Raw genomic sequence first — 223,823 nt, forward strand, 5'->3', positions numbered from 1 at the left:
CCGCGGCCGACGCGCCGGTCCCGGCCGGCAGCGCCGCCCTTCAGCTGGCGTTCAAGGTGCCGGTCGCCGACGTCGACCGCTGCGCCAACGAACTGGCGCAGCATGGCATCACCCTGCTGTCACCGCCGACCGACCAGGCGTTCGGCCACCGCACCCTGTTCTTCCGCGACCCGGACGGCAATCTGCTGGAGATCTTTGCCGACATCTAGCGGGCGACGTCCGGCGGTGTGGGAGTGGGTAGCAGGACTGAAGGTGACCCCGAGCGGGCTTCTTCCTTAGCTGCCGTTCCATTCCAAGCGCGTCAACTCGTACCAGACCTCCCCGTGCTCGCTGCCTGGGAACGGGGCGGAGTTGAAGGAGACCGTGCGGGTGTATCTCATGCCGATCTTCTCCATCACGCGGCGCGAGCCCTGGTTCACCGCCATGGTGCATGCCACGATCTTGTCATAGCCTGCGGCGCTGAATCCCCAGTTTACGAGAGCCAGCCCCCCTTCCGTTCCGAACCCCCGACCCCATTCCTTCCGGCGTAGGCGATATCCGATCTCGGCTAGCGTCTGGCTCTCTGGAAACAAACAGAACCACCCGACGAACTCATCATTGATGGTTCGACGCGCCGTCCAAACGTGCTGCTCTGTTCCTCTCGGCATGAGAAACGTCACGTGCTTCGGGTCGGTCTTCTCATGGTCAACGGCGCCGCCGTTAAGAAAACGCATGACCTCTGGATCAAGCTCAAGGTCGATGAAGTCGGCGCGGTCTTCTGGGGAGCAAGGACTGAGCGTCAAATTCATCGTCTGCAACACGGCCATGTTCGAATTTCCACTGAAGCATTCGCAAGTGCCACTGAAAGTATCGAACAAATGAGATCGTGCGGTATCGAGAGTTCCGCGGCACGGCAGTGGCGGTCACAGTGAGCGCGCCCCGCTCCTGCTTCTAGCCCAGCAGATCGCGCAGGGTCCGCATGAACACCCGGGCGCCGATGCCGATCAGGTGGTCCGGGAAATCGTAGTCGGGGTTGTGCAGGCTGGGGTGGGTCTCGCCGGCGCCCAGGAAGAACATCGCCGACGGCGCGTGATCGCCGAAGCGGCCGAAATCCTCCGACGCCCGCAGCGGCGGAAAGCCGCGGTCGCACGGCACACCCTCGGCTTCGAGCGCGCGGTGCAGGTGACCGACCGCCGCCGGGGCGTTCTCGCAGTGCCTGAACACGTCGTGATAGTCGATCTCGACGCCCAGCCCGCAGTCACCGGCGGCCGATTCGGCCAGCTGCTCGGCCCTGGCGCGCAGGGCGTCCATGCGGGCGTCGGTCAGGGTCCGCAGCGTCGCCCAGACCTCGGCGTGCGCCGGGGCGATCCCGAACGCTGGCTCGCCCATCCGGGCGTGGGTCACGGTCACCATCGCGAAGGTGTCGTCGATCGGGCCGCCGCTGCCGAGCGCGGTCAGCGCCGGCATCAGGCCCGCCACCGCGTTCATCGGCGAGACACCGGTCTCCGGCATGGAGGCGTGGGCGGTCTTGCCGGCGAAGGTGACGCGCATGCCGCGCGACGCGCAGTTCACCGGCCCGTCGACCAGGGCGGCGTGGCCAAGCGGGATGCCGGGCAGGTTGTGCAGCGCGAACGCGAAGTCCGGCGCGATCTCGCGGAACTTCGGGTCGGCGGTGACCGCCGCCGCTCCGGAGCCGTCCTCCTCGGCCGGCTGGAACAGCAGCACCGCGCGGCCGCGCTGCGGACGCCGGCGCCCCAGGCCACGGGCCAGGGCGGCCAGGGTCGCCATGTGCCCGTCATGCCCGCACATGTGGCCCCGGCCGGCGATGGTGGAGCGGTGGGGGATGTCGGAGATCTCGGCGATCGGCAGGCCGTCGAGCTCGGCGCGGAATAGGACGGTCGGGCCGGGTTCCTCGCCTTCGTAGATCGCGGCGACCCCGTTGCCGCCGATCCCGGTGACGATCCGGTCGGCGCCGGTGGCCGCCACGAACGCCTGGACCGCTCGGGCGGTCTCCACTTCCGCGCCCGACAGCTCCGGCATCCGGTGCAGCTGCTGGCGCCACTCGGCCAGTTCGACCATGTCCTGGTTGGTCAGAAACATCGGGAACTCCGCGAAATGGTGTGGCGGCATTCTAGCAAATCCGGGCGGGTCGGGGTCACGCAATCAGCCGCTTGCGCAGCCGGACCGCGCCGCTCGGCTCCAGGCCGGCCTCCTGCCAGCCGTTGTCGCGATAGATCCGCTCGGCTCGGGTACCGGGCGAGGTGAGCAGCCAGGCGTGGCGGTGGCCGCGGCGCAGCAGGTCGTCGCAGCACTTGCGTAGCAGCGCCCGGCCGATGCCGCGGCCCTGGGCGTCGGGGTGGACGTAGACCGCCTCGACTTCGCCGCTCGATGGGTCGGCGGCGCCGAAGCCGTGCACGTCCCGGCCGTCCGACCACACCCAGACCCGGCCGTGCGCCAGGAATCGCGCCGCGGTCGCGGTGAACTGGGCCCAGTCGTCGCGGAAGCGGTGCTCGGAGACGGTCGTCCAGATCTCGAACAGCCGGGTCAGGTCGGCATGGGTCGCCCGGCGCAGCAGGCCCCTGCGTATCGGCATGGCGTGTCCAGGGTTGTCAGCCGGCGGTGCGCCGGACCGGCCGCAGGATATGGGCGTGGGCGCCGTCGTAAAGCGCGGAATCGCGAAATCCGTGGGCGTCGAGTGCGGGGCCGATCAGGATCAGCGCGGTTCGGGTGATCTTGGCGTCGCGGACCTGGGCAGAAATGCCTGACAGGGTGCCGCGCAGGATCTTCTGGTCCGGCCAGCCGACCCGGTAGGCGACGGCGACCGGGCAGTCGGCGCCGTAGTGCGGCTCCAGCACCCGGCGGACCTCGCGCAGGTTGCGGATCGACAGGTGGATGGCGAGCGTCGCTCTGGTGCGCGCCAGGTTCTCTAACTCCTCGCCCTGGGGCATCGGCGACGACTTCATCGCGGTGCGGGTCAGGATGATGGTCTGCGCCACCTCGGGTACCGTCAGTTCGGTGCCCAGCGCCGCGGCGGCGGCGGCGAAGGCCGGCACGCCCGGGGTGATGTCGTAGGGAATGCCGAGATCGCGCAGCCGACGGATCTGTTCGGCGATCGCACCGTAGATCGAGGGGTCGCCGGAGTGCACTCGGGCCACGTCCTGGCCGGCGGCGTGAGCATCGGCGATCAGCGCGATGATGTCGTCCAGCGTCAGCGGCGCGGTGTCGACCACGACGGCGTCGGCCGGGGCGTGGGCCACCACCGCCGCCGGCACCAGCGACCCGGCGTACAGGCACACCGGGCAGCGCGCGATCAGATCGCGGCCGCGAATGGTCAGCAGGTCCGGGTCGCCCGGCCCGGCGCCGATGAAATGCACGGTCATGATGCGTCCTTCTCGAGCAGGGCCGAACCCGGCTTTCCGGCATAGCCGCGCGGCGTGTAGACCCAGCAGCCGCCGTCGCTGCGCGGCACCGCCCGGGTGGTGGAGGATCCGACCAGCACCACCGTCAGCATGTCGACGGTTTCCGGATCGAGATCGGCGAGGGTGGTCACCGCGACCGTCTCCTCTGGCCGGCCCAGAGAGCGGGCCAGCACCACCGGCGTGTCGGCAGGGCGGTGGGCGGAAAGCGCAGCCTTGGCGGCGTGCAGTTGGGTGCGGCGGCGGCGCGACACCGGGTTGTAGAACGCGACGACGAAGTCGCCTTCGGCGGCGGCCTTGATGCGGCCCTCGATCGCGGCCCACGGGGTCAGCAGGTCGGACAGCGAGATCGTGCAGAAATCGTGGCCGAGGGGTGCGCCGATCCGGGCGGCGGCGGCCTGCAGCGCGGAAACACCGGGCGAGACCTGCACCGCCACCCGGCCCCAGTCGGCACGGTCGGTACGATCCAGAAGCTCGAACACCAGGGTCGCCATGGCGTAGATGCCGGGGTCACCGGACGACACCAGGGCGACCTTGCGGCCGGCCGCAGCCAGGTCTAGGGCGGCGCGGGCGCGGTCCTCTTCGGCACCCAGCGGGAACGGGTGGCGCGTCTTGTGGTGGGCGATCGGGCCGAGCAGGTCGAGGTACAGATCGTAGCCGACCAGATCGTCGGCGGCGGCCACCAGGGCGTCGACCTCCGGCGTGCGCCAGTCGGGCGTGCCCGGCCCGGTGCCGACAATGGCCAGCGAACCGCGCGGGTGGCCTGTGACGGTCGGGTCGATCGGGGCCGGCGCCTCGGCGACCGCGCAGGTGGCACGCGCGGATCGATGCTTCGGCACGACCAGGACGGCGTCCGATCCGGCGGCGGCCAGGGCCGCACCTTCCGACACGCCGTGGCAGCCGACTTCGCGGAACACCACGTCCGACGGGGTGGCGAGGCGCGGCGCCTCCGCCTCCAGCCGGGCGGCGTCGAAGAACCGGGCCGGTACGCCCAGCCGGGCGGCGGCCGTGTGGACGGCGGCCTCGTCGGACTTCAGGTCGAGGGAGACGACGCAGGCGATTGCTCCGGGTGCCAGATCGGCGTCGGCGAGGGTGGTCTGCACCAGGTTCCACAGCTCATCCGGATCGCAGCCGCGCTCGCAGCCGACGCCGAGGGCGAGGGTTGCCGGGTGGTAGACGAGGCGGCCGGGCTGATCCTCCGTGCGCCGGATCGTGGCGGCCAGGGTCACGGTGCCGTCCTCGGCGCGCGGGAAGGTGGCGTGGTCGAGCCAGGGCAGGCTGCCCTCGACCCGCGCCGAAGCACCGGCCAGCAGGGCGGCGGCGACCTCCTTGTGGCGCGCCGGGTTGACGAGCGTCCAGCCGGCCGGCGGCGCGTCCAGGGCGACCCCGAAACGCACGTCGCTGGCGGTGGTGATGGCGGCGGTGCCGCCCAGCGCGTCGGCGATCCGGCGGGCGAGGTCGTTGGCGCCGCGATGGCCACCCAGCAGCGGCACCACCGAGGATCCGTCCTCCGCCACCGCCAGCACCGGCGGCTCTTCCGCCTTGTCGGCGATCAGCGGGGCCAGCGCCCGGATGGCGATGCCCGACGCACCGACCAGCACGATCGGCCGTCCGGCCCGGAACGCCGCCCGCAGGGTCTCGGCAATCCCGAGTACCGGGTCGATGACGCGACCGCCGGTGGCTGCGGCGACGCTGGCTGCGGTGGCGTGGCCGGATGCGGTGACGGCGATCACATCGGCGCGCGTGGTGGGAAGGGTCACGACCAGGCCTCGCCGCGTCGGTGGATCAGGATGGTGGAAAAGTAAGGCGCGCCATCGGCCTCGACCGCGGCGAGCGGCAGGATGCGTTCGGTTCCCATGGTCGCGCGCTCCACGTACCGGGCACGGTCGGTCAGTCCCAGACGCTCGATCAGCGCGCGGACCCGCGGGAAGTGCCGGCCGACCTTGATGATCGCCGCCGCGTCGACGCCGTCGAGCCGAGCCGCCAGCACCGTGTCGTCGAGCGGGGCCGGCAGCACCACCAGCGTGTCGTTGCGGGCCGCCAGCGGGCTCCCCAGCCGGGCGGCGCACGCGGTCAGGGACGATACGCCCGGCACCACCACGATCCGGTGGCGCTCGGCCAGCCGCCCGAACAGGTACATGAACGAGCCGTAGAAGAACGGGTCGCCCTCGCAGAGCACGGCAACCGAACGGCCGGCGTCCAGCACGGCCCCAAGGCGCTCGGCGGCGGCGTCGTAGACCTCCTGCGCCGGGAACCGCTCGACCAGCATCGGCACGCGGATCGCGTACTCCTCGACGCCCGCCGGCAGGTGTTCGGCGACGATGGCGCGGGCCAGGCTGTCGCCATGCTCCAGCGCCGGGTAGGCGACCAGGTCGACGCTTCGCAGCAGCCGCAGCGCCTTCAGGGTGATCAGCTCCGGATCGCCGGGACCGACGCCGAGGCCATAGAGCGTGCCGGCCATCAGCCGTCTCCGTAGGGTTTGGCGAGGCGCCACTGGGTGACCGGCATCAGCGGCCGCCAGCCGTGGTAGGGGCCGACCGGCTCGGCACGTTCGACCGAGATCCGCACCAGCTCGCCACCGAGTTCGGCGTGCTTGGCCAGCAGCACCGCCTCGCTCTCCAGGGTCACGGTGTTGGCGACCAGCCGCCCGCCGGGACGCAGGGCCGTCCAGCATGCCTCGATCACGCCGGGGGTCGATGCGCCTCCGCCGACGAACACGGCATCGGGTGCTTCCAGTCCGGCCAGGGCATCCGGGGCTGTGCCGTCGACGATTGCCAGGGTGGGCGTGCCCAGACGCTCGGCGTTGGCGGCGATCAGCGCGCGGCGCTGCGGTTTCGGTTCGATGGCGATGGCCCGGTTCAGCGGGTCGGCGCGCATCCACTCGATGGCAATCGATCCGCAGCCGGCACCGACGTCCCACAGCAACTCGCCCGGGTGCGGCGCCAACGCCGCCAGGGTGATCGCCCGCACTTCGCGCTTGGTCATCTGACCGTCGTGGCGGAAGGCGTCGTCCGGCAGTCCGGGAATGGTGGCGAGCGGCCGGGCATCGGCACCGGCCCGGACCGTGACGGCAACGGTGTTCAGGTCGGCGCCGGCCGGGTGAGCCCAGGAACCGGCGATGCCGTCGATCCGGCGCTCGTCGGATCCGGCCATGTGTTCCAGTACGGTGATGGCGCTCGCGCCGAAACCACGCTCGGCCAGGCGAGCGGCGACGGTGGCCGGCGTCGCGGCGTTCTCCGACAGCAGGATCAGACGGGCGCCGGGCTGCAGGTGGGGTTCCAGCAGCGCCAACGGCCGGCCGTGCAGGGTCAGCAGCCTGGTTGTGTGCTCCGGCCAGCCCAGCCGGGCGCACACCAGGGTGCGGGCCGACGCCGCCGGCACCACCACCATCTCCTCGAACGACAGGCGCCGGGCCAGGGTGGTGCCGATGCCGAAGCAGAACGGGTCGCCGGTCGCCAGTACGCACACCCGGCTCGGCTTGAGGTTTTCGATGGTCTCGACCAGGGCCCTGAGGGGCGTGGGCCAGGGAATCCGTCGCCGCGTGTCGCCGGGCGGCAGCATCGCCAGGTGACGGTCGCCGCCGACCAGCACTTCCGCCTGGTCGAGAAGCGCGCGGGCGCTCGGCGACAAGACCACAAACCCATCCTCACCAACACCAATCACCGAAAGCCACGGGGATGTCTGGGTGTTCATCGTCACACTCCCTCGCGGGCCAGCGCGTTGACGGCGGCTGACGCCATGGCGCTGCCTCCGCGCCGGCCGAGCAGGGTCAGGTACGGCAGGTCGGTTGCGGCCAGCGCCGCCTTGGACTCCGCCGCGCCGACGAACCCGACCGGGAAGCCCAGGATCACCGCCGGACGCGGAGCGCCGTCGGCCAGCAGTTCCAGCAGCCGGAACAGCGCGGTCGGGGCATTGCCGATCGCCACCACGGCACCGTCCAGATGCGGGACCCACAGATCGACGGCGACCGCCGACCGGGTCAGTCCGGCCTCGATCGCCATGCCCGGCACACGGGGATCGTTGAGGGTGCAGACCACCTGGTTGTCGGCCGGCAGTCGAGCCCGGGTGACGCCGGCTTCCACCATGCGGGCGTCGACCAGGACCGGCGCGCCCGCAGCCAGGGCGGTCTGCCCGGCGGTTACCGCACCCGCGGCGAAGCGCAGATCGGGCGCGATCTCGACCATCCCGCAGGCGTGGATCAGCCGGGTCGCGACCCCCCGTTCGGCGGCATCGAAACGACCGAGCCCGGCTTCCGCCTGGACGATCTCGAAAGACCGCCGGGTGATCTCGGCCGGGTCGGTGATCCAGTCTCGGACGGTCATGCCGCCGCTCACTTGCCGGTCTTGTCGAGCCGGTAACCGGTTTTCAGGGTGCTCGGCCCGAGCTTGTGGTTGGCGTGCGGATAGGGGTGGTGGTGATGCCCGTGGTCATGTCCATGCGAGTGATCGTGGTCATGGTCGTGGCTATGCGAGTGTTCGTGACTGTGCCCATGACCGTGCGAGTGATCATGGTCGTGGTGGTGATGGTGCCCGCCGCCGCCGATGCCCTCGACGTGGTGGTGGTGGCTCTCCTGGGGCAGGCCGACCTCGGCCTCGAAGCCCAGCACCTGCTCGCGGTACTTGCACATCTGGCAGTTCATGTTGCCGGTGCCCTCCAGCGCCTCCTCGATCCGCGCCTCGAAGGTCCGCAGCACCATCTCGTGGTCGTTCAGGTAGGGCGCCTTCACGAACTCGATGTCGGGATGGCGCGCCGCCACCGTGTCGGTCAGGTCGTAGATCCGCTGCACCAGCACGCCGGTGAACAGGAAGTACGGGAACACCACGATGCGCTTGAAGCCAAGGCGGGTGGCGTGCTCAAGCCCCGGTTCGACCAGTGGGAAGGTGACGCCGGAATAGCAGGTCTCGCCCCAACCGAAGCCCTTGCCCTCCCACAACAACCGCATGACCTTGGCGACGTTGGAGTTGGCGTCGGGGTCGCTGGCACCGCGGCCGACCACCATCAGCAGGGTGTCTTCGCGCGAAATGTGATCGCCGGCGGCGGCCACCGCCTCGTCGATCCGGTCGCCGGCGGCCTGCAGCATCCTGGTGTCGATGCCGAGTTCGCGTCCGTAGCGGATCGACATGCCCGGGTTCTGGGCGGCGTAGGTGTTGAGTACCGACGGAATGTCGTTCTTGGCGTGGCCGGCGGCGAACAGCATGCCGGGCACCGCGAGCACGTCCGTCACTCCCTCGGCGCGCAGCGCGTCCAGGCCGTTGCGGATGATCGGGGTGGCGAACTCCAGGTAGCCGTAGTCGACCGGGTAGCGGCCGGCCAGCCGTTCCTTCAGGCGCTGGGCGATCGCCCCGAACTGGTCGACTGCGTCCTGGTCGCGGCTGCCATGGCCACAGATCATCACACCGAGCTTGCTCATTTCCATCCCTCCGACCGCGGACAACGCGCCGGCGGGATGCAGTTCGGGACTTCCGACGGCATCACCCGGTACTGGTTGTCGCGGATATCGCTTGCGATCTATCCGGCCCCTCGACATCTCTCGGGGCGCCCGTCACGACTAACGTGTCCCGGGCCGTTACCGTGTTTCTAGACCCCGAGGCTGGAGGACCGCAACCATGCCCGCTTTGCCGGAACCGACCATCCCTGCCGGTCATGTGTTCTTCTTCGGCCTCGGCTACACTGCGCTGCGGCTGGCCCGGCGGCTGAAATCCGCGGGTTGGCGGGTGTCCGGGACCGTGCGCGATGCCGGAAAGGCGGTCGATCTCGCGGCTGCCGAAGGGATGGACGTTCACGTCTTCGACGGTGCCGGCCCGATCGCCAGAGAGCCGTTCGGCGGGGTCACCCACGTGGTCGATTCGATCCCGCCGACCGAGGCCGGAGCGCCGCCGCTGGTGCATCATCGGGCCGATCTGAGCATCTGTCCGACGTTGCGGTGGGTCGGCTACCTGTCCACTCCGGCGGTGTACGGCGACCGTCAGGGCGGCTGGGCGCGGGAGGACGACGCACCGACCCCCGGCTCGGTCCGGGGTGAGCGGCGGGCGGCGGCGGAGCGGGCGTGGATCGCCACGTTCGACGGCACGAATGTGGCGGTGCAGGTGTTCCGGATCGCCGGGATCTACGGCCCGGGCCCCGGCCGCAACCCGGTCGAGGCACTGCGGGCCGGCACCGCGCGGATCATCGACAAGCCGGGTCAGGTGTTCAACCGGATCCACGTGGACGACATCGGCAGCGTGCTGCTGTCGGGAATGGCCCATGCGCGCCACGGGGGAACCTACAACGTCGCCGATGACGAGGCGTGCGCGTCAGCGGACCCGATCCGGTTCGCGGCGGGCCTGCTCGGTGTCGCCCCACCCGAGCCGATCGCGTTCGACTCGGCCGATCTGTCGCCGATGGCCCGCAGCTTCTACGCCGAGTGCAAGCGGCTCGACACGACGCGGATCAAGGAGGAGTTGGGCGTGGTCCTGACTTTCCCGACCTATCGCGAGGGGCTTGCGGACGTGATGGCACGGCGCGATCGTTCCTCGGACACATAAGGCCGACAGACCAGGGTGCGACCCGGCCGGTCGGCCGGCATCCCTGGAGGACCCATGAACGCGCTCGCCGACATTGATACGCCCGCCGTCCTGGTCGACCTCGACGTCGCCGAGGCGAACATCGATCGGTTCCAGGACTACTGCAATCTGCACGGTTTCCGGAACCGGCCGCACATCAAGACCCACAAGCTTCCGGTGCTGGCGCGGCGGCAGATCAAGGCGGGGGCGGTCGGCATCACCTGCCAGAAGATCTCCGAGGCCGAGGCGATGATCGCCGAGGGCGGGGTCGACGATGTGCTGCTGACCTACAACGTGGTCGGCATGGCCAAGCTGCAGCGTCTGCGCGCGCTCGCCGGCCGGGTGACGCTGTCGGTTGTGGCCGACAGCGCGGCTGTGGTTGCCGGACTGGGCGCGGCGTTCGCCGATGCGTCGGAGCCATTGACCGTGCTGGTCGAGTGCGACACCGGGGCCCATCGCTGCGGGGTGGCAACGCCAGCCGCCGCCCGGGATCTAGCCGGCGTCATCGACCGGACTGCGGGTGCGCGCTTCGGCGGGCTGATGACGTACCCGCCGGTTGGCGGGACGGGTGCGGTGCAAGAGTTCATGAGCGAGGCGATTGAACTCTGCGAGGCGGCTGGCCTCGCCGTCGAGCGGATCACCAGCGGCGGCGCGCCGGACATGTGGCGGGCGCACGAGGCGCCGCTGGTCACCGAGTACCGCACCGGAACCTACGTCTACAACGACCGCTCGCTGGTCGAGCGCGGGGTCTGCACCTGGGACGACTGCGCCCTGACCGTGCTGGCCACCGTGGTCTCGGTGCCGGACGGCGGGCGCGCGATCATCGACGCCGGCACCAAGGTCCTGACGTCCGACCTGCTGGGGCTGGACGGGCACGGTCATGTCCTCGGGCGGCCCGACATCCGGATCGACCAGTTGTCGGAGGAGCACGGCCGGTTGGTCTGCGACGGATCGATCGCGCTTTCGGTCGGGGATCGGGTGCGGATCGTGCCGAACCACTGCTGCGTGGTGTCGAACATGATGGACGCCGTGGTTGGGGTTCGAGGCTCTCGGATCGAAGGCGATCTGACCATCGCGGCGCGCGGGCTGGTCTGGTGATCGAATGCAGTGCACCGACCCAACAAAATAGTGGGCTAGGTTAATTTCGCCGTAGACCCCTCGGGCGCAAGTATCTAACATATCAGCGGCCATAACGTGAAAAGCCCACCGATTTCAGCCTCATAGGGGGTGTTTTCGGCCAAGGGCATGGTCCAGCGCCGTACACAGCGGCGTCGCTCAGAGGAGGAAACACCGCATGACGAAACGTACGTACAGCCGTCGCCAGGTGCTTGCGACGACGGCCGCGACCACCGCCGCGCTGGCCATGCCATATGTTCGCGGCGCCCATGCCGCGGGCAAGGTTTCCGTCGGTTTCTGGGATCACTGGGTCCCCGGCTCGAACGGAACGATGACCGCCCTGTGCCAGGAATGGGGCGAGAAGAACAAGGTCGAAGTCCAGATCGACTACATCACTTCGCAGGGCCAGAAGAACCTGCTGACTGCCGCTGCCGAGATGCAGGCCCGCTCCGGCCATGACATCCTTGCGCTGCCGACCTGGCAGCCGAACGACAAGGCCAAGGCGCTTGAGCCCGTCGACGACATCATGGGCGAACTGATCAAGCAGAACGGTGACGTCAACGACACGGTCAAGTATCTCGGCCGCAAGGACGGCCACTGGATTGCCGTACCGGCAACGACCGGCAGCCAGTTCAAGGGGCCGTGCTCGCGTATCGACCTTCTGAAGAAGTTCGCCGGAATCGATGTCCAGGCGATGTACCCGGCCGGCGCCGAGCCGAAGTCGGAGTCCTGGGACATGGACATGTTCATTACCGCTGCCGAGAAGTGCCACGCTGGCGGGCATCCGTTCGGCATCGGGCTTGGTGTCACGTCGGATTCCGTGGACTCGGTCGGTGCGTTCTTCAGTTCGTTCGGCGCGGTGCTGGTCGACGAGAAGGGCGATGTGCACGTCAAGACCGACGAAGTCCGCAAGTGCATGGAGTTCATGAAGCGGCTCGGCAAGGTTCTGCCGCCGGAGTCGGCCGCCTGGGACGATGCCTCGAACAACAAGTACCTGGTGTCCGGCCAAGGCTCGATGATCTTCAATCCGCCGAGTGCCTGGGCGGTTGCCAAGCGCGACGTCCCCGAGATCGCCGCGCAGTGCTGGACCCACGGCATGCCGAAAGGTCCTGCCGGGCGGTTCGGGCCGTTCCTGCCGTACTTCTGGGGCATCTGGGAGTTCGGAACCAACAAGGCGGCGGCGAAGAGCCTGCTGGTGCACCTGTCGCAGCCGGATGCGGTCGGCAAGCTGGTGGCGGCAAGCGGCGGTTACGACCTGCCGTCCTTCGCCAACCTGACGAAGTTCGACACCTGGGCCAATGAAGCGCCGCCGAAGGGCACGCTGTTCCACTACCCGGATCCGTACCTGCAGCAGACCAAGTCGATTGCGGGGGCTCCGGCGCCGGCGAACATCGCGTTCCAGATCTACAACCAGGCGCTCCAGACCAAGATGGTGGTCCGGTACAACCAGGGCGAAGCCCTGGAGTCGGTGCTGACCTGGGCCGAGGACGAGATCGAGGGCTACAGCCGGACCTGATGTGCCGCTGCTGTTCGGAAATCGGGGTGGCGCCGTCCTTGGCGGCGGCGCCACCCAAACGAGCCGGGACCCTGAGCGAGGAATCCTAGGATGGTCGATACCGTGACAAAGTCCGGCGCCGCCGATGCGTCGTCGGTCAATCCGCACCACCGATCCAGCCTGAAGAAGCTCATGCAGCGGAAGTCGACGATCGCCTTCCTGCTGACATTGCCATTGATCCTGATCGTCGCGTCGCTGGTGATCTACCCGGCGTTCTATGCCATCCACCTGGCGACGCTGAGCAAATCGATGGAGCGGTTCGTCGGCTTCGGGAACTTCACGTTCCTGTTCAAGCGCGAGGTCTTCTGGATGGTGGTGATGCAGTCCTGCATCTTCGCCATCAGTGCCGTGTTCTTCAAAGCCCTCATAGGGTTCTTCGTCGCGCACTTCGTCCACGCCATCCCGACCAAGGGCCAGCGCAAGTGGCGCGGCATGCTGCTGGTGCCGTGGGTGATCCCGCCGGCGATGTCGACTCTCGCCTGGTTCTGGCTGTTCGACCCTTCCTACAGCGCCGTCAACTGGCTGCTGGTTGGGATCGGGATCGATCCGATCCCGTTCCTGGGCAACCCCTATTGGGCCCGTTTCAGCGTGATCCTGGTCCACGTCTGGTTCGGGGCGCCGTTCTTCATGATCATGTATCTGGCGGCGCTGAAATCGGTCCCGGACCAGCTCTACGAGGCGGCCGCGATCGACGGCGCCAACTGGTGGCAGCGGCTCTGGTACATCACCCTGCCGATGATGCGGAACATCATCTCGATCACGGTGATGTTCTCGCTGATCGTCACCTTCGCCAATTTCGACATCGTGCGGGTGCTGACGGCCGGTGGCCCGATCGACTCCACGCACGTTTTCGCGACCTACTCCTTCCTCCTGGGCATCCAGGGCGGCGACATTCCACTGGGTGCGGCGGTGTCGCTGTTCATGGTGCCGATCCTCGGCGTCGCGGCGGTGATCATCCTGCGCGACATCACCAAGCGCGGAGGCGAGGCATAATGGCGACCGCGACGACAATCGATAAGAGCGGGCCGAGCCGGCCCATCCATCACGGCAGCATGAGCCGTGACCGGCGGCGTGCCCTGCTGTGGTCGTACTTCTTCCTGGTGGTGTTCGTGATCTTCTTCCTGACGCCGCCGGTCTACATGCTGATCACGTCGCTCAAGTCGAGCACTGAGATCGCCGGTGCCCGCAACCCGTGGTGGGTGTTCGAACCAACCCTGATGAACTACGAGGCGTTGCTGACCTCGACCGAGTTCCTGACCTTCATCCTGAACTCGGCAATGGTGTCGATCATCGTGGTGAGCGTGACGATGGTCGTCAGCGTGCTGGCCGCGTTCGCGCTGTCGCGCATGCGGTTCTGGGGGTCGGCCACGCTGGCGACCGGGATCTTCCTCTGCTACCTGATCCCGGAGACCCTGCTGTTCATCCCGCTGTTCAAGATGTTCGCGGTGGTCAATGAGTTCACCGGCATCCAACTGCTGAACAAGTGGTACGTGCTGGTCCTGGTCTACCCGACCCTGACCGTGCCGTTCTGCACCTGGATCATGATCGGCTACTTCGCCAGCATTCCGAAGGAACTGGACGAAGCGGCCCTGATCGACGGTGCCACCTACATGCAGACCCTAACCAAGATCTTCATCCCGGTGGCGCTGCCCGGCATCATCGCGGCGACGATCTTCGCGTTCACGGTGTCCAGGGCGCAGTTCCTGTATCCGCTGGCGTTCACGACCTCATCGGACCAGCTCGTGCTGCCGGTCGGGATCGTGACCTCGCTGATCAAGGGCGACGTGTACAACTGGGGGCAGATCATGACCGGCGCGCTGATCGCCGCCGCGCCGCCGCTCGTCATCTACGCCTTCCTGATGGACTACTACATTGCCGGCCTGACTGCCGGTGCCACCAAGGGCTGACCGTGTCCTCGGTCCGCCGTCCACATCCCGTTCGACTTTCCGGAGACCGGCCATGGCTCAGGTAACGCTGCGCAAGCTCGTCAAGAACTACGACGAGACCCCCGCGGTGCGTGGGATCGACCTCGACATCGTCGACAAGGAGTTTGTCGTTCTGGTCGGACCTTCCGGGTGCGGCAAGAGCACCACGCTGCGCATGATCGCCGGCCTGGAAGACATCACCGACGGTGAGATATCGATCGGCGGGCACGTCGTCAACGACGTGCCGCCAAAGGACCGGGACATCGCCATGGTGTTCCAGAACTACGCGCTCTACCCGCACATGACGGTGTTCGAGAACATGTCGTTCGGGCTGCGGCTCAAGAAGGTGCCGAAGGACGAGATCCGCAAGCAGGTTGAGCACGCGGCACGTATCCTGGACATCTCCGAGCTCCTTGACCGCAAGCCGAAGCAGCTGTCCGGCGGCCAGCGGCAGCGCGTCGCGATGGGCCGTGCGATCGTGCGCGACCCCAAGGTCTTCCTGTTCGACGAGCCGCTGTCCAATCTGGACGCCAAGCTGCGTGTGCAGATGCGCACCGAGATCAAGAAGGTGCATCAGAAGGTGCGCACGACCACTGTCTATGTCACCCACGACCAGGTCGAGGCGATGACGCTGGCCGACCGGGTCGTGGTGATGAACGCCGGCCGCATCGAGCAGGTCGGCACGCCGAACGATCTGTACCACCATCCCCGGACCGTTTTCGTTGCCGGCTTCATCGGCTCGCCCGCCATGAACTTCATACCGTGCGGACTGGAGCAGGCGGCCGGCGCGTTGCGGGTGGTGCTGCCGGACGGTCTGGCATTCCCGGTCCCGGCGGACCGCGCCGATCGCTATGCCAAGCATGTCGGCAAGGGCAACCTGGTGTTCGGCCTGCGCCCCGAGCACATCACCGAGACCCACCGCAACATCGAGCCGAACCAGGAACGCTTTCAGATGACGCTGGAGGTGACCGAGCCGATGGGCATGGAGACCTTGATCTACTTCCAGGTCGGCGGAGTGGAGGTTTGCGGCCGGGTCAACCCGGCGGCCGGCGCCGAGCCCAGCCAGCCGATCGACCTGCTGGCCGACCTGAACCACATGCACCTGATCGACGCGCAGAGCGGGCTGGTCCTGTAACGCCCGGGTTCGATCAGCGGTTGTATGCCCTGCCGCCCCCCGCTAAAATTTGACGATTGGAAGTCGGGGGAGTGGGGAACGTGAGACGACTGAGCGCACTGGCGTGCGCCTGCCTGACGGTGGCGGGCTGCGCCGGGCGGGATCCGATTCCGGTGTCCGCCTACATGCCGAACGACGCTGGCCTCAAGTGCTCGGAGATTGATGCCGAGATCGTCAGCAATAACGCCGGGCTGAAAGCCCGGGTCAATGAGTCGGTCGATACGCGGGACAAGAACATTCTCATCGGGGCGGCGGCTGTCCTTCTGTTCTTGCCGGCGGCGTTCGCGATGGACCTGAAGGGTGCGGCTTCCACCGAAGCAACGGCCCTGGAAGCGCGCAACCGGACCCTGACGATGCTCGGTGCCAAGCAGCGGTGCCGCACGACCCGCGCCATGACGGTGGCCGAGGCGGAGGCCGAACGCGTGACATCCATCCAATCCGCCGAGGCAAGCCAGCCGGCCGACGTCCCGGGGGTGCGCACTCCGACCGACCAGCGCCTGCATCCGGCGCCGTCGGCGACGCAGATGTCGGCGGCTCCGGCGGGAGTCGATCGTGCGCAACTCCAGACCTTGATGGACCGCTTCCTGCGCGGCGAGATCACAAAGGCTGAATACGACCAACTGCGCGCCGGATAGTCACCGGCCGAGTGCATTCTTGTCGAAACCGACGCCGCCCATGACCGCATGGGCGGCGTTTCGCGTTTCGCATTTCGTTCTCCATCCGACGTCGTTCAGGCGATAGAAAGCGTCGACTTCCACGTCGATCGCCCCTTGCATTGATAAAGACATAAAGATATCTTTATATCGTGATTGCACGAGGAGCCATCATGGAAGCCTTGCTCTCGGGATTGCGCGCGGTGGCCGAACCGACACGGTTGCGGATCCTGGCGCTGTGCGCCCACGCCGAGCTGTCGGTGTCGGAACTGGTGACCATCCTGGGGCAAAGCCAGCCGCGGGTGTCGCGCCATCTCAAGCTGATGGTCGAGGCCGGGGTGCTGGAGCGCAACCGCGAGGGAGCCCGCGCCTTTTATCGTCCGGCCGAACGCGGCGCGCTGGCTGAGATGGTGCAGGCGCTGGTGCCGCTGGTTCCGGCCGAGGACCGGGCCACGGTCGACGATCTTGACCGCCTCGACCGCATTCGCGAGGAGCGGGCGGAGCGAGCCAGCCAGTATTTTGAAGCCAACGCGGCCCGCTGGGAGGAATTGCGCGGCCTGTACGTCGACGACGAAGTGGTCGATGCGCGGCTGCTCGCGGCGCTGCAGGAGGAGCCGGGTGGCGACCTGCTCGACATCGGCACCGGAACCGGCCGGGTTCTGGAAATGGCGGCCGATCATGTCCGCAGCGCGGTCGGGGTCGACAACGCCCGGCAGATGCTGGAGATCGCGCGCGCCAATCTTGACAAGGCCGGCATGCGCCATTGCCAGGTCCGGCTGGCCGACATGTACCGGCTGCCGTTCCCGGCGGAACGGTTCGATGCGGTGACCATCAACATGGTCCTGCACTACGCCGAGGCGCCGGGCACCGTGCTGGCGGAGGCCGCCCGCGTGCTGAAGCCCGGCGGCCGGCTGATCGTCGTCGATTTCGCGCCGCATGAACTGGTCGAGCTGCGCGACGAGCACGAACACCGTTGGCTGGGCTTTGAGGAGGCCGAGATGGCTCGGATCTCCGCCCACGCCGGCCTGATTCTGGAACCAACCGTTTCGGTCGAGGGCGAACCCCTGACCGTGTGTCTGTGGCAGGCGCGCCGGGCCCCGGCGGCCCGCATCGCGGCCGCGTCGTAAGGAGAGGAAGATGACCAAAGTACCCTCGATCAGCTTCGAGTTCTTCCCGCCCAAGGACGAGGCCGGCGAGATTAAGCTGTGGGAGACCCTGGGCCGCCTGGCACCGTACGGACCGCGCTTCGTGTCGGTGACCTATGGCGCCGGCGGCAGCACGCGGGAGCGGACCAGCCGGATCGTCACCCGCATCAAGCGGGAAACCGGCCTGGAACCGGCCGCGCATCTGACGTGCGTCGGCGCGACCTGTGACGAGGTCGACGAGGTGGCGCGCGGCTGGTGGAATGCCGGCATCCGGCATGTGGTGGCGCTGCGCGGCGACGCGCCGGCCGGCTCCGGCGGCTACAAGCCGCATGAAGGCGGCTACGCCAACGGGGCCGAGCTGACGGCCGGGCTGCGCCGGATCGGCGACTTCGAGATCTCGGTCGGCGCCTATCCGGAATCGCACCCGGACTCGGCCTCGGCCGAAGCCGACCTGGACAACCTGAAGCGCAAGCTGGACGCCGGAGCCAACCGGGCGATCACCCAGTACTTCTTCGAGGCCGATACCTTCCTGCGGTTCCGCGATCGCTGCGCCGCTGCCGGGATCACCACGCCCATCGTTCCCGGCATCCTGCCGGTTACCAATTTCCAGAAGGTCGTGGAATTCTCCAAGGCATGCGGTGCGGCCGTGCCGGCCTGGATGGCCGATCTGTTCGCCGGCCTTGACGATGATCCGGAGACCCGCCAGCTGGTCGCTGCGTCGACCGCGTCCGAGCTGTGCATGGCGCTTATGGCCGAGGGCGTGGAGGATTTCCACTTCTACACCCTGAATCGCCCGCAACTGGCCGCCGCGATCTGCCGGCGCCTGGGCGTGCGGCCCGAGCTGGAAGCCGCCGCGTGACGCGAGCCGACCTCATCGCGGCTGCACGTGGTGCGCCGCTGTTGGTTTCCGGTGGCTTGGCCGAGCCGCTGGCAGGGCATGGCGCGGCCTGTCTTGAGGTGCTGAACCTCGAGCAGCCGCGCGACGTCCGGGCGGCGCACGCCGACTATCTCGCCGCCGGTGCCCGGGTGATCCGCACCAACACCGCGGGCGCGTCGCCCGAGCGCCTGGACCGCTACAGGATGCACGACGAGGCGTTCATCGTCTCCTACATGGCGGCCGAGCACGCGGTGCAGAGCGCGCGGATTTCGACCGAAGAGACCGGCGTTACCCGTTGGGTGTTGGGCGTCGCTCGAATCGAATCGCGGGTTCGCCAGCTTGGCTTCCTGCCGCTCGAGCGGGTGGAAGCCGCGGCCCGGACCATGGCGTCCGGCCTCGCCGGCGGTGGTGTCGACGCGATCGTGGTGGAGACCAACCAGGACGGGGCCCGGCTCACGGCCGCCTTCGACGGCGTGCGGCGGGGCATGTCGGACGCCGGCCGGTCGGTGCCGGTCCTGCTGACGCTGCGCTATGACGCCTTGTTCGCCACGCCGCACCGTGATCGTGTCACCGAGGAGTTGGCACGGGCCGCCGCCGCGGCCGCCGGGCTCGGAGTCGCGGCGCTGGGGGTGGCAAACACCGATCTGGCGGATGGCTGGACGGCGACCCTGCGGGCGGTTGCACGGGCGTTTCCGGGACCGCTGATGGTCGAGGCCGCCCCGACATCGCGCGATCTGGCTGCGATCCTGAACGATCCGATCCTGTGGTGTCGTCTGGCGCTGGTCGGCGGCGGGGCTTCGCCGCAGGACACCAAGTTGCTGAACGAGCGCCTCGGCGTGCTCAAGGGCGGGGACGAGGTTGGCGACCTCCGTACCACCGCCGCCAACGATCCCGCTGCCGCGCCTGCCCGCCGGCCGAAAGGAAAGCTATGACCCGATCCGACCGTTTGGATGCCCTGGATAAACTCGCCAAGCAGCGGGTGGTGGTGCTCGACGGCGCCATGGGCACGATGATTCAAAACCTGAAGCTCAGCGAGGCCGAGTTCCGCGGCGAGCGCTTCAAGGACCACGGGACCGAGTTGCAGGGCGACAACGATATCCTCAACCTGTCGAAGCCGGAGGCGATCGAGGAGATCCACCACGCCTATCTCGATGCCGGCGCCGACATCATCCAGACCAACACCTTCAACGCGACCTCGATCAGCCAGGCCGACTACGCCCTGCAGGATCTGGCGCGCGAGATCAACCGGGCGGGTGCCGAGATCGCGCGGCGGGCCGCCGATGCCCACACTGCCAGGACCGGCGAGCCGGCCTTCGTTGGAGGCGGGCTGGGTCCGACCAACCGGACCGCCTCGATCTCGCCGGACGTGAACAATCCGGGCGCCCGCAACGTCCGGTTCGACGAACTGCGCGAGGCTTATCACGAGGCGACGCTGGGCCTGATCGAGGGCGGAGCCGACCTGATCATGGTCGAGACCATCTTCGATACGCTGAACGCCAAGGCTGCCCTGGTGGCGGTGCGCGAAGCGTTCGACGAGGCCAAGGTCGAGCTGCCGATCATCATCAGCGGCACCATTACCGACCGGTCCGGGCGCACGCTGTCGGGCCAGACACCGGAAGCGTTCTGGAACTCGGTGCGGCACGCCCGGCCGTTCGCGGTCGGCTTCAACTGCGCACTCGGGGCCAAGGAACTGCGGGCGCATGTCGCGGAACTGTCGCGGGTCGCCGACGTGAAGGTTTCAGCCTATCCGAACGCCGGCCTGCCGAACGAGTTCGGCGGCTACGACGAGACCCCGGACCAGACCGCCGGCCATCTCGGACGGTGGGCGGCTGACGGGCTGATCAATCTGGTCGGCGGCTGTTGCGGCACTACGCCCGACCACATCCGCGCCATCGCCGAAGCCGTGAAGGGCAGCGGGCCCAGGGTGGTACCGTCGGTACCGCGCCGCCTGCGCCTGTCCGGCCTCGAGCCCTTTGAAATCCAAGCTGCCTGAGGCGACATGAAGCGACAGGGTATATTCGTCAACATCGGCGAGCGGACCAACGTCACCGGCTCCGCCCGCTTCCGCAAGCTGATCGCCGCCAACGACTATGAGGCGGCGCTTCAGGTCGCGCGCCAGCAGGTCGAGAACGGTGCTGCCATCCTCGACGTCAACATGGACGAGGGGCTGCTCGATTCCGAAGCGGCGATGCAGACCTACCTCAACCTGATCGCGTCCGAACCGGACATCTCGCGCGTGCCGATCATGGTCGACAGCTCGAAGTGGACGGTGATCGAGGCCGGGCTGAAATGCCTGCAGGGCAAGGGGATCGTGAACTCGATCAGCCTGAAGGAGGGCGAGGAGCCGTTCCTTGAACAGGCCCGCAAGGTGCTACGCTACGGAGCGGCCGTCGTGGTCATGGCGTTCGACGAGCAGGGCCAAGCCGAGACCGCCGAGCGCAAGGCCGACATCTGCGAGCGGGCCTACAGGCTGCTGGTGGACACCGTCGGGTTTCCGCCCGAGGACATCATCTTCGACCCGAACATCTTCGCGGTCGCCACCGGCATCGAGGAACACAACGACTACGCCCGCGCGTTCTTCGAGGGCACCCGGCTGATCCAGCAGCGCTGCCCGCACGCCCACGTGTCCGGCGGCGTGTCGAACGTGTCGTTCTCGTTCCGCGGCAACAACCTGGTCCGCGAGGCGATGCACGCCTGCTTCCTGTACCACGCCATCGAGGCCGGGCTGGACAAGGCGATCGTCAACGCCGGCGCGTTGCCGGTGTACCAGGACATACCCGAAGAGCTGCGCGAGCGGATCGAGGACGTGCTGCTGAACCGGCGGGCCGACGCCACCGACCGGATGCTGGAGATCGCCGAGCGCTACCGCGGCGACGGCGCCAAGGCCAAGGTGGTCGACGACTCCTGGCGCGAGTTGCCGGTGACGAAACGTCTCGAGCATGCCCTGGTCCATGGCATTACCGACCACGTCGAGGTCGACGTCGAGGAAGCGCGTCTGGCCGCCGACCGGCCGCTGGCGGTGATCGAAGGTCCGTTGATGGACGGCATGAACGTGGTCGGCGACCTGTTCGGCGCCGGCAAGATGTTCCTGCCGCAGGTGGTGAAGTCGGCGCGCGTGATGAAGAAGGCGGTGGCCTATCTTCTGCCTTACATCGAGGCCGAGAAGGGCGATGGTCCGCCGGAGGCCAAGGGCAAGATCGTCATGGCGACGGTCAAGGGCGATGTCCACGATATCGGCAAGAACATCGTCGGCGTGGTCCTGCAGTGCAACAACTACGACGTCGTCGACCTCGGCGTGATGGTGCCGTGCGCCAAGATCATCGAGACGGCGATTGCCGAGAAGGCCGACATCATCGGCCTCAGCGGCCTGATCACGCCGAGCCTGGACGAGATGGTCTACGTCGCCTCCGAAATGCAGCGCGAAGGTCTCGACCTGCCGCTGCTGATCGGTGGGGCGACCACCTCGAAGATGCACACAGCGGTGAAGATCGACCCGGCCTATTCGGCCGGCCCGGTGGTGTACGTCACCGACGCCTCGCGCGCGGTCGGCGTCGTGCAGAACCTGCTGTCGGGCAATGCCAAGGCGCATTTCGCCAGCGAAGTCCGGGCCGACTACCGGCAGATGGCCGAAGGCCGTCGCCGCGGCCGCACCGACCGGCAGCGCATCACCATCGGCGAGGCCCGGGCCAACAAGGCCGACATCGACTGGGGGCGCTACGATCCGCCGCGGCCGGTGAAGCCCGGCATCACGGTGTTCGAGGATTACCCCCTGGACAAACTGGTCGAACGGATCGACTGGCAGCCGTTCTTCACGACCTGGGAATTGCGCGGCCGGTTCCCGGACATCCTGGACGATCCGAAGTACGGCGAGGCGGCGCGGCCGCTGTGGAATGACGCCCAGGCCATGCTGAAGCGCATCGTCGAGGGGAATTGGGCGCGACCGCGCGCCGTGATCGGGTTCTGGCCGGCGGCGGCCGAGAGCGACGACCTGCGGCTGTTCACCGGCGAGGACCGCAAGGAGACCCTGTCGATCATCCACACCTTGCGCCAGCAGATGCCGCGCGAGGGCGACAAGGCCAATCTCGCGCTGGCCGATTACATCGCGCCGGCCGGCAGCGGCCGGGCCGACTGGCTGGGCGGGTTCGTGGTTACCGCCGGACCGGAGCTGGAAGCCAAGGCCCGCGAGTTCGACGCTGACAACGACACCTACTCGTCGATCCTGATCAAGGCGCTGGCCGACCGGCTGGCCGAGGCGTTCGCCGAGCACATGCACGAGCGGGTCCGCAAGGAGTTCTGGGGCTATGCGCCGGATGAGGCGCTGAGCAACGACGCCCTGATCAACGAAGGATATCAGGGCATCCGGCCGGCGCCGGGCTATCCGGCCTGTCCGGACCACACCGAGAAGCGCACCCTGTTCGAGTTGCTCGACGCCGAGGCCAAGGCGGGCGTGAAGCTGACGGAATCCTGCGCGATGTGGCCGGCATCGTCGGTGTCGGGGTTCTACTTCGCGCATCCGGATGCGCGGTATTTCGGACTTGGCCGGATCGAGCGCGACCAAGTCGAGGACTATGCCCGGCGCAAGGGCGAGACGGTGGCCTGGGTTGAGAAATGGATGGCGCCGTCGCTGGCCTATGATCCGGAAGAGGAACGGGCACGACGCGACGCGGCATGACCCGACGCTGGCAGCGGCGCTGGACCGCAGCGTGATCGAGATGGCGGAGCCACTGACGACTTCTGGTCCCCGCTCACTGGCTGTTTGAGCAGATCGTTGTTATGCTGAAATCGATCCCAGATTCGATCGAGCATCGGCGTGATGGACGATTTCTCGAGAAACTCTGCCTGGCGGGAACTGGATGTAAGCCTTTCATTCGAAGACAAAAACCTTGAGTCGCTTCTGAGTTTCTGGAACTCGATCTACCGGTTCCACAGCCTGCCGCGCCGAGCCGACTTTACGCCGACCGACATCCAGCAGAATCTGGGCTGGGTGGTGCTGATCGACGTCGAGCTGGCTCCGCTCAGGTTCCGCTTCCGGCTGGTCGGGTCCGGCGTTACCGGGGCCCTGTCGCGGGATGCGACCCACCGCTACATGGATGAGCTCTACGACCCCGATATCTATGACGAAGTGGTTTCGCCATACGTCTACGTCGTCAAGCACCGTCGACCGGTGCGCTCGGTCGGACGAATGGTGCACGCCAACAAGGGCCACATTCGGTACGAGGCGGTCTATCTGCCATATTCGGACGATGGAGAGCGCGTTGATATGATCATGGAGGGCGTTCGTTACGAAGGCATCTCCTGATCGCTGAGGCACGTTCTGGCGAGGCTTGTCAGGTTTCGACGCACGTGTACGGGTGGCCGGCCGGCCGGGAGCGGCGGTTGAGTCTGAAGCGGCCGAACCCGACGTCGATCCATTCGCATGCTTGACCCCTTGCATGCCTGCCGCCATACGTCCGCGGCTATGACCAACGCCGTTCACACCGACACCAGACCGCGCCGTCTGGCTATCGGGCTCGACAGGCTGCTCGACCTGCTGGCGACACCGCTCGGCTTTGCCGTGGCGGCGGTCGCCTACTATTCGGTCGCGTTCCTGATCCGCAGCTTCGCGCTCACCGGCTCGTCCGGCGATGAAGCCCAGCTCATGCTGTACGGCCAGGGCTTCGCCTGGATCTATGATTTCGGCAACCCGCCGATGGCTGGCTGGCTTGCGGCGTTGGTTGAATCCATCATCGGGCCGTCGCTCGCCGTCGCGCTGTTGATCCGCTACGGCCTGCTGGCGCTGTTCGCGGTGCTGATGCATGCCGCGGCCCGCGAGGTGTTCGAGGACCGCCGGACCTCGGTTGCCGTCGCTTTCTCGGCCTTCGGGTTCTGGTTCTATGGCTGGGAAGCGCTTCGCAACTACATGGATTCGCTGGTGCTGATCACGGCGCTGGCGGGAACGGTCTGGTTGATGCTGCGGTTGGCGCGGGTACCCAGCGTCGCGGGGTACGCCGGGCTGGTCGTCGCGGTGGCGTTCGGGTCGCTTGGCAAGTTCAGCTATCCGCCGGTGTTGCTGTGCCTGTTGATCGCCGCGGGCGTCGATCCGGCGTTGCGCGCCGCTCTCTGGAGCCGTCGCGGTCTGATTGCAGTCGCGGCCGGGCTGGCGCTCGCCGCTCCGCCCTACATCTGGATCGGTTGGCATTTCGAGCGCTGGATGGCGGTTGCCGACAACCGGCTGGTGTCGGGCGTGGTCCCGGAGTACGCGGTGACCGGGCTCGTGGATCGGCTGCTGTTGGTTCTGGATTCGGCGGGCGGCTTTGCCTTGCCGTTGCTGCCGCTGTTCACCCTGGTGTTCCTGATGGATTTGGCGCGCCGCAATCGGCCGGCGGCATCTCCGGCACGACGGCGAGTGCGGCGCTGGCTTGGGCTGTGGCTGCTACTGCTGTGGGCCGCTGCAACCGCCTTGGTGCTGGCTGCCGGCATGGAGAAGCTGCGCGAGCACTACATGTTCGTGCTGATGCCGTTGCCGTTGCTGCTGTTCGCCTGGCTGCCCGAAGCACCGCTGCACCGCTGGCGTGCCGTGACGTACACCGGGATTCTCGGATTCTTGGCGATCGTTGCCCTGGTGGTGCTGACCGGCCAGCGGGCGGTCGAACTGGTCGACTGCTCGAAATGCCGGTTGGTCATGCCATGGCATCTCTACGCCGACGGGTTGCGCGAGGCCGGGTTCGAGCGGGGCACGATCCTCAGCTTCGACTCTCCCTACACTGATGCCGGGGCCAATCTGCGGCGCTTCCTGCCGGAGACCAGGGTGGTATCCAACAAGCGGCCCCATTTCAGCCCCCCGGCACTGGAACGCTCAGGCGCCTGTCTGGTGATATGGAACGACACGCGCTACCCGCAGACAGCCGAGCATGTCCGAGTGGCCACCCTGGCGGAGATCGGAGGTCCGGTGCCTGCCGAGGCCCGGTTCGGGCGGATCGAGTCGCCGTTGGCCGGATCCGGCAACCCGGCGCCTGCGCTGGGTTATGCGTTGATCGAGGCCGGCTCGGGCACCTGCCGCTGAGGCACGGCCGCCGCGGCCGCGACCAGGGCCCGGAACAGCTGGCGGTGCCGGGTGCTCCACAACAGCAGTTCCGGATGCCATTGAACGCCGACCCGGAAGCGGTGGCCGGTTTGTTCGATTGCCTGGACGATGCCGCCACTGTCGACCGCTGCGATTGCCAGATCCTGCCCGATCTTCTCGACGGCCTGATGGTGTAGCGCGTTGATCCCCAGGGTTCCTGGTCCGAGCATGGCGGCCAGGCTCGATGACGGAAGCAGATGGGCAGTCTTGCAAGGGAAGATCGAACGTGGATTCCGCAGGTCGGGACGGGCACGGTCCAAGTCGAGTATGAGGGTGCCGCCGCGGTGGACGTTGAGCAGCTGCGCGCCCCGACAGATGCCGAGAACCGGCTTGTCGTGCTGCTCGGCCCAGTCCAGCGCCCTGATCTCAAGGGCATCCCGGTCCGGGTCGTAAGGCCACTCGTCGGTGGTGTCGACACCGTACAGTCTGGACTCGATGTCGACCCCGCCGCCGACGATCAGGCCGTCCAGATCGGTAAGATCTGTGCGAAGGCCGGGTCCGATCGTGACTGGCGTACCGCCCCCCAGCAGCACGCCGAGCGAGTTCGCCAGACGCATCGCCCGGCCCTTGAAACGGCCGGTGGTCACCCCGATGCGCGGTCGCGGATGACGTGAGAGTCTCAAAACAGCGAGGCCCACAAACTCTCGCGGCCTTCAAGCACACCGACGCGTTCGACCAGCCGTTCGTTCAGTGCGGCTGAGTCGCAGGCTATTTCCTCGATCCGCAGCCAGCGTGTCCATTGTCCTGCGACGGTCCAGTTCGGTTCCTCTATGTCGGCGTTCGGCAGGCGCCAATGGAAGGTCGGGCGTGCGGAAATGCGAGGGTCCGGCAGCGCGCGACGGACGCGTTCCTCGTCGACCTGCGCGAACAGGGGCAGCAGGTCGAGTTCGCGGTTCCGTGTCGGGTTGAACCGGAGATAGTCGTCAATCAACTGCCCCAGCGACGGCGCGTAGTCCGGATGGAGAACGTGGTCGATATAGGGCTGCGGAAACGGTTCGACGAATGGCAGCAGGCTGCGCATCGGGTCGACATCGATCGCGATACGCAGGGCCGGGGATTCCAGCAGATACGCCTGCAGAACCCGGCGGATCGGGTCGGTCGCCAGATCGTCAGGGCCAAGAGATGGATTCAGATGAAGGCCGAACCCGTTGAACAATCCCGAACGGGTGCCTTCAGCGCCGAGATCGACCAGATCCATGACCAGAGAGTCGATCTCCGGCAGGCGTCCCGCGGGCATCGGCGGCGTTACAAGTTCGGTCGGGACGACTTCCCGGCCAAGCTCTCCCAGGAGCGTCTTGGCCTTGTCGACGACACCGCCCTGGTCGGCGACCCCATGGACCCATCCCCAATCAAGCTCCACCCGAAAGTCACCCAGTTCGGTGTTCCGGACGGCGACCCGGTGCGGGCCGTCGGGCTCGATCGCACCGCCAAAGCGGCGCTGCACGGCTGCGGCGGCCCGATTGGAGTCCAACCTTCCGAACTCGATCTCCACGCCGACGCGCCGCCGCCCGCCGCGGCCGATCATGATCCTGTCGCTTGCCTGATCCACCCAGGTCCATGTAGGGGCAGCACACATCGTATCAAGTCGCGCGCCTCTCAGGCGGTTTGACACCGCGACGGCCGCAGGGTACCGCAGCCGCGCCATGGTTGACGCCCTCCCATCTTCTGTAGCCGACGCTGGCGGGCAGCCGTCCGCGGCGGTGCGCCGTGCCGAGGACCGCCGCCGTCAGCGCTGGCTGAAGCAGCAGGCGGCCGGGGCGCGAGCACCCCTGGTGATCGCGATGTCGACGGGATTTGTCGGCGGAATGCTGGCGGTGCTCCAGGCGTTCCTGCTGGCACGGCTGATCGCCGGCGCAATCGGCGGCTTGGCGCTTGAGGCAATGCTCCCGACCGCCGGGCTGGCGGTCCTGGCGTTCGCCTTCCGGGCTGCATTGAACGCCGTCTCCGAGATCGCCGCCGCGACGGCCGCCTCGCGGGTGAAACAGGCGGTGCGCGCCGATCTCGTCGCCGCCCTGGCGCGGCTTGGCCCGTCCTGGCTGAAGTCCCGGCGGAGCGGCGCGGTCACCGCTACACTGATGGAGCAGGTCGAGACCCTGGACGGGTTCGTCGCACGCTACCTGCCGGTGCAGGCCCTGGCCGTGGCCATTCCGGTGGCGTTACTGGTGCCGGCATTCCTGGTCGACCCCGGAACCGGATGGATCCTGCTGGCGGCGGGCCTGCTGGTGCCCCTGACGATGGGATTGGTCGGCTGGCGCACCGGCACCACCGCGCGTCGGCAAATGATCGTTCTGCAGCGGATGAGCGGCGTGTTTCTCGACCGGTTGCAGGGCTTGACCACGCTCAAGCTGTTCGGTGCCGCCGAGCGTGAACTGGCACGGGTCCGCGACGTGGCGGACGCCTACCGGGCCTCGACCATGGCGGTGCTGCGGGTCGCCTTCCTGTCGTCGACGGTCCTGGAACTGCTGGCAGTCGGGTCGCTCGCCCTGGTTGCCGGGCGGATCGGATCAGCCCTGCTCGACGGCGGCAGCGGGCTGGATCTGGAGGCCAGCCTGTTTCTGCTGATCCTGGTGCCGGAAGTGTTCCACCCGCTGCGTCGACTCGGCCAGCATTATCACGACCGGGCAGCGGCGGTCGGTGCCGCCGAGGGCATGCTGGAGATCATCGACGCGGCGGCGGCGCTGCCGTCGGGCGGCGCATTGGCCCGGTTGGAACGGGCGCCCGAGGTGGTGTTCAAGTCCGTCGACCTGTCCTACCCCGGCGGCCGTCGTCCCGCTCTGGATGGGTGCAGCTTCCGGATCGCGGCCGGGGAAATGGTGGCACTGGCCGGGGAAAGCGGTGCCGGTAAGTCGTCGGTCCTGGCCTTGCTGCTGGGGCACGAGCGCCCGACCGGCGGTGCCGTCATGGTCGACGGCCGTTCGATCTCCGGACCGGAGTTGCGGGCCTCGATCGCGTGGGCCGGACAGACGCCGCGGATTGTCGCCGGCACGCTGGCCGACAATCTGCGGCTGGGTCGGCCGCAGGCATCCGACGACGCGGTTCGCCAGGCGGCCGACGCGTGCGGGGTCTCCGGGTTCGCCGACCGACTGCCTGACGGGTTGGCGACCCTGGTGGGCGAGGGCGGGCGGGGCCTGTCCGGCGGCGAGGCACGACGCGTGGCGCTGGCCCGGGCCTTCCTGCGTGACGCCCCTCTGGTGTTGCTGGACGAGCCGACGGCCAATCTTGACCGCGACAGCGAGGCCGCGGTGCTGGAGGCGATCGACCGCCTGCGTACCGACCGCACTGTGCTGATCGCCACTCACTCCCCCCAGGTGGTTGCCCGCGCCGACCGGGTGATCCGGATCGATGCCGGGCGGGTGGCGGAGCCCGACGGCGGAGGGGGGCGGATTGTTTGACCTTGTCGCCCTGCTGGCGCTGGCACGCCGACGCGCCGGATGGCTGGCGGTGGGAGCGGCGTTCGCGGTCACGGCCACGGTAAGCGGGATCGTGCTGATGGGGCTGGCCGGCGGCCTGGTGGCCGGAGCGGCTGCCGGCGGGGCTCTCACCGCGATCGTCTGGCTGAGGGTGCTGGCCATCGGGCGCACCTCAGCCCGCTATCTGGAGCGACTGACCACGCACGAGGCGACGTTCCGGGTGCTGGCCGACCTGCGGCTGTGGTTTTTCGAGCGGGCGATCCCGCTGGCGCCTGCGCGTCTCGGCGGCTGGCGCGGCGGCGACCTGATGGCGCGGCTGGTCTCCGATATCGACGCGCTGGACGGACTGTACCTGCGGTTGGTGACGCCGACCGTGGTGGCGCTGCTGACGGCACTCGGTCTGGCAGTGGTGCTTGGATCGATTTCGCCCATGGTCGCGGTCGTCGTGATCGCGTTGATGGCGTTCGCCGGCATCGGTGTGCCGGCACTCGCGGAACGCGCCGGGCGTCGGATCGGGAGCGAGCAGATCGAAGCCTCGGCACGGCTTCGGGTCGCGCTGGTCGATCTGGTTCAGGGCATGGCCGATCTCAGCGCCAATCAGGCGCTCGACCGGCAGGCGATGGCGATCGCCGAAGCCGAGGCCAATCACGAAGCAGCGCTGCGACGCCAGGCGACGATAGCGGCGTTCAGCGGAGCCGCCAGCCAGATCATCGTGCAACTGGCCCTGGTGGCGGTCGTGCTTGGCGGTGCGGCGTTGAGTGCGGCGGCATCCGGTCACGGTGCGCTGATTGCGGTGGCGGTGTTGGTCACCCTGGCGGCGTTCGAAGCGGTCGCCCCCCTGCCTCTGGCGTGGCAGCTTCTCGGCCGGACCAAGGCAGCCGCCCGCCGGGTCCGCGAGATCGCCGACGCGACACCGGCGGTGCTCGATCCGCCGGAAGGACGCCGCCGCAAGGCGCCGAGTTCGACCGCGTTGGCGCTGGAAGGGGTGAGCTTTCGCTATCCCGGCAGCGGTGCGGTGGCGCTTTCCGGCATCGACATCTCCGTTCCGGACGGTGGGAAACTCGGCATCGCCGGACCGAGCGGGGCCGGCAAGTCGACCCTGCTGTCATTGCTGTTGCGGTTCCACGATCCCGATGCCGGACGGCTGACGCTCGGCGGGGTCGATCTGCGCGATCTGACGGTCGCCGACCTGCATGGCTGCATTGGTGTGCTGTCGCAGGCGACCTCGATCCTGGCAGGCAGCCTGCGCGACAATCTGGCGATCGCCGCACCGGGCGCCGGCGATGCTGCGTTGCGGCAGGCGTTGGAGCAGGCCGGCCTCGGTGGGTTCGCTGCGGCGCTGCCCGAAGGGCTGGATACCTGGCTCGGCGAGGCCGGCGTGGCGGTGTCGGGCGGCGAGGCTCGCCGTATCGCGTTGGCCCGGGTCCTGCTGAAGGACGCGCCGATCCTGCTGCTGGACGAGCCGACCGAAGGCTTGGACGCCGAGACCGAGCGGGCGGTGCTGGACGTCCTGCTACCGTTGATGGCCGGCCGTACCGTGATCACCATCAGCCATCGCCCGGCGGCGCTTTCTGCGATGGATCGGGTCGTGCATCTGGAATCCGGGCGGATCGTGGAGGTCGCATCGACCGTGGCCCGTTGAGGGGTTACTCGGCCGGTCGTTTCGAAGGCATCAGCCGGCCCCATTGTTCCTGGAGAAGAGGTACTTGGCCAATGCCGCAATCACGAGGATGATCAACAGGGTGAAGAGCAGATGTCCCCACTCCATGCCCCACATGATCGAATCACCGTGATCCAGGAATCCGCCCATCGGTGCCTCCAGCGCTAAGCTTTGAAAATGGGGTGAGGTCGTCGGCTGTTACTTGGCCGGTTTCATCATGAGGTCTTGCTGATCAAGCATCTGCTTCATCATGTCCTGCATCATGTCCATGCGCTGCTGCATCATCTTCATCTGCGGCGCCGACTTCGGATCCGTCATCGCGCCGTCGGCGCCGTGACCTTTCATGCCATGCATGGCCGCCATCTGGCCCTGCATCATGGCCATATGTTCGCCCATCAGCGCCTGACGCTCGGCCGGTGTTTTCGCTTGCCGGGCCTTGGCCATCATCTCCTGCATGCTCGTCATGCATCCCTGCATCGCGGCGTGGTCGGACGCCGGGTCGGGGCGAGCGCATTCCTGCATTGAGACTGGTTTCGAGGTTTGCGCGAAGGAGATGGCCGGCAGTGCCAAGGTGGCGATCGCGGCTGCGGCGAGAGCTTTGTAGTTGACCATGTCCGGTTCCCCTTTCGGAGGGTGCGAGCGTCGGTTGCCCGCAATATCCGGATTATTCGCGACCCGATCATTGACGTGCGTCAACTCATGGCAGATATCGCCCTGCACCGCCCGACCACTGCATCGAACCTAAGCCTCATACCCGAAGGGATCGTCGACCGTGTGCGCCGGCTCGGTGAACCAGCGCGGGCCGTCGGCGGTCATGTAGATGTGGTCTTCCAGGCGCACCCCGAACTCGCCGTACACGCAGATCGTCGGTTCGTTGGAGAAGGTCATGCCGGGTACCAGAACGGTGGTGTCGCCCTTCACGATGTACGGCCACTCGTGCACGTCCAGGCCGATGCCGTGGCCGGTGCGATGCGGCAGGCCGGGAGTGGCATAGCCGGGACCGAACCCGCCGGCCTCGATCACCCGGCGGGCGGCCGCGTCGAGATCCTCGCAGCGCGCACCGAGTTGCGCCGCCTCGAACACCGCCAATTCCGCGGCCTGCTCCAGGTTCCAGATCTGGCGTTGCCGGGAACTAGGCTCGCCGAACACGTAGGAGCGGGTGATGTCGGACAGGTAGCTGTCGACCGGCGCGCCGATGTCGACCAGCACCATGTCGCCGTCCTTCAGGGTCTGCGGGTATGGCACGCCGTGCGGATAGGCGGTGGCCTCGCCGAACAGCACGATGTTGAACGGCGGCGGCCCCTCCGAGCCGAGCCGGCGGTGCGCCTCGACGATGAAGGCCTGGACCTCGGTGGTGGTGATGCCGACGTGCAGCATCCGGGCGGTCGCCTTGTGGACCTCCAGCGTGATGTTCTTGGCGGTCTGCATCAGCGCGATCTCGGCATCCGACTTGATCGACCGGCAGCCGGCGGTGATCCGGCTGGCGTTGACGAAGTCATAGGCGTTGCCGGCCCGGCGGAGCCCATCGAAGGTGAAGAACGGCGTGGCTTCGTCGACCCCGACGGTGCCGACGGCGATGCCCTTGGCACGCAGTGTGTCGGTGACCAGGGCGGTCGGGTCCTCATGCTCCTCCCACACCGCGACGTCGTCGCCGAGGGTCAGCATGGTGCGCAGCTTCTCTTCCTCGAACGCCGGGCAGACATAGGTGAGGTCGCCGCGTGCCGGCAGGACGGCGCCGTGCAGCCGCTCGCTGCGGCCGAGACGCAGGCCGGTGAAGTAGGTCAGGCTGGTCGACACGTCGAGCCACAGCGCATCGACGCCCGCCTCGCGCATCAGCGCCTGGGCCCGTGCGATCCGCTGTGTCCGTTCGGCGTCCCCGATCGCCGGCGTATCGCCGCGCAGCGACGTCATGGCCGCCAGTTCCGCTTCCGCCGTCGATCCGCCGACACCGATGGTCATCGTCCTGCTCCGCGCTGAGAATCCTAATGCCCGCGATAACCTGAAAGCCGCCAGATCGACAATCGCTTGGTGCGGCCGAAACTGGTGACCGAAAGCGCCGAAATCGATTCGGTGTGTTCGAACTTCTCCACGATCGGACGCGGGTCCGGCCAGTCGGTGATCAGCAGCACCGGGTCGCCGCTCGTCGCACCATAGGCGTCGAGCAGTTCGTAGTGGTTCTCGGGCCGGTGGTTCCAGTCCCAGTTCCAAACCGGCATGCGGGCATCGCCTTCGTCCCGGCCGTTCGCCTCGGTCAGTCGGTCGCGCAGGTAGTACAGCAGCGACGCCATGGTCATGCGATCGCTCATCAGCACCGGCAGCGTGAGGTTGCGGTCGAGGATCGGACGGATCTGCTGGGACATGGCCTGCCAGCCGGACAGGCGAGCGAAGCCTTTCGAGACATAGGGCAGCGCCAGGGTCGGCCATACCGCAACCAGCAGGAGGAATGAGAGGCTGGCCACCAGGTGCGGGCCGACTGTCCACAGCCGCCACGCACGGGCGCGACCGGCCTCGGTCAGCCAGAGGGCGACGAGCACGGCGGCCGACGGGTAGGCGGTCACCGCCCAGTTGGCGTTGGCGCGCGACAGGAACGCCTGGACGACCACCACCGCCAGCGGCGGCAGTGCGAACGCCAGCAGATAGCGCTCGGCGGCACTCGCCTGGCCGCGCGCCCAGGCGATGACGCGCCAGAGCAGCACCAGGAACGGAATCGGCCCGAACACGCCGAACTGCTGGCCGAGGAACTCGACCACATGTCCCGGATTGAACAGCGTGCCCTTGAGGTTGGCGTTGTCGCCGAGATGGCCGACGGTCGCGAAGTCGTGCTGGGCGTTCCAGATCAGGTTCGGCGCCAGGATCGTCGCGGCGAGCGCCAGGATCAGCAGGCCGCGCGTATCGCGCAGGATCCAGCGATCTTCGCGGGCAAAGATGAGATGCAGGGCGAAGCCGACGGCGGCGTAGGCCATGGCGTATTTGGCCAGCAGGCCGAGGCCGATGGCGATACCGGCGGCCGCCGCCCAGCCCCACGAAACCCGGCCGAGATCGCGGCTGTCCAGGGTACGGCGCAGCGCCAGGACCGCCACCGTCCAGCAGGCGAGCAGCGGCACGTCGGTCGACACGATCAGGCTGGAGAACGCGACCGAGGGCAGGGTGATCCACAGCAGTGCCGCCCACATGCCGGTCCGGGCATCGCGCAGGGCGCGTCCCAGGGCATAAAGGCCCATCGCGGTGGCAGCGTGCAGCAGCGGGGAGGAGGCCCGCACGCAGACCTCGGCGTCGCCGCAGGCCGCCGTGGTGGCGGCGATCAGCCAGGCGATCAACGGCGGCTTGGTGAAGTAGCCGAGGTCGAGGCGCTGCGCCCAACTCCAGTACTGCGCCTCGTCGCCGTGCAGCTCCAACCCGCTCATCGCGAGGCCGGCGACCCGCAGGACGGTCAGCGCAAGCACCCAGGCAAGCGCCAGACGCAGCGGGGAAATCGAAGCGGTGTGTGCGGTAGCCACGAACTCAGGACCCTCGTGAGGTTCGGCGCATCAGGGCATGGAACCCGAACAGCAGCAGCATGATTCCGCTGACAACCTGCAGGGCGACAACGATGCGCGCGGCGTAGGTGATCGGCACGATGTCGCCGTAACCGACCGTCGACAGGGTGATGATCGAAAAGTACAGGCTCTCCACGAAGGTGGGGTCGCGGGCGGTTCCATCGATCATGAACGTCGGCGCAGTGTCCAGCCGGCCGAGCAGACGGTACAGCGTGGCAAACAGCACGACGATCATGGAGTAGAAGGTAAGGAAGGCGAAAGCCGGCTTTACCAGCCCGGCGACCGTCTCGAAAAAGTCCTCGAACAGCAGCCCGGTGTCGATCAGGAACACCGCGACATTGCGGCTTGCCAGCAGGACCACGAGCGCGATGGCCCCCATGGCGACCAGCAGCCATTCCGATTGGGCCAGCGGGTCGAGCGAACCGAGCGGCACGATGAAATTGCCGAAGCCGATCAGCGCTACCGGAATCAGCCAGAGGAAGGCCCGCCCGAACCGCCTCTGGATGTGCGGATGGGCGGACGCAATGACCGAGCGGATGGCGTGCCGACGTATGAACACTCCGGTGGCGAACGCCAGGATCGGCAACAGAAAGCCGATCAGCGCCACCGTTGTGTCGACCCCGGTGTACAGGCTCTCCAGGAACGACGCGTACAGGCAGGCGTAGACGCCGATCGCGTTGGCGAAGGTGATCGTAAAGAACCGGCTGCCCGGAAACAGCCGGTGCAGCAGCGTAGCCACCGCGACGACCGTCGCCAGAACCGCCGTCGAAACCTCCCAGGTCTCGCCGCCTATCGCGGCGGCGATCAACGACAGCAACACGACCGTGACGACGATCGAGACCGCCCATTGCTTGAGCGCGGGGAAAGGCAGCGACGGTGGCATCGCCGGACTTGTACACGGCGAACGGCCCGTCCGGGAACCTTTCAGGATCGAACGCATCCAACCGATTGATGCCGTCACATCCGGCGGCTCCAATCCGCAACGGAGACACCGATATGAAGAGAGCACTGGTGCTTGCAGCAGCCCTGACGTTCGGCGCGGCGACCGCCGCCCTGGCCCATGGCCCCGATGCGTCGATGGCGACATCGCCGCCGAAGGCGCCATACCAGCAGGTCAGCAAGCTGGTGAAGCTGCCGGACTTCATTCCCGGCCTCGGACAGTTGTTCGTCGATCCTGCAACCCTGCCGGCTGGGCCATTTGTCGCCTACGATCGCGATGGCAAGCTGGTCAGCACGATCTACATGATCCCGATCGCCGACCTGAACCCGGACAAGACCTTCGACAATCTCGCGGTACCGGGCACGCTCGTCGATCACGTCGATGTCTACTACAACGCCGGCCATCCCGGTGTGGCGGTGCCGCACGCCCATGTCGTGCTCTGGCACGTACCGGTCACCGGAGAGGCCCGGGTCGCGAAATGAGCTTGCCTCGACGGTCGATCCTTTGGACGGGGGGCGGCGTCGTTGCCGCCCTCGCGTTCCCCGGAGGTGTTGCGGTGTCGGCGGATGTCGTCGAGATCGGGATGCGAGGCGTCGATGGAGGCGCGCGCGTATGGTTCGATCCGATTGGCATTCGTGTCCGGCCCGGCCAGATCGTGCGATGGACCAACCACGATGCCGGCAATGCCCATACCGCGACCGCCTATCACCCGGCGAATTTCGACCGGCCACGCCGGATTCCGGCCGCGGCCACGCCATGGGACACCGACTACCTGCTGCCGGGCGAGACGTTCTCGGTCACACTGAGAACGTCGGGTGTCTACGATTACTACTGCATTCCGCACGAGCACGCCGGAATGGTCGGCCGGATCATCGTCGGCCATCCGGGCAGCGGCATGTACGGCGACGGCGGCCTGCCGTCGGTGGCATTGCGGGAGTTTCCAAGTGTTGCGGACATCATGGCAAACGGAATGGTCCGGCCCGCAGCTGGCCGTTGATCGAACTGAAGGAGGCGTGACATGGGCTTGGCGAGCGACCGTGCCACAACGATCGACGAGGCGACCAGCGATGCCGAACTGGTGGCCCTGGCCCGTGGCGGCAGCGAGCCGGCGGTGCGGTTGCTGGTGCAGCGCCACAACCGCCAGCTGTTCCGGGCGGCGCGTGGAGTCATGCGTGACAATGCCGAGGCAGAAGACGTGGTGCAGGAAGCCTATGTCCGGGCCTTCACCTCGCTCGCCAGCTATCGGGGCGAGGCGTCGTTCGCGACCTGGCTGACCCGTATCACACTGAACGAGGCGCTGGGTCGCCTAAGGCGCCGCCGGCCCACCGGTGAACTGTCGGAGCTTGAGAACGCGGCCGGTTCCGGCGCGGCGAGCGTGATCATGTTCCCGATGTCGATGGCGACTGCCGGTCCCGAAAGCGAGGCCGACCGCGGTCATGTCAGGCGCGTGCTCGAGCGGGCGGTCGACGATCTGCCCGACGTCTATCGGATGGTGTTCGTTCTGCGCGACGTCGAGGGGCTGAGCACCGAGGAGACTGCGGAGCGGCTGTCTATCCAGCCAGGAACCGCGAAGACTCGCCTGCACCGGGCCCGCCGCCTGCTGCGGGTGGCGATCGAGCGCACCTTGGCGCCGCGGTTCTCCGAGTTGTTTCCGTTCGGCGGCCAACGGTGTAGCCGATTGGCGGACCGGGTCGCGGACCGGGTTTTTGCAGCGGCGCAACCTTGGCGGTGATACCGGTCCGGGGTTGACAGGGCGTCGCTCGCGCGGACGATCCTCTCCCGATCACCGTGACCGGGAGATCCCACATTGCGCCATGCCAGCCTGTATCTAGCCGTACCCGTGTTGCTCGCGCTGTTGTCGGCGTCGGCTGTCGCCGCGCGCGACGCTCTCGACGCGACCCTGGAGCCGTTGCGGGCTGAGCACCGGTTGCCGGCGTTGGCCGCGGCGGTGGTCAAGGACGGGGTGATCGTCGCGGCCGGCGCGGTCGGCGAGCGCGCCCTCGGTTCGGGCGTGCCCGTCACTGTCGACGACCGGTTTCACATCGGCTCCGACACCAAGGCGATGACCGCAACCCTGGCTGCCATGCAGGTGGAGGAGGGGCTCCTGCGCTGGGATTCCACGGTCGGCGAGACGATCGGTGCGGCGTTCCCAGGGATGGCGCCCGAGTTGGCCGCGGTGAGCCTGGAGCAGTTGCTGTCGCATTCCAGCGGCATTCCAAGCGACACGGCCGAGATGCTGAACCTGTACTTCAGCGTCGACGCCTTCAACCATGGCCCCTCGGCGCGGCGGCTGCGGGCGATCGATGCCTGGAAAACCAATGTGCCGATGAAGCCGGAAGGCTCGCCGTTCCAATACTCCAACTTCGGCTACCTGATTGCCGGCGCGATGATCGAGGCGGCGTCGGGACAACCGTGGGAGCGGCTGATCCGCGAGCGGCTGTTCGATCCCCTGGGCCTGACGACCGCCGGATTGGGCGCGACCGTCACGCCCGGGCGGCTCGACGCCGCTGCCGCTCATGTGCGGGGGGCTGACGGCAGCGTGGCCCTGCGGGTGTGGGGCATCGCCGCCGATATCCCGCCGATGCTCGGGCCGGCCGGCACCGCCCATATGTCGGTCCTGGACTTCGCCCGCTGGGGCGGCTGGAACGCGGGCATGGGCCGGCGCGGACCGGCCCTGCTGAAACCGGCGACACTGGCCATCCTGCACGCCGTCCACACCCGCACCCCGCCGCGCCCTGACGCCCCGCCCGGCACACCGGGCACCGGCGGCTACGGCCTCGGCTGGGGCATCGTGCCGTTCCCGTGGAGCGATCGTCCGCTGCTCGCCCACAACGGCTCGAACGGCATGAACCTGGCCAAGATCCTGGTCGACACCGAGCGCGACCTGGCGGTTGTGGTGCTGACCAACATCGGCGGCAAGGCGGCCGAGGACGGCGCGAGCGCCGTGCAGCAGGCCCTGTACGAGCGGTATCGGTGAGGCTCGACCCGTTGCCAACCCCCGTCCTGCGTCGTATCTCCTGATCGACCCGGGAGAGACGCGATGACGGATGCCGAGACCGAAGTCTTCACCCTGGCCGCCGGGTTTCCGGCGGCGGACCGCGATGCGTGGCGGGCGCTGGTCGAGAAGGCGCTGAAGGGCGCGCCATACGAGAAGGTGCTGGTCACCGAACTGGCCGAGGGCATCCGCACCGAGCCGATCTACAGCCGCGACGACGCGCCGGCGCCGGCCGGTGCCGCGACGCGCCATGCCGGCGCGGTCGAGCGGGCGGCCCATGGCTGGGACGTCCGCACCCTGCACACCCATCCGGATCCGACGGCCGCCAACGCCGCGATCCTGGCCGATCTGCAGGCCGGCGCGAACTCGGTGGCGCTGCGTTTCGACGGTGCCGGCCGGCTCGGCCGCACCGCGCGCGACGATGCGGCGAACGCCGGGATCGGCGGGGCGATGATCGACGGCATCGATGCCCTGGACCGAGCCCTCACGGATGTCTATCTCGACGCGGCCGTGGTTGCGCTGGAGCCGGGGGCCGCCTTCCTGCCCGCCGCCGCCCTGATGACGGGATTGTGGGAGCGGCGCGGCATCGCCGGCGACGCGGCCCTCGGCCATCTCGGCGCCGACCCGCTGGGCAGCCTCGCCAGTCTGGGCACCGCCGGTGAACCGGCCGATGCCGCCCTTGCCCGCATGGCGGCGATCGCCCTCACCCTGCACGACCGTTTCCCGAACGCGACCGCCGTGTCGGTCGATTCCGGCGCCTATCACGCCGCCGGCGCCGACGAAGCGATGGACCTGGGCTACGCCCTGGCGACCGGTGTCGCTTACCTGCGCGCCATGGAGGCGGCGGGGCTGGCCCCGACGGACGCAGCCCGGCAGATCGTCATGACCCTGCCGGTCGGGGTCGACGTGTTCCTGGGCATCGCCAAGCTGCGCGCCGCCCGCGCGCTGTGGGCCCGGGTGCTGGAGGCATGCGGTGTCGATCCCGACGGCCGGGCTCTCGCCCTGCACGTCACCACCGCCGAGCGTGCCTGGGCCGGGCGCGACCCGTGGGTCAACATGCTGCGCGCCACGGTCGCCACCTTCGCCGCTGCCGTCGGCGGGGCAGACAGCCTGACCGTGCTGCCCTACACCCATACGCTCGGCCTGCCCGACGGCTTCGCCCGGCGCATCGCCCGCAATACCCAACTGGTGCTCAAGGAAGAGTCCCACCTTGCCCGGGTGATCGATCCGGCCGGTGGCAGCTGGTACGTCGAGACCCTGACCGATCAGTTGGCCGACAAGGCCTGGGGACATTTCCAGGCGACCGAGGCCGCCGGCGGTATGGCCGCCGCCCTGATTGACGGGACCGTCGCCAAGGCGTGCGCCGCTGCCTGGAGCGCGCGCGAGCGCCAGATTGCCAGGCGCCGAGAGGAACTGACCGGGGTCAACGCCTTCCCGAAGGTCGACGAGGTACCGGTCGACCTGCTGGCGGTGGACTGCGAGGCGTTGGTTGCGGCTGCCCGCGACCGGCTGGGCAAGCCGTCCGGCCCGCTGCCCTCGGCTGCCAGCATCGAGGACCGCGCCCGCGCCGCCGAGGCGGGGGTCGACCTGACCGCGCTGATGCCGGACGGACCCGCCGAGCCGCAGATCACACCGCTGTCGGCCCACCGCTTGGGCGAGGGGTTCGAGGCGTTGCGCGATGCCTGCGACGTTGCGGTGCGACGCCCGCGCGCGCTGCTGCTGGGAATCGGCGGGGCCGCGGCCTACACCGCCCGCGCCAGCTTCGCGCGCAACCATCTGGGCTCCGGCGGGATCGAGGCGGTCGACAGTGAACTTGACGATGCGGCCGGTGCTGCTGGCGTGCTGAAGGACGCCGACGCCGATTTGGTGGTGTTGTGCTCCAGTGATACGATTTACGCGGAGAAGGCCGCCGTATTCGCCGCGGCGCTGAAGGCTGCCGGCGCCGCGCGGGTCTGGCTGGCGGGCCGGCCCGGCGAGCACGAAGCGACGTGGCGGGCTGCCGGCATCGACGGCTACCTGTTCGCCGGCGACGACACGCTCGCCACCCTGCGCGGGCTGCTGACGGACCTGGGCGTATGGACGCCGCAAGGAGGTGCGCAATGAGCCGGATCCCGAATTTCGCGACCGTCGACCGTCGCGGCGAGGCTGCACCGGCGGCCGCCATCGAGGATGCCGAGCGGGTCTGGACCACGCCGGAAGGCATCGACGTCAAGCCGCTGTATACCTCTGCCGACCTGGAAGGACTTGACCACCTCGGCACCTGGCCGGGTCTGCCGCCATTCCTGCGCGGGCCGTACCCGACCATGTACGTCAACCAGCCCTGGACCATCCGGCAGTACGCCGGGTTCTCGACCGCCGAGGACAGCAACGCGTTCTACCGGCGCAATCTGGCAGCCGGGCAGAAGGGTCTGTCGGTAGCCTTCGACCTCGCCACCCACCGCGGCTACGACAGCGACCATCCGCGGGTCGCCGGCGACGTCGGCATGGCCGGCGTGGCGATCGACTCGATCCTCGACATGCGCACCCTGTTCTCGGAGATCCCGCTCGACAAGATGAGCGTGTCGATGACCATGAACGGCGCCGTGCTGCCGGTGCTGGCGCTGTACATCCTGGCTGCCGAGGAGCAGGGGGTGGCGCCGGAGGCGCTGAGCGGGACCATCCAGAACGACATCCTCAAGGAGTTCATGGTCCGCAACACCTACATCTACCCCCCGACCCCCTCGATGCGGATCATCTCCGACATCTTCGGCTACACCTCGGAGCGGATGCCGAAATTCAACTCGATCTCGATTTCCGGCTATCACATGCAGGAAGCCGGGGCGACCGCCGACCTGGAACTGGCCTACACCCTGGCCGATGGGGTGCAGTACCTGCGCGCCGGCATCGACGCAGGGCTCGACGTCGACCGGTTCGCGCCGCGGCTGTCGTTCTTCTGGGCGATCGGCATGAACTTCTTCATGGAAGTCGCCAAGATGCGCGCCGCCCGCCTGCTGTGGGCCAAGCTGGTCCACCAGTTCGGGCCGACCAACGACAAGTCGCTGTCCCTGCGCACCCATTGCCAGACATCCGGCTGGTCGCTTACCGCCCAGGACGTGTTCAACAACGTCACCCGCACCTGTGTGGAGGCGCTGGCCGCCACCCATGGCCATACCCAGTCGCTGCACACCAACGCGTTGGACGAGGCGTTGGCGCTGCCGACCGACTTCTCGGCCCGGATCGCCCGCAACACCCAGCTGCTGATCCAGCAGGAAAGCGGAACCCGCCGGGTGATCGACCCTTGGGGCGGCAGCTACTACGTCGAGCGGCTGACCCGTGACCTGGCCGAGAAGGCCTGGGCGCATCTGCAGGAGGTCGAGAGCTACGGCGGCATGGCCAAGGCGATCGAGGCCGGCATTCCGAAGATGCGGATCGAGGAGGCTGCGGCCCGTACCCAGGCCCGCATCGACAGCGGCCGGCAGACCATCGTCGGCATCAACAAGTACCGGGTCGACGACCCCGACAACATCGAGATCCTGAAGGTCGACAATGCTCGGGTCCGCAAGGGCCAGATCGAGAAGCTGCAGCGTCTGCGGGCGGAGCGCGATGCCAAGGATGTCGAGGCCCGGCTTGAGGCATTGACGCGTAGCGCGCAGAGCGGTGAGGGCAATCTGCTGGCGCTGGCGGTCGATGCGGCTCGTGCCCGGGCCAGCGTCGGCGAGATCTCGACGGCGCTGGAAAGGGTCTGGGGCCGGCACGTCGCCGAGGTCCGCACGATTTCAGGAGTGTATTCCAGCGAGGTCGGAGCCAGCACCATGGTCGACGACGTGAAGAAGCTGGTCCGCGAGTTCGAGGAGCTTGAGGGCCGGCGTCCGCGCATCCTGATCGCCAAGATGGGCCAGGACGGCCACGACCGTGGCCAGAAGGTGATCGCCACCGCGTTCGCCGATCTCGGCTTCGACGTCGACATCGGCCCGCTGTTCCAGACCCCGGACGAGGCCGCCCGCCAGGCGGTGGAGAACGATGTACACATCGTCGGTGCTTCGTCGCTGGCGGCAGGGCACCTGACCTTGGTGCCGGCGCTGCGCGACGCGCTGGCCGAACTTGGCCGGCCCGACATCATGATCGTCGCCGGAGGGGTGATCCCGCCGCAGGACTACGATGCGGTCAGGGAAGCCGGGGCGGCGGCAATCTTCCCGCCGGGCACGGTGATCGCCGAGGCCGCCGTCGACCTGCTGCGCCGACTGATCAAGTCGCTGGGCCACGAGAGCCAGGCCGCGTGAGGGTCATGCAAGTCTCCGACCTCGGAGCGGCGAGGAGATCCCGGATCGCGCTGCGCCTGTCCGCGATGACATCGAAAGTTTGGTGTATTCCCACCCTCATCGTCATCCCGGACGGCCGCTAGGCCGAGCCGGCACCCACGAAGCGACGGGCCTGCAGTGACAACCCAACAATCCTCTCGCCGGACGCTCTCCGTCGACGACTACGTGGCGGGCGTGCGCTCCGGTGACCGCGCCACCGTCGCCCGCGCCATCACCCTGGTGGAGAGCCGCAAGGCCGAGCACCGCGCGCTGGCCCAGGACATGCTGGTCCGGCTCTTGCCGTACGCCGGGGCGGCCCACCGGATCGGCATAACCGGGGTGCCCGGGGTCGGCAAGTCGACCTTCATCGAGGCGCTCGGCAGCCACCTGACCCGACAGGGCCACAAGGTGGCGGTGCTGGCGGTCGACCCGACCAGCGGGCGCAGCGGCGGCTCGATCCTGGGCGACAAGACCCGGATGACCGCGCTCGGCCAGGATCCCGGCGCTTTCATCCGGCCGTCGCCTTCGGCCGGCACCTTGGGCGGGGTGGCGCGGGCGACCCGCGAGAGCATGGTGGTGGTCGAAGCCGCCGGATACGACGTGGTGCTGGTCGAGACCGTCGGTGTCGGACAGTCGGAGGTGACAGTCGCCGAGATGGTCGACCTGTTCCTGGTGCTGATGCTGCCCGGCGCCGGCGACGAGCTGCAGGGCATCAAGAAGGGCATCCTGGAGATCGCCGACCTGCTGGTGGTCAACAAGGCCGACGGAGACAACAAGCCCCGCGCCATGAAGGCGATGCGCGAGTACAAGACCGCGCTGCACATCCTGCAGCCGCCCGACCCGAACTGGACGCCGAAGGTCCTGACCTGCTCGGCCCTGGCGCAGGAGGGCATTGGTGATGTCTGGAAGTCCGTGCAGGAGCACCGTCAGGCCTTGTCGCTGGCCAAAGCGGGTGACACCGACGCCTTCCAGGCCAAGCGCGCCGGCCAGCAGGTGCGGTGGATGTGGGCCATGGTGCGCGACCGGCTGATGACGGCGCTGGAGGCATCGCCCAGCGTGATGGCGCAGGCCGGCGCCCTGGAAGCCGCGGTTGCGACCGGCGAGACCACGCCGGCGCTGGCCGCCGAGCGGCTGCTCGAGGCGTTCGGGGTGGAGTGACAACCGCATTCTGCGGGAGACCCCTGTTTCCATCCAAAGGCTGTATCGGCGCTGTCCAACTTTCCCGATTGGACGTTATGCTCGCCGTTCAGTCCCGCCCCGAGGAGCCCCGCCATGACCACCCCGCCTCCCGCCCGCGTTGGCGATCCGACCGATGCGATCGACACGCCGGCCCTGGTCATCGACCTCGACGCATTCGAGCGCAATCTCGACCGGATGGCGGCGTTCTCGCACGACACCGGGATCCGGGTCCGGCCGCACGCCAAGACCCACAAGTCGCCGGCGGTCGCGCGCCAGCAGATGCAGCGCGGGGCGGTCGGCCAGTGCTGCCAGAAGGTCGGCGAAGCCGAGGTCTTGGTGCACGGCGGAATCAACAACGTGCTGGTGTCCAACCAGATCGTCGGAGCCCACAAGGTGGCGCGGCTTGCGGCGCTGGCCAGGCGTGCCTGGGTGGGGGTTTGCGCCGACGACCCGATCCAGGTGAAGGCCTATGGCGAGGCGGCCCGCCGCGCCCAGGTCGAGCTCCACGTGCTGGTCGAGATCGACGTCGGGGCCGCGCGCTGCGGGGTGGTGCCGGGGGCGCCCGCGGTCGAACTCGCCAAGTACATCGCCGACACGCCGGGCCTCGTGTTCGAGGGGCTGCAAGCCTATCACGGCTCGGCCCAGCACATCCGCGGCCACCGTGAGCGGCGGGCGGCGATCATCACGGCTGCGCAGGCGGTGCAGACCACCTCGGAGAAGCTGGGTGCTGCCGGACTGGACTGCCGCACCATCGGCGGGGCCGGCACCGGCAGTTTCCGGTTTGAGACCGAGACCGGGCTGTGGAACGAACTGCAGCCCGGGTCCTACTGCTTCCTGGACGCCGACTACGCCCGCAACCTCGACGATTCCGGCGTGGAGCGCACCGAGTTCGAGCATGCGCTGTTCGTCGCCTCGACGGTGATGAGCGCCAGCGCGCCGGGTCGCGCAGTCGTTGACGCCGGCCACAAGGCTTCGGCCATCGATTCAGGACTACCGACCCTGTGGAAGCGGCCGGATGCCAGCTACATCGGGGCTGCGGACGAGCACGGCAAGCTGTCGCTCGGCGCTGGTGCGGCGAAGCTCAGCCTCGGCGACCGGGTGTGGCTGGTGCCGGGTCACGTGGACCCCACCGTGAACCTGCACGACTGGTATGTCGGGGTGCGTGGCGGGCTGGAGAACGGGGTCGTGGAATGCCTCTGGCCGGTCGCGGCACGCGGAGCGGGGGCGTGAGGCCGATTGCCATCTCTGTACAGTCCGGGTGGCAACGTACGCTTCGCGGTAGATGAACCAATGTTTTGTCTTGGAGATCTCTAGGGTCTGAGCGTACGTATTGGTTGCATCCCGACCTGACAGACGGATCAGCTTATTCGTCCACCGAACCCAGGGATCCAAGGCAACATGTCGTCTGCTGACCCGAACGTGGAATCTGAAAACCATCCCGAGGCGGGGGATTCAATTCGAGCCAACCGTGGCCATTGGTCATTTGGTGGAGACGTGCCGAAGCGTTTCGTGGAGCATATACGGCGTTCGGTCCCCATGTATGATGAAGGACATGCACTGGTCTGTCAGTTGAGTGATTTCTTCCTGCGTTCCGACAGTCTTTGCTACGAAATTGGAACTTCGACAGGAGAGTTGATGGCTCGCCTCGTCGATCACAACCGGCACAAGACCGGCGTTCGTTTTGTCGGCCTGGATAACGAACCAGCGATGATAGAGGCGGCCAAAGCTCGACAGCGACCTGAAGATCCTGTCAACTTTGAATTGACGGACATTGTATTTAAGGAGCTGGACCCCTGCGATCTTATCGTAGGCTATTACACTATTCAGTTCATAGCCCCAAAATTTCGGCAAGCTCTACTGAATAAACTATACGAATCGCTGGAATGGGGCGGAGCCTTGATCTTGTTTGAGAAAGTACGTGGTCCTGACGCACGTTTTCATGATATCAACACGCAGCTCTATACATCGTTCAAGCGAAGTAATGGGTTCACGGGCGAGGAAATATTGAATAAATCAGAATCATTAAAGGGTATTCTTGAGCCATTCTCGACTGAAGGAAACCTTGAACTTTTTCGAAGGGCGGGTTTTCGTGACATACAGACGGTGTTCAAGTATGTGTGTTTCGAGGGGTTTCTGTGTATAAAATAGAGGATTATTATAATTATAGTGATGATTATTATTATTCTATAGATTCGAGATAAATATGAAAGCAGCAATAATATCGTTGGCGGAGGTTCATTCGCGCGCGCAGAAGGATGTGCTGTCTGGTCAACTAGACCGTGCCCGTGCACTGCTCTATTCCACCCTTCGCGTTTGTCCGCAAGACATTCCAACGAAGGTCCTTCTGGCGCAGATTGAACTCGCAGTTGGACGCGCGGAGAGCTGCCTGAAGCTTCTCGAGTCGTTTCCGGTTAAAAAAAGCCCGCAGGCCGGGCTGCATGCCTTGTACGGCGAAGCACTACTGCATCGTAACCGGATGTCAGAAGCATTTGTGTCATTCCGCCGAGCGTTGTGCCTTGCTCCATCGCGTCAGGCAACGTGGCAAACGATGATGCGCGATCTAGAGCCACTGGTTCCTCACGCGGCTCGGCGTCAGATGGGACGATCGGCCGCATATGTCATTCCGTTTAGCGCTCTGGCGATGGCTCGGCGATCCGGCTTCGCTCTAAGCGTCCACGATCTCGAAATGGCGCAGCGCCTTAGCCGAATGGCCTGTGTTGCGGGGCCGTCGGAGGTTGCCGCCGCTCGCGCGTTTGTTGCGACAGAACATGCGATCGAGTTCCCTTCCGGTACCGCGAAGTGGGGGCTGCGTTCGCGGATTTTGGTGCCGGACGGGTTCTACTTGTCGTACGAAATTGCTCAGCGCCTGATGACAGACGGCCGGTCCGCTGACGCGCGCGCCCTGCTTTGCCGGTCGAGGCTGGCCACTTTACCCATTGCGGCAGCCCGGTTTGCTGCTGAATCCCGTGTGCGCCGTTCCGGACGCGAACTTGGTAATGCAACCCGAGCTGGTCGGCGAGGTTCAATCGTCGATCCTTCAGATCCGATTAGCTTGATCGAGTTGTCTGAGGCTCACGTTGTCGCCGACGAATACAGGTCGGCCTTGCGGACGACTCGGTGGATTGAGTGTTTCGGCGGCGATTCCAGCTATCCCTATGTGAGGCGTTGGGCAAGAGATCGACGCTCGCAGAACTTTGGAGCGATTCTGTACTATCGACGCGTCGTTAAATCGTTGTCGCTTGATCGTCCGAGAGATCGGTTGATCGCGGCCGGATTGCTTTGTGATGGTGTCGGATACCGGCACAGATTAACGGTGACGCCTGAAGTGTCCACGTTCGACCTCGCGCCACCGCTTGTCAACTCGCCGGTGGGGCATCCGCGGTTCAACGATCGCCTTGGGGACCTGATTTTCGAAAGACTGGGGCCTCTTGCCGGCGAGCAGGTTGCGGATATCGGCGGTGCGGACGGGTACTTTGCGTTCCGAGCTGCTGAGAATGGTGCGCGCTCCGTCATCCTTGATCCCAGTCCGTTGTTTCTGGAACGAGCGCGGCTTTTTCGAACACTTTTGAACCTTGAGGACAGGGTTCGTATCGTGCCCGGAGTTCTTGATGGCGCCCATGCTGATGTCGTCGAGCCATGCTCAATCTGGCTCATGCTCGGGTTGATCTATCACCTTGGGAATGTGATTGAGGGGCTTCGCCTAGCCACTGCGAGGCCTCGGATTCTGGTGATTGAATATGCGGGAACTGATGACAACTGGTCGGACGATGACGCGCGGCTTCACAAGGACAACCAGCCGGTTTCCCGGCCGTGGCTCGCCGGCTTTCTCGACCGGGCGGGCTATACGATCGAGCAAGTACCCGAATGGGCTGAGTTCGTAGCAGATCAACCAAGAGCAGCGAATCGCCGTCTACTGATCGCACGGCCAAGCTGAGATACAAGTGATTGCGAGATCTGGGTCCGGGAGCGTCAGCAATACGCACCAACAGCCCGTGTACCGTGAACGGCGCGTTGACTCCCGCGACAGTCCGCGCCACCTGAGGGGCAGGAGGATTGCTGACGTATGAACGCTGGAACCATGACCGCTGCCGCATCGTCGATCGCCCAGGAGCAGGACGACCTGATCGGGGAATTCGGATTCTTCGACGACTGGATGGAGCGCTACCAGTACCTGATCGACCTTGGCCGCAAGCTTCCCGAGTTTCCCGAGGAGTACCGGCGCGACGAGTTCAAGCTGAAGGGCTGCCAGTCGCAGGTCTGGCTGGTCGGGGAGAAGCGCGACGGCCGGCTGGTGTTCCACGCGATCAGCGACGCCGCGATCGTATCGGGCATCATCGCGGTGCTGCTGCGGGTCTACTCGAACCGGACGCCGGCCGAGATCGTGGCGACCGAGCCGAGTTTCATCGCCGAGATCGGGCTCGACGCCCATCTGTCGCCGACCCGCAAGAACGGCCTGGGCGCCATGCTCACGGCGATCAAGGGCCGGGCCCAGGCCGAGCTCGACGCGGCGGCTTGAGGGGGGGAACGGCGGCGGTGACAGCCCTCGACGCCGTGTACCAGGACCGCCTGCTGGATCTGGCAGCGACCATTGCCCGCGACGGCCATGTGGTGCCCGTGCCGACGGCCACCGGCTCGGCCCACAGCCGGGCCTGCGGGTCGCGCATCAAGGTGCAGGTCGCGTTGGACGGTGAGCGGATCATCGACTACGGACAGCAGGTCGACGCCTGCGCGCTCGGCAGCGCTGCGGCGTCGGTGGTCGGCGCCGCCGTGGTGGGCCTTTCGGTCGCCGAGGTCCGCCGCGCGGCGGCCGAGATGGAAGCGATGCTGACCAGGGGTGGCCCGCCGCCCGGCGGGGCGTTTGCCGACCTGGCGGCGCTGGAACCGGCGCGGTCCTTCACCAACCGGCACGGCTCCATGCAGCTTGCCTTCCGGGCGCTGGAGAAGGCGTTCCGGAGCGTCGGTCTCTGAGGCCTCAGGCCTTCGTCGCGGCTTCCAACTCGTCGATCAGCGTTTCGATCAGCCCCAGGCCCTTGTCCCAGAACGCCGGGTCCGAGGCGTCGAGCCCGAATGGCGCCAGCAGGTCCTTGTGCCGCTTGGTGCCGCCGGCCTCCAGCATCTCCAGGTACTTATCGGCGAAGCCGGTTTCGGCGTCCTGGAACACCGCGTACAGCGAGTTCACCAGGCAGTCGCCGAAGGCGTAGGCGTAGACATAAAACGGCGAATGCACGAAGTGCGGTATGTACGACCAGAACGACTTGTAGCCGTCGTCGAAGCGGATTGCCGGACCCAGGCTCTCGGTCTGCACGTCCATCCAGATCTCGCCGAGCCGGTCGGGCGTAAGCTCCCCGGAGCGACGCTCATCGTGCACCCGGGTCTCGAAGGTGTGGAACGCGATCTGCCGGACCACGGTGTTCAGCATGTCCTCGACCTTGGAGGCCAGCATCACCCGGCGCCCCGCCGGGTCGGTGCGGGCTTTCAGCAGGGCCTGGAAGGTCAGCATCTCGCCGAACACGCTGGCGGTTTCAGCCAGGGTCAGCGGGGTGTCGCACATCAACTGGCCGTGGCGCCCGGCCAGCACCTGGTGCACGCCGTGCCCCAGTTCGTGGGCCAGGGTCATCACGTCGCGCGTCTTTCCCTGGTAGTTGAGCAGCAGGTAGGGGTGTGCGCTCGGCACCGTCGGGTGGGCGAACGCCCCGGACGCCTTGCCGGGCCGTGTCGGCGCGTCGATCCAGGCGTTGTCGAAGAACTTCTGTCCGACCTCGGCCAACTTCGGCGAGAAGCCGGCGTAGGCCTTCAGGACCGTATCGCGCGCCTCGGTCCACGGGATCTGGGCATCATCGTCTTCCGGCAGCGGGGCGTTGCGGTCCCAGTAGTCGAGCTGGTCGACCCCGAACCACTTGGCCTTCAGCGCGTAGTAGCGGTGCGACAGCTTGCTGTATCGGCCACGCACGGCCGTCACCAGCGCCTCTACCACGTCGTCCTCGACCTGGTTGGCGATGTTGCGGCTGGAGATCGGCTTGGCGTAGCGCCGCCACTTGTCCTCGATCTGCTTGTCCTTGGCGAGCGTGTTGGTCACCAGGGCGAACAGTCCGACATTCTTGCCCAGCACCTCGGCCAGACTGTGCGCCGCCTTGCGCCGCATCGTGCCATCGCGGTGGCTCAGGCGGTCCAGCACCTGGGCGGTCGTCAGTTCCTCGCCGTCCAGCGTGAAGCGCAACCGTGCCATGGTCTCGTCGAACAGCCGGGTCCAGGCCGCGCGGCCGGCGACGTACTTCTCGTGCAGCAGCTTCTCGAGCTCATCCGACAGCTGGTGCGCGCGGTACGCCCGGGTATCGCGCAGCCAGGGCTGAAAGTGCGCCAGCTCCGGCGCCTTCAGCTTATCGGCAAGGTCGGCTTCCTCGATCCGGTTGATCTCGAGCCCGAAGAACAGCAACTCGGTGGAGATCGCGTTCACCCGCTCCTGCATCGACTGATAGAAGCGGCCGACCTGCGGGTCCGACATGTTGCCGGCATACATCAGGTTCGCAAACGACATCACCCGGCCGAGGATCTCGTCCATCTTCTCGTAGGCAGTGATCGCCCGGCCGAGATCGGTGCCCGACAGCCCTGCCACATGGCCGGCGTGCTTCTCGCGAAACGCCTTCGCGTCGGCCTCGCAGCGTTCCAGGTCGCGCGCCAGTTCAGGAGAGTCCGGGCCCGGATACAGGTCGGCGAGGTCCCATTGCGGCAGCGATCCAAGGTCGGTGGCGGTGTCGGCCATGCGGTGCATCCTGGTCGGTGATCGGTGCGGGGTGTCCGGTTGGTGTGGAAACCGCGCCCAAGGCAGCGATATAACCATGGCACACCGGCGCGCCAAGCGCTCGGCCTACAATTAAGCGTCCCCCGGTCGGGCGCGCCAGGGAGGCTCCATGGACTATGCGGCGGTTCCCAATCTGCCGACGATGTTCTTCGATCAGGCGAGACGGCTTGGAAGCCGGCCGTTCCTGTGGGCCAAGCGCGACAAGGTCTACCGATCGCAGAGCTACGCCGAAGTCGACGGCATCGTGCGCCGGCTGGCCAAGGGGCTGGTCGAACTCGGCATCAAGCCCGGCGACCGGGTGGTGATCGTCTCCGAGAATCGGCCGGAATGGGTGATCGCCGATCTGGCGGCGATGGCGATCGGCGCCATCACGGTGCCGGCCTACGTGACCAACACGGTCGATGACCACCTGTACATTCTCGACCACTCCGGCGCGGTTGCCGCGATCGTGTCGACCGGCAAGCTGGCCCGCCAGGTGATCCCGGCGGCCCGCAGTTCGGAAGTCTGCAACACCGTCGTCACCATGGAACCGCCAAGCGACCCGCACGCCGCCGAACTCGACCTCTACGGCTGGGACGCCGTGCTGGAGATGGGCGACCGGGCCGAGCACGACGTCGAGGCGTTGGCCCGAGGCATCGGGCGGGATGACACCGCCTGTTTCATCTATACCTCCGGCACCGGCGGGCGGCCGAAGGGCGTGATGCTGTCGCACCGTTCGATCCTGGCGAACTGCGATGGCGCCCATGCGCTGCTGGAGACCATCGGCCTCGGCGATGAGGTGTTCCTGTCGCTGCTGCCGCTGTCGCACTCCTACGAGCACACCGCCGGCCTGTTCTTCCCGATCTCGATCGGCGCGCAGATCTACTACGCCGAGGGCCCCGACCAGTTGGCCGCCAACCTGCAGGAGGTGCGACCGACGATCATGACGGCGGTGCCCCGGCTGTACGAGGTGCTGCACGACCGCATCCTGCGCGGCGTCGACCGCCAGGGCGGGCGCAAGGCAAAGCTGTTCCACGATGCGGTGCGGCTCGGCTGCAAGCGCTACGACGATCCGTCGAGCCTGACCCTGGGCGAGCGGCTGTACGACGGGCTGCTGTCAGTGCTGGTCCGGCGCAAGGTAGGGACCCGCTTCGGCGGCCGGCTGAAGGCGTTCGTATCGGGCGGCGCGGCGCTGAACCCGGATATCGGGCGGTTCTTCCTGGCGCTCAAGGTCAGCCTGCTGCAGGGCTATGGCCAGACCGAGGCGTCGCCGGTGGTCTCGGCCAATCCGCCGGGCGCGATCCAGATCCACACGGTCGGCCCACCGCTGCGCGGCGTCGAGGTGAGGATCGCCGAGGACGGCGAGATCCTGGTGCGCGGCGACCTGTTGATGAAGGGCTACTGGCGCGATCCGGAAACCACGGCGGCGACCATCGTCGACGGCTGGCTTCACACCGGCGACATCGGGGTCATCCACCCGGACGGCTACCTGCAGATCACCGATCGCAAGAAGGACATCATCGTCAACTCCGGCGGCGACAACATCTCGCCGGCGCGGCTGGAGAGCAAGCTGACCCTGGAATCAGAGATCCTCCAGGCGATGGTGTACGGCGACAAGCGCCCGTATCTGGTGGCCGTGGTGGTCCCGGAGGCGTCGTTCGTCGAGGAATGGGCGTCGCAGAACGGCCGCTCGGCCAACCTGGAGACGCTGTGCGACGACGATGCGTTCCGCAAGGCGCTGGGGCAGGTCGTCGAACGGGTCAACGGCCAGCTCGCCCAGATCGAGAAGGTCCGGCGCTTCATCGTGGCCCGCGAACCGTTCACCACCGACAACGGCATGATGACGCCGACCCTGAAAATCCGCCGCCACAAGATCCGCGAGACCTATTGGGAGAAGCTCGACGGGCTGTACGGACGGGGATAGGGCGCAGGCGTTGAACCGGCCGGCCGCCTGAAGACCCTCTACCACCGGGCCGCCGGGCCGAACGGCAACGTCGACAAGGCATCATCGCCGGTCGCCATACTTAGGACGAGCAGCGGGGAAGCAACTTCGTGTCAGATCCGGTCAACCACCACTGGCTTCCACAGTTTCTGATGCGCCCGTGGTGCGACGAGAAGGGGCTGGTGACGAGCTTCTACCGGCCGCATACCAAGGTGGTGGCGAACCGACGAAGCCCATCAGCACTGGGCTCGGAGGATCATCTCTACACCGTGGTCTCCGCCGCAAACCCCGACCCCTACTACTTCGAGAAGGAGGTGATGACGAGGGCGAGCGATACCCCCGGAGCTGTGATGCGGGACCGCCTCCTGAGCGGGGACATACCTCTACCGGGCAGCTTGGCGCGGATGGAGTTCGTGCGATTCATGTTGTTCTTGTTCCTGCGGCGGCCCGACGTCATCAAGACGCAGAAAGCTGCCAGCGAGGACCAGATCTATGGCAAAGCCAGGAAGCTTGAGGAGGCGCTCAAGGATCTTGATCCGACCTACTACGAAAGGCATTTCGCCGAAAAAGTAGAGGCTACCAAAGGGACCGGCGAGTACATCGCGCTGCACGCGGCGCTGTCGGTCGTTGTGAAGCACGAGTTCGTGCCGATCATTGCTGCTCGGGAATGGCGTGTCCTCGATTTCTCAGGATCGCCACTCGATCTGATCATGGGCGATGGACCAGTGCAGATCTATACGCGGGGCGATCAGTTCGACCGGCTCGAAATGCCGCTGTCGCCTCGCCACCTTCTTATGGTCGGGAGCAATGAATTCTTCGCCCGGGATGTCACGATTCGTGAGACGTATCGGAAGAACCTAGCGGAGCGGTCCAATCGCACTCAGCTGAAACGGTCGCGGGTATTTGCAGTAGCGACCGGCCTTGGACCAGACGACTGTCACCGCAAGATGGCGGAGGCAGCTATGCCCAAGCGGAGGGCATGACGACTTTTACCGACCCGCCCTCAGTTTGACATGGGCTTAGATGGAGACCCCCGCATGACCTGGATCAAGACCATCCCGTTCGAGGAAGCCACCGGGCGCCTCAAGACCCTCTACGACCGCGTCGTCGGGCCGAACGGCAACGTCGACAACATCATGATGGCGCATTCGCTGCGGCCGCATTCGATGGAGGGTCACATGACCCTCTATAAATACGTGCTGCACCATTCCGGAAACCGGGTGCCCAAGCATTTCCTGGAGGCGCTCGGCGTGCTGGTCAGCCATCTGAACGGCTGCTCGTACTGCGTTGAGCATCATTTCCAGGGGCTGCGGCGGCTGCTGGGCGACGACGACCGCTCAAACGCCATCCGAGCCGCCTTCGAGGCGGGCGATCCGGCAGCGGCGTTCGACGCCAGGCACCAGGCCGCCGTGCGCTATGCCGAGCGGCTGACCCGCGATCCGTCCGGCATGACATCGGACACCGTCGAGGCGATGCGGGCCGCCGGCTGGGACGACGGCGAGATCCTGGAGATCAATCAGGTCGTCGCCTACTTCGCCTACGCCAACCGCACCGTGCTCGGCCTGGGGGTCAACACCGACGGCGACGTTCTGGGGCTGTCGCCGGGCGCGAACGACGACCCCGACAACTGGAACCACGCCTGAACTGGAACCACGCCTGAGTGGTCGTAGCCGGCCGCTACGCCGCCAGAACTTCCGCCAACGCGGCGAGCAGGGCGTCGGTGTCCTCGGCGGTGCCGGTGGTGATCCGGATGTAGCCGTCGAAGCCCGGCGCCATCAGCCGGCTGATCATGATGCCCCTGGCCTCCAGTTCGGCGCACACCGTGGTGGGCGGCTTGGGGGTCTTGGCGGAGATGAAGTTGCCGACGCTCGGGAACGGCTCGCAGCCCAGCCGGGTGATTCCGGCGATGATGCGCTCGCGTTCGATCCGGGTGCGTTCCAGGATCGAACGGGTGTGCGCCTCATCCTGCAGGGCGGCCAGCGCACCGGCCTGGGCCACCGTGCTGACGTTGAACACGCTGCGGATCTTCTGGAACGCCTCGGCGACCGCATCTGACCCGCACAGCGCGTAGCCGATCCGCATGCCGGCCATCCCGTAGGCCTTGGAGAAGGTGCGGAACGCCGCCCACGGCACGGCCACGTCGGCCAGCGCCGCCAGGTGCTCTTCCCCGCCGGCGTGCCGGCCGTGTTCGTAGTAGGCCTCGTCGATCACCAGCATGGTGGTGGTCGGCAGGCCGCGGGCGAACCGGACCACCTCCTCGGTGGTCAGCATGCCGCCGGTCGGGTTGTTGGGCGTGGCCAGGAACACCAGACGGGTCCGCGCAGTGACCGCTTCCAGCATGCCGTCGATGTCGGGCGAGCCATCCTGGCGCACCGGCACCGGGACCAGCTTGGCGCCATTGACCGCCGCGCACTTCGAATAGCCGGGGAAAGACGGAGTGGGCACCACGACCTCGTCGCCTTCCGACAGCGCCAGCCGGCCGATCTGCACGATCAACTCGTCGGAGCCGTGGCCCACGATGATGCGGTTTGCCGCGATGCCGGTCCGTGCCGACAGTGCGGCGGTCAGGTCGCGCCATTGCGGATCCGGATAGTAGTTCACCCGGGTCACCGCCTCCTGCATCGCCGCCACCGCTTTCGGTGACGGCGGGAACGGCGACTCGTTCAGGTTCATCCGGCGGATCTTGGCGGGATCAATGCCCGATTTGGAATCGCGCTGGGTCTGCGGCCAGCCCGGGGCCGGCAGGGCTTGGATCGGGGCTTTCGGGAAGGTCCGCGACGGGCTCGTGTCGGCCATACGCCAGTCTCCTGCGTTGAATACCGGCGGCAGACTAATGGGGAAATTCGCGACCGGTAAGAGGGAACGCGGTATCGCATCGCGTAGCGGCTGGCGGTTCATGCGGAGGGTGTGGTTAAGAGAATATTTATCCTTGCGGGTCAATAAGCATCAAGAATCCATGAATACCGGAGATCGAGATGCGTAATAATAAGTTGAATTCATTGATTTTTGTTTTGTTTATATCGGGTGTTTTGTTTTCATCCGGCGGTAGCTTCGCTCAAGCTCCGTCGAAAGACCTGGCTGGTGCAGAACTTCTGAACGCCATTCGGCAGTGGTCGTCGACACCCGTGGTTCGCCTGACTTTAGCTGAACTGAACACACGCCAAGCGAACCTCGATCAGGCCTCGATCGATGCGGTCGACAAGCAGTGGCGCGACGAACGCAAGAGCAATGACCAGCCACTGATCACGGCGGTGCTGTCGAGTCCGCTGTCGGGCTACCTGCTGCGCATTCAGGCAGGTTCGGCTGGACTGTTTACGGAGATCTTCGTGATGACTGCCAAAGGACTGAACGCCGGACAGAGCAGCGTGACGTCGGACTACTGGCAGGCCGACGAGGCGAAATTCCAGAAGACCTTCGACGTCGGGCCCGATGCCGTTTTCGTCGATGAGCCGGAGTTCCATGAGGGCACCGCGACCTGGCGGTGTCAGGTCAACCTGACGCTCACTGACGATGATGGCGCCAAGATCGGCGCGCTGACTGCCGAGGTGAATCTGACCGAACTCCAGCGCCGCGCCGCGGCGCGTGCCGGATCGTAAGGAGGAGGGGCATCATGACCTGGCTGAACAACCTTTCGATCTCCAAGCGGCTGTTTGCGGCGTTCGCCGTCATAATCGCCATCATCGTTGCCGGTGGCGTTTTCACATTCGTGGAAATCCGCATGCTGGAGAGTGACGCCAACCGCACGGTGGCGGTCGCTGAAACCAATCGGACGCTTAACGATCTCAGCGTCGCGATTGCGGATCAGGTGCTCTCGGTACGCGGCCTGCTGCTGTCGGGGGACCGCAGCAACATCGAGCGCTATCAGGAGGCCGGAGAACGCTTCAATCGAGCGGTACATGCCGCGGCCAAGCAGCTTGCAGGTACCGAGGGGGCGACCCGGGTCGAGGCGTTGAAGACGCGTGTCGCCAAGTGGCGTAGCGATTCGGCGGATCGGCAGATCGCGCTGATGCGCCAGCCCCTGACCGTCGACGAAGCCCGGGTGATCGAGGCCAACGGGGCGGGCACCGCGTTCCTTGCCGACACCGACGTTCAAATCCAGGCCCTTCTGCAACTTGGCGCCGCATCACTGGCCGACAGCGAGAATGCCATGGCGGCGGCTTTCCAGTTGACCATCGCTGTCGCGGCCGTCGGCGCGGTTGTTGCGACCGGCTTTGCGATGGCCGCCTGGCTGGCGCTTGGCCGCAGCATCGGCATGCCGGTCAGCGGCCTGACCAGTGTCATGGGGAAACTGACGGAAGGCGACCTGGATGCCGCGATTCCCGGAACCGAACGGAGGGATGAGTTGGGTCGAATGGCCCGGGCTGTCCAGGTCTTCAAGGAGGGTATCGTCGAGAACCGTCGGCTCACCGACGAGCAGCGTCAGGCAGCTGAGCAGAAGCTGGCCCGCGCCGACGAAGTCTCGGCGCTGATCGCCCGCTTCGACATCGACGCTTCGGGAATGCTGGAGAAGCTGGCTGAGCATGCAGGTCGCATGCGGGCGACTGCCCAGCAGATGAGCTCGATCGCAGAAGAGACCGAACGGCAATCGACGGCCGTCGCGTCCGCGGCGACCGAAGCCGGGGCCAACGTTCAGAATGTCGCCGCCGCGACCGAGGAACTGACCGCGTCGATCCAGGACATCAGCCGGCAGACCCAGAAAGCCAGTGCCGATGCTGCCCAGGCGGCGAAGTCGACCGAGCGGGCAAGCTCGGTGATGGCGGCCCTGTCGGCGTCGGCAGTGACCATCGGTGAAGTGGTCAAGCTGATCACCGACATCGCGGAGCAGACCAATCTGTTGGCGTTGAACGCTACCATTGAAGCGGCGCGGGCTGGGGATGCCGGCAAGGGATTTGCGGTGGTCGCGTCGGAGGTGAAGACTCTTGCAACCCAGACTGCCAAGGCGACGGAGGACATCAGCGCCCAGATCGCGGCAATCCAGAACGAGACGGAGCGCGCGGTTCGGGAGATCGACGATGTCGGCAGGATGGTTCATGGCGTGGAGGAGGTTTCCACAGCCATCGCGGCCGCCATGGAGCAGCAGACCGCGGCGACCCAGGACATTTCCCGGAACGTCAGCCATGCCGCTCACGGCACCGACACGGTGGTCACCAACATACAGGGGGTGAACGACGCCGCCGCCGAAGCTGGCCAGCAGGCCGATCAGGTGCTGACCGTCGCGAACGACATGGCGGAGGAGTCGGGCCGCATGCGCAGCTCGGTCGTGACCTTCCTGGAAGGCATCCAGCGCGCCTAACGATACGGACCGCTTTCCCATAGACCGCGCTTTTCCGTGCGTGGCCGACGGGAGAGCGGTATTGTCGTTGCCATGACAACGATCCCGATCCCTGCAGAAGCCGATGCCGGGCCGACCGCGTTCACGCGGGCGATGATCCTGACGACGCTGACCATGGTCACGATGCTGTACGCGATGACCGTGACCATCGCCAACGTGTCGTTGCCGCAGATGCAGGGCTCGCTGTCGGCAACCACCGACCAGATTGCGCTGGTTGTGACCTTCAACATCATCGCAACGGCCGTGGCGACGCCGATGACCGGATGGCTGGCCGCCCGGTTCTCGCGCCGTGCCATTCTGATCTGGGGGGTGATAGGCTTCACCTGCGCTTCGCTGGCCTGCGGCCTCGCCACCTCGCTGGAAGGGCTGGTGCTGTTCCGGGTCATGCAGGGCGCGTTCGGCGCGCCGCTTGTGCCGCTCAGCCAGGCCATCGTGATGGACAGCTATCCGCGCGAGAAGCAGGCCTCGGCGATGGCGATCTTCGGCATGGGCGTGGTGGTCGGTCCGGTGCTGGCACCGACCGTCGGCGGGTACCTGTCGGAGCTGTACAACTGGCGCTGGGTATTCTTCATGATCGTGCCGTTCGGGCTGGTGGCCCTGGGCGGCGTGCTCGTCTACATCCAGGATCGCAGCCGGGCCGGTTCGTCGCACCTGGACTGGACCGGGTTTCTTGCCCTGTCGGTGTTCATTGCCAGCTTCCAGTTCATGCTCGACCAGGGCGAGCGGCTGGACTGGCTGGACTCCGGCACCATCCTGCTGTGCGCTGCGTTGGCCGGCCTGGCGCTCTATGTTTTCGTGGTGCACTCGGCGACCGCGGACCGGCCGTTCCTGAATCCGAAGCTGCTGCTGGACCGCAACTACGCGCTCGGCCTGCTGATCGTGTTCATTTTCGGGATGCTGAACTTCACGCCGACCACCTTGCTGCCGCCGTTGATGCAGGGGGTGCGGGGATACCCGGACTCGGTCATCGGTCTGGTGCTGGGCGCCCGCGGCGTCGGCACGCTGGCCGGGTTCTTCCTGATGTTCTGGTCCAACAGGTTCGACCCCAGGGTGCTCCTGGTGGCAGGGTTCGCGTGCCAGGGCATCGCCGGCTGGGCGATGGCCCAGTTCAGCGTCGACATGACCACCTGGGGGGTGCTGTGGACCAGCGCGCTGCAGGGTTTCGGTGTCGGCGTCATCTGGGTACCGCTCACCCTGGTGACGTTCGCCACTCTCGACAAGCGGAGCACCGCCGAGGCGACGGCGATCTTCCACCTGGTCCGCAATGTCGGAAGTTCGATCTACATATCGTTGTCGATCACCCTGGCGTTGCGGTCGGCGCGCCAGAACTACGCCGAACTCAGCACGAATGCAGCGCCGACGAACGAGGCGCTGACCATGCAGGACAGTCTTTTCGGGGTCTGGTCGATCGACAGCGTCACGGCCCTGGCCGGTCTGGCGCGGGAGATCAACCGGCAGGCGCTGATGATCGGCTACCTGAACGCGTTTCACCTGTTCGCGATCACGTCGTTTGCCGTCATTCCCGTGATCCTGATGGTGAAGGTGGCACGCCGGTAGGCGGCGGGAGGCGCCGAGAAGCGTTCAGGACCGAACCGCATCCGAACGGCGAACGGTGATAGTGTCGCTGCCTGTCGCAGGCGGAGGTGACCATGGCGCACGGCTCGAAGACGGTGATCTACGCGGCGCTGGCCGGCAACGCCGCCATCGCGGTCATGAAGTTCACCGCGGCCGCGTTCACCGGAAGTGCTGCGATGCTGAGCGAGGGCATCCACTCGGTGGTGGATACCGGAAACCAGGGCCTGATCCTCTACGGGATGCGGCAGGCCCGGCGGAAGCCGGACGCCCGCCACCCGTTCGGCTATGGGATGGAGCTGTATTTCTGGACCTTCGTCGTCGCCATCCTGATCTTCGCGGTCGGCGCCGGGCTGTCGATCTACGAGGGCATCCAGCACATCCGGCACCCGGTACCGATGACCAACCCGGAGTGGAGCTATGTCGTTCTTTCCCTGAGCCTGGTGTTCGAGGGAGTCGCCTGGGTGATCGCCTTCAGGGAGTTTGAAAAGCAGCGCGGGCGCCACGGGTATCTAGCGGCAGTGGAGCGCAGCAAGGATCCGACGGTGTTCACCGTGCTGTTCGAGGACACCGCCGCCGTCATCGGCCTGCTGATCGCCTTTGTCGGGATCGCCGCCGCGCAGTACTTCGACGAACCGGTGCTGGACGGTGTCGCGTCGCTGGCGATCGGCGGCGTGCTGGCCGCTGTCGCGGTCCTGCTGGCGCGGGAGAGCAAGGGGCTGCTGATCGGCGAAAGCGTCGACCCCGAGGTTCTGGACGGCATACGGCGTCTGATCGGCTCCGATCGTCGGATCGTCGCGGTCAACGAGGTACTGACCATGCATCTGGGACCGCAGGACGTGCTGCTCGCCATCAGCATCGACTTCGTCGACGGGCTGGTGTCGGAGAAGGTCGAGGAGGCGATCAGCAGCCTTGAGCGCCGGGTCGTCGCCAAGTACCCGCAGGTTCGCCGGGTGTTCATCGAGGCGCAGAACCGGTACGCCCATCGGATGGCCGAGCGGGCGGCCGCCCGGATCTCCGCGGTGCAAACCTGACGCATACCGCTTGGGTCAAAGATTGACCGGGTCGACCGGTTTCGACAGCATCCACCGATGAGCATTGATCGCCCCACCAAGATCCTGACCGCCATCGACCTGGATGCCGACGGCAAGCGGTTCGGCGCGCTGGTCGTTCCGTATTCCCGCAACGACAGCGCCTGGGGGTCGGTTCGCATCCCGATCGTCGTGATCCGCAACGGCGACGGGCCGACCGCGCTGCTGATCGCCGGCAACCACGGGGACGAGTACGAGGGCCAGATTGCCCTGCGAGACCTCGCCCGTTCCCTCGATCCGGTCGATGTGACCGGAACGGTGATCATCCTGCCGGGGCTGAATTTCCCGGCGGTGCGGGCCGCCACCCGCTGCTCGCCGATCGACGGTGGGAACATGAACCGGTCGTTTCCCGGCAGCGCCGACGGCGCGGTCACCTCGATGATCGCGCATTATGTGGCCACCGTCCTGGTGCCGCGCGCTGATCTGGTGCTTGACCTGCATTCGGGCGGCAAGACCCTGGACTTCGTTCCGTTTGCCGCCACCCACCGGCTGCCCGACAAGGCGCTGGAAGCACGCGCGATCGCCGCAGTCGAGGCGTTCGCCGCACCGGTCAGTGTGGTGATGCTGGAACTGGACGCCGAGGGGATGCTCGATACCTGGGTCGAGAGCCTTGGCAAGCTGTTCGTGACGACCGAGCTGGCCGGCGGCGGCAGTTCGACCCGACGTTCCAACCGGGTCGCGGCCGTCGGGGTGCGCAACGTGCTGAAGCACATGGGTATCCTGGCTGGCGAGCCTGAGATCGTCACACCGACCCGGCTGCTGGATATGCCGGACGAACGATGTTTCGTGGCCGCCGAGCACACAGGCATTCACGAGCCCCTGGTCGACCTTGGCGACGATGTGTCGGAGGGCCAGCCGGTCGCCCGCATCCATTTCCTGGATGAGCCGTCGCGCGATCCGGTGGTGTATGTCGCCCGCCGCAGCGGCCTGCTGATCGGCCGGCACTTCCCCGGCCTCGTGCAGTCCGGGGATTTCCTGGCGAGCGTCGGAATCGACCTGTAGCCGGTTGGTAAACGTACGGGTGCTCGGCGGCGCTATCCGTCCAGGATCTCGCGCAGGCGCTTCGCCAGATCGACCAGGCGGTATGGTTTGCTCAACAGGGTGCGGAAATCCTCGCTTTGCGTGCCGTTCTGCGCTGCGCCGCTGGCGAACCCGGAGGTGAGCAGGGTCTTCAGGCCGGGCCGCAGTGTGACGGCGATGCGTGACAGCTCGTCACCCGTCAGGTCGCCGGGCATCACCACATCGGAGAACAGCAGATCGAGCTCCTGGTCGCTTTTTAGGATCCGAAGCGCGGCATCGGCGTTGTCAGCCGTCACTACCTGATAGCCGAGGCTTTGCAATTGCTTGAGGGCGATCGTCCGGACACCCTCATCGTCCTCGACGACAAGAATGCGCTCGCCGCCGGCCTTCGACGACAGCCGGGTCGGTTCATCCGGCTGGTGCCGCGCGCCATCGCCCCTGGCCGCAGGGAGGTACAGGCGGACCGTGGTGCCGCGTCCGGGCTCGCTGTAGATCTTGATGTGACCGCGCGATTGCTTGGCGTAGCCGTAGATCATGCTGAGGCCGAGACCGGATCCGCCGCCGGCCTCCTTGGTCGTAAAGAACGGCTCGAAGGCGCGCGCGGCAACGTCCGGCGGCATACCGGTTCCGGTGTCGGTCACGGCGAGCATGACATAGCGTCCGGGGATCACATCGAGATTGCTGGCCGCGTATCCGTCGTCGAGGTGCTGGTTGGCCGTTTCGATGACGAGTCGTCCGCCGCCGGGCATCGCATCGCGGGCGTTGATCGCCAGGTTCACCAGCGCCGACTCGAACTGTGCTGCGTCCGCAAACGCCCGTGCCAGGTCCCCAGCGAGAACCGTCGAGACCACGATGCGCTCACCCAGGGTCCGTCGCAGCAGATCGAGGGTCTGCGCCACCCGCTCATTCGCATCGAACTCTTCCGGGTCCAGCGACTGGCGCCGGGCGAACGCCAGGAGTTGCGTGGTCAGCTTGGCGCCGCGTAGGGCCGCATTGAGGGCGACGTCGACAAGTTCCTGGTCGCCTGGGGCAAGATCGGTCGTTTCCGTCAGCAGGTCGAGACTGCCGATGATCACGCCCAGCAGGTTGTTGAAGTCGTGGGCGATGCCCCCGGTCAACTGGCCGACCGCCTCCAGGCGTTGCGCGTGCCTAACTCGCGCCTCGGCGGCTTCGCGCTCGGTCATGTCCCGGCCGATGTAGAAGTGCTGCTGCTCGGGCTCCGACCAGACGCCGGTCCAACTGAGCGGCACGGCAGAGCCGTTCTTGTGCAGGTACCGGCAGTCGAAATTCCGCATCTCCCGTCCCAGGCGGCCAAGGCGCATCTCGGAGCGGGTGTTCTCAATGTCGGCCGGATGCACGAAGTCGACGCCGTTGCGGCCGACCAGGTCCTCCGGCGCGTAGCCGAGGATTTTCCGCACGCTGGGGCTCACGCGAATGAAGTCTCCCTGCCGTCCAACCACCAGGATCAGGTCCAGCGAGGTCTCGAAGATCCGACGGTTGATCTCGTTCTCGACGTCCCGGCCGGTACGTTGCCCGGTTTGGGCGCGATCATCATCCCCGTGGGCCATACCGTTTCCTTGGTGTGTCATGGCGCGTCCGGCTGAGACACGTATTCCGGGCGTTGTGTCGGCGAGGTTCCAATGTCGATCAATGTTGAGCGCTCTGGCTTAACCTTTCAATACACGGCGAAAATCGTGCGGGAGAAGTGGGTTTCATATTTGACCGATATTCGGCATTCTTTTTCGCCGTGGAACCCAAACCACGACAAATGTGCGCAGAAGAGCAAGCATGTCCCTGGTCCTGGTCATCGACGACAACGAGGATCTGCGCACCGTCATCAGGCGTACCCTCGAGGCGGCCAGGCATCAGGTACTGGAAGCCCAGGATGGTCGTCAGGGGCTGAAGCTTCTGCAACAGCACGCTCCCCAGCTGATGATCACGGACATCCTGATGCCGACCAAGGAAGGGCTTGAGACCATCCGAGAAGCCAAAGCGCTGAATCCGGGGTTGGCGATCATCGCCATGTCGGGCGGCGGCAGCATGGATTCGCGCGACCTGTTGAGGATCGCTCAGGAGTTCGGTGCGAGCATCGTCCTTGAGAAGCCGTTCCGATCGGCGACACTCCGACAATCGGTCGAGGCATTGCTGGCCAAGCATGGAACGAGCCCGATCGCCTGATGCCTGGGCGCAGGAGCATGGCTCCCCCGCGTCATTTGCACAGGCGTTGCCGCCTGGATCGTGCATTCTGCACAGGCAGGTTGCGGCGGCGGGTCGCGGCCCCGTTCGGAATTTGTCATGACTGCCGCAGCCGCCGAACCCTCCTCAAGCGCCGGATACGGGCGCGGCATCGCCATGCAGGTCCTGGCGGTGGCGATGTTCACCTGCATGGGCATGGTCATCAAGCTGCTGGACGGGCAGTACCCGACCTCGCAGATCATCCTGTTCCGCTGCGCCCCGGCGCTGATCCCGCTCGTCCTCTACCTGCCGATGCAGGGCGGCTGGTCGGCGCTGAAGACCCGCCGGCCGGGTTGGCACGCCATCCGCTCGGTCGCGGGGATCGCCTCGATGTATGTCGGTTTCTACGCGATCGCCCGCATGGCGTTCGCCGACTACGTGGCGATCTCGTTCACCGCGCCGTTGTTCGGCACCCTGCTGTCGATTCCGTTCCTTGGTGAACGGGTCGGCGTGTGGCGGCTGGGAGCGGTCGGGCTCGGCTTTGCCGGTGCCTTGCTGACCGTTGGCCCGATCACCGGCAGCACCGACCCTATCGCGTTGTTCGCGGTCGGCTCGGCGCTCGGATACGGGGTGGCGATGATCGCAATGCGCAAGCTCGGCTCCACCGACAAGTCGGCGGCGACGGTGTTCTACTTCACGGTCGCGGGGGCGCTGTCCAGTCTGGTGTTCCTGCCGACCCAGTGGGTCACGCCACCGCTGGAGGACTTGTCCCTCCTGATGACCATCGGGCTGGTCGGCGGGGTGGCGCAGATCTTCATGACCGAAGCGTTCCGGCTGGCGCCGCCGTCGGTGATCGCACCGTTCGATTACACCGCGATGTTGTGGGCGTTGATCTTCGGCTTCTTTGTGTTCGGCACCTTCCCCGGACCGGGCGTGCTGGCCGGTGCCGGCCTGATCTGTGCGTCCGGGCTGTTCATCATCCATCGCGAGACCGTGCGCGGGGTGAAGCGCGCCAAGCTGAAGAGTTCCAGCCTCTAGCGATAATCCGGAACGACGGTGACATAGCCGCGCGAGGCAAAGGCCTAGCCGACGTAAAGATAGTCATCCTTTGATCCGGACTGCCACCCGCCGCCGTAGAAGAACACGATGGTCGGTGCGGCCGGTGCGGCACCCTCGGGGACATAGAGATCGAGCGTTCGGCGCGGACCGTCGCCGTATCGGAGGTCGTGAATGACGCGGTATCCCTCGTCCGGAACGAAGTTGCTGAGCAGGTCGCCGCCGTTGCACGCCGTCAACGCGAATGTCGGTGCCAGTGTCGCTACGTGTAAGAAGTGCTTCATTCAGCCTCTTGGTTGCCCGTTCTACGACGGGTTGGGCAATCCGGATGGCGGACGCTGAATGTCTGCGCTCGTCAGCAAGCGGCTGTTGCAGGGGACGGTTGCGGTGCTTGCGCTGATACCGATCGCGGTCGGAGGCGTGGGTGCTCTGACCGGGCCTGGCTTCCTGATGACCGGAACGGCGTGGCCGGTCGATCTAGACAGCCACTTTCGCTACCTTTCGGGTGTCTTCCTGGCGGTTGGTCTGATCTTCTATGGATGCATTCCGGCGATTGAGCGCAAGACAGCGCTGTTTCGGCTGGCTGCGCTCCCGATCGTCGTCGGCGGTCTCGCCCGCCTCGGCTCGTTGCTGGCCGCCGGAACGCCGACCACCCCGCATATGCTCGGACTGGTTCTTGAACTCGGTGTGGTGCCGGCGCTGGTGGTCTGGCAGACCTCCGTCGCCTATCGGACACCAGCGTTCGGCTGGCGCCGGACTACGGTTCTTGGCAACTGACCCGCTGGAGGCCGCTTAGCCGAGGCCGGCCTCCTCGACCAACCAGTCACGGAATGCCTTGATCGCCGGACGGGCCCGATGCCGTTCCAGGCATACGAGATAGTCGGATTCCGCGCTCGGAATACTGACGTCCGACAGCCGGACCAGACGTCCCGCCGCCAGTTCGTCGACGATCAGGGGGCTGCGGCCCAGAACGACGCCCTGGCCGCCCAGTACCGCCTGCATCGCGAGCGCGGTGTCGTCGTAGACCGCTACCGGCGGCAGGTCCAAGTCCGGCAGCCCGACCTTGGTCCGCCACAGCTTCCAATTCGCGGCGTCGGTGTGGTGGGACAGAATGACGAAGCGCAGCAGATCAGCCGGCTCCAGCTCGGGATGCAGTGCCGCCAGCGCCGGAGAGTACACGGGCGTCAGGGTCTCCCGCATGAAGCACTCGGCGTGGACACCCGGCCAGTCGCCCATTCCGTAGCGGATCGCCAGGTCGACGTCCTCTTTGGTCAGGTCCACCACCCGCCGTGTGGTGAAGAATCGCACGTCGATCTCGGGGTGCCGGTCGAGGAAGCGCGGCATGCGGTGGATCAGCCAGTGCGCGGCGAATGACGGCAGTACGCTGATCGTCAGCGTCGACGGTGTCGTGCTGCGGCGGACGCGGCGCACACCTTCGGCCATCGCATCCAACGCTTCGGCCACGATCGGCGCCAGGACAGCGCCGGCTTCGGTGGGTTCGAGCCCGTGGGCGGTCCGTTCGAACACCGCCACCCCCAGGAACGCTTCCAGGCTGGCGATCTGCTTGCTAACAGCGCCGTGCGTCACGCTCAGTGCGTCGGCGGCGCGGCTGAACGAGCCATGGCGGGCGGCAGCGTCGAAGGCACGCAAGGTGTTGAGTGGCGGCAGCGGGTTCATGGATACCTGTGAGGTTTCCTCACACAGGTTGTCGTCCTGACTGCCAATTCAAGCCCGCGCCGGTTTGCGTTCGGAGCCGTCAGCGCTGAAGCAACGCCGCAACCCGCGACTGCAGCGTCGGAATCAGTTCGGACCGCAGCCAGGGATTCTTGCGCTCTATGTTCTGGGATCGCCAGGATGGGTGGGGCAGGGGCATGTATTTCGGCCCGTACTCCCGCCAGGCCGCGACGGTCTCGGTCAGCGTGCGCTTGCGGGACTTTCCGAGATAGCGGGCCTGGGCGTACATGCCGGCCAGCACGACCAGTTCCACATCGGGCAGGTGCGCCAGCACCGCGTCGTGCCACATCGGCGCGCACTCCGGCCGGGGCGGAGCGTCGCCGCCGCTCGGCAGCACGCCAGGGTAGCAGAACCCCATCGGCACGATGGCGATACGCGGATCGTTGTAGAACGTCTCCCGCTCCACGCCCAGCCAGTCGCGCAGCCGGTCGCCGGATCGGTCGTTCCACGGGATGCCGCTTTCCTGCACCCTGGTTCCAGGCGCCTGGCCAACGATCAGCAGCCTCGCGCCGGGATGCGCCACCAGCACCGGGCGAGGCCCCAGCGGCAGGTGCGCCTCGCAGTGCCGGCAGGCGCGGATCCTGGTGAGAAGTTCCGAAAGGTCGTGCATCGATCCTAGGCGCCGTAGCTGATGTCCAGGGCATCGAGTTCGGTGTCGCTGATCTGCCTACAAGGCTCGCCGTCGCGCTTGATCAGGAACGTGATGCCGTCAGGGGCCGCGCCGTCGAGTTGGCAGAACAGGCCGACGCGTTGCTCCCACGATGTCGGAAGGCGGTTGGGGTCCGCCATTCGGAACTCGAACGACCGTCGGCTCTCCGTTGCAGCAGTCAGCAACTGGGTCCGGTGCAGCACGAACTGATCAAAGACCGCGGCGCTGCCGGCGGACATATGCAGAGCACGGACCTGGTAGGCATCCGCGCCGAACAGGTCCTCCAGATCCCGATCGGAGAATGTCTGAGGGCGACGTTCGGACACGCGCCTCGACCACAGCCCGAGCAACGGATCGAGATCAAGGGTTCGTGTCGGTACGCACACGTCCAGGCCAATCCGCTTGGCTCCAACGTCTTCAAGCGGAACCCAGGCGACCATGAACGGTGAGGCATCTCCGACGAAGTTCAGATCGAGATGCCAGCCGACCTGTGTCTCAGGGGCTTCCGGTGCCTGAAACCGAATCGTCGTGTAGCCGAGATTGAGTATGGGCGTCACCCCGTGCCGACCGGCGAACAGTGCCGGCAACTCGGATGCGTAGAAGCGGTGCGCTACCGACACGATCTTTGCCCGGGCGGTAGCGTTCGACAGGAAATGCCCCAGCGACGTGCGATCCCGCCTCGCACGTTCAAGAAGATCGTCGGCACAGGCCCTCAGGTCCGCTAGGGCGGCATCTACAAAGACATCGGGGCGGGCCTTGAAGAACATCAGTGCTCCCTGGTAGGCGGCGCATGCCTGTAGGCACGCTCAGATCCATATGGCCACGCCAGCCGCGTCGGCACCGTCATTGGGTGACAACGCCGTCAAGCGTGTCGAACTCGGCGCCGGCAATCGGCCGGATCGATTCGTTCGCAGACTTGATCAGGAAGTCTATTTCGTCGGGCCTGCCGTCATTCGGACGGCAGTACAGGCCCGGCGTGCGATGCCACCAGGCAGGCAGCGCCGACAGATCGACCATGCGGAACTCGAAAGATCGTCGCAGCGCGGTCGCGGTCGCGATGTTCTGGGTCCGGTGCAGTACGAACTGGTCAAACACGGCGGAGTCGCCAGCTGTTAGGTTGAGCGTTCGCGACTGATGATTGTCTTTGCCGAAAAGGTCGTCCAGTTCTTCATCGCCGAACTGTAGAACAAGGCCGTCGGTCGACTTGCGTGCCCACGCATCGAGGAGCGGTCTCAGTGTTGCGGACGGACCCGGCAGGCAAACGTCGAGGCCCAGCCGTGTGGTTCCGACATCCTCAAGCGGTGTCCAGGCAACGAGGAATGGGGCGGTGTCGAGGACGAAGTTGAAATCCAGATGCCAGTTCACCCGGTCGGTCTGGGCATCGGGCTTCTGCAACCGGACCGTCGTAATGGACAGGTTCAAAGCTGGTGGCGTACCGAAGCGCTCTGTAAAGAGACTAGGTAGAGAACTGGTATAGAATCGCCGAGCGACCCGCCCGATGTGTTCGCGGGCTACGGCGTCTCTCAAATGATGGCCGAGCGAAGTCTTGGTCGCGTTCGCACGTTCGATGACAAGATCTGCGCAGGACCGCAGATCGTTCAACGCATCCTCGTCAAATACCGCGGCTCGTGCCTTGAACATGTTCGTTGGTCGCCGTCGAAGGTGATACCCGGCAACACAATACGCACGCCTGCTTCACGGGCGTCAACGCAGTGACGCGTTCGTGGTCCTGCCCGTCGAGGTCGTCAGCCATGCATCTTGATGTTGAGGGCATCAAGTTCGGAGTCGTCGACCGGGCGTGGGGGGCCGTCATCGCGCTTGATCAGGAACTGGATGTTGTCTTCCGAGTTCGGGCAGCGACGGCAGAAGAAGGCGGTTCGATGACGCCACGATGCCGGCAATGCGTCGAGGTCGACCATCCTGAACTCGAACGAATGCCGTGCTTCGGTGGCTCGGGCAAGGTTCTGGGTTCGATGGAAAACGAACTGATCGAACACGGCCGAACTTCCCGCAGGTAACCGAAGGGAGCGGACCTGATAGCCACCGCTGCCGAAGATCCCGTCCAGATCGTCGTCCGAGAACTCCAGGCTGTCCCCTTTGGCCGACCGTGCCTGCCAGGGTCCGAGCATCGACGCCATGCTCGGAGGGGTCGTCGGAACACAGATATCGAGCCCGATCCGCGTTTCGCCGACATCCTCGAGCGGTGTCCACGCAACGAGAAAGGGGACGGTGTCGCCCATGAAGTTGAAGTCGATGTGCCAACCAACGCGGCTGGTCGGCAGGTCGGGTTCCTGAAGCCGGATCGTCGTAAAGATCAGGTTGAGGGCGGGCTGTTTGCCGAATCGTTCCGCAAACAGATCCGGCAACGAACTCTTGAAGAACCGTTTGACGGTGGCGGTGATGAGCGTTCGAGCTTCCGGATTGGCCATGTGCTGTCCAAGCGACGTGCGCTGCCTGGACACCCGAGCAAGGAGCCCGCCAGCGCAGGCCCTCAGGTCGAGCAGCGCGGGCAGGTCGAAGACACCGGTATCGGCCCGAAAGAACATCGTGATGCTGCTCGCCTTGTCGAACGCGACCGCCATGTATCCATCGTGATGCCGGGACGGTCAACCTGGGCCGGGCTGCTCGCCGCACAGGGCCAATGTGGTGAAGAGACATCGGCGGCTTGACAACGCCGGGAGGCAGGTGTTCTGTGAGGTCGCGCCGATTTGAGCCTCCAGCTTGCGGGCGCGTTACAAATGCAGCTAAAGCGGCGGTCGGTTCGGACCCGCTGCAGGCTTGTGGCGGGTTTTTGTTTGCCCGCAAACGGCCTTCAAAGGGTCCGGTCCGTCCCCGCAGCGGCTGCGTTTGGTCCTTCAACCACGCTGCCTGTCCGGGTGATGCCCGGCACGGTCGGCGGCCGCTAAAACGGAGCGACCGATGTCTACCCAGTCCAAGCATCCCGAGACCCTGGCCCTGCATGCCGGCTACCGGGCGGATCCTGCTACCGGTGCGGTGGCGGTGCCGATCTACCAGACCACCTCCTACCAGTTCCGCGATACCGAGCATGCCGCGAACCTGTTCGCACTCAAGGAACTGGGCAACATCTACACCCGGATCATGAATCCGACCTGCGACGTGCTGGAGCAGCGCATCGCGGCGATCGAGGGCGGGGTAGGGGCCCTCGCGGTTGCCTCGGGCCAGGCTGCCAGTGCCTTCGCAGTGCAGAACCTGGCCAAGATCGGCGACAACATCGTCAGCTCAACCGACCTGTACGGCGGGACATGGAACCTGTTCGCCAACACCCTGAAGGACCAGGGCATCGAGGTCCGGTTCGTCGATCCGTCCGACCCGGAGAACTTCGCGCGGGCGACCGACAAGCGTACCCGCGCCTATTACGCCGAGACCCTCCCGAACCCGAAGCTGCATGTGTTTCCGATCAAGGAAGTGGCCGATCTCGGCCGCGGATTCGGCATTCCGCTGATCATCGACAACACCGCGGCGCCGCTGTTGTGCCGCCCGTTCGACCACGGGGCGGCGGTGATCGTCTACTCGACCACCAAGTACATCGGCGGCCACGGCACCTCGATCGGCGGGCTGATCGTCGACGGCGGCAACTTCCCGTGGGACGAGTTCAAGGAGCGCCAGCCGGCCCTGAACACGCCTGATCCGAGCTATCACGGGGCGGTGTGGACCGAGGCGGTCAAGCCGCTCGGCCCGATTGCCTACATCATCAAGGCGCGCACCACGCTGCTGCGCGATCTCGGTTCGGCGCAAAGCCCGTTCAACGCCTTCCAGACCATCCAGGGGCTTGAGACCCTGGCATTGCGGATGCGGGCGCATTGCGAGAACGCGGCCAAGGTCTCGGACTTCCTGAAGGACCATCCGTCGGTCGAACGGGTGATCTTCCCGGGGCTGCAGGACGGCGAGGCACGGCGTCGCGCCGATACCTACCTGAAAGGCGGCTACGGGGGGCTGGTTGGGTTCGAGATCAAGGGCGGTAAGGATGCGGGGCGAGGGTTCATCGACCGCCTGAAGCTGTTCTACCACGTTGCCAACATTGGCGACGCCCGGTCGTTGGCGATTCATCCGGCGACCACCACCCACAGTCAGCTATCGCCCGAGGACCAGATCGCCACGGGCGTCTCAGATGGCTATGTCCGGCTGTCGGTCGGGATCGAGAACATCGACGACATCCTGGCTGACTTGTCCCAGGCGCTGGATGCCGGAGTGGCACAGGTCGCGGCGGAGTAAAATCGTCCACTCTTGGTGATCGAGGCGAGGTGGACCGTTACCCGCTTCACCTCGATCACCCCGTTCTCTCGCGCCAGTCAGGCTGCGGCAGGTGTTGTCATCGCCAATCCGGCGCTATCGACCGGGATACGAGCGTAATAATCGCCTAGCTTGTGCCGGATCGACTCATCGTGACGATCGATCAGATCGGGAAACAACTCACCCTCCTGGGCGTTGGCATGGTCCTCGATGGTTTGCCCGATCTGCCGGGCCGCTTCCGCCACGGCGATGCCGTCATTGCCTGCCTGCGTCGCCAGCGCTCGATCGAATTCATAGGCCAGACCACGAGCGGTTGCCGGTGCGCCGAGACGCTGGAAGACATTGCGCTCCATCCGGTCGTGCCTCACCAGAAGGTCACGAAATGCTTGCAAGCCTTGGCCATCCGCTTCGGAGGCGGCGGTGTAAACCAGGGTTTGCGCGGTTTCGAGCAGATGGGTGTGCTGGGTCTGCAAAAGCAGAATGACGCACGGCATGAGCAGGTCTCCTGTCGGGGGGCATGCAACCCCCGACGCTGCCGAGCGCGGCGCGGTGACGCGGCCATGAATAGTCCATATGGGGGCTGTGCAACATATGCCAACCGGTAAACCTTGGTCACCGCATCGGTCGATTATGCTGCTGCAGGCTCGCCCAACTCGATCTGATCGGCCGGGATCCGCGCGTAGTGGTCTCCCAACTGGTGGCGCAGCGAGTCCCGGTAGCTTTCGATGAGGTCCGGGAAGAGGTCGGTTTCCTGCGCGTCCGCGTGGGCTTCGACGATCCGCGACATGCGTCGCGCCGCCGCGGCGACCGCGCTCGCATCAAGTCCGGGTTGCGACGCCAGTACCTCGTCGAAAACCCGGCTCAAGCTGTCGTTCGTCGATACCCCGAGGCGCTGGAATACCTCGCGCTCCATCCGATCATGACGGATGAGCATATGGCGGAACGCGTAGAGGTCGCCGGGCCAGGTTTCGCTCCCCGTACTGGCGGCGTGGGTCAGCGTTTCAGCGGCCTCAAACAGGCGGGAATGTTGAGTTTGGAGCAGCAGGATTATGCAAGGCATCGCTAGTCTCCTGTCCCGGGAAATGTCGCGGAGGCGCCGGTAGGCGCAGCGCCGATATGCGGCGCCAGACGGACAACATCCAGTTGCGGTTTCCGTTCCCGCGGGACAGCAACGATTCGTCGATTTCGGCTCCGGTGCTTGCGCCGATCTGCGTTCAGGCGGCGTCAGCCGTCATAAAACCGACCCCGGCTGCGGTCATATCGGCCATTGCGGCAGCGAGCGACCCGTTGAGGTCGATGGCCCGGCAGGCGTCGGTGACCACGGTTGTCGCGAAGCCAAGCCGGCGGGCATCCAGGGCCGAAAAGGCGACGCAGAAATCCATCGCGAGGCCGGCCAGTACCACCCTGTCGAATCCGCGTTCCTGGAGGTATCCCGCCAGTCCGGTCGGGGTCGCCCGGTCGTTCTCGAAGAACGCCGAGTAGGAGTCGATCGCCGGCCGGAAGCCCTTTCGGATGACCAGTTCGGCCCGGTCGACGGCGAGATCCGGGTGGAACGCGGCACCGGTGCTGCCCTGCACGCAGTGATCGGGCCACAGCACCTGGGTGCCATAGGGCATGTCGGCCGTCTCGAACGGTGCTTTGCCGGCATGCGAACTGGCAAAGGACGAATGTCCTGCCGGATGCCAGTCCTGGGTCAGGACCCTGTGGTCAAACCGCGTCGACAGCCGGTTGATAATCGGCACCACGGCGTCGCCCTGCGGAACAGCCAGAGCGCCACCGGGGCAGAAGTCATTCTGCACGTCGACGATGATCAGGATCCCGGAGTCTTTCTTGGCCATGAACACGTTCTCCAGCACTCGGTGTCGTCGTGAATCGGCGGACCTTTAGCGCCAAACGTGGCCGCTATCGATTGGTGTGGCAACGTCTTCCGGGTGAACCATCCAAACTGGCGCACGCGCTTCAAGAACCGCGGTTTCCCTGGGGTGGGAGGCGCGGCGACCGGCGGGCCGATCCCGCGAAGCGCCGAACGGTTGCCATTGAATCTGCGCAAAAGCGTCGCGCCTGGCGAATAATCGCTTCGAACAGGTGTCCTATCGAACAGGCGCGGTTGTTCGCATGTCGATGGCCAGCCGCATGGGCCAGGTACCTGATCACGGCGACCAAAGGATGACGGATGTTCCAAGACCGGAAGCGAGGGTTGAGATCCTCGATCAACGCCTTTTGCCCGTCGACCGGCAATTCCGCATGCGAAACCACACCAAACTATCGCCCCGTCGCGTCGGGCATAGCGATACCGAGGCCGCGTCATGCCCGGCTTCGCCGCACTCTGCGGCGCATGCTGCCGGAACATCTCGTCAACCGACTGCGCCAAGCGTTGTCGCGCACCCGGATCAAGGTCGATTCGGTTCTTGACGACCCTATGCAGTTTCGTCGGCCGTCGCTGCAACGCGAGTGTCCGCTGTGCGGCTTCCAGGGCCGGTTCTGGACGTTCGGGGCGCCGCCGCGCAGCGAGGCGCTGTGCCCGCGGTGCCTCAGCCTGGAGCGTCACCGCCTGTTCCATCTGCTGGTGGATCGCTACGCCAACTCCGCGATCAAGGACAAACGGGTGCTGCACTTCGCGCCGGAATCCTGCATCAGGGCCCGCCTGGACCGGATGTCGCGGTATGTGACGGCCGATCTGTCCGGATGGGATGTCGACTGTCAGTGCGCGATGGAATCGATCCCGTTTCCGGACAACTCGCTCGACGCGGTGATCGCCAATCATGTGCTTGAACACGTCGACAACGACATCGACGCGATGCGCGAGGTTCGCCGCGTGCTGAAGCCGCAGGGCACGGCCATCCTTTCGGTCCCGATCGTCCAGGGCTGGGACGAGACCTACGAGAATCCGGACATCGCCACGGCGGAGATGCGCCGGACGCATTTCGGCCAGGAAGACCACAAGCGCCTGTACGGACGCGATTTCCACGACCGGCTCCAGCAGGCGGGCTTCGCGGTCGAGATCTTCCGGGCCGATCCGGAGCGCGAGATCCGGTTTGGGCTCAACCGTGGCGACCAGTTCTTCGTCGCCCGGCCGCGACCGGATCGCGGCCGGGGACAATAGGCACGCGCGCCGTTACGGACGCGGCTTCGCGAACACGCCGTTGAGTTCGCTGCTAGGTGCGGCGCGCTTGAACGCGTCGAAGCTGCCGTCGGCGGCGATCTCCTTGGCGGCGCGCAGGAACTCTCCATAGGCCGAACGAGCCAGCGACCCGCCGACGCTGATCCGGCGAACGCCCAGCGCGGTCAGTGCGCCGACCGACATGCCCATGGTGAGCACGTTCACGGGCTTCGGAGCGACCGACTGCACCACCGCCGTGATCTGCGCGTCCTCGCGGATCCCAGGTGCGTACAGGCAGTCGGCACCGGCGTCGGAGAACGCCTTCAGCCGGCGCACGGTCTCATCCAGGTCGGGGCGGCCGGTGATGAAGCCCTCCGAACGGGCGGTCAGCATCACATCGTGGCCGCTGCGGTCGATGGCGGCACGGGCCGCGGCGATCCGGCGAACCGCGAGGTCGAAGTCGTACAGCGGGGCATCCTTGTTGCCCGTCGAGTCCTCGATCGACAGTCCGGCGATCCCGGTAGCGACCGCGAGGGACACGCTGGTGGCCACACCGTCGGGGTCGTCGGCAAATCCGTTCTCGAAGTCGGCATTCACCGGCAGGTCGACCGCCTCGACGAGCATCGACAGATGGGCCAGCACGTCGTCGCGGGTGACACCGTTGTCAGGCCGACCCTGCGTCCAGGCCATGCCGGCGCTGGTGGAAGCCAACGCCTTGAACCCGAGGCTCTGCAGCAGGATCGCGGAGCCCGCGTCCCACGGATTGGGTATGACGAAGCAGCCGCTGTCGTGAAGGCGGCGGAAGGTTGCGCGTTTGTCGGCGATGCTCGGGCGCATGACGGCCTCTCCTGACGGCTGTGAATGGCGCGCGCAGAATGGCCAACGTTACCCGGGCGCCGTAGTGCCACCCGGAACGAAAACGATGGAGCCAGTGCGTACCTGGATGCGGTCAGGGAATCCGTTCGACCCGCAGCACGTTGGTCGAGCCAGGGGTGCCCATCGGCACGCCGGCCGTGATCACCACCTTGTCGCCGCTGTTGCCGTACTCCTCGCGCTTCGCGATCTCGGTCGCGCGCTGGACCACGGCCGAGAAACGCTGCTCCTCGGCCATGTGGACGGCGTGGACGCCCCAGGCCATGGCCAACCGGCGGGCGGTGGACAGGCTGGAGGTGATGCACAGGATCGGCACCGTCGGCCGTTCGCGCGATGCCCGCAACGTGGTCGATCCGGAGGTCGTGTAGGTGATGATGCAACGTGCGTCGATCGCCTCGGCGACCTCGCGGGCGGCCAATGTGATGGCGTCGGACACCGTGCCTTCGGGCGTCGGATGCTCGGCGTGCGCGTGCGCCAGATAGTAGGAGTCGCCTTCGACGTTCTGGATGATCTTGTTCATCATCGTCACCGCTTCGACCGGGTAGTCGCCGGCAGCGGTCTCCGCCGAGAGCATGACGGCGTCGGCGGAGTCGTACACGGCCGTCGCGACGTCCGAGGCTTCGGCACGGGTCGGCGCGGGGGCGTGGACCATCGAATCGAGCATCTGGGTGGCGACGATCACCGGCTTGCCGAGCGCCCGGCAGGTCCGGATGATCCGCTTCTGCAGCGACGGCACGCGCTCCGGCGGCAGTTCGACCCCGAGATCGCCACGCGCCACCATCACGGCGTCGGCAATTTCGACGATCGCTTCAAGTTCATCGATCGCGGCCGGCTTCTCCAGCTTGACCAGCACCGCCGCCCGTCCGGCAATCAGCCGTCGCGCTTCCGAGACGTCCTCGGGTCGCTGAACGAAGCTCAGCGCGATCCAGTCGGCACCCATGTCGAGGGCGAAGCGCAGGTCCTTGCGGTCCTTGTCGGTCAGGGCCGACAGCGGCAGGACCGCGTTCGGCACGTTCACGCCCTTGCGGTCCGACAACTGTCCGCCGGTGATGATCTCGGTGTCGGCGTAGCCCTTGCCGCATTTCACCACGCGCAGCCGGATCTTGCCGTCGTCCAGAAGCAGGTCGGTCCCGGGACCGACTGCCTTGAAGATCTCCGGGTGCGGCAGGGTCGCCCGCTTCGCGGTGCCCGGCGCGTCGGCCAGTTCCAGGCGGAACGTTCCGCCGGCTTCGAGCCTGACCGGCCCGTCGGGGAAGGTGCCGACCCGCAGCTTGGGGCCCTGCAGGTCCGCCATCACCGAAATCGGCCGCCCCGCCTCCACCTCCAACCGGCGCACGATGTCGAAGCGCTCCTGGTGGTCGGCATGGCTGCCATGGCTGAAGTTGAAGCGAAAGACATCGACGCCTGCCTCGAACAGGGCGCGGATGCTCGCTTCGGAGGAGCTGGCCGGCCCGAGGGTGGCCACGATCTTGGTGTAGCGGTATCGTCTCATAACGCTGATCTTAAACAGAATTCAGTGCCGAGCGTAAGCGACGATCGTGTGAACGTGCGCACTGAAAAGACCCGGCGCCTCTTGCGGAACCGCACAAGCCCGATAGTCTGCTAGGCAACGGCCCTTCAGGAGCACAGCCTTGAGCATGAACACTGATACGACGGCGGCCGCCGGTCCGACCCGCGGCTTCATCTGGTTGGCCTATCTCGCGGCCTTTGCAGGCGTGGCCAGCCATGCGTCGAGTGAGTTCGTGGTGAAGCTGACCGGCCTGATGGGGGCGGAGGTTTCCGTCTGGCGCTTCACGCTCGGCGGGCTTGCGCTGGTGATGGTTGCCCTGATGCAGAAGAGCAGCCGCGACCTGATTACCCCCTTGCGGGTCGATCCGGTGCCGGTCATCGGTTTGTCGATCTTCGGCATGACGCTTGGTCAGTTCCTGTTCCACTGGGCGCTGGACTACGCGAGCGTCGTGCAGGTTGCCACCCTGGTGACGACCATGCCGATCTTCGTGGTGTTCGTGGCGCGCATGGTGGAGGGGGCGCCTATCACCGGGCCGAAGATCGTCTCCGGCATCGGCGCCTTCCTGGGGTGCCTGTTCCTGCTGACTGACGGTGTCCTGCACAAGGTCGAGGGCGGGGTCAGTTCCCTGCCGGGCGTCTTCCTGGCGCTTGGCTGCGCGTTCATAGGTGCGTTCTATCTGGTGCTGGTGAGGCCCTACATCCGCAAGTATGGCGCGATCCGGATGACGACCTACACCTTTGCGCTCGGCGCGCCGGTGCTGTGGATCGTGGTCGGCGCCGCGTGGGGGATCTGGGTCAACCCGCTGACGGTGCTGGATCGCCCGCCGGTACAGGCGGGTGCGTTGATCACCCTGGGTCTTTGGAACACCTGCATCGGCTTCATCCTGTGGCTGTGGGGCCTCGGTCACGTCCCTGATCCCGCGCGTGGCAACTACCTGTTCTTCCTGAAGCCGGTGATCGCGGCGCTGCTCGCATACTTTATCCTGGGCAGCCACATCACCGTCACGCAGATCCTGGCGATCGTCGCCGTCACCGGCTTCGTGCTGGGCGAGATCTTCTACGACGAGATCCGTGGCGCCCTGGGGCGCCGCAAAGCCAAGGCGTAAACTCCGCAAGATCGATCAGGCGTCGGCCGGCGGCTCGGGTCAGAGTGCCGGCCGGACGACGAACGGACTTGCGATGAAGCCTTGTACCCGATCCGCCTACGAGTCCCGGCTCCTGCGTGTGCTGGTGCACATTCAGCGCAACCTTGACCGCGCGATGAGCCTGGACGAGTTGGCGGATGTCGCCGCGTTCTCGCGGTTTCACTTCGCCCGGATCTTTCGGGCGATGACCGGCGAGACGGTGGGCGAGCATGTCCGCCGGCTGAAGCTGGAACGGGCGGCGGGGAAGCTGAGGCACACCCGGCAAACCGTCACCGAGATCGCGCTCGATGCGGGGTTCGACACGCCGGAGGCGTTCTCACGGACCTTCAGGGCGCAATTCGGTGACCCGCCGAGCCGGTTCCGGGCATTGCGAGGATCGTTCCGTCCGCCGCGGTCGCCGTCCGGCGTGCATTACGACCAGTACGGCGCGCTCCGCGGGTTCAACCCCTATCAAGGAGCCGATCCGATGACCCTCAATGTTTCGACCCGCGAGTTCCCGCCCTACCCGTTCGCCTTCCTGCGTCACGTCGGCCGCTACAACGATATCGGCCCGGTGTTCCAGCGGGTTGCCGCCATCGCCGACGAGCGGCGCCTGTTCGGACCCGACACCAAGGTGATGATGGTGGCGTATGACGATCCGAGCGTGACCGACGAACAGCGGCTGCGCTCGGACGCAGGCGTGTCGTTGGTCGATCCGTCGGTTGAGACGGGTGAACTTGCCAAGGGCGAGATCGCCGGCGGCCTCTACGCCGTCACGGTTTACAAGGGGCCGTATGACGGACTGCGCGGCTGCTACGACTGGCTGATGGGAACCTGGTTGCCGAATTCGGGCTACGAGGCGGCCGACCGGCCCTGTGTCGACGTGTACCTGAACAACCCCGCTGACACCGACCCCGAAGACCTGCTGACCGAGATCCGCGTGCCGGTCCGGCGCCCCTGAACTCAGACTTTGCGGCGACGCTCGGCCAGCCAGATCCCGCCGAGCACGAAGGCCAGCGCCAGGGCGTGAAAGCCCTGGAACTGCTCATCGAGCACGAGCACGCCCAGGGTCGCCGCAAAGATCGGCACCAGGTTGACGAACAGCCCGGCCCGCCCAGGGCCGACCAGGTCGACGGCGCGCAGGAAGAACACCTGGGCCAGGAACGACGGAAACAGCACGACGTACAGCAGCACGGCCCATCCGGTTGCTGTCGGCCAGATCAGGCTGCCCATCGCCGCCTCTATCGCCATAAGCGGCAGCGAGGTGACCATCGCGGCCATCGCCAGGACCGAGAACATCGCCAGCCCGGAGACCGCGGGACGGCGGCGCAGCGCCACGGTGTAGCCGGCATACAGTGCGCAGGCCGCCACCATCAGCAGGTCGCCGTCTGCGAACTGGAGTGACTCAAGCTGGGCTAGGTCGCCGTGCAACGCGACGATCGCGACGCCGACGATGGTGATCGCGACACCTGCCGCCTGCACCAGGGACACCGGGGTGCGGTAAACCAGATAGGCACCCATCATCACGAACACCGGGATCGAGCCCTGGATGATGCCGAGGTTGATCGCAACCGTGGTCTGGGCGGCCATGTAGAACAGCGCGTTGAACACGGTGAAGCCAAGTGCACCCAGGGCCGCCATGAACGGCAGGTGCTGGCGAAGCACCGGCCAGTCCTTCGCAATCTGACGGCGGGCGAACAGCAGCACCAGGATCGCGACACCGATCCAGCGCAGGGTGGTCAGCGTGAGCGGCGAAACCTCGCCGACGGCGATGCGCCCGGCGACCGCGTTGCCGGCCCAGCTCAGCATGGTCAGAGTCAGCAGCACATAGGCGTTGCTGAACAGGCCGCGGGCGACGAAGCCCATTGATGATGCGCTCACGGAACCTCCTTGGGGCGAGGACCGCTCGGAGCCATCGCCGTCGTTCCGCCCTGTCTACCCGATCGCTCGGTCCGGCGGCACCCGCTTTGGTCGATCAGACCATTGCCGTTTGCAGCGCTTGTTCGACCCGCACCCGCACGGCCATGAACGCCGGATCGGTCCGGATCCGATGCGCCGGCAGGTCCACGGCCAAGTCGGCGACGATCCGGCCCGGGCGGGGTGACAGCACGATCACCCGGTCGGCAAGATACACCGCCTCCTCGACATCATGGGTGACCAGCAGCACGGTTGCCGGGGTTGCGGCCCGGACCTGCACCAGAAGGTCCTGCATCTCGTTGCGGGTGATCCGGTCCAGCGCCCCGAAAGGCTCGTCCAGCAGCAGGGTCCCTGGTGCCGGGGCCAGCGCGCGGGCCAGTGCGGCGCGCTGCGCCATGCCACCCGACAACTGTGCCGGTAGCGAGCGCTCGAATCCTTCGAGGCCGACCGCCGCGATCCAGCCGGCAACACGCCGGTCGGCCTCGGTGCGTGCCATGCCGGCCTCGTCCAAGCCGAAACGGATGTTGGCGGCCACGTCGAGCCAGGGGAACAGCGCAGGCTGCTGGAAGACCACGCCACGCTCGGGCCCCGGTCCGTCAACCGACTGGCCGCCGGCGACAACCGTCCCGGAGCTCGGTCGGTCGAGCCCGGCGATCAGGCGCAGCAGCGTCGACTTCCCGCACCCCGACGGGCCGACCAGGGCAACAAACCGGCCGCTCTCGACCGTCAGGTCGATCGGGGCGAGCGCCGCCGTACTCCCGAACCGGCGGGTGACGCCGCGCAATGTGATGGTGGCCATGCCGGCTCCTCGTTCGACGCCACCGCTTATGCCAGCCCCGGCCGATCGGCGAAAGCCGCATAACATTGCTTGTATATACAAGCTGAATGGAATTAGGATCGCGTCCGGCATCACGCCGATCACGGAGCAGGCGTCGTGAGCGAGACCAGCGTTCCTCGCTATCAACAGGTCAAGGACTGGGTGATCGACCGGATCGGCTCCGGCGACCTGCGGCCGGATGACCGCACGCCGTCGGAGAACGAACTGGTCGAGACGCTGGGGGTCAGCCGGATGACCGTGAACCGGGCGCTGCGCGAGTTGACCGCCGAAGGGCTGCTGCGGCGGGTCCAGGGCCTCGGCACGTTCGTGGCCGATGCCCGGCCGCAGTCCGAACTGATGGAACTGCGCAACATCGCCGACGAGATCCGCAGCCGCGGCCACCAGCACCGGGCCGAAGTGCGTGCGTTGGCCGAGACTCGGGCCAACGCGACCGTCGCGAGTGCGCTCGGCGTGCAGACCGGTGCCGCGGCGTTCCACTCGGTGATCGTGCATTTCGAGAATGCCCGCGCCGTGCAGTTCGAGGACCGCTACGTCAACCCGGAGACGGCCCCGGACTACCTCGACCAGGACTTCTCCGCGATCACCCCGAACGAGTACCTGATGCGGGTGGCACCGGCGCCGCATGTTGAGCACGTGGTCGAGGCGGCAATTCCACCGACCCGCATTCTACAGGCTCTCGCCATGCGGCCGGGTGAGCCGTGCCTGCTGCTGCATCGGCGCACCGCATTGGCCGATCGCATCGTATCCCGAGCCTGGCTCTGGCATCCCGGCGCCCGCTACCGCCTCGGGGCCGCCTTCGACGTCGACCCTCTCAAGGAGACACGCCCATGACCGCTTCCGCATCCGGCCGGCTGGACAATGCCCGGCGCATCCGCGCTCCGCGTGGCCTCGATATCTCCGCCAAGAGCTGGCAGACCGAGGCGGCAATGCGGATGCTGATGAACAACCTGGACCCGGAGGTCGCCGAGAAGCCGGAGGGACTTGTGGTGTACGGCGGCATCGGCCGGGCGGCGCGCGACTGGTCGAGCTACGACCGGATCGTCTCGGCGCTGAAGAACCTGGAGGACGACCAGACCCTGCTGGTGCAGTCCGGCAAGCCGGTCGGCGTGTTCCGCACCCACGCCGACGCGCCGCGGGTGCTGATCGCCAACTCCAACCTGGTCGGCAAGTGGTCGACCTGGGAGCACTTCCACGAACTCGATCGCAAGGGCCTGATGATGTACGGCCAGATGACGGCCGGCTCGTGGATCTACATCGGCAGCCAGGGCATCGTGCAGGGCACCTACGAGACTTTCGTGGAGGTCGGGCGCCGGCACTTCGGCGGCAGCATGAAGGGCAAGTGGATTCTGACCGCGGGCCTCGGCGGCATGGGGGGCGCGCAGCCGCTCGCCGCGACCATGGCCGGGGCCTCGATGATCGCGGTGAGTGCCAGCCGAGCCGGATCGAGCGCAGGCTGGAGACCCGGTACCTCGACCGCAAGACCGACAGCCTGGACGAGGCGGTGGCGATCGTCACCGAGGCCTGTGCCAAGGGCGAGGCGGTGTCCGTCGGCCTTCTTGGAAACGCTGCCGAAATCTATCCGGAGATGGTGCGCCGTGGCATCCGACCGGACGTCGTCACCGACCAGACCAGCGCCCACGACCCGATCAACGGCTACCTGCCGGCCGGCTGGACCCTCGATCAGGCAGAGCGCGCGCGAGAGAGCGATCCTGACGCCATTGCCAAGGCCGCCAAGACCTCGATGGCCGCGCACGTGAAGGCGATGCTCGAGTTCTGGCGGCTGGGCATCCCGACGTTGGACTATGGCAACAACCTGCGACAGGTGGCGTTCGACGAGGGGGTCGGCGATGCCTTCGACTTCCCCGGCTTCGTGCCGGCCTACATCCGTCCGCTGTTCTGCCGCGGCGTCGGCCCGTTCCGCTGGGCCGCCCTGTCCGGCAATCCGGAGGACATCTACAGGACCGACGCCAAGGTGAAGGAACTGATCCCCGACGATCCGCACCTGCACAACTGGCTCGACATGGCCCGGGAGCGCATCCAGTTCCAGGGCCTGCCGAGCCGGATCTGCTGGGTCGGCCTGGGCCAGCGTGACCGCCTGGGCCTCGCCTTCAACGAGATGGTAGCCAAGGGCGAGATCGGCCCGGTGGTGATCGGCCGCGACCACCTGGACTCCGGCTCGGTCGCCAGCCCGAACCGCGAGACCGAGGCGATGCAGGACGGCTCCGACGCGGTTGCCGACTGGCCGCTGCTGAACGCCCTGCTGAACTGCGCGTCCGGGGCAACCTGGGTATCGCTGCACCACGGCGGCGGGGTTGGGATCGGCTACTCCCAGCACGCCGGCATGGTGATCGTCTGCGACGGCACCGAGGCGGCGGCCAAGCGCCTGGAACGGGTACTTTGGAACGATCCGGCGACCGGTGTCATGCGCCACGCCGACGCCGGCTATGAGATCGCGGTCGACTGTGCGCGTGAAAACGGCCTCGACCTGCCCTTCCTGGGAGATGCGTGATGACATCGCTGACCATCACTCCGGGCGCGCTGTCGCTCGTCGATCTGCGCCGGCTGTACCGCAGCCGCCCGTCGCTGGTCCTCGACCCGGCATCGCGGGAGGCGATAGCCGATTCGGCCGCGACGGTGGCGCGCGTGATCGCCGCCGGCAAGGTCGTCTACGGCATCAACACCGGCTTCGGCAAACTCGCCCAGAAGACCATCCCGACCGACCGGCTGGAGGAACTGCAGAAGGCCCTGGTGCGCTCGCACTGTGCCGGTGTCGGCGACCCGCTGAGCGACGACGTGGTGTTCCTGGTCATGGCGCTGAAGGCGAACGGTCTGGCCCGCGGCCATTCGGGCATCCGTGGCGAAGTGATCGACGCCCTGCTGACCCTGGCGAACGCCGGGGTGCTGCCGGTGATCCCGTCCCAGGGATCGGTCGGCGCGTCCGGCGACCTGGCGCCGCTTGCCCATATGTCGGCCGTACTGATCGGCGAGGGCGAGGCGCACCGGAACGGCGAACGGTTGCGGGGCGAGGCGGCAATGCAGGCGGCCGGTCTCGACTCGGTCACGCTGGCCCCCAAGGAGGGACTGGCCCTGCTGAACGGCACCCAGGTATCGACCGCGCTCGGCCTTGCCGGGCTGTTCGAGATCGAGCGGGTGTTCAACGCCGCCCTGGTCGCGGGAGCGATGACCGTCGACGCCTCGATGGGGTCTGACACCCCGTTCGATGCCCGCATTCATGCCCTGCGCGGGCATCCGGGGCAGTCGGAGACGGCGGCGGTCTATCGCCGGCTGCTGCACGGCTCGGCGATCCGGGCGTCGCACCTGGAATGCGACCGGGTCCAGGATCCGTATTCGCTGCGTTGCCAGCCGCAGGTAATGGGGGCGGTGCTCGACCAATTGCGGTTTGCCGCCGGCCGCTTGGCCGCGGAAGCCAACGCGGTGTCCGACAACCCCCTGGTGTTCTCGGACACCGGCGAGATCATGTCGGGTGGCAATTTCCACGCCGAGCCGGTGGCGTTCGCCGCCGACCAGATCGCCATAGTCGCCTCGGAGATCGGTGCGATGTCGGAGCGGCGGACGGCCATGCTGATGGACGTCAACATTTCCTCGCTTCCGCCGTTCCTGGTGGCCGAACCGGGCATCAACTCCGGCTTCATGATCGCCCAGGTGACCGCAGCCGCCCTGCAGGCCGAGACCAAGCTGCTGACTTCGCCGGCCAGCGTCGACAGCCTGCCGACCTCGGCCAACCAGGAGGACCATGTGTCGATGGCGACGCATGGAGCGCGCCGTCTCCTGGCGATGGCGGCCAACCTTCGGCGGGTGGTTGCGGTCGAGCTGCTGTGCGCGGCCCAGGGCATCGACTTGCGCCGGCCGTTGGCGACGTCTCCGGCGCTCGCCGAGGCGGTGGCCGAGGTTCGCGCCGTGGCCCCGTTCTTCGAGAACGACCGGCAGGTGGCGCCGGACATCGAAGCGGTGGCGGCGCGCATCGGGGCCGGCGCGTTCGACAGGCTGGCGGGTGTTTCGGTGGAGGGTGGATAGGCGGAGTGTGCTGTCAGGGGGTCAGCTGAGCCGCGGCGCCGATTTCTCAAGCGCCCGGATCCGATCCAGGCCAGGCACCATCTCCGACAGCAGCCAGTCGGCCCGCTTGTTCGGGCTACCGCCGCCGTTGGGGAAGTCGGTGTGCCAGCGTTCGATCTTGACCGACAGTCCGCACAGGATTCCGCCGACAACGTGATGGTGGCTGCGAATCAAATTGCGCAGCACGCCGTAGCGCTCCTTGGACAGATCCTTCCAGAACTCCTGGCTGGCCTCGTCGAAGGTTTGAAACCGCCCGACGATGAACTTGATGGCGGCGTCGACGTTGGCGATCACGACCTCGCAGGCGCGGATGGCGTCCTTGTCGTGGCGCAGGTGCGAGCCGGCGATGCCTTCGTTCATCCAGGCCTTCATGGCGTCGAAATCCGGCCTGATCTGTTCCAGGTAGCGCTTGAAGTAGCTGAGCGACAGGAAGATGTCGCCGTAGTCTTCCAGAAACCCCGGGATCTGCTCGACGTCCAGCCCGAGCGCATCCGAGATTGCCCTGATGCGCCGCAGCGCCTCCTCGCGATCGACGTCGCGGAACATGCCAATGATCTGACCGGCCGAGGAAATGTCCTTGGTATCGTTCCCGAACACCTTCTGCACCAGCGGCCGGGTGAACATCCGCATGTACTCGGTCAGCTTCTCCTGCATCTTCGGTGACAGCCGCAGGTGCTCGGCGTCGTCGACCTTGATGTTGTGCGAGCGCAGGGTCAGGCGCAGCGAATAGACGTCAAAGCTGGGCGCCTCGGCCAGCGCCTCGATGATGATGCGGTCGTCCATGAAGGTCGGGGCGGCGGAGTCGAAGAAATCGGCAAGGCTGCCGATGTCGATCTGCCCGGAGCCGGCGCGCGCGTCCTTGAACAACTCCAGAACGGTCGTGAACTGGGCGTTCTTGATCAGTCTTTGCCGGCGCATTCCCGGCGTCTTGAGCGGGATGATCGCCAGCGGAAGGATGTGGAGTGCATCCTTTTCGTCATCCGAGTATACCTCGGACTCCATTGCTTCCGCCGACATGGACACTCCCTACCAGCAGCAAACGCGCGGTATCGGCTCTTTAATCATTGTTCTTCAATATCAGACCCGGAGATGAGCGGGAAGCGCCACGGGTCGCCTAGCGGTTCGGAAGCGCCTAGAATGTCAATGACATGCCGATGACGGGGGTTCGGAGTGAGCTGGCTGAAGCGGATTTTCTCGGGACTGGAGCGTGTGGCGGAACGGCGGCGTTATCCCCGCTATCCGGCGTCGGCACCGCTGGAGATCGACGTGGACGGGGCGACCATGGAGTGCCGCCTGGATAACGTCTCAGCCGGCGGCGTTCGGCTGACGCCTGCCGTAGCCGTCCAGATGGGGGCGCTCGTAACCGTGCGCCATTCATCGTCCGGGCTTGCGCTGCAGGGCCGGGTGGTCGGCCAGGATGACGAGAGCACGCGTGTGAAGTTCGACTCCGAGGACGCCGGCATCGTCGTATCGTCGTGGCTTCGAATGGCGAACAGCGCCGAGGATGACGAGCGGAGCCGCAGCTAGGGCCACGGCTCCGAGCGTCAGGCGACGTCGACCAGAACGATCTCGGCTTCGTCGATGGCCTTGATTTCCACCGCCGATTCATTGGCGATCGCGACGCCGTCGCGCGCCGCGGCCGGGACGCCGTTGACCTCGATCGAGCCGCTGGCCGCGACCAGATAGGCTTTTCGGCCGTTGCCGAGCTGATGCGTCACGCTGTGCCCGGCCTTGATGGTCGCGCCGAGCACCGCGGCGTTCTGGTTGATCCGCAACGCGCCCTCGTCGCCGTCTCGGCCCGACGCCAGGACTACCAGTTCGCCGGTCCGCCCGTCGCGCGGGAACTGGCGGGCCTCCCACCGGGGTTCGAAACCGGTGGCCGATGGCACGATCCAGATCTGGAAGATCTGCGTCGGCTCGCTCTCCAGGTTGTACTCGGCGTGCACGATGCCGGTGCCGGCCGACATCACCTGGACGTCGCCGGCCTCGGTGCGTCCTTCGTTGCCCAGGCGGTCACGGTGGGTGATCGCCCCTTTGCGGACATAGGTGATGATCTCCATGTCGCGATGCGGGTGCGGATCGAAGCCGGTCCCGGGCTGAATGGTGTCGTCGTTCCAAACGCGCAGGTCGCCGAACCCCATCCGCTTCGGATCCATGTAGCTGCCGAAGCTGAAGTGGTGGCGCGCGGCCAGCCAGTCGATGTCGAAGCGGCCAAGGCCGTTGAACGGACGTACGTCGATCATGATGTCCTCCTCGGAGGTTTGCCGTCCCGGTGTATCAGGCGGCCAGCTTCGTGGCGATGCGCGCCACATGGGCACCCTGGAATTCCGCCAGTGACAGTTCCTTGTCGGTCGGTTGCCGGCTGCCGTCGCCACCGGCGATGGTGGCCGCACCGTAGGGCGATCCGCCCTTGACCTCGCTGATGTCGTCCAGCGCGGGTGCCGCGTAGGGCAGGCCGACGACGACCATTCCATGGTGCATCAGCGTGTTGTGGAACGAGGTGATGGTCGTCTCGTTGCCTCCGCCGGTGCCGGTCGATACGAACACGCTGCCGACCTTGCCGACGAGCGCACCCTTGGCCCACAAGCCGCCGGTCTGGTCCAGGAAGTTGCGCATCTGGGACGACATGTTGCCGAATCGGGTCGGGGTGCCGAAGATGATGGCATCGTAATCGCCCAGTTCCTGCGGGCTGGCGATCGGGGCTGCCTGGTCGAGCTTGGCGCCGAACTGCTTGGCTACGTCCTCGGGCATCAGCTCGGGTACGCGCTTCACTGTGACCTCGGTTCCGGTGACGCTCGACGCGCCCTTGGCAATGGCCTGAGCCATGGTCTCCACATGTCCCCAGGTCGAATAGTACAGCACCAGGATCTTGCTCATGTTCGTCTCGCTTGGTTATGCACGGGCGCGGCCGTGCCGGGTTCTGGTTCGGGGCCCGTTCAACGAGGCCGGCCGATCCACACCCATCTAATAGTTGCCATGCAGAACCATAAGGGCGTTGAATTCGACAGATAGTCTCTTTGAGGAAACAATGATTCTGGACAATCTGACTGCAATGGCGAGCTTCGCTCGGGTGGTTGAGGAAGGCAGCTTTTCGCAGGCCGCGATCCGGCTCGGCCTTTCCAAGTCGGCGGTATCCAAGCAGATCGCGCGCCTGGAAGATCATCTCGGCACCCGGTTGCTGAACAGGACCACCCGGCGGCTGGCCCTGACCGAGGCAGGCACCCGCCTCTACGAGCGTTGCCAGCGCATCGTCGCCGAGGCCGAGGCCGCGGAAGCCGAGGCGGGGTCGATGCAGAGCGAGCCGTCCGGACTCCTGCGGGTCAGCACCGGGATGTCATTCGGCCAGGAGCATCTGGCCGCCCACCTTCCGGCGCTACTTGATCGCCATCCGGGCCTGTCGATCGAACTGGTGCTGAACGACCGCATCGTCGACCTGGTCGAGGAGGGCTACGATGTCGCTCTGCGCATTGCCGAAATGGCCGACTCGCCGCTGATCGCTCGGCGCCTGGCGCCGGTTCGCCGGATACTGGCGGCGGCGCCGTCGTATCTCGCCCGGCACGGCACCCCGAGTCAGCCAAGGGATCTGCAGAACCATGCCTGTCTCGGCTACAGCTACAGCGCGGGTGGTTGCACCTGGACACTGGCCAGCACCGACGGCTCTCACCACAGCCACCAGTTCCGGCCACGGGTCCTGGCGAACAACGGCAACGCGCTGGCGGCGATGGCGGCAGCCGGCTCGGGGGTCGTGCAGATGCCGACCTTCATGCTGGGTCGGTATCTGAAGGAAGGCACCCTGGTTCCAGTGCTGGCGAGCTTTGCGCCTCCGCCGGTCGGCCTGTACGCGGTCTACCCGCCGGGACGTCCCCTGGCGGCCAAAGTGCGGGCGTTCATCGACTTCGCGGTTGCGACCTTTACCGACCGGCCCTACTGGGACGACGTGTGCTGAGCGTCAGTCGCCCTCGCGCCGCCAAGCGATCATCAGGCTGCCAATCAGCAGGAACAGGGCCAGGGCCGCCGGCAGTGCCGGAACGGTCAGGACGCCGGTGACCACATAGTCGCCGTTCGTGCGAAGACCGAACCAGCCGCGCCCCGACGCCGCCCGATCCTTCGACACCCGTCGCAGTGCCGGCACCCCGTCGTCGACCAGCCACTGCAGCCCGCCGCCGGTCGCCTCGACGATCGGCGCGAGCCGCCGGTCGGTTGTCGCAACGTCGGACAACTCAATCGGATTGAGCGCTCCGACCGCGACCATCGCGGTGCGCACTCCGTCGATGAGCCGATACAGTCCCGGCCGTCGGACCTGGATGGACGCTTTGCCGTTGCCGGGACCGACTTCCTCCAACTCGACGGTCTGGGTGGCGCCGTCCGGGCCGGTGACGCGGACCGGCACCAGCGTTCCTTCGAGGGTCCGCCGCTCGATCTCCAGCGTATCGCCGCGCGAGAAGACGTGCAGGACATCTTCTTCAAGGTCCGGTTCGCGCATCAGCCAGTGGGCGGTCCGGCGCAGCAACTCGGCCTGCGGGCCGCCGCCCTCATAGCCGCGGCTCCACAGCCACATCTGGTCCGACAGCAGGTGGGCCACCCGACCCTCGCCGACCCGGTCGAGGATCAGCAGCGGGCGGTCGACCTCGCCCGACATCACGACATTGCCGCGGACGTCACGCGCCTCGATCTGCCGGAACCAGCGGCCCCAGGTCGGCTCGCTGCCGTTGTGTCCGGCGCCGGCCAGCCCGGCGGTCACCGGATGCCGTTCCCCGATCCCGGTTATCCGTGGCCGGAAGCCCTGCTCGATGACACCGCCGGTTGGCTGCGCCGGCAGGACATCGCCGATCGGGGTCCGGGCCAGGCTGAGCCGACTGGCGAATGTCGGTCCCGAGGCTTCCAGCAGCGCTCCGCCCTTGCGGACGTATTCGGCGATGTTCTGCATGTACATGCGGGGCAGCACGCCGCGCCGGCGGTAGCGGTCGAAGATGATCAGGTTGAAGTCTGCCAGCTTCAGCTCGAACAGCTCGCGGATCGGAAAGGCGATCAGCGACAGCTCCCGGATCGGCGTGCCGTCCTGCTTCTCCGGCGGCCGCAGGATCGTGAAGTGAACGAGGTCGACCGAAGGGTCTGATTTCAGGATGTCGCGCCATGTGCGCTCGCCGGCGTGCGGCTCGCCGGACACCAGCAGGACCCGCAGTCGGTCGCGCACGCCGTTGACCGCGATCACCGCCCGGTTGTTGTCCAGCACCAGTTCCTGGCGGCCCGGTTCGGCGGCGAACTCCAGGATGGTCTGACCGCCATGCTCGATCGGGATCTCGATCGAGTGCTCCTGGTTCGCTGGCACCGCAAGCGGCGCGGCCTCACCGCCGTCGATCCCCAACAGCACCGTCGTGGAGGCACCGGGTTGTTCGTTCGGGTCGACCACCTCGATCGTCACGGTCACGGTCTTGTCGACCATGCCGAAGCTTGGTGCCCGGACCACCCGCAGGCGCCGGTCGCGTTCGTTGCGATCGCCGCTCAGCAGCACGTGGAAGGGTCCGGGAATCTGGCCGGAAGCCACGGCCGCGGCCGCGTCGTGCACCTGGCCGTCGGTGACGGCGATAACACCGGCAAGCCGGTGCGCCGGGACGTCGACCAGGGCTTCGCGGACCGCTGCCATCAGACGGGTGCCGTCCTCGGCGCCGGACAGCCCGTCGGCCACGACCGAGACCCGTTTCACGGTAATGTCGGAGATCCGGGCGAGCTTCTCGTCCAGATCTTCAACCGCGGCGTCGGTGCGCGCCGACCGCTCGCCGATCTCCTGGCTGGCGGTCCGGTCGACGGCGACCACGACCACATCGGGTCGTGGCTCCCGGCGTTCGGCGACAATCGACGGGTTGGACAGCGCCAGCACCAGCAGCGCCAGCGCGCCGGTACGCCACCAGCCGCCCCTTGCCCGCCGGGCCAGCACATACCCGGCCGCCGCCAGCGCGATCAGGGCGAGAGCCCCAACAACCGGCCACGGCACCAGCGGTCCGAAGGTCACGTTGATGGCGTCCGGGATCATTGGCCGAGCCTTTCCAGGATCGACGGCACGTGCACCTGGTCGGCCTTATAGTTGCCGGTCAGCGCGTACATCACGAGGTTGACGCCGAACCGGAACGCCATCTCGCGCTGGATCTCGCCGCCCGGCACCACCGGGAAGCGGTATCGGCCGGCGCTGTCACGCGCCCAGGCGGCGGCCCAGTCATGGCTGCCCAGCATGACCGGGCTGACCTCGCTGTTCGGGTTGCTGATCCCGTCCTCGATCCACACCGTTCCGCCGGCGTAGCGGCCCGGAAAGTCCTGCATCAGGTAGAAGGTGCGGGTCAGTACATGGTCGGGCGCGATCGGCGCCAGCGGCGGGATCTCCAGGTCGCGGGTAATCTCGATCAGGCGCTGCAGTCCGGGGGTGCCCCGCGAACCAGGGGCGGCGATCTGGAAGCGGTCGCGGGTGTCAAACAGGATCACGCCGCCGTTGCGCATGTAAACGTTGACCCGGGCGACCGCGGTTTCCGACAGGCGGGGCTGCGAGTCGGTGACCGGCCAGTACAGCAGCGGGAAGAAAGCCAGCTCGTCGCGTTCCAGTTCCACGCCGTAGGGCGCGGCAGGTTCGACCGCGGTGCGGCGCGTCAGGGTATCGGTCAGGCCCAACAGGCCGTCGCGGCTGATTCCGTCGACCCAGTTGTCGCCGGTGATCACATACGCCAGCCGCGTTTCATTCGCCGCCTCGAGGGCGAACCGTTCGGGATCCGCCGGTGGGCCGGTGGGTGTTTGCGCTCCCGCATTGCCGTAGCCGGTCGGCGCGGCGCTCAGCAGGACCAGGCCGACCGCGACGCCGGCGACGGAGCGCGCTAACGGCAGCAGGCCACGCAGAGCCAGGGACACGACGGTGTCGGCGACGGCAAGCAGGACGGCAGCCGCAAGCAGCCAGCCCTGCAGGTCCAGGTCGTGTCCGGCATCCAGTGCCTGAACCGCGGTCCCGCTCGGCGGAGCCGCGCGCCGACCCAGGCTGGTGAGGTTCGGGCCGAGGTTAACCGCTTCGCGGCCGGACTCATCGCCATAGAAGCCCGGCGGATGGCGCGGCCCGACGACAATCGGCCCGGTCCCGGCCCGATCGGCCGCCGCCGGCAGCGGCTCGGCCCCGGCCGCGACCGGTCCCAGCCGTCCGAAGCCGTCCAGGCTGGACAGCGGGGGCAGCGGCCGCTCCGACGCTCCGCCGACCCCTTGGCTGAGCGTCACCACCCGGCGCAGCATGTCGACGAACAGGCCCGCGAGCGGCAGGTCGGTCCAGTCGGCGTTGGCGGTCGTGTGGACCAGCACCAGCCAACCGGACCCGCGGCGCTCTGCGGTTACGATCGGGGTGCCGTCGCCCAGCCGCGCCCATGTCTTCTCGCCCAGGTCGATTGCCGGCTCGGCCAGGACCTGCCGCGACACAGTGACTTCGTCGGGGATCGCGAGGCCATGGAACGGGCTGTCCTCGGCGAACGGTGCCAGCGACGCCGGTCGCGACCACGAGAGTGCGCCCCCGAGGGTCCGATCGCCGCGGCGCAGCCGAACCGGGATCAGGTCCTCGGGACCGAGGCCACCTTTCTCCAGTCCGGCGGCCGCCAGACGCGGCCCGGCGAACCGCATGGCCACGCCACCTTTGCGAATCCAGGCGTCGATCTGCTCTCGCTGGCCGAACGGTACCGCGCCGACGTCAGCCAGTACCAGTACCGCCAGTTCACGGCCCAGCAGGGTGTCCAGGTCGCCTCGGCGGATCTCGGTGAACGGCGCCAGCGCACGGTCGAGGTAGTACAGTTCGTCCAGCAGCGGCTGGGCGCCCTCGAACTCGCGGGCCGACAGCAGGCCGACCGGACGGCGCCGAAACCGCTCGTCGACCAGGAAGACCCCGGCCGGCGTCGTCTCGCCCTCGACCTCCAGCCTGGCCACTTCGTTGCGCAGTTCGGTGGGCAGATCGACCGTCAGGGTCGCGGTGTCGGCGGCGGCGGCGAAGGTGCCCGCGATACGGGTCAACACCCGGTCATCCTCGGTGACCGCACGAACCGCGACGGACCGCTCGATACCGGCCGACAGCCGCCGGACCTCGGCGGTCAGGGCCCCGGTGCCGGTGTCGGGAACGCCGAGCCAAGCCGGCCCGTCGTCGACCGCGTCAATGACGATCAGTTGGCCGAGCCGCTGCAGGCGCTCGGCCAGCCGGGCGCTGCCCGGGGCGGCTTCGGCGCTGCGGATCCACACCGCCGTGGCGGTACGCGGCAGGTTCAGCCGATCAACCTGCGCGACGATCCGCTCCAGGTCGAGCGGCCATGGTCGCGGCTTCAGCGCGCCGACCGCCGACTTGATCCGGGCGGCAGGTGCCAACTCGACCTCGCGGACTTTACCCGATCTCGGCGCGCCGGTGGTGATCAGGGCGACCGGCCGGCTTTCCCGGTCCGCCTGATCGAGGATGCGGATGGCGCGGGCGCGCCTTGCTTCGAAATCCCGCCCCGCCGCCCAGCCGTCGTCGATCACCAGAACGATCGGCCCACCCTCCGGGATTGCCGTCCCCGACGGGATCAGCGGCCGGGCGATCGACAGAATAATGAGGGCGGCGATCATCAGGCGCAGCAGCAGCAGCCACCACGGCGTGGTGTGCGGCGTGTCCTCGTGCGGTCGCAAGCCTTCGAGCAGGCGGATAGCGGGGAACGAGATGCGCTGCGGCGACGGCGGAATGATCCGCAGCAGCCACCACAGGACCGGCAGGCTCAACAGCCCCAGCAGCGCCCAGGGAATGGCGAAGGCCAGGGGGCCGAGGCTCAGCATCGGGCTGCCGTCACGCGAACCGCCCCCCGATCACACCGAACAGCGCTAGCAGCGCGCTCTCGGCCGACCGGTCCGTGGAGTGGTGGGCGAAGGTCCAGCCGGTGGTGCGGGCCAGATCGGTCAGGCCGTCGCGATGCCGGTCCAGGCGTTCCCGGTAGTCGGTCGAGATCGTCTCAGCCCGGCCCAGCAGGTGCGGGGTCTCGGCTTCCAACCCTTCGAACCGGATCCGCCCGCGGTACGGGAAGCCCTCTTCGGCAGGATCCATGACCTGCAGCAGGTGCCCCGTCACCGCTTCACCTGCCCAGCGCTTCACGGCTGCCGAGAGATCGGCAAGCGGGTCGAGCAGGTCGCCGATCAGCACGACAGTGGCGTGCCGTGGCAGGGTTTCATAGACCGGCAAAGAGGTTCCGCCGTCGCGCGTTGTCGCCAGCAGTTCGGCGATTGGCTCGATCGCAGGTTGCCCGGTGCGGGGACGCAGCGGTTCGCCCAACAAGGCAACGCGTTCGCCGGCTTCGATCAGCAGGATGACAAGGGCGAGGGTCAGTAGGTCGGCGCGTTCGCGCTTTTCCACCAGCCTGCGGTCGGAGCGCCAGCGCATCGACGGCGAAGCGTCGCGCCACAGGTAGACGGTCTGGGCCGTCTCGAACTCGCGCTCGCGGACGTAGGTCGTCGAACCGCGGGCGGAGCGGCGCCAGTCGATCATGCGGGCGGCGTCGAACGGCTGATATGCCCGGAACTGCCAGAAGGCGTCGCCGGGACCGGAGCGACGGCGACCGTGGGCACCGGGCGCGACGGTCGACGCCACGCGATGGGCGGCCACCAGAAGCGGCGGCAGCGTCGCGGCGAGATCCTGTGCCTTTTGGCGCATCCGGTGCTCGCGGCGTCAGCGGTGCGGTGCGCAGAGTCGGTCGATCACGGAATCCAGTGTAACCCCTTCGGCGCGCGCCGCGAAGTTCAACGCCATCCGATGGCGCAGGACCGGGTGTGCGAGCGCCAGCACGTCGTCGATCGACGGCGCCAGCCGGCCGTCCAGCACGGCGCGCGCACGGATCGCCAGCATCAGGGCCTGGCTGGCGCGTGGACCCGGTCCCCAGGCGACGTTGCGCCGGACCTCCTCGATGTCGGTGCTGTCCGGACGGCCGTTGCGCACGATTGCCAGGATGGCGTCCACCACGCTCTCGCCGACCGGAATCCGTCGCAGCAGTTTCTGCGCGCGGAGCAGTTGCTCGCCGGACAGGACGCGTTCGATCTCGACCTCCTGGCTGCCGGTAGTCGCCAGCAGCATGGCGCGCTCGGCCTGCTCGTCCGGATAGCCGACCGAAACCTGCAGCAGGAAACGGTCGAGCTGTGCCTCCGGCAGAGGGTAGGTGCCTTCCTGCTCGAGCGGGTTCTGGGTGGCCAGGACGTGAAACGGCTCCGGCAGCCGATGGGTCTGGCCGGCGATCGAGACCGTGTGCTCCTGCATGGCCTGCAGCAGGGCCGACTGGGTGCGCGGGCTTGCCCGGTTGATTTCGTCGGCCATCAGCAGCTGGGTGAACACCGGCCCCCGGATGAAGCGGAAACTGCGCTTTCCTTCGGCATCTTCCTCCAGCACCTCCGACCCGAGGATGTGGGCGGGCATCAGGTCGGGTGTGCACTGGATGCGCTTGTCGTCCAGGCCCAGAATGATTCCCAGCGTCTCGACCAGCCGGGTCTTGGCCAGGCCCGGGACACCGATCAGCAGGGCGTGGCCGCCGGCGAGCACGGTGACCAGGGTCTGGTCGACCACTTCCTGCTGCCCGAAGATCACCTTGCCGACTCCGTCGCGGACTTTTGCGAGGCTGCGGCCGAGCTGGTCGACCTCCTTGACGAATGCGAGACCGTCGGTGGCGTCCAGGGTGGTGGTGGAGTTCGGCATGGCGGGTATACTCACTGAGAGTGGGCGCCCGGGCAGGGATGAAACCGCCGAATGGCAGAACAGCGACGCGTCATGGGCGACAAGACCGTCCGTTCAGGTTCAGACCTAGAGCGTATCGCAGCCGCGGCGCGCGGCAAGGGGCAGTCGCGGAATGGCGATCATGATCGCGTGAAGGACAATCCGTCCGCGTCGGACCGGCGAGACGGCGACTTCGAGATGCGGATCGGCCGGGACGGCACCTGGTACTACAAGGGAACACCGATCACCCGCCTGCCTCTGGTCAAGCTGTTTGCATCGGTGCTGCGCCGTGAACCCGACGGATCGCACTGGCTTGTCACACCGGTCGAGCGCGGAACCATCATCGTCGAGGACGCTCCCTTCGTTGCGGTCGACGTCGACCGGAAACCGGCGGACAGCCTGTTGGTTGCCGAGGACGTCGAGTTGATCTTCCGGACCAATCTTGACGAAACCGTGGTGGCGGGAGCGGATCATCCGATTCGTGTGGAGATCGATGCGGACACGGGCGAGCCGGCGCCCTATATCGATGTCAGGAACGGGCTTGAGGCGCTGATCAATCGTCCCACGTTCTATCGTCTCGTGGAGTTCGCCGTGGAGCGGGCGGACCCCGCGTCGGGCAGCAAGGTGCTGGGTGTATGGAGCAAGGGTCAGTTCTTCCCGCTGGGGTCGGCCGAGACCGACGGTTCGACCTCATGACGCTGGACGACTTCCGGACCGCGTTCAGCCGGGTTGCGGAACTGACCGACGAGGGGTTCCTGCCGGTCGCACGCTGCCGTGGCGACCATGACCTGAATCCCGGCATGTCGGTTCCGGAGGCGCCGCGGGCGGCGGCTGTTCTGGTGCCGATCGTGGAGCGCGAGGGCGGCCTCACCATCCTGCTGACCCGACGTTCCGACGCGCTGCCCGTGCACAGGGGTCAGATCAGCTTCCCGGGCGGCCGCGTCGAAGACGACGACGTGGACGACGTCGAGACGGCGCTGCGCGAGACCGAGGAGGAGATCGGGCTCGACCGCGATCAGGTGGAGGTCATCGGCCGGCTCGACACCTACACCACCCGCACCGGTTTTCAGGTCACCCCGGTGGTGGGTCTGATCCGTCCGCCGTTCGACCTGGTTCCCGACCCGGTGGAAGTGGCGGAGATCTTCGAGGTGCCGCTCAAGTTCGTTCTCGATCCGGCCAACCATGAGCGGCAGAGCCGCGAATGGCAGGAGACCACCCGGCACTTCTGGGTGCTGCCTTACCAGCACTATTACATCTGGGGCGCCACCGCCGGAATGCTGGTGAACCTTGCCGACGTGATGCTGGGCGCGCTTCGGCGCTGAAGGATCCGCATGCGGCCCGCCGATCGAATTCCCGCTCAATCCTGGATGACGGACTCGCCCGCCGCCGCCGTGTTTGCCGCGCTGGCCGCCAACGGCGTGCAGGCTCGCTTCGTCGGCGGCTGCGTGCGCGATGCCGTGCTCGGCCTGCCGATCGGCGATCTCGATGTCTGCACGCCGGCCCGCCCCGAGCGGGTCATGGCGCTGGCGCGCGCCGCCGGTCTCAAGGTGGTGCCGACCGGTATAGAACATGGCACCGTCACGGTGGTCGCCGACCATGTCCCCGTCGAGGTGACGACGTTGCGCCGGGATGTGGAGACCGACGGCCGGCGTGCGGTGGTCGCCTTCACCGACGACTGGGCCGAGGACGCCGCGCGCCGGGACCTTACGCTGAACGCGCTGTACCTCGACCCGGACGGCACGGTGTATGACCCCATCGGGCAGGGGTTGGCCGACGCGCGGGCCGGCCGGATCCGTTTCGTCGGCAATGCCGAAACCCGGATCCGCGAGGACGTGCTGCGGATCCTGCGGTTCTTCCGGTTCTGGGCGCGCTTCGGCCGGGAACCACCCGACCCGGTCGGCCTGGCAGCGTGCGCCACGCTGGCGGACCGCATCCCGTCCCTGTCGGGGGAGCGGGTGTGGGCAGAACTGGCGAAGCTGCTGGTGGCGCGCCGGGCCGCTGAGGCGCTGGGTGCGATGGCCGAGTCGGGCGTGACCGACCGCCTGTGGCCCGGATCGACGGACGTGGCGCGGGCCGTTGCGGTGATCGGACTCGAGCAGTCGCTGGGCCTGCAAGCGGATGCCGTGCGGCGGCTGGCTGCGATGATCGGCGGTGCCGGAGGGGCGGAGCCAGCGGCGAGCCGGCTGCGGCTGTCGCGTGCCGAGGCGGATCGGGTGCGCCGGGCCCTCAGTGTGGCCGGCGGGCCGGCGGGCGGCGATCCCGAACGGCGCGCGCGCATCTATCGCACTGGGTCCCGGGCCTACCTGGATGCCCGGATTCTGTTCGCCGCTGCCGGCCGAGAGCCGGCGGATACCCTGGTTCACGACCGCGACGTGGCACAAGAGTGGACGCCGCCGCGTTTCCCGATCGGCGGAGACGACGTGGCGGCGCTCGGAGTGCCGCCGGGGCCGGGCACCGGCCGGCTCCTGCGGCTGGTCGAAGACGCGTGGATTGCCGATGATTTCACAGGGGACGCGGCGGCCTGCCGTGCCAAGCTGGCGGCACTCGTCGACCAAGGGAGACAGCAGCAATGACCACCGACATTACCGCCGCCATGGTGGCAGCCCGCCGCGCCGGCCGCCGCGCGCCGCTGCCGGCCTCGATTCCGGAGGACCGGGCCGCGGCCTATGCGGCCCAGATCGCGACGTTCGAGGCCCTCGGGCTTGGCGTGGCTGGCTTCAAGGTCGGATCGAACGGCCGGACCGGCGAGCCGGCGGCGGCACCGCTGGCCGCCGGCACCATTCACCGGGACAAGACCCGGATCACCGTCTCGGAGGCGCACCCGCTGTGGCTGGAGGCCGAGCTGGCCTTCGTCATGGGACGCGACCTGCCGGCCCGCAGCGCGCCCTATGCGGCGGACGAGGTGCTGGCGGCGGTCGAGGGCGTGGCGGCGGCGATCGAGATCGTCGATCCGCGCTTCGCCGACTGGCCGGCGATTCCGCCGATGGCGGCGTTTGCCGATTTCCAGGCGAACGGCGCGACCGTCGTGTCGTCCGTCGGGCGCGGCGCCGGCGACCTGAAGGTGGAGGAGCTGACGGTCGACTTCCGGATGGGCGATCTGGTCAAGACCGTGCCCGGCACCAAGTACCCCGGCGAGGATGCCGTCCGACTTCTGGTCTGGCTGGCGAACAATGTTGGCCTGTGGGGAGCCACGATGACGGCGCGCGGCCTGAGGGCGGGGGATGTCGTCATCAGCGGTTCGTGGACCAGCGTCGACAAGGCTGTCGCTGGAACCACCGCCAGCAACACCATTGCCGGAGTCGGGTCGGTCGCAGTCGAGATCGTCCAAGGTTAGCGCAGAGGTGGCCGGAGCGCTGGGCCGCCCGCGCGGTTCAGCGCAGCCGCTCGATCTCGAAGCGGGTGAAGCCGGCGTCCCGCAGCAGGCGGTCGTCCAACTCGAGCAGCAGGCGAATGCCTTCGCGACGCAGCCGCCACGCCTGGACGGCCCGCAGGCCACGCAAAGGCAGTACGGCCAGAGACGTCAGGATGTTGGCCGGTCCGCGTCGTTCGACGGCAAAGTCAAAAGTAGACATGGCGCATCTCCAAGAACGGCCTTTCAGCCGGTGTGATCCTCGGACTCCCACGGAATCCGCCTGTGATGGGCGGGTAGGTGGAGAATGCGCCGCGTGTTGCAAACCGCTGTGCCGAGATGGCCGGTATGCGCCGTGTGCAGTGCACAAAGGCGACGGAAACTGTCGCTCGAGCGACTCCCTGTTCGCCGGTTACGGCCAGGCGACTTCGGGCGGCAGGCTCATCAGGATGGCTTCGACGTTGCCGCCGGTCTTGAGGCCGAACAGCGTGCCGCGGTCGTACAGCAGGTTGAACTCGACATAGCGCCCGCGCCGGACCAACTGGTGCTGTCGCTCGGCATCGGTCCACGGCTCGTTCATGTGCCGCTCGACCAGGCGTGGATAGATATCGAGGAAGGCAAGTCCGACGTCGCGGGTGAATGCGAGGTCGGCTGCGAAGTCGTTGTCCACGTAGTCGTAGAAGATCCCGCCGACGCCGCGGGGTTCGTTGCGATGCTTCAGAAAAAAGTACTCGTCGCACCATGCCTTGAACCGCGGGTAGTACGCCGGATCGTGGGCATCGCAGGCGGCCTGAAAGGCAGCGTGGAAATCGCGCGTGTCGGCATCGTCCGGGACCATGGGCGTGAGGTCGGCGCCGCCGCCGAACCAGCTCTTGGTCGTGGCGATGTGCCGGGTGTTCATGTGCACGGCCGGCACCCGCGGCGAACGTAGGTGGGCAACCAGCGAAATGCCGCTGGCGAAGAACCTCGGGTCCTCGGCGGCACCGGGGATCGAGGCTCGGAACTCCTCGGAGAACTCGCCGTGGACCGTCGAGATGTTGACGCCAACCTTCTCGAACACCCGTCCGTGCATCAGCGACATGGTTCCGCCGCCACCGCCGTCCCGTTCCCAGGTCCTGCGGGTGAAGCGGCCGGCGGGACGCTGGTCCCGCAACGAACCATCATAGGCATCCTCAAGGGCTTCGAACGCAGAACAGATCCGATCGCGAAGCGAGGCAAACCAAGCCTGCGCCTCGGCGCGCTCAGCATCGGTGGACAGGTACATGGCGCGCTCCACAGCATCGACGAATGCCCCCGTGATGCCTCACGGCGCGCGGCAACGCAAACACACTGACAAGAGGCGTATCGAAACCGGGTCTGCCAGGCCGATGCTGTGAACGTCAGCCCGCGGGGCGGGTCTTCGCTGCCTCGGGTGTCGGTGCGGCCGGCTGTGCGGGGACCGGCGCTTCGTTCTTCGGCTTTGCCCGGTTCTCCAGCTTCGGCGCGGTATCGAGTGGCTTCGCCTTGGTTGGCCCCTTGGCCTTGACGCCTCCGGACAGCATGGCGACTTCCAGCAACCGCTCGCATTGGCCCTTGAACTCGGGCGGCGCCTTGTACTTGACCGCTCCGGCCAGTTTCTCGCGGGCTTCCTTGATCTTCTTGGCGCGCAGCTCGATGTCGTCGGACTTTGCGGCGTCGAGCGCTGCCTTCGCGGCGACCGCCGTCGCCTTCATGAAGCCGTGCAGCAGCAGGGAGTCCAGTACTCCGCGTGCCTGTTTCGAGTAATCAGGGGGTAGCTTGGGGTTCTTGAGGTTCTCGGAAATCCGCTTGGCCGCACCTTCGCATCGGTCGGTGTTGCCGGCCTCGGCGTGAGCCTTCAGGTGCGCCAGTGCACTTTCGATCGAAACCTTCATGGCTTCGAGTCGTCGGGCTTCCGCCTCTGCCTTTTCGTCGTCCTTTCCGGACCGTCCGAACATGCGGTGTTCCTCCGCTCCTAGCGTTCCCTTATATCGTTTAACAAATCGCTAATGATCGAGCCAATGTTAAAAATATGTGTCAGCTTGGTGTTGTTGAGAATTTTACGGATATTTGGGAATAGTTAGTTTTGTTGTTGTTGAAAGAGCGTTGTATACATCGAAGCATCCAATCGTTCCGACGCAAACGAAACGGGCCCGGTCGAATGACCGGGCCCGTCAGGACGTGGAAAGGTCTATGCGGGTGATGCGTCAGCTGCAGCCGCTGGTACCGCCGCAGGTGTCGCACTTCAGGCACGTGCCGTTGCGCACCAGGGTGAAGTTGCCGCATTCGCCGCAGGACTCGCCTTCATAACCCTTGATCCTGGCTTCGCGGATCTTGGCCAGCTTGCCGTCGACCGCGTTCATGACCTCGCTGGAGACCGCAACCTTCGTCGTGGTCCGCTCGACAACCGCCACACCGCCGCCGACCGCATGACCCGACGACGACTGGGGTGATCCGCCGCCGCCTGTCCGGCCAGTGGTGGTGTTCACCGCGTGGCCGTGGGCGTGCCCGTCGGTTCCGGTCGCCTGGGCGACCCCGCCGTGCAGAACGACCAGATTGGAGCGGACGTCGGTGCGGGCAAAGCCGCGGCTGGCAGCCTGGCCGACCTTCTCGAGCAGCGCGTTGGCCGCGGCGACACTGTGTTCCTCGGCACCGTCACCGACCGTGTCGGGCGCCAGATCCTCTTTCTGGACATGGGCGAGGTCGTGACGGTCCAGATAGGAGATCGCCAACTCCCGGAAGATGTAGTCGATCACCGAGGTCGCCATCTTGATGGCGTCGTTGCCCTGGACCATGCCCGACGGCTCGAAGCGCTGGAACGTGAAGGCGTTGACGAAGTCCTCCAGCGGCACCCCGTACTGCAGGCCGATCGACACCGCGATCGCGAAGTTGTTCATCAGCGACCGGAAGGCCGCGCCCTCCTTGTGCATGTCGACGAAGATCTCGCCCAGACGGCCGTCCTGGTACTCGCCGGTGCGCAGGTACACCTTGTGGCCGCCGACCACCGCCTTCTGGGTGTAGCCCTTGCGACGCTGGGGCATCCGCTCGCGTTCGGCGTGATGAACGATCTTCTCGACGATCTTCTGCACGATCCGTTCGGCAACCACCGGAGCCTTGACCGCCGCCGGCTGTGCCGCGAATTCCTCGGCCTCTTCCTCATCGTCGAAGTCGAAGGTCGAAGCCGACAGCGGCTGGCTCAGCTTGGAGCCGTCGCGGTACAGCGCGTTGGCCTTCAGCCCCAGGCGCCACGACAGGATGTAGGCTTCCTTGCAGTCCTCCACCGCCGCGCTGTTCGGCATGTTGATGGTCTTGGAGATCGCGCCGGAGATGAACGGCTGGGCCGCCGCCATCATGCGGATGTGGGATTCCGCCGAGAGGTAGCGCTTGCCGATCCGCCCGCACGGGTTGGCGCAATCGAACACCGGCAGGTGCTCAAGCTTCAGATTCGGAGCACCCTCCAGCGTCATCGCGCCGCAGACGTAGGTGTTGGCGGCCTCGACCTCGGCCTTCGAGAAGCCGAGCGCGACCAGCATGTCGAACGCCGGATCGTTGAGCTGCTCGTCGGTGAAGCCGAGCGTCTCCCGGCAGAACGCCTCGCCCAGCGACCACTTGTTGAAGGCGAACTTGATGTCGAAGGCCGAAACTACCGCCTCATCGATCTTGGCGATCTCGGCCGGGCCGAAGCCCTTGGCGATCAGGGTATCGTGACCGATGGCCGGCGCACCCTTCAGGGTGCCGTAGCCCACGGCGTACCGGACGATCGCCTCGACTTCGGCCTCGTCGTAGCCGAGCGTCTGCAGGGCTTGGGGCACGACCCGGTTGATGATCTTGAAGTAGCCGCCTCCGGCCAGCTTCTTGAACTTCACGATCGCGAAGTCGGGCTCGATCCCGGTGGTGTCGCAATCCATGACCAGCCCGATGGTGTCGGTCGGGGCGATCACCGTCGCCTGGGCGTTGCGGTAGCCGTGCTGCTCGCCGAGCGTCAGGGCGGAATCCCAGGCGCGGCGGGCGGCCTCCACCAGTTCCGACGACGGGCAGCTGGCGCCGTCCAGCGGCACCGGGGTGATCGACAGGCTCTCGTAGCCCGCGACATGACCGTGGGCGGCGCGGCGATGATTGCGGATCACCCGCAGCATCGACTCCGCGTTTTCCTTGTAGCGCGGGAAGGCCCCCAGTTCGCCGGCAATCTCGGCCGACGTTGCGTAGGCAACGCCGGTCATGACCGCGGTCAGCGCACCGCACATCGCGCGGCCCTCGGGGCTGTCATAGGACAGGCCCATGGCCATCAGCAGGCCGCCGATGTTGGCGTAGCCGAGGCCCAAGGTCCGGTAGTCGTAGGAGAGCTTGGCGATTTCCTTCGACGGGAACTGCGCCATCAGGACCGCGATCTCGAGAGTGACGGTCCACAGCCGGGTGGCGTGCTCGTATGCCGCGACGTTGAACGAACCATCGGCGCGCTGGAACTGCATCAGGTTCATCGACGCCAGATTGCAGGCGGTGTCGTCGAGGAACATGTACTCCGAGCACGGGTTGGACGCGTTGATGCGGCCGCCGGCCGGGCAGGTGTGCCAGTCGTTGATCGTGGTGTCGTACTGCAGGCCCGGGTCGGCGCAGGCCCAGGCGGCGTGCGCGATCTTTTCCCACAGATCGTTCGCCTTGACCGTGGCGGCGATCTTGCCGTCGGTGCGGCGGATCAGGTTCCAGTCGCCGTCGGCCTCGACCGCCTGCAGGAACTCATCGGACACCCGAACCGAGTTGTTGGAGTTCTGGCCGGACACCGTCAGGTAGGCGTCGCTGTCCCAGTCGGTGTCGTAGGTCTTGAACTCGATCTCGGTGAAGCCTTGGCGTGCGAACTGGATGACCCGCTGGACATAGTTGAGCGGGATCATCGCGGCCTTCGCCGACTTGATCGCGGCCTTCAACTCCGGATTGGCGGTCGGCTCATAGGCGGCGTCGCCGAGGCTGGCCTTGGCGTCGACGCAGGCCTTCATCACCGCCTTCATGTTCTTGGCGGCGAGCTTGGAGCCGGCAACCAGGGCGGCAACCTTCTGCTCCTCGATGACCTTCCAGTCGATGTAGGCCTCGATGTCCGGGTGGTCGATGTCGACCGATACCATCTTGGCGGCTCGACGGGTGGTGCCGCCGGACTTGATCGCCCCGGCCGCCCGGTCGCCGATCTTCAGGAAACTCATCAGCCCCGACGACTTGCCGCCACCGGCCAATGCTTCGTTCTCGCCGCGCAGCTTGGAGAAGTTCGACCCGGTGCCGGAGCCATACTTGAACAGACGCGCCTCGCGGACCCACAGGTCCATGATGCCGCCTTCGTTGACCAGATCGTCGGCGACCGACTGGATGAAGCAGGCGTGCGGCTGCGGGTGCTCGTAGGCCGACTTGGACCGGGTCAGCTTGCCGGTCTTGAAGTCGACGTAGTGGTGGCCCTGCGCGGGGCCGTCGATCCCGTAGGCCCAGTGCAGGCCGGTGTTGAACCACTGCGGCGAATTCGGCGCCGCCATCTGGTTCGCCAGCATGAAGCACATTTCGTCGTAGTAGGCGCGGGCGTCCTGCTCGGTATCGAAGTACCCGCCCTTCCAGCCCCAATAGGTCCAGGTACCGGCCAGACGGTGGAACACCTGGCGGGCGCTGTGTTCACCGGTGGTGCGCTCGCCGACCGGCAGCGCCGACTGGGCCTTCTCGTCGACCGCTTCGCGCCACAGCCAGGACGGGACGTCGTTTTCCTCGACCTTCTTGCGGGCGACCGGGATGCCGGCCTTGCGGAAATACTTCTGCGCCAGGATGTCGCTCGCGACCTGCGACCAACTTGCAGGGACCTCGACGTCGTCGCGCCGGAACACCACGGAGCCGTTCGGGTTCCGGATCTCGCTGGCCGTCGTACGGAAGGCCACACCCTCGTAGGCGTCCTTGCCTTCGGTGGTGAACCGACGCTCGATCTTCATCGCTGCTGACTCCCTGACTGTCCGTATCCGTGCGGCGGGCCGGCCCGCGTTCAGGTCGGAACCACATCTTGTGTATGCCGGCAGGGAGGCTACTGAATATGGGGGAGGGCGTGCAAGTCCGAAAGTTAAGATTCGGTAACTTTTCCGCCTGGAATCAGGGCTTGTTGCTTAAAATCAACACTTGGTTTTAAGTAAAATTAAATATAGAGCGTTCCCGCGATTGAGTATCGCAGGTATTCGAGTGCGACTTCACTTCCTGTAGTGGGGCTTTGCCTTCTAGGGCGTTTGACCCCGCACGATCGACCGGCGTCGCGTGGTGTCCACGGCTCTCCGACGCATGACCGACGCTTAGGATGCTGGAATCGGTCGGCCCGTGCAACAGATTTTGTGGGCAACAATCTTGCGTGGTCTATATCTAGCGTGGGCCTGGAATGTCGTGGACGCGCGGCAAGGCGATGGAGCAGTGGTCCAGGGACGTTCAGACCGGTCGCCGGCGGCGACCCTGCGCCAGGACGATGCCGGCAAGGACGACAAGCGCGCCGACCAGCTGAATGCCGGTCAGCGCCTCGCCAAGCACCGCGGCGGCCAACGCCACGCTGACTACCGGCTCCAGGTTGACGGCGACCGCCGCCCGTACGGTTCCCAGGCGCTGGATCGCAGCAAACAGACAGGTCAGGCCCACGGTGTAGGCGACCGCGTTGCCAAGCACGCCGGTCCAGCCGCGCGGATCGGTCGGCAGTTGCAGGCCGCCAAGCATCGCGATCAGCGCCCCGCTGAACAGCGCGCAGGCGCTGGCGACGGTCGCGGTCAGCAGCAGCGGCGGAATCTCGGCCGTCAATCGCCGAGAGACCTGGAACGAGACCGCGACGCAGGTTCCGCCGCCGAATGCCATGGCGAGGCCCACGGGATCGGCGTGCGCGACGCCGCCTTCCAGCAGCAGCGCGATCCCGGTAAAGCCGACGCCGAGCGCCAGGACCCGGCGGAGGGTCAGGCGCTCGTCGCCAAGCAGGTGGGCGAGCGGCCCGACCATCAGCGGAAAGGTGAAGAATACCAGGCTGGCCACAGGAACCGGAATGCTTCGCACGCTAGTCATGTAGCCGTATGAGGCGCCGCCAGACAGCAAGACCAGTGCGGTCAACAGCGGAAGGTGGCGCCGCCGGATCACCATCGGCCGTCCGGTGACGGCGAGGAGCAGCGACAACCCCACCCCGGCGAGCGCGAACCGAGCGAGTTGCAGCGTCAGCGCGCCGGTTCCGCCATCGAACGCCAGCCGCGCAAATGTCGGTGCCGCCCCGAAGAACAGGGCGGTCACGGTGATGAACGCAAATCCCGACAGGGAGCCCGCTACCGTCGGCAGGACGGGCTGCTGGTGTGGCGGTGTTGGCGAAGCGGGAAACGACATCGTCAATGCTCTTAAGAGGCGGCGCGCTCAGGCGCAACGTCGCCGTTGCGGCGGGTCTGGAAGATGCCGCGCAGACTGGACGTTTGGTGCCTGCGATGACATAGTCCGGCCGCATCGATACCGGTCGCCGAGGACTGCCAATGGACGTCGGACTGCGTGTGTTTACCTGGCTGAACGGCAAGCTCGTGGGCGACGACCCGTACGGGAATCGCTACTTCGTGCACAAGGCCAACCGCAAGCGCGACGGCCGGGAGATGCGTTGGGTCGTGTACAACGGTCTGGCCGAGGCCTCGAAGGTCCCGCCGGATTGGCATGCCTGGTTGCACCACTCGACCGACGCGCTGCCGAATGAGCAGCAGGTCCCTCGGTTTGACTGGCAGAAGGATCACATGCCGAACCTGACCGGTACGCGTTACGCGTACCGGCCGCCGGGCCACGTGCTGCAGGGCGGCAAACGAGAACGGGCGACGGGCGACTACGAGCCCTGGACGCCGGCCTGAACGGGATAGTGCCGGCATGAACCGCAGTCTGATCGAAACCTTGATGGGCGCCATGGTGCTCGGCGTTGCCGGGCTGTTCCTGATGTTCGCCTATACGACGGCGGATCTCGGCCGGACCGACGGCTATGAGGTCTATGCCAACTTCACGACCGTGGGTGGCCTGCGGGTCGGAAGCGACGTGCGACTGGCGGGCATCAAGATCGGCACCGTGAAGCGCCAGGAACTTGATCCGGAGACCTACCTCGCGCGGGTGACGCTGAGCGTGGAGCCGTCGGTCAAACTACCTGCGGACACTTCGGCGTCGATCACCAGCGAAGGCCTGCTGGGCGGCAATTTCGTGGACCTGGCGCCGGGCGGCGACACTGAAATGCTGAAGCCGGGGGGACGGATCCAGTATACCCAGGATGCCATCGACCTGGTGCAGATGCTCGGCAGGTTCGTGTTCTCAAGCGGCCAAGCCGGCGGCGAATCCCCCAAGCAGTAGCGAGGAAGCCGCGGAACCGCCGCATTTCCTGCGTCTTATCCAAATCCGGAACGGCACACTTCAGGCGAGACCGAGATGGGGCGATGCGACGGATGACGCATGGAATGACAATGGCCGCGGCCGGCCTGCTGTTCTGCGCCTTGATCTCCATGCGGCCCGGTGGAGCGCAATCGGCTGACGAACCAGAATGGATTCCGCAGCCGGTCGCCAAGCTGCAGGGGCTGGACAAGGTAACGGCGCGAATCTCGACGGTCACCGTGCCGGTGGGCGAGACCGTGGTGTTCGGCACGCTGCAGATCACCGCCCAGACCTGCCAGGAGCATCCGCCGACCCTGGCGCCGGAGAGTGCCGCGTTCCTGATCATTGAGGACCAGCCGCCGGATGAGACGCCGCGTCGGGTCTTCGACGGCTGGATGTTTGCCTCCAGCCCGGCGCTGAACTCCCTGGACCACCCGGTCTACGATGTCTGGATGCTGGCCTGCAGCAGTGATTCGACTGCGGGCCAGTCACCCTCCGCCGGTAAGAACTGAGCGGGGGTGGCGATCGCCTGCTGCAGGCGGCTCCGGTACTCCTCGCGGGGAATTTCGACGGCTCCGAACCGCTGCAGATGACCGGTGATGAACTGACTGTCCAGCAATCGGAAGCCACCGGCACGCAGCCGCGCGACCAGATGGACCAGTGCGACCTTGGAGGCGTCGGTCTCGCGGCTGAACATGCTTTCGCCGAAGAACGCACCGCCCAGGCGGACCCCGTAGAGCCCGCCGACCAGAGTCCCGTCGTGCCGGACCTCGATCGAATGGGCGTGTCCGCGTTCGTGCAAGGCTACGAACAGGCTGAAGATCTCCCGATTGATCCAGGTGTCGGGGCGCCGCTCCGTTGACTCGGCACAACCGGCGAGCGTTCCGGCGAAGTCCCGGTCGCACGTGACCTGGAAGCGCCGCTGACGGACGGTTTTGCGCAGGCTGCGGGATACATGGAACCCGTCGAGCGGAATGATGCCGCGCCGATCCGGGTCGACGAAGAATGTCCGCGGATCATCGCGCCCTTCGGCCATCGGGAACACGCCGACGGCGTAGGCCTGGAGCAGCAGCTCGGGTTGGATCTGCGACATGGTCACCGACTGGGGACGGTGCGACCGGCAAAGGCTATCAGGTGCGGCCGTCAGGGCAACTGCCCGATGCTAGGAAGGCAGGAAGTTCCGCTCCAGCCAGCGGATGTGATAGTCGCCGTTGATGAAGTCCGGATCGGCCATCAGGCGCTGGTGCAGTGGAATCGTGGTCGGCAGTCCCTCGATCACGAACTCGTCGAGGCTTCGGCGCAGGCGGAGCAGGCACTCGTTCCGGGTCGAGCCATGCACCACCAGCTTGGCGATCAGGCTGTCGTAGTGCGGCGGCACCGGGTAGCCGGCGTACAGGGCGGAGTCCACGCGCACCCCGAGCCCGCCCGGGACATGGTAGTTGGTCACCCTTCCCGGCCGCGGCTGGAAGGTCACGGGATCCTCGGCGGTGATCCGGCACTCGATGGCGTGACCGGAGAACGTGATGTCCTTCTGGGTCATCCCAAGCGGTGCCCCGGAGGCGATCTGGATCTGCAGGCGAACCAGATCGATGCCGGTGATCGCCTCGGTGATCGGATGCTCGACCTGCAGGCGGGTGTTCATCTCGATGAAGAAGAACTCGCCGTCCTCGTACAGGAACTCGAAGGTTCCCAGGCTACGATAGCCCATGCGGCTGATCGCGTCGACGGCCCGGCGGCCGATGCGTTCGCGCTCGGCCGCGTTCAGCGCCGGCGACGGGGCCTCCTCGACGACCTTCTGGTGGCGGCGCTGCACCGAGCAGTCGCGCTCGCCGAAATGCACGACGGAGCCGTGATTGTCGGCGGCGATCTGGATCTCGATGTGCCGCGGCCGCGACAAATAGCGCTCCATGTAGACGGCGTCGTTGCCGAAGGCCGCGGCCGACTCGCGGCGCGCCATGTGGAAGGCTTCTTCCAGGTTCTCCGGTCCTTCGGCGACCTTCATTCCACGCCCGCCACCGCCGGCTGCCGCCTTCACCAGGATCGGATAGCCGATGCGCTGGGCTTCCGCCTTGGCGGCGTCCAGCGTCTTCACCTCGCCCTCGGAGCCGGGGACGCACGGAACCCCAAGCTCGACCATCGTGCGCTTGGCGGTGATCTTGTCGCCCATCGCCTGAATGTGGGCGGGCGACGGACCGATGAAGGTAATGCCGTGGGCTTCGACGATCTCGGCGAAAGCCGCGTTCTCGGACAGAAATCCGACGCCCGGGTGGATGGCATCGGCGCCGGTCACGGCGGCGGCCGATACGATTGCCGGGATGTTCAGGTAGCTGTCGCGGGCCGGCGGCGGGCCAATGCACACGCTCTCGTCGGCGAGGCGCACATGCATGGCGTCGGCGTCCGCCGTCGAGTGCACGGCAACTGTCTTGATCCCCATCTCCCGGCAAGCGCGGTGGATGCGGAGCGCGATTTCGCCGCGGTTGGCGATCAGGACTTTTTCAAACACCGGCCTCGCCCCGTTTTCGTGATCGCCCGTGTCACTCAAGCACAACCAGGGTCTGGCCGTACTCCACCGGCTGGCCATTCTCCACCAGCACCGCCTTCACCGTCCCGGCGCGTGGAGCCGTGATCGGGTTCATGACCTTCATCGCCTCGATGATCAGCAGGGTGTCGCCTTTGGCGACTTTGCTGCCGGCCTGCACATACGGCGCCACACCCGGCTCGGACGCCGTATAGGCGGTGCCCACCATCGGCGACGGGACGACCTCGCCGTTCTCGGCCGCGACAGCCGAGGGCACCGGCGTGGCGGCGGACGGCGCAACCGACGTCGCCATCGGGGGCGCTGGCGCGACTGCGGTCATCTGGACCTGCGGCCGGGCAATCCGGACCTTCAGATCCTTGGTCTCGTACTCGATCTCGCCGAGGCCCGTCTCGTTCAGAAGGGCCGCCATCCGGCGGACGAGGTCATCGTTGAAGTCCTGGCTCAAGGCGTGCTCCCGTCGTCGTCGACAACGCCCACCAACCGCCTCATCGCCTGCAGGGCGAGGAGATAGCCGTGGGCGCCGAAACCGCAGATCACTCCGACCGCGACGTCGGAGATGTAGGAATGATGGCGGAACGGCTCGCGCTTGAAGGTGTTCGAGAGGTGCAACTCGATCACCGGCAGGTCGGACAGGGCCAGCGCGTCGTGGATCGCCACCGAAGTATGGGTGTAGGCGCCGGCATTGATGATGATGCCATCGTGCTCGTCCCGCGCCTGCTGAATGATCGAGACCAGTTCGCCTTCGAAATTCGATTGCCGGAAGTCGACCTCAAGGCCGAGCAGATCGCCCTCGGCGATGCAGTTCTGCTCGATCTCCGCGAGCGTGGTGCGGCCGTAGATCGTCGGCTCGCGCACGCCGAGCATGTTCAGGTTGGGTCCGTTCACGATCAGAATGTCGGGGCGGTCGGCCACGGAGTCATCTCCCAGTGAATGCCGGGCGGCGTTATACCACGCAGTCGTCAGCCTGCAACGCTTCGGCAGGCCGCCGGGGGATTTCGAGCGCCGATACGCGGCCGCGAGCGATCGATTCGCCGTCCAGCCCGGTTGCGACAGGGAGTAGCGTTTTCACGGGGAATCGCGCGACCATGCCGATCGAACAAACCTGGAGGCCGACTCCGTCATGCCACGTCTGACCCGTGCCGATCTGGAGCGTCTCGATGCCGATGACGCGCTGGCGCCGTTCCGCGAGCGGTTTACCCTGCCGGAAGGCGTGATCTACCTCGACGGCAACTCCTTGGGCGCTTTGCCCAAATCGGTGCCTGACCGGGTTCACGCCATGTTGACCCGGGAATGGGGCGAGCATCTCATCGGTGGCTGGCTGAAGGACGGCTGGATGGTGAAGCCGCTGGAACTGGGCGACCGGTTGGCGGCCCTGGTTGGTGCCGCACCGGGGGAAGTGGCGGTAGTTGACACCACCTCGGTCAATCTCTTCAAGATGTTGTCGGCGGCGCTGGCGATGCGACCCGATCGGCGGGTCATCATGTCGAATGCCGAGAACTTTCCGACCGACCTTTACATGGCCCAGGGCCTGATCGCCCAGCTCGGCGGCCGGCATGCCCTGCGCATTGTGGCCGAGCATGAGATCGCCGGCGCCATCGACAACGATACCGCTGTGGTCATGCTGACCGAGACGAACTTCAAGACCGGCGCGGTGTTCGACATGGCGCAGATTACCGCCGCCGCACACGCCGCCGGCGCACTGACCCTTTGGGATCTGGCGCACTCGGCCGGTGCGTTTCCGGTCGACCTGAACGGCTGCAGCGCCGATTTCGCGGTCGGCTGTTCCTACAAGTACCTGAACGCCGGGCCGGGCGGACCCGCCTGGCTGTTCGTCGCCGAGCGTCACCAGAAGGCGGCGCACCAGCCGCTGACCGGCTGGCTCGGCCACGCTTCGCCATTCGACTTTGCGCTTGAGTACCGGCCGGCCCAGGGCATCCGCCGTCACGTCTGCTCTTCGCCGGGGGTCATCGGGCTGGTGGCATTCGAAGCGGCCCTCGATGTCATGCTGGATGCCGACATGACGGCGCTGCGCCGCAAGTCGGTGGCGCTCTGCGACCTGTTCATCGACCTGGTGGAGCAGGAGTGCGGTGACGCCGATGCCCGGCTGATGTCGCCACGGCGGGCCGGACTGGCGCCGCCCTGGCGGCGCGGCAGCCAGGTGTCGTTTGCCCATCCCGATGGCTACGGCATCGTGCAGGCACTGATCGCCCGCGGTGTGGTCGGCGACTTCCGCGATCCGGATATAATGCGCTTCGGCTTTGCGCCGCTGTACCAGCGCTATACCGACGTCTGGGATGCAGTGGCGGCGATGCGCGCCGTGCTCGACGCCGGCGAGCACCGGGCCGAACAGTACCGGGTGCGGGCGGCGGTCACCTGATCTGGTGGCTGCGGCTGGCAACATGGAACACACGCACAGCACGGAGGGCGCGCCATGATCACCCACCACAATCCGCCGACCATCTACCCGCCGGCCGGCCCGTACGCGCACGGGGTCGAACTGCGCGATGCCTCCCGGCTTCTGTACATCTCCGGGACCATGGGGCTGACCCCCGATGGATCGGCTCCGGACAGCTTTGAGGCGCAATGCGAGCAGGCCTGGGCGAACATCGGCGCGGTGCTGGACAGCGCCGGCATGACGGTGCGGAACCTCGTGAAGGTCAACGTCTTTCTCGCCGACGCCGCCGACCGGGACGTCAACGCCGCGGTGCGCAGCCGCGTGCTGGGCACGCACCGGGTGGCGGTCACGGTTGTGGCGGTCACGTTGCTGGAGTCCGCGTGGAAGCTGGAGATCGAGGCAGTCGCGGCCGCTTGAGGGAACCGCGCCAGGATGCCTTGCGTTGGCTGAACCGAGCGGATAGGTCGTGGCGCCAAGATCCGTGTCACGGCAGCGAGACTTCGACCATGGCGTCCAGGTTCCCGGAAGACAGCGTTTCGGCCGCCCGGACCGAGTTTCTGTTCAATCGAATCAAGGATCTGATCGACCGGATCGGATCGGCGTCGATGGCGGACGTGGCCAAGATCTGCATCGCGTATCGGTTGAGCGCAGTCGAACGGTACGTGGCCGATCGGTTCGGCGGCAGGGTTCAGTCCGGCCCGTTTTCCGGGATGCGCTACACCACGGGTCCGAAAGGATCGCTGTTCGTCCCGAAGGCGTTCGGCACCTACGAGGCGGAGTTGTCGCCAATCTTCAAACAGATCGACAGGTACAGCGTGTTCGTCGATGTCGGGTGCGCCGAAGGGTATTTCGCGGTCGGCTGCGCGCGGAGAAACCCAGATCTACAGGTCTTCGCTTTCGACATCGACCCGAAGGCAAGAGACAGCTGCCGGATGCTGGCCGAGGCGAACGGGGTATCGGACCGGATCACAATTGGCGAGCGTTGCACCGCGGAGGACCTGGCGGCGCATGCGGGCCGGGGCACCCTGGTCCTGGTGGACATCGAGGGCGCCGAGGTCGACCTCCTGTCGTCGGAGGCGCTGGCCACCCTGGCGAGGTGCGATCTGATCGTTGAGACGCATCCACGGCGTGGCGGGTCGACCCGGGACATCCTGGTGGATCGCTTGGCGAAGACCCATGACGTCGTCGTGGTGGAGCAGACAACCCGCGATCCGATGCAGTTTCCCGAACTGCGAAAACTCGGCCAACTCGATCGCCTGCTGGCGCTGTGGGAGGGGCGGGGGCCCGAGCCGTGGTTGTTCGCCCGCGCCCGGCGCTCAGGCCAGGATCGTCAGTCTCCTGCGGTCGGGGACTCCTAGGTTCCCCAATGCGGGCTCGGCGCCCGCGCCAGATCCTGAAACGTCGCGACCTCCTGGGCGTGCAGGTTGCCCGGCAGCGGTTGTTCCGATGGCCATAGCAGCACGTTGGTGTCGCGATGGCCCGGCGGTAGTTTGGGCGGCGTCTTACGGAAGAAATTGTCGGGATTGAGTGGCTCGAAACTGGCGGCAAACATCCGGTAGCGGCACTCGTCGGCAACGGTTCTCAACAGCCCGACAGAGGCTTCGTTGAGACACTCGCAGTGGATGAGTGGCCGAAGGCTTTGCAAGGTATCCCGTGCACCGGCCAGCACCTCTTGTTCGAACCCTTCGACATCGATCTTGATCAACTTCAATCTCGGCAGACGCGTAAGCAGCGCGTCCAAGGGCTCGGCCCGTGTGTGGTGCCATTCTCGCTGATTCCGAGCGGATTGCTTGACACGGAACTGGCCGGAGTTTGGTGACTTGTCACCGGGGTTCTCGACTAGTTCGACGAAATACGACTCACGCCCGCATACCACGTTGTGCGCCCGCACGTTGTTCAACCGGTTGATGACGACGTTTGCAACGAGGTTCTGAAACACTAGGCGCTGTGCTTCCAGTGCGATTACCGCGCCCGACGGGCCAACCTTCTTGGCGAACGGGATGGAGAAGGTTCCGATATGGGCGCCGACGTCCACGACGACATCTCCCGGATCGAGTAGCCTGAGCAGGAACGACAGTTCCAGTTCGGCCCATTCACCGTACTCGTCGAGGCATCGGCCAATCATGTCGTTCGAGTGGAAGATGAACGAGCCGTGCCTGGTAACCTTGTTCGTCAACATGATGATCGACTCGCAGATATGGATGCCGGAAACGCCGGAGTCGCCAATATGATGCCTCTGGGGGCGCAAATATGCCCTGGAACCTCAGTCCACCCCGCCGGCGGTGTCATCGCTCGGCCCGGCGATGGCGCCGGCCCGGTCGCCGAGGCGGTTGAGCAGGACATCCAGCTGCTCGCGTTCCTCGGCGCTGAAACCTTCCAGCAGAATGGCCTCGCGCGACAGGGCGAGAGGGACGATCTCGCGGTAGACCCCGTTGCCCTTGCCGGTCATCGCGATGGTGGCGCGGCGGCGGTCGGCGGGGTCGGTGCGGCGGCTTACCAACCGGGCCGATACCAGGCGCTGGATGGCCCGGCTGACCTGGACCTTATCCATGGCGGTGCGGTCGCGGATCTCGGCCGATGTGACCGGGCCGGAATCCCCGAGGATTGCCAGGACCCGCCACTCCGGAATCGTGATCCCGAAGCGGTCGGCGTACAGCCGCGCGATCGCCCGCGACACCGTGTTCGCCAGCACACTCAACCGGTACGGCAGGAAGCGGTCCAGGACCAGGCCGTCGCGGTCGGGAATGGGACCGGCGTCCGACAGGTCGAGAGAGTCCAGGGGACTTGCAGATGGTTTCAATTGAAACTATCCTGTAATTTCGTTGCATATGAAACTAACACGATGGCGCCCGCCGCGCGAGACCGCGCCGTGCCGGTCGCGCTGTCGTACCGCCAGAGGAGAGACGCGATGGCCCAGTTTTCCCGCCCGCCGGTCCCGCAGGGCACCGCCGAGAACCCGATGGCAACCGACGGGTTCGAATTCGTCGAGTACACCGCCCCGGACATCGCCGACCTGGACAAGCTGTTCACCGCCATGGGCTTCCGGCCGGTGGCCAGGCACCGCTCGAAGAACGTCACCCTGTACCGGCAGGGCGACGTGAACTTCATCGTCAACGGCGAGCCCGACAGCTTCGCCCAGGCGTTCGCCAAGGTGCACGGCCCGTCGTGCTGCGCGATCGCGTTCCGGGTAAAGAACGCGGCCGCCGCGTTCGAGCGGGCGGTGGCGCTGGGCGCCCGGCCGTTCGAGGGCAAGGTCGGGCCGATGGAATTGAACATCCCTGCGATCCACGGCATCGGCGACAGCCTGATCTATCTGGTCGACCGCTACGGCGAGCGCACGATCTACGACGTCGACTTCGTGCCGGTGCCGGGCGAGCAGCAGGACCCGCAGGGCGTCGACCTGACCTACATCGACCACCTGACCCACAACGTGCACCGCGGCCGCATGGACACCTGGGCCGAGTTCTACGAGCGGCTCTTCAACTTCAAGGAGATCCGCTACTTCGACATCGAGGGCAAGCTGACCGGCCTGAAGTCCAAGGCGATGACCAGCCCGTGCGGCAAGATCCGCATCCCGATCAACGAATCCTCCGACGACAAGAGCCAGATCCAGGAGTACCTCGACCAGTACAAGGGCGAGGGCATCCAGCACATCGCGCTAGGCAGCACCGACATCGTGAAGTCGGTCGACGGGCTGCGCGGCCTCGGCATGGGCTTCATGGAGCCGCCGCCGGCTACCTATTACGAGATGCTGGACGACCGCCTGCCGGGCCACGGCGAAGACGTCGCCGCCCTGCAGGAGCGCGGCATCCTGATGGACGGCGCGCCGACCGAGGATGGTGGCCGCCTGCTGCAGATCTTTACCAAGACCGTGATCGGACCGATCTTCTTCGAGTTGATCCAGCGCAAGGGCGACGAGGGCTTCGGGGAAGGCAATTTCCGGGCGCTGTTCGAATCGATCGAGCAGGATCAGATCAAGCGGGGAGTGCTCAAGGGATGAGAGACTACATTCGCCTGTCGAAGATCGAAGGCACGGCGTCGCGCCAGGCGCACACCGACCTGCCGGAGGGAACCTACGAGCGCGAGATGTCGAAGGAGGGGTTCTTCGGTCCAGCCGCGCACCTCTATCACCAGCGTCCGCCGACCGGCTGGATCGACTGGGAGGGCCCGTTGCGGCCGCGCGCATTTGATCTCAACAAGCTGAACTACCGTCCGAACTCGCCGTTCGAGGCGGCGACGGTGCTGCACAACGCCCACGTGAAGCTGCGGTTCTGGCGGGCGTCCGGCAAGATGGAGCGGCTGGCCCGCAATGGCGACGGCGACGAGTTGCTGTTCGTCCACGACGGCCAGGGCCAGCTGTTCTGCGATTTCGGGCGCCTCGACCTGCGGGCCGGCGACTACGTGATGCTGCCGCGCGGCACTATGTGGCGGACCGAGTTCGACGGCGATGCCGACCTGCTGATGATCGAGGCGACCAACGACAGCTTCCACCTGCCTGACAAGGGCATGGTCGGCCATCATGCGATCTTCGACCCCGCCATGCTGGACACTCCGGTGATGGACGAGGCGTTCCGCGCCCAGCAGACCCCGCAGGGAAAGGAAGAGATCTGGCGGATCGACATCAAGCGCCGCGAGGCGCTGTCGACGGTGACCTACCCGTACAACCCGCTGGACGCCGTCGGCTGGAAGGGCGACCTGACGCCGGTGAAGATCAACGTCGAGGACTTCCGGCCGTTGATGAGCCACCGCTACCACCTGCCGCCGTCGGCGCACACCACGTTCCTGGCCAAGCGGTTCGTGGTCTGCACCTTCTGCCCGCGGCCGATGGAGATGGACCCGGCGGCCCTGAAGGTGCCGTTCTTCCACAACAACGACGATTTCGACGAAGTGCTGTTCTACCACCGCGGCGACTTCTTCAGCCGCGACAACATCGACCGCGGCATGATCACCTTCCACCCCTGCGGCTTCACCCACGGCCCGCACCCCAAGGCGCTGGGCGGCATGTTCAAGCCGCGCAAGACCGCGACCGACGAGTACGCGGTCATGCTCGACACCCGCGACGCGCTGGAGGTCGGCGCGCTGCCGGAGGGGATCGAGAACCACGCCTACGTGAACTCCTGGATGCCGAAGAAGGAAGCCGCGGAATGAAGCTGGCCTCGCTGAAGAAGGGCGGGCGCGACGGCACCCTGATCGTGGTGTCGTCCGACCTCAGCCGCGCCGTCACCACCCACGGGGTGGCCCACACCCTGCAGGAGGCGCTCGACGACTGGGCGCACATGGAGCCGCGGCTGCGCGCGCTCGCCGACCGGCTGGAGGCCGGGGCCGCCAAGGAGGCGTTCCCGCTCGACGCGGCGCAGCTCGCCTCGCCGCTGCCGCGCGCCTACCAGTGGCTCGACGGTTCGGCCTATGTGAACCACGTCGAACTGGTCCGCAAGGCGCGCGGCGCCGAACTGCCGGAAAGCTTCTGGTCCGACCCGCTGATGTACCAGGGCGGCTCCGACGGTTTCCTGGCGCCGACCGAGGCGATCCGGGCCAGGGACGAGGCATGGGGCATCGATTTCGAGGCCGAGATCGCGGTGGTGACCGATGATGTGCCGATGGGCGTGTCGGTCGCCGAGGCCGGCCGGCACATCAAGCTGGTCATGCTGGTCAACGACGTCTCGCTGCGCGGCCTGATCCCGGGGGAACTGGCCAAGGGCTTCGGCTTCGTGCACGGCAAGCCGCCGACAGCGTTCGGGCCGGTCGCGGTGACGCCGGATGCGCTCGGCGACGCCTGGGACGGCGGCAAGCTGCACCTGCCGGTGGTCTGCACCCTGAACGGCGACAAGGTGGGCTGGACCGACGCCGGGGTCGACATGACCTTCGACTTCCCGACCCTGGTCGCCCACGCCGCCAAGACCCGGCCGCTGAACGCCGGCACCATCATCGGGTCCGGCACGGTGTCGAACTCCGACCAGAAGCACGGCTATTCCTGCATCGCCGAGATCCGGATGATCGAGACCATCGCCGACGGCAAGCCGACGACCCCGTTCATGAGCTTCGGCGACCGCATCCGCATCGAAGTGACGGGCAGGGACGGCGCAAGCGTGTTCGGGTCGATCGATCAGGTCGTGGAGCGGGTGTGAGGTTCGGTCGGACTAGGGGTGGTCTCGGTCGCCGCCGATCGTGATCACGTCGAACTTGTAGAGCCACAGCAGGAACCGGCGCAGGGTTGGTCCGTCGCAGTCCCCGTGGGCCTGCTCGATCTCGTTCACCGTGATCGCTCCCCCGGCGATTGTTTCCAGGACTGCGTTGAACTGTGCCCTCGGCACCGAGCGGTCCACGGCGACGGTATTGAGGGTGTTGGCGGTCAGGCGCGCGACTGACCGAAGCACGTCGCGCTGGCGCGGCCGAACCGTCATCCCGCCGTGCAGCGTGGCGGTGGGATGTCCCTGGAACACCTGGAACGGGTCGGGGATGTCGGGCGTCACCGCGGATGCCGATTCGACGGGCCGCCAGGCCGGCGAGGCGGCGCGGATCTCTGCCAGATCAGCCCACAGATCCTGGTAGGCGCCCACGATCAGCCGCCAGTCATAGACCGTCCGTGCGCGATGGCGTGCGGCGGCACCCATGCGGTGCCGCAGATCCGGATTGAGCGCGAGTTCCTGCAGGGCCGCCGCCGCCCGCTCGACGTTGCACGCCGTCGCCATGCAGGCCCGGGCGTGGAACATCGAATAGTCATCCTCGCCGTCGCGATAACGGCCGGCCAGGTCCCGACCGTCGCCCGGGGCCGGCATCAAGGTCGGTATCCGGAAGCCTGTCTCGCCCTCGACCACGGTGTCGCGATAGCCGTTCCAGTCGCTGACGACGCACGGCAGCCCAGCCGCCATCGCCTCGATCGGGGCCAGGCCGAAGGTCTCCTGCAGATTGTCGGACAGCGTGAAGAACACGTCGGCGCCATGCCACGCCTCGTGCACGATTGCGGCGTCTTGGCCGTCCAGCATGTGCACGCGCGCCTTGTCGGTGAACGTCGCGGCGGCAGTCCGGTAGGCTTCCAGCATCGCACTGCTGGTCTGCTGCCCGACGAAAACGTGATGCAGCCCGATGCCGCGGCCAGCGCAGGCCGCCGCCGCGCGTTCGGCGGCGATGAGCATCGGTACCGGGTGTGCCTTTGTTGCCGGCGTGAGGCGCCCGAGCGTCAGGAGGACGATGTCGTCCTTCGAAGCGCCGATTCGTGCCCGGAGCCTGGTCCGGGCCGGTGGATCGGCGGTGTAGGCCGGGGTGTCGACGCCGAGCGGAATGACGGGCAGTTGCACCGGGCTGGTCGGGGGGGGGCGTCGGTCCGGGACGCCAGACGTTCGGCCTGCGCTTCGATGATCTTCACGACCACCGCCCTGGCCGATTGCGACGTGCAGACGAGGGCGTCCCACGGCTGGACCGGAGTTGTCAGAAGCTCGCCCACAGCACGGATCGCCGACTTGCTCGACAACGTGTGGGTCACGCCGCACAGGCTGTAGCGCCGCGGATCGTTCCGCCGGTCGGCTCGTGCAGCCTTGCCGAGCGCCGGGTCCGGCAGCATGAGCGTGCCGGCAACCGCCAACCCGGACGACGACAGGGAGTGCACCGGCCGGCGCTTCGGATCGCGCGCAGCGGCCAGGTGCCGGAACTCGGTCATGTGGGCATCCAGCTCGGCATGCACGTAGAACGATTCGGTATCCGCGTGCTCCAGGAAGCCGTTGACGAAGCCCGAGCCGGCACGCAACCGGCCGATGATCGGACCGGAACCGCCGGTATGGGCACCCGGATGAAACTTGATTGCTGCGTTCGCTGGCATGGCCGCACCGTTTAGCACGCCATGATTGCTTTCCACTATAGGGAGAATGAATCGCACTCGTTAAATCGTCGCCCGCCGACATTCGGCCAGGGCCCGGCTCAGTCTGTGGTCGTGGCCGGATGACGCTGCGGCGACGCCCGGCTACGATTGCGTGGAGGCAGCCAGCGGAGATGGACATGGCGGTGCAGGAGCAGGTCGGGCTGGACCCCGAGACGGTCGAGGCGTTCCGGCGCGATGGGGCGGTGGCCCTGCGCGGCGTGTTCGGGCCGGAGTGGATCGCCGCGCTGCGCAACGGTGTCGATCGTAACATGGCCGAGCCCGGCCCCTACGCCAAGGGCTACACGGCCGAGGGCAGGCCGGGACATTTCTTCGGTGACTACTGCAACTGGCGGCGCATCCCGGAGTACGAGGACTTCCTGAAGAACTCGCCGGCGCCGGATCTGGCCGCCGAGTTGATGGCGTCGCGCTCGGTGGTGCTGTTCCACGAGCATGTGCTGGTGAAGGAGCCGTCGACCGAGGAGCGTACGCCCTGGCACCACGACCTGCCGTATTATTGCGTGGAAGGGCGGCAGACCGTGTCGCTGTGGATACCGCTCGACCCGGTGCCGCGCGCGACCTGCGTGGAGTTCGTCGCCGGCTCGCACGCCTGGGGCAGGCGGTTCATGCCGACCAAGTTCAAGGGCCAGGCCTACGACCGGGCCGAAGCCGATCTGGAACCGCTGCCGGATATCGATGCCAAGCGCGGCGACTACCGGATCCTCGGCTGGGATCTGCAGCCGGGCGATGCCATCGCGTTCTCGTTCCTGACGGTGCACGGCGCGCCCGGCAACCTGCAGAGCGGTGCCCGGCGCCGCGCGTTTGCGGCGCGCTATTGCGGCGACGACGTGGTGTTCGCCCAGCGCCAGGGCGAAGTCTCGCCGCCGTTTCCCGACGTTCGCCTGTCGCACGGCGACAGGCTGCGCGGCGAGGACTTTCCGATGGTGCGCGGCTGATCGGGCGAGCGCTCCCAGTTCACGGCAAGGCCGTAGGGAGTTTGGTATGAAGCGATTGGCTAGGCTCAGAATCTGAAGGATGGAATCGCAATGCGATCAGTGATGACCCTGATGCTGCACCGTGTCGCATCTCTCATCTCGTAACCTCCGGCTGGATGATGCGTATCCCGTATATCAAGTTGCCGTTCCCATGCGCGACGCCCGAGGTACGGTCGTCGATTGCCGGGCTGGTGCCGTCGGGTGGCAAGATCACCTTCGCACAGCTGTGCGAAGAGCGTCCGAAGACCGGATATCAATTGCTTCTCGGCTTTGCGGAGCAACTGTCGGCCCGCGCCGACACCGCCCTTGGCGAGCGAGCCGCGCTGATCCTGCCACTCGGCACCGTCCGCCATAATTCGGCGGTGCAGACCGACCTGCATCCCTGGCACACCGATCGGAGTTTCTTTCAACCAGCGGGGCATGGGGTGACGTTCTGGGTGACCTTTGACGATGTCGGTGAAACGGCCCCTTCGATTGAATTCGATGTGGATGATCAGGTGCACGTTGCTTGCGTCAAGGCAGGAACCGCCTTGATGTTTCTTTCGAACGTGCGTCACCGCACTCAACGTCTGAACGGCGAGCGGATCTCGGTTGAATTCCGGTGCATGCCGGTCTCGGCCCGGTCTGACGAAGTGCGCTCGGTGCTTCAGGTTATGGTCGAGGAGAGGGCGAGCGGGCGTCGGATGGTGATCTCCCGGGGTGGTACGGAGCTTCATTCAACCTTCGTCAGTGCGGCCGGATTGACGCCGTGATGCCGAATTGCTGCGGAAGAGCGCAATCGCCGCACTTGTTGTACGGTCATTCGCATTGGCCGAAACTACGACGACGACTGGCTGAGGAAACCCCATGACCCGCGTGCTGCACGGCTATTTCCGATCGTCCGCGGCCTACCGTGTGCGGATCGCGCTGAACCTGAAGGGGCTCGACTACGATCAGGTGTCGGTGCACCTGCGCAAAGGCGAGCAGCGGGCGGCGGCGTTTCTCGCTCTGAACCCCCAGGGCATGGTGCCGGCGCTGGCCGACGGCGATGCCATGCTGACGCAGTCACCGGCGATCCTGGAGTATCTGGACGAAGCGTACCCGGAGACCCCGCGCCTGTTGCCGGATGGTGCCGTCGATCGGGCCCGGGTCCGGGCGCTGGCCGCTGCGGTCGCCTGCGACATACACCCGCTGAACAACCTGCGGGTCCTGAAATACATCCAGGGCCCGCTGGGCTGCACCCAGGACGCGATGATCGCCTGGTACAACCACTGGATCGTCGAGGGATTCGCCGCATTGGAGGCGATGCTGGCGGGCGACCCGCGAACCGGGCGCTTCTGTCACGGCGACAGCCCCGGCCTGGCCGACATCTGCCTGGTGCCGCAGGTGTTCAACAGCGCGCGGCACGCGCTCGACCTCGCGCCCTATCCGACGATCCGACGCATTGCCGAGGCGTGCGACGAGCTGGCGGCGTTCCAGGCCGCTCATCCGTCCCGACAGCCCGACAGCGAATGACCGACGCCCTGACCGACGCGGAGCGGGCCGATCGGCTCCGCTCGCTCCGCCGCATGCTGGTGGTCCTCGGCTGCTTCTTCATCTTCGTTCAGGTCAACCGGTCGTCGGGCGGAGTGCTCGCCAGCTACCTCGGGACGCATCGCGGCCTGTCGCCGACCGATATCGGCACGGTGATGGGGTCGATGTTCTTCGCATCGGCGGCCGCACAGCTGCCGACCGGCATCCTGTTCGACCGCATCGGCGCGACCCGCACCCTGCTGGTGATGGGATTGATCTCGCTGGTGGGAATAGTGGTGTTCGCGCTGGCCGGCAGCACCTGGGGGCTGCTTGCCGGCCGTCTGGCGATCGGCGTCGGCCACGGCGGGGTGATCACCGCGGTCTATCTGATCGCCATGGGATGGGCGCCGCCGGACCGGGTGGCGCAGGCGACCGGAACGCTGGTCGGGGTGGCCGGCGGAATCGGCGGCGTGCTGTCCACGACCCCGCTGGCTCTGGCGCTGGAGCGCTACGGGATCGAAGGTACGTTCCTGGCCCTGGCCGCAATGACCGGGCTGGTCATGGTGGCGATCCGGTTCATGGTCCGCGACGGGCCGACGGATTCCGGCGCGGCCGAACCGGGCCCGAGAGAGAGCCTGATCCAGTCGGTGCGCGGCCTGTTCGAGGTGATGCGGATGCGGGAGCTGCGCCGGATCTTCGTCATGGGCATCTGCTTCACCGCGCCGTTCATGACCATCGGCGGGTTGTGGGCCGGACCGTACTTCGCGCAAGTCCAGCAACTCAGCCACGCCGAGGCTTCGGTGGCCCTGCTGGTGCTGGTGATCGCGTTGCATTTGGGCACTTACGCCTACGGCGTGCTGGACCGCCTGGCGCCATCCCGCAAGCACCTGATCCTGGCAGGCGTCGCGGTGGAGGTCGTGTGCCTCAGCGTGCTGGTGATCTGGCCGACGGTGCCGATGCTGGCCGCCATCGCGCTGCTGTTCGTGTTCAGCTGTGCCGCACCGCTGTTCGTCGTGCTGGCCGCCCATGCCCGTAGGTTCGTTCCCCGCCAGCGCGCCGGGCGGGCCATCGCCTGCATCAACCTGATGGGTCTGACCGGCGTGTTCCTGCTGCAGACCGGGACCGGTGCCGTCATCGACATGGTCCGCGTGGCCGGCGGTGCGCCGGAGACCGGATTCCGCCTGGTGTTCCTGACGGTGATCGCCGTGCTGGTGGTCACCGCGTCGATCTACTCACGCCAGCCCGATGGACCGCAGGACGGGGAGTGAGATGCGCCCCGCGGCTTGGCGTCAACCGCCGGCTTCGCGCGCCTTCTTCACCAGTGCGGCCAGATGTTCCTTGGGCGCGGCGCCCGGCACCACGACGCGGCCGACGGTGAAGGCCGGCGTGCCCTCGATCTGCAGGGCCTGGGCGAGCTTGTAGTTGGCGTCGATGATCGCCGTGACCGCCGGGTCTTCCATGTCCTTCTTCAGCCGGTCGAGGTCGAGCCCGGCCTCCGAGGCCGCCTGCCAGATCGCGCCTTCGCTGAGCCGGCCGCGCAGCCCCATCAGCGTCACGTGGAACGGCTCGTACTTGCCCTGCATGTTGGCGGCCAGCGATGCCCGCGCCGCGACGACCGATGCCGGCCCGAGGATCGGGAACTCCTTGAGCACCAGACGGATGTTCCCGTCGCCGTGCACCAGCTCCATCAGCGGCGGCATCATGGTCTTGCAGTAGCCGCACTGGTAGTCGAAGAACTCCACCACCGTTACGTCACCATTCGGGTTGCCGAGGACCGGATCGCCGCTGCTGCGCTCCAGAACGGTCAAGTTTTCGGCGATGGCGGCCTGGACCGCCTGCTCCTTCTGGGCCTTCTGCCGGGCCTCGATCGAGGCGACCGATTCGAGCAGAACTTCCGGGTGCTTGAGGATGTAGTCGCGAATCAGAGCCTCGATCGCGGTCTTCTGCTCGGCAGTGAACGGCTCGGCGGCGCCGACCGGCGCGCCACCGACCAGCATTCCTGCCACGAGTGCCGCGGCGGACAGACGACGAACAAACGGCATTTCGGTTCTCCGGGTGTGAACGGCGATCAGCCGTTTTTCTTCTTCTCGTACTCGCGCTTGGCCAGTTCTTCGATGTCGAGGGCGCGCAACGTGGCGGCCGAGCCCTTGGGCAACTGCGCCTGGGCCCGCTTGGCTTGCCCTTCCGCGTCGCGCCAACGGCGCTCGCGGATGGCCTCTTCGGCGAGTGCCAGGGCGCTGTCGCCAAGCCGGCCGACCCGTCCGTAGGCAATGGCAAGTTCGCGCCAGGCTGACGACCAGTCGTCCTCGGTCCGGATCGCCGATTCCATGTGGGCCAGTGCCTGCTCGTCCGATGCCGCATCGTTCATCGCCAGCAGGTTGCGTGCCAGAAGCACCTCGATCTGCCCGCTGTGCGGGGCAAGCCGGTGTGCCGTCTCGTATGAGGGCAATGCCTCGACCGGGCGGCCGTTCTCGAACAGGATCTGCCCCTCCAGTTCGTGGAAGAACGGATCGTCTGGGTAGTCCTTGTTCAGGGCGCGCACCAGTTCAAGCGCCTTCGGCAGGTCGGGGATCTCGTAATAGGCGATGGCGCGGGCGTAGCGTGCCGGCAGGCTGTTGTCGGTCTCCGGATACTTCCGGAACGTCTGGGCCGGCGGTTTGATGAACGCGAACAGCTTGGCCACCATGCGGGCGTGCCGGTCCAACTGGTCCTTGGTGGCGGGCGTGTCGCGGAACTGGGACCGCTCCACATGCGCCTCGACCGTCGCGATCCGGTCGCGGGTGAGCGGGTGCGTGTTGAGATACGGGTCGCGCCGCGAGGGCGACAGCAGTTCCTGTCCCGACAAGACCCGCAGGAACTCGGTCAGCCCCTTCGCCGACTGGCCGGTCTGCTCAAGGAATGTGAGCCCGGCCTGGTCCGCGGACGATTCCTGGGTCCGGCTGTACTCCAGGAACGAACGTTCCGCGACGCTGCTGCCGCCGAGCGCGATGGCCGCGCCGGCGCCGGCGTTGCCCGCGGCCAAGGCCGCGCCGAGCCCCAGGATCGTGGCAACCAGCGCCGCCGTCGACGCCGAACTGATGGCATCGGAGGTCCGTGCGAGATGGCCGCCGGAGATGTGGCCGGTTTCGTGGGCGATCACCCCGATCAGCTCCAGAGGATCCTTGGTGCGCATCAGCAGGCCGGTGTGGATGAACAGATTCTGGCCGCCCGCGACGAACGCGTTCAGGCTGTCGTCCTTGATGATGTAGATGTCGATGGCCTCGGGGACCAATCCGGCCGCCTGGAACAGTGGCGTCGAGAAATCACGGATGGTAGCTTCGATCTCCGCGTCGCGGATGAGGCTGCGGCCTTGGGCGAAGGACAACCCTACGTTCGACAAGGTCATCAATGCCGTCAGCGCGACACAAGAGATCCACCGACCGGTTTTGCGCATGTCCATAACTGCCCGCCTTTTTGCCGTGGCACCTTACCGCTGGCTCGTCCTCCCGAAAACCCGGGCCGGCAACTATCGCACGCTCGTGCGAAATCGTGTCATCAGCATGGCTGCCGCGGCAATCACCGTGTTCGGGCTTGCCGCCTGCGCCCGCGACACGATCGACGTTCCGGAAGGATTTTTCGGTGCCGTCGCAGTGGAGGAGCCCCGCGCCGCCCTGCTGGCGCGCGACGTCCTGGTCAATGGCGGATCGGCCGCCGATGCCGCGGTGATCACCTATTTCGCGCTGGCGGCGACCCTGCCGTCCTCCGGCGGTCTCGGCGCCACCGGGTCCTGCCTGGTGTTCGACCCGGTCGAGGGGCCGCGCTTCGAGCGCCTGGAGTTTTACCCGGCCCCCGCGTCGGCACAGGGACCGACGGTGTCGCTGCCTTCCGGACCGCGCGCGATGTTCGCGCTGAACGCCCGTTACGGCCGGACCAAGTTCGAGGAACTGCTGATCGCGGCGGAGCGGCTGGCACGGTTCGGAGAGCCGGTGAGCCGGGCGTTCGCCCAAGACCTGGCCGCCGACGGGGGCATCCTGCGCGCCGATCCCGAGACGGCGCGGGTGTTCCTGCCGAACGGTCGGCCGCTGAACCAGCAGGACATGCTGGTCCAGCTCGATCTGTCGGCGACCTTCGGCCGGCTGCGTGGCGACGGGGTCGGGGCGCTGTATTCCGGGCCGATGGCCAAGGACTTCATCGCGGCCGCCGGCCACGCCGGTTATGCCGTCGACATCGACCGGCTGCGCGACGCCTTGCCGCGGTGGTCCACCGTCCAGGGGCTGGAGCACGACAACCACTCGTGGGCCGTTGCGGGCCAGGACCTGACCGACACGGCGTTGTCGGAGATTGCACTGGCCTCGGTGCTCAAGGGCGCGGACTGGGGCGACGGCAGCGTCGCGACGCGCCGCCACCTGCTGGCCGAGGCCATGAGCCGGGCGAGCGTGGCGGCCGTTGGCGGGGCCCGCGCTCTCAGCGCCGACGCGGCCGAGGATGCCATGGCGGGATACGATCCGGCACGCCGCGGGCTGTCGGCACCGCGATCCCGGCTGGCCGGGACGCTGGGCGAGCGGGGCGCGGAGGTCTCCGGGGCCACCGGGTTCTATGCAGTCGACCGGTCCGGCATGTCGGTCGGATGCGCCATCGGCCTCGGGGCGCCGTTCGGCACCGGCAAGGTGGCGCCGGGCTTCGGGTTCCTGCTTGGCCAACCGGTCGCTGCAACGGATGGCGGACCGGGTGCGGCGGCGCTGATGGTCGGCAATACCAATGCCTCGCAGCTTCATCTGGCAATGGCGTCGTCGGGCGGCCGTCCGGCGTTGTCGGCGCTGCTGGAAACCGCGCTGGATCACTGGGAACTCCAGGAGCATCTGGATGCGGTGGTTGCGGCTCCACGCGCGCACTATGCCGGTGGCGGAGACACCATGGTGGTTGAACTGGGCGTGCCGGACGAGCAGCGTCGCGCGCTGGAGGGCATCGGCTACCGCCTGTCCGAACAACCGCAAATCGGCCGGGTCAATGGCTTCCGCTGCGTCGAGGGCATCCCGAGGCGCGAGTTGCGCTGCGAGGCGGCAGTTGATCCGCGATCCCGTGGCCTGGGCTTCTTCGAGCGCGGGAAATGACCGGTAGCGCGCCGCGCGGCCTGCGCCCCTCAAGGCGCGGGCAGGTCTCTCCGTTCATCGTGATGGACGTGATGTCGGCCGCCGCAGCCCGAGAAGCCGCCGGACAGGAGGTCCTGCATCTTGAGGTCGGGCAGCCGTCGACGCCTGCGCCGAAGGGCGTCCTGGATGCGGCGCGGCGAGCCTTGGAGTCCGATCGCATCGGCTACACGGTCGCCCTTGGCATCCCGGCGTTGCGCGAACGGATCGCCCGTCACTACCACGATCTGTACGGGGTGGCGGTTCCGGCCGACCGGATCGCCGTCACCACCGGATCGTCAGCCGGTTTTCAACTGGCGTTCCTGTCGGCCTTCGACGCTGGCGCGCGGGTTGCCCTGGCGTCGCCGGGATACCCTGCCTACCGCAACATTCTGCAGGCGTTGAACATCGAGGCCGTGGACCTGCCGACGGAACATGCAGATCGTTACCAGCCGACGGTGGAGCGGCTGGAGGCGGCGGGCCCGATCGACGGCGTCATCGTGGCCAGCCCGTCGAACCCGACGGGCACGATGCTCGATGGCCCGGCGATGCGGCAGCTGGCGGAGTGGTGCCGAAGCCGAGGCGTCAGGCTGATCTCCGACGAGATCTACCACGGCATCGGGTACGGAATCCGGCCGGTGACCGCCCTTGAGACCGACCCGAACGCGATCGTCATCAACAGCTTCTCGAAGTATTTTTCGATGACCGGCTGGCGGATCGGCTGGATGGTCGTGCCGCAGGACCTGTTGCGGTCGGTCGAATGCCTGGCGCAGAACTTCTTCATCTCGCCGCCGACCCTGTCGCAGATCGCGGCGGTGGCGGCATTCGAGTGCGAAGAGGAGTTGCAGGCCAACCTGCGGCGGTACGCCGCCAACCGGGACGTGCTGCTGAACGAGTTGCCGAAGGCGGGGTTGGACGATCTGGCGCCGGCCGATGGCGCATTCTACGTCTATGCGAATGTGGCGGCGCACACCAACGACAGCGTCGAGTTCTGCCGGCGGTTGCTGGCCGAGACCGGTGTGGCCTGCACCCCGGGTGTGGACTTCGACCCGTCGCGCGGGCACGCCACGGTCCGGTTCTCGTTCGCCGGAGCGACCGATACCATGGCGGAAGCCTGCCGCCGGATCGCCGGCTGGCTGCGCTAACCACCGTTCACTCCCCACCAAAGAAGAACCCCGGTCAGCGGGTGCCGGCCGGGGTTCGACAGATCAGGGATGGAGACCGCGGATCAGCGGCGCCACCAGCCCTTCTTCGGCTTCTCGACAGGCGCGTCGATCGTCTTGACCTCGATCAGCGAGGCTGCGGCGATTGGCTCGTTCGCCGGCACCGGAGCAGAAGCGGCGGGTGCTTCGACGTCCTGCGCGACCGTCTGGTCTTGACCGGTCTCGCCGGTGATGGCGTGGTCCACAGGGTCGGCGGCGGGAGTTGCCTCGACCGGGGCTTCCGCCACAGCCGCCACATCTTCGGCGGGCTCGGCCTTCTTGCGACGGCGCGGCGCACGCTTGGGCTTCTCGGCAGTCTCGTCAGCCTTGTCTGCGGCCTTTGCCGCGGGCTTCGCCTTGGCGCGAGACCGTGGCTTGGCCTTCTTCACCGGCTCTTCGGCCACGACATCGATCGGTGCGGCCGAAGCGGCGGCGGCGTCGACGGTCTCCGGCTCTGGAGCGTCGGTCGACGGCACAGCCGCAGCATTCTCCGGCTGGACGGTCTCGGGGACATCCAAGGATGGCGTCGCATCCACGGTATCGGCAACCGGCGCCACTGGAACCTCGGCCGGCACGGTCTCTTCGGTCGAGCCCGCGCTCTCGGCAGCCTGTTCGGTATCGCCGGTCTCGCCGCCGGCCTGGACGGAGGCGTCCTCGTCGCTGCGACGGGCCCGCCGCCGACCGCCACGCCGGCCGCGCCGGCGCCGCTTGCGGGTGGCCTCGTCTTCCTCGGACTCGCCCGACCGCTCCTCGTTCTCGGCGGCCGGCTGGCTGACCGCGTCGGCTTCCCCGGAGTCACTCTCCGGTGCCGCCGTCTCAGCGGCCGGACGATCGTCCGATCCTTCGCCGCTCCGCCGACGCCCACCGCGTCGCCGACGCCGGGGCCGTCGCGTGCCGCGCTCGTCGTCGGACGCCTGTTCTGGGGCGCTGCTGCGCTTGCCCTGGGTCGGCTGATCCTCGTTCTCGTCGCTGTCGTCGGTCTCGTCGACGATGTCGTCCTCGTCCTCGACGACCACCGGCACGGATGCCACGGCGTTCTGGAAGGCGGCGCGCTCTTCGGCGGTCTTCGGCCGCGGACGCTCGATCCGGTGATCAGGCGGGATCAGGCTTTCGTCCTGCTCCAGCAAGACCTGGCAGCCGTAGCGCTGCTCGATCTCGGCCAGTCGGGCGCGTTTGTGATTGAGGATGTAGAGCGCGATGCTGGCGGGGATGTAGACGACGATCTCCGCCGAGCGATTGCGCATGCCCTCTTCTTCGATGACCCGCAGGGCGTGCAGCGCAGCCGACTCGACCGAGCGGATGTGGCCGGTGCCCTTGCAGTGCGGGCATACCTGGGTGCTCGCCTCGAACAGGGACGGTCGCAGCCGCTGCCGGGACAGCTCCATCAGGCCGAAATGGCTGATCCGGCCGATCTGGATGCGCGCCCTATCGGATTTCATCGCCTCCTTCATGCGGCGCTCGACCGCATGCTGGTTGCGTGACTCCTCCATATCGATGAAGTCGATCACGATCAGCCCGGCGAGGTCGCGCAGGCGCAGCTGGCGAGCCACCTCGTCGGCGGCCTCGAGATTGGTCTTGAGCGCTGTCTCCTCGATGTTGCGCTCACTGGTAGCGCGGCCCGAGTTGACGTCGATCGCGACCAGCGCCTCGGTCTGGTTCAGGACGATGTAGCCGCCCGATTTCAGCTCGACCGATGGGCTGTGGATGGCGTCCAGCTGGCTTTCGACCTGATAGCGATGCAGCAGCGGGGTGTGGGGGTCGCGGTACGGCTGCACGCGCTTGGCATGGCTCGGCACCAGCGCCTTCATGAAGTCCTTGGCGATCCGGTAGCCTTCCTCGCCTTCGACCTGCACTTCGTCGATGTCGCGGGCGTAGAGATCACGGATCGAGCGCTTGATCAGGTTGGCTTCTTCATAGATCAGGCACGGCGCACTGGACTTCAGCGTGGTCTCGCGGATGTCGTCCCACAGGCGCAGCAGGTACTCGTAGTCGCGCTTGATCTCGGTCTTGGTGCGCTCGCTGCCGGCGGTGCGAACGATCACCGCCATGCCGTCCGGAACGTCCAGGCCTTCGACGATTTGCTTGAGCCGCTTGCGGTCGCCGGCGTGGGTGATCTTGCGGCTGACGCCGCCGCCGCGCGCGGTGTTCGGCATCAGCACGCAGTAACGACCGGCCAGCGACAGGTAGGTGGTGAGGGCGGCACCCTTGTTGCCGCGCTCTTCCTTGACGACCTGCACCAGCATGATCTGCCGGCGGGCGACCACTTCCTGGATCTTGTAGCGGCGGTTGACGGTCTTGCGCTTACGGCGCACGTCCTCGACGGGGTCGCCGCCGACCGTCTCCGGGCGGGCCTGGGTCTCTGCGGCGTCGCCTTCGGCGCCGGACGCGCTCTCGTCGGTGTCGGAAGCCGCAGGCTCCTCGGACACCTCGGGCTCGTCGTTGTCGTCCTCCATCTCCTCAGAGGCGCGCGCGCGCTCCTCGCGGAGCAGGGCTTCGCGATCCTCGATCGGAATACGATAGTAGTCCGGGTGGATTTCCGAGAACGCCAGGAAGCCATGACGGTTGCCGCCGTACTCGACGAAGGCAGCCTGCAGCGACGGCTCTACCCGGGTGATCCGGGCGAGGTAGATGTTACCCTTGAGCTGCTTCTTGGTAGCGGTCTCGAAGTCGAAGTCTTCGAGACGGTTGCCGTCGACCACCACAACCCGGGTTTCCTCCGGGTGGGTGGAGTCGATGAGCATACGTTTGGTCATTGAGGCTGATCTCCGTCGCGCGCCACCGCTGAAAGCGGACGATCGCAGCGGCGCGTGAGCGCGCGGCCGCGGGCGCGGTGCATTGGGTTGAAGGTCTTCCGGCGTCATGCCGGGTCCGGGCCGGACAACGCGCACCACGCCGCGCGCCAAGATCGGTGTCGATCAGGCTCGTCGGCATCGGTGCGGGCGACGGGGTGGTAACCGTCGCCGTTCCGGTCGGAAAAGAAGCAGGTCTCACGTGATTTGGCCCTGCGCCGGTCGAACGGATAGGCCGTTCAACTGGTGTTCGAAAAGATCTGTCGGTTGTTCCACGGCTCGGTTCAGTCCCAGGAAACTCCCGGATCTGACAGCCTGCCAGAACAGAGGCACCATACTGTTCCGTGTCCATGCAAACAATGGTTTCTTTCGCGCCTGCGGCAGGCGCCGCAGCGTTTAGAAGGGACAACGCAACATCGAAGCTGTTCATGTGCACTCGAAACTCTATCGCCTAATTTGATGAAATTGAACTCTTTTTGTTGCGTTGCGACGGTTCATCCGGCAATCTCGCAGAGGTTTGTGATGGAGGAGCGGGCGGGTGGCTGCGATCTGCCGGATCATGATGATGTTCGCGATTGCAGTAGGGGTCGCCGTGCTGGCGGTTGGCGGACCCGTGCGAGCGGCGACGGACGTGACCGACTTGCGGGTCGGCCAGCACCCGGACAAGGTCCGCTTCGTCCTTGACCTCAGCGATCGCGCCGACTTTCTGGTCTTCCTGCTACCGGACCCCTACCGCATTGTCGTTGACCTTCCGCAATTGAACTTCAACCTGCCGGATGACGGTCGGTCACGGCGGGTCGGAGCCGTCACCGGCTGGCGCTACGGGTTGTTCGAGCCCGGCACGTCGCGGGTGGTGATCGACGCCAGCGCGCCGATGATCGTCAAGGCCGCGTTCGTGCTGCCGCCGTCCGGCAGCAACGGACACCGTCTGGTGATCGATCTGGCTCCGACCGATCGGGACACCTTCATCGCCGCATCGAACGATTCGGTGGCCAAGCGCGTGGCGCTCCGGGCCCCATCCCTCGAGGCGCCGACACCGGTTCCGGCACCGGCAGGCGATTTGCGGCGGGTCATCGTGATCGACCCGGGGCATGGCGGCGTCGACCCGGGCGCCCTCGGCCACAAGCATCACGAGAAGGAAATCGTGCTGGCGGCGGCCAGGACGCTGGCCCAGAGGCTCGAGCAGACCGGCCGCTACAAAGTGGTCATGACCCGGGATCGCGATGCCTTCGTCGGTCTGCGCGACCGGATCGCCATCGCGCGCCGGGCCGGCGCGGACCTGTTCATGTCGCTGCACGCCGACTCAATCGACGACAAGTCGCTGCGCGGCCTGTCCGTCTACACCCTGTCCGAAACCGCCTCGGACCAGGAGGCGGCGGCCCTGGCCGCGGAAGAGAACAAGGTCGACATCATTGCCGGCCTCGACCTGTCGGACCAGGCGCCCGAGGTAACCGATATCCTGATCGATCTCGCCCAGCGGCGGACCAAGAACCTGTCGGCGCGGATGGCGGCGCACGTTGTCGAGGAGATGGCGAAGGTCACCCCGCTTCTGAACCGCTCGCACCGGTTTGCCGGCTTCGCTGTCCTGAAGGCTCCGGACGTGCCGTCGGTGCTGGTCGAACTTGGGTTCCTGTCCAATCCGACCGACCACAAGAACCTGGAGGACCCGGCTTTCCGGAATCGTCTCGCCGAGGGGCTCGCCCGGGCGATCGACAGCTACTTCCAGGGCGTCCAGTCCGCTTACCGCTGAACTCCCGGATCAACCACAGCCGCGTCACATTTCGACGATAACGCTGCGCATCAGGCGGCGATCTGCTAGGTTTCCCGACGGGCGGGAGGCAAGCGGGGAAGCGCGAACGGGCTAAGGACTGACGCAGAATGCGGTGGCTTCTCGGACTTCTGGCAACGATCTTCATCATGGCGATCGCGGGCGCCGGCGCCGTACTGTACGGCTTCTATCACTTCGGACGCGGCTTGCCGGACTACGACTACCTTGCGGACTACGAGCCGCCGGTGGTGACTCGCGTGCATGCAGGCGACGGGCGGCTGCTGGCCGAGTATGCCCGGAACGAGCGGGTCTTCGTCCCGATCGAGGCGATTCCCAAGCGGGTCATCAAGGCTTTCCTGGCCGCCGAGGACAAGAACTTCTACGAACACCCCGGCGTCGACTTCGTCAGCCTGTTGTCGGCCATCGTCATCAACGTGAAGAACTACGGCGCGGGGCGCCGGCCGGTCGGAGCGTCGACGATCACCCAGCAGGTTGCGAAAAACTTCCTGCTGACGAACGAGGTCTCGGTCGAGCGCAAGGCCAAGGAAGCGATCCTGGCCTTCCGCATCGAGCGCTCGCTGAGCAAGGACCGGATCCTCGAACTGTATCTTAACGAGATCTATCTGGGCTTCGGCTCCTACGGAGTGGCCGCTGCGGCGTTGAACTACTTCGACAAGCCGCTGTCGGCGCTGACTGTCGGCGAGGCCGCGTACCTTGCAGCCCTGCCCAAGGCACCGAACAACTATCATCCGATCCGGCGCCACCAGGCGGCCGTCGAACGGCGCAACTACGTGATTTCCCAGATGCGCCGCAACGGCTTCATCTCACAGGCCGAAGGCGACGCAGCACTTGGCGAGCCGCTGGTAACGCGCGCCACCTCGGCGAGCGATGTTGCCTCGGCTGACTACTTTGCCGAAGAGGTCCGCCGACACCTGCTGCGGCAGTACGGCGAGGGTCCGTTGTACGAAGGTGGCCTGTCGGTCCGGACCAGCATCGACTCCCGCCTGCAGGTGATTGCCGACAAGGTGCTGCGGCGCGGACTCGAGGACTACGACCGGCGCCACGGCTGGCGCGGACCGGTCGCGACGGTACCGGTCGTCGCCGGCTGGGGCGATGCCCTGGCGGCGATCGAGCCGCCGAAGGGGCTCGGAAGCTGGCGCCTTGCCGTTGTGTTGCAGTCGAACGCCAAGGACGCCCGGATCGGCTTCGCCGATGGCGCGCTGGGGACCATCCCGTACGCCGAGGTGAAATGGGCACGCGCATGGTTGGAGGACCAGCGGTTCGGCGGGCAGCCGAAGTCGGTCGACGAGGTCCTGAAACCCGGCGACGTGATTCCGGTCGAGCCGGTGGCCGCCGGCGAGGATGGCGAGGCGTATCCGGACGGTACCTACGCGTTGCGCCAGATCCCGGATGTCGGCGGGGCGATCGTTGCGCTCGACCCGCACACCGGTCGGGTCCTGGCGATGAGCGGTGGCTATGATCCCAAGATGAGCGAGTTCAACCGGGCGGTCCAAGCCAGGCGGCAGCCCGGCTCGTCGTTCAAGCCCTTCGTTTACCTGGCGGCCCTGGACGAGGGGTACTCACCAACGACCCAGATCCTGGATGCACCCTTCGTGATCGACCAGGGTGTCGGTCTCGGAAAGTGGAAGCCGTCGAACTACACCAACAAGTTCTACGGACCGACGCCGATGCGGATCGGTATCGAGCAGTCCCGCAACCTGATGACCGTGCGGTTGGCGCAGACCATCGGGATGGAGAAGGTCGTCGAGTATGCCGAGCGTTTCGGAGTGGTCGAAGGCATGAAGCCGCACCTGTCCTATTCGCTGGGGGCCGGCGAGACCACCTTGCTGCAGATGACCGCGGCCTACGGCATGCTGGTGAACGGCGGCAAGCGAATCGAGCCGAGCCTGATCGACCGCATCGTGGACCGACACGGAAAAACGCTGTGGCGCCACGACACGCGGCCGTGTGAAGGCTGCAACCCGTCCTCGTGGAACGGGGGGTCGCCGCCGGCGATCCCGGACACGCGCGCGCAGCTGGTCGATCCGGCATCGGCGTATCAGATCGTGTCGATGCTGGAGGGCGTGGTGCTGCGCGGAACGGGCCGGCGGATCGCCGAGCTCGGCCGGCCGCTGGCGGGCAAGACCGGCACCACCAACGAGAATTTCGACACCTGGTTCATCGGGTTCTCGCCGAACCTGGCGGTCGGGGTGTTCGTCGGCTTCGATCAGCCGCGCACGCTTGGTGCCCGCGATACCGGATCGAGCGTTGCCGCCCCGATCTTCAAGGATTTCATGGGCGAGGCGCTGGACGGCACCCCGGTCGTCGATTTCCGGATACCGCCGGGTGTTCGACTGGTCTGGATCGACCACGATACCGGCGTTCGGGCCTCGCCGGGCGCCCGTGGCGCGATGCTCGAAGCGTTCAAGCCGGGTACCGAACCGGGCAGCGTGCGGACCGTCCTCGACGGCGGTGTGCCGTCCGGCGACACTGATGCCGCACCGTCGGCGACAAGCGGACCGCGACCGCCTGTTGCGACCGGCGGGTCGGGGCTCTATTAAGTCGTCCGGACGCCCGACCACCCTGCGTCTCGGAGAACGCCATGCGCGCGGAAATCACCGCAACCGCCGAAGAGATCAAGCAGTCGATCGAGCTGCTGAGGAGGCATCTTTGACTGGGATGTCTCGACGACCCGCCTGTCCGAACTGGATGCGCTGACCCAGGACCAGGCGCTCTGGGATGATCCCGATCGCGCGCAGAAACTGATGCAGGAGCGCACGCGCCTGGAGAGGCAGCTTGGCGAGGTCAAGCAGCTGAGCCAGGGGCTTGAGGACGCGCTGATGCTGATCGAGCTCGGCGAGACCGAGGGCGACGACGCCACGGTTGTCGATGCCGAGAAGGAACTCGAAGCGATCCGGGTGAAGGCTGAGTCGATGCAGATCGAGAGTCTGCTGTCGGGCGAGGCCGATGCCAACGATTGCTACCTTGAGGTCCACGCCGGTGCCGGCGGCACCGAAGCCCAGGACTGGGCGGAAATGCTGTTGCGGATGTACACCCGCTGGGCGGAACGGCGCGGGTTCAAGGTCGAGTGGCTGGAAGAGAGCCAGGGCGAAGAAGCCGGCCTGAAATCCGCAACCGTCAAGATCAGCGGCCACAACGCCTACGGTTGGCTGAAGATCGAGAGCGGCGTTCACCGGCTGGTGCGGATATCGCCGTACGACAGCCAAGCGCGCCGCCACACCAGCTTCTCGAGCGCCTGGGTCTATCCGGTGATCGACGATTCGATCGACATCGTGGTCGAGGACAAGGACCTGAAGGTCGACACCTATCGCGCTTCCGGCGCCGGTGGCCAGCACGTCAACCGGACCGATTCCGCGATCCGGATCACCCACATCCCAAGCGGCATCGTGGTGCAGTGCCAGGCCGACCGATCGCAGCACCGCAACCGGGCGACCGCGATGGAGATGCTCAAAGCCAGGCTCTACGAGGCCGAGCTGAAGCGGCGCGAGGAAGAGGCCAACGCCACCGAGGCCACCAAGTCGGACATCGGGTGGGGCCACCAGATCCGGTCCTATGTCCTGCAGCCGTACCAGATGGTGAAGGACCTGAGGACCAACGAGGAGTCGGGCAATCCGTCGGCGGTGCTCGACGGTGACATCGATGCGTTCCTGGAGGCGGCGTTGGCTGCCCGGGTTGGGATGACCCGAACCGGCAAGGGGCCTGACGGCACCTGACCGGTTGCCGCAACGCGCGTGATCGAAGGCCGGGCCGTGTGCCCGGCCTTCGTCGTTTCCGGCCCTGAATCGGCATCGCGTTCCGAGTCGCAGCATTCTGAAAATCCGACAACGGCGGGCGTGGCCCGTCAGCCGTCCGGAGACGCGCGTTTTCCGCCTGCCCGACCATAGGGTGCGAGAAGGCCGGAAACCCTACATCAGGTGGTGTATTATATACGATAGTACAAAACCTTGTGGGGAGACCGGCCATGGCCAGTCATCTGGAACTTGCTCAGCGGTACATGACGGAGTCGATCGGCTTGCTGCAGCGATCGGGTTACCGGTTGTCGCTCAACTTCGACCTGAGCGGCTGGGCGGCCCTGCTGCGTTCGGCACCGAAGATCGGAATCGTGAACCCGACCTTCGATCCCGCTCACAGTGACCTGAGGGCAAACGAAGCGTTCTGGCTGCAGCTCAATGACGAGGTCGGGGTGGCGGCATGCATTGCCGACCGGCTGTTCCGGACCGATGACTTCGTTGCCAATGAACTGGCGACCGGCCGGGTGTGGTACTCCAGCCCCGGAGAGGGCGACCGACCGGAACTGCTGCCGGACGTACCGCTTGGCCGGTACACCGGCCGGGTCGGTCACGCCGGCGGGCTGTGGGTCCATCCGCGGCGGCGCAAGGACGGCTTGTCGTGGATACTGCCGCGGCTGGTCCGCGCGCTGTCGATCATCAACTGGAGCGTCGACCGGCACTGCGGCCTGGTGTTCGAGGGCATCCACGACTCGGGGCTTTCAGCCCAGGCCTACGGCTTTCCGGAGTCGCACGCTGTCGTCGAGGGATACTTCCCGCCAACCCGCGCCGATGCGCGGGTGTTCGTCATCCACATCGATCTCGACCAGATCGTCGCCCAGTTCGAGGACGATCTAGTTCGGATGACAGACCGCCACTGCGAGATGCGTGACGTCGCGACCATTGTCGGTCAGCGGGTACACCAGCCGATGGTAGGTGCCGGTGTAGTCCAGATGGGTGGTGGCGATGCGCGACAGAACAGCGGTGCCTGAGGCCTTCACCATCGCGTAGGAATCCCGGACGAAGGACCGGTACCCCGGACTGGGAATCTCGGCGAGGCGGCGGCCGGTGAAGTTCGCCGCCTTGGCCACCCTGGCGCGGAAGCCGTAGCTCTCGAATACGAACCGGTCAGGGTCATCGGCGCGAACGTCGACGAGGTGCATGTAGCCGATCACCTGGCCCAACATCGTGTCGGTCAGCAAGACCTCTTGCTCCGGCAGGAGGTGGCGGCGACGGCGATTTTCCCAGGCGTTGTACAGGCGGATCAACGGCGTGTCGGTTCCGACCACGAAGCCGTCGGTGCCCATGAAACGCACCCGGGTCACTTCTGCCTGACCCGAGTAGACACGCAACGACATCGCCCTCACCAATCGAACAGTATCACCACCATCTGATGGGGACGGCCGAACGGAAGCACCAGCGAGTTCACGGCGCTGTCCTGGCCCCATTCATGGGTGAAGGCGATTGGCGTCGCCAGACTCACCTCACGGACCGTTTCCGCCGCGATACCTTCGTGCATCCGCGTCAGCTCATCCCCTACGAAGATCGGATCGGCCAGCACACCATGCTCGCTTCGCTCGAACACGACACTGCGCTCGCCGACGATCTCCGGAAAGGACAGGATACAGGCAGCACGGTCTTCAGGCGACCGTTTATGCAGCAGGTCGAACCAGGTCGCCAGTCCCGCCTGCAACCGCTGTCCAGCGGACCCCATCCTCAGAAGACTCTTTCGAACAGGTTCGACGTGACGGAGCGGGGTGATACTGGCTGACATGTCGCAATCCAGAGGATGACTATCGTAGATTGTATACTTCGGGCGCCATGGGTCGGCAACGTCAAATCCACGCCGACGGTCATGCCGGGGTGAGATTACGCAAATCAATTGCATGTTTTCATTGTGTATTCCGGCCTACGGCATGGCCATGCGGATCATGCCGCCGTCTACCGGGACCTGGGCACCGGTGATGTAGCCGGCGGCCTCGGATGCCAGGAACGCCACCAGCGCCGCCAGTTCTTCCGGTTCACCGAACCGGCCCATCGGGATGCTCTGGCTGATCTCGGCGCGGCGGGCCTCCTCGGTGGGGAACAGCCGACCGGTGATCTGCGGAGTGTTGATCCGGCCCGGCGCGATGCAGTTGACGGTGATGCCGTGAGGCGCCAGTTCGGCGGACAGGCTGCGCGACCAACTCCACAGCGCCGCCTTGGCGGGGGAGGCAGCGTTGATGCGCCGCTGGGTCATCGCACCGGTCAGAGTGACGATGCGGCCCCAGCCGGCGGCTTTCATGCCGGGCAGTAGACCCTCGGTGATCCGTCGCGCGGCCGAGAAATTGAGGGCGAAAGCTTCGTCCCACCAGGCATCGTTCGTCGAACCGGCATCGGACTCCGGGCGGGGCCGGGACCCACCCGCGTTGTTCACGAGGATATCGATGCGGCCGAGCGCATGCTGCGCCTCGTCGACCACCCGGTCCGTCCCGTCGACGGTCGTGATGTCAGCGGCGATTGCCGTCGGGGTCGGTGCACCGGATGCGGAGATTTCGTCCCGCAGCGCCGCAAGCAGAGCCTCGTTTCGGCCGGCGATGGCAACCTGAACCCCTTCGGCGGTCAGGGCCAGCGCAGTCGCCCGCCCGATCCCGGTGGTTGCCCCGGTGATCAGCGCGCGCTTGCCGGAGATCCTCAGATCCATGCGTTCCTCCTCAGGTGGATGGCCGGCCGCACGCTACGCAGGTCGGGCGGGCCAGCCAACGCCACCATCGACACTACACCGATCCCGGCAGCGCTCGAGTTCGACCGTTATCCGGCAAGCGGAAACGTGCTGAGAGGTGTCTCGTCGAGTGCCGGGTAGCGTCGTTCCAGCACAAGGCGCATCGCGTCGACCGGCCACTCGACCACCGGGTGCTCCAGCCACGTCCCGAGCGGCCGCGTCCACGCGGTGTCGACCGGCCGATCGAGCCGGGAGACGGTCGCGTGAGTTGAAGTCGTCCGGAACACCGGCGCGAGCCCGGATACGGCCGCTTCAACCGAATCGCGGATCGTCTCCAGGGGTGGGCTGGGGTGGGCTTCTATGATAACCGCATCGCCGCGCATCCCGGTACGGTCAAAGGCCAGCGTGAACGGCGCCGTTCGGCCGGCGACGCGGTGCAGCGCTTCGGTAACCGGCCGCTCCAGTATTGCCCAGATCGATTCCGGTGGCGTCGGGTAGATGGCCCGGACATAGACGATCGAGAATACCGTCAGGTGCAGGGTTTCCGCCGGCGCGTGCTGCATGGCCAGTCCGGTGCTCCCGGCCATGGCGTGGCGCAGCCGCACCAGGTCGGCACGGGTCTCGGCCGGTGGTTGAATCTGGAGGTTGACCGCATAGCAGTCGGCGCCGAACGCCAACTCACGCACGGGTGGCCTGCCGTCCGGATCGCTGCGCGGATCCGCCCGGTCCACCCTGCCGCTTGCCATGGTCACTGTCGTGCCGTCAGGCGCGCGGGAACTCCTCGCCCAGATCCCAGAACAGCCCGGTCATCATCCGCAGACCGTCGCGCATCAGCGGGGCCAGGACATGTTCGTTCGGCGCGTGCTGCGAGCAGCCGGCGTAGCTGTGCGGCACCCACAGGGTCGCCATGCCGAGCATGTCGAGGAAGATGTCGTTGGGCAGCGACCCGCCGGAGTTCGGGATGACCCCCGGCTTCACGCCGAGGGTCTTCTCGATCGACGCGGACGCCCAGCCTACCGCGGGATGGTCCGGGTCGAGCCGCGAGGCGCCCAGCATCGACTGGCGCATGGTGTCGACCACGATGCCGTCGAAACCGTTGTCCTCCAGATGCGCACGGATCGCCGGCAGGAACGTGTCGGGGTCGGTTTCGACCACGAAACGGATCTGGCAGATCGCCTCGGCGAACGGCGGCACGGCGTTCTGCGGCTTGTCCGGATCGCCGCTGATGAACGACAGGACCTCGAAAGTGTTCCAGCCGAACACTTTCTCGGCGGCCGTGAAGTTCGGCTCGCCCCACCAGGGATCGATCGACGGGTCGTCCGGTCCCGGAACGACTTCGAGCCCGCCAAGCGCGGACCGCACCGAGTTCGGCATGTGCTCCGGCTTCAGGGCCGGCAGCTTGATCTGGCCTTTCGGCCCGACAATGGAGGTGATGGCGTGCATCAGCACGATGGCCGGGTTCGCCAACAGCCCGCCCCAGTTGCCGGAGTGGTGCCCGCCCTCGCGGTACTCCAGCCGCATGCGGAAGTTCAGGCAGCCGCGGGTGCCGAGCTTCATGTCCGGCTTGTCGGCGGCCAGGCGCGGCCCGTCGGACGCGATCAGCAGATCGGCCTTCAGCAATTCCTTCTGGGAGAAGCAGAACTCCCGCAGGCCGGGCGAACCCATCTCCTCGGCCATCTCGATCAGGAAGGTGACGTTGTAGCCAAGCTTGCCGCGGGTCTCCAGAACGTGGCGCATCGCCTCCATGTTGATGGCGTGCTGGCCCTTGTTGTCGGCGGTGCCGCGTCCGTACCAACGCTCGCCCCAGCGTTCGTCCTTCACGACGTCCAGGGTCCAGGGATCGCGGCCGTCCTTCCAGCGCCCCTCCTCGCCCGGCACGGTGTCGCCGTGGCCGTAGCAGAACAGGGTCGGCAGGCTGGGATCCTCGATCCGGCGCGCCACCAGGAAGGGCGCACGGTCCAGAACGGGATTGGCGTGAATGTGCACGTCGAAACCCATTGCCTCGAAGCGCGGCCGCATGAGGTCGTCCAGATAGGCGAACAGGTCGGGCTTGTGCTCTTCCTCGCGCGACGAACTTGGCACCGCCACGCGGGTTGCCAACTCCGCCCGGAACTCATCGGCATCGAAATACCGTTCGACCGCTTCGATAGCGTTAGCGCGGGTGCTCATCGCCCACTCCTTGCAGCATTGATGGCAAACGGGGCGGCGGGACGACCGTAATTCGGCCGGGGCCCCGTTCGGATTGCAGAGCAGGACAGTGCCTAAATCCGCTGCCGGGGGGAAGCCCTCCGGCGGGTCGAATCTCAGTCAGTGGGACATGAACAGCGGTACCGTCATCGTGCGCAGCATGTCGTGGGTCACGCCACCGAGCACCATCTCGCGCAAACGGGTGTGCCCGTAGGCGCCGAGAACGACAAGATCGACGTTCTCGTCGGCTATCCGTGCCAGCAGGACCTCGCTGACCGACAGGTCCCGGTTGTTGTAGACCTGAACCTCGACCTTGACACCGTGCCGCGCCAGATGCGTGGCGATGTCCGCGCCGGGTTGCTCGCCGTGCCCGTCCCGGCCGGGGCGCGGGTTGACGATGGCTACCACGACCTGCTCGGCGGCCTCGAGCACCGGAAGAGCATCGTTCACGGCGCGCGCAGCCTCACGGCCGGCGTCCCAGGCGACCATCACGCGTCGTCCCGGCCGCTGCTGCGCGCCGATGTACGGGACGATGAGGGCCGGCCGGCCGCTGCCGAGCAGCACATCCTCGACCAGTTCCGGCGACCCGGTCAGCGGGTCGCTGGTGTCGGCCTGGCCCATGATGACGAGGTCTGTGTAGCGGGCATGCCTTGCAATCAACTGGTCGACCGGGTTCAGCGTCAGCTCGGTGCGGGTCTCGAACGCGATGCCGGCGGCGCTTGCCTGGCTGGAGAACGTGTCGACGATGGTCGCGAGGTCGGTCTTCAGGTTGGCGCGCATCTGGGAGAAGACGGCGGCCGGGATTTCGGCCTCGACGTATGACGGCATCGATGGTTCGTGCGCGACGGCGAGCGCCGTCAGGTGCGCTCCATGGCCCACCGCCAACGCGATCGCGGTCTCGGCCCGCTTGAGCGACGATCTCGAGGGGTCCAGATGGACCAGAAGGTTCTTGAGCGCCATGGATGCCTCCGTTGCTGGTGCAGGGGGTCCGTCGGCAAGCAGTCGATCCTTACGGCCACGTTGCCGCATTGATATGAATCATATGGGTACTCCCGCCGCGTCGCGCATGGCAGCCGGCTGGCGCCGCCGGTTTGCCGATCGCGTCGTGACTCCGGCCCCGCGATGCTGGAAGCTGGTGATTGGTAGTACCCGGATGTCTGGATGGAGAGCGCTGGTGGGGTTGACGCCATGAAGGACGAGAAGATCCCGATCGCCGAGATCTATGTACCCGCCAAGCGGCAGGCGACCTTGAACCCGGAGACGGTAGAGCAGCTCGCTGCGGCGATTCTCGAAGAAGGCCAGAAGGCCCCGATCCAGGTCCGCCACGACGGCAAGCGGTTTGTCCTGGTCGAGGGCCTGCACCGGCTCGAAGCGTGCCGGGCGCTTGGCGAGGAAACCATCGTCGGCGTGCGCGTCCAGGCGAAGAAGTTCTAGCGGACCCCCGAAGGTTATCCGTCCGGGTGGTCGAACCGCTCACCGTCCTGCCACTGCTTCGGCACGTTCCCGTGCGCCGGAATGCCGCCCGCGTCCTTCAGCAGGCGGGCCATGTGCATCAGGTTCCAGGTCATGAAGGTGGTGTTGCGTTTCGTGAACTCGTTGTCGAGCCCGGCGCCGTCGTCGCCATAGGATGGTCCCGGCCCGGCCTCGCCGATCCAGCCGCAGTCGGCCTGGGGCGGGATGGTGTAGCCGATGTGCTGCAGAGCGTAGAGAACGGTCATCGAACAGTGCTTGATGCCATCCTCGTTGCCGGTGACCACGCACCCTCCGACCTTGCCGTAGAACACGTACTGCCCGGCATCGTTGGTCTGGGCGCTGTGGGCGTACAGCCGCTCGATGATGACCCGGCAGACGGACGATTCCTCGCCAAGCCAGATCGGCGTGCCCAACACCAGGATGTCGGCATCGCGGACCTTCGGCCAGAACTGCTCTGGCCACGCGTCGGTCGACCAGCCGTCCTTGCGCATGTCGGGCTGGATGCCGAACGCGATCGGATGATCGACGGCGCGCAGGTAATCGGTGAGCACACCACTGGCCTGCATGATTGCCATGGATCTGCGCATCAGCCGTTCGGTGTGAGACACCTTCGGCGAGCGGGTCAGCGTGGTGTTGATGAACAGCGCCCGCAGATCGGCATGGGACGTATGGCCCGGCATCGGCCTACTTGGACGCCGCGGTGGTCAGCTTTTCGAGCGCGCCGGCCATCTTCGCGAACGCCTCGTCGGCTCCCATGATGCCGTACCGGGTCTTCAGGGTGTTGGGGTTCTCGTAGCCGATCCGGGTGACCCCGTCCTCCTCCCAGATCAGGACGCGCAACGGCAGGTCGAGGGCCGCCCGTCGGTCGGCCTTAATGATCGGGGTACCGATCTTGGGGTTGCCGAAGATCACGAGCACGGTGGGATCCAGGTCGTCGCCCGCCGCCTTGGCGCCGGCGGCATGATCGACCCTGGCGAAGACGGTGGCGCCGGCCTGCTCGACGGCGGCGACCAGGCGGTCCGCCGTTTCGGCGGTGGAGCCCGAGCTATCGCGGACGACCCATCCGTCGATGGCCTGGGCGGGGGTGACGGCAATGACCATCACGGCGAGGATCGCGGCAAGCTTTTCCAAGGCGCCCTCCGATCTGGTGGAGCGGTTGGCGGGAGGATCCAGCCAACGACAGTGTTCTCCAGGTTTTTCACAAGGAAAGTGTCCGGGCGGCCGCCCGGTTCCTTCGCTCACGGCGCTGTGACCGAAGGTTCCGTTCACGGACCGGCCGGGCATTGGAGAAAGAGCGGCGGAGTACGTCCGTTCCGGTTGACGCAAACGCCGCGCGGACGCACTAGGGGCTTATGGTCCGCACATCCAATCGATCGAGATGACCAGCAGCGATATCGGCGAGGCGGCCCGCACCGTCCTGGGCACTGCCGATGCGCGCGGCAAGGCCGTCGCCGGGCGGGCGGTAGCCGCAGCGTGGCGGGCCGGCGGCCTTGCCATGCCGAGGCGCGTCGACCTGCCGGACCGGCCGGCGCGGCCGGCGGAACCGCCGCTGCTGTCACCGCACGCCGTGCGCAAGCGCAAGATCACCGCGGCGCCGGCCGGCCGGATCGCGCTGCTGCACGCGATTGCCCATATCGAACTGAACGCCGTCGACCTGTCGTGGGATGCGGTGGCCCGGTTCCCGGATGCCGGCTTCCCGCGTGCCTACGTCGATGACTGGGTTCGGGTGGCCGACGAGGAGTCCAAGCATTTCCTCCTGCTGGCTGACCGGTTGGACGCGCTGGGGTCCCGCTATGGGGCGCTGCCGGCCCATGACGGGCTGTGGCAGGCGGCGGAACAGACGATGGACGACCCGCTGGCCCGCCACGCCGTGGTGCCGCTCGTGCTCGAAGCGCGCGGACTCGACGTGACCCCGGCGATGATCGGCAAGCTGCGGTCGGTCGGCGACGATGGGTCGGCCGACATCTTCCAGGTCATCTACGACGACGAGATCGGCCACGTGGCGGTCGGCAAGCGCTGGTTCGATTATCTGTGCATCCAGCGCGGGCTGGAGCCCGTATCAACGTGGCAGGATATCGTTCGCGCCCGGTTCCGCGGCGGGGTCAAGCCGCCGTTCAACGTGCCGGCCCGCGAGGCGGCGGGATTCTCGTCGGCGTTCTACGGTCCTCTCGGCGAGGAATACGAGGCGGCCCGACGCGACAACCGGTAGCGCCCCGGCGGGCAGTCTGCGGGCAGACGGCGGCAACGGAGGGAAGCCATGGCCACGCATGTCGTCGAATGGGAGTTCGATCATCCCCCGCAGGTCGTCTGGCCGGTGCTGGCCGACACGGCCCGCTTCAACGAGGCGTCCGGCCTGCCGAAGCATCCGGTGCGCCGCGAGGAGCAACCCGACGGTTCCGTGCGGTTCTTCGCCGAGGCGCGCATGGGGCCATTCCAACTCGCCTGGGAGGATATCCCGGTGGAATGGGTGACCGATCGGTGGTTCCGGCACGAGCGGCGGTTTTCCCGCGGGCCGCTTGCCACCCTGACGGCCACGGCGGAACTGCGCCCCTCCGCGCGCGGCACGGTCTGCCGCTACACGATGGACGCCGAGCCTTCAGGCCTGATCGGTCGGCTGGTTCTTGCGGGTGGCTTTTTCTCGACTGCCGAGAAGGGGTTCAATCGGCTGATCGACGGTGTGCGGGCGCATCTCGCGGGGCAGCGCCCTGTCGCCTACGAGCCGTCGCGTCCGCCCCTGGATGCGGCCCGGCAGCAGCGGCTGGCCCGGCTGGTCGATACCATCGAGGCCAGCGGCAACGGGCATGGTCTGGCGGCTCGCCTCGCCGATCTGGTGCGGGCCGGCCAGGACCTGGACGTCGAGCGCATGCGGCCGCGCGCGCTGGCACGCCGCTGGGGGGTCGCCGAACGATCGGCGATCGAACTCTGCCTGCAGGCAGTGCGCGACGGCATGCTGGAGTCGCGTTGGGACATCCTGTGCCCGCGGTGCCGCGGCGCCCAGATGTCGGCGACCGCCCTGGACCGACTGCCGACCAAGGCGCATTGCGACAGCTGCAATGTCGGTTACGACCGCGACTTCGCGCAGAACGTCGAGCTGAGCTTCCACCCGGCACCGGGCGTCCGGCCGGTCACCGAGGGCGAGTTTTGCCTGTTCGGGCCGATGTCGACGCCCCACGTGCTGGCCCAGGTTCGCCTGGAGCCGGGGGACAGCCGCTCGCTTCCGGCCGATCTCGCCGCCGGCCCGTGGCGCTACCGCACGCTGGATCCGGGAGAGGCGGCCGACGTTGCGATCGGTGAGGGTGACGGGGCCCCCGCCGCAATCGTCACGGCGTCAGGGGTCCAGGCCGGGTCGGCGGGGGAGGCCGGGACCTTGTCGCTGGAAAACCGGGATACGCGGCCTAGGGTGGTGGTGGTGGAGTCGCGGCGCTGGGTCGAGGATGCCCTGACCGCGCACCGCGTTACCACCATGCAGGCGTTCCGCGACCTGTTCGCCGGCGACGTGCTGCGCCCTGGCGACGAGGTCGCGATCGCCCAGATCGCCTTGCTGTTCACTGATCTGTCGGGATCGACAGCGCTGTACGAGCGGATCGGCGACGCGGCGGCGTATCGGCTGGTTCGCGAGCATTTCGCGTTCCTTACCCGGACCATCCGCGCCCACGACGGCGCGGTGGTGAAGACCATCGGCGACGCGGTGATGGCGGCGTTCGCGGAACCCGCCGACGCGGTTCGGGCGGCGATCGCGGCCCAGGCTGCGGTCCACGGGTTCAATCGGGAGCAGGGAACTGACGGGATCGCCATCAAGATGGGCGTACACGCCGGGCATTGCATCGCGGTGACGCTGAATGACCGGCTCGACTATTTCGGAACGATGGTCAATCTGGCCGCCCGCCTGCAGGGGCTGGCGCGCTCCGGCGAGGTGCTGCTGTCCGGGTCGCTGGCGGAGGATCCGAAGGTAGCCGAGGTGCTGGCGGGAACGGCACCAGGATGCCGCCAGACGGTCAGCGTGCGCGGGGTGGAGCGGGAGGTTGCGGTGTTGCGCCTGACCGGTCCGTTCGCCGCTCACGGAGATTGAGGATCACTCGGGGCCGGTCAGCCGGCAGTCCGCTTCGTTGCGTTGCAGGCAAGCGACGAAGCGGTCGGCGTCGCGCACGGCCTTGGTGGCCTGATCCAACGAGCCCTTGAGGCATTGCTGGTACTCGACCAACTTCTCGCGGAACGTCTCGGCATCTTCCAGACAGCGACTGCGTGCCACGCCGGTGTCAGTGGCGGCCGAGGGATCGGTGCTGGGGACGATGGTTGCGCAAACGGGCGTCACCGGCTTGCTGCACAGGGACTGGCCTTGCGCGCCCGGGCTGGCGACAAGCAGCATTGTCGTCAGCGCAAGCGTGACGGTTGTTCGGAAAGGTCGCTCAGCCATCGGTTGGTGCCTGACTCCGTGTTGCCTGGGGCGTCGCCCTATCAACCCGTGACGGCCCGGCAGGTTTCACCGCGGCGCGCTGTGCATGAAAACTTGTCCGCCATGTCGATTTTTCGGGAATGCCGGGGCCGGATGTCTCGTCCTTAGGGCAGGCGGCGGGCCAGACCGGCCGCCTCAGAGCCCAAGTCGAAAGAAGGACATTCGATGCCCTTTATGTTCCGATCGATGACGAGTGCCGTTGGCATTGTCGCTCTGGCCCTGGCGATGCCGGTGGCCGCCCCGTCGGCCGAAACGGCATCTTCGCCGCGGTCATCGTCACGACCAGCGCCGGTGATCGAGTTCTCAGACGAGGAGCTGAAGCTGTTTGCGAGGACGTCCCTGGCGGTCGAGGCGATCAGCGGCAAGTGGCAGCCACGCATTTCCGGTGCCGGCAGCAAGACGGAAGAACAGGACATGCGCGAGCAGGCGATGGGTGAAATGGTCGAGGCCGTCGAACAGAAGGGCCTGTCCGTCGGCCGGTACAACCAGATCGCTCTCGCCGTGCAGTCCAATCCGGAAGTTGCCCGAACCGTACAGTCCTACCGGGCCGCGCAGCCGTAAGGCTGGGTCCGGTCACCGGGGCGACCGCGGCCTGCGCCACCCTCCCCGGGTTGGCGGTCGCCCCGGACCAATCCTGATGGTCAGCGGAACAGCAGGACCGGAATCTTGCAGGACCGCACCGTCTCGACTGTTGTCGAGCCGATGAACAGCGCCCGGATGCGGGAATGGCCGAAGGCGCCCATCACCAGCAGGTCGATGGCATCGCTCTCCACCGCCTTGGCGATGACGTCTTCGGGCTGACCCGGCCGGATCTCGCCGGTAGCGGAGTGGCCGGCAGCCGTGAGTTTCGCCACAGCGTCGTCCAGCCGGCGCCGCGCTTCCGTCGTTTCGGCGCCGACGGTCAGCAGCAGGCACTCGGTGCCGGTCAACAGCGGGCCGCTCGCCAGAGCGTCGATGGCCTTCAGCGCGCTGGCGCCGCCGTCGAAGGCGATCAAGGCGCGGCGGATCGGTCTGAACGCCCGTGACGCGACCAGCACCGGTTTGGTGGTGGAGCGCGCGACGCGCTCGAGATTCGAGCCGAGATGCAGCTTGGCGAAGTCGGCGGCCTCGCCGCGCTTGCCGATCACGATCAGGTCGGCATCCACCTGGAACTCGGCAACGGTCTCCAGCAGGTCGCCGTGACGCAGCTTGGTCGTGACGCCGTGGACCTTGCCTTCCAGGTTCTGCTTTGCCTGCTCGAGGATCAGCCGGCCACGCTTCTGCGCCAGCTTCGCCTTCTGCTCGTCCAGGGAGGCGAGTTCAGCCAGCAGGGTATCGCGAGCGTCGGCCGCCAGGTTGCCGGTGTAGTCGGCGCCGGGTGCGCTGGAGACATCGCGCCGGCCCAGAACGTGCACGATCTCAACCGACGCCCCGGTCCGCTCGGCGGCCCAGGCGGCGTGGTCGCACACGCTCTGCGCATAGATCGACGCGTCGATCAGAGCCAGAAGCTTGGTCAAAATCCGTTCTCCCTCAGTGCCCCATGAGGCGCTCGAGGGCGCCGGGCTTATCGTGTATGGCGAGCTTGTCGACGATGGTCTCGCTCGCCTCGTTGAGGCCGATGATGTCGACTTCGGCCCCTTCACGCCGGAACTTCAGCACGATGGTGTCCAGGGCGGCTACACTGGAGATGTCCCAGATGTGGGCACGGCGCACGTCAATGGTGACTTTCTCAAGGGCCTCCCGGAAGTCGAAGGCGTCCGCGAAATCGTCGGCCGAGGCGAAGAACACCTGGCCTTCGACCACGTAGGTCCGGGCGGCGCCGTCATCGGAGACGGTCGATGTGACCCGGAAGATCTGTGCGATCTTCCACGAGAAGAAGATGCCGGACAGCAGCACGCCAACCAGCACGCCAATCGCTAGGTTGTGGGTGGCGACCACGCCGACCACGGTGGCCAGCATCACGATCGACGAACTGCGCGGATGGTGCTTCAGATTGCGGATCGACGCCCAGCTGAACGTGCCGATCGACACCATGATCATGATCGCGACAAGGGCGGCCATCGGGATCAGCTTCACCCACTCACCGAGAACGACGATGAGGAACAGCAGGAAAATTCCGGCGCAGAACGTCGACAGCCGGCCGCGACCACCGGATTTCACGTTGATCACCGACTGGCCGATCATCGCGCAGCCCGCCATGCCACCGATGAAACCGGTTGCGACATTGGCAATGCCCTGGCCGACGCATTCGCGGTTCTTGTCGCTCTTGGTGTCGGTCAACTCGTCGACTACCGAGGCGGTCATCAGCGATTCCAGCAAGCCCACCGCAGCGATCGCCGCCGAGTACGGCAGCACGATCAGCAGCGTCTCGAGGGTCAGCGGCACATCCGGCAACAGGAACACCGGCAGGGTCGACGGCAACTCGCCCATGTCGCCGACGGTGCGCAGGTCGAGATCGAGACCGATGGTGAGGGCGGTCAGTACGACGATGCAGACCAGCGGCGACGGCACCACCTTGGTCAGGCGCGGCAGCAGGTAGATGATGCCCAGTCCGGCGGCCACCATGATGTAGGTGAGGTACGGTACGTCGATCAGTTCTGGCAGCTGCGCCATGAAGATCAGGATTGCCAGGGCATTGACGAACCCGGTCATCACTGAGCGGGAAACGAACCGCATGACGTAGCCGAGCCGGAACACTCCGGCGCCGATCTGCAACACTCCGGCCAGCACCGAGGCGACCAGGAGGTACTGCAGGCCGAAGTCGCGGACCAGGGTGACCATCAGCACGGCGGTTGCGGCGGTGGCGGCCGAGATCATGCCGGGTCGGCCGCCGGCGATCGCGGTGATCACGGCGATCGAGAACGAGGCGTACAGCCCGACCTTGGGATCGACGCCGGCGATGATCGAGAACGCGATGGCCTCTGGGATCAGCGCCAGGGCGACCACCAGTCCGGCCAGCACGTCACCGCGGATGTTGCCGAGCCATTCGTCGCGCAACCGCAACACCGAGAATGTCATTCAGTAAGCTCCTTGCCTGCCCTGCCGGAGGCAGGACGCAATCGAACGGATGTTCAGGAGATCCTGATATCCGCGGCGTGATATCGATGGCGCGCGAGCCAGTCGCCGCCGGAGAGCGATACGGGACCAAGCCGGGCTGTCACTTTAATGCTGCAGTGCAACATTAAGCGCAAGAGATACCCGCTCGTGGGTTGTCAGGCAAGTCTGGAGTTGGTTTGAGCGGTTCGACGACGTTCCGCCACAGGCTTTTGGCGAATATCATCCCGCTGTGGCGATGAACTGCTTGGAAGCGGGGGGCGGGACCTTCGCCAGGCCAACTCGGCAATGAGTTCGCGTCCTGCTGGTTTACGCCGCCGCTGAATGCGTAGCGCAGTCAGGTGATTCCCTGGCGAGCATTAACCATGCGGTCGGCAAGGTGCGCGCTGCGCAGCTGGTGCGGCCTGGTTGGATTTCTGGGGTTTCCGGCACCGACCACCTCGCTGACCAGATCGGCGTGCGGCGACGCAGCCGTCTCCGTCGTTAGCCAGAAATGCCAAGCTGTTGTTCACATCTGGGGATCATATTCGACCCACGCTTGCAGGCGTTAATCGCCTCATAACGCTTAACGGATTTTTAGGAAAAACAGCGTTATTTAAGATTTAAATATGATGTAATTGTCGAGACTGAACCCCGCCGATCCATCGTACGGAGGCTCGCAAGGAGCGCTCCTGACGCCCACCGACGATTTGTAAGACGCCCGCATTCAGCATTCCGACGGGCATCCGGAGCGATCCGGCAGCCCGAGATCCTGATCTTTGCCAAAGCAGGAGGACCTGCAGCATGACCTCGTTCGAAGCTAACCGGATGATCAACTCGACCCAGAGCAGCGAACTGCTGGTCATCGACGCCGCGGTAAGCGATTCGGCCCTGCTGGTCGATGGTCTGCGGCCCGGCATCGAGGTCCTTCATCTCGTTCCAGGCGGCCGTGGGCTGGAGCAGATTGCCGCGCACCTCGCCGGCCGGCGCGGGGTCACCGCGCTGCACATCCTCAGCCACGGCGAGCCAGGGGCCCTTCTGCTGGCCGGCGACCGCATCGATCTGCCGGCCCTGGCGATGCGCCATGGAGTCCTGTCCGATCTGGCCGAGACGCTGGCCGCCGACGCGTCGGTCGTGCTGTACGGCTGTTCGGTGGCGGCCGGGAGGCTCGGTCGTGGTTTCCTGGAGTATCTGGAGGCATCCCTCGGTGTCGATGTCGCTGCGTCGGTGAGCCCGGTCGGGGCTGCGGCCCTTGGCGGCGGATGGACCATGCGCAGCCGCGACGGAGCGGCGGTTGAACTGGTGTTTGCCGACGAAGCGCGGGCCGCCTTTCCGGGATTGCTGGCGAACACGACCGGTACCGCTGGTGCGGAAGTCCTGTCGGGTACGGCGGGCGACGACACGATCTCGGCGCTCGACGGCAACGACACCGTCTCCGCTCTTGACGGCAACGATCTGCTGTATGGCGATGCCGGGAACGACACGCTGTATGGCGGCGGCGGCGTCGACACGCTGTACGGCGGTGTTGGCAACGACTTCCTGTACGGCGAGACCGGCAATGACTTGCTGTTCGGTGAGGACGGCAATGACGGCATGTCAGGCGGTGACGGCGACGACACCTTGTACGGCGGTGTTGGCAACGACACGGTGATTGGCAGCAGCGGAGCCGACCGCCTGTATGGCGCAGAGGGCAATGACTGGATCTGGGGTGGGAAGGCCGACGACCTGCTGTACGGCGGAAACGGTGCCGACACCCTTACTGGTGGCGACGGCGCCGACTCGCTCTATGGCGAAGCCGACGATGACGTGATCAGCGGGGCCAGCGGCGAGGACATTCTGTTCGGCGGCGACGGCGCCGACACGCTCAGGGGCCAAGCGCAGAACGACACGCTGTCCGGCGGCCTGGGTAACGATGTCCTGTCCGGTGGTGCCAGTGACGACGTGATGTCCGGCGGTGGCGGTGACGACCTGCTGTATGGCGGTTCCGGTTTCGACACCCTGATGGGCGGCTCCGGCAACGACACCTTCACCGGCAGCGCGTCCGATCACAACAACGATACAATTTCCGACTTCGCGGTGGGCGACAGCATCGTCGTCACCGGCGCCGACCTGTCGTCGCTGAACGGCACCGCGGCCGGCGGGACGCTCGCCACCGGCAGTAACGGCGTTACCTTGAACGGCATCACCTCGGTGAGCGGGACGTACTCGGCGGTCTTTGCCGGTGGCAACACCACGATCACGCTGGTGGCGCCAGTGGTCGACAACGGCGGTGGCGGTGGCGGAGGCGGCACACTGGTGGTCAACGACACGACGCCGTCCAACACGACGGGCGGAGCGCGGGTCATCAGCAACAGCGGCGCGACTCCGGGCAGCGCTCCGATCGTGCAGAACACCGGCAACAACGGCAATGTGGTCACCGCCACGCTGCCCGGGTCGGTCAGCATCACTTCCGATGGCCCGGCGGCCGCGCAATCCGGCGATGATGCGGTTACGACCCTGATCTCTGCCATCGAGGCGCGGGGATCGACCGGCGAAGCCGGGCTGACCGGCAATGCCCAGACGTTTCTGACCAGGCTGGGCACGTCCTCGATGCTGGATATCCGCACGATCCTTCCGACACAGTCGGTCGGCATCACCACAGACGATCCAATCGTGATCTCCGGCAGCAGCGGCTCGAGCCAGTCCGAGGCGTTCGTGATCGACATGCGCTCGGTGTCCGGCAAGGAGCTGCAGGTCAACAACATCGAGTTCTTCTCGATCATCGGAAATGCCCGGGTCACCGGCGGGGCGGGCAACAACTACGCGGTCGGCGACGACAATTCGCAGTTCATCGACCTGGGCGAGGGTGATGACACCCTGTACGGCGGCAGCGGCGCCGACACGGTGTGGGGCGGCACCGACGCCGACGTGGTGTATGGCAATGTCGACAACGACGTGGCCTACGGCAACCAAGGCAGCGACACGCTGTTCGGCGGCAAGGGCAACGACGTGGTGTTCGGCGGCCAGGACGCAGACGTGGTGTACGGGAACCTCTCAGACGACGTGCTGTACGGCAATCTTGCGGACGACACCCTCTACAGCGGACAGGGCGACGACCTGCTGTACGGTGGTGGCGGAAACGACACGCTGATCGGCGGCTTGGGCAACGACATATTCCAGGGCGGCATTGGCAACGACCTGATTTCGACCGGCGTCGGCAGCGACGTCATCACCGTGCAGGCCGACAGCGGTGTTGATACGGTCACCGACTTCGACGGTGCATCCGGCGACCTGATCCAGCTGCAATCCAACATCAACGACGGCTCGATCGACACATTCGCGGAGTTGCAGGCGGCGGCGATCGACAACGCCGACGGGAATGTCGAGATCGCACTCGGCGGCGGCAGTGCGTTGATTCTGATGGGGGTCAACACCGGCCAGTTGCAATCGGACTGGTTCACCTTCGTCTGAACACGTCCGGGAGGCTGACCACTCGTCAACTCCCGATCAACCTCTGGCAGCGACGCCCACCGGGGTCCGGTGATCGGCGTCCGTTGCTGTTGGCCGCAGACCATTCAATCCGGTCAGGATTCCAAGAGCACCGGATATCCCGCCGAGTTCCATGAGGCACTGCGGTTGTATCTCCGGAACACCGGGTGAATTGTTGCCTACGAATAGGTATATAAAATTTTAGATTTATTGTTGAAAACTGCAGATGAAGCGCATATCGTTTCTACCGTGGGGAGAATTTAATAATCGTCGTTTGAGAATCACGACCGGCCAAAGTGCCGGCTCTGGGCGGGTGCCGTGGGTTATCCACTGCACTCTGCGGTTCATGGGTGCCAGAAAAGGACACGCCGAGATGACAGCCAATCCACCGCTTCAGGCGGGTAGCGCCCATCCAGATTCCGGTAACGAACTGCTGGTCGTTGATTCCGCAGTCGGCGACGCATCCCTGCTGGTGAGTGGCAGGCGGGCGGGGATGGATGTCCTGCATCTCGCACCCGACCGGCGCGGGCTGGAACAGATCGCATCCCATCTGGCCGGCCGGAGCGGGATTACCTCCCTTCACGTCCTCAGCCATGGCGAACCGGGCGCGCTGCTGCTAGCCGGCGATCGGATCGACCTGCCGGCGCTGGCGATGCGACGCGTTGCCCTGGCTGGCATTGCCAGCGCGCTGACCGAAGATGCCGAGGTGCTTCTGTACGGCTGTTCGGTGGCGGCCGGACCGCGCGGGCGCGGATTCCTGGAATATCTCGAAGCCGCCCTTGGGGCGGATGTCGCGGCTTCCGTGAGCCCGGTCGGCGCGTCGACGCTCGGCGGTTCCTGGACCCTGCGCGGGCGCAACGGCGCCGCTGTCGACCCGGCCTTCGCGTCATCGGCACGGGCCGCCTTCCCAGGGCTGCTCGCGTCATACGCAATGGACATCTTCGGCAACGGCATCACCGGGACAGTCAACGACGACAACTTCGACGCCAACGCCGGGGAGTTCAACGCCAACGACACGCTCAACGGGGCCGGCGGAACCGACACGTTGAACGTATACGGGGCGCAGGGAACGCTGACCCTGACGGCGACCACGATCACCAACATCGAGATCGTGAACATCACCGCGGGCGTCCAGGACATCACCACCAACGACGGCAACGTCGCTGCCGGTGAGACCCTGACCGTCAACGCCTCGACCAACAGTTCCAGCGTCACCTGGAACGGCGCCGCCGAGACCGACGGCGTCTTCTCATTGACTGGCGGCAGCGGCGCCGACTCCCTGGTCGGTGGCGCCGGCGCGGATACGGTTTCCGGCAATTCGGGGAACGATACGCTGCGCGGTGAGGCGGGCAACGACCGGCTCTTCGGCGGTACCGGCAACGACGCGCTATCCGGCGGCGCCGGGACCGACACCCTGTCGGGCGGCACGGGCAATGACCTTATGTCGGGTGGGGCGGACTTCGACGTCCTGGTCGGCGGTTCCGGCAACGATACGTTTACCGGCAGTGCGTCGGACCACAACGGCGATACAATTTCTGATTTCGCCACGGGCGACAGCATCGTGGTAACCGGCGTCGACCTGTCGTCGCTGAACGGCACGACCGCCAGCAGCACGCTCGCCACCGGCAGCAACGGCATCACCCTGACCGGCATCACGTCGGCCAGCGGCACGTTCGCGGCATCGTTCAGCGGCGGCAACACGACCATCACGCTGGTTGCGCCCGTGGTGGAAAGCGGCGGCGGCACGCCGGTGGTGGTGACCGACTCGACATCGACCGACACCACCGGCGGCGCCCGCACCATCACCAACAGCGGCAGCACGCCCGGAAGCGCACCGATCGTGCAGAACACCGGCAACAACAACAATGTGGTGACGGCCACTCTGCCGGGTTCGGTCAGCATCACCTCGGAGGGCCCGGCGACGGCACAGACCGGTACTGAAGCGGTCACCACCCTGGTCTCGGCGATCCAGGCTCGCGGATCGACCGGTACAACCGGTCTGGTCTCCAACGCCCAGACCTTCCTGACCAGACTCGGCACGACCTCCACGCTGGACATCCGCACCATCGTGCCGACCCAGTCGACCGGCATCACAACCGACGACCCGATCGTGATCGCCGGTAGCACCGGGTCGAGCCAGTCGGAAGCCTTCGTGATCGACATGCGTTCGATCTCCGGCAAGGTTCTTCAGATCGACAACATCGAGTTCGCCTCGATCATCGGTTCGGCCCGGGTGATCGGCGGGTCGGGCAACAACTACGCGGTCGGCGACGACAGCGCGCAGTTCATCTCGCTGGGCGAGGGCGACGACACCCTGTACGGCGGCGACGGCAACGACACCATCGGTTCCGCCAGCGGCAACGACGCGCTGTTCGGCGATGCTGGGAACGACACCGTCAACGGCGGCACCGGCGCCGACACGGTATGGGGCGGTACCGGCGACGACGCGGTGTACGGCAACCAGGACGCCGACGTGGTCTACGGCAACCTGGGCAACGACGTGGTGTACGGCAATCTCGGCAGTGACACGCTGTATGGCGGCGCCGGCAACGATCTGCTGTACGGCGGTGCGGGCAATGACACGCTGATCGGTGGCCTGGGCAACGACACATTCCAGGGCGGTCTCGGCAACGACCTGTTCTCCACCGGAACCGGCAGCGATGTGATCGCGATAAGCGCCGGCAACGGGGCGGACACGGTGTCCGACTTCGACGGCGCGGCCGGCGACCGGGTGCAGGTCGCGTCCAACATCAACGGCGGCTCGATCGACACCTTCGCCGAACTGCAGGCGGCGTCGACCAACAACGCCGACGGCAACGTCGAGATCGCGCTCGGTGGCGGCAACACCTTGACCCTGATGGGGGTCAACGCCGGCCAGTTGCAATCGGACTGGTTCACGTTCGTCTGACGCGGTGCTCTAGTACTGGCCGGCGTCACGCCGGGGCACTCCCTGCTCCGGAACCTGTCAACGGGGGCATCCATGATCGACTTCATCGACCAGCCGGCGCCCGGCGCGTCTCGGCCGTTCAGCCGCGCCGCCCGGGCCGGCAATCTCGTCTTCGTCTCCGGCCATTCGGCGCCCCACGACCCGGCGAACGGCATCCACCGCGGCGAGACCGCCGCCGAACAGGTTCGCGAAGCGCTGGCGATGGTGGCTGAGATCCTGGCCGACGCGGGCAGCAGCCTGGATCGGGTCGTGCAGGTGACGATGCTGATCACCGACCCCGCCGACTACGCCGCCTGCAACCACGAGTACGTGAAGCATTTCCCCGGTGGCCTGCCGGCCCGCCACACCGCCCGATTCGGCGTGCCGACCGACGCCAAGGTCGGCTTCGCCTGCATCGCGCTGGCCGGCGACTGACCGTCGCGGCGGGCTCGCGCCGCGTTAACGCTGCAAGGCGTTGATCCGGCTGCTCCTGTGTTGTCTGATGACCTGACTGGTGCTTCGGACTGCCGTCACAACTTTCAGCGTCTGGAACGCAATCATGTCGATTGGATTTATCGGCCTTGGCGGCATGGGGGCCGGCCTGGTGAAGAACTTGGCGCTCAAGGGCCAGGCGGTGCGCTGCTTCGACCTCGCGTCGGAGAGATCGCAGCCGATGGCCGGGTTCGGGGCCGAGCCGGTCGCCTCGGTTCGACTGGCTGCCGAGGGTGCCTCGATCCTGGCGCTGTGCGTCACCACCGCCGAGGCGGTCGAGGCGATCCTGTTCGGCGATGGTGGCGGGAAAGACGGGGGCGTGGCCGGGCTGCTGCCGGCCGGTGCCATCGTCCTGGACCACACCACGGTCAGCCCGGAGCATGTCGAGCGGATGAACGCGCGCTGCGCGGAACTCGACCTGCGCTATGCCGAAGCGCCGATCACCCGCACGCCGATCCACGCCGAGCAGGGCCGGGTGAACGTGCTGTTCGGCGGGACAGCGGAGCTGCTCGACGAGTTGCGCCCGGTGTTCGCCTGCTACGCCGAGAACGTCTTTCACGTCGGGCCGTCGGGCCACGCGACCCGCCTGAAGCTGATCCACAACTTCATCGCCTTCGCCAACGTCGCCGCGTTCTGCGAGGGCTTCGCGCTGGCCGCCCGCGAGGGCCTCGACATGACCAAGGTGATCGACATCATCTCGGCGGCCGGTGGCAAGTCCGGGATGATGGACCTGTACGGCGAGAAGACGCTGCGACGGGATTTCGCGCCGTACATGTCGCTGTCCAACGCCGAGAAGGACGTCAAGTACTACGCCCAGTGGCTGGAGGCGGCAGGGCTGCCGAGCGGCATGGCCGAGGCGGTTCACCGGACCTACGCGAACGCCTCCGACCTCGGGCATGGTGGCGAAGGCTGCACGGCGGTCATCAAGCCTTACGAGCGGGCCTCCGGGGTCGAGGCCAGGCTGCCGGACGAGGCCGGGTCATAGGGGGACCGGGAGCCGCGGGGCGGAGACAGGAGGACGGGATGGTGGACGACACGGATCGCAAGCATCTGCGGCGCGCCCTGGAACTGGCGCGCGAGTCCCTGGAAGCCGGCGACGCGCCGTTCGGCTCGGTGCTGGTGGCAGCCGACGGGACCGTTCTGGCCGAGGACCGCAACCGCACCGGCGGCGGCGACCGCACCCGGCACCCGGAATTCGCGCTGGCCCGCTGGGCGGCCGAGAACATGAAGCCCGAGGATCGACCCGGCGCGACGGTCTACACATCCGGCGAGCATTGCCCGATGTGCGCCGCCGCCCACGGCTTCGTCGGCCTCGGCCGCATCGTCTACGCCGGCTCGTCCGGCCAGTTGGCGGGATGGCGCGCGGAGCTTGGCGCCCCGGCCTCGCCGGTGCGGGCGCTGCCGATCCGGGAGGTGGTGCCCGGCCTCGCCGTGGAAGGCCCGGTGCCGGAGTTCGCCGAGGAGCTTCAGGATTTGCACCGGCGCTACCACGAAGCCACCACCCGCTGAGGCCCGCCTCTACTCCGCCGGGCGTGGCTGCAGGGGCGGCTGCACGTCGTCGGGGATCGGGCAGACATAGGGCTGCCGGGCCAGCCGCTCGCGGTGGTCCGTCTTGGCGCGCTCCAGCAGCCGCTCGTCCGAGAACAGCATGCGCGCCGTCGCGCCCATCACCTGCCCGGCGTAGGTCATGCCCTTGTGGGCGGCCGGCGCCTTGCCCTGGGCGGTGATCTGCCAGGTGTGGCCGGGGGTGCCGATGGCGTGGGTGGCGACCAGGGCCTGCACGGTCGGCACCGCCCACGACACGTCGGCCACGTCGGTCGACCCCATCATCCTGTCGCCGATCACCGTGCGCGGGACCACGTAGTCGCACAGCGGCTCGCCCTGGCGTGGCTCGATCCCGGCGCGGCGGTAGGCGGCGGTGATGTCCTCGGCCGTCAGGGTGGCCTGGATGCGGGCCGCGTAGGCCCGGTCGTCGTCGTCGAACGCGACCCCGCCCAGCCCGTCCATCGCCGCCTGCATCGCCTCTTCGAGCGGGGTGTTGCCCAGCAGGTTCGACACCGCCGATATCACCTTGATGCCCACCGCCGTCTCGGTCATCAGTGCCGCCCCCTGGGCGACCTTCCTGACTCGCTCGATCAGCGCCAGCATGCCCGGCAGGTCGGTTGCGCGGACGGTGTAGCGGACCTTGGCTGTGCCCTGCACGACGTTCGGTGCGGTGCCGCCGGCGTCGAGATAGGCGTAGTGGATGCGCGCCGAGCTCGGCATGTGCTCGCGCATGTAGTTGACCCCGACGTTCATCAACTCGACCGCATCCAGCGCGCTGCGCCCCAGGTGCGGCGATACCGCGGCGTGGCTGGTCCGGCCGGTGAAGGTGAAGTCGATGCGGGTGTTGGCGAGGCTGTGGGCGTCGAACACCTTGGTCATGGCGTTCGGGTGCCAGGTGATCGCGGCGTCGACGTCGGCGAACGCGCCGTCGCGCACCATGAAGGCCTTGGCGGCCCCGCCCTCCTCGGCCGGGCAGCCGTAGTAGCGCACCCGCCCGGGCGTGCCGGTGGCCTCCAGCCAGTCCTTCAGCGCGCAGGCCGCCAGCAGGGCGGCCGAGCCCAGCATGTTGTGGCCGCAGCCGTGGCCGGCACCTCCGGCGACCAGCGGCCTCGGCTCGGCGATGTTGGCCTCCTGGCTGAGCCCCGGCAGTGCGTCGTACTCGCCCAGGATGGCGATCACCGGCCCGCCTTCGCCGGCCTCGCCCAGCACCGCGGTCGGGATGCCGCACAGCTCCTCGGTCACGCGGAAGCCCTTGGCGCGCAGGGTGGCGGTGTGCTCGGCGCAGGACCGGTACTCGGCGTACAGTGTCTCGGGCATGCCCCACACGCGGTCGGACAGCACGATCAGGTCGGCGCGGTGGCTGTCGATGTGCGGCAGGATCGGATCGGTGTTCAGCATGGCGGATTCCCTGGGCTGGGGAGCGGCCCGGATGGGACGCGGGTCGGGCGGGAGCGGAAGGATTCCACAGATGCGCGGCGTTGGGGATGGGGTTTGTTGCGGCGACGCCACGCTGATTGCGGCACCCGCTGACTGATGTTCTCAGGCCACCGGCAATGTGAGAACATCGGCCGACCCGCCCCGTTCAGCGCTCCGATAACCCGGCCTGAATAATCAAGAATCCACGAGGCTGTCCCGGATGACCCCCGAGAGCGGGTCATCGCGGACAGCCCCTTCGAGAACGTCCAGAAGGGAAACACGATGCGCCCGATCATCGACATGGAAATCGAAGCCCCGCTGTCCGAGGCCGCCCTGCGCGTCCAGGAGATCGGCAAGGGCCGGCCCGGCACCCCGATGGGCGAGTCGTTGGCCCGGCCCGATGGATACGGGTTCGCCAACTACGGCACCGTTTTCGGCGGCGGCTCGACCGGATCGGCGACGAAGGGCTTCGCGCCGGATGCGCTCGACCGTCAGTTCGAGGCGATCGTCGCGGACATGGACCGGGCCAACATCGAGTACGGCTTCCTGTGCAACATGCTGAACAGCGAGATCGGCGACATCCACCGCAAGCATCCCGGCCGCTTCAGGATGTTCGCCCTGATCGATCCGATGGACGGCATGCGCGGGGTGAGGGAGCTCGAACGGCTGGTGCGCGAGGACGGCGCCAACGGCTTTCGCGTGACCGCGCTCAGCAACGGCCTGCCGGCCAGCGACCGGCGCTACTATCCGCTGTACGCCAAGTGCGTCGAGCTGAACGTGCCGGTCAAGATCTACAGCACCATGAACTACGCCAACGACCGGCCCTACGATCTCGGCCATCCGCGCCACCTCGACCAGGTCGCCATCGACTTTCCCGAGTTGAAGATCGTCGCCGGGCTGGGCGGCTGGCCGTGGGTCGCCGACATGGTCGGCCTGCTGGCCCGGCACCCGAACCTGTACTGCGACACCTCGGCCCACCGGCCGCGCTATTTCGCCAAGCCGGGGGCCGGCTGGGAGATGTTCATGCAGTTCGGCAACACCCGCCTCCAGGACAAGATCATGATCGGGATGTCGCGCTACCTGTTCGGGTGCCCGTTCGAGGAGCTGATCGAGGAGTACAGCCAGCTTCCGCTGAAGGAGAAGGTCTTGGAGAAGTGGTTCTACCACAACGCCAAGCGGTTTTTCGAAGGCGACTGAACCCGGCGATCCACGCCCGCCCGACTGCCACGTCCACCCGACTGCCACAGCCGCACAGCAAGGGGTCACGATGACCAGGGATGTTTCGTCTCTCATCAGGCCGGCGACGATCGCCGTCATCGGCGCGTCCGCCACCAAAAGAGCCCAGGGCAACGCCGTAATCGACAACCTGCTGAGCCGGGACTGCGCAAGCCGGATCATCCCGGTCCACCGCAGCGCCGGGACGATCCAGGGCCTGGCGACCGTCGCGGCCATCGAGGACCTGCCGGACGGGGTCGATCTCGCAGTCGCCTCGGTGCCCGCCGGTGCCGCCGCCGAAACGGCGCGGGCGCTGGAAGCGCGCGGCGTGAAGTCGGCGATCTTCTTCGCGTCGGGCTTCTCGCAGGCGGACGGCGAGGCGTTCCGCGCCCTGGCCGCCGCGAGTGCGATGAACATCCAGGGCCCGAACTGCATGGGCCTGATCAACCTCAACGACGCGCTGTTCCTCTATCCGGCGACGACGTCGAGCAAGATCAGGGCGGGCCGGGTCGCGTTCGTCGCGCAGTCCGGCTCGGCGGCGATCACCCTGATGAATTCGGCCGAGTTCGGCATCTCCAAGATCATCACAGTCGGCAGCGAGTTCCAGCTGACCGCCGCCGATTACATGGGCTGGCTGGCGACCGACGACGATACCGCCGCGATCGGCGTGGTGCTGGAGGCGATCAAGGACCCGGACGCCTTCGCCCGGGCCGCGCGCCGGATCCGCGACAACGGCAAGTCCCTGGTCATCCTGAAGGTCGGCAACTCCGAGGTCGGGTCGGCCGCGACCCTCGCCCACACCGGCTCCATGACCAACGACGCCGACACCTACCGGCTCTACTTCGAGGCCAACGGCATCGCCACCGTGGACGATTACGACGAGTTGAACGCGTCCCTGGAGATCCTGTCGCGCCACGGCCAGCGGCACGGCACGGGCCGGCTGGCGATCGTCGGCATCTCGGGCGGGCAGACCGCGCTCGCCTGCGACGTCGCCGCGGCGGCCGGCATCGAACTCGCGCGCTTCAGCGACGCCGTGGTCGCCCAGGTCGGCCGGGTGTCGCCCGGCACCCTGGCCCAGAACCCGATCGACTTCGGCTCGGTGGTCGACGAGGCCGCCCGCGACATCGCCGGCTCGATCAAGGCCGTGCTCGACGACGACGGCATCGACATGCTGGCCGTGATCCAGGACTGTCAGGCCGGCCTGCACCCGAAGTCGCTGGAATCCTACACCACGCCGATCGACGCTTATTGCCGCAGCGCGCAGGCCGCCTCGAAGCCGATCGTCGCGATCTCGCCGACGTCGGAGGAGATCCACCCCGGCATCCGCGCGAAATTCGAGAGCCACGGCATTCCGGTTGTCAGCGGCCTGCGCGAGGGCCTGGTCGGGCTCCGGACGATCGCCCGGCCCCGGCCGTCCGCACGTACCGAGTCGTCGCAGACCCCCGGGACGGTCGCGCGAAGGACCCGCGCCCTCGACCTGATCCGGGACGGGCTGACAGGCGGCCGGTCCCAGCTGGCGCCGGACACCTGCCTGCAGATCCTGGCCGCCTACGGCATTCCCACACCACCGTCCCTGGTCGTGCGGAACGCCGCGGAGGCGGTGCAGCGGGTCGCCGAGGTCGGGTTCCCTCTGGCCGTCAAGGTCGCGTCCAAGGACATCGCCCACCGCTCGGAACTCGGCGGCGTCGTGCTGGGCGTGACCGACGCGGACGGGCTCACGGCGGCGATCGCCCGGATCGCCAAAAGCGTCGCGGCGGCCGCACCCAAGGCCGTGATCGACGGCTACGAGCTGCAGCGCGAGATCCGCGGCGACCTGGAGGCGGTGATCGGTTTCGTCGCCTCGCCGCCGTTCGGCGTCAAGGTCATGGTCGGCACCGGCGGGACGCTGGTGGAGCTGACCGGCGATCTGGCCATGGGACTGGCGCCGCTGACGGTGGCGGACGCCCAGGATCTCATCGCCTCGACCCGGCTCGGCACGCGCCTGGACGGCTACCGGAACCTGATCGCCCGGACCGACACGCGGCCGCTCGCCGAGCTGGTCGCGAACCTGTCGCTGATGGCCCGCGACCTGGGCGACCGGATCACCGGCTGCGACCTGAACCCGGTGATGATCCGCGCCGGATCCGGCGACGTCGTCGCCGTCGACGTGCTCATGACGGTGGGGTGACGCGGTTGTGCTGCTTCGCGGGAATACGGACCGAGGCACGCAGACCCAGTTCACGCCGCCACCTATTGATTGGATGAGAAAGGCCGGTCACCCGGCCTTCCCATGCAGGTATCTTCGCTCTGATCCAGCCGCCCGACAGCCATTGCGATGCGGCTATCAGAATTGATGAAACGCTCAATCGAACCGCTTGATCTCGCTAAACTCCCCGCTGACGACGAGGGTAATGGTCACGGGCTGAGAGTTGCGGTTTCGCCAGAACCATCCGTGGTTGCCGGTGAAGGCAGCCGTAAGCGTGCCTTTCTGGCCTTCGACGGATCGCCCTTTCTCGTAGCTGATCTTCTGGCCACTACCGTCTCCGTGCAGGTCGAAATTGACCTTTCCGCCCTCGGCAAACCAGATGAAGTCAGCGACCGCACCTTCCAGCATCACCAGCTTGATCTCAATGCCTTGACCTGGTTCCAGGGTGAAGACGACCTCATCGTTCACCCCGGTGCCCGGTCCATGGCCGCCGGAGCCATGGGCGTGGGCCGTCGAGATGAACAGGCTCGGCAGCCGATCGAACCAGCTTGAACTCTTGTCCTCCGCGTTCGCCGGGGTCTGGTTCTGGAGGCCCCGCAGCCGGTCTTCCTCGGCTTCCTCGGCCAACTGGGTCTTGATCTCACCCATCTCGGCCAATCCGATCAGCCGACCAATCCGGGTGGGGTCAATGCCGTACTCGGCGGGCAGGATGATGGTGATCAGGATGACGATGGCCGCCAAGACCGCGATGATGGTCGAACGGATCAGTTGGGCCGAGCTGGGCAGGTCGTCGGGGTTGGGCTTGTTGGCGTTGTACATGTCTGGATTCCTTTCGTGCCGAAGCCGTTCCGTCAGGCGACGAAGTAGCCGGTAAGCTGGTAGCCGATCAGCATGAAGCCGAGCGACATCATGACGACGTTCGCGGTGTAGGCGTGCTTCCAGAAGCTCTCGGTCTTCCGCCAGTACCCCATGGCGATCAGGATCATGGCGAGAGCGATGATCTGGCCGATTTCGACGCCGACGTTGAAGGCGATGAGGTTCACCAGAAGCCCGTCGGGAGCCACGTCGTACTCGAGAACCTTGGTGGCGAGACCGAGGCCGTGGAACAGGCCGAAGATCAAGGTCGCGGCCTTGGTGTCGGGTTGAAATCCGAACCACCGCTGATAGGCCCCAAGATTGTCCAATGCCTTGTAGACCACCGACAGGCCGATGATGGCGTCGATGACGTAGGCGTTGACGTTCCAGTTCAGGTAGACGCCCAGCAGCATCGTCATGGAGTGCCCGAGGGCGAACAGGCTCACATAGAGGGCGACGTGCTGCATCCGGTAGAGGAAGAACACGACTCCGAACAGGAACAGCAGATGGTCGTATCCGGTGACCATGTGCTTGGCCCCGAGATAGAGAAACGGGACGATGTGAATTCCGGTGATTTCCAGGATGTAGCCCTTGTCGCCCTCGGTGACGTTATGGGCAAACGCCGTGGACGCACTGGCCAGGAATATTGCGGCAAACCCCAAGAGCACTGCCGGTGCTCGGGCCGGCTTCCACCTATTCAGGGTGGCACCGACCGACGAAGTCGATCTCATGTTTCGATCCGCTGTGATGTCGCTGGGAGGGTGACCCGGTCACGCGACCGGTCAGGCGGCACTCACCTCTGACGGCGGACGGTCTCCACTCGGTTCATAGGCAGGGAGGCAGGCAAGCGGTGGCCCGAGGATGCAACTGTCCGGCCCGCCGGTCGCGCGTTGAAGGTCGAGAGAGAGGATGCCGACCGGATGATCGTGGTCGACGGAATCGTGATCGAGGCAGGTCGCGTCGCTCGTGCCTGCGTCGAGATCGTGACCATGCCCGTGGTCGTCGTCCGCGTCGTGGGCTGTCGAATAGGCAACCTCGTCCCCGACCTTGGAGATCAGCCCGTCACCGTGTCCCGCCATGTGGGCCGAGACTTGATGCGATGCGGAGGCCGCGACGGCCAAGGCCAGCAGCAACACGAGAACTCTCGTCAAACGCCGATATGTTCGGTTTCCGACCAAATCACGGTCCCTTGCCGCCATCACTGCTCGCCGCTCACCCGACAGCTTGCCATATCCTCCCAGGGAGGATACCGATTAGGTATGACAGAACCTCATCGACATGCAACCCACGGCGATATCGTCAAGCGTCTGAGGCGGGCGAACGGACATCTCCTCAGCGTCGTCTCGATGATCGAGGGCGGCCGGAGCTGTACCGAGATCGCCCAGCAACTCCATGCCGTGGAGAAGGCGATCACCCAGGCGAAACGGACCCTGATCCGGGATCACATCGACCATTGCCTCGACGTTGCGGCCCAGCCCGGCGACCGGGACCCCGAGGCTCTGTCCGACTTCAAGACGATCACCAAATTCCTTTGAGCGGTGGGCGGAATGTTGAGCGTCCTGGGCAATCGAACCTATCGGCATCTCTTTCTGGCCCAGGTCCTGTCGCTGATCGGGACCGGACTGACGACCGTCGCCCTCGGACTGCTCGCCTACGACCTGGCCGGAGAGCGGGCGGGCCAGGTGCTCGGCACGGCCCTGGCGATTAAAATGGTCGCCTATGTCGGTCTCGCACCCGTCGCCGCAGCCCTGGCGGGGAAAGTGCCGCGACGGCAGTTCCTGGTCGGCCTCGATCTCTGCCGGGCGGGAATGGTGCTGGTGTTGCCGTTCGTCTCGGCGATCTGGCAGGTCTACCTTCTGGTGTTCCTGTTCCAGGCCTGCTCGGCCGCCTTCACCCCGACCTTCCAGGCGACCATTCCAGACGTTCTTACCGACGAGAAGGATTACACCAACGCTCTTTCCCTTTCCCGGCTCGCCTATGATCTCGAATCGCTTATCAGTCCGATGCTGGCAGGTCTGCTGCTCACAATCTTCAGTTTCCACTGGCTGTTCGTCGGCAACGGTATCGCCTTCCTGGCGTCGGCAGCTCTGGTCATCTCGGTGGTGCTCCCGGCGATCCGTCCCGAAAGCGTTGTCCGACCGTTCCGCGAAAGGCTGACGCGGGGAGCGTTCATCTACCTGCGGACGCCACGGCTCCGAGGGTTGCTGGCGTTGAGCTTCGCGGTATCGGCGGCGGGATCGATGGTGATCGTGAACACGGTCGTCTATGTCCGTGAGGTGCTTGGAGGTGGTGACCAGGACGTGGCCTTCCTGTTCGCGTCCTATGGGGTTGGGTCGATGCTGGTTGCACTCGTCCTGCCACGCCTGTTGGACCAGCGGCACCCCCGAACCGTGATGCTGTCCGGTGGAGGGCTGCTCGCCATCGCCTTGCCGCTTGGCGTCCTGGCACCCGGCTACGCGGCAGCGATGGGGCTCTGGGCGATTGTAGGAATCGGCGGTTCCCTGATCATGACGCCCTCCGGACTGCTGCTGCGTCGGTCGTCGCACGCGGAGGATCGACCTGCCCTGTTCGCCGCTCAGTTCGCCCTGTCACACGCATGCTGGCTGCTCGCCTATCCGACGGCTGGATGGCTTGGCCCTCTGATCGGGCTTCCGAACACCTTTGTCGTTCTGGCCGGGGGTGTTGTGCTGGGGTGCGTCGTCGCATGGAGGGTCTGGCCGCCCGAGGACCCGGAGGTTATCGAGCACGAGCATGATGGCGTCACGCATCGGCACGGCGAGCCCGACGACGAGCATCATGCCAGAGGCCGCGTCGAGTGGCAGTCAGACGGCTCGCACAGCCATAGACCCGTCCGGCATGCCCATGCCTTCGTGATCGACGATCACCACCCGGCGTGGCCGCGATAGTCATACTCAGCCATCAGAGCACGCAGGTTCTTGAGATATCTCGTCCACATCGGGTCCGAGGCGGCCGGATCATACCGCCTCTCATAAACTCCACCATGCGGAGCCTTCCTGCATCGCGTCGTCGAGACCCAAGTCGTTTACTGCTGGCAAGTTTGGGGAGTGGCTGTACCGATACCGAAGTCGATTGGGTTTCGGACGGAAACTTTCTGCGACGCGGGAGACCGCTTCGGGTCGCGAGCGGGCACAGACGGTACCCCAGCATCTGCCTGCCTCAGCTCATCTTCCCCGCACCCTCTCCACCGCCGCCAGCACCCGGGTCGGCGTGGCCGGTGCGTCCAGGTCCACCTTCGCGCCGACCGGCCCGACGCTGGCCACCGCGTCGCGGATCGCCAGCCAGACCGACAGGGCCAGCATCAGCGGCGGTTCGCCGACCGCCTTGGAGCGGAACACCGTGGCCTCGCGATTCGGGGCGTCGGCCAGCAGGCGGGCGTTGAACACCGGGGGCACGTCGCGGCTGCCGGGGATCTTGTAGGTCGAGGGGCCGTGGGTCCGCAGGGCGCCGGACGGGTCCCACCACAGCTCCTCCGAGGTCAGCCAGCCTATGCCCTGGACGAACGCGCCCTCGATCTGGCCGAGGTCGATCGCCGGGTTCAGCGACGCGCCGCAATCCTGCAGCAGCTCTGCGCGCAGCACCCGCAGCTCGCCGGTCAGCGTGTCGATCGCCACCTCGGCCGCCGCCGCCCCGTAGGTAAAGTAGAAGAACGGCCGGCCGGTGCAGGTGGCGGCGTCCCAGTGGATCTTCGGGGTGCGGTAGAACCCGGTCGACGACAACGAGACCCGCCGGCTCCAGCACAGCTGCGCCAGCTCGCCGAACGCCAGGCTCTCGTTGCGGGCGAACACCCGGCCGTCGTCGAAGACGATCTCGCCGACCGGGACCGCGAAGCGCTCGGCCATCACCTCGGCCATGCGGCCCCTGATGGTCTCGGCCGCGTTCAGGGCGGCCATGCCGTTCAGGTCGGAGCCGGACGACGCGGCGGTGGCCGAGGTGTTCGGTACCTTGCCGGTGCTGGTCGCCGAGATCCGGATCATCGAGACGTCGATGCTGAAGGCTTCCGCGACCACCTGGGCGACCTTGACGAACAGGCCCTGGCCCATCTCGGTGCCGCCGTGGTTCAGGTGCACGCTGCCGTCGGTGTAGACGTGCACCAGCGCGCCGGCCTGGTTCAGGGTCGGCAGGTTGAACGAGATGCCGAACTTCACCGGCACGGTGGCAAGGCCCTTCCTGACCACCGGGCTGGTGGCGTTGAAGGCGTCGACCGCGGCGCGCCAGCCGGGCAGGTCGACGGCGCGGGCCAGCTCGCCGGTCACCCGCGCGATGATGTTGTCCTCGACCGCCATGCCGTAGGGCGTGACGTTGTCGCGCTCGATCCCGTAGAAGTTGCGGGCGCGCACGGTGTCGGCCGGCAGGCGCAGGTGGCGGGCCACATCGTCGACCAGCGCCTCGATCGCCAGCATTCCCTGGGGGCCGCCGAAGCCGCGGAACGCGGTGTTCGAAACCTTGTGGGTCTTGCAGGCGAGGCCGGTGACCCGGACGTGCGGCAGCCAGTAGCAGTTGTCGACATGGCACAGCGCGCGGGTCACTACCGGCGGGGTCAGGTCGGCGATGTTGCCGGCGTCTGCGGCGAGCGTCATGTCGAGGGCGAGGATGCGGCCCTTGGCGTCGATCCCGGCGTCGTAGCGGATCAGGAACGGGTGGCGCTTGCCGGTCGCCAGCATGTCGTCGTCGCGGGCCAGCCGCAGCTTGACCGGGCGACCCGATTTGGCGGCCAGCACCGCCGCGATGCCGGCGATGATGGTGGCCTGGCTCTCCTTGCCGCCGAACGCCCCGCCCATGCGCCGGACCTCGACCGTCACCTGGTTGAACGGCAGGCCCAGCAGGTGGGCGACCCCGTGCTGCACCTCGGTCGGGTGCTGGGTCGAGGAGTAGACCTGCATGTCGCGGTCCTCGCCGGGGATGGCGATGGCGATCTGGCCCTCCAGGTAGAAATGGTCCTGGCCGCCGCAGCGTACCTCGCCGGACAGCCGGATCGGTGCCGCCGCCAGCGCAGCATCCGGGTCGCCGCGCGTCATGACCTGGGGCGGGGCGACGTACAGCTTGTGCTCCAGCGCCTCCTCGACGGTCAGCACGGTCGGCAGCGGCTCGTAGTCGACCACCACCCGCGCCGCACCCTCGCGCGCCGCTTCCAGGGTCTCGGCCGCGACCGCGGCGACCGGGTGCCCGGCGTATTCGGCAAGGCCGTCGGCCAGCGCCGGCTCGTTGCGCAGGATCGGCCCGATGTCGTTGCGGCCGGGGATGTCGCCGGCGGTGATCGCGGCGACCACGCCCGGCACGGCGAGCGCGGCGGACAGGTCGATGCCGCGCAGCCGGGCGTGCGGGTGCGTGCTCAGCACCAGCGCCGCCTCCAGGGCGTTCGGCGGCAGCGGCATGTCGTCCAGGTAGACCGCGCGGCCGGTGACGTGGCCGACCGCGCTGTCGTGCCGGACCGCGGCGTGGGCGCCGCGCCGGGCGGTGCCGGTCGGTGTCGGCGGGGGCGCGTTCATAGGGCCTCCAGCCGGACCGGCGCCGGATCGTGCGAGGTTTCCGCCGCCAGCCGGCGCAGCAGGTTGGCCGCCGCCGCCAGACGGTAGCCGGCGGTGGCGCGCTGGTCGTCCAGCGGCGTGAAGTCCTGGGCGATGGCGGCGTCTATCCCGGCCAGCGATCCTGCACTCCAGGGTCGGCCGGTCAGGGCGGCTTCGACGGCGACGGCGCGGGCGGTGGTCGCCGCCATGCCGCCGTAGAACGCCCGCAGGCCGGTCAGCGCGCCGTCCTGCGTGGTCACCCGGAACGCCGCGACCACGGCGGAGATGTCCTGGTCGAACCGCTTCGACAGCTTGTAGGCGACGAACCGCTCGCCGGCGCGCAGGGTCGGAATGCGGATCGCCTCGATCACCTCGCCCGGCTGCAGGGCGGTCCTGCGGTAGCCGGTGATGAACCGGTCGGCCGGGATACGGCGCTGGCCGGTGGCGGAGCCCAGCACGATTTCGGCGTCCAGCGCCATCAGGCAGGGCGGGGTGTCGCCGATCGGCGAGGCGTTGGCGAGGTTGCCGGCCAGGGTGCCCAGGTTGCGGATCTGCCGCGACCCGATGCGCCGGACCAGGGCGGCGAACGACGGGAAGCTCGCGTCGAGGTGCGGCAGCGCCTCGGTGTAGGTGACGGCCCCGCCGAACTCGACGGCGTCGTCAGTCACGCTGATGCGCTTCAACTCAGGCACCCGGGCGGTCGAGATCACCACGGTCGGCCGCTGCCGCTGCTTGGTGACGGTGAGGCCGAGATCGGTGCCGCCGCCCAGCAGCCAGGCGTCCGGGTACCGCTCGACCAGCGCGGTCAGGCCGGAAAGGGTCGAGGGTGCGAAGAAGCGGTGTCCGTCGTCGCCGAACGCGTCGGATGCCGCCGCGATCCCGGCGGTCGGAACCGGCATTGGGGCAGTCCCGGCGAGCCGGCGGCAGGCGTCGACGATGGGCCGGTAGCCGGTGCAGCGGCACAGGTTCCCGGCCAGCGCCTCGTGGATGCGGTCGTCTTCGGGCGGCTCGCCGCCGTGCTGGAACGCGAACATCGCCATGGCGAAGCCGGGGGTGCAGAACCCGCACTGGGTGGCGTCGGCCTCGACCAGAGCCTGCTGCACCGGGTGCAGAGCGCCGTCGGTGGCGGCCAGGCCCTCGACGGTGACGACCGCCGTGCCGTCGACCTGCGGCAGCAGCATCAGGCAGGCGTTGACCGCCTGCCAGCCGCCGTCGGCGCGGGCGACCGCCACGGTGCAGGCCCCGCAGTCGCCCTCGGCGCAGCCTTCCTTGGTGCCGGTCAGGCGCCGGGTACCGCGCAGGTAGTCGAGCAGCGTGGTGGTCGGCGGAACCCGGTCCTCGGCGACCGCGCGTCCGTTCAGGCTGAAACGGACCGGTGCCATCGCGCCCTCACGCGGCGGCGCTGGTCGACGAGCGGAACGCCCAGCGGGTCATCCGGCGCTCGACTAGGGCGAACAGCGCGTACATGGCGATGCCCTCGACCGCCAGGGCCATCAGCCCGGCGAACACCAGCGGCATCTGGAAATTCGATCCGGCCTGGGCCATCAGGAACCCGATGCCGGCGTTGGCGGCGATGGTCTCGGACACCACCGAGCCGACGAACGCCAGGGTGATCGCCACCTTCAGCGATCCGAACAGGTAGGGCAGGGCCCGCGGGATGCCGACCTTCAGCATGATGTCCAGCTTACGCGCACCCAGCGCGCGGAGCACGTCTTCCAGTTCGGGCTCCATGGTGGCGAGCCCGGTGGCGACGTTGACCACGATCGGGAAGAACGAGATCAGGAACGCCGTCAGGATCGCCGGCACCTCGCCGATGCCGAACCAGATCACCAGGATCGGCACCACCGCGACCTTCGGGATGGTGTTGAAGCCGATCATCACCGGGTAGATGCCGCGGTAGATGGTGCGCGACCAGCCGACGATCAGGCCCAGCACGATCCCGAACGCGACCGCCAGCCCGAAGCCGACCATGGTCGTCCACAGCGTGACCAGCGAATGCCGCAGCACCGGGCGCCAGTACTGGACCAGGGCCGCGAATACCTCCGACGGGGCCGGCAGGATGAACGGGTCGACGTCCAGCAGCCGGCAGGTCGCCTCCCACACGGCGAACAGGCCGATGGTGAACCACAGCGGCACCAGGCGCTCCATCTGGCCGCTCATGCCGCGCGCATCTCGGCGATCCGGCCGCGCAGCTCGTGGATCAGGTCGACGAACGCCGGCTCGAAGCACACTTCCAGGTCGCGGGGGCGCGGCAGCTCGACCTGCCGGGTGGTGACGATGCGGCCGGGCCGGGCGCTCATCACGTGGATGGTGTCGGCCAGGAACGCCGCCTCGCGCAGGTCATGGGTGACCAGGACGACGGTGAAGCCGATGCGCTCCCACAGATCGCGCAGCACGCACCACAGCTCCTCGCGGGTGAACGCGTCCAGCGCCGCGAACGGCTCGTCCAGCATCAGCAGTTCCGGCTCGTGGATCAGCGCCCGGCACAGCGAGGCGCGCTGCTGCATGCCGCCGGACAGCTCCCACGGAAAGCGCTCGCCGAAGCCGGCGAGACCGACGGTCGCCAGCAGCGCCTCGGCGCGTTCCTTGTACTGCTTCTTCTCGGCCCGGAACCGGCGGCGGTGCGGCTCGACGATCTCCAGCGGCAGCAGCACATTGTCGGTCACCGTGCGCCACGGCAGCAGATTGGGATTCTGGAACGCCATGCCGGCGATCTTCACCGGGCCGTCGACGACGGCACCGTCCAGCGACACCCGGCCTTCGGTCGGCCGGACCAGCCCCGTCACCAGCTTCATCAGCGTGGACTTGCCGCAGCCCGACGGGCCGACCACGGCGGTGAACTCGCCGCGGCCGACCGCCAGAGTCGTCCCGCGCAGCGCCGTCACGTCGCCGGACGCACCCCGGTAGGTCAGGGTGACGTCCTCGATGTCGACGAAGGCGGTCACGCGGAAGTGCCCGCGCCGGATGCACACGTCGCCGTGTGGGCCCTGGACGTCGTACTGCTGCGACTCACTTCGCCAGCATGCGGTCGGCGGCCAGGGGCAGGTACTCCGACGTGAACACGTCGTCGGCCTTGGGCCGCGCCTTGAAGTCGTAGGTCACCGCGATCTGCTCGATCGAGGCGGCCAGCCGCGCCGGATCGACGCCGCCGAAGCCGTTGGCCTTCACCCAGGGGGTGGCGATGTTGTCCCGGATCGCCATCTTCAGCCGGGCCAGCTCGACCGCCCGGTCGGCGGTCTCGTTACGCTTCATGACCGAGTCGATGGCGGAGTCCGGATCCTTCACGGTGTCCTGCACGCCCTTGATGGTGGCGCGCACGAAAGCGGCGACGACCTGCGGGTTGGCCGCGGCGAAATCCGGATTGACCATGACCGCGTTGCCGTACAGCACCAGCCCGTAATCGGCCATCAGCATGACCGTGATGTCCTCGGGCTTCACGCCCTTGAGCTGCAGGTTGAAGTAGGACGAGAACGAGAACCCGGTGATCGCGTCGACATCGCCGTTGGCCAGCATCGGCTCGCGCACCGGAAACCCGACGTTGTTGATCGTCACCTTGGAGGCGTCGATACCGTTCTCCTTCACGAACGCCTTCCACTGGGCGTAGGCGCCGTCCGGTGCCGGGGCGCCGAGGATGCGGCCTTCCAGGTCCTTCGGCTTGGTGATGCCGGTCTTGGCGACGGTGACGATGGCGAACGGCGGCCGGTCATAGACCATCAGCACTGCCTTGACGGCCTTGTCGGGGTTCTGGTCGCGGAACTTGACCAGCGAGTTGATGTCGAAGAACCCCATCGGGTAGGTGCCGGCGGCGACCCGGCCGATTCCGGCGACCGAGCCCGGGCCGGTGTCGATGGTGACGTCCAGCCCCTCGGCCTTGTAGTAGCCCTTGTCGACGGCGACGAAATACGGCGCCGACGGTCCCTCGAACTTCCAGTCGAGCGCGAACTTCAGCGCCGTCTCGGCGAACGCCCCCGTCGCCGCTGTGCACGTCATCACCGCGGCCAGCGCCGCCCCGATCCGATGGAACCGCATTTCCCCGAGCCCTCCTGTCCGCTGTTCACTGTGCGCCGGTCGTCCGGCGTCAGATTGTCCGCAATCGCCATGCCAGCGATTTTTCGGCGCTGCGCCGCCCTGCATTCTGGCGGTATCGCTCAAAGCGCAGGCAGACGCGCATCGGCGCTGCCCAATCATACGTCAGAGACCGCGTCGGCACGCAAGCGTTCGCCAAGGTCAACTCCCCCGATACGTCGAATAGCTCCACGGCGTCGCCAGCAGCGGCACATGGTAGTGGCCCTCGGGCTCGGCGATCGCGAAGCGCACTGGGACGACGTCCAGGAACGGCGGGTCGGCCAGCGGCACCTCAAGCTTCGCGAAGTAGGCGCCGAGATGGAAACGCAGCTCGTACCGCGCGGTCGGCAGCGGTCGGCCGGCGAGCAGCGGCGCATCGGTGCGGCCGTCGGCATTGGTGACGGCGCGCGTGACGAGGCGGGCCGAATCGGCGCCGGTCAGTTCGAACAGTTCGACCGCAACCCCCTCCGCCGGACGGCCGCGATGGGTGTCCAGGATGTGGGTCGACAAACGCCCGTGGACGGGCAGACGGTCGGTCGCCGTCACCCGCTGGTCGAGGCGCAGGGCGCCGATCCGCAGGACCTCCGCAAGCGCTGTATCGAGTTCGGTTTGCGGCGTGTTCTCCAGGCGGCGCGCAAAGGCGACCAGGATCGACTCCTTGCCGTGCCGGCGCACGCAGACGATGAACGGAAAGCCGAACTTGGCGTGATAGGCGTCGTTCAGGCGGTGGAACGCGGCGTACTCGTCATCCGACAGGCGGTCGAGCCCGGCGCTTGCCTGTTCGGCGGTGGAGTCGGACGTCAGGTTGCCGGCGCGGGCGGCCTTGCCGGCGAGATCCGGGTGGCCGCGCACCAGCGCGAGGCGCTGCTCAGGCGGTGCGTCGCGAACGATCCCGGTCAGGGTGGTGTGCAGGTCGGCAAGCGACGCGAAGGGCCGGTGTCCCGCAGCCGCCTCGACGATCCACGGGGCATGCTCGAACACGCCGTCCAACGCGGTCGCGAAACTGGCGTCGTCCACCCGGTTGAGGATGTCGAGGGCGATCGGCGCGGGGTCGGTTGCCATGCGCCGCTCACTCCTTGGGGGCGCCGGCGGCGAGCCAGGCGGACAGCACCGCGCGCTCCTCGACCGGCATGTCGGTGATGTTGCCGGGAGGCATGGCATCGGAGCGGACCGCGTAGAGCTCGATCTGCCGGGCATGTTGGTGGATGCGCTCCGGCGTATCGAGCTTCACGCCCTTCGGGGCGGCCGGTACGCCGAGCCAGACGGACTCCTCAGCGTGGCACATGCTGCATCGGGACAGCACGATCTCCTCGACCGCCGCGAACGTCGGAGCCGGGGCATCCGCGGCACCGACCACGGCATCCCGCGGGCCGGCAGCACTCAGCCAGCCGATGGCAGCGAGACCGGCGGCGGCCACGCCCCAGGTCCACCACGGGCTGCCCTTGCCGGCGTGCCGGCTGTTGAAGAAGTGCCGGATCACCGGGCCGAGGGCGAGCAGGATCGCGACGATCGCCCAGTTGTAGCGGGTGGCGAACAACAGCGGGTAATGGTTGCTGATCATCAGCAGCACGACCGGCAGGGTCAGGTAGTTGTTGTGCACCGAACGCTGCTTGGCCTGTTGCCCCAGCGCCGGGTCCGGGGACTGTCCGGCAAACAGTGCCGCGATGGTCTTCTTCTGGTTCGGGATGATCACCACGAAGACGTTGGCGACCATCATGGTGCCTATCAGCGCGCCGATCTGCACGAACGCCGCACGGCCGCTGAACACTTCGGTGAAGCCCCAGGTCGCCGCCACCAGGAACAGAAAGCCGACGACTGAAAGGGCCGTCTCGTTGCGACCGAGCGGCGAGCGGCACAGCGCCTCGTACAGCAGCCAGGCGCCCGCCAGGCTGCCGACACTGAGCGCAATCGCCATCTCCGGTGTCAGATCCATCACCGTGCGATCGATCAGGAACAGCTCGGCGCCGAGGTAGTAGACCAGCACCATCAGGGCGAAGCCGCTGAGCCAGGTGGTGTAGGCCTCCCATTTGAACCAGGTCAGTTCGTCCGACACCCGGCTGGGCGCCACGAGGTACTTGACCATGTGGTAGAAACCGCCGCCGTGGACCTGCCAGGCTTCCCCCTGGACGCCGGCGGGCAGGCCGCTGCGCTGCCGCAGGCTGAGGTCGAGCGCGATGAAGTAGAACGAGCTGCCGATCCAGGCGATGCCGGCGATCACGTGCAGCCAGCGCACGATCATGCTCAGCCACTCGACGAGCACCGCATCCATGGCCGACCCGCCCCTGCCGTTGTGCCGCCGGTCAAGGTGACGGGCCGCGCATGGGCAGAAGGCTACACGGCTCGCCGAACCGCCTTCAAGCTTCGCGCGCGGCCCGAGCCGCGTCATACTTCCGCAGCGCGGGCGGGCCCTTGCCATGATGGAGACGTTGCGGATGTCCGATGAGACCTATTTACGCCGGGCGATCGAGCTCAGCCGAGGCAATGCCCAGGCGGCGACGGGGGGGCCGTTTGGCGCAGTGGTGGTGCGCGACGGCGCGATCGTCGGCGAAGGGGCGAACCGGGTCACCACCGACTTCGATCCGACGGCGCACGCCGAGGTGGTCGCGATCCGGGCCGCCTGTCGCCGTCTCGGCACCTATGATCTGGCGGGGGCGGTGATCTACACCAGTTGCGAGCCGTGCCCGATGTGCCTGGCGGCGATCCTCTGGGCGCGCATCGACCGGATGGTCTATGCCAACACCCGGGCCGATGCCGCCGCGATCGGCTTCGACGATGCATGGTTCTACGAGCAGGTGGCGCTGCCGATCGACGGTCGCGCCTTGCCGGCGCAGCGCCTGCTGGGCGATGAAGCGCGGGCGGTCTTTCAGCTGTGGGCGCAGAATCCCGACAAGATTCCCTATTGAGCCGGCCGACTGACCGGCATCAATTGCGACTGCATTCCCCGAACGGATGAAGTAAGACCTGTTAACATGGGCTGGTCGAAGGACGAACCGGGTGGACGGCGGCGCGGCTACCATCACGGAAATCTGCGCGAGGCGTTGATCGAGGCGGCGCTGTCGCTGATCGCCGAGAAGGGGCCGTCGGGCTTCAGCTTCGCCGATGCGGCACGCTCCGCCGGTGTGAGTTCGGCGGCACCCTACCGGCATTTCCGCGATCGCGATGCGCTGCTGGCTGACGTGGCTCACCGTGGGTTCGAGCTGTTCGAGCAGCGCCTCGCCACGGCCTGGAACGATGGTCGGCCGGATCCGTTCACGGCGTTCGAGAGCACCGGGCGCGCCTACCTGGCGTTCGCCCGCGAGGAGCCATCGCACTATTCGGCCATGTTCGAGGCTGGGGTGGACCTCGACTCCGATCCAGAACTGCGCAAGGCCGCCGACCGGGCGTTTGCGGTGCTGCGTCAGGCGGCCGATGCACTGTGCGCGCTGGCGCCGGCCGGAGCCAGACCGCCGGCGCTGATGGTCAGCCTGCACCTGTGGTCGATGTCGCATGGCATCGCCTCGCTGTTCGGCCGCGGCGATGCCGGTCGACGCAAGCTGCCGATGGCCCCGGAGGAACTGCTGGAGGCGGGCGTGCTGGTGTATCTGCGCGGCCTCGGGCTCGATCGAGGCGGTTCCGGTCGATAGGGATGATTTTTTCGCCGGCTGGCCTTGATCAGGAAAGGCGGTTTGACCATGTGAATGTTACTAACATTTACATGAGGTCGGCATGGGCATCGTGGAGAAACTAGACGACATCGGAAAGCCGGCCTGGATCGGCCTGATGGTGTTCGGATTCATCGTGTTCTGGCCGTTCGGCCTGGCAATACTCGGTTATCTTTTCTGGAGTGGACGCATGGGGTGCTGGAAGCGCAGTCGCGGGCAGTGGTGGCAGAGCGAGAAGCGGTCATCCACCGGCAATGCGGCGTTTGACGAGTACCGCAGCGATACGCTGCGCCGACTCGAGGAGGAGCAGAAGGAGTTCGTGGACTTCCTGGAGAAGCTGCGGCTGGCCAAGGACAAGGCGGAGTTCGACCAGTTCATGGCCAATCGCGGCCGCCGCCCGGACGGCCCGGCTCCCGAGGCGAACAGCGCCTGACGCTGTCCGAGGCATTGCCTCAGAAGCGTTCCCTCGCAAATCTCGACAACCCCGGCTTCGGCCGGGGTTGTTTCGTTCCTGGCCTGCTACGCGCCGACGGGTGCCGTGATCTGGTAGGGCCGGCTGTCGATGAAGTCGTCGGCTAGGTCGACGAAGAAGTTCACGTAGCGCCGGATGTGCGACGTCGGCCGACGAGGCAGCACGCCGTGCACCGCGTCCACCGAGTTCACGAACATGATTAGCGTGTTCGGGGCGTAGGCTATGCGGGAGACCGGCTCGGCATCCTTCAGGTCGACCGAAACTCCATGGAGGCGCCGGGCGCCACGGTACCGGTACAGCATGAGGTCGCCGCCTGCGTCGTCTCCCGGTTCCGGAAAGTAGAGCAGGGCGCTGAGCAGGCGGCGCGCCTTGTCGATGTGGGCGCCGCGCACCGAAGACGGTGTGGTGACCGGAGTGTTGAAGCCGAACTGCAGACCAAGCCGCACGGCGGCGGCTCCCGGGTGCCGGAGAGCCACCGGGTCGTTGGCGCGCGCAGTTGACGCGGCGTGGAGAGGGACGCCCAACCGGGCTTCAATGTCCGGATGGGCGCGCTGGATGGCGGGTCCCATGACGCGCGCGATCGACTGAAAGAATGCCGGTGACGTGTGATGCGCGACGAACCGTTGCCAGTCTTCCGTCAACCGGGACGCAACCTGCGGTTCGAACGGGTCGAGCAGGGCCAGGAAGTTCTGCGGAGTGTTCGCCGGCACGTTCGGTCTTGGCATCGCCTGCGACAGTTCGCGAAACAACGCTTCCGGCAGGCAGTCGACCCGGAGCAGATGGGCGAACGGGCTGTCGGACACGTCGGATGGCGACGCGCCGTCGAGGATCGAATGAGTGCCGGTCATGACCTGACGTCGAATGTCGGTTGCGCTGCCATGGCGCCAACCTACTGCACCGGCGGTTTCGCTGTCACCGGTTGCCCGGGCTGACGGCCCAAGTTCGGTATCGATCAGGCCAGGATGTCGCTTCCGAACTCGATTGCCGCCCGGGTACCCTGACCGGGCGTGCTCTCGATCACCAACCGGCCGTTCATGGCGCCGACGATCGATTTCGTGATGGCGAGCCCCAGTCCCGCGCCGCGCTTGTCGACATTGCCGCCGGGCGAGGCGAATGGCTGGCCAATCGCCTTGATCGTCTCGTCCGCCATGCCGACCCCGGTGTCGGCGACAGCGACGCATACGCCGTTCGTCGGGGTGGCGCAGACCGACAGAGTGACGGCACCGCCCCTGTTGGAAAACTTGATCGCGTTCGACAGGAGATTCAGGAGGCATTGTTCCATTGCCCGCCGGTCGAGCAGAACCTCCGGGAAGTCCATGGGCACCGTCGAGTGCAGCCGGATGCCGGCATCCTGAGCGATCGGACGCACCATCTCGATGACGCTGGTCGCAAGCGTCTGCAAATGCACGCGCTCGGCCGCAATCGTGAGGCGACCGCTTTCGATCGCGTTCAGGTCGAGGATGTCGTTGATGAGCGACAGAAGATGCTGCCCGCTTTTGTGGATTGCTGCCGCGTACTCGGGGTAGCGACCGCTGTCGAGGGTGTTGCTCTTGATGATCTCCGAGAAGCCGAGGATGGCGTTCAGTGGGGTTCGCAGTTCGTGACTGACGTTGGCCAGGAAGTCCGACTTGGCCTTGTTGGCGGTCTCGGCCTCGTTCTTGGCGCGCTCCAGATCGGTCTCGCGTTGCCGCAACTCGGTCTGGTCGCTGTTGATCAGGAAGGTACTGCCGTCCTCGAGACGGACTTCGCGAAGCAGCAGTATCTGACCGTCCTTGCGCCGCGACACGATCGCTTCGCCGGACGGTTGCCGGTGCGCCTCCATGCGGGTCTTCAGAAATTGATCTTCCTGGCCGATCGCGTCGAGGATGCGGCCGCTCTCGAGATTGCGCCGAACCATCTCCTCGAACGTCATTCCGACGTAGATGTCGGGGGCAAGGTCCGGGTTCAGTGCCTTGAAGCGCGAGTTGCAGAAAATGAGCTTGTCGGACGGATCGAAGAGAGCAAAGGCATCGGTCATGCTCTCCATGGCTTGTATCAAAAGGTTGTGACGGTAATTGGCGGCGTTCTCGGCCTCCATTACCAATGTTATGTCCGTACCGGTGCCAATGTACCCGGAGAACGCGCCGTTTGATTGAATTATCGGCCTTCCGCTGGATTTGATCCAGATTTTGCGACCCGCCCGATTCACGCGGGATATGACGACATCGCGAAAAGGCTCACGGCGAGCGATAGGATCGGTTCCGCTCCGCACCGAGATTCCAAGTTCTTGGCGAGTCTTGCCGTAGTGCCACTCGGGCGAATCTCCCGTAACGGCTTCCACGCGATTGGAAAAATAAACGTAGCGAAGATCGGAATCCATGATCCAGAACCAGTCCGAAGTCATTTCGAACAGGTCGGCGAGATCGCTTTCCGCAGTATCTCCAAGTGTTTCGAGAACTTTGAGAAAATCAATCATCGAGTGATTTCGAGCGTTCTTTCCATGGCGCCACAACCCCGGACAATTGGAAGAATCGCTATCTAATGCTCAACGGCGTCGCCGATCGCTGGGGCTCAAATCTCCCGCAATCTTACATGCGCGGATGAACAAGTAGTTAATCAGAATTATTGTCGAATGCGCGCGATCTCGTGTTGAACGTGGACGGTCAGCGACGGCGCGTTGCATGGTACGTTGGCGGCGTTGATTGAGGCGAAGGTTGGTTCGGTATGGAACACTGCGGACGAGGCGACCTGCGTCGGGAAATCGTTTGGTCTCCAGACGACATCGGAAAACACGAATGGCGCCTGTTCGCGGCAAACCTCGAGCCGCAGCGTCTTGGCAAGCTGGTCCGGTGGTTGCGGGCGATCGTGCCGGCAGCGCTGGCCGATCGGTTGCGCAGTGACACGTACCGCTACATGGTGGGGCGCATCGCGCGCGCCGACGTGATCAAGACGCCGAAATACGCCAACACCAAGCAGTTGGGCAGCGTCAAGGTGAAGTACGGAGCCTACGAGAAGGCGATCTCGGAGTTCGCTCTGTCAGTCTTCAAGTCGGCCGAATTCACGCACGAACCGCAGGTGGTGCGATACCTGATCGGCGCGGTGGATCAGAAGTGCCTGTTCGTCGATGTCGGGGCGCATTTCGGCTACTTCTCGTGCTTGGCTGCGGTTCGGGGTGCAACCGTGATCGCGGTCGAGTTGCAGCGCACGCTTTGCCTGAACATCGAGGCGAATGCCCTGATGAACGATCAATGGCGGGTGCACGTCCTGTGCGCTGCGATCGGTGCCGTGCCCGGAGTGACGCAGGTCGAACGGATGGATCCCTCGCCGGGCAAGCAGGCGACCGAAAAAGGGCTCCGGCCGAATACCTACCCGCTGTCCAGCGTCAACCACGAGATCGTTCCGGTCGTCACACTCGACAGCATCATCGACCCGCGGGCCACCGCGGAGTTCGACCGCATCATCGTCAAGGTCGACATCGAGGGTGCCGAGATCATCGCCCTGCGGGGTGCTGCCCGGACCATCGCGGAGCGGCAAGCCGTCTTCGTCGTTGAGATCCACCAGCAGCATGTCGCCACCTTCGACGGTACCGTCGAGGAAGTGCTCGACCACTTCCCGGACGCTGGGTGGACCATGACGTTGATGACCGATGACGGCGAGAAAGTGGTGACCCGCGAGGAGTTCCTGTCGGCCGCCGGTGGCTACCTGGACACCGAGAACATCTGTGTCCGGTTCGAGCCGCGACGCTGAACTCGGATCGATCATGCCTGATCCCGGAAAATCGTCGCCCGCCGCCCAGCCGATCACCGCCGAGACCTTGAACCGGCTCGCCACCCTGGTCATCCCGCATCTGACGCCGGGTGAGCCGGTTCTCGTCTATGTGCTGCACCAGTGGCGGCGGATCGGCCATCTGACGATCGAGCCGCAGATCCTGTCGACGCTCTACGGCGAGCGATACCAGAAGATCGTAATCGTCACCGGCAATCTCGATCTGCCGGGCTCCAACCGGGCGGTCGCGCAGTGCCTGGACTCCCGGATTACCGTGGTCGAGACCGACTGGCGCGACGTGCTCGCGCTCGGAACGGTCGATGGCGGGTTGATCGACCTGCGCCACCTGCACCTGCTGGCGATGTCGGCCCGATCCCTGATCGTGGCGTTCTGGCGTGCCGTCGTGGCCGGCCGGCGCCCCAGGGAACTCCACCTGCCGGACAGCCTGCGCGAGCGGGCGCACGACCGGCTGGCCGCACGGGGCATCGACCCGACGGCGCCGTTCGCGCTGTTTCACACCCGCACCATGCAGTACCTGCCCGGTGAGACCCATCACGGGCATCGCACAGCCTCGATCGGGCGCTACGAACCGTCGATACGGCGCATACTCGATGCCGGGTATCAGGTGCTTCGCATCGGCGAACCCGGACTGGAAGCCTGGGAGCGGTCGCCGGACGGGTATCTCAGTGTGGCCGACGCCTTCCCGGATGACCGTTGGATCGACCTGTTCGCTTGTGCCGAGTGCGCCTTTGCCACTGCACAGAACTCCGGCCCGATCTGGGTGGTCGCCGCCTTCGGCCGACCCTCGCTGCGCACCAACACGCCGCTGGAGCACTTGAACCTGCCGTACAACGATGACCTCTCGATGTTCAAACACTACCGGCGGGTCGGGGACGATCGGCATATGACCTACAGCGAGATCCTCGATGCGCGACTGCCCGGAGTGTTTCGCGACGCCGACTTCGCCGAGCGCGGTATCGAGCTGGCCGAGAACACCGCCGACGAGATCGACGCGGCGACCGCGGAGATGCTGGCAAAGATGCGTGGGGAATGGTCGGCGAATGTCGGCCGGCACGAGCGGTTCCGCGCCCTGGGCAAGGCGTATGAAGAGGCGATCCAGACCGAGGAATGGTTCGTCGCCGAGGACCTTGCCTTCTACGGCTACGGTCATCCGTTCGGCTGGATTGCCGATGCAACGCTCAAGGATGACCGGTTCCTCGAGTGAGCGGCCGGTCTGCGTTTCTTGTCGTCAGGATGCCTCGGGGGCAGAGATCTGGCGGTTGTACTCGGCGGCGTCGAACCACCCGCGGGATGCCATCACTTTCCCTTCGGAATCCAGGTCCCATTCCTCCCAGCCGCCGATCTTGACGTGGTTCCTGGTTTCGACGTGATGACCCTCCAAGGTCCATACGAAGATCGCGTGTGACCCCGAGCCGCGGGCGTCGTCGCAGTAAACCTGGAGGTCGGGGAACTCTGCGAAGAACCCGGCGGCCATTTCGCTGATCGCCGCGCGGCCCGTCAGAAGCTCGCCGCCGTTGATCGCGATCGTTCCATTGGCGGTGAAGAAGGCCGCGACCGCGTCCGGCGTCCGGGAACTCCAGGCTGCGGCGTACGCCGACGCGATCTGGCTTAACGCTGCTTGATCGATGGTCATCATCAAATTTCCTTGGCTTCGTGGCGGGGCGCTTGGCGTGGCCACAGAGATGGTTCGGCTCCGCCGTCGAGCAAATTCAGCTACCTACGCCCTGTCGAATAACTGAAAGGCGATCAACAGCATTCCGACATGGCCCGACTTGTCGTCGAGCGGCATGACCACGCCCTCCCAGCGCATGATCCGGTGATCGGTCATGAACAGGCGCTCCGACACGACCTTGGCATCGCGCGTGTTCACAGCCGCCTCGTACACGGCCCAGACGAACGCAGCGTATCCCTCGTCGGGATAGTCTCGGATCGATTTTCCAGTGATGTCGGCGCCCACATAGTCGGAGCCCCGGACACTGTGAAGCCGCATCCGGAAGTCGAGGGGATCGCGGTGAACGTCGACCAGATTGAGATTGGGAAGAACATACCCGATCTGGTCGATATCCAAGTCGCTGCGCTTCGGCAATCGCTCTCCCGCGCGCAGGCCCGACCAGTACGCATGAATCTGCTTGAGCTTATCGGACTGTATGTCGGCAATATCGCGGAATTGCGGAGCCGACCCGGCCTGACCAGCGTCGAGAGCCAGCCGGAACGACGGTACCGTCATCGAGCCCGCCATACACGGCAGGCGCGACGGCACACCTCCGGGGTTTTCGGTCGGTCAGACACGATTCGTCGCCGGTTTGGGTGCCGTTCGGCGTTGCTTTGCATACCCCAGGCTAGTGGCAATCAGACCCGATGTCATGGCGGTTGATGGCCTGACGTCCGGCCGAAGCACGGTTCGCCGGCTGGCAGGCGAATTCGGCCAGTCAGCCAAGGTGAGGGGTCAACCGCCCGCCTCTGCTTTACCCTGACCGGTCCGCTGGATAGCATCGGGCCGTCGCAGGAACAGACGATCGGTTGCCGGAATGTCTCTGGACTTCGAGACGTCGGCCGCATGGCGGGTCGAGGACATGCAGCGCGACCGCGGCTGGATATTCACTCTCGACGACCCGCAGCGCGCGCAGCTGGCCCGGGCGGCGCGGGATGCCTTCGATCCGGATCGGCCACTGTTCGACTATGCCCGGTCGGATTTCGACCTGGGTCCAGGTTGGGACGTCATCGCCGCCGCGGCTCGCGAGGCGCATTTCGGCCGCGGCGTTTCCCTGGTGAAGGGTCTGCCCCGCGAGGAGCTGAGCGCTGGGCAGTTCCGGCTGCTGAACTGGGCGATCGGTCTCAACCTGGGAGTCGCGCGGCCGCAGGGCAAGGCGTCGCAGTACATGTCCGAGGTCCGAGCGGCGGGGACCGACTACCGTTCGGCCGGGGCGCGCGGATACAGCTCGAACGCCGGGCTGGATTTCCACGTGGACGCCAGCGATCTGGTCACGCTGGCCTGCTACAACAAGGCGAAGGCCGGCGGGCAGAGCATGGTGTCCAGCAGCGTTTCCGCCTGGCGGATACTGGCCGCGGAGCGTCCGGATCTGGCCGAGATCGCCCGGCAGGACTTCCACCTCAGCCGCAACCAGGAGGAGGCGGCGGACGAAGCCGCGTTCTATTCCCAGCCGCTGTTCGACTTCGAGGGCGGCCGCCTGTTCTGCAAATGGAACCGCAACCGCGTGCGCACGGCGCAGGCCCTTGAGAGCGTGCCGCCGATGACCCGGGCCCAGCACAACTGCGCGGACCTGCTGGACGCGATCCTGCAGCGTCCGGAGGTGATGTTCACGATGTGGCTCGAGCCGGGCGATCTGCAGATCATGAACAATCACGTCATGCTGCATTCGCGCACCGCGTTCGAGGACTTCGACGAGCCGGAACGCAAACGGCTGCTGTACCGGCTGTGGCTGGCCCCGCTGGACTCCATGCGCCTGCCCGAGACATGGCGCCAGTACTTCCGCTCGATCGAGCCCGGCACCATCCGCGGCGGCTTTCGCGGCCACCATCACGATGAGAGCTGTCGGGCGTTCGAGCGGCGGCAGGCCGGGAGCCTCGGAATGCCAACAATGATCGTCTAAGCGACGATGAAGTGGACCGATTCAGAGTTTTCTAACTCCATTGAACGCAAGACTGTGGGCAATTCGACTTTGTGGAGCATCTCAATTCATCACACAGACCTCGTCGAGCTGTGCGATATAAAGAAATCGGGGCGGATAGGCTGCACGCTTACGGCCAATAAAGACCTATCGGAACAGCCAGTGCCCATATTCTGCTTGGCATTCAATCTCAGGTTTTGTCCATCGGATGATATGGCGGGAACAAAATGAGCACCGAGAGCATCGCGGGCAATTCTGTTGCAGGCTTAACCCCGCCAGCTATGCGTATAGTTCTCAAGGATCTGCGTGATGAGGGACGTTATGATCAACTCTTGGCGAATGCTGAAGAGTGGTGCCGTTCGAATCCGTTTGATTTAGAGATCGGCGTGCTGTTGGCGGAAGCTGCGCATTCGTTGAACAATCACATGAAATCCCTTCAGTATTTCAAACGTTTGGTTCAGTTTCTACCAATGAATATCAGTATGAGGGAGCATTATTGCCATCATCTGGTTAAAACGAATCGGCTTGAGGTCAGCATTCAGGAACTAAGAAAGATCCTGATCATCGCACCGGCCACTGTAGCGCATATTTCCAACCTTGCGGCCATCATGCGGGCAATTGGCGACAGCATTCAGGCGAAGAAACTCTACAAGCGATCGGCCTGGGCCGATCCGACCAATCCGAGCCAACGCTGGATGGCTGAAAAGGCGACCACCGATGAGGGTGTAATTGGAAAGTTGGCGACGGAAAGTCGGAAAGGGTTGGAGAGTCCACAGTTCTATCGTGCTGATCAGACACGCTTCTTTCCCCGTCGCATCGAGGACTTTGATGATATCGACGCCATGCTGGAGCGCGATGTTTTTGCGACGTTTGTGCCGAAAAGCACATTGTTCCGGTCGAACGATACAGTAATCGCCTTCGGTTCCTGCTTTGCGGGGCGTATCCGAAAGTGGCTAACCGAAGCGGGACGCTTGTCGCGCCAGATCGAGGTTCCGGAGGGGCTCAACAACAGCTTCGCCATTCGCCAATTCTTCGAATGGACGTTGACGGGCGACCAATCGACTCAGGACTACTGGATCGACAAGAACGAGGACGGCTCTCTGGTGCAACGCGGCGTCGATGAGGAGCGCGAAAAGTTCTTTGAACCGATGCGCAATGCCGGCGGATTCGTGCTGACCTATGGCTTGTCGGAAGTGTGGCGCGATAGGCGTACCGGCGGTGTGTTCTGGCGCGGAATTCCCGAGGCGCGGTACATGCCCGACCGGCACAGCTTCGAGGTCAGCACTGTCGAGGAGAATGTCGAGAACATTCGGCGGGTCATTGAACTGGTGCGCACGCACTGCGGCGACATCCCGATCATCCTGACTTTATCGCCGGTGCCGTTGACCGCGACCATGCGTGAAAACTCGATCTTCGCTTCGGATTGCGAGAGCAAGTCGATCCTGCGGGTCGCCATTGGCCAGATCTTGCGGGAGCAACGACCGAGCGTCTATTACTGGCCGGCTTTTGAGGCCGTGCGATGGTTGGGTGGGCACATAGAGGGGCGGTCATTTGGCGAGGACAACAATCCCTTTCACCCCAGCGATCGAATCGTCAAGCGCGTTATAGACTTGTTCGTGCGTTCGTTCTTCGATCCAATTTGAAATATACAGAGCATACTAAGTCCACGATCTCGTCATAGCTGGCGCGCCCGGTCTGCGAGCCGGCGCTCCGCCTATCGCCGGTAGCCCTTGCCGCGTGCCTTCACCGCCTCGAGGGACGAGAGATCGCCGGACGGAATGGAATGGCCGTTGGGAAACGGCGGGCCGGGCCGGGCGCCGATGGCGGTGCGCACCCGGTCCGACTGGTAGTAGCTGTCGTAGATTCGAAAGACCAGCCGCCGGAACGCGGGGGCGTCGCTTGAGGAGAAGACGCGGACCAAATCGACGCGCCGGCTGATCGCCAGGTCGGGGAAGTTGTCGTCGAACCGCTCGAGGATCCCGATCAGCTCTTCCTGGAACTCCGGCGCCTGCTCGCTCAGATACGCCGTAAAATCGATCTCCCGGGCGCTGGGCAGGGTGCCATCCGTGCTGGCCGGCAAGACGGTGTCCAGCAGGGCCGACAGCCGCCGGAGCTGCGCGTCGGTGCATGCGGTTGTGGTGGTCGCGTTCTCCACGGATCCGGCCCCTCAGTCGTCGAACAGGTTGGCGAGATTGGCTTTGATCCGGTCGCCGATGTAGAGCGCCAGCGCCTGGATGGTGCTGGTCGGGTTGACCCCGCCGGCGGTCACGAAAATGCTGCCGTCGACGATGAACAGGTTCTTCACGTCGTGGCTGCGGCCCCACGAGTTCACCACCGAGCGGGTCGGATCGGTACCCATCCGCGCGGTGCCCAGAAGGTGCCAGCCGCTGGGGCGCAGCAGGGGGGTCTCGAGGATCTCCTTGGCGCCGGCCGCCCGCATCACCTCCTTGCCCCGCTCAAGGCCGTGGGCCAGCATCTTCTTGCTGTTCTCGCTGAGCCGGTAGGTGATCTTCGGCGCCGGGATGCCGTTGGAATCCGCCAGTTCGGGATCGAGCGTCACCTGGTTGCACTCTTCGGGCAGGTCCTCGCAGACCGCCAGCACCTGCACGGTGTGGTCGAAGCGCTGGCGGAACTTCTCGTGATGGCCCGGACCCCAGGGGATGTCGCCGCTCGCCAAACCCCGCATCGCGGTCGCCAGCGGCCCGCCGGCGCCCCGGGTGACCTGCATGTTGTAGCCGCGCACGAAGCCGCGATCCGGATCGGTCTCGTAGAACTCCTTGCTCAGGATGCAGCAGCCGTTCGGTCCCTTGTGGGTGTCCAGCCGTTCCTCGAAGACGCCGGTGGCCAGGGCGACCGGGTGGAACATCAGGTTCTTGCCGACCAGCCCGCTGCGGTTGGCCAGCCCGTCGGGAAACTGCGGCGACTTCGAGTTCAGCAGGATGCGCGGCGTGCCGACGCCGTTGCAGGCCATGATCACGACCTCGGCTTTCTGGACGCACTCCCGACCATCGGCGTCGTAGTAGATCACGCCGTCCGCCATCCCGTCCGCGTTCACCGTCACCTCGCGCACCCGGCAGCGGGTCCGCAGCTTGACGCCGGCTCTGATCGCCTCCGGCCAGTAGGTGATGTCGGTGCTGCCCTTCGCACCCTGCGAGCATCCGGACATGCAGGGATTGAGGTTCAGGCACTTGTCCCGGCCCTCATAGGGCTGGGACAGGATCGCGGCATCGGACGGCCACCAGTGCCATCCCAGCCGGTCGAAGCCCCCCGCCACGACCTCGCCGACCCGGCCGATCGGCAGCGGCGGCAGCGGCGGCTGCTTCGGCGGGTACATCGGGTCGCCCGCCAGGCCGGACACGCCCATGATCCGGTCGTTCTGCACGAAGTACGGCTCCAGGTCGTCGTATGAGACCGGCCAGTCGTCGGCGACGCCGTCCAGGGTCCTTACCCTGAAGTCGGAAGGGTGCAGCCGGGGAAAGTGCGCGGCGTAGCCGATGGTGCTGCCGCCGACGGCGTTGAAGTTCAGCACGTCGATCGGCGAGTCGGTGTTATTGACCGGATAGTCGGCCTCCAGCCCGCGGACGTTCGGGTCGACGTGAAATGCGCCGAACTGCTGGGCCTCCCAGTTCTTCCGGGTCGTCGGATACTGCGACGACATCATCCAGTCGCCCTGCTCCAGGCACAGGATGCGCATCCGCGTCTCGGTCAGGCTCCAGGCAATCGCGGCACCCGACGCGCCGGCGCCGATGATCAGGACGTCCACCGGCTCGTTGCTAGGCGATGCACTCATCTCGGCCACCCGATCGATCTACCGACACACGCTCGAACACCATTGTCGAGCGGTTCGAACGAGTATCCAAGCGCGATTGTTCGAGGCAGGCTCGGCGAGACCTCGACGCGGTCCGACCAGTGCGTGCCCATGCCGCTCGACAAGCGGCGGCACATCGGGCCGCGAGAAGCGGTCGATGTGAAATCAGCGGGCTTGCAGGTTCGAAGAGAAGAAGTTGGTCGGGGAGAGAGGAGCCGCCGACCGGCTCGCACTATGTTATCAAAATCAGCTACTTACTATTCTACTTTGCACTGAAGCTTACCAAGCCTGTGTAGCAGAGGAAAGCCCGAAGCGGCGCTCCTCGCGCGCTACTCGATGGATGTGCCCGCATCGGACGCTGGCTCCTCTGCGGGCTTCCGGAACCGCGCTCGCACGGGGCGCATGCACAGATGGTATATGAACCACCAAGCGTAGATCGCCGGGCCGGAGTAAAAGTCGTCATGTGCCATTTGCCCGTGGGCGATGCGGTTGCGAAGATTGGGACCATGCGGGTCGCCGAACAGCACCTTGAGTTCCAGGAATACGTCCGGGCTCAGCATGGGCTCCAGAACGGATCGATGATCGCTCAGGATCGTTCCCATCTGGATCACGGTCTGAATTCCGTGCTTGTCGCGCCGCGTAGTCTCCACGCCGGAGCGTGCCAACAACAAGCGGAGCGAGTTCTCCAGTTGCGGAACTAGGATCGAAAGCGCGTCTTCGTAGTCTCCGCGCAATCCGGCGAGAAGCCCGCGCGCGAAGAGCACCTCGTGGCCCTCGGGGACGAGTGGGTTGTGGAGGACCAGGTCGCGCAGGTCATGTAGCGAGAACCGATGCTCGAAATCGATCTGGTTAACTGCCGGGATGATAAGAGCCTGGACGGTGAAGCCATGCGAAAAGGCCGTCTGTTCGACCACGCGCTCCCATACTGCGGCTTCCGCCTGAGCCTCATCCCCCAAGAGCCCTGGTGTCCGATGGGCAATCACCCTGCCGTCGCGCTCAACCCGCTGTCCTCCGACTAGGTTTTGTAACGGAAACCGTCGCATCAGCTCCTTGGAGTGCCCCGCCGCTTGCTCAAAGTTCGTTGGGCTAGCAACCCCAGCGAGGGCAACAAAGGCATCCCGCATCGGCCTGCCGGACACGTGCTCTCGAGCCCGCCTAATCCAGTCGCTTATATCGATGCCGTCGGTCCGTATCTCATGCATGGCTTGGACAGCCAGTTGCTGGGCCTCTCGTAGGCGCTCATACACTTCGGCTGTCTTCTCGCGCATACTGGGGATGTTGCGATACGCTTCGTGCGCCGCCTCTAGGAAGTGGGCGGCCTGGAGTTCGCCGCCCTCTCCGGAATGGAGTTCGGCCTGACGTTCGAACGTCCGCGCGATCGCAACCCTCGCTTCGCGTTCGCCTCCGTGATCTTTGGCACTACGTCGCCAGCGGGCCGCGTTCTCGTAGTGGCTGCGCGACCGCCAGTAGTCCCGTTGCCCCTCGGCCGCTTCGGCGGCTTTCCGCGCAAGTGTGCTCATCGCGTCAGGGTCGCCGAAGCGGAACTCGTGGAGCAGTTCCATGAGTTCGGAAGTCAGGTAGAGCGGATCATTTCCGTTCAATTCGAGGACCCGCCGCTCCATTTCGGCGAGGACGGTGGTCAACAAAGTGCTGTCCCTGATCTGCGCAGCGAGGCGAAGGGCACGTTCCATCCGCTCCGCGTAGGGCGGCCAGTGCTCTGGATCGAACAGGCGTTCGGCCGTTTCAAGATAGCTGCGGATGGCTAGGCGCGCCGCGTCCGGATTTCTGAGCCGGTCCCATGTCACATCGGAAAGTCGCGCGCGCAGCTCGGGGTCAACCACCGCCTGCGCCAGGGTCCACACGCCCTCCGCCGTGGCTTGGTCCATGTCCGAAAGTAGGATGGAGCGCCCGTCTGAGGTCACCAGTAACGGACGGAACGGCTCAGCAGTGTTGGCGGCTTCGAGACCGACCTGGGTAAGCTGTCCCAGCAAGTGCCATGCCTTAGCCTCCTCAGGGCGTCTTGCCTCGTCAGCCGATCTGGAGCGAGCGAAGAAGACCCGGCCGTAGTCTTGGCATTCGGCTGCTTCGCTCTCGGCCAAGGCCTTGGCGATAGCAAGTTCGGAGAGGACGTCGGCGGTGGTGCCGAACGGAAAGGGGATGTCACTCATGCCGGACCTGGACCTCCGTTCTACGCCTACGAACGCTACGGCGACACCGGAGCCAGCCCGACCTCCGCTCGCAGGATGTCACCCTGCCGAACGTCGATCATGTCGACGTAGCTGATAGTCGCCATGGCAGAGGCATCTGGACCAGAACCGGCGAGCCGCTGCCGGAAGTCAAGGAGCCGATCCGGCATCAGCTCAAGCCGGCCATGCGAGAGGCGAATGTTGAAGGCGACCACCGTCCTCGATGGTCTCTGGAGTTTTGCTCCATTCACCAGGAAGCCTGAGATCGTCGCAGCTTCGACGAGCGTATCGACGGCTTCGGAAAGCGTCGCCTCATCATCGACGTGGCTCAGGACCAGGTCATCGACGTAGAGCGACACCTTCACGCCTTTTCGCCTCAATCCTGCGAGCTGGCGACCAAGGTAGCTCTCCGCGAGCGCGATCGAAGCGAGAAGCGGGGATTGCACGAAGCCGTAGGGCACGAATGCGCGGCCGCCGTCGCGAACGGTGCTCGCACTTGCGATCTCGCCGGCCTCTTTGTACGTGAATCCGAGGCGTTTCAGGGACCTGACGATCTTGGATCGACCAACTGTCCCGAAGAAGTTCGAGAGGTCGATCGCGGCGAAGAACTCGCTGCCGAGATGCATTTCCAGGGCCGCCAAGTGGCCGCCGCTCTTCAAATGATAGCACCAACTCGGCGCCCGCCATCGACCTGCCAGCCGAGCTTTGATTGCCCTGCCGGCGTCCTGTTGGTCATCGGTCTGGACGTAGCAATGCCTGCCCGGCTTGACCTCGAACCGAAATCGATAGTTGTCGGCCAGATAGCCTCTCCCCAATCAGCTTGACGTAGTTAGCGGCCGGACCTGCGATGATCATGATCCAGTACGCGAGCTTCAGAAGCTCGGTAACCAGACGCGTGATCAAGCAGGCCAGGCCGAGATAAAAGAAGGGCTTCTTCGTCATCTCGGAACTCCCACACCCCCGGCTGCCTGGCGAACGCTGAAGTTGCGTCCGGCCGTAACCAATCAGCCGATTACCATGGCAATCCATAGCAATCGCATGCAGTCGTTCGCTGATCCGTGGATGCTGATTGCTCAGCCAACGTGAACCCTCGAACCACCTGTGGAAGTCCCTCATGCCGGGGACGTTGTTCGAGATGGGTATCGTGATGCCGTGTTCAAGCTGAATAGTCGGAAAAATGCCGACGCATCGCGAACGTCAGCTGAATCTCCACTTCGCCCATTCCGAACGATGCGTGGTTTCCTAGCTGAGTCTGAAGAAGTTGGTCGGGGAGAGAGGATTCGAACCTCCGGCCCCTGCCTCCCGAAGACAGTGCTCTACCAGGCTGAGCTACTCCCCGACCGGTACGGGCGATAGGCTGCCCGCCGGGATGCGAGGGCGTGATATAGCCGCTCGCCGATGCCGCATCAAGCCCGGATCGTCCATTGCGCCATATGAATTGCGCCGGCGTGCCGCGGCCTCCGCTGCGGGCCGTTCCGGAGGGTTTTCGACGGTGCGTTCCTCTGGTTAGCTGTCGGCCTGTCCGCGCCGGAACCCGACATTCATCCGCTGCGCCATTTGTCCGAGGAGACCTGCCATGGCCACCGTCCGTCTCAGCCTCGACGAGGTGCACGCGCTGGCCGTGCGATGCCTCACCGCCAACGGCTGCGACGCCGAGAACGCCCGCGCGGTGGCCGACATCGTGAGCGCCGCGGAGCGGGACATCTGCCTGTCGCACGGCCTGTTCCGGATCCCGGGCTATGTCGCCTCGCTGCGCAGCGGCAAGGTCGACGGCAGCGCGCGGCCGGTGGTCGACGACCTGGCACCGGCGGTGGTCCGGGTCGACGGCAGGGGCGGGTTCGCGCCGCTGGCCCTGGAAGTCGGCCGCGGGCCGCTGGTCGCCAAGGCCCGCTCCCAGGGGGTGGCGGCGCTGGCGCTGAACGACATCCACCATTTCGCGGCGTTGTGGCCGGAGGTTGAGGCGCTGGCGGAGCAGGGGCTGTGCGCCTTCGCGTTCACCGCGGCGTTCCCGTACGTCGTGGCGGCCGGCGGGCGCAAGCCGATCTACGGCACCAACCCGATGGCCTTCGCCTGGCCGCGCCCGGGCCGCCATCCGCTGGTGTTCGACCAGGCGTCGTCGGCGCTGGCCCGCGGCGAGATCATGATCGCCGCCCGCGAGGGTCACGAAGTGCCGCCCGGCACCGGCATCGACGCCGAGGGGCGCCAGACCACCGATCCGAACGCCATCCTGGACGGCGGCGCCCAGTTGCCGTTCGGCGGCTACAAGGGGGCCTCGATTGCGCTGATGATCGAACTGCTGGTCGGCGCGCTGATCGGCGACAAGTTCAGCTTCGAGGCGCTGGCGGCCGACAACAACGATGGCGGGCCGCCGAAGGGCGGCGAGTTGCTGCTCGCCATCGACCCGGCGCGCTTCGGCGACCCCGAGGGCTTTGCCGCCCATGCCGAGCTGCTGTTCGGTGAGATCACGTCAGAGGACGGCGTGCGGCTGCCGGGCGACCGTCGGCGGCGCAACCGGGAGGCTACGGCGCGCGACGGCGTGGCGGTCGACGCGACCCTGCACGGCAAGCTGGCCGAACTGGCAGGCGGGTGAACTTCACAAGGGGCGGGCGAAGCTGATCTCGTGTCCGTCCGGGTCGACCATGTGAAAGTAGCGCTCGCCCCACGGGGCGTCGCGCGGCTCGAATTCCGGTTCCACGCCGCGTGCCACCACGGCGCGGTAGCTCGCGTCGACGTCGCCGACGTGCAGGATCACTCGTCCCCACCAGGCCGGTGTGCCACGACCGGCCTCGGCGGTGAGGTTGAGGCGCTGCTGTCCGGCGGCCAGGGTGGTGAACGAGGCGTCCGGGCCGCCGGCCACCACTTCAAGCCCGAGCCGCTCGTAGAACGCCACGGCATGCGCCATGTCGCCGGTCGACAGCGTGATCGCGCTGATCGATTCGATGCTGGGCGGGTCTGTGAGCAGGGGTTCGTCGTCGGCCAACGCTGCGATCACCGCTTCGGGTCGGGGACCGGCCGCTTCGGCCGCTTCTTGGCCTTGCCGTCTTCGTCGTGGTCGGGAGCGCCCGATCCGGTTCCCGGGGTAATCGACGGCGGATCGCTGGCCGGGAACGAATCCTCGAGTTCCTGATCGAGCTCCCGATCCTTCTGGCGCTTCGACTTGGTGTCGCTGTCGGTCATCGTTGCGTCCTTGCTGGGTCACCGGCGACCAGATCAGTCGAGCCAAGGGTCGCTGGCATTCGTTGAGACAACCCGCCCCCTGGCGGTTGGTTCCAGCGGGGCCTGCGGATGTCAGGCGGTCGCCGAGCTTGGGTTGGCGTCTTCAATTTCGTCGATGATGGCGGCAATGAACGGCATGAGGTCCTTTGGCGACCGGCTGGTGATGATTCCGCCATCCACCACCACCTCGGCGTCGATCCAGCGGGCGCCGGCGTTCTCCAGGTCGCGACGGATCGATGGATAGGACGTCACGTCCCGGCCGCGAACCGCATCGGCCTGAACCAGAAGCCACGGCGCGTGGCAGATCGCGGCGACCGGTGTGCCCCGGTCGAGAAAGCTCATCACCACGGCCATCGCGTCATCGTCGATCCGCAGCAGGTCCGGGTTGATCTGCCCTCCTGGCAGGACCAGGGCGTCGTAGCGTCCCGGCTCGACCTCGGCAACCGGCAGGTCGGCTGGCGCGGTGCGGCCCCAGTTCGCCTCGTCCCAACCTCGGATCCGCTTGCCGTTCGGCGTGGCGAGCTGGACCGTGGCGCCCGCCGCGCGCAGTTCGTCGCGCGGCACCTCCAGCTCCGACTGTTCGAAGCCATCGGTTGCCATGATCAGGATCCTGGCGTCTCGGATCTCGGGCATGTTCGTCTCCGTGGATTGGCATCGCAACTTGGGTATCAGGCCAGGAGACTGTGGCGCAGAAGCGGTTGTTCCATGGTCCCGTCAAAGTGGCGTGAGGATTTTTGGTTTGATCGCCGGGGCCAAAACGCGGATGTTCCCGCGGACGGGGTGGTCGCCCGAAACACGACCCGCGGGATTTGAACGGGCAGCTTGCGACCGCGACACCAAATGCTAAAGCGCCACGGGGAGATGCTCCGTGGGCCCTTGTTTGGAACAGGGCGGAGGATTCCCATGGCGGGACCCGACCAGAATCAGACCGAGCGCACCGATCCTGCGGGCAGCAAGCCACAGCGCGTGGTGACCACGCATCGCCGGTCGCTGGCGAAGACGGTGAGCTGGCGCGTCACCGCGACCATCGACACCTTCATCATCAGCTTCTTCGTGACCGGCAGCTTCGCCTGGGCCAGTTCGATCGCCGGGCTGGAGGTGCTGACCAAGATGGGGTTGTACTACCTGCACGAACGCGCCTGGGCGCGCGTTCAATGGGGCGGGCTGTAGGCTGCGTCAGTAGGCGCGTTCCACGCAGAAATCGACGAGTTCCTCCAGCGCCGCGCGGTAGGGGTTGGCCGGGAATCCGCGAAGCGCGGCCTGCGCCGCGTCAGCGTAGTCGCGTGCTCGGTTCAACGAGGCCTCAAGCGTCCCGTGCTTGGCCATCAGTCGCTGGGCCTCGGCCAGGTCGCCGTCACGTTGGTCGAGGTCGCCGATCGTGCACTTCCAGAACGCCCGCTCGCCGACGTCTCCGGCCTGGTACGCCAGGATGACCGGCAGGGTAACCTTGCCCTCCCGGAAGTCGTCGCCGACGGTCTTGCCCAGCGCTGCCTGCTCGGCGGCGTAGTCGAGCACGTCGTCGACCAGCTGGAAGGCGACGCCGAGGTCACGGCCGAAGCCTTCCAGCGCCATCTCCTCGGCTTCCGGACGCTCCGCCACCACCGGCCCGATCTGGGCTGCCGCCGCGAACAGCTGGGCGGTCTTGCAGCGGATGACCTCGAGATAGGCCGCTTCGGTGGTCTCGATGTCGTTGGTGGTAATCAACTGGTGGACTTCGCCCTCGGCGATGATCGCCGATGCGTCCGACAGGATCTTCAGCACCTTCAGCGATCCGTCGCCGACCATCAGCTGGAACGCCCGGCTGAACAGGAAGTCGCCGACCAGCACGCTGGCCTGGTTGCCCCAGACCGCGTTAGCGGTGTCCTGGCCGCGCCGCAGGTCGCTTTCGTCGACCACGTCGTCGTGCAACAGGGTGGCGGTGTGGATGAACTCCACGCAGGCCGCCAGTCCGATGTGCCGTTCGCCGGTGTAGCCGCACAGTCCGGCGGTCGCCAGGGTCAGCATCGGCCGCAGCCGCTTGCCGCCGGACGCCACGATGTGACCGGCCAGTTGCGGGATCAGGGCGACCGGACTCTGCATGTGTTCCAGGATCGCCCGGTTCACTTTCAGCATGTTGGCGTCGACCAGACGACGCAAGGCGTCCACGCTCGCGTGGCGTGGCGTTCGTTCGGCGTTCACCGGGGCGGCGATCGATGGCACGGCATCTCCTGCGTCGCTTGACGCCTCAGGGACTGGCAGCGAGCATAGAAAGGTCCCATTCTCGGTCAAGTCAACAACCGGTCACCCATCAACGCGGAGGCTTAACGCCGCATGCGAGAGTTGCTGCGCACCAACGACCTGGTCCGGCTGTCTTATCTCGAGGCGCTGCTCAAGGCGGAATCGATCGAGGTCATGATCCTGGACGGTCATACCAGCGTCCTGGAAGGCAGCGCCGGAGCGATCCCGCGCCGGCTGATGGTCGACGAGGACGACTACCATGCAGCGCGCCAGACTCTGGAGGCGGTGGGTGAGCGGGTCGACGAGCGCTGAGCCGGCGATCACCGACGATGCATTGCTCGACGGCCGGGTCCGGTTGCTGCAACCACGCGACGGCTACCGCGCCGCGGTCGACCCGGTGCTGCTCGCGGCCTCCGTTCCGGCCCGGGCCGGGCATCGGGTCCTCGATCTCGGCTGTGGCTCCGGCGCGGTCTTCCTCTGCCTGTTGGCGCGGTCTCCGCAGATCGCGGTGGTCGCCGTGGAGCGGGATCCGGAAATGGCACGGCTGGCGCGGGAGAACGCGGAGCGCAACGGCCGCCTTGAGCAGGTGGCGGTCGTCGCCGCCGACCTGACGGCGTTGCCGGTATCCTGGGAAGCGACGGCGTTCGACCAAGTGGTCTCCAACCCGCCGTTCCTGCCCGCCGATCGGGCGGACCCGTCGCCGCGGCCGGGCCGGGCGTCGGCCGGTGTCGAGGCCACGGCCGATCTCGGCGCCTGGATCGACCGCGCCCATCGCTGCCTGAAGCCGAAGGGGAGGATCTCGGTGATCCACCGAGCCGACCGGCTCGACGATCTGCTGGCGGCACTGTCCGGCCGGTTCGGCGGGACCGTGGTGTTTCCGCTGTGGCCTAAGGTCGGGCGGGAGGCCAAGCGCGTGATCGTCACGGCCAGGAAGGGCGTGCGGTCGCCGCTGCGCCTGTCGGCCGGCCTGGTGCTGCACGACGAAGCCGGAGGCTATACGAAAGAGGCCGGCGCCGTGTTGCGCGGCGCCGGCCTCGATCTGGCTGAATGAGCCTGATCAGGAGATCAGGACGAACTTGGCCACGAACGCCGCGCCGATGACGTAGACAGCCGACGACACCTTGCTGGCCTGTCCGGTCGCCACCTTGATGACGACGTAGGCGATGAACCCGAACCCGATGCCGTTGGCGATCGAGAAGGTCAGCGGCATCGAGATTGCCGCGATCACCCCCGGGGCCGATTCCGTCATGTCGTCCCAGTCAAGCTCGGCCAGGCCGCGGGCCATCAGGCAGGCCACATAGACCAGCGCCGGGGCGGAGGCGTAGGCCGGGATCGTTCCAGCGAGCGGCGAGAAGAACAGCCCGAGCAGGAACAGGCCCGCCACCACGCAGGCGGTAAGGCCGGTCCGACCGCCGGCCCGGATGCCGGCCGCGCTCTCGATGTAGCTGGTGGTGGTCGAGGTGCCGAGACCGGAACCGACGACGGTGGCGACCGAGTCGGCCATCAGGGCCTTCTTGAGGCGCGGCAGGCGCCCCTGTTCGTCCAGCAGGCCGGCCCGGTGCGCGACACCGACCAGGGTGCCGGCGGTATCGAACAGGTCGACGAAGAAGAACGCGAAGACCACGGCGATCAGCCCGACGTTGAGCGCCCCCATGATGTCCAGTTGCATCAGGGTCGGAGCCAGGCTGGGCGGTGCCGACATGATGCCGCCCGGCGGGCTGATGCCCATGAGCACGCCGATCAGGGTGACGCCCAGGATCGACAGGATGATCGCGCCTGGTACCCGCAGATGGTCGAGGATGACCATGGCCAGGAAACCCGCACAGGCCAGAAGCACCGCCGGCGAGGTGATGTCGCCCATGCCGACCAGGGTCGCCGGGTGGTCGACGACCAGTCCGGCGTTCTTCATGCCGATGATCGCGAGAAACAACCCTATGCCGGCGGAGATCGCGATCTTCAGCGAGCGTGGGATGGCGTTGACCACCCATTCGCGCACCGGCAGCAGCGACAGGATGACGAACAGCACGCCGGACAGGAACACCGCGCCGAGAGCGACCTGCCACGTGTAGTTCATTCCCAGGACGACGCCGTAGGTGAAGTAGGCGTTCAGGCCCATGCCGGGCGCCAGCGCGATCGGGTAGTTGGCGTACAGCCCCATGATCGCGGTGCCGATGGCCGCGGCCAGGCAGGTGGCGACGAACACGGCCCCCGGGTCCATGCCCGCATCCGACAGGATCATCGGATTGACGAACATGATGTAGGCCATCGTCAGGAAGGTGGTGATGCCGGCCACTACTTCCGTGCGGACCGTCGTACCGTGCTCGGAGAGCTTGAAGGTGGATTCAAGCATGCGAACCCCCATGAAAGGACCGGACGCCCCCCGCCCAGTCGACGCCGATCAGTGTGCGAGCCGGAGCCATTGCTGTCGAGCAGGACCCGATGGACTGCGGAACCATTGAGGTTTGCAGCAACCGGGCCCGCCGGTGACCCAGGGGAAGACGGCCGGGAATCGGGCTGCCGCTTGCGCATTGTGGTGCGGGGCGCGGTGCCCTATTTAGCGTGGATGTCCTGGTATGATCCGATCATCGACAGGGTGCGCGGTCGTCCGCCCATCGTGTCCGTCGTTCCGTTGCGCGGAGTCATCGGCAATCTCGGCCGAATGAACCGCGGCCTGACCATTGACGCGCTTTCCCCCTTGCTCGAGGCGGCGTTTCGACCGCGCTCGGTGACTGCGGTCGCCCTGGTGGTGAGTTCGCCGGGCGGCTCGCCGGTCCAGTCGGAGTTGATCGCCGGACGGATCCGGGATCTGGCGGCCGAATGCGACAAGCCGGTCGTGGCGTTTGTCGAGGACGTGGCGGCGTCCGGCGGGTACTGGCTGGCCTGCGCGGCCGACGAGATCCGGGTGACCGGAACCTCGATCGTCGGTTCGATCGGCGTGATCAGTTCCGGTTTCGGGTTCCAGGAGGCCATCGGCAAGCTCGGCATCGAGCGGCGGGTGCACACCGCCGGCTCGCGCAAGGCTCTGCTGGATCCGTTTCAGTCCGAGCGTTCCGACGATGTTGCCCACCTGAAGGCGATCCAGGGCGAGATGCACGAGCGGTTCATTTCCTGGGTGCGGTCGCGTCGAGGCGACATGCTGAAGCTGAACGACGACCCGGAGTTGCTGGAGGGCAAGTTCTGGACCGGTACCCGCAGCGTTGCCCTTGGGCTGGCCGACGGGGAGGGCGAACTTCGGCGGACCCTGCGCGAGCGCTACGGCGCGCGGACCCGCTTCCGAGTGCTGCGGCGCAAGCAGGGCCTCGCCGGACGGATCGGGCTGGCCCGGTCGGGATGGGGTAGTACCGTTGACGGGCCGCTGGCCGGCTGGGCTGATGGCATGATTGCGGCAGTCGAAGAGCGGGCGCTCTGGTCGCGGTTCGGCCTTTGAACCACGAATACAGTTTCCGGGTAGTGCCGGTAGTGCTGCAGTCGAATCAGCGCCGGCACACTTGCGTCGACACCGGTGCGGGGTAAAACGGGACCATGTTGGGATTCAGTCTTTCAAAGCTCATGGTGCTCGCCGCGATCCTTGGTGCGGTCTGGTACGGCTTCAAGCTGATCGGCCGGTTGGACGCGGCACGCAAGCGCAAGGTCGATTCCACGGGGCGTGGCGACCAGGCCCGGACCGGTCAGGGCCGGTCGGACTCAAGCCAGCCCGCGCCACGACCGGACGGCGTCGTCGATCTCATCCAGGACGAGACCGGCGCCTATGTCGCCAAAGAAAAACGGGACGATCGCATCTGACCGTCCCGCTTCATCAATCTCGATAATGCTCCGCCGGGATTAGGCCGACGGGCGAGCCTCCGCCGAGCGTCGCGGGCGCCGGTTGCTGTCGTTGTTCGACGACTTGCCCTGCGGCCGGCCGCGGCGTTGCGCGTCCTGCTGCGGGCGTCCGCCGCCACCACCGTTGTTGTTGCGGCGGGCGCGCTGCGAAGCCGCCACCGGCGGCCGTCGGCCGGACCGGTACTGCGCCTCGATCGCGGTGTCGTGGAAGCCGTGGGTGGAGTCGACGTCGATGGTCCGCCGGATCTCCGACTCGATCGCCATGAAGTTGCCGATCTCCTCGTTCTCGCAGAACGAGACCGCAATCCCGCCGGCGCCGGCGCGCGCGGTGCGGCCGATGCGGTGGATGTAGGTTTCCGGCACGTCCGGCAGGTCGAGGTTGATGACGTGACTGATCTCGTGCACGTCGATGCCGCGTGCCGCGATGTCGGTCGCCACCAGGATCGGCAGGCGGCCGCGCTTGAAGGCGTCCAGTGCGGTCTGGCGGGCGCCTTGGCTCTTATTGCCGTGCAGGCCCTCGGCGGTCAGGCCGTCGCGCCGCAGGGAATCGACCACGCGGTCGACGCCATGCTTGGTGCGCACGAACACGATGGCCCGGCTGACGTCAGGCGCGCCCAACAGGCGGGCCAACAGCGTCCGCTTGTTGGCGCGAGCCACGAACATCACGCTCTGCTGGATGCGCTCGATCGGGGTCGAGGTCGGCGTGATCTGGACCCGTTCCGGATCGCGCAGCAGGCTCTCGGTCAACTCGACGATCGACTGCGGCATGGTTGCCGAGAACAGGGCGGTCTGCCGGTTCGCCGGCACCAGGGCGGCGATCCGCTTGACGTCGCGCACGAAGCCGAGGTCGAGCATGCGGTCGGCCTCGTCGAGCACGAAGTACTCAACTTTGTCGAGGAACACCGCGCGCTGGTTGATCAGGTCGAGCAGTCGGCCCGGGGTTGCGATCATCACTTCGACGCCGCGCTGCAGGGCGACGGCCTGGGGCCGCGCCGAAACGCCGCCGTGAACCAGGGCGTGGCGCAGGCCGATCGAACGGCCGAAGGTCTCGACGACCCCGGCAATCTGAACCGCCAGTTCGCGGGTCGGTGTCAGGATCAGCGCACGCGGCGCCTTCGGGATGCGCTTTTCGCCGGCGGCAGCCAAGCGGTGCAGCATCGGCAAGGTGAATGCCGCAGTCTTTCCGGTCCCGGTCTGAGCCAGGCCGATCAGGTCACGACCGGCCAGCAGCGGTGGGATTGCTGCGACCTGAATCGGGGTGGGGGTGGTATAGCCGCATGTCGCGGCGGTCCGCAGAAGCGACTCGGCGAGGCCGAGCGAGCGGAAATCTTGAACAGTCATACAAGTCCTCAAATGCGCCCGCGGCGCCGGACGGAACCCGTCAACGGCGCTTTCGCGGGGGAGGACGCCGCACGCCTGGCCCTGGGGCTCCGGCGCGTTCGTCCTTGTGTCGGAAGTTGATGCGCCCTTTTGTCAGATCGTAGGGCGTCATCTCGACGGTCACTCGGTCTCCCGCCAGAATTCGGATCCGGAACTTCTTCATCCGGCCGGCGGTGTAGGCGATGATATCGTGACCGTTATCGAGCTCTATCCGGTAGAGCCCATCCGGTAGGACGTCTTTCACGACGCCCTCGAATTCAATCAGATCGTCTTTGGCCATGCTCGCTCCTCAGCGGTTGGCGGAGGGACGCGCCCGGCCTGCGGCCGGGCGCGAGTTCGAGCGTTGCCCAGTCAGAGGGGACGCAGATCGGTAGCGGCATACTTGCCGTTGCGACCGCGCTCGACATCAAACGAAACCTTCTGGCCCTCGTTGAGGGACGCGATTCCGGCGCGTTCAACAGCCGAGATGTGGACGAAGACGTCCGCAGAGCCATCCTCGGGCTCAATGAAACCATAGCCCTTGGTCGCGTTGAACCACTTAACAGTACCGGTAGCCATTGGGGTATCTCCCAAACGTGGAACATCCCGCCGCACCTTTGCAGCGAGGGGTAATCAAACTGCAGTTTGGGAGAAAACCAACTTCGCGGTCGTGCCGTGACTCGGAGACACCCAAGCGCGTTCGATGGCGCCTATATGATGCACATCGCCCGGTTGCGCAAGATAATATCGTATTGAGACGGCGCCCGCCGGACCCTCATAGAGCGATCCAATCGGCATGGCCGTCCCGTCACCGGGTCTGTTCATCGAACCTTCATATGGGGTGGCGAAGCCGCGACAGCAACCACAAAGTTCCGCCGGCGATCAAACCCCAGAACGCCGCGCCGATTCCGAAGAACGACAACCCCGACGCCGTGGTCACGAAGGTCAGGACGGCGGGCAGCCGATCCTCCTCGCGCGCGAACCCGCTGGCGGCCGCGGCTCCCAGGCTGCCGAACAGGGCCAGGCCGGCGACCGCCTGGATCAGCAGCGGCGGCGACGCTGTGACGAACGCCGCCGCTACCCCGGCGAACAGGCCGATCACCACATAGGCGGCACCGGCGATCGACGAGGCGATCCACCGCCGTGACGGATCGGGGTGGGCATCCGGGCCGGCACACAGCGCGGCGGTGATCGCGGCAAGGTTGACCGCGTGCCCGCCGAACGGGGCGCCGGCGGCGCTGGCCAGACCGGTCGCCACGAAGATCGGCCGGACCGGCGGCTGATAGCCGTTGGCGTTCATGACCGCGAGGCCCGGCAGGTTCTGTGCCGCCATGGTGACGATGAACAGCGGCAGGGCGATGCCGACGGTGGCGTCGACCGAGAAGGTCGGGACCACCAGGACCGGGGTAGGCCATGAACCTGTCAGGGTGCCTTCCGGGATCTCCGTTGCGAAGGCGATTACTCCGACGGTGACGAGGACGGCAATCGGCACCGCGTACGAACGCGCGTATCGCCAGGATATCGCCCAGGCCAGCACGATCGGCAGTGCCAGTTCGGGCATTGCGCCGACCGCGCGCATCGGTGCAAGGCACAGGTCCAGCAGGACCCCGGCCAGCATGGCGCTCGACAGCGCCGGCGGGATTGACGAGACCGCACGGGCGAACGGCGTCCACAGCCCTGCCGCGACCACCAGGGCGGCGCTGATCAGGAACGCCCCGACCGCCTCCGAAAACCCGGCGTCCGGCACCCCCGTCGCGATCAGCAGGACCGCACCGGGCGTCGACCACGCGATGCTGATCGGCATCCGCATCCTTACGCTGAGCCAGATCGCGACCAGACCCTGGGCGACGCACAGGGCCAGCAGGCCGGATGCCGCCTGGGCCGGCGAGGCGCCGGCCGACGCCAGTCCCTGGAGAACGATGGTGAACGCGCTGGCGAAGCCCACGGTAGCGGTCAGCAGGCCGACCGACAGCAATTGCAGCGCGGACCCTGAAGATGGCGTCGTCTGTTCGGTCATGGAGGCTCCGCGCGTGGCGCCCGGAGCGATGCGACCCGACCGGGCTGTTGTCGGAGTCGAGTTTAGCGTAGAATTGGATCCAATCAACGAACGGCTATTGAATAGCGATGGCGGAACTTGCGATGACATCCAGCCTGGAATCTCTGGCGGTCGACGGTGCCCTGCGTCACCGCACCGCGACCGAGTTCGTCGAGGCGACGCTGAAGGCGGCGATCCTGGACGGCCGGCTGGCCGGCGGGCTGCCGCTGCGCCAGGAGGAGGTGGCGGCGGTGTTCGGGGTCAGCCGGATGCCGGTGCGCGAGGCGATGCGCCGGTTGGAGGCGCAGGCCCTGCTCGACTTCGTGCCGCACAAGGGGGCGGTGGTCACCGAGATCTCGGCTGAGGACGCCGCCGACAACTACGCGATCCGCCGGGCGTTGGAGCCGGCGGCGCTCACCCTGTCGATCCCGAAGCTGACCGCCGACGACTTCGCGCGGGCGGGGGACCTGATCGCGGAGATGGATTCCGAAGCCGACGAGGGCCGGGTCGGCGAGCTGAACCGCCGTTTCCACATGGCGCTGTACGCCCGCGCCGGACGCGCCAAGCTGCTGGCGCTGGCCGAGCAGCAGCTGGCGGTCGCCGACCGCTATCTGCGTTTCCACCTTGCCGCCAAGGGGCGCGAGCACCTGTCCCAAGACGAGCACCGCGCCCTGCTGGCCGCTGCCGAACGGCGCGACACCGATGCCGCCGTGGCGGTGCTGCTGGAGCACGTCGATACCGCGGCAGCGACCATTGCGGCGTTCTTCCGTGAGCGGGACAGCGGTCGCTAACGCTCCGAGGGGCCGAGTCCGCTACCCTTGCCCGTCCAGGAACGCCGCCATGTGGAATGCTTGTTGCTCGTCGCTCCACGCCCAGTCCGGTCCGACCGGGCAGGCGTGGCGGGCTCGGCAACCGTGTTGTCGGCAAGCGGTCCCGGCGTCCGAGCGGACGTGGGCGGCGCAGGCGGCGACGTCGTAGCGGCTGCCGTCGAAGGCGCCGACCGGGCAAGCGGCCAGGCACGGCTTGGCAACGCAGGTCGCGCACGGCGGCGGCGCCTCGGCGCGCGGCGGCAGTTCGCGGCGGTCCGGGAAGACCAGGGCGGCGCGCAGGGCGTGCCACAGGCCGTACCGGGGGTGGATCAGCAGGCCGAGCGGGCTTGGGTGCACCGCTTCGGCGCGCATCGCCCAGCGCTGGAACGGCTGATAGGGCGGGCCGTCGTTCGGCAGGACCAGGGTGGCGCCGCAACCCACGGCGATCGGGCTCAAGACCGTGCGGGTCCAGCGGTCGAGCGGATCGGGGCCGGGGAAGGTGCCGCGTTCGGCGCTGAAGCGTTGCCACAGCCACGGCCCGGCGTGGCCGATCACCACCACGGTACCGGCTGGCGGCGCGAGCCCGGCGGTGTCGGGATCGTTAGCTTCAGGGTGGAAGCCGCCGCCGAGCCGGAAGCCGAGTGCCTCGATCGGCGCCGCCAACCCGGCCCACCAGCCCCCGTTGCCGGCCAACCGGCTCACGGCAATACCAATACCGCCCGGAAGTCGTTGACGTTGGTCAGGGTCGGGCCGGTGATCAGCAGCCGGTCGAGCGCCTCGAACGCGCCGTAGCCGTCGTTGTTGGCCAGGTGGGCGACCAGGTCGACGCCGGTGGCGCCAGCACGCTCCAGATCGCCGGGCAGGAACAGCGCGCCGGCGTTGTCCTCGGTACCGTCGATGCCGTCGGTGTCGCCGGCGACCGCGGCGATGCCGGCGGCGATGTCGCCGCAGCGCCGCTCGACGGCCACCGCCAATGCCACAAGGAACTCGGCGTTGCGGCCGCCGCGGCCCTGTCCGCGCACGGTCACCGTGGTCTCGCCCCCGGACAACAGAACCGCCGGAGCCTCGGCCGGCTGGCCGTGGCGCGCGATCTGTGCCGCGATCCCGGCCATCACCGTGGCGACCTCGCGGGATTCGCCCTCGATGGCGTCGCCGAGGATCACCGGGGTCACCCCGGCGGCGCGGGCCACGTCGGCGGCGGCCTCAAGCGAGGCCTGGGGGCGGGCGACCATCACGGTCTCCACCCCCCCGAACAGCGCGTCGCCGGGCTTCGGCGTCTCGTAGGCCGGATCGGACAGGGCGCGCGCCACCGCGGCCGGCGGCTCGATGGCAAACTTGGCGAGCACGGCGCGGGCGTCGGCCAGGGTGGTCGGGTCCGGGACCGTCGGCCCGGAGCCGATGACGTCGAGGTCGTCGCCCGGCACGTCGGAGATCAGGAAGGCGTGGACCCGGGCCGGCGACGCGGCGGCGGCGAGCCGCCCGCCCTTGATCGCCGACAGGTGCTTGCGCACCGCGTTCATCTCGTGGATTGAAGCGCCGGACTTCAGCAGGGCGCGGTTGACCGCCTGCTTGTCCTCCAGGGTGACGCCGTCGGCCGGCAGGGCCAGCAGCGCGGAGGCGCCACCGGAAACCAGCGCGATTACCCGGTCGTCGGCGCCAAGACCGCGCACCAGTTCCAGCATCCGGGCGGCGGCGTCTCGGCCGGCGGCGTCCGGCACCGGGTGCGAGGCTTCCACCACCTCGATTCGCTCGGTCCGACAGCCATGGCCGTAGCGGGTGACGACCAGACCCTCGATCGCGGCGCCCGGCGCGTGCTGGTCCCACACAGCCTCGGTGGCGGCGGCCATGGCGGCGGCGGCCTTGCCGGCACCGATCACCACGGTTCGACCGGTGCAGGGCGCCTGGGCCAACGGCACCAGGAACGGCGGCAGGCAGATCTTCGGGTCGGCGGCGTCCAGGGCTGCCTGGAACATCCGGCGCAGCAGGGTTTCGGCGTCGATCACGGCTGGTGCGCCCCCGACGCTTTCCAAGCCTCGTATTCGGCTTTGGCTTCGGGATTCGGCGGGTACAGCCCGATCGTCGGCCGGCCTTCCTCGACCCGGGCCTGGACCCAGCGTTCGAACCGGTCCTGCTCGACCGCGTCGGCCGCGACCTCGCGGGCCAGCTTGCGCGGCACCACCACCACGCCGTCGCCATCGCACACCAGGATGTCGCCGGGGAAAATCGTGACGTTGCCGCAGGCGATCGGACCCTGCACGCCGCCGCCGGACATCTCGGTCAGCGACGCCGGAGCGGCCGTGCCCAGGCACCAGACCGGCAGGCCGGTGGCCGTCACCCCAGCCCCGTCGCGCACGGCGCCATCGGCCACCACTGCGGCGACGCCGCGCTTGGCGAGCCGCGCCGCCAGGATGTCGCCGAGCGAGCCGGTGGTGGAAATGCCGCGGGCCTCGACCGCCAGGATGGCGCCGGGCGGGCACTCCTCGATCGCGGCGCGGGGCCCATAGCCGGGCGCGCCCAGCACCGACGGATCGGACAGATCCTCGCGCAGCGGCAGGAAGCGCAGGGTATAAGCCTCGCCGACCACGCAGCCCTGGCCAGGGGCCAGCGGCTTCACCCCGGCGATCGAGGTGCGGCGCAATCCGCGTTTGAGCAATTGCATCGATACGGTCGCCGTGCCGACCGTCCGCAGGCGATCCATCGTCTGGGCGAGCGCTTCGTCCTGAGACATCCGACTTCCTCCGTGGAAACGCGGGCAGTCTGCCGCGCGCCGCCGGGCAGGACAATCGGATCAGTGAAACGGCGATTCGTAGCGGTCGTCGATCTCCGGCACCAAGGCGGCGGCCAGCCGTCGGATGCTGGGCGGCAACGTGCTCATGGCGGGAGACAGATCGATGGGGATGGCCGTTTCGGCGGAAACCGTCGCGGCGGCCACCTTCAGGTCTTCGGCCGCCGACTCGAGAACCGAGCGTTGTTCGGCCGGCAGAGACCGGGCTACGTCGAGGACAATTTCGGCGGCAAGCAACAGGCGTCCCGGCATGTCGTGTCCTTCCATCACGTTGGACTGCCAGCCGACGTGTCAGCTTCACACGGAAGCGTGAGGCAGACCGTATGACGAAGGAAGCTTAGATTTTATTTAAATTTGTCGATATTAGGATTTGTACGGACTTGGACTGTGGACTCTGCCGAACCGGCCAACTGATCAGTCGCGCAGCGGAGACGCGGATTCCGGGCAGAATACTGCAGCCAGATGCCGGATACTCGGCAGGATACGCTGCATCTCGGCGTCCATATTCGGATTCAGATGGTTCAGGGCCAGGAGCCGTCTGCTCTCGGCCTCCAAGGACTCTGCCAGCTTGATGAGCGCATCGCGATCGACGACGACAGCGTCATTGGCGGCGACGTCACGAACGATCTCGGCGGCGAGGATGAGGCGTCGCGGCATGTATGATCCAACGAAGAATGAATTAGCGTGTGCGAATAGAAACGATTCCCGCGCCCTGGTAAACGACTCTCGTGCCAATTTCAAACAAATGCATTGCACCAGCGGCGTCATTCCCGTGGCCGGCTTGTCATCGGCAACCGCTCGCGTATCGTCGCGTGTCCCAAAAGCCGTATGACACATCGAGAGTGACGCAGATGACCAGCCAGAAGCCGGCCGACAGCAGCAACCGGATGACCGGCGCGGAGGCGGTGGTCCGCACCCTGCAGGCGCATGGCGTCGACCGGATCTTCGGGTTGTGCGGCGATACCAGCCTGCCGTTCTACGACGCACTGCACGGTATCGGCGGCGGCATCAGCCACGTCCTGACCCGCGACGAGCGGTCGGCCGCCTATATGGCCGACGGCTACGCCCGGGTGTCGGGCAAGGTGGGGATCTGCGAAGGGCCGTCGGGTGGCGGCGCCACATACATCCTGCCGGGCGTCGTAGAAGCCAACGAAAGCTCGGTGCCGATCCTGGCGATCACCACCGACATTTCCGTCAGTTCACGTGGCAAGTACGCGCTGACCGAACTGGACCAGAAGGCGCTGTTCCGGCCGCTGGCCAAGTGGAACGCCGTGCTGGATCGCGCCGAGGACGTGCCCCGCACCCTGCGCGCGGCGTTCAGGGCCATGACCACCGGGCGGCCGGGCGCTGCGCACATTGGCTTGCCGTTCGACGTGCAGAAGGGTGCGGTCGACGCCGATGATGTCTGGGGCGACCCGACCCTGGGGACATGGCCGGCGCGGCGCAGCGCACCCGACCCCGCGGCGGTGGAGGCGGCAGCCGACGCGCTGGCCTCTGCGAAGTTCCCGGTGATCATCGTCGGTGGCGGTCCGGTCATCGCCGGCGCGTTTGACGAGTTGCGCGTGGTGGCCGAAGCGCTGGGTGCCGTCGTGGCGACCACGATCAGCGGACAGGGCGCCATCGGCGACGGCCATCCGCTGGCGCTTGGCGTGGTCGGCAGCAACGGCGGGGTCGTCGAGACCCGCGATGTGGTGACGGCGGCCGACCTGGTGTTTTTCGTCGGATGCCGCGCCGGATCGGTTACCACCGAGCGGTGGCGGTTCCCCGAGCCGGGCCGAACCCGGATCGTGCACCTGGACAGCGACCCGCAGGTCATCGGCGCGACCTACCCGACCGAGGTCGCGCTGGTCGGCGACGCGAAGCTCGGCCTTGCCGCCATTGCCGTCGCTCTGGCTAAGAAGGGGGTGGCGCGCGACGGCGCCGATGCGGCGGCCAAGGTGGCCGATGCCCGGCAGCGCAAGTACGCGTCGTTCCGCGCGCTGGCGGAGAGCGACGAGATGCCGATCCGCCCGGAGCGGCTGGTGGCGTCCCTGCAGCGCGTGCTGCCGGAGGATTCGGTGGTGGTTGCCGATCCCGGTACGCCATGCCCTTACCTGTCGGCGTATCTCGACTGGGAGCAGACCGGACGGCGGTTCTTCTCAAACCGGGCACACGGAGCGCTCGGCTACTCGATGGCTGCGGCGACCGGGGCGCACTACGGCCGACCGTCGGCCAAGGTCGTCAGCATCATGGGCGACGGCAGCTTCGGCTTCACGGCGGGCGAACTCGAGACCATCGCCCGCCTTGGCGCGCCGATCACCATGATCGTGGTGTCGAACGCCGTGTATGGCTGGATCAAGGCCGGCCAGAAGACCGGCTTCGGCGCGCGGTACTACTCCGTCGATTTCTCGCGCACCGATCACGCACGGGTCGCCGAGGCGTTTGGCGTCAAGGCCTGGACCGTCAGCGATCCCGCTGAGCTCGACGGGACGCTGAGAAAGGCGCTCGAGCACAACGGTCCAAGCCTGGTCGACGTCCTGTGCCAGCCACTGCACGAGGCGCGCGCGCCGGTCAGCGAGTGGGTGGCATAGTCGACGAGGCCCACGGCGGCACACGGAAACACTCGGCGAGGTGGTCGACGAAGGCCCGGACTTTTGCGGCAACATGCCGGCTCTGATGGTGCACCGCGTGGATGTCGAGGTCGGGGACGCCCCAGTCCGGGAGCACCGGAACCAAACGTCCGTCGGCCAGGTACGGGCCGAGAATGAAGCTCGGCTGCAGGATCACTCCGGCACCACCCGCCGCAATTTCGGTGAGAACGTCGCCGTTGTTGGCGGTCAGGCGCGGCCCGAGGCGGACGACGGCCTCACGGCCGTCGGCGCTGGTGAACCGCAACCCGGTGGTGCCAGTCGAGTAGGTGTAGCCGAGCCAGGTGTGGTCGCCCAGGTCGCTTGGCTCCGTCGGCAATCCATGCTTTGCCAGATAGGCTGGGCTGGCAGCCAGCCGGACCTCCACCGTCCCGAGGCGCTTGGCGATCAGGCTGGAGTCCGACAACCGGCCGATCCGGATGGCGACGTCGTAGCCTTCCTCGATCAGGTCGACGATACGGTCATTGACCGTCAACTCCACGGTCAGGCCAGGATGCTGCTCCAGGAAACTCGGCAGAGCCGCGGCGAGGTGGGCACGGCCGAAAGATACCGGACCGTTGACCCGCAACGTCCCGCGTGGTGCCGCGCGTTCGCCACGAACCTCGGTCTCGGCGTCGTCAAAGTCCGCCAGCAGCCGCCGGGCGCGTTCGAGATAGCCGAGGCCTGCTTCCGACAGGCTCACCCGTCGCGTGGTCCGGTGCAGCAGGCGGACACCGAGCCGGTCTTCAAGCACGTGGATATGCCGGCTGGCCATGGCCCTGGACAGGCCGAGCCGCTCGGCGGCGGCCGAGAAGCCGCCGGTGTCAGCGACGGCAACGAAGGTCTGGAGGAGCGTGAGGCGATCCATTGTCAATTATTATGAGATAATAATTCTGATGTGAATGAAATTGTCTCACGAAGCCCACGCCACATCTTTCGTCGCAGTGATTGGCCCGCCGATGGCCGGGGGGCGACGAAGATGGAGACAGAGAGATGACCGACGATAAGGCTGCAGCTTATGCAGCGCTCCTGCTGCGGTTGACGATTGGTGTCGCAATGCTGGCGCACGGCGCGCTCAAAGTGTTCGTGTTCACGGTTCCCGGGACCGTGCAGTTCTTCGAATCCGTGGGCTACCCGGCGCTGTTCGCGTACCTCGTCATTCTGGCCGAGTTCGGCGGCGGGGCGGCATTATTGCTCGGCATCGCGGTCCGACCGGTGGCATTGGCACTCATTCCCGTCATGATCGGCGCCACGTTGCAGCACGCCGGCAATGGCTGGCTGTTCAGCGCTCCGGGCGGAGGATGGGAGTTCCCGGCATTCTGGACAGTAACGCTTGTCGTACAGGCACTGCTTGGGGCTGGTGCCCTCGCCGTTCGCCTGCCGGTGCCGGCGGCGATCCCGGCCTGGACGCGCTGAGCGGTGGGAAAGGGAGGAGACGGTCTCATGGCAACGATGCCCGCGCTGTTCGTCAGCCACGGTGCGCCGACCCTGGTTATTGATGATGTCCCGGCCCGCGCCTTCCTGGCACGGGTCGGAGAAGAACTTGGACGCCCGACGGCGATCGTGGTCGTCAGCGCTCACTACGAGGCGTCCGGCGTCCGGGTGAACGACGCCGCGCACCCTCGGACGATCCACGACTTTGGCGGGTTCCCGGCGGCGCTGTACGAGATTCAATACGGCGCGCCGGGCGACCCGGCGTTGGCCGGGGAGATCGTCGAACTCGCCCGAGGCGCCGGCCTGGATGCTGCGACCGACCAGCGCTGGGGCTTCGACCACGGCGTGTGGGTGCCATTGTCGCTGATGTATCCGGACGCCGGGATTCCCGTCGTCGCGGTGTCGGTGGATCCCTCGGCCGGCCCGGCGCATCACCACGCTTTGGGCGTCGCGCTGTCGGGATTGCGCGAACGCGGCGTACTGGTGATCGGTTCGGGGTCGTTCACCCACAACCTGCACGAAATTCCGCGACCGTTTCGTCAGGTCGACACCCCGGCGCCGGACTGGGTCCAGGAATTCGCGGACTGGTCGGCCACGGCGATCATCGAGGGGCGCAGCGACGACCTGCTTGACTACCGTCGCCTCGCCCCGCACGGAGCGCGGAACCATCCGACGGAAGAGCATTTCATGCCATTGTTTGCGGCGATGGGGGCCGGCGGCGGCGTGCCAGGTCGCCGGTTGCACGACAGCACGACCTTTGCGGTGCTCCGCATGGATGCTTATGCCTTTGGCTGAGGGCCTTCAGCGGTGGTGGGCAGGTGGCGGGCCTCGATGTAGGTGATCCGGATCCGGCGGTCCGCTTTGTCGATCGCGCCGATTGCGCCGGTCCGAACGGTGAGGCCGATCAGGCCGGTAACCGGTCCGTTGTCGGTTTCGGCAAGCGGAAGCAGCAGCCGCTCTCCAACGGCTGCCCGGTTGGACAGACTGTAGATGAGACCCTGCATGTGGATGATTGCGCCCCGCACCGGCAGTGGTTTCCAGCGATTGATCACCATGGCGGCTTCGGACGGGACCAGCAGTTCGTCCAGATGCATGCCGCGCACGCTGTGTCGGCCGGTAAAATCGGTATACATCGCTTCGACTTCCGAGCCGGCAACACGGTACCGGAACCTGCCTGACGCCGGATCATAGTCGACCAGATACAGACGGGAGAGGGCCCAAGGGATGTCAGTCGGATCGATGTCGGCTCGCGTCGGCATGATTCGATCGCAGCGTTTGATCAGCCAGTAGTCCGCAAGGCGACGTAGGTCACGGTGCTGCACGACCGAGAGATCGCGCCCTTCGAACCGGCTTTCCTCGACAATCATTGATCCCAATCCCCGCCCGACATCGGCCGAGCCGCGACACGCGTGTCGAACATGATTTGACGCAGAGAACCCGCAGTTCAATCGAATTGTCGTAAATTACGATACTATTGTGAACGCCAATATTACCGGCAACCGATTAAACTACTGGTTATGCCGGACTCTTCCATTTGATGGAGCATCCCATCGACGGAATCTGCCCGGTCGGTCCGTCGCCGGTTGCTGCGACCTGCCGCATGGCTTCGAGCAGGTCCCGCCGGGCGTCGGGAACCGGGGTGGTCTTCGAGGCGTCCAGCCGCCCGCGGTACCGCAAGTCCAAGGTGGAGTTGTAGCCGAAGAAGTCAGGGGTACACACGGCGTCGTAGGCTCGCGCGACATTCTGGCTCTCATCCAGAAGATACGGAAACGGCAGTGCGTGCTCCGCTGCAAAGGCGCGCATCTTGTCGGGCGCGTCCTCCGGATAGGCCCGATGGTCGTTCGACATGATCGCCGCCACCCCGACGCCTTCCTTGAGCAGGACGCGTGAGTCCTCGACGATCCGTCCAATCACCGAACGTACGTAGGGACAGTGATTGCAGATGAACATGATTACGGTGCCGCGCTCGCCACGGACATCGGCAAGCCGCACGGTGTCGCCGTGGAGGTCGGGCAGCGCGAAATCCGGCGCCCGTGATCCGAGCCCGGATGACGGCGGTGCCGTCACGATCGAGTCTCCGGCTGCTGGCCGATCACCCGGACAGGGCTTCGATCAACCAGGCATAAGCGGCGATGGCAGCGGCCATCATCGTGCCGACGATGAGGGTGTCGGAGAGATCGGCTCGGCCGGCTCTTGCGGTCAGAGGGCTGCGGCACTGGCAGCGGCGCAAACACTCCATCATGGCATCCTCCTTGTCGAACCCGGGAGGACGAGTCATCCCCGCTTTCGCCCCGGGTCTGCGTCCCGCTATCATGGTCGAACGGGACAACGACGAAAAGCCCATCATCGGAATAGGGCAGCTTCATGGCAACGCGACGACAACTCCCCGGTTCCGGCGAGACGTTTCTCGACCATCTCGGGCATTTTGTACCGGACATGGATGCCGCGCACCGCGCCTTGGCCAGGCTCGGTTTCGTGCAAACGCCCTATACGGTGCACCAGACAACACCAGGCCCGGGTGCGGCGCCGCTTCCAGGCGGTACGGCCAATCGATGCGTGATGCTGCACGAAGGTTACATCGAAGTGCTATGTGTGGTTGATCGTGATCACCCCACAGGCGCCCGCACACAGCGACAGTTGGAGCGCTACACCGGCGTTCACATTGTAGCGATGACCGATCCGGACGCGTTGGCCCGCCGCGACCGGCTGGAGGCTGCCGGGTTCGAGACCCAGGAACCGGTCAACCTGCGCCGTACCGTACCGCTCGCGAACGGCGGTGAAGGCATGGCGGCTTTCACCGTGTGCCGGACGCCGGCGGACGCGATGGCCGAAGGCCGGGTTCAGGTCCTCACGCAACTGACCGAGGAACTGGTCTGGCAGCCACGCTGGATGAACCACGAGAACGGCATCGTCGCCCTGCGCGACGTCGTGATCCTGCCCGAGGATCTGGACGAGGCGGCCGACCGTTATGCGCGGTTCATGGAGGCGCCGCCGAAACGCGTTGCCGAGGACATGATCCGCCTGGAACTGGCACGTGGCGGAGTGGTTCTCACCACGCCGGCCGGCGCGGCCCGCCTGTTTCCGGGTGCCGCCGTACCGCCGGTGCCTGGCATCGTTGGTTACGGCCTGCTGTCGGACGCACTGCCCGCGACCCGGGCGTTCTTCGAAGGGCGCGGGTTCCCGGTGCGCGATACCGGCCCGGGGCTGGCGTGCCTGGCACTGCCAGCCAGTCTGGGCGGCGCCTGGTTGATCGCGGATGACGAACAGGCGTTTCCGTGGAACGGGCGAGCGGCGGGGTAACACGGCGCCGCGTCCGCTGCATCCGGATTCAGACGCTCACTCGTCCAGCCCAATTGCCGCATTCCTGTCGTCGGCCGCAGCGAAGTGCGCCACCTGATCGGCATGGGCCTTCCTGAACGAGGGACGTGCGGTGATCCGAGCCACATAGGCCTCCGTTGCCGGTCTATCTCCGAACGAGCGAACCTTTGCGACGCGGAGGACATCGGCCATCAGCAGGTCCGCCACCGTGAAGCGGTCGGCTACCAGCCAGTCCCGCTGCTTCAGGATGCGCTCGATATGATCGAGGCGGCTTTCCAACCAGTTGGTGAGATGATTGTCCTTCGCGCCGGTCACTTCCAGGTACCACCAGGGAACGGAAACCATCTCAATCGAGTTGAGCGCGGCGATCGTCCATTGCAGCGTGTGAGCTTCCCCGACCGGATCGGACGGCATCAGTTTTTCGCTTTTCCGGGCGAGGTGCAGAAGTCCTGCTCCGCTCTTGAAAATTTCGATCACGCCATCGCTCAGGAACGGGACCTGACCGAACGGTTGACGCGCCAGATGGTCGGCACCGCGCTCGCCGAAAGGGACCGTTCGAACGCAGTAATCAAACCCAGCTTCCTCGCACGCCCATCTCAGCCTTATGTCGCGCACAAAGCCACGGGGACCTTCAGGCACCCAGTCATAGGTCCAAACGATCAGTTCGCTCATAGCAGCACGCCTTTCCCGTACCAGCCACCGAATCGTCCCGCCGCGGCCCGCAAGCGGGCCGCGGCGATGTTGAGCGTAGGGCCTTGGCGCAGCCCCGCCCACATTGACCAACCAGACGTTCACCAGTCGCTTGTCATCCCAACGGCTACGCCGCGATATTTCTGAAGAATCCTGGTCAGTACGAACAAAGTATCGTAAAATCAATGTGTTGGCCTGAAGGTTTCTCCACATTCGAAGAGTGGCATGCCGCTTACGCTCAAAATCCCTCGGAACTGCGTGGTCGGCGATCAGGTCATGCTGCCGTGCCACCGCACGCCCGGCCGCTACACGATGCCGATTCCGACATCGCTGCTGTCCGATGAAGCCGCCCTCTACCTGATCTACCAGGAGCTCAATGACGGCTGGGAGCGTGGTGAACGCGACCTGCTGGACGACATCCTGGGCCCCGGTGGCGTCTTCATCGACGTCGGCGCCCATTGGGGCATCCATACCCTGCACGCTGCCACGGCGGGAGCGACCGTTGTTGCCATCGAGCCGGATCCGTTCAACCGCTCGATGCTGGGTGCCTGGCTGGCCAAGAACGGCCTGACCGGCCACGTGACGGTTGTCGATGCCGCCGTGGCCGACGCGGACGGCACCGCCTACCTGCAACGCAACACCAGCATGGGGCATTCGCTGGTCTTCGATCCTGAGAACCCGGGTGCCAGGTACAACGGCGGGCCCTTCGACAAGCAGCCGATGTATACGCCGACGGCCGTCCGCCGCCTCGATGGCATCACCGTGCCCGAGGGGGCGCCCGTGGTGCTGAAGGTCGATGTCGAGGGCGGTGAGCTCGCGGTCCTACGCGGGGCGAGTGGCTTCCTCGAGACGGGTCGCGTCACCCACATCATCTGGGAGATCAACGCAGGCTACGACACGGTCGGCGGATTCCTGGCCGAGCACGGCTATCGGACGACGCGCATCAATTCAGACAACGCCCTGTCGACACTGGATTAGCCGCCGGTGCACCGATGCCCTCGCTTCGCTTCGGGCGACGTGGGATCATCCAGCCAGCCCTCGCTGGTATCGCCTAGGACTTGGCCGGCCGCTTGCCGTGGCTCGGGGCCTGCGTGCCTGGAGTCAGCGAGACGTGACTGTGGATTGCCTTCCATTTGGCGTTCCGACGCGATCTTGCCAGCGCAACCGTGGCGCGGCCGGGGCGGTTGAAGCGGTTGCCGTCGGGACCGATGCCGGTCGACGAAAAGGTGATGACCGCCATAGCCAGGCGCTGGTCGGGTGAGATCGCCACCTTCAGGGTCGGCAGGTTGAAGCTGAAATCCTCGATGGTCGGCCAGACCGACCGCCACTGGTCGTTCTCCAGCGCATCCAGCCCCTCGACCACGTCCATGTGAGTGCCGAAGCTGGCGACGTTGTCCTCGAACAGCGCCCGGGCCGGCACGAAGTCAACCTCGGCGACGTTCACGCTCCACTCTGCGAACCACTGGCGGATCGCGTTGTAGTCGTCCTCGGGAACGTTCCAGGTGAAGGTCATGGCGCCTTCCTTTCGTATGCTCCTGCGGGCCTCTATGCAGGGCGGTTCGGCAGTTCGTCCTCGATGAACGCCTTGATCACCGACTCCATGCCGGGGTCGCGGTGGAAGCCCATGGCGTCGGCCCGGACGGTTTCGAAGCGTGCCGGCCAACCATAGACGATTTTCTCGATCAGCGGATCGCGCTGCCACTTTACCCGCGCGGCCACTTCCGGGCCGGCGATCGCCTCCAGGGCCGCGACCATCTCGCCGACCGTGGTGGTGAAGCCGGGCAGGGCGACGGCACGCCACGGCCCCCAGGCGTCGGCCGGCAGGTCGTGGGCGCGCCTGGTGTTGGCAACGATGGTGCGCGGGCTGGCCAGCCACATCGCGGTCTCCGGCGCCACCGGGCAGACGGCGTCCTGGCCCTGCAGCGGCTCGCGGATGATCGAGCTTGCGAAGGTCGACGCTGCCTTGTTCGGCTTGCCCGGCCGCACCACCACCGTCGGATAGCGCAGCGCCCTTCCGTCAACGAAGCCCTTGCGGCTGTAATCGTTAATCAGCAGTTCGCCGATCGCCTTCTGCACGCCGTAGGAGTTCTGCGGGGTGAGCTGCTGGTTGTCGGTCACCACCTCCGGCAGGTCGCCGCCGTAGGCCGCGCAGGAACTGGCGAACACCAGCCTGGGGCGGTTGCCGTGGCGGCGGGCGATTTCCAGGATGGTACGGGTGGCGTCCAGGTTGACCCGCATGCCCAGGTCAAAATCGGCCTCGGCGCCGGCGCTGACCACGGCGGCCAGATGGAAGACGGAATTGGTGTCCGGGCGGATCGCCTCGGCCAGCAACTCCTCGTCGGTAGCGTCGCCGGTCACCGATACCACGCGGCCGTCGGTTGCGAGGTCGGATGGCGGTGCCACCATGTCGACCAGGGTCAGTCGCTCGACGCCGAGCGCGTTGTCGGCGAGCAGCGAGCGGGCGAGCTTGACGCCGAGGAAGCCGGCGCCGCCGGTAATCGCGATCTTCACGTCAGATTCCCTTCATCCAGGACAGCCCCTCGACCGTGCCGGCCTTCGGCCGGTACTCGCAGCCGACCCAGCCGTCGTAGCCCAGCCGGTCCATCAGGTCGTAAAGATAGGGGTAGTTGATCTCACCCACGTTGGGTTCGTGGCGTTCCGGCACCCCGGCGATCTGCACGTGGCGGACCAGGTCGAACTGCGCCTCGAAGGTCTTGGCGAGGTCACCCTCGACGATCTGTACGTGGTAGAAGTCGAACTGCAGGCCGACATTGTCGCAGGCCACCGCCTCCAGGATCGAGCGGGCCTGGGCCTGGGTGTTCAGGAAGTAGCCGGGGATGTCGCGGGTGTTGATCGGCTCGATGATCAGCGTCTTGCCCTTGGCGGCGGCGATCGGTGCCGCGCGCTTCAGGTTGGCGATCAGGGTCTCGGTGCAGGCGTCCTTGCTGACGCCGGCGGGAACGATCCCGCTCATCACATGCAGCAGGTCGCAGTTCAGGACCTCGGTGTAGCTCAGCGCCAGCTCCAGGGCGGCGTCGAAGTCCGCCTCGCGGCCGGGCATGGCGCCGAACCCGCGGTCGCCCTTGGAGAAATCCCCTGGCGGCAGGTTGAACAGCGCTTGGGTCAGCCCGGCGGCCTCCAGCTTGGCGCGCAGCTCGACTGCGTCCCATTCATAGGGAAACAGGAACTCCACGCCCTTGAACCCGGCCATGGCGGCGGCGTCGAACCGGTCCAGGAAATCGACTTCGTTGAACATCATCGACAGGTTCGCGGCGAACTTCGGCATGGAATCCTACCCTTGCGCTTCTATGATTGCGCCGACGATACGCGCGGCGGGACGGTCGCGCCAAGCCCGCAGACCGAAGAAGCTCAAGAGGACTTGCCTATGCCGCCGATCCTGGGATGCGTAGCCGATGATTTCACCGGCGCCACCGACCTTGCCAACAACCTCGTGCGCGGCGGTCTGCGGACCGTCCAGTTGATCGGGGTGCCGGCGCCCGGTACCGCCGTGCCGGATGTCGACGCGGTGGTGGTCGCGCTCAAGTCGCGGACCAGCCCGGCGGCCGACGCGGTCCGTGAATCGGTCGCGGCCCTCGACTGGCTGAAGGCGGCGGGCTGCCGACGGTACTTCTTCAAGTACTGCTCGACCTTCGATTCCACCGACGAAGGCAATATCGGCCCGGTCGCCGACGCGCTGCTCGACCGGCTCGGCGGCGGCTTCACCATCGCCTGCCCGGCGTTCCCGGAGACCGGGCGAACGATCTTCAAGGGGCACCTGTTCGTCGGCGACACCCTGCTATCCGACAGTTCTATGCGCCACCACCCGCTGACTCCGATGACCGATTCCAACCTGGTAGCGGTGCTCGGCCGCCAGACCCGGCGCAAGGTCGGCCTGATCCAGCACCGCGAGATCACGGGTGGCGCCGACGCGATCCGCGCGAAGATCGACGCGTTGAAGGCCGACGGCATCAGCTACGCGATCGTTGACGCGATCGACGACCAACAGCTTCACGTCATCGGCGAGGCAATCGCCGACCTTGATCTCGTCACCGGCGGTTCCGGCGTGGCGATCGGCCTGCCGGACGCCTACCGGCGGCGCGGGTTGGCGGGAACGACCGGCGGCAGCGCGGCCGAGGTGCCGGCGATCGAAGGCAAGGCCGCGGTGCTGGCAGGGTCCTGCTCGGCAGCGACGCTGGGTCAGATAGCCGAGTGGGAGAAGGTACGGCCGTCCTACAACATCGATCCGATGCGGCTGGCGAACGGCGAGGACGTCGCGGCCGAGGCGCTGGACTTCATCCGGGCGCGCATGGCTGACGGCCCGGTGCTGGTCTACGCCAGCGCGCCACCGGAAACCGTCAAGGCGGTACAGGCCAAGCTGGGCCGCGCCGAAGCCGGCGAGATCGTCGAGCGCGCCATGGCCCGCATCGCCAAGACCCTGGTCGACGACGACGGCGTGCGCCGCCTCGTGGTGGCCGGCGGCGAGACCTCGGGGGCCGTGGTCTCGGCGCTCGGCGTGACCGGCCTGCGGATCGGCGCCCAGATCGACCCGGGCGTGCCGGGCACGGTGACGCTGAACGAACCGTCGATCGCGCTGGCCCTGAAGTCGGGCAACTTCGGCGGCCCGGACTTCTTCACGAAGGCCCTGGCGGCAATGCCGTGAACGTCCCGTCGCCCCGGGATAACAGTCATTCGGGCCGCGAAGGGCAGAGGTGACGGAGCGGTGATCCGGATCGCTCAGGCCGCGACCCGTTCCCGCGCCACCGCGCTGCGGATCGTCTCGACCCTGGCGACCTCGGCCCCGGCGATCCAGTCACCCTCGGTCACGTCGCGGTACAGCACCCAGACCCGCCGGCCCTCGGCCGGGCTCCACGGCGTGCCCTCGGCTGCGAGGCAGGCGCGGGCCAGCCGTTCGGCCAGGGCGGCTTTGCTGTCGGCTGCCAGTGAACCGACCGGCGTGGCGATCTCGATCCGCCACAGCGGCCGGGCCGGGATCGCGCCCGACTTGGTGACGGCGGTGTCCGGCAGGGCGTGCAGGTAGACCCAGGATAACCCGGCGGCCAGACGGCTGTCGCCATAGCCCTCCGCCTCGCGCACCTGCCGGGCGATCGCGTCGGCCAGGACCTGCCGGTCCTCGGCGTCCAGGACGGACTCACTCAGATACACGTCGATCAGCGGCATCGCGCCCTCCATTGCGTCATTCGATGGCGTAAACATCGCGCTTGCGTGCTGATTCGGACAGATGGCAAGATCGACAATATAGAAGGATGATCGGGACAGGAGGGACCCCAATGCGTCGACTGATCCGGGCGGTGCTGCTGATCCGCGACGGCGGTTTCGCGTCGGCGATCGCCGGTCCGGCCGAGATCCTGAGGATGGCCGGGGTGGCGCCGCGGGTGCTGGCCGGCCGGCCGTCGCGACCGTGGTTCCGGGTGACGCTGGCATCGCCGAGCGGCGCGGCGGTCGCTTGCACCGGCGGGCTGAGCATCCAGGCCGAGGCGAAATTGTCGGACCTGTCCGCGCCGGACCTGGTGCTGGTCAGCTCTGCGGGGATCGCCGGCCTGGCGCGCGGCGAGGAGCCGGCGGTCGAGGACGGGGTCGTGGAATGGCTGCGCGCCGCCCATGACGCGGGAGCGGTGGTCGCGGGCGTGTGCTCGGGCGTGTTCTTGATGGGCCGGGCCGGGCTACTGGACGGCCGGCGCTCGACCACCCACTGGGCCTATGCCGACCACTTGCGCCTGGCCTTTCCGCTGACCGATGTCCGGCCGGCCAGCATGGTGGTCGCGGACGGCCGGGTGGTCACCGGCGGCGGGGTAAACGCCGCCACCGACCTCGCGCTGCACCTAGTGGAGCGGTTCTGCGGGCGCGATGAGGCCCGCGATCTGGCCAACGCGCTTGTGCTCGACCTGCCGCGCGCCGCCCAGTCGGAGTATGCGGGGTGGCTCGGCTCGGCGAGCCATGGTGATGACGCGGTCGCCCGGGTCCAGCGGGCGATCGCCGAACGGCCGGAAGCGGCGGACGGCGTCGAGGTCCTGGCGGCGTCGGTGGCGATCAGCCCGCGCAGTCTGGCCCGCCGGTTCCGTGCTGCCACCGGCGAGACGGTGGTGGAGTGCATCCAGCGCCTGCGGGTCGCCAAGGCCCGCGAACTGCTGGAGGGAGAGCGGTTGTCGGTCGACGTGGTGGCGCGCCGTGTCGGCTACGAGGATGTGGCGTTCTTCCGCCGGCTGTTCCGCAAGTACACCGGCCTCACCCCCACCGGCCACCGCCAGCGGTTCGGCAAGCCCGACGCGTTTACAACCGTGCCTGGGCGACGCCCCAGATCGGACCGTGCTCGGCAGCCTGCAGCAGGATGACCAACGTGTCGGCACCGCGATGCCAGGAATCGCTCCGTACCGTCACCGCGAACTCCTTGCCGTTCCAGGTACCGATCCGGCTGATGCTGCGCACTACGCTGTAGTCGGCGAGGACGCGGCCGGAGTTCTCCCCGCGCTTCACCTCCGTCACATGCTCGGCATCGACCGCAGCCAGCAGGACGTCGGCTGGACCGGTGGTCACCGCGGCGGGCACAACCACGGTAATGGCGCCGTCGGAGCGCAGGCCGTATTCGACCGGAATTGCCACCCGTTCCGCAGGTCCCTGATTGTAGCGACCGCGGATTATCGATTCGACCTCTCCACGGCGCGAGCCGACGGCATGGGTGACCCCGTCAATCACCATCTGCGGCGTGTAGATCGTCCGCTGACCCAGCCGGGCGGCATAGGCACGCTGACGCGCGGTGTGCAGAGGATCGCCGAACGGATCCTTCCAGCCGATGTAGTCCCAGTAGTCGACGTGGAACGCCAAGGTGACGACCTCGTCACGCTTGGCCAATTCGCCAAGGAACATGTCGGCGGGAGGGCAGGAACTGCAACCCTGACTGGTGAACAGCTCGACCAAAACCGGACGGTTGGATCGGCCGGCCGCGCGGAGGGGCGTCGCGGCCGCTGCGAGGCCGGCGGCGATCCCGGAAGCCGTAAAGGCGCGTCGCGTTATCATGCCGCAAAAGGTAGTGGCGGCTGCCGTTCACCACCAGTGACGAGGCCGTGAACCTCAGGGCGCGGTTGCCGCGGCCGGTCGGAACGCATCCCAGGCGTATTCGTTGGTGACGAAGATCGCGGTGTCGGTCAGGAAGTTGGCGGCCACGAACCCGGTGGCCGCGGCGACGCTGCCGCCGAAGGCGTAGCCGAGCGCGAAGTTCCGGCTGGAGTTTAGCACCCGGTACAGCACGGTCTTCTCGGCGACGGTCTGGTGGGTCTTGTCCTCCGGCGCCGGGCCGAGGCTCTGCCACGTGTACTCGAACGAGTAGTACAGCGCCGCCGCCGACGCGGCGTTGATCGCGAAGAACCCGCCACCGGCCGCCACGGTGCCGCCGAGCAGCAGGTCATAGAGCACCAGGTCCGAAAGGTTCGCCGCCGCCTGATAGGTCAGAGTCTTGTACAGCGTGCGTTCCCAGACCGGCAGCGGTTCTGAGGCGACTGTCGTCTCCTGGGCACGGACAGGGGATGATGCAACAGCAAGAACCAGGGCGGCACCGACCCAACGACGATGATGTGAAGGCATGGCACGCCCCCGGCTGTGCTGTGCGTATCCGTCTGTTCAAGCGTCGCAGCGAG

214 protein-coding genes, 1 tRNA gene, 2 pseudogenes and 1 riboswitch (1 of these 218 cut by a window edge) are annotated in these 223,823 nt (G+C 66.7%); of the genes and pseudogenes, 106 read left to right on the forward strand and 111 right to left on the reverse strand.

All coding sequences use genetic code 11. The annotated features are described in order from the left end of the window. Window positions 1–209: the 3' portion of a VOC family protein gene (locus RIC54_RS08095; RefSeq protein WP_350086563.1), read on the forward strand. The gene continues 205 nt to the left of window position 1, outside the view; only the last 209 of its 414 coding nucleotides appear in the window; its start codon lies off the left edge, out of view; the stop codon is at window positions 207–209. A 66-nt stretch (window positions 210–275) separates the two neighbouring features. On the opposite strand, the gene RIC54_RS08100 is transcribed toward RIC54_RS08095, so the two are convergent. The 9 genes from RIC54_RS08100 to RIC54_RS08140 form a co-directional block, all read right to left on the reverse strand. Then, window positions 276–806, reverse strand: coding sequence for a GNAT family N-acetyltransferase (locus RIC54_RS08100; protein WP_350086566.1), 531 nt, complete (start codon window positions 804–806; stop codon window positions 276–278). A gap of 124 nt (window positions 807–930) precedes the next feature. Further along, window positions 931–2,079, reverse strand: coding sequence for an amidohydrolase (locus RIC54_RS08105; RefSeq protein ID WP_350086569.1), 1,149 nt, complete (start codon window positions 2,077–2,079; stop codon window positions 931–933). A gap of 55 nt (window positions 2,080–2,134) precedes the next feature. Continuing rightward, window positions 2,135–2,572 (reverse strand): GNAT family N-acetyltransferase, encoded by a 438-nt coding sequence (locus tag RIC54_RS08110; protein WP_350086572.1) that lies wholly within the window; start codon window positions 2,570–2,572, stop codon window positions 2,135–2,137. 16 nt (window positions 2,573–2,588) lie between these two features. Beyond that, entirely contained in the window at window positions 2,589–3,359 is a 771-nt protein-coding gene (gene cobM / locus RIC54_RS08115) for a precorrin-4 C(11)-methyltransferase (RefSeq protein ID WP_350086575.1), read from the reverse strand. Next, window positions 3,356–5,155, reverse strand: coding sequence for a precorrin-3B C(17)-methyltransferase (gene cobJ / locus RIC54_RS08120; protein WP_350086578.1), 1,800 nt, complete (start codon window positions 5,153–5,155; stop codon window positions 3,356–3,358). Before cobJ ends, cobM begins: the two co-directional genes overlap by 4 nt. After that, the gene (gene cobI, locus RIC54_RS08125; protein WP_350086581.1) at window positions 5,152–5,856 is read right to left on the reverse strand and encodes a precorrin-2 C(20)-methyltransferase; all 705 of its coding nucleotides are present in this window, start codon (window positions 5,854–5,856) and stop codon (window positions 5,152–5,154) included. Before cobI ends, cobJ begins: the two co-directional genes overlap by 4 nt. Beyond that, window positions 5,856–7,088 carry a precorrin-6y C5,15-methyltransferase (decarboxylating) subunit CbiE gene (cbiE, locus tag RIC54_RS08130; protein WP_350150923.1) on the reverse strand — a complete coding sequence of 411 codons (1,233 nt, stop codon included), beginning with the start codon at window positions 7,086–7,088 and terminating at the stop codon, window positions 5,856–5,858. The genes cobI and cbiE overlap by 1 nt, the downstream gene beginning before the upstream one ends. Window positions 7,089–7,090: 2 nt before the next feature. Then, window positions 7,091–7,717 carry a precorrin-8X methylmutase gene (locus tag RIC54_RS08135; protein WP_350086587.1) on the reverse strand — a complete coding sequence of 209 codons (627 nt, stop codon included), beginning with the start codon at window positions 7,715–7,717 and terminating at the stop codon, window positions 7,091–7,093. Between the two features lie 8 nt (window positions 7,718–7,725). Continuing rightward, a complete protein-coding gene (locus tag RIC54_RS08140) occupies window positions 7,726–8,805 on the reverse strand; it encodes a sirohydrochlorin chelatase (RefSeq protein ID WP_350086590.1) in 1,080 nt (359 codons plus the stop codon). A gap of 196 nt (window positions 8,806–9,001) precedes the next feature. On the opposite strand from RIC54_RS08140, the gene RIC54_RS08145 reads away from it, so the two are divergent. The 14 genes from RIC54_RS08145 (at window position 9,002) to RIC54_RS08205 (ending at window position 25,424) form a co-directional block, all read left to right on the forward strand. Continuing rightward, a complete protein-coding gene (locus tag RIC54_RS08145) occupies window positions 9,002–9,919 on the forward strand; it encodes a Rossmann-fold NAD(P)-binding domain-containing protein (RefSeq protein WP_350086593.1) in 918 nt (305 codons plus the stop codon). Window positions 9,920–9,973: 54 nt separating this feature from the next. Further along, window positions 9,974–11,035 carry a D-TA family PLP-dependent enzyme gene (locus tag RIC54_RS08150; RefSeq protein ID WP_350086596.1) on the forward strand — a complete coding sequence of 354 codons (1,062 nt, stop codon included), beginning with the start codon at window positions 9,974–9,976 and terminating at the stop codon, window positions 11,033–11,035. A gap of 196 nt (window positions 11,036–11,231) precedes the next feature. Next, on the forward strand, window positions 11,232–12,569 hold the full coding sequence (locus RIC54_RS08155) for an ABC transporter substrate-binding protein (protein WP_350086599.1): 1,338 nt from the start codon (window positions 11,232–11,234) through the stop codon (window positions 12,567–12,569). Between the two features lie 90 nt (window positions 12,570–12,659). Further along, complete coding sequence (locus RIC54_RS08160) at window positions 12,660–13,601, forward strand: carbohydrate ABC transporter permease (protein WP_350150925.1); 942 nt, start codon at window positions 12,660–12,662, stop codon at window positions 13,599–13,601. Next, window positions 13,601–14,515: a carbohydrate ABC transporter permease gene (locus tag RIC54_RS08165; protein ID WP_350150927.1), complete on the forward strand. Its 915-nt coding sequence runs from the start codon at window positions 13,601–13,603 to the stop codon at window positions 14,513–14,515. Before RIC54_RS08160 ends, RIC54_RS08165 begins: the two co-directional genes overlap by 1 nt. Before the next feature lie 52 nt (window positions 14,516–14,567). Further along, window positions 14,568–15,668 carry an ABC transporter ATP-binding protein gene (locus RIC54_RS08170; RefSeq protein ID WP_350086609.1) on the forward strand — a complete coding sequence of 367 codons (1,101 nt, stop codon included), beginning with the start codon at window positions 14,568–14,570 and terminating at the stop codon, window positions 15,666–15,668. An 80-nt stretch (window positions 15,669–15,748) separates the two neighbouring features. Beyond that, a complete protein-coding gene (locus RIC54_RS08175) occupies window positions 15,749–16,342 on the forward strand; it encodes a hypothetical protein (protein WP_350086612.1) in 594 nt (197 codons plus the stop codon). A gap of 191 nt (window positions 16,343–16,533) precedes the next feature. Continuing rightward, window positions 16,534–17,487: a metalloregulator ArsR/SmtB family transcription factor gene (locus RIC54_RS08180; RefSeq protein ID WP_350086615.1), complete on the forward strand. Its 954-nt coding sequence runs from the start codon at window positions 16,534–16,536 to the stop codon at window positions 17,485–17,487. A gap of 10 nt (window positions 17,488–17,497) precedes the next feature. Beyond that, the gene (metF, locus tag RIC54_RS08185) at window positions 17,498–18,364 is read left to right on the forward strand and encodes a methylenetetrahydrofolate reductase [NAD(P)H] (RefSeq protein WP_350086618.1); all 867 of its coding nucleotides are present in this window, start codon (window positions 17,498–17,500) and stop codon (window positions 18,362–18,364) included. Continuing rightward, window positions 18,361–19,314: a homocysteine S-methyltransferase family protein gene (locus RIC54_RS08190; RefSeq protein ID WP_350086621.1), complete on the forward strand. Its 954-nt coding sequence runs from the start codon at window positions 18,361–18,363 to the stop codon at window positions 19,312–19,314. Before metF ends, RIC54_RS08190 begins: the two co-directional genes overlap by 4 nt. Further along, window positions 19,311–20,375, forward strand: a complete 1,065-nt coding sequence (locus tag RIC54_RS27055; RefSeq protein ID WP_502989653.1) for a homocysteine S-methyltransferase family protein — start codon at window positions 19,311–19,313, stop codon at window positions 20,373–20,375. The genes RIC54_RS08190 and RIC54_RS27055 overlap by 4 nt, the downstream gene beginning before the upstream one ends. 6 nt (window positions 20,376–20,381) lie before the next feature. Then, window positions 20,382–23,054, forward strand: a complete 2,673-nt coding sequence (gene metH, locus RIC54_RS08195; protein WP_502990172.1) for a methionine synthase — start codon at window positions 20,382–20,384, stop codon at window positions 23,052–23,054. Between the two features lie 141 nt (window positions 23,055–23,195). Beyond that, a complete protein-coding gene (locus tag RIC54_RS08200; RefSeq protein ID WP_350086624.1) occupies window positions 23,196–23,681 on the forward strand; it encodes a PAS domain-containing protein in 486 nt (161 codons plus the stop codon). Window positions 23,682–23,840: 159 nt separating this feature from the next. Then, window positions 23,841–25,424, forward strand: a complete 1,584-nt coding sequence (locus tag RIC54_RS08205; RefSeq protein WP_350086627.1) for a glycosyltransferase family 39 protein — start codon at window positions 23,841–23,843, stop codon at window positions 25,422–25,424. Here the strand turns inward: RIC54_RS08205 and RIC54_RS08210 are convergent. Continuing rightward, a complete protein-coding gene (locus RIC54_RS08210) occupies window positions 25,385–26,071 on the reverse strand; it encodes a gamma-glutamyl-gamma-aminobutyrate hydrolase family protein (protein ID WP_350086630.1) in 687 nt (228 codons plus the stop codon). The two genes, RIC54_RS08205 and RIC54_RS08210, sit on opposite strands and share 40 nt — an antisense overlap. A gap of 32 nt (window positions 26,072–26,103) precedes the next feature. Beyond that, a complete protein-coding gene (locus RIC54_RS08215) occupies window positions 26,104–27,009 on the reverse strand; it encodes an amidoligase family protein (RefSeq protein WP_350086634.1) in 906 nt (301 codons plus the stop codon). A 118-nt stretch (window positions 27,010–27,127) separates the two neighbouring features. On the opposite strand from RIC54_RS08215, the gene cydD reads away from it, so the two are divergent. After that, complete coding sequence (cydD, locus tag RIC54_RS08220; protein ID WP_350086637.1) at window positions 27,128–28,876, forward strand: thiol reductant ABC exporter subunit CydD; 1,749 nt, start codon at window positions 27,128–27,130, stop codon at window positions 28,874–28,876. After that, window positions 28,869–30,536, forward strand: coding sequence for a thiol reductant ABC exporter subunit CydC (gene cydC / locus RIC54_RS08225; RefSeq protein ID WP_350086640.1), 1,668 nt, complete (start codon window positions 28,869–28,871; stop codon window positions 30,534–30,536). Before cydD ends, cydC begins: the two co-directional genes overlap by 8 nt. A 30-nt stretch (window positions 30,537–30,566) precedes the next feature. Here cydC and RIC54_RS08230 read toward each other — a convergent pair whose 3' ends face one another. The 5 genes from RIC54_RS08230 to RIC54_RS08250 form a co-directional block, all read right to left on the reverse strand. Next, a complete protein-coding gene (locus RIC54_RS08230; RefSeq protein ID WP_350086643.1) occupies window positions 30,567–30,704 on the reverse strand; it encodes a hypothetical protein in 138 nt (45 codons plus the stop codon). Between the two features lie 48 nt (window positions 30,705–30,752). Then, window positions 30,753–31,166: a hypothetical protein gene (locus RIC54_RS08235; RefSeq protein WP_350086646.1), complete on the reverse strand. Its 414-nt coding sequence runs from the start codon at window positions 31,164–31,166 to the stop codon at window positions 30,753–30,755. A gap of 129 nt (window positions 31,167–31,295) precedes the next feature. Then, complete coding sequence (locus tag RIC54_RS08240) at window positions 31,296–32,513, reverse strand: M24 family metallopeptidase (RefSeq protein ID WP_350086649.1); 1,218 nt, start codon at window positions 32,511–32,513, stop codon at window positions 31,296–31,298. Window positions 32,514–32,536: 23 nt separating this feature from the next. Further along, window positions 32,537–34,051 (reverse strand): ArnT family glycosyltransferase, encoded by a 1,515-nt coding sequence (locus tag RIC54_RS08245; RefSeq protein WP_350086652.1) that lies wholly within the window; start codon window positions 34,049–34,051, stop codon window positions 32,537–32,539. A gap of 4 nt (window positions 34,052–34,055) precedes the next feature. Beyond that, window positions 34,056–34,973 (reverse strand): potassium channel family protein, encoded by a 918-nt coding sequence (locus RIC54_RS08250; protein ID WP_350086655.1) that lies wholly within the window; start codon window positions 34,971–34,973, stop codon window positions 34,056–34,058. A 113-nt stretch (window positions 34,974–35,086) separates the two neighbouring features. Here RIC54_RS08250 and RIC54_RS08255 point away from each other — a divergent pair, with 113 nt between their 5' ends. The 12 genes from RIC54_RS08255 to RIC54_RS08310 all read left to right on the forward strand — a co-directional run bounded on the left by RIC54_RS08255 (window position 35,087) and on the right by RIC54_RS08310 (window position 48,449). Beyond that, the gene (locus RIC54_RS08255; protein WP_350086658.1) at window positions 35,087–35,512 is read left to right on the forward strand and encodes a DUF5602 domain-containing protein; all 426 of its coding nucleotides are present in this window, start codon (window positions 35,087–35,089) and stop codon (window positions 35,510–35,512) included. Window positions 35,513–35,586: 74 nt separating this feature from the next. Next, window positions 35,587–36,027 (forward strand): plastocyanin/azurin family copper-binding protein, encoded by a 441-nt coding sequence (locus RIC54_RS08260; RefSeq protein ID WP_350086661.1) that lies wholly within the window; start codon window positions 35,587–35,589, stop codon window positions 36,025–36,027. 21 nt (window positions 36,028–36,048) lie between these two features. Beyond that, window positions 36,049–36,762 (forward strand): RNA polymerase sigma factor, encoded by a 714-nt coding sequence (locus tag RIC54_RS08265; protein ID WP_350086664.1) that lies wholly within the window; start codon window positions 36,049–36,051, stop codon window positions 36,760–36,762. A gap of 75 nt (window positions 36,763–36,837) precedes the next feature. Next, window positions 36,838–38,007, forward strand: a complete 1,170-nt coding sequence (locus RIC54_RS08270) for a serine hydrolase domain-containing protein (RefSeq protein ID WP_350086667.1) — start codon at window positions 36,838–36,840, stop codon at window positions 38,005–38,007. A gap of 63 nt (window positions 38,008–38,070) precedes the next feature. Next, entirely contained in the window at window positions 38,071–40,128 is a 2,058-nt protein-coding gene (locus RIC54_RS08275) for a methylmalonyl-CoA mutase family protein (protein WP_350086670.1), read from the forward strand. After that, entirely contained in the window at window positions 40,125–42,284 is a 2,160-nt protein-coding gene (gene scpA / locus RIC54_RS08280) for a methylmalonyl-CoA mutase (protein ID WP_350086673.1), read from the forward strand. The genes RIC54_RS08275 and scpA overlap by 4 nt, the downstream gene beginning before the upstream one ends. Before the next feature lie 156 nt (window positions 42,285–42,440). Beyond that, window positions 42,441–43,460 carry a methylmalonyl Co-A mutase-associated GTPase MeaB gene (gene meaB, locus RIC54_RS08285; RefSeq protein ID WP_350086676.1) on the forward strand — a complete coding sequence of 340 codons (1,020 nt, stop codon included), beginning with the start codon at window positions 42,441–42,443 and terminating at the stop codon, window positions 43,458–43,460. A 114-nt stretch (window positions 43,461–43,574) separates the two neighbouring features. Further along, a complete protein-coding gene (locus tag RIC54_RS08290; protein WP_350086679.1) occupies window positions 43,575–44,711 on the forward strand; it encodes a DSD1 family PLP-dependent enzyme in 1,137 nt (378 codons plus the stop codon). 168 nt (window positions 44,712–44,879) lie between these two features. Beyond that, entirely contained in the window at window positions 44,880–45,629 is a 750-nt protein-coding gene (locus RIC54_RS08295) for a methyltransferase (RefSeq protein WP_350086682.1), read from the forward strand. Window positions 45,630–45,684: 55 nt separating this feature from the next. After that, the gene (locus RIC54_RS08300; RefSeq protein ID WP_350086685.1) at window positions 45,685–47,415 is read left to right on the forward strand and encodes a DUF1698 domain-containing protein; all 1,731 of its coding nucleotides are present in this window, start codon (window positions 45,685–45,687) and stop codon (window positions 47,413–47,415) included. 129 nt (window positions 47,416–47,544) lie between these two features. Next, window positions 47,545–47,997 (forward strand): SufE family protein, encoded by a 453-nt coding sequence (locus tag RIC54_RS08305; protein ID WP_350086688.1) that lies wholly within the window; start codon window positions 47,545–47,547, stop codon window positions 47,995–47,997. Between the two features lie 17 nt (window positions 47,998–48,014). Continuing rightward, window positions 48,015–48,449, forward strand: coding sequence for an iron-sulfur cluster assembly scaffold protein (locus RIC54_RS08310; RefSeq protein ID WP_350086691.1), 435 nt, complete (start codon window positions 48,015–48,017; stop codon window positions 48,447–48,449). Window positions 48,450–48,453: 4 nt separating this feature from the next. Here RIC54_RS08310 and RIC54_RS08315 read toward each other — a convergent pair whose 3' ends face one another. Next, window positions 48,454–50,250 carry a M3 family oligoendopeptidase gene (locus tag RIC54_RS08315; RefSeq protein ID WP_502989655.1) on the reverse strand — a complete coding sequence of 599 codons (1,797 nt, stop codon included), beginning with the start codon at window positions 50,248–50,250 and terminating at the stop codon, window positions 48,454–48,456. Between the two features lie 139 nt (window positions 50,251–50,389). Here RIC54_RS08315 and RIC54_RS08320 point away from each other — a divergent pair, with 139 nt between their 5' ends. From RIC54_RS08320 to RIC54_RS08330, 3 genes are all read left to right on the forward strand, one after another. After that, window positions 50,390–52,183 carry an AMP-dependent synthetase/ligase gene (locus RIC54_RS08320; RefSeq protein ID WP_350086697.1) on the forward strand — a complete coding sequence of 598 codons (1,794 nt, stop codon included), beginning with the start codon at window positions 50,390–50,392 and terminating at the stop codon, window positions 52,181–52,183. Window positions 52,184–52,311: 128 nt separating this feature from the next. Next, window positions 52,312–53,184, forward strand: coding sequence for a DUF4238 domain-containing protein (locus RIC54_RS08325; RefSeq protein ID WP_350086700.1), 873 nt, complete (start codon window positions 52,312–52,314; stop codon window positions 53,182–53,184). Between the two features lie 54 nt (window positions 53,185–53,238). Continuing rightward, window positions 53,239–53,844 (forward strand): carboxymuconolactone decarboxylase family protein, encoded by a 606-nt coding sequence (locus RIC54_RS08330; RefSeq protein WP_350086703.1) that lies wholly within the window; start codon window positions 53,239–53,241, stop codon window positions 53,842–53,844. Between the two features lie 34 nt (window positions 53,845–53,878). On the opposite strand, the gene hisC is transcribed toward RIC54_RS08330, so the two are convergent. Next, a complete protein-coding gene (gene hisC, locus RIC54_RS08335; RefSeq protein WP_350086706.1) occupies window positions 53,879–54,997 on the reverse strand; it encodes a histidinol-phosphate transaminase in 1,119 nt (372 codons plus the stop codon). Window positions 54,998–55,176: 179 nt separating this feature from the next. On the opposite strand from hisC, the gene RIC54_RS08340 reads away from it, so the two are divergent. The 5 genes and pseudogenes from RIC54_RS08340 (at window position 55,177) to doeB (ending at window position 61,198) form a co-directional block, all read left to right on the forward strand. Further along, window positions 55,177–55,797: a hypothetical protein gene (locus RIC54_RS08340; RefSeq protein ID WP_350086709.1), complete on the forward strand. Its 621-nt coding sequence runs from the start codon at window positions 55,177–55,179 to the stop codon at window positions 55,795–55,797. 161 nt (window positions 55,798–55,958) lie between these two features. Further along, window positions 55,959–57,494: pseudogene (locus RIC54_RS08345) on the forward strand (methyl-accepting chemotaxis protein); the annotation flags it as partial. 72 nt (window positions 57,495–57,566) lie between these two features. Then, window positions 57,567–59,090 carry a DHA2 family efflux MFS transporter permease subunit gene (locus RIC54_RS08350; RefSeq protein ID WP_350086714.1) on the forward strand — a complete coding sequence of 508 codons (1,524 nt, stop codon included), beginning with the start codon at window positions 57,567–57,569 and terminating at the stop codon, window positions 59,088–59,090. Window positions 59,091–59,182: 92 nt separating this feature from the next. Further along, window positions 59,183–60,139, forward strand: coding sequence for a cation diffusion facilitator family transporter (locus RIC54_RS08355; RefSeq protein WP_350086717.1), 957 nt, complete (start codon window positions 59,183–59,185; stop codon window positions 60,137–60,139). A gap of 57 nt (window positions 60,140–60,196) precedes the next feature. Further along, window positions 60,197–61,198: a N(2)-acetyl-L-2,4-diaminobutanoate deacetylase DoeB gene (doeB, locus tag RIC54_RS08360; protein ID WP_350086720.1), complete on the forward strand. Its 1,002-nt coding sequence runs from the start codon at window positions 60,197–60,199 to the stop codon at window positions 61,196–61,198. Between the two features lie 32 nt (window positions 61,199–61,230). On the opposite strand, the gene RIC54_RS08365 is transcribed toward doeB, so the two are convergent. Beyond that, window positions 61,231–62,784, reverse strand: coding sequence for a PAS domain-containing hybrid sensor histidine kinase/response regulator family protein (locus RIC54_RS08365; RefSeq protein WP_350086723.1), 1,554 nt, complete (start codon window positions 62,782–62,784; stop codon window positions 61,231–61,233). Window positions 62,785–63,004: 220 nt separating this feature from the next. On the opposite strand from RIC54_RS08365, the gene RIC54_RS08370 reads away from it, so the two are divergent. Continuing rightward, window positions 63,005–63,394, forward strand: a complete 390-nt coding sequence (locus tag RIC54_RS08370; protein WP_350086726.1) for a response regulator — start codon at window positions 63,005–63,007, stop codon at window positions 63,392–63,394. 117 nt (window positions 63,395–63,511) lie between these two features. Next, window positions 63,512–64,429, forward strand: a complete 918-nt coding sequence (locus RIC54_RS08375; protein ID WP_350086729.1) for a DMT family transporter — start codon at window positions 63,512–63,514, stop codon at window positions 64,427–64,429. Window positions 64,430–64,473: 44 nt separating this feature from the next. On the opposite strand, the gene RIC54_RS08380 is transcribed toward RIC54_RS08375, so the two are convergent. Next, window positions 64,474–64,731 carry a hypothetical protein gene (locus tag RIC54_RS08380; RefSeq protein ID WP_350086732.1) on the reverse strand — a complete coding sequence of 86 codons (258 nt, stop codon included), beginning with the start codon at window positions 64,729–64,731 and terminating at the stop codon, window positions 64,474–64,476. A 58-nt stretch (window positions 64,732–64,789) separates the two neighbouring features. Here RIC54_RS08380 and RIC54_RS08385 point away from each other — a divergent pair, with 58 nt between their 5' ends. Further along, window positions 64,790–65,224: a DUF4345 domain-containing protein gene (locus RIC54_RS08385; protein ID WP_350086735.1), complete on the forward strand. Its 435-nt coding sequence runs from the start codon at window positions 64,790–64,792 to the stop codon at window positions 65,222–65,224. 15 nt (window positions 65,225–65,239) lie between these two features. Here RIC54_RS08385 and gcvA read toward each other — a convergent pair whose 3' ends face one another. The 5 genes from gcvA to RIC54_RS08410 form a co-directional block, all read right to left on the reverse strand. Further along, complete coding sequence (gene gcvA / locus RIC54_RS08390) at window positions 65,240–66,124, reverse strand: transcriptional regulator GcvA (protein WP_350086738.1); 885 nt, start codon at window positions 66,122–66,124, stop codon at window positions 65,240–65,242. 79 nt (window positions 66,125–66,203) lie between these two features. After that, window positions 66,204–66,791 (reverse strand): uracil-DNA glycosylase family protein, encoded by a 588-nt coding sequence (locus RIC54_RS08395; protein ID WP_350086741.1) that lies wholly within the window; start codon window positions 66,789–66,791, stop codon window positions 66,204–66,206. 5 nt (window positions 66,792–66,796) lie between these two features. Beyond that, on the reverse strand, window positions 66,797–67,597 hold the full coding sequence (locus tag RIC54_RS08400) for a phytanoyl-CoA dioxygenase family protein (RefSeq protein ID WP_350086744.1): 801 nt from the start codon (window positions 67,595–67,597) through the stop codon (window positions 66,797–66,799). Between the two features lie 76 nt (window positions 67,598–67,673). Beyond that, window positions 67,674–68,471 (reverse strand): phytanoyl-CoA dioxygenase family protein, encoded by a 798-nt coding sequence (locus RIC54_RS08405; protein ID WP_350086747.1) that lies wholly within the window; start codon window positions 68,469–68,471, stop codon window positions 67,674–67,676. A gap of 104 nt (window positions 68,472–68,575) precedes the next feature. Next, complete coding sequence (locus RIC54_RS08410) at window positions 68,576–69,412, reverse strand: phytanoyl-CoA dioxygenase family protein (RefSeq protein ID WP_350086750.1); 837 nt, start codon at window positions 69,410–69,412, stop codon at window positions 68,576–68,578. Window positions 69,413–69,520: 108 nt separating this feature from the next. Next, window positions 69,521–69,599, forward strand: a riboswitch (SAM riboswitch). Between the two features lie 150 nt (window positions 69,600–69,749). Between RIC54_RS08410 and RIC54_RS08415 the strand changes: the two genes are divergently transcribed. After that, a complete protein-coding gene (locus tag RIC54_RS08415; protein ID WP_350086753.1) occupies window positions 69,750–71,063 on the forward strand; it encodes an O-acetylhomoserine aminocarboxypropyltransferase/cysteine synthase family protein in 1,314 nt (437 codons plus the stop codon). A 77-nt stretch (window positions 71,064–71,140) separates the two neighbouring features. Here the strand turns inward: RIC54_RS08415 and RIC54_RS08420 are convergent, their stop codons facing one another. The 3 genes from RIC54_RS08420 to pncA form a co-directional block, all read right to left on the reverse strand. Continuing rightward, window positions 71,141–71,575, reverse strand: coding sequence for a hypothetical protein (locus tag RIC54_RS08420; protein WP_350086756.1), 435 nt, complete (start codon window positions 71,573–71,575; stop codon window positions 71,141–71,143). A 134-nt stretch (window positions 71,576–71,709) separates the two neighbouring features. Continuing rightward, the gene (locus tag RIC54_RS08425) at window positions 71,710–72,141 is read right to left on the reverse strand and encodes a hypothetical protein (protein ID WP_350086759.1); all 432 of its coding nucleotides are present in this window, start codon (window positions 72,139–72,141) and stop codon (window positions 71,710–71,712) included. Window positions 72,142–72,295: 154 nt separating this feature from the next. After that, entirely contained in the window at window positions 72,296–72,919 is a 624-nt protein-coding gene (pncA, locus tag RIC54_RS08430) for a bifunctional nicotinamidase/pyrazinamidase (RefSeq protein WP_350086762.1), read from the reverse strand. 497 nt (window positions 72,920–73,416) lie between these two features. Between pncA and RIC54_RS08435 the strand changes: the two genes are divergently transcribed. Next, a complete protein-coding gene (locus tag RIC54_RS08435) occupies window positions 73,417–74,184 on the forward strand; it encodes a class I SAM-dependent methyltransferase (RefSeq protein WP_350086765.1) in 768 nt (255 codons plus the stop codon). Window positions 74,185–74,196: 12 nt separating this feature from the next. On the opposite strand, the gene RIC54_RS08440 is transcribed toward RIC54_RS08435, so the two are convergent. Continuing rightward, on the reverse strand, window positions 74,197–75,018 hold the full coding sequence (locus RIC54_RS08440; RefSeq protein WP_350086768.1) for an isocitrate lyase/PEP mutase family protein: 822 nt from the start codon (window positions 75,016–75,018) through the stop codon (window positions 74,197–74,199). Between the two features lie 112 nt (window positions 75,019–75,130). After that, entirely contained in the window at window positions 75,131–76,546 is a 1,416-nt protein-coding gene (gene pyk / locus RIC54_RS08445; RefSeq protein ID WP_350086771.1) for a pyruvate kinase, read from the reverse strand. A 145-nt stretch (window positions 76,547–76,691) separates the two neighbouring features. Between pyk and RIC54_RS08450 the strand changes: the two genes are divergently transcribed. Then, entirely contained in the window at window positions 76,692–77,669 is a 978-nt protein-coding gene (locus RIC54_RS08450) for a DMT family transporter (protein WP_350087920.1), read from the forward strand. A 73-nt stretch (window positions 77,670–77,742) separates the two neighbouring features. Beyond that, on the forward strand, window positions 77,743–78,648 hold the full coding sequence (locus RIC54_RS08455) for an AraC family transcriptional regulator (RefSeq protein ID WP_350086774.1): 906 nt from the start codon (window positions 77,743–77,745) through the stop codon (window positions 78,646–78,648). Between the two features lie 2 nt (window positions 78,649–78,650). Here RIC54_RS08455 and RIC54_RS08460 read toward each other — a convergent pair whose 3' ends face one another. Both RIC54_RS08460 and RIC54_RS08465 read right to left on the reverse strand, forming a co-directional pair. Beyond that, complete coding sequence (locus tag RIC54_RS08460) at window positions 78,651–79,568, reverse strand: DMT family transporter (RefSeq protein ID WP_350086777.1); 918 nt, start codon at window positions 79,566–79,568, stop codon at window positions 78,651–78,653. A 94-nt stretch (window positions 79,569–79,662) separates the two neighbouring features. Continuing rightward, window positions 79,663–80,403: an ABC transporter ATP-binding protein gene (locus RIC54_RS08465; RefSeq protein WP_350086780.1), complete on the reverse strand. Its 741-nt coding sequence runs from the start codon at window positions 80,401–80,403 to the stop codon at window positions 79,663–79,665. Window positions 80,404–80,538: 135 nt separating this feature from the next. Here RIC54_RS08465 and hutC point away from each other — a divergent pair, with 135 nt between their 5' ends. The 3 genes and pseudogenes from hutC to hutH all read left to right on the forward strand — a co-directional run bounded on the left by hutC (window position 80,539) and on the right by hutH (window position 84,477). Next, on the forward strand, window positions 80,539–81,273 hold the full coding sequence (hutC, locus tag RIC54_RS08470; RefSeq protein WP_350086783.1) for a histidine utilization transcriptional repressor HutC: 735 nt from the start codon (window positions 80,539–80,541) through the stop codon (window positions 81,271–81,273). After that, window positions 81,270–82,951 (forward strand): annotated as a pseudogene (hutU, locus tag RIC54_RS08475) (urocanate hydratase). The gene hutC and the pseudogene hutU overlap by 4 nt, the downstream one beginning before the upstream one ends. Beyond that, entirely contained in the window at window positions 82,951–84,477 is a 1,527-nt protein-coding gene (gene hutH, locus RIC54_RS08480; protein ID WP_350086789.1) for a histidine ammonia-lyase, read from the forward strand. Before hutU ends, hutH begins: the two are co-directional and overlap by 1 nt. 21 nt (window positions 84,478–84,498) lie before the next feature. Here the strand turns inward: hutH and RIC54_RS08485 are convergent, their stop codons facing one another. Continuing rightward, window positions 84,499–85,533, reverse strand: a complete 1,035-nt coding sequence (locus RIC54_RS08485) for a hypothetical protein (RefSeq protein ID WP_350086792.1) — start codon at window positions 85,531–85,533, stop codon at window positions 84,499–84,501. A gap of 153 nt (window positions 85,534–85,686) precedes the next feature. Between RIC54_RS08485 and RIC54_RS08490 the strand changes: the two genes are divergently transcribed. Then, entirely contained in the window at window positions 85,687–86,043 is a 357-nt protein-coding gene (locus RIC54_RS08490) for a PilZ domain-containing protein (RefSeq protein WP_350086795.1), read from the forward strand. Window positions 86,044–86,060: 17 nt separating this feature from the next. Here RIC54_RS08490 and RIC54_RS08495 read toward each other — a convergent pair whose 3' ends face one another. Further along, entirely contained in the window at window positions 86,061–86,759 is a 699-nt protein-coding gene (locus RIC54_RS08495; protein ID WP_350086798.1) for a pirin family protein, read from the reverse strand. A gap of 34 nt (window positions 86,760–86,793) precedes the next feature. Continuing rightward, window positions 86,794–87,393, reverse strand: coding sequence for an NAD(P)H:quinone oxidoreductase (gene wrbA / locus RIC54_RS08500; RefSeq protein WP_350086801.1), 600 nt, complete (start codon window positions 87,391–87,393; stop codon window positions 86,794–86,796). Window positions 87,394–87,544: 151 nt separating this feature from the next. On the opposite strand from wrbA, the gene RIC54_RS08505 reads away from it, so the two are divergent. Beyond that, entirely contained in the window at window positions 87,545–88,462 is a 918-nt protein-coding gene (locus RIC54_RS08505; protein WP_350086804.1) for a LysR family transcriptional regulator, read from the forward strand. Between the two features lie 3 nt (window positions 88,463–88,465). Here the strand turns inward: RIC54_RS08505 and RIC54_RS08510 are convergent, their stop codons facing one another. From RIC54_RS08510 to RIC54_RS08525, 4 genes are read right to left on the reverse strand one after another with little or no spacing between them, the layout of a single operon-like run. Further along, window positions 88,466–90,547, reverse strand: a complete 2,082-nt coding sequence (locus RIC54_RS08510) for a hypothetical protein (RefSeq protein WP_350086807.1) — start codon at window positions 90,545–90,547, stop codon at window positions 88,466–88,468. Continuing rightward, complete coding sequence (locus RIC54_RS08515; RefSeq protein WP_350086810.1) at window positions 90,544–93,324, reverse strand: DUF4159 domain-containing protein; 2,781 nt, start codon at window positions 93,322–93,324, stop codon at window positions 90,544–90,546. Before RIC54_RS08515 ends, RIC54_RS08510 begins: the two co-directional genes overlap by 4 nt. Window positions 93,325–93,334: 10 nt before the next feature. Beyond that, window positions 93,335–94,192 (reverse strand): DUF58 domain-containing protein, encoded by an 858-nt coding sequence (locus RIC54_RS08520; protein WP_350086813.1) that lies wholly within the window; start codon window positions 94,190–94,192, stop codon window positions 93,335–93,337. Between the two features lie 15 nt (window positions 94,193–94,207). Then, window positions 94,208–95,221 carry an AAA family ATPase gene (locus RIC54_RS08525; protein WP_350150930.1) on the reverse strand — a complete coding sequence of 338 codons (1,014 nt, stop codon included), beginning with the start codon at window positions 95,219–95,221 and terminating at the stop codon, window positions 94,208–94,210. Window positions 95,222–95,272: 51 nt separating this feature from the next. On the opposite strand from RIC54_RS08525, the gene RIC54_RS08530 reads away from it, so the two are divergent. The 4 genes from RIC54_RS08530 to RIC54_RS08545 are packed head-to-tail and all read left to right on the forward strand — an operon-like array spanning window position 95,273 to window position 98,573. Next, the gene (locus RIC54_RS08530) at window positions 95,273–95,935 is read left to right on the forward strand and encodes a DUF1285 domain-containing protein (protein WP_350086819.1); all 663 of its coding nucleotides are present in this window, start codon (window positions 95,273–95,275) and stop codon (window positions 95,933–95,935) included. Beyond that, the gene (locus RIC54_RS08535) at window positions 95,932–96,561 is read left to right on the forward strand and encodes a CoA pyrophosphatase (protein WP_350086822.1); all 630 of its coding nucleotides are present in this window, start codon (window positions 95,932–95,934) and stop codon (window positions 96,559–96,561) included. Before RIC54_RS08530 ends, RIC54_RS08535 begins: the two co-directional genes overlap by 4 nt. Before the next feature lie 45 nt (window positions 96,562–96,606). Further along, window positions 96,607–97,812: a CCA tRNA nucleotidyltransferase gene (locus tag RIC54_RS08540; RefSeq protein WP_350086825.1), complete on the forward strand. Its 1,206-nt coding sequence runs from the start codon at window positions 96,607–96,609 to the stop codon at window positions 97,810–97,812. Continuing rightward, window positions 97,809–98,573, forward strand: a complete 765-nt coding sequence (locus RIC54_RS08545; RefSeq protein ID WP_350086828.1) for a fumarylacetoacetate hydrolase family protein — start codon at window positions 97,809–97,811, stop codon at window positions 98,571–98,573. Before RIC54_RS08540 ends, RIC54_RS08545 begins: the two co-directional genes overlap by 4 nt. A gap of 37 nt (window positions 98,574–98,610) precedes the next feature. On the opposite strand, the gene RIC54_RS08550 is transcribed toward RIC54_RS08545, so the two are convergent. From RIC54_RS08550 to RIC54_RS08570, 5 genes are all read right to left on the reverse strand, one after another. Then, on the reverse strand, window positions 98,611–98,811 hold the full coding sequence (locus tag RIC54_RS08550) for a YjiS-like domain-containing protein (protein WP_350086831.1): 201 nt from the start codon (window positions 98,809–98,811) through the stop codon (window positions 98,611–98,613). A 189-nt stretch (window positions 98,812–99,000) separates the two neighbouring features. Next, window positions 99,001–99,852 (reverse strand): oxygen-dependent coproporphyrinogen oxidase, encoded by an 852-nt coding sequence (gene hemF / locus RIC54_RS08555; RefSeq protein WP_350086834.1) that lies wholly within the window; start codon window positions 99,850–99,852, stop codon window positions 99,001–99,003. A 115-nt stretch (window positions 99,853–99,967) separates the two neighbouring features. Then, window positions 99,968–100,543 carry a hypothetical protein gene (locus RIC54_RS08560; RefSeq protein WP_350086837.1) on the reverse strand — a complete coding sequence of 192 codons (576 nt, stop codon included), beginning with the start codon at window positions 100,541–100,543 and terminating at the stop codon, window positions 99,968–99,970. Window positions 100,544–100,792: 249 nt separating this feature from the next. Continuing rightward, the gene (locus RIC54_RS08565) at window positions 100,793–104,539 is read right to left on the reverse strand and encodes a vitamin B12-dependent ribonucleotide reductase (protein WP_350150932.1); all 3,747 of its coding nucleotides are present in this window, start codon (window positions 104,537–104,539) and stop codon (window positions 100,793–100,795) included. A gap of 478 nt (window positions 104,540–105,017) precedes the next feature. Next, on the reverse strand, window positions 105,018–105,941 hold the full coding sequence (locus RIC54_RS08570) for a DMT family transporter (protein WP_350086843.1): 924 nt from the start codon (window positions 105,939–105,941) through the stop codon (window positions 105,018–105,020). A 140-nt stretch (window positions 105,942–106,081) separates the two neighbouring features. On the opposite strand from RIC54_RS08570, the gene RIC54_RS08575 reads away from it, so the two are divergent. The 3 genes from RIC54_RS08575 to RIC54_RS08585 all read left to right on the forward strand — a co-directional run bounded on the left by RIC54_RS08575 (window position 106,082) and on the right by RIC54_RS08585 (window position 107,455). Then, window positions 106,082–106,441 carry an NADH:ubiquinone oxidoreductase subunit NDUFA12 gene (locus RIC54_RS08575; protein WP_350086846.1) on the forward strand — a complete coding sequence of 120 codons (360 nt, stop codon included), beginning with the start codon at window positions 106,082–106,084 and terminating at the stop codon, window positions 106,439–106,441. Window positions 106,442–106,457: 16 nt separating this feature from the next. After that, complete coding sequence (mlaD, locus tag RIC54_RS08580; protein ID WP_350086849.1) at window positions 106,458–106,925, forward strand: outer membrane lipid asymmetry maintenance protein MlaD; 468 nt, start codon at window positions 106,458–106,460, stop codon at window positions 106,923–106,925. Window positions 106,926–107,029: 104 nt separating this feature from the next. Continuing rightward, a complete protein-coding gene (locus RIC54_RS08585) occupies window positions 107,030–107,455 on the forward strand; it encodes a DUF2155 domain-containing protein (protein ID WP_350086852.1) in 426 nt (141 codons plus the stop codon). Here RIC54_RS08585 and aat read toward each other — a convergent pair. The 4 genes from aat to aroQ all read right to left on the reverse strand — a co-directional run bounded on the left by aat (window position 107,383) and on the right by aroQ (window position 110,394). Continuing rightward, complete coding sequence (gene aat, locus RIC54_RS08590; RefSeq protein WP_350086855.1) at window positions 107,383–108,036, reverse strand: leucyl/phenylalanyl-tRNA--protein transferase; 654 nt, start codon at window positions 108,034–108,036, stop codon at window positions 107,383–107,385. The two genes, RIC54_RS08585 and aat, sit on opposite strands and share 73 nt — an antisense overlap. A gap of 69 nt (window positions 108,037–108,105) precedes the next feature. Then, complete coding sequence (accC, locus tag RIC54_RS08595) at window positions 108,106–109,446, reverse strand: acetyl-CoA carboxylase biotin carboxylase subunit (protein ID WP_350086858.1); 1,341 nt, start codon at window positions 109,444–109,446, stop codon at window positions 108,106–108,108. A gap of 31 nt (window positions 109,447–109,477) precedes the next feature. Next, window positions 109,478–109,927 carry an acetyl-CoA carboxylase biotin carboxyl carrier protein gene (gene accB / locus RIC54_RS08600; RefSeq protein WP_350086861.1) on the reverse strand — a complete coding sequence of 150 codons (450 nt, stop codon included), beginning with the start codon at window positions 109,925–109,927 and terminating at the stop codon, window positions 109,478–109,480. Beyond that, the gene (gene aroQ, locus RIC54_RS08605; protein WP_350086864.1) at window positions 109,924–110,394 is read right to left on the reverse strand and encodes a type II 3-dehydroquinate dehydratase; all 471 of its coding nucleotides are present in this window, start codon (window positions 110,392–110,394) and stop codon (window positions 109,924–109,926) included. Before aroQ ends, accB begins: the two co-directional genes overlap by 4 nt. Before the next feature lie 208 nt (window positions 110,395–110,602). On the opposite strand from aroQ, the gene kynU reads away from it, so the two are divergent. The 3 genes from kynU to RIC54_RS08620 all read left to right on the forward strand — a co-directional run bounded on the left by kynU (window position 110,603) and on the right by RIC54_RS08620 (window position 113,235). Continuing rightward, the gene (gene kynU, locus RIC54_RS08610; protein ID WP_350086867.1) at window positions 110,603–111,859 is read left to right on the forward strand and encodes a kynureninase; all 1,257 of its coding nucleotides are present in this window, start codon (window positions 110,603–110,605) and stop codon (window positions 111,857–111,859) included. A 54-nt stretch (window positions 111,860–111,913) separates the two neighbouring features. Next, complete coding sequence (locus RIC54_RS08615; RefSeq protein WP_350086870.1) at window positions 111,914–112,294, forward strand: RidA family protein; 381 nt, start codon at window positions 111,914–111,916, stop codon at window positions 112,292–112,294. Between the two features lie 89 nt (window positions 112,295–112,383). Beyond that, window positions 112,384–113,235 (forward strand): methyltransferase, encoded by an 852-nt coding sequence (locus RIC54_RS08620; RefSeq protein ID WP_350086873.1) that lies wholly within the window; start codon window positions 112,384–112,386, stop codon window positions 113,233–113,235. Here the strand turns inward: RIC54_RS08620 and RIC54_RS08625 are convergent. After that, window positions 113,232–114,056 (reverse strand): FkbM family methyltransferase, encoded by an 825-nt coding sequence (locus RIC54_RS08625; RefSeq protein ID WP_350086876.1) that lies wholly within the window; start codon window positions 114,054–114,056, stop codon window positions 113,232–113,234. The two genes, RIC54_RS08620 and RIC54_RS08625, sit on opposite strands and share 4 nt — an antisense overlap. A gap of 84 nt (window positions 114,057–114,140) precedes the next feature. Then, window positions 114,141–114,677 carry a MarR family winged helix-turn-helix transcriptional regulator gene (locus tag RIC54_RS08630; protein WP_350086879.1) on the reverse strand — a complete coding sequence of 179 codons (537 nt, stop codon included), beginning with the start codon at window positions 114,675–114,677 and terminating at the stop codon, window positions 114,141–114,143. 108 nt (window positions 114,678–114,785) lie between these two features. Here RIC54_RS08630 and hppD point away from each other — a divergent pair, with 108 nt between their 5' ends. Genes hppD through RIC54_RS08645 form a run of 3 tightly spaced genes read left to right on the forward strand, consistent with a single transcriptional unit; the run spans window position 114,786 to window position 118,002 of the window. Further along, window positions 114,786–115,877 (forward strand): 4-hydroxyphenylpyruvate dioxygenase, encoded by a 1,092-nt coding sequence (hppD, locus tag RIC54_RS08635; protein ID WP_350086882.1) that lies wholly within the window; start codon window positions 114,786–114,788, stop codon window positions 115,875–115,877. Next, on the forward strand, window positions 115,874–117,025 hold the full coding sequence (locus RIC54_RS08640; protein ID WP_350086885.1) for a homogentisate 1,2-dioxygenase: 1,152 nt from the start codon (window positions 115,874–115,876) through the stop codon (window positions 117,023–117,025). Before hppD ends, RIC54_RS08640 begins: the two co-directional genes overlap by 4 nt. Beyond that, complete coding sequence (locus RIC54_RS08645; RefSeq protein ID WP_350086888.1) at window positions 117,022–118,002, forward strand: fumarylacetoacetate hydrolase family protein; 981 nt, start codon at window positions 117,022–117,024, stop codon at window positions 118,000–118,002. The genes RIC54_RS08640 and RIC54_RS08645 overlap by 4 nt, the downstream gene beginning before the upstream one ends. A 12-nt stretch (window positions 118,003–118,014) precedes the next feature. On the opposite strand, the gene RIC54_RS08650 is transcribed toward RIC54_RS08645, so the two are convergent. Together RIC54_RS08650 and RIC54_RS08655 are read right to left on the reverse strand one after the other, a co-directional pair. Then, window positions 118,015–119,172 (reverse strand): glycosyltransferase family 4 protein, encoded by a 1,158-nt coding sequence (locus RIC54_RS08650; protein WP_350086891.1) that lies wholly within the window; start codon window positions 119,170–119,172, stop codon window positions 118,015–118,017. After that, a complete protein-coding gene (locus RIC54_RS08655; protein WP_350086894.1) occupies window positions 119,055–119,690 on the reverse strand; it encodes a hypothetical protein in 636 nt (211 codons plus the stop codon). The genes RIC54_RS08650 and RIC54_RS08655 overlap by 118 nt, the downstream gene beginning before the upstream one ends. Before the next feature lie 176 nt (window positions 119,691–119,866). Here RIC54_RS08655 and RIC54_RS08660 point away from each other — a divergent pair, with 176 nt between their 5' ends. From RIC54_RS08660 to RIC54_RS08675, 4 genes are all read left to right on the forward strand, one after another. Next, window positions 119,867–120,682, forward strand: a complete 816-nt coding sequence (locus RIC54_RS08660; protein WP_350086897.1) for a phytanoyl-CoA dioxygenase family protein — start codon at window positions 119,867–119,869, stop codon at window positions 120,680–120,682. A gap of 155 nt (window positions 120,683–120,837) precedes the next feature. Beyond that, window positions 120,838–121,473, forward strand: a complete 636-nt coding sequence (locus tag RIC54_RS08665; RefSeq protein ID WP_350086900.1) for a phytanoyl-CoA dioxygenase family protein — start codon at window positions 120,838–120,840, stop codon at window positions 121,471–121,473. A gap of 94 nt (window positions 121,474–121,567) precedes the next feature. Further along, entirely contained in the window at window positions 121,568–122,215 is a 648-nt protein-coding gene (maiA, locus tag RIC54_RS08670) for a maleylacetoacetate isomerase (protein ID WP_350086903.1), read from the forward strand. Next, window positions 122,212–123,480, forward strand: coding sequence for an MFS transporter (locus RIC54_RS08675; RefSeq protein ID WP_350086906.1), 1,269 nt, complete (start codon window positions 122,212–122,214; stop codon window positions 123,478–123,480). Before maiA ends, RIC54_RS08675 begins: the two co-directional genes overlap by 4 nt. Window positions 123,481–123,501: 21 nt before the next feature. Here RIC54_RS08675 and RIC54_RS08680 read toward each other — a convergent pair whose 3' ends face one another. Then, window positions 123,502–124,254, reverse strand: a complete 753-nt coding sequence (locus tag RIC54_RS08680; RefSeq protein WP_350086909.1) for a DsbA family protein — start codon at window positions 124,252–124,254, stop codon at window positions 123,502–123,504. A 26-nt stretch (window positions 124,255–124,280) separates the two neighbouring features. Beyond that, window positions 124,281–125,597: a M48 family metalloprotease gene (locus RIC54_RS08685; RefSeq protein WP_350086912.1), complete on the reverse strand. Its 1,317-nt coding sequence runs from the start codon at window positions 125,595–125,597 to the stop codon at window positions 124,281–124,283. Between the two features lie 154 nt (window positions 125,598–125,751). Here RIC54_RS08685 and RIC54_RS08690 point away from each other — a divergent pair, with 154 nt between their 5' ends. Both RIC54_RS08690 and RIC54_RS08695 read left to right on the forward strand, forming a co-directional pair. Further along, window positions 125,752–127,302 carry a gamma-glutamyltransferase gene (locus RIC54_RS08690; protein WP_350086915.1) on the forward strand — a complete coding sequence of 517 codons (1,551 nt, stop codon included), beginning with the start codon at window positions 125,752–125,754 and terminating at the stop codon, window positions 127,300–127,302. Then, complete coding sequence (locus RIC54_RS08695; RefSeq protein WP_350086918.1) at window positions 127,299–128,462, forward strand: pyridoxal phosphate-dependent aminotransferase; 1,164 nt, start codon at window positions 127,299–127,301, stop codon at window positions 128,460–128,462. Before RIC54_RS08690 ends, RIC54_RS08695 begins: the two co-directional genes overlap by 4 nt. An 83-nt stretch (window positions 128,463–128,545) precedes the next feature. Here the strand turns inward: RIC54_RS08695 and RIC54_RS08700 are convergent, their stop codons facing one another. Next, a complete protein-coding gene (locus RIC54_RS08700; RefSeq protein WP_350086921.1) occupies window positions 128,546–131,272 on the reverse strand; it encodes a ribonuclease E/G in 2,727 nt (908 codons plus the stop codon). A gap of 574 nt (window positions 131,273–131,846) precedes the next feature. On the opposite strand from RIC54_RS08700, the gene RIC54_RS08705 reads away from it, so the two are divergent. The 4 genes from RIC54_RS08705 to RIC54_RS08720 all read left to right on the forward strand — a co-directional run bounded on the left by RIC54_RS08705 (window position 131,847) and on the right by RIC54_RS08720 (window position 137,856). Then, window positions 131,847–133,058, forward strand: a complete 1,212-nt coding sequence (locus RIC54_RS08705; protein WP_350086924.1) for an N-acetylmuramoyl-L-alanine amidase — start codon at window positions 131,847–131,849, stop codon at window positions 133,056–133,058. Window positions 133,059–133,186: 128 nt separating this feature from the next. Next, the gene (locus tag RIC54_RS08710) at window positions 133,187–135,637 is read left to right on the forward strand and encodes a penicillin-binding protein 1A (protein WP_350086927.1); all 2,451 of its coding nucleotides are present in this window, start codon (window positions 133,187–133,189) and stop codon (window positions 135,635–135,637) included. A gap of 41 nt (window positions 135,638–135,678) precedes the next feature. Beyond that, window positions 135,679–136,810, forward strand: a protein-coding gene (gene prfB / locus RIC54_RS08715) for a peptide chain release factor 2 (RefSeq protein ID WP_350086930.1) whose coding sequence is annotated in 2 segments (ribosomal slippage) — window positions 135,679–135,747 and window positions 135,749–136,810 — 1,131 coding nt in all. Because the reading frame shifts where the segments join, the coding sequence is not laid out codon by codon here. A gap of 248 nt (window positions 136,811–137,058) precedes the next feature. After that, window positions 137,059–137,856, forward strand: coding sequence for a hypothetical protein (locus RIC54_RS08720; RefSeq protein WP_350086933.1), 798 nt, complete (start codon window positions 137,059–137,061; stop codon window positions 137,854–137,856). A gap of 371 nt (window positions 137,857–138,227) precedes the next feature. On the opposite strand, the gene RIC54_RS08725 is transcribed toward RIC54_RS08720, so the two are convergent. From RIC54_RS08725 to RIC54_RS08745, 5 genes are all read right to left on the reverse strand, one after another. Next, window positions 138,228–138,557 (reverse strand): hypothetical protein, encoded by a 330-nt coding sequence (locus RIC54_RS08725; protein ID WP_350086936.1) that lies wholly within the window; start codon window positions 138,555–138,557, stop codon window positions 138,228–138,230. Between the two features lie 216 nt (window positions 138,558–138,773). Beyond that, window positions 138,774–139,547, reverse strand: coding sequence for an SDR family NAD(P)-dependent oxidoreductase (locus RIC54_RS08730; protein WP_350086939.1), 774 nt, complete (start codon window positions 139,545–139,547; stop codon window positions 138,774–138,776). Window positions 139,548–139,654: 107 nt separating this feature from the next. Next, the gene (locus RIC54_RS08735) at window positions 139,655–140,311 is read right to left on the reverse strand and encodes a 2'-5' RNA ligase family protein (RefSeq protein ID WP_350086942.1); all 657 of its coding nucleotides are present in this window, start codon (window positions 140,309–140,311) and stop codon (window positions 139,655–139,657) included. Window positions 140,312–140,327: 16 nt separating this feature from the next. Beyond that, entirely contained in the window at window positions 140,328–141,734 is a 1,407-nt protein-coding gene (locus RIC54_RS08740) for a M20 family metallopeptidase (RefSeq protein WP_350086945.1), read from the reverse strand. A gap of 138 nt (window positions 141,735–141,872) precedes the next feature. Further along, on the reverse strand, window positions 141,873–142,712 hold the full coding sequence (locus RIC54_RS08745; RefSeq protein WP_350086948.1) for a universal stress protein: 840 nt from the start codon (window positions 142,710–142,712) through the stop codon (window positions 141,873–141,875). Window positions 142,713–142,913: 201 nt separating this feature from the next. Here RIC54_RS08745 and RIC54_RS08750 point away from each other — a divergent pair, with 201 nt between their 5' ends. Continuing rightward, window positions 142,914–143,186: a ParB N-terminal domain-containing protein gene (locus RIC54_RS08750; protein WP_350086951.1), complete on the forward strand. Its 273-nt coding sequence runs from the start codon at window positions 142,914–142,916 to the stop codon at window positions 143,184–143,186. Window positions 143,187–143,200: 14 nt separating this feature from the next. On the opposite strand, the gene RIC54_RS08755 is transcribed toward RIC54_RS08750, so the two are convergent. Further along, window positions 143,201–143,905, reverse strand: a complete 705-nt coding sequence (locus tag RIC54_RS08755; RefSeq protein ID WP_350086954.1) for a flavodoxin family protein — start codon at window positions 143,903–143,905, stop codon at window positions 143,201–143,203. 4 nt (window positions 143,906–143,909) lie between these two features. After that, window positions 143,910–144,356, reverse strand: coding sequence for a DUF302 domain-containing protein (locus RIC54_RS08760; protein WP_350086957.1), 447 nt, complete (start codon window positions 144,354–144,356; stop codon window positions 143,910–143,912). A gap of 247 nt (window positions 144,357–144,603) precedes the next feature. Between RIC54_RS08760 and RIC54_RS08765 the strand changes: the two genes are divergently transcribed. Then, the gene (locus RIC54_RS08765) at window positions 144,604–145,434 is read left to right on the forward strand and encodes a ferritin-like domain-containing protein (protein ID WP_350086960.1); all 831 of its coding nucleotides are present in this window, start codon (window positions 144,604–144,606) and stop codon (window positions 145,432–145,434) included. Between the two features lie 48 nt (window positions 145,435–145,482). Beyond that, window positions 145,483–147,294, forward strand: coding sequence for an adenylate/guanylate cyclase domain-containing protein (locus tag RIC54_RS08770; protein ID WP_350086963.1), 1,812 nt, complete (start codon window positions 145,483–145,485; stop codon window positions 147,292–147,294). Window positions 147,295–147,297: 3 nt separating this feature from the next. On the opposite strand, the gene RIC54_RS08775 is transcribed toward RIC54_RS08770, so the two are convergent. Continuing rightward, window positions 147,298–147,639 (reverse strand): hypothetical protein, encoded by a 342-nt coding sequence (locus tag RIC54_RS08775; RefSeq protein WP_350086966.1) that lies wholly within the window; start codon window positions 147,637–147,639, stop codon window positions 147,298–147,300. Window positions 147,640–147,864: 225 nt separating this feature from the next. Here RIC54_RS08775 and RIC54_RS08780 point away from each other — a divergent pair, with 225 nt between their 5' ends. Continuing rightward, window positions 147,865–148,239, forward strand: a complete 375-nt coding sequence (locus RIC54_RS08780) for a DUF4168 domain-containing protein (protein ID WP_350086969.1) — start codon at window positions 147,865–147,867, stop codon at window positions 148,237–148,239. Window positions 148,240–148,319: 80 nt separating this feature from the next. On the opposite strand, the gene RIC54_RS08785 is transcribed toward RIC54_RS08780, so the two are convergent. Continuing rightward, on the reverse strand, window positions 148,320–149,174 hold the full coding sequence (locus tag RIC54_RS08785) for a universal stress protein (protein ID WP_350086972.1): 855 nt from the start codon (window positions 149,172–149,174) through the stop codon (window positions 148,320–148,322). Between the two features lie 13 nt (window positions 149,175–149,187). Further along, complete coding sequence (locus RIC54_RS08790; RefSeq protein WP_350086975.1) at window positions 149,188–150,675, reverse strand: SulP family inorganic anion transporter; 1,488 nt, start codon at window positions 150,673–150,675, stop codon at window positions 149,188–149,190. An 819-nt stretch (window positions 150,676–151,494) separates the two neighbouring features. Here RIC54_RS08790 and RIC54_RS08795 point away from each other — a divergent pair. The 5 genes from RIC54_RS08795 to RIC54_RS08815 all read left to right on the forward strand — a co-directional run bounded on the left by RIC54_RS08795 (window position 151,495) and on the right by RIC54_RS08815 (window position 159,085). Beyond that, window positions 151,495–154,140: a DUF4347 domain-containing protein gene (locus RIC54_RS08795; protein WP_350086978.1), complete on the forward strand. Its 2,646-nt coding sequence runs from the start codon at window positions 151,495–151,497 to the stop codon at window positions 154,138–154,140. Between the two features lie 391 nt (window positions 154,141–154,531). After that, entirely contained in the window at window positions 154,532–157,066 is a 2,535-nt protein-coding gene (locus RIC54_RS08800; protein ID WP_350086981.1) for a DUF4347 domain-containing protein, read from the forward strand. A gap of 72 nt (window positions 157,067–157,138) precedes the next feature. Beyond that, complete coding sequence (locus tag RIC54_RS08805) at window positions 157,139–157,519, forward strand: RidA family protein (RefSeq protein WP_350086984.1); 381 nt, start codon at window positions 157,139–157,141, stop codon at window positions 157,517–157,519. A gap of 124 nt (window positions 157,520–157,643) precedes the next feature. Continuing rightward, window positions 157,644–158,561 (forward strand): NAD(P)-dependent oxidoreductase, encoded by a 918-nt coding sequence (locus RIC54_RS08810; RefSeq protein WP_350086987.1) that lies wholly within the window; start codon window positions 157,644–157,646, stop codon window positions 158,559–158,561. 38 nt (window positions 158,562–158,599) lie between these two features. Beyond that, window positions 158,600–159,085, forward strand: a complete 486-nt coding sequence (locus RIC54_RS08815; protein WP_350086990.1) for a nucleoside deaminase — start codon at window positions 158,600–158,602, stop codon at window positions 159,083–159,085. A 9-nt stretch (window positions 159,086–159,094) separates the two neighbouring features. On the opposite strand, the gene RIC54_RS08820 is transcribed toward RIC54_RS08815, so the two are convergent. Then, window positions 159,095–160,519 (reverse strand): amidohydrolase, encoded by a 1,425-nt coding sequence (locus RIC54_RS08820; RefSeq protein ID WP_350086993.1) that lies wholly within the window; start codon window positions 160,517–160,519, stop codon window positions 159,095–159,097. A gap of 300 nt (window positions 160,520–160,819) precedes the next feature. On the opposite strand from RIC54_RS08820, the gene RIC54_RS08825 reads away from it, so the two are divergent. Then, on the forward strand, window positions 160,820–161,734 hold the full coding sequence (locus RIC54_RS08825; protein ID WP_350086996.1) for an amidohydrolase family protein: 915 nt from the start codon (window positions 160,820–160,822) through the stop codon (window positions 161,732–161,734). A 70-nt stretch (window positions 161,735–161,804) separates the two neighbouring features. Further along, window positions 161,805–163,919: an acetate--CoA ligase family protein gene (locus RIC54_RS08830; protein WP_350086999.1), complete on the forward strand. Its 2,115-nt coding sequence runs from the start codon at window positions 161,805–161,807 to the stop codon at window positions 163,917–163,919. A gap of 174 nt (window positions 163,920–164,093) precedes the next feature. Here the strand turns inward: RIC54_RS08830 and RIC54_RS08835 are convergent, their stop codons facing one another. Genes RIC54_RS08835 through RIC54_RS08845 form a run of 3 tightly spaced genes read right to left on the reverse strand, consistent with a single transcriptional unit; the run spans window position 164,094 to window position 165,928 of the window. Next, entirely contained in the window at window positions 164,094–164,756 is a 663-nt protein-coding gene (locus tag RIC54_RS08835) for a transmembrane anchor protein (RefSeq protein ID WP_350087002.1), read from the reverse strand. A gap of 32 nt (window positions 164,757–164,788) precedes the next feature. Continuing rightward, entirely contained in the window at window positions 164,789–165,523 is a 735-nt protein-coding gene (locus tag RIC54_RS08840) for a HupE/UreJ family protein (RefSeq protein ID WP_350087005.1), read from the reverse strand. Window positions 165,524–165,574: 51 nt separating this feature from the next. Further along, a complete protein-coding gene (locus RIC54_RS08845) occupies window positions 165,575–165,928 on the reverse strand; it encodes a hypothetical protein (protein WP_350087008.1) in 354 nt (117 codons plus the stop codon). Window positions 165,929–166,051: 123 nt separating this feature from the next. Between RIC54_RS08845 and RIC54_RS08850 the strand changes: the two genes are divergently transcribed. Together RIC54_RS08850 and RIC54_RS08855 are read left to right on the forward strand one after the other, a co-directional pair. Then, entirely contained in the window at window positions 166,052–166,327 is a 276-nt protein-coding gene (locus RIC54_RS08850; RefSeq protein ID WP_350087011.1) for a metal-sensing transcriptional repressor, read from the forward strand. A gap of 12 nt (window positions 166,328–166,339) precedes the next feature. Beyond that, a complete protein-coding gene (locus RIC54_RS08855) occupies window positions 166,340–167,698 on the forward strand; it encodes an MFS transporter (protein ID WP_350087014.1) in 1,359 nt (452 codons plus the stop codon). 276 nt (window positions 167,699–167,974) lie between these two features. Here the strand turns inward: RIC54_RS08855 and xdhB are convergent, their stop codons facing one another. The 7 genes from xdhB to RIC54_RS08890 form a co-directional block, all read right to left on the reverse strand. Next, window positions 167,975–170,299 carry a xanthine dehydrogenase molybdopterin binding subunit gene (gene xdhB, locus RIC54_RS08860; RefSeq protein ID WP_350087017.1) on the reverse strand — a complete coding sequence of 775 codons (2,325 nt, stop codon included), beginning with the start codon at window positions 170,297–170,299 and terminating at the stop codon, window positions 167,975–167,977. Next, the gene (xdhA, locus tag RIC54_RS08865) at window positions 170,296–171,699 is read right to left on the reverse strand and encodes a xanthine dehydrogenase small subunit (RefSeq protein ID WP_350087020.1); all 1,404 of its coding nucleotides are present in this window, start codon (window positions 171,697–171,699) and stop codon (window positions 170,296–170,298) included. Before xdhA ends, xdhB begins: the two co-directional genes overlap by 4 nt. A 7-nt stretch (window positions 171,700–171,706) precedes the next feature. Continuing rightward, entirely contained in the window at window positions 171,707–172,477 is a 771-nt protein-coding gene (locus RIC54_RS08870; protein WP_350087023.1) for an ABC transporter permease, read from the reverse strand. After that, entirely contained in the window at window positions 172,474–173,262 is a 789-nt protein-coding gene (locus RIC54_RS08875; protein ID WP_350087026.1) for an ABC transporter ATP-binding protein, read from the reverse strand. Before RIC54_RS08875 ends, RIC54_RS08870 begins: the two co-directional genes overlap by 4 nt. Before the next feature lie 64 nt (window positions 173,263–173,326). Further along, window positions 173,327–174,346, reverse strand: a complete 1,020-nt coding sequence (locus tag RIC54_RS08880) for an ABC transporter substrate-binding protein (protein WP_350087029.1) — start codon at window positions 174,344–174,346, stop codon at window positions 173,327–173,329. A 198-nt stretch (window positions 174,347–174,544) separates the two neighbouring features. Beyond that, window positions 174,545–175,444: a 2-oxo-4-hydroxy-4-carboxy-5-ureidoimidazoline decarboxylase gene (gene uraD, locus RIC54_RS08885; RefSeq protein WP_350087032.1), complete on the reverse strand. Its 900-nt coding sequence runs from the start codon at window positions 175,442–175,444 to the stop codon at window positions 174,545–174,547. Window positions 175,445–175,451: 7 nt separating this feature from the next. After that, window positions 175,452–176,651 carry a urate hydroxylase PuuD gene (locus RIC54_RS08890; RefSeq protein WP_350087035.1) on the reverse strand — a complete coding sequence of 400 codons (1,200 nt, stop codon included), beginning with the start codon at window positions 176,649–176,651 and terminating at the stop codon, window positions 175,452–175,454. A 163-nt stretch (window positions 176,652–176,814) separates the two neighbouring features. On the opposite strand from RIC54_RS08890, the gene RIC54_RS08895 reads away from it, so the two are divergent. From RIC54_RS08895 to RIC54_RS08905, 3 genes are all read left to right on the forward strand, one after another. After that, window positions 176,815–177,285 (forward strand): nucleoside deaminase, encoded by a 471-nt coding sequence (locus RIC54_RS08895; protein ID WP_350087038.1) that lies wholly within the window; start codon window positions 176,815–176,817, stop codon window positions 177,283–177,285. A gap of 66 nt (window positions 177,286–177,351) precedes the next feature. Next, window positions 177,352–178,005 carry a TetR/AcrR family transcriptional regulator gene (locus tag RIC54_RS08900; protein WP_350087041.1) on the forward strand — a complete coding sequence of 218 codons (654 nt, stop codon included), beginning with the start codon at window positions 177,352–177,354 and terminating at the stop codon, window positions 178,003–178,005. Window positions 178,006–178,087: 82 nt separating this feature from the next. Beyond that, window positions 178,088–178,456, forward strand: a complete 369-nt coding sequence (locus tag RIC54_RS08905; RefSeq protein ID WP_350087044.1) for a DUF2852 domain-containing protein — start codon at window positions 178,088–178,090, stop codon at window positions 178,454–178,456. A gap of 86 nt (window positions 178,457–178,542) precedes the next feature. Here RIC54_RS08905 and RIC54_RS08910 read toward each other — a convergent pair whose 3' ends face one another. Together RIC54_RS08910 and RIC54_RS08915 are read right to left on the reverse strand one after the other, a co-directional pair. Beyond that, entirely contained in the window at window positions 178,543–179,343 is an 801-nt protein-coding gene (locus RIC54_RS08910; RefSeq protein ID WP_350087047.1) for a 2OG-Fe(II) oxygenase, read from the reverse strand. Window positions 179,344–179,447: 104 nt separating this feature from the next. After that, window positions 179,448–180,950 carry a PAS domain-containing sensor histidine kinase gene (locus tag RIC54_RS08915; protein ID WP_350150936.1) on the reverse strand — a complete coding sequence of 501 codons (1,503 nt, stop codon included), beginning with the start codon at window positions 180,948–180,950 and terminating at the stop codon, window positions 179,448–179,450. 248 nt (window positions 180,951–181,198) lie between these two features. On the opposite strand from RIC54_RS08915, the gene RIC54_RS08920 reads away from it, so the two are divergent. Together RIC54_RS08920 and RIC54_RS08925 are read left to right on the forward strand one after the other, a co-directional pair. Beyond that, the gene (locus tag RIC54_RS08920) at window positions 181,199–182,221 is read left to right on the forward strand and encodes an FkbM family methyltransferase (protein WP_350087050.1); all 1,023 of its coding nucleotides are present in this window, start codon (window positions 181,199–181,201) and stop codon (window positions 182,219–182,221) included. A 13-nt stretch (window positions 182,222–182,234) separates the two neighbouring features. Beyond that, the gene (locus tag RIC54_RS08925) at window positions 182,235–183,464 is read left to right on the forward strand and encodes a TIGR04372 family glycosyltransferase (RefSeq protein ID WP_350087053.1); all 1,230 of its coding nucleotides are present in this window, start codon (window positions 182,235–182,237) and stop codon (window positions 183,462–183,464) included. Between the two features lie 24 nt (window positions 183,465–183,488). Here RIC54_RS08925 and RIC54_RS08930 read toward each other — a convergent pair whose 3' ends face one another. Together RIC54_RS08930 and RIC54_RS08935 are read right to left on the reverse strand one after the other, a co-directional pair. Next, a complete protein-coding gene (locus RIC54_RS08930) occupies window positions 183,489–183,896 on the reverse strand; it encodes a nuclear transport factor 2 family protein (RefSeq protein WP_350087056.1) in 408 nt (135 codons plus the stop codon). A gap of 81 nt (window positions 183,897–183,977) precedes the next feature. Continuing rightward, entirely contained in the window at window positions 183,978–184,487 is a 510-nt protein-coding gene (locus RIC54_RS08935) for a PAS domain-containing protein (RefSeq protein ID WP_350087059.1), read from the reverse strand. A 301-nt stretch (window positions 184,488–184,788) separates the two neighbouring features. Here RIC54_RS08935 and RIC54_RS08940 point away from each other — a divergent pair, with 301 nt between their 5' ends. Further along, the gene (locus RIC54_RS08940; protein ID WP_350087062.1) at window positions 184,789–185,871 is read left to right on the forward strand and encodes a TauD/TfdA family dioxygenase; all 1,083 of its coding nucleotides are present in this window, start codon (window positions 184,789–184,791) and stop codon (window positions 185,869–185,871) included. Window positions 185,872–186,116: 245 nt separating this feature from the next. Further along, window positions 186,117–187,532, forward strand: coding sequence for a GSCFA domain-containing protein (locus tag RIC54_RS08945; protein WP_350087065.1), 1,416 nt, complete (start codon window positions 186,117–186,119; stop codon window positions 187,530–187,532). A gap of 71 nt (window positions 187,533–187,603) precedes the next feature. Here RIC54_RS08945 and RIC54_RS08950 read toward each other — a convergent pair whose 3' ends face one another. The 6 genes from RIC54_RS08950 to RIC54_RS08975 form a co-directional block, all read right to left on the reverse strand. After that, window positions 187,604–188,044: a hypothetical protein gene (locus RIC54_RS08950; protein WP_350087068.1), complete on the reverse strand. Its 441-nt coding sequence runs from the start codon at window positions 188,042–188,044 to the stop codon at window positions 187,604–187,606. A 12-nt stretch (window positions 188,045–188,056) separates the two neighbouring features. Next, the gene (locus RIC54_RS08955) at window positions 188,057–189,679 is read right to left on the reverse strand and encodes a GMC family oxidoreductase (protein WP_350087071.1); all 1,623 of its coding nucleotides are present in this window, start codon (window positions 189,677–189,679) and stop codon (window positions 188,057–188,059) included. 347 nt (window positions 189,680–190,026) lie between these two features. Next, window positions 190,027–191,865, reverse strand: a complete 1,839-nt coding sequence (locus tag RIC54_RS08960) for a DUF7380 domain-containing protein (RefSeq protein WP_350087074.1) — start codon at window positions 191,863–191,865, stop codon at window positions 190,027–190,029. A 35-nt stretch (window positions 191,866–191,900) separates the two neighbouring features. After that, complete coding sequence (locus RIC54_RS08965; protein WP_502989656.1) at window positions 191,901–192,698, reverse strand: reverse transcriptase domain-containing protein; 798 nt, start codon at window positions 192,696–192,698, stop codon at window positions 191,901–191,903. Beyond that, on the reverse strand, window positions 192,616–192,825 hold the full coding sequence (locus RIC54_RS08970; RefSeq protein ID WP_350087080.1) for a hypothetical protein: 210 nt from the start codon (window positions 192,823–192,825) through the stop codon (window positions 192,616–192,618). Before RIC54_RS08970 ends, RIC54_RS08965 begins: the two co-directional genes overlap by 83 nt. A gap of 320 nt (window positions 192,826–193,145) precedes the next feature. Next, window positions 193,146–193,222 (reverse strand) — tRNA-Pro (locus tag RIC54_RS08975). A gap of 237 nt (window positions 193,223–193,459) precedes the next feature. Between RIC54_RS08975 and RIC54_RS08980 the strand changes: the two genes are divergently transcribed. Then, the gene (locus tag RIC54_RS08980; RefSeq protein WP_350087083.1) at window positions 193,460–194,473 is read left to right on the forward strand and encodes an Ldh family oxidoreductase; all 1,014 of its coding nucleotides are present in this window, start codon (window positions 193,460–193,462) and stop codon (window positions 194,471–194,473) included. A gap of 3 nt (window positions 194,474–194,476) precedes the next feature. On the opposite strand, the gene RIC54_RS08985 is transcribed toward RIC54_RS08980, so the two are convergent. The 3 genes from RIC54_RS08985 to RIC54_RS08995 all read right to left on the reverse strand — a co-directional run bounded on the left by RIC54_RS08985 (window position 194,477) and on the right by RIC54_RS08995 (window position 195,732). After that, window positions 194,477–194,875: a VOC family protein gene (locus RIC54_RS08985; RefSeq protein WP_350150938.1), complete on the reverse strand. Its 399-nt coding sequence runs from the start codon at window positions 194,873–194,875 to the stop codon at window positions 194,477–194,479. Continuing rightward, window positions 194,872–195,060: a hypothetical protein gene (locus RIC54_RS08990; protein ID WP_350087089.1), complete on the reverse strand. Its 189-nt coding sequence runs from the start codon at window positions 195,058–195,060 to the stop codon at window positions 194,872–194,874. The genes RIC54_RS08985 and RIC54_RS08990 overlap by 4 nt, the downstream gene beginning before the upstream one ends. Before the next feature lie 111 nt (window positions 195,061–195,171). Continuing rightward, window positions 195,172–195,732 carry a type 1 glutamine amidotransferase domain-containing protein gene (locus RIC54_RS08995; RefSeq protein WP_350087092.1) on the reverse strand — a complete coding sequence of 187 codons (561 nt, stop codon included), beginning with the start codon at window positions 195,730–195,732 and terminating at the stop codon, window positions 195,172–195,174. Window positions 195,733–196,002: 270 nt separating this feature from the next. Here RIC54_RS08995 and RIC54_RS09000 point away from each other — a divergent pair, with 270 nt between their 5' ends. Beyond that, window positions 196,003–196,269 (forward strand): DUF2061 domain-containing protein, encoded by a 267-nt coding sequence (locus RIC54_RS09000; protein ID WP_350087095.1) that lies wholly within the window; start codon window positions 196,003–196,005, stop codon window positions 196,267–196,269. A 6-nt stretch (window positions 196,270–196,275) separates the two neighbouring features. Here RIC54_RS09000 and RIC54_RS09005 read toward each other — a convergent pair whose 3' ends face one another. After that, a complete protein-coding gene (locus tag RIC54_RS09005) occupies window positions 196,276–197,289 on the reverse strand; it encodes a polyprenyl synthetase family protein (RefSeq protein WP_502990174.1) in 1,014 nt (337 codons plus the stop codon). A 120-nt stretch (window positions 197,290–197,409) separates the two neighbouring features. Here RIC54_RS09005 and RIC54_RS09010 point away from each other — a divergent pair, with 120 nt between their 5' ends. Beyond that, window positions 197,410–197,628 carry a putative signal transducing protein gene (locus RIC54_RS09010; protein ID WP_350087101.1) on the forward strand — a complete coding sequence of 73 codons (219 nt, stop codon included), beginning with the start codon at window positions 197,410–197,412 and terminating at the stop codon, window positions 197,626–197,628. Beyond that, entirely contained in the window at window positions 197,606–198,367 is a 762-nt protein-coding gene (locus tag RIC54_RS09015; RefSeq protein WP_350087104.1) for a tRNA1(Val) (adenine(37)-N6)-methyltransferase, read from the forward strand. Before RIC54_RS09010 ends, RIC54_RS09015 begins: the two co-directional genes overlap by 23 nt. 6 nt (window positions 198,368–198,373) lie before the next feature. Here RIC54_RS09015 and RIC54_RS09020 read toward each other — a convergent pair whose 3' ends face one another. Then, window positions 198,374–199,666, reverse strand: coding sequence for an NCS2 family permease (locus RIC54_RS09020; protein WP_350150942.1), 1,293 nt, complete (start codon window positions 199,664–199,666; stop codon window positions 198,374–198,376). A gap of 213 nt (window positions 199,667–199,879) precedes the next feature. Here RIC54_RS09020 and RIC54_RS09025 point away from each other — a divergent pair, with 213 nt between their 5' ends. Next, window positions 199,880–200,743 carry a S49 family peptidase gene (locus RIC54_RS09025; protein ID WP_350087110.1) on the forward strand — a complete coding sequence of 288 codons (864 nt, stop codon included), beginning with the start codon at window positions 199,880–199,882 and terminating at the stop codon, window positions 200,741–200,743. 95 nt (window positions 200,744–200,838) lie between these two features. Next, window positions 200,839–201,099: a hypothetical protein gene (locus tag RIC54_RS09030; RefSeq protein ID WP_350087113.1), complete on the forward strand. Its 261-nt coding sequence runs from the start codon at window positions 200,839–200,841 to the stop codon at window positions 201,097–201,099. Window positions 201,100–201,138: 39 nt separating this feature from the next. On the opposite strand, the gene RIC54_RS09035 is transcribed toward RIC54_RS09030, so the two are convergent. The 4 genes from RIC54_RS09035 to RIC54_RS09050 form a co-directional block, all read right to left on the reverse strand. Continuing rightward, window positions 201,139–202,479: a DEAD/DEAH box helicase gene (locus RIC54_RS09035; protein ID WP_350087116.1), complete on the reverse strand. Its 1,341-nt coding sequence runs from the start codon at window positions 202,477–202,479 to the stop codon at window positions 201,139–201,141. Between the two features lie 40 nt (window positions 202,480–202,519). After that, window positions 202,520–202,798 (reverse strand): translation initiation factor IF-1, encoded by a 279-nt coding sequence (infA, locus tag RIC54_RS09040; protein ID WP_007668460.1) that lies wholly within the window; start codon window positions 202,796–202,798, stop codon window positions 202,520–202,522. A 71-nt stretch (window positions 202,799–202,869) separates the two neighbouring features. After that, on the reverse strand, window positions 202,870–203,076 hold the full coding sequence (locus tag RIC54_RS09045) for a cold-shock protein (RefSeq protein ID WP_007668461.1): 207 nt from the start codon (window positions 203,074–203,076) through the stop codon (window positions 202,870–202,872). 253 nt (window positions 203,077–203,329) lie between these two features. Continuing rightward, on the reverse strand, window positions 203,330–204,514 hold the full coding sequence (locus tag RIC54_RS09050) for a benzoate/H(+) symporter BenE family transporter (RefSeq protein ID WP_350087121.1): 1,185 nt from the start codon (window positions 204,512–204,514) through the stop codon (window positions 203,330–203,332). A 122-nt stretch (window positions 204,515–204,636) separates the two neighbouring features. On the opposite strand from RIC54_RS09050, the gene RIC54_RS09055 reads away from it, so the two are divergent. Then, the gene (locus tag RIC54_RS09055) at window positions 204,637–205,323 is read left to right on the forward strand and encodes a GntR family transcriptional regulator (RefSeq protein ID WP_350087124.1); all 687 of its coding nucleotides are present in this window, start codon (window positions 204,637–204,639) and stop codon (window positions 205,321–205,323) included. A gap of 21 nt (window positions 205,324–205,344) precedes the next feature. Here the strand turns inward: RIC54_RS09055 and RIC54_RS09060 are convergent, their stop codons facing one another. The 5 genes from RIC54_RS09060 to RIC54_RS09080 form a co-directional block, all read right to left on the reverse strand. Continuing rightward, on the reverse strand, window positions 205,345–206,043 hold the full coding sequence (locus tag RIC54_RS09060) for a ferredoxin (RefSeq protein ID WP_350087127.1): 699 nt from the start codon (window positions 206,041–206,043) through the stop codon (window positions 205,345–205,347). Continuing rightward, a complete protein-coding gene (locus tag RIC54_RS09065) occupies window positions 206,040–207,314 on the reverse strand; it encodes a glycerate kinase type-2 family protein (RefSeq protein ID WP_350087926.1) in 1,275 nt (424 codons plus the stop codon). Before RIC54_RS09065 ends, RIC54_RS09060 begins: the two co-directional genes overlap by 4 nt. Before the next feature lie 26 nt (window positions 207,315–207,340). Beyond that, window positions 207,341–208,069 (reverse strand): RraA family protein, encoded by a 729-nt coding sequence (locus RIC54_RS09070; RefSeq protein WP_350087130.1) that lies wholly within the window; start codon window positions 208,067–208,069, stop codon window positions 207,341–207,343. A 60-nt stretch (window positions 208,070–208,129) separates the two neighbouring features. Continuing rightward, window positions 208,130–208,378: a hypothetical protein gene (locus RIC54_RS09075; protein WP_350087133.1), complete on the reverse strand. Its 249-nt coding sequence runs from the start codon at window positions 208,376–208,378 to the stop codon at window positions 208,130–208,132. Window positions 208,379–208,540: 162 nt separating this feature from the next. Continuing rightward, on the reverse strand, window positions 208,541–208,783 hold the full coding sequence (locus RIC54_RS09080; RefSeq protein ID WP_350087136.1) for a hypothetical protein: 243 nt from the start codon (window positions 208,781–208,783) through the stop codon (window positions 208,541–208,543). 194 nt (window positions 208,784–208,977) lie between these two features. Here RIC54_RS09080 and RIC54_RS09085 point away from each other — a divergent pair, with 194 nt between their 5' ends. After that, on the forward strand, window positions 208,978–210,696 hold the full coding sequence (locus RIC54_RS09085) for a thiamine pyrophosphate-binding protein (protein ID WP_350087139.1): 1,719 nt from the start codon (window positions 208,978–208,980) through the stop codon (window positions 210,694–210,696). On the opposite strand, the gene RIC54_RS09090 is transcribed toward RIC54_RS09085, so the two are convergent. Next, window positions 210,677–211,600: a LysR family transcriptional regulator gene (locus tag RIC54_RS09090; RefSeq protein WP_350087142.1), complete on the reverse strand. Its 924-nt coding sequence runs from the start codon at window positions 211,598–211,600 to the stop codon at window positions 210,677–210,679. The genes RIC54_RS09085 and RIC54_RS09090 overlap by 20 nt on opposite strands. 125 nt (window positions 211,601–211,725) lie before the next feature. Between RIC54_RS09090 and RIC54_RS09095 the strand changes: the two genes are divergently transcribed. Both RIC54_RS09095 and RIC54_RS09100 read left to right on the forward strand, forming a co-directional pair. Then, window positions 211,726–212,148: a DoxX family protein gene (locus tag RIC54_RS09095; RefSeq protein WP_350087145.1), complete on the forward strand. Its 423-nt coding sequence runs from the start codon at window positions 211,726–211,728 to the stop codon at window positions 212,146–212,148. Between the two features lie 27 nt (window positions 212,149–212,175). Further along, window positions 212,176–212,961 carry a DODA-type extradiol aromatic ring-opening family dioxygenase gene (locus tag RIC54_RS09100; protein WP_350087148.1) on the forward strand — a complete coding sequence of 262 codons (786 nt, stop codon included), beginning with the start codon at window positions 212,176–212,178 and terminating at the stop codon, window positions 212,959–212,961. Here the strand turns inward: RIC54_RS09100 and RIC54_RS09105 are convergent. The 3 genes from RIC54_RS09105 to RIC54_RS09115 all read right to left on the reverse strand — a co-directional run bounded on the left by RIC54_RS09105 (window position 212,946) and on the right by RIC54_RS09115 (window position 214,444). Beyond that, window positions 212,946–213,533, reverse strand: coding sequence for a PAS domain-containing protein (locus RIC54_RS09105; RefSeq protein ID WP_350087151.1), 588 nt, complete (start codon window positions 213,531–213,533; stop codon window positions 212,946–212,948). The genes RIC54_RS09100 and RIC54_RS09105 overlap by 16 nt on opposite strands. A 148-nt stretch (window positions 213,534–213,681) precedes the next feature. Next, window positions 213,682–214,233, reverse strand: coding sequence for a thioredoxin family protein (locus tag RIC54_RS09110; RefSeq protein WP_350087154.1), 552 nt, complete (start codon window positions 214,231–214,233; stop codon window positions 213,682–213,684). A 25-nt stretch (window positions 214,234–214,258) separates the two neighbouring features. Continuing rightward, complete coding sequence (locus RIC54_RS09115; RefSeq protein WP_350087157.1) at window positions 214,259–214,444, reverse strand: hypothetical protein; 186 nt, start codon at window positions 214,442–214,444, stop codon at window positions 214,259–214,261. Between the two features lie 86 nt (window positions 214,445–214,530). Here RIC54_RS09115 and RIC54_RS09120 point away from each other — a divergent pair, with 86 nt between their 5' ends. Next, window positions 214,531–215,466 carry a VOC family protein gene (locus tag RIC54_RS09120; protein ID WP_350087160.1) on the forward strand — a complete coding sequence of 312 codons (936 nt, stop codon included), beginning with the start codon at window positions 214,531–214,533 and terminating at the stop codon, window positions 215,464–215,466. Between the two features lie 36 nt (window positions 215,467–215,502). Here RIC54_RS09120 and RIC54_RS09125 read toward each other — a convergent pair whose 3' ends face one another. Next, window positions 215,503–216,156 (reverse strand): glutathione S-transferase family protein, encoded by a 654-nt coding sequence (locus tag RIC54_RS09125; RefSeq protein ID WP_350087163.1) that lies wholly within the window; start codon window positions 216,154–216,156, stop codon window positions 215,503–215,505. Between the two features lie 243 nt (window positions 216,157–216,399). Here RIC54_RS09125 and RIC54_RS09130 point away from each other — a divergent pair, with 243 nt between their 5' ends. Beyond that, a complete protein-coding gene (locus tag RIC54_RS09130) occupies window positions 216,400–217,152 on the forward strand; it encodes an FkbM family methyltransferase (RefSeq protein ID WP_350087166.1) in 753 nt (250 codons plus the stop codon). Between the two features lie 73 nt (window positions 217,153–217,225). On the opposite strand, the gene RIC54_RS09135 is transcribed toward RIC54_RS09130, so the two are convergent. From RIC54_RS09135 to otnI, 3 genes are read right to left on the reverse strand one after another with little or no spacing between them, the layout of a single operon-like run. Further along, window positions 217,226–217,687 carry a YybH family protein gene (locus RIC54_RS09135; protein ID WP_350087169.1) on the reverse strand — a complete coding sequence of 154 codons (462 nt, stop codon included), beginning with the start codon at window positions 217,685–217,687 and terminating at the stop codon, window positions 217,226–217,228. A gap of 32 nt (window positions 217,688–217,719) precedes the next feature. Continuing rightward, on the reverse strand, window positions 217,720–218,685 hold the full coding sequence (gene denD, locus RIC54_RS09140) for a D-erythronate dehydrogenase (protein WP_350087172.1): 966 nt from the start codon (window positions 218,683–218,685) through the stop codon (window positions 217,720–217,722). 1 nt (window position 218,686) lies between these two features. Next, window positions 218,687–219,460, reverse strand: coding sequence for a 2-oxo-tetronate isomerase (gene otnI / locus RIC54_RS09145; protein ID WP_350087175.1), 774 nt, complete (start codon window positions 219,458–219,460; stop codon window positions 218,687–218,689). 99 nt (window positions 219,461–219,559) lie between these two features. Here otnI and otnK point away from each other — a divergent pair, with 99 nt between their 5' ends. Beyond that, window positions 219,560–220,834, forward strand: coding sequence for a 3-oxo-tetronate kinase (gene otnK / locus RIC54_RS09150; RefSeq protein WP_350087178.1), 1,275 nt, complete (start codon window positions 219,560–219,562; stop codon window positions 220,832–220,834). A gap of 74 nt (window positions 220,835–220,908) precedes the next feature. On the opposite strand, the gene RIC54_RS09155 is transcribed toward otnK, so the two are convergent. Next, window positions 220,909–221,352 (reverse strand): hypothetical protein, encoded by a 444-nt coding sequence (locus RIC54_RS09155; protein WP_350087181.1) that lies wholly within the window; start codon window positions 221,350–221,352, stop codon window positions 220,909–220,911. Between the two features lie 110 nt (window positions 221,353–221,462). On the opposite strand from RIC54_RS09155, the gene RIC54_RS09160 reads away from it, so the two are divergent. Continuing rightward, on the forward strand, window positions 221,463–222,524 hold the full coding sequence (locus RIC54_RS09160; RefSeq protein ID WP_350087184.1) for a GlxA family transcriptional regulator: 1,062 nt from the start codon (window positions 221,463–221,465) through the stop codon (window positions 222,522–222,524). Here the strand turns inward: RIC54_RS09160 and RIC54_RS09165 are convergent. Beyond that, the gene (locus tag RIC54_RS09165; RefSeq protein WP_350087187.1) at window positions 222,463–223,056 is read right to left on the reverse strand and encodes a DUF1223 domain-containing protein; all 594 of its coding nucleotides are present in this window, start codon (window positions 223,054–223,056) and stop codon (window positions 222,463–222,465) included. The two genes, RIC54_RS09160 and RIC54_RS09165, sit on opposite strands and share 62 nt — an antisense overlap. Window positions 223,057–223,260: 204 nt before the next feature. After that, a complete protein-coding gene (locus RIC54_RS09170) occupies window positions 223,261–223,770 on the reverse strand; it encodes a DUF2061 domain-containing protein (protein ID WP_350087190.1) in 510 nt (169 codons plus the stop codon). Window positions 223,771–223,823: the final 53 nt, after the last annotated feature.

This window comes from Thalassobaculum sp. (assembly GCF_040219215.1).
Lineage (GTDB): Bacteria > Pseudomonadota > Alphaproteobacteria > Thalassobaculales > Thalassobaculaceae > Thalassobaculum_A.

What these genes read in the sequence shown, in the direction of transcription:
- RIC54_RS08100 (WP_350086566.1), bottom strand. Translation starts at nt 806, where the DNA reads ATGGCCGTGTTGCAGACGATGAATTTGACGCTCAGTCCTTGCTCCCCA.
- RIC54_RS08105 (WP_350086569.1), bottom strand. Translation starts at nt 2,079, where the DNA reads ATGTTTCTGACCAACCAGGACATGGTCGAACTGGCCGAGTGGCGCCAG.
- RIC54_RS08110 (WP_350086572.1), bottom strand. Translation starts at nt 2,572, where the DNA reads ATGCCGATACGCAGGGGCCTGCTGCGCCGGGCGACCCATGCCGACCTG.
- cobM (WP_350086575.1), bottom strand. Translation starts at nt 3,359, where the DNA reads ATGACCGTGCATTTCATCGGCGCCGGGCCGGGCGACCCGGACCTGCTG.
- cobI (WP_350086581.1), bottom strand. Translation starts at nt 5,856, where the DNA reads ATGGCCGGCACGCTCTATGGCCTCGGCGTCGGTCCCGGCGATCCGGAG.
- cbiE (WP_350150923.1), bottom strand. Translation starts at nt 7,088, where the DNA reads ATGAACACCCAGACATCCCCGTGGCTTTCGGTGATTGGTGTTGGTGAG.
- RIC54_RS08135 (WP_350086587.1), bottom strand. Translation starts at nt 7,717, where the DNA reads ATGACCGTCCGAGACTGGATCACCGACCCGGCCGAGATCACCCGGCGG.
- RIC54_RS08140 (WP_350086590.1), bottom strand. Translation starts at nt 8,805, where the DNA reads ATGAGCAAGCTCGGTGTGATGATCTGTGGCCATGGCAGCCGCGACCAG.
- RIC54_RS08145 (WP_350086593.1), top strand. Translation starts at nt 9,002, where the DNA reads ATGCCCGCTTTGCCGGAACCGACCATCCCTGCCGGTCATGTGTTCTTC.
- RIC54_RS08150 (WP_350086596.1), top strand. Translation starts at nt 9,974, where the DNA reads ATGAACGCGCTCGCCGACATTGATACGCCCGCCGTCCTGGTCGACCTC.
- RIC54_RS08155 (WP_350086599.1), top strand. Translation starts at nt 11,232, where the DNA reads ATGACGAAACGTACGTACAGCCGTCGCCAGGTGCTTGCGACGACGGCC.
- RIC54_RS08160 (WP_350150925.1), top strand. Translation starts at nt 12,660, where the DNA reads ATGGTCGATACCGTGACAAAGTCCGGCGCCGCCGATGCGTCGTCGGTC.
- RIC54_RS08165 (WP_350150927.1), top strand. Translation starts at nt 13,601, where the DNA reads ATGGCGACCGCGACGACAATCGATAAGAGCGGGCCGAGCCGGCCCATC.
- RIC54_RS08170 (WP_350086609.1), top strand. Translation starts at nt 14,568, where the DNA reads ATGGCTCAGGTAACGCTGCGCAAGCTCGTCAAGAACTACGACGAGACC.
- RIC54_RS08180 (WP_350086615.1), top strand. Translation starts at nt 16,534, where the DNA reads ATGGAAGCCTTGCTCTCGGGATTGCGCGCGGTGGCCGAACCGACACGG.
- metF (WP_350086618.1), top strand. Translation starts at nt 17,498, where the DNA reads ATGACCAAAGTACCCTCGATCAGCTTCGAGTTCTTCCCGCCCAAGGAC.
- RIC54_RS27055 (WP_502989653.1), top strand. Translation starts at nt 19,311, where the DNA reads ATGACCCGATCCGACCGTTTGGATGCCCTGGATAAACTCGCCAAGCAG.
- metH (WP_502990172.1), top strand. Translation starts at nt 20,382, where the DNA reads ATGAAGCGACAGGGTATATTCGTCAACATCGGCGAGCGGACCAACGTC.
- RIC54_RS08200 (WP_350086624.1), top strand. Translation starts at nt 23,196, where the DNA reads ATGGACGATTTCTCGAGAAACTCTGCCTGGCGGGAACTGGATGTAAGC.
- RIC54_RS08205 (WP_350086627.1), top strand. Translation starts at nt 23,841, where the DNA reads ATGACCAACGCCGTTCACACCGACACCAGACCGCGCCGTCTGGCTATC.
- RIC54_RS08215 (WP_350086634.1), bottom strand. Translation starts at nt 27,009, where the DNA reads ATGATCGGCCGCGGCGGGCGGCGGCGCGTCGGCGTGGAGATCGAGTTC.
- cydD (WP_350086637.1), top strand. Translation starts at nt 27,128, where the DNA reads ATGGTTGACGCCCTCCCATCTTCTGTAGCCGACGCTGGCGGGCAGCCG.
- RIC54_RS08230 (WP_350086643.1), bottom strand. Translation starts at nt 30,704, where the DNA reads ATGGGCGGATTCCTGGATCACGGTGATTCGATCATGTGGGGCATGGAG.
- RIC54_RS08235 (WP_350086646.1), bottom strand. Translation starts at nt 31,166, where the DNA reads ATGGTCAACTACAAAGCTCTCGCCGCAGCCGCGATCGCCACCTTGGCA.
- RIC54_RS08240 (WP_350086649.1), bottom strand. Translation starts at nt 32,513, where the DNA reads ATGACCATCGGTGTCGGCGGATCGACGGCGGAAGCGGAACTGGCGGCC.
- RIC54_RS08250 (WP_350086655.1), bottom strand. Translation starts at nt 34,973, where the DNA reads ATGCCACCGTCGCTGCCTTTCCCCGCGCTCAAGCAATGGGCGGTCTCG.
- RIC54_RS08255 (WP_350086658.1), top strand. Translation starts at nt 35,087, where the DNA reads ATGAAGAGAGCACTGGTGCTTGCAGCAGCCCTGACGTTCGGCGCGGCG.
- RIC54_RS08265 (WP_350086664.1), top strand. Translation starts at nt 36,049, where the DNA reads ATGGGCTTGGCGAGCGACCGTGCCACAACGATCGACGAGGCGACCAGC.
- RIC54_RS08275 (WP_350086670.1), top strand. Translation starts at nt 38,071, where the DNA reads ATGACGGATGCCGAGACCGAAGTCTTCACCCTGGCCGCCGGGTTTCCG.
- scpA (WP_350086673.1), top strand. Translation starts at nt 40,125, where the DNA reads ATGAGCCGGATCCCGAATTTCGCGACCGTCGACCGTCGCGGCGAGGCT.
- RIC54_RS08290 (WP_350086679.1), top strand. Translation starts at nt 43,575, where the DNA reads ATGACCACCCCGCCTCCCGCCCGCGTTGGCGATCCGACCGATGCGATC.
- RIC54_RS08295 (WP_350086682.1), top strand. Translation starts at nt 44,880, where the DNA reads ATGTCGTCTGCTGACCCGAACGTGGAATCTGAAAACCATCCCGAGGCG.
- RIC54_RS08300 (WP_350086685.1), top strand. Translation starts at nt 45,685, where the DNA reads ATGAAAGCAGCAATAATATCGTTGGCGGAGGTTCATTCGCGCGCGCAG.
- RIC54_RS08305 (WP_350086688.1), top strand. Translation starts at nt 47,545, where the DNA reads ATGAACGCTGGAACCATGACCGCTGCCGCATCGTCGATCGCCCAGGAG.
- RIC54_RS08315 (WP_502989655.1), bottom strand. Translation starts at nt 50,250, where the DNA reads ATGCACCGCATGGCCGACACCGCCACCGACCTTGGATCGCTGCCGCAA.
- RIC54_RS08320 (WP_350086697.1), top strand. Translation starts at nt 50,390, where the DNA reads ATGGACTATGCGGCGGTTCCCAATCTGCCGACGATGTTCTTCGATCAG.
- RIC54_RS08330 (WP_350086703.1), top strand. Translation starts at nt 53,239, where the DNA reads ATGACCTGGATCAAGACCATCCCGTTCGAGGAAGCCACCGGGCGCCTC.
- hisC (WP_350086706.1), bottom strand. Translation starts at nt 54,997, where the DNA reads ATGGCCGACACGAGCCCGTCGCGGACCTTCCCGAAAGCCCCGATCCAA.
- RIC54_RS08340 (WP_350086709.1), top strand. Translation starts at nt 55,177, where the DNA reads ATGCGTAATAATAAGTTGAATTCATTGATTTTTGTTTTGTTTATATCG.
- RIC54_RS08350 (WP_350086714.1), top strand. Translation starts at nt 57,567, where the DNA reads ATGACAACGATCCCGATCCCTGCAGAAGCCGATGCCGGGCCGACCGCG.
- RIC54_RS08355 (WP_350086717.1), top strand. Translation starts at nt 59,183, where the DNA reads ATGGCGCACGGCTCGAAGACGGTGATCTACGCGGCGCTGGCCGGCAAC.
- doeB (WP_350086720.1), top strand. Translation starts at nt 60,197, where the DNA reads ATGAGCATTGATCGCCCCACCAAGATCCTGACCGCCATCGACCTGGAT.
- RIC54_RS08365 (WP_350086723.1), bottom strand. Translation starts at nt 62,784, where the DNA reads ATGGCCCACGGGGATGATGATCGCGCCCAAACCGGGCAACGTACCGGC.
- RIC54_RS08370 (WP_350086726.1), top strand. Translation starts at nt 63,005, where the DNA reads ATGTCCCTGGTCCTGGTCATCGACGACAACGAGGATCTGCGCACCGTC.
- RIC54_RS08375 (WP_350086729.1), top strand. Translation starts at nt 63,512, where the DNA reads ATGACTGCCGCAGCCGCCGAACCCTCCTCAAGCGCCGGATACGGGCGC.
- RIC54_RS08380 (WP_350086732.1), bottom strand. Translation starts at nt 64,731, where the DNA reads ATGAAGCACTTCTTACACGTAGCGACACTGGCACCGACATTCGCGTTG.
- RIC54_RS08385 (WP_350086735.1), top strand. Translation starts at nt 64,790, where the DNA reads ATGTCTGCGCTCGTCAGCAAGCGGCTGTTGCAGGGGACGGTTGCGGTG.
- gcvA (WP_350086738.1), bottom strand. Translation starts at nt 66,124, where the DNA reads ATGAACCCGCTGCCGCCACTCAACACCTTGCGTGCCTTCGACGCTGCC.
- RIC54_RS08395 (WP_350086741.1), bottom strand. Translation starts at nt 66,791, where the DNA reads ATGCACGACCTTTCGGAACTTCTCACCAGGATCCGCGCCTGCCGGCAC.
- RIC54_RS08400 (WP_350086744.1), bottom strand. Translation starts at nt 67,597, where the DNA reads ATGTTCTTCAAGGCCCGCCCCGATGTCTTTGTAGATGCCGCCCTAGCG.
- RIC54_RS08405 (WP_350086747.1), bottom strand. Translation starts at nt 68,471, where the DNA reads ATGTTCAAGGCACGAGCCGCGGTATTTGACGAGGATGCGTTGAACGAT.
- RIC54_RS08410 (WP_350086750.1), bottom strand. Translation starts at nt 69,412, where the DNA reads ATGGCGGTCGCGTTCGACAAGGCGAGCAGCATCACGATGTTCTTTCGG.
- RIC54_RS08415 (WP_350086753.1), top strand. Translation starts at nt 69,750, where the DNA reads ATGTCTACCCAGTCCAAGCATCCCGAGACCCTGGCCCTGCATGCCGGC.
- RIC54_RS08420 (WP_350086756.1), bottom strand. Translation starts at nt 71,575, where the DNA reads ATGCCGTGCGTCATTCTGCTTTTGCAGACCCAGCACACCCATCTGCTC.
- RIC54_RS08425 (WP_350086759.1), bottom strand. Translation starts at nt 72,141, where the DNA reads ATGCCTTGCATAATCCTGCTGCTCCAAACTCAACATTCCCGCCTGTTT.
- pncA (WP_350086762.1), bottom strand. Translation starts at nt 72,919, where the DNA reads ATGGCCAAGAAAGACTCCGGGATCCTGATCATCGTCGACGTGCAGAAT.
- RIC54_RS08435 (WP_350086765.1), top strand. Translation starts at nt 73,417, where the DNA reads ATGCTGCCGGAACATCTCGTCAACCGACTGCGCCAAGCGTTGTCGCGC.
- RIC54_RS08440 (WP_350086768.1), bottom strand. Translation starts at nt 75,018, where the DNA reads ATGCGCCCGAGCATCGCCGACAAACGCGCAACCTTCCGCCGCCTTCAC.
- pyk (WP_350086771.1), bottom strand. Translation starts at nt 76,546, where the DNA reads ATGAGACGATACCGCTACACCAAGATCGTGGCCACCCTCGGGCCGGCC.
- RIC54_RS08450 (WP_350087920.1), top strand. Translation starts at nt 76,692, where the DNA reads ATGAACACTGATACGACGGCGGCCGCCGGTCCGACCCGCGGCTTCATC.
- RIC54_RS08455 (WP_350086774.1), top strand. Translation starts at nt 77,743, where the DNA reads ATGAAGCCTTGTACCCGATCCGCCTACGAGTCCCGGCTCCTGCGTGTG.
- RIC54_RS08465 (WP_350086780.1), bottom strand. Translation starts at nt 80,403, where the DNA reads ATGGCCACCATCACATTGCGCGGCGTCACCCGCCGGTTCGGGAGTACG.
- hutH (WP_350086789.1), top strand. Translation starts at nt 82,951, where the DNA reads ATGACATCGCTGACCATCACTCCGGGCGCGCTGTCGCTCGTCGATCTG.
- RIC54_RS08485 (WP_350086792.1), bottom strand. Translation starts at nt 85,533, where the DNA reads ATGTCGGCGGAAGCAATGGAGTCCGAGGTATACTCGGATGACGAAAAG.
- RIC54_RS08495 (WP_350086798.1), bottom strand. Translation starts at nt 86,759, where the DNA reads ATGATCGACGTACGTCCGTTCAACGGCCTTGGCCGCTTCGACATCGAC.
- wrbA (WP_350086801.1), bottom strand. Translation starts at nt 87,393, where the DNA reads ATGAGCAAGATCCTGGTGCTGTACTATTCGACCTGGGGACATGTGGAG.
- RIC54_RS08505 (WP_350086804.1), top strand. Translation starts at nt 87,545, where the DNA reads ATGATTCTGGACAATCTGACTGCAATGGCGAGCTTCGCTCGGGTGGTT.
- RIC54_RS08510 (WP_350086807.1), bottom strand. Translation starts at nt 90,547, where the DNA reads ATGATCCCGGACGCCATCAACGTGACCTTCGGACCGCTGGTGCCGTGG.
- RIC54_RS08515 (WP_350086810.1), bottom strand. Translation starts at nt 93,324, where the DNA reads ATGCTGAGCCTCGGCCCCCTGGCCTTCGCCATTCCCTGGGCGCTGCTG.
- RIC54_RS08520 (WP_350086813.1), bottom strand. Translation starts at nt 94,192, where the DNA reads ATGCGCCAAAAGGCACAGGATCTCGCCGCGACGCTGCCGCCGCTTCTG.
- RIC54_RS08525 (WP_350150930.1), bottom strand. Translation starts at nt 95,221, where the DNA reads ATGCCGAACTCCACCACCACCCTGGACGCCACCGACGGTCTCGCATTC.
- RIC54_RS08530 (WP_350086819.1), top strand. Translation starts at nt 95,273, where the DNA reads ATGGCAGAACAGCGACGCGTCATGGGCGACAAGACCGTCCGTTCAGGT.
- RIC54_RS08535 (WP_350086822.1), top strand. Translation starts at nt 95,932, where the DNA reads ATGACGCTGGACGACTTCCGGACCGCGTTCAGCCGGGTTGCGGAACTG.
- RIC54_RS08540 (WP_350086825.1), top strand. Translation starts at nt 96,607, where the DNA reads ATGACGGACTCGCCCGCCGCCGCCGTGTTTGCCGCGCTGGCCGCCAAC.
- RIC54_RS08545 (WP_350086828.1), top strand. Translation starts at nt 97,809, where the DNA reads ATGACCACCGACATTACCGCCGCCATGGTGGCAGCCCGCCGCGCCGGC.
- RIC54_RS08550 (WP_350086831.1), bottom strand. Translation starts at nt 98,811, where the DNA reads ATGTCTACTTTTGACTTTGCCGTCGAACGACGCGGACCGGCCAACATC.
- hemF (WP_350086834.1), bottom strand. Translation starts at nt 99,852, where the DNA reads ATGTACCTGTCCACCGATGCTGAGCGCGCCGAGGCGCAGGCTTGGTTT.
- RIC54_RS08560 (WP_350086837.1), bottom strand. Translation starts at nt 100,543, where the DNA reads ATGTTCGGACGGTCCGGAAAGGACGACGAAAAGGCAGAGGCGGAAGCC.
- RIC54_RS08565 (WP_350150932.1), bottom strand. Translation starts at nt 104,539, where the DNA reads ATGAAGATCGAGCGTCGGTTCACCACCGAAGGCAAGGACGCCTACGAG.
- RIC54_RS08570 (WP_350086843.1), bottom strand. Translation starts at nt 105,941, where the DNA reads ATGTCGTTTCCCGCTTCGCCAACACCGCCACACCAGCAGCCCGTCCTG.
- RIC54_RS08575 (WP_350086846.1), top strand. Translation starts at nt 106,082, where the DNA reads ATGGACGTCGGACTGCGTGTGTTTACCTGGCTGAACGGCAAGCTCGTG.
- mlaD (WP_350086849.1), top strand. Translation starts at nt 106,458, where the DNA reads ATGAACCGCAGTCTGATCGAAACCTTGATGGGCGCCATGGTGCTCGGC.
- RIC54_RS08585 (WP_350086852.1), top strand. Translation starts at nt 107,030, where the DNA reads ATGACAATGGCCGCGGCCGGCCTGCTGTTCTGCGCCTTGATCTCCATG.
- aat (WP_350086855.1), bottom strand. Translation starts at nt 108,036, where the DNA reads ATGTCGCAGATCCAACCCGAGCTGCTGCTCCAGGCCTACGCCGTCGGC.
- kynU (WP_350086867.1), top strand. Translation starts at nt 110,603, where the DNA reads ATGCCACGTCTGACCCGTGCCGATCTGGAGCGTCTCGATGCCGATGAC.
- RIC54_RS08615 (WP_350086870.1), top strand. Translation starts at nt 111,914, where the DNA reads ATGATCACCCACCACAATCCGCCGACCATCTACCCGCCGGCCGGCCCG.
- RIC54_RS08620 (WP_350086873.1), top strand. Translation starts at nt 112,384, where the DNA reads ATGGCGTCCAGGTTCCCGGAAGACAGCGTTTCGGCCGCCCGGACCGAG.
- RIC54_RS08625 (WP_350086876.1), bottom strand. Translation starts at nt 114,056, where the DNA reads ATGTTGACGAACAAGGTTACCAGGCACGGCTCGTTCATCTTCCACTCG.
- hppD (WP_350086882.1), top strand. Translation starts at nt 114,786, where the DNA reads ATGGCCCAGTTTTCCCGCCCGCCGGTCCCGCAGGGCACCGCCGAGAAC.
- RIC54_RS08640 (WP_350086885.1), top strand. Translation starts at nt 115,874, where the DNA reads ATGAGAGACTACATTCGCCTGTCGAAGATCGAAGGCACGGCGTCGCGC.
- RIC54_RS08645 (WP_350086888.1), top strand. Translation starts at nt 117,022, where the DNA reads ATGAAGCTGGCCTCGCTGAAGAAGGGCGGGCGCGACGGCACCCTGATC.
- RIC54_RS08655 (WP_350086894.1), bottom strand. Translation starts at nt 119,690, where the DNA reads ATGCCAGCGAACGCAGCAATCAAGTTTCATCCGGGTGCCCATACCGGC.
- RIC54_RS08660 (WP_350086897.1), top strand. Translation starts at nt 119,867, where the DNA reads ATGGCGGTGCAGGAGCAGGTCGGGCTGGACCCCGAGACGGTCGAGGCG.
- RIC54_RS08665 (WP_350086900.1), top strand. Translation starts at nt 120,838, where the DNA reads ATGATGCGTATCCCGTATATCAAGTTGCCGTTCCCATGCGCGACGCCC.
- maiA (WP_350086903.1), top strand. Translation starts at nt 121,568, where the DNA reads ATGACCCGCGTGCTGCACGGCTATTTCCGATCGTCCGCGGCCTACCGT.
- RIC54_RS08675 (WP_350086906.1), top strand. Translation starts at nt 122,212, where the DNA reads ATGACCGACGCCCTGACCGACGCGGAGCGGGCCGATCGGCTCCGCTCG.
- RIC54_RS08680 (WP_350086909.1), bottom strand. Translation starts at nt 124,254, where the DNA reads ATGCCGTTTGTTCGTCGTCTGTCCGCCGCGGCACTCGTGGCAGGAATG.
- RIC54_RS08685 (WP_350086912.1), bottom strand. Translation starts at nt 125,597, where the DNA reads ATGACCTTGTCGAACGTAGGGTTGTCCTTCGCCCAAGGCCGCAGCCTC.
- RIC54_RS08690 (WP_350086915.1), top strand. Translation starts at nt 125,752, where the DNA reads ATGGCTGCCGCGGCAATCACCGTGTTCGGGCTTGCCGCCTGCGCCCGC.
- RIC54_RS08695 (WP_350086918.1), top strand. Translation starts at nt 127,299, where the DNA reads ATGACCGGTAGCGCGCCGCGCGGCCTGCGCCCCTCAAGGCGCGGGCAG.
- RIC54_RS08700 (WP_350086921.1), bottom strand. Translation starts at nt 131,272, where the DNA reads ATGACCAAACGTATGCTCATCGACTCCACCCACCCGGAGGAAACCCGG.
- RIC54_RS08710 (WP_350086927.1), top strand. Translation starts at nt 133,187, where the DNA reads ATGCGGTGGCTTCTCGGACTTCTGGCAACGATCTTCATCATGGCGATC.
- RIC54_RS08720 (WP_350086933.1), top strand. Translation starts at nt 137,059, where the DNA reads ATGGCCAGTCATCTGGAACTTGCTCAGCGGTACATGACGGAGTCGATC.
- RIC54_RS08730 (WP_350086939.1), bottom strand. Translation starts at nt 139,547, where the DNA reads ATGGATCTGAGGATCTCCGGCAAGCGCGCGCTGATCACCGGGGCAACC.
- RIC54_RS08735 (WP_350086942.1), bottom strand. Translation starts at nt 140,311, where the DNA reads ATGGCAAGCGGCAGGGTGGACCGGGCGGATCCGCGCAGCGATCCGGAC.
- RIC54_RS08740 (WP_350086945.1), bottom strand. Translation starts at nt 141,734, where the DNA reads ATGAGCACCCGCGCTAACGCTATCGAAGCGGTCGAACGGTATTTCGAT.
- RIC54_RS08745 (WP_350086948.1), bottom strand. Translation starts at nt 142,712, where the DNA reads ATGGCGCTCAAGAACCTTCTGGTCCATCTGGACCCCTCGAGATCGTCG.
- RIC54_RS08750 (WP_350086951.1), top strand. Translation starts at nt 142,914, where the DNA reads ATGGAGAGCGCTGGTGGGGTTGACGCCATGAAGGACGAGAAGATCCCG.
- RIC54_RS08755 (WP_350086954.1), bottom strand. Translation starts at nt 143,905, where the DNA reads ATGCCGGGCCATACGTCCCATGCCGATCTGCGGGCGCTGTTCATCAAC.
- RIC54_RS08765 (WP_350086960.1), top strand. Translation starts at nt 144,604, where the DNA reads ATGACCAGCAGCGATATCGGCGAGGCGGCCCGCACCGTCCTGGGCACT.
- RIC54_RS08770 (WP_350086963.1), top strand. Translation starts at nt 145,483, where the DNA reads ATGGCCACGCATGTCGTCGAATGGGAGTTCGATCATCCCCCGCAGGTC.
- RIC54_RS08775 (WP_350086966.1), bottom strand. Translation starts at nt 147,639, where the DNA reads ATGGCTGAGCGACCTTTCCGAACAACCGTCACGCTTGCGCTGACGACA.
- RIC54_RS08780 (WP_350086969.1), top strand. Translation starts at nt 147,865, where the DNA reads ATGACGAGTGCCGTTGGCATTGTCGCTCTGGCCCTGGCGATGCCGGTG.
- RIC54_RS08790 (WP_350086975.1), bottom strand. Translation starts at nt 150,675, where the DNA reads ATGACATTCTCGGTGTTGCGGTTGCGCGACGAATGGCTCGGCAACATC.
- RIC54_RS08795 (WP_350086978.1), top strand. Translation starts at nt 151,495, where the DNA reads ATGACCTCGTTCGAAGCTAACCGGATGATCAACTCGACCCAGAGCAGC.
- RIC54_RS08800 (WP_350086981.1), top strand. Translation starts at nt 154,532, where the DNA reads ATGACAGCCAATCCACCGCTTCAGGCGGGTAGCGCCCATCCAGATTCC.
- RIC54_RS08805 (WP_350086984.1), top strand. Translation starts at nt 157,139, where the DNA reads ATGATCGACTTCATCGACCAGCCGGCGCCCGGCGCGTCTCGGCCGTTC.
- RIC54_RS08810 (WP_350086987.1), top strand. Translation starts at nt 157,644, where the DNA reads ATGTCGATTGGATTTATCGGCCTTGGCGGCATGGGGGCCGGCCTGGTG.
- RIC54_RS08815 (WP_350086990.1), top strand. Translation starts at nt 158,600, where the DNA reads ATGGTGGACGACACGGATCGCAAGCATCTGCGGCGCGCCCTGGAACTG.
- RIC54_RS08820 (WP_350086993.1), bottom strand. Translation starts at nt 160,519, where the DNA reads ATGCTGAACACCGATCCGATCCTGCCGCACATCGACAGCCACCGCGCC.
- RIC54_RS08825 (WP_350086996.1), top strand. Translation starts at nt 160,820, where the DNA reads ATGCGCCCGATCATCGACATGGAAATCGAAGCCCCGCTGTCCGAGGCC.
- RIC54_RS08830 (WP_350086999.1), top strand. Translation starts at nt 161,805, where the DNA reads ATGACCAGGGATGTTTCGTCTCTCATCAGGCCGGCGACGATCGCCGTC.
- RIC54_RS08835 (WP_350087002.1), bottom strand. Translation starts at nt 164,756, where the DNA reads ATGTACAACGCCAACAAGCCCAACCCCGACGACCTGCCCAGCTCGGCC.
- RIC54_RS08840 (WP_350087005.1), bottom strand. Translation starts at nt 165,523, where the DNA reads ATGAGATCGACTTCGTCGGTCGGTGCCACCCTGAATAGGTGGAAGCCG.
- RIC54_RS08850 (WP_350087011.1), top strand. Translation starts at nt 166,052, where the DNA reads ATGACAGAACCTCATCGACATGCAACCCACGGCGATATCGTCAAGCGT.
- RIC54_RS08855 (WP_350087014.1), top strand. Translation starts at nt 166,340, where the DNA reads ATGTTGAGCGTCCTGGGCAATCGAACCTATCGGCATCTCTTTCTGGCC.
- xdhB (WP_350087017.1), bottom strand. Translation starts at nt 170,299, where the DNA reads ATGAACGCGCCCCCGCCGACACCGACCGGCACCGCCCGGCGCGGCGCC.
- xdhA (WP_350087020.1), bottom strand. Translation starts at nt 171,699, where the DNA reads ATGGCACCGGTCCGTTTCAGCCTGAACGGACGCGCGGTCGCCGAGGAC.
- RIC54_RS08870 (WP_350087023.1), bottom strand. Translation starts at nt 172,477, where the DNA reads ATGAGCGGCCAGATGGAGCGCCTGGTGCCGCTGTGGTTCACCATCGGC.
- RIC54_RS08880 (WP_350087029.1), bottom strand. Translation starts at nt 174,346, where the DNA reads ATGCGGTTCCATCGGATCGGGGCGGCGCTGGCCGCGGTGATGACGTGC.
- uraD (WP_350087032.1), bottom strand. Translation starts at nt 175,444, where the DNA reads ATGGCAACCGACCCCGCGCCGATCGCCCTCGACATCCTCAACCGGGTG.
- RIC54_RS08890 (WP_350087035.1), bottom strand. Translation starts at nt 176,651, where the DNA reads ATGGATGCGGTGCTCGTCGAGTGGCTGAGCATGATCGTGCGCTGGCTG.
- RIC54_RS08895 (WP_350087038.1), top strand. Translation starts at nt 176,815, where the DNA reads ATGTCCGATGAGACCTATTTACGCCGGGCGATCGAGCTCAGCCGAGGC.
- RIC54_RS08900 (WP_350087041.1), top strand. Translation starts at nt 177,352, where the DNA reads ATGGGCTGGTCGAAGGACGAACCGGGTGGACGGCGGCGCGGCTACCAT.
- RIC54_RS08905 (WP_350087044.1), top strand. Translation starts at nt 178,088, where the DNA reads ATGGGCATCGTGGAGAAACTAGACGACATCGGAAAGCCGGCCTGGATC.
- RIC54_RS08910 (WP_350087047.1), bottom strand. Translation starts at nt 179,343, where the DNA reads ATGACCGGCACTCATTCGATCCTCGACGGCGCGTCGCCATCCGACGTG.
- RIC54_RS08915 (WP_350150936.1), bottom strand. Translation starts at nt 180,950, where the DNA reads ATGATTGATTTTCTCAAAGTTCTCGAAACACTTGGAGATACTGCGGAA.
- RIC54_RS08920 (WP_350087050.1), top strand. Translation starts at nt 181,199, where the DNA reads ATGGAACACTGCGGACGAGGCGACCTGCGTCGGGAAATCGTTTGGTCT.
- RIC54_RS08925 (WP_350087053.1), top strand. Translation starts at nt 182,235, where the DNA reads ATGCCTGATCCCGGAAAATCGTCGCCCGCCGCCCAGCCGATCACCGCC.
- RIC54_RS08930 (WP_350087056.1), bottom strand. Translation starts at nt 183,896, where the DNA reads ATGATGACCATCGATCAAGCAGCGTTAAGCCAGATCGCGTCGGCGTAC.
- RIC54_RS08935 (WP_350087059.1), bottom strand. Translation starts at nt 184,487, where the DNA reads ATGACGGTACCGTCGTTCCGGCTGGCTCTCGACGCTGGTCAGGCCGGG.
- RIC54_RS08940 (WP_350087062.1), top strand. Translation starts at nt 184,789, where the DNA reads ATGTCTCTGGACTTCGAGACGTCGGCCGCATGGCGGGTCGAGGACATG.
- RIC54_RS08945 (WP_350087065.1), top strand. Translation starts at nt 186,117, where the DNA reads ATGAGCACCGAGAGCATCGCGGGCAATTCTGTTGCAGGCTTAACCCCG.
- RIC54_RS08955 (WP_350087071.1), bottom strand. Translation starts at nt 189,679, where the DNA reads ATGAGTGCATCGCCTAGCAACGAGCCGGTGGACGTCCTGATCATCGGC.
- RIC54_RS08960 (WP_350087074.1), bottom strand. Translation starts at nt 191,865, where the DNA reads ATGAGTGACATCCCCTTTCCGTTCGGCACCACCGCCGACGTCCTCTCC.
- RIC54_RS08970 (WP_350087080.1), bottom strand. Translation starts at nt 192,825, where the DNA reads ATGACGAAGAAGCCCTTCTTTTATCTCGGCCTGGCCTGCTTGATCACG.
- RIC54_RS08980 (WP_350087083.1), top strand. Translation starts at nt 193,460, where the DNA reads ATGGCCACCGTCCGTCTCAGCCTCGACGAGGTGCACGCGCTGGCCGTG.
- RIC54_RS08990 (WP_350087089.1), bottom strand. Translation starts at nt 195,060, where the DNA reads ATGACCGACAGCGACACCAAGTCGAAGCGCCAGAAGGATCGGGAGCTC.
- RIC54_RS08995 (WP_350087092.1), bottom strand. Translation starts at nt 195,732, where the DNA reads ATGCCCGAGATCCGAGACGCCAGGATCCTGATCATGGCAACCGATGGC.
- RIC54_RS09000 (WP_350087095.1), top strand. Translation starts at nt 196,003, where the DNA reads ATGGCGGGACCCGACCAGAATCAGACCGAGCGCACCGATCCTGCGGGC.
- RIC54_RS09010 (WP_350087101.1), top strand. Translation starts at nt 197,410, where the DNA reads ATGCGAGAGTTGCTGCGCACCAACGACCTGGTCCGGCTGTCTTATCTC.
- RIC54_RS09020 (WP_350150942.1), bottom strand. Translation starts at nt 199,666, where the DNA reads ATGCTTGAATCCACCTTCAAGCTCTCCGAGCACGGTACGACGGTCCGC.
- RIC54_RS09025 (WP_350087110.1), top strand. Translation starts at nt 199,880, where the DNA reads ATGTCCTGGTATGATCCGATCATCGACAGGGTGCGCGGTCGTCCGCCC.
- RIC54_RS09030 (WP_350087113.1), top strand. Translation starts at nt 200,839, where the DNA reads ATGTTGGGATTCAGTCTTTCAAAGCTCATGGTGCTCGCCGCGATCCTT.
- RIC54_RS09035 (WP_350087116.1), bottom strand. Translation starts at nt 202,479, where the DNA reads ATGACTGTTCAAGATTTCCGCTCGCTCGGCCTCGCCGAGTCGCTTCTG.
- infA (WP_007668460.1), bottom strand. Translation starts at nt 202,798, where the DNA reads ATGGCCAAAGACGATCTGATTGAATTCGAGGGCGTCGTGAAAGACGTC.
- RIC54_RS09045 (WP_007668461.1), bottom strand. Translation starts at nt 203,076, where the DNA reads ATGGCTACCGGTACTGTTAAGTGGTTCAACGCGACCAAGGGCTATGGT.
- RIC54_RS09050 (WP_350087121.1), bottom strand. Translation starts at nt 204,514, where the DNA reads ATGACCGAACAGACGACGCCATCTTCAGGGTCCGCGCTGCAATTGCTG.
- RIC54_RS09055 (WP_350087124.1), top strand. Translation starts at nt 204,637, where the DNA reads ATGACATCCAGCCTGGAATCTCTGGCGGTCGACGGTGCCCTGCGTCAC.
- RIC54_RS09065 (WP_350087926.1), bottom strand. Translation starts at nt 207,314, where the DNA reads ATGTTCCAGGCAGCCCTGGACGCCGCCGACCCGAAGATCTGCCTGCCG.
- RIC54_RS09070 (WP_350087130.1), bottom strand. Translation starts at nt 208,069, where the DNA reads ATGTCTCAGGACGAAGCGCTCGCCCAGACGATGGATCGCCTGCGGACG.
- RIC54_RS09075 (WP_350087133.1), bottom strand. Translation starts at nt 208,378, where the DNA reads ATGCCGGGACGCCTGTTGCTTGCCGCCGAAATTGTCCTCGACGTAGCC.
- RIC54_RS09080 (WP_350087136.1), bottom strand. Translation starts at nt 208,783, where the DNA reads ATGCCGCGACGCCTCATCCTCGCCGCCGAGATCGTTCGTGACGTCGCC.
- RIC54_RS09085 (WP_350087139.1), top strand. Translation starts at nt 208,978, where the DNA reads ATGACCAGCCAGAAGCCGGCCGACAGCAGCAACCGGATGACCGGCGCG.
- RIC54_RS09090 (WP_350087142.1), bottom strand. Translation starts at nt 211,600, where the DNA reads ATGGATCGCCTCACGCTCCTCCAGACCTTCGTTGCCGTCGCTGACACC.
- RIC54_RS09095 (WP_350087145.1), top strand. Translation starts at nt 211,726, where the DNA reads ATGACCGACGATAAGGCTGCAGCTTATGCAGCGCTCCTGCTGCGGTTG.
- RIC54_RS09100 (WP_350087148.1), top strand. Translation starts at nt 212,176, where the DNA reads ATGGCAACGATGCCCGCGCTGTTCGTCAGCCACGGTGCGCCGACCCTG.
- RIC54_RS09105 (WP_350087151.1), bottom strand. Translation starts at nt 213,533, where the DNA reads ATGATTGTCGAGGAAAGCCGGTTCGAAGGGCGCGATCTCTCGGTCGTG.
- RIC54_RS09115 (WP_350087157.1), bottom strand. Translation starts at nt 214,444, where the DNA reads ATGACTCGTCCTCCCGGGTTCGACAAGGAGGATGCCATGATGGAGTGT.
- RIC54_RS09120 (WP_350087160.1), top strand. Translation starts at nt 214,531, where the DNA reads ATGGCAACGCGACGACAACTCCCCGGTTCCGGCGAGACGTTTCTCGAC.
- RIC54_RS09125 (WP_350087163.1), bottom strand. Translation starts at nt 216,156, where the DNA reads ATGAGCGAACTGATCGTTTGGACCTATGACTGGGTGCCTGAAGGTCCC.
- RIC54_RS09130 (WP_350087166.1), top strand. Translation starts at nt 216,400, where the DNA reads ATGCCGCTTACGCTCAAAATCCCTCGGAACTGCGTGGTCGGCGATCAG.
- RIC54_RS09135 (WP_350087169.1), bottom strand. Translation starts at nt 217,687, where the DNA reads ATGACCTTCACCTGGAACGTTCCCGAGGACGACTACAACGCGATCCGC.
- otnI (WP_350087175.1), bottom strand. Translation starts at nt 219,460, where the DNA reads ATGCCGAAGTTCGCCGCGAACCTGTCGATGATGTTCAACGAAGTCGAT.
- otnK (WP_350087178.1), top strand. Translation starts at nt 219,560, where the DNA reads ATGCCGCCGATCCTGGGATGCGTAGCCGATGATTTCACCGGCGCCACC.
- RIC54_RS09155 (WP_350087181.1), bottom strand. Translation starts at nt 221,352, where the DNA reads ATGCCGCTGATCGACGTGTATCTGAGTGAGTCCGTCCTGGACGCCGAG.
- RIC54_RS09160 (WP_350087184.1), top strand. Translation starts at nt 221,463, where the DNA reads ATGCGTCGACTGATCCGGGCGGTGCTGCTGATCCGCGACGGCGGTTTC.
- RIC54_RS09165 (WP_350087187.1), bottom strand. Translation starts at nt 223,056, where the DNA reads ATGTTCCTTGGCGAATTGGCCAAGCGTGACGAGGTCGTCACCTTGGCG.
- RIC54_RS09170 (WP_350087190.1), bottom strand. Translation starts at nt 223,770, where the DNA reads ATGCCTTCACATCATCGTCGTTGGGTCGGTGCCGCCCTGGTTCTTGCT.